The organism is Bacillus sp. FSL K6-6540 (genome assembly GCF_038007545.1).
Map to the genome: position 1 here is coordinate 5,918,613 of NZ_JBBOXH010000001.1, position 230,686 is coordinate 6,149,298.

Annotated in this window: 243 protein-coding genes, 7 tRNA genes, 2 pseudogenes and 1 other annotated feature (2 of these 253 only partly in view); of the genes and pseudogenes, 42 read left to right on the forward strand and 210 right to left on the reverse strand. The window is 50.9% G+C overall.

Going from position 1 to position 230,686, the window contains the following annotated elements; genetic code table 11:
• The 10 genes from MHH82_RS26325 to MHH82_RS26370 all read right to left on the reverse strand — a co-directional run.
• Nucleotides 1–1,075 carry the beginning of a VWA domain-containing protein gene (locus tag MHH82_RS26325; protein ID WP_340968583.1) on the reverse strand. 1,949 nt of this gene lie to the left of the window's left edge, so only the first 1,075 of its 3,024 coding nucleotides appear in the window; the start codon lies at nt 1,073–1,075; its stop codon lies beyond the left edge, outside the window.
• Nucleotides 1,059–3,065, reverse strand: a complete 2,007-nt coding sequence (locus MHH82_RS26330; protein WP_340968585.1) for a vWA domain-containing protein — start codon at nt 3,063–3,065, stop codon at nt 1,059–1,061. Before MHH82_RS26330 ends, MHH82_RS26325 begins: the two co-directional genes overlap by 17 nt.
• 260 nt (nt 3,066–3,325) lie before the next feature.
• Nucleotides 3,326–4,273 carry a DUF58 domain-containing protein gene (locus MHH82_RS26335; RefSeq protein WP_096776478.1) on the reverse strand — a complete coding sequence of 316 codons (948 nt, stop codon included), beginning with the start codon at nt 4,271–4,273 and terminating at the stop codon, nt 3,326–3,328.
• Nucleotides 4,270–5,259 (reverse strand): AAA family ATPase, encoded by a 990-nt coding sequence (locus MHH82_RS26340; protein WP_015737213.1) that lies wholly within the window; start codon nt 5,257–5,259, stop codon nt 4,270–4,272. The genes MHH82_RS26335 and MHH82_RS26340 overlap by 4 nt, the downstream gene beginning before the upstream one ends.
• Before the next feature lie 70 nt (nt 5,260–5,329).
• Nucleotides 5,330–7,027 (reverse strand): phage tail length tape measure protein, encoded by a 1,698-nt coding sequence (locus MHH82_RS26345; protein ID WP_036666323.1) that lies wholly within the window; start codon nt 7,025–7,027, stop codon nt 5,330–5,332.
• Between the two features lie 34 nt (nt 7,028–7,061).
• Nucleotides 7,062–8,009 carry an ABC transporter permease gene (locus tag MHH82_RS26350; protein WP_251498379.1) on the reverse strand — a complete coding sequence of 316 codons (948 nt, stop codon included), beginning with the start codon at nt 8,007–8,009 and terminating at the stop codon, nt 7,062–7,064.
• Nucleotides 8,006–8,935 (reverse strand): ABC transporter ATP-binding protein, encoded by a 930-nt coding sequence (locus MHH82_RS26355; RefSeq protein ID WP_015737216.1) that lies wholly within the window; start codon nt 8,933–8,935, stop codon nt 8,006–8,008. Before MHH82_RS26355 ends, MHH82_RS26350 begins: the two co-directional genes overlap by 4 nt.
• Nucleotides 8,932–11,292, reverse strand: a complete 2,361-nt coding sequence (locus MHH82_RS26360) for a DUF7408 domain-containing protein (RefSeq protein ID WP_036666322.1) — start codon at nt 11,290–11,292, stop codon at nt 8,932–8,934. The genes MHH82_RS26355 and MHH82_RS26360 overlap by 4 nt, the downstream gene beginning before the upstream one ends.
• A 326-nt stretch (nt 11,293–11,618) precedes the next feature.
• A complete protein-coding gene (gene purU / locus MHH82_RS26365) occupies nt 11,619–12,518 on the reverse strand; it encodes a formyltetrahydrofolate deformylase (RefSeq protein WP_036666321.1) in 900 nt (299 codons plus the stop codon).
• A gap of 132 nt (nt 12,519–12,650) precedes the next feature.
• Nucleotides 12,651–13,772 carry a deoxyribonuclease IV gene (locus tag MHH82_RS26370; protein ID WP_015737219.1) on the reverse strand — a complete coding sequence of 374 codons (1,122 nt, stop codon included), beginning with the start codon at nt 13,770–13,772 and terminating at the stop codon, nt 12,651–12,653.
• Nucleotides 13,773–13,897: 125 nt separating this feature from the next.
• Between MHH82_RS26370 and MHH82_RS26375 the strand changes: the two genes are divergently transcribed.
• On the forward strand, nt 13,898–14,371 hold the full coding sequence (locus MHH82_RS26375; protein ID WP_009594427.1) for a DUF2621 domain-containing protein: 474 nt from the start codon (nt 13,898–13,900) through the stop codon (nt 14,369–14,371).
• An 86-nt stretch (nt 14,372–14,457) separates the two neighbouring features.
• On the opposite strand, the gene MHH82_RS26380 is transcribed toward MHH82_RS26375, so the two are convergent.
• Nucleotides 14,458–15,642 (reverse strand): copper amine oxidase N-terminal domain-containing protein, encoded by a 1,185-nt coding sequence (locus MHH82_RS26380; protein WP_015737220.1) that lies wholly within the window; start codon nt 15,640–15,642, stop codon nt 14,458–14,460.
• A 208-nt stretch (nt 15,643–15,850) separates the two neighbouring features.
• Between MHH82_RS26380 and MHH82_RS26385 the strand changes: the two genes are divergently transcribed.
• Nucleotides 15,851–16,768: a copper amine oxidase N-terminal domain-containing protein gene (locus tag MHH82_RS26385; RefSeq protein WP_340968591.1), complete on the forward strand. Its 918-nt coding sequence runs from the start codon at nt 15,851–15,853 to the stop codon at nt 16,766–16,768.
• 586 nt (nt 16,769–17,354) lie between these two features.
• Here MHH82_RS26385 and MHH82_RS26390 read toward each other — a convergent pair.
• The 4 genes from MHH82_RS26390 to MHH82_RS26405 form a co-directional block, all read right to left on the reverse strand.
• Complete coding sequence (locus MHH82_RS26390) at nt 17,355–17,705, reverse strand: hypothetical protein (protein ID WP_251498386.1); 351 nt, start codon at nt 17,703–17,705, stop codon at nt 17,355–17,357.
• Between the two features lie 72 nt (nt 17,706–17,777).
• Complete coding sequence (locus MHH82_RS26395) at nt 17,778–18,215, reverse strand: hypothetical protein (RefSeq protein ID WP_251498389.1); 438 nt, start codon at nt 18,213–18,215, stop codon at nt 17,778–17,780.
• A 78-nt stretch (nt 18,216–18,293) separates the two neighbouring features.
• Nucleotides 18,294–18,602 carry a hypothetical protein gene (locus tag MHH82_RS26400; protein ID WP_340968594.1) on the reverse strand — a complete coding sequence of 103 codons (309 nt, stop codon included), beginning with the start codon at nt 18,600–18,602 and terminating at the stop codon, nt 18,294–18,296.
• A 16-nt stretch (nt 18,603–18,618) separates the two neighbouring features.
• Entirely contained in the window at nt 18,619–19,041 is a 423-nt protein-coding gene (locus MHH82_RS26405) for a hypothetical protein (RefSeq protein ID WP_251498391.1), read from the reverse strand.
• Between the two features lie 169 nt (nt 19,042–19,210).
• On the opposite strand from MHH82_RS26405, the gene MHH82_RS26410 reads away from it, so the two are divergent.
• A complete protein-coding gene (locus tag MHH82_RS26410; RefSeq protein WP_186326536.1) occupies nt 19,211–19,864 on the forward strand; it encodes a hypothetical protein in 654 nt (217 codons plus the stop codon).
• Between the two features lie 248 nt (nt 19,865–20,112).
• On the opposite strand, the gene MHH82_RS26415 is transcribed toward MHH82_RS26410, so the two are convergent.
• The 10 genes and pseudogenes from MHH82_RS26415 to MHH82_RS26460 form a co-directional block, all read right to left on the reverse strand.
• Nucleotides 20,113–21,972 carry a DUF6382 domain-containing protein gene (locus MHH82_RS26415; RefSeq protein ID WP_340968596.1) on the reverse strand — a complete coding sequence of 620 codons (1,860 nt, stop codon included), beginning with the start codon at nt 21,970–21,972 and terminating at the stop codon, nt 20,113–20,115.
• 12 nt (nt 21,973–21,984) lie between these two features.
• Nucleotides 21,985–22,497, reverse strand: coding sequence for an A24 family peptidase (locus MHH82_RS26420; protein ID WP_145040755.1), 513 nt, complete (start codon nt 22,495–22,497; stop codon nt 21,985–21,987).
• Between the two features lie 147 nt (nt 22,498–22,644).
• Nucleotides 22,645–23,568, reverse strand: coding sequence for a TadE/TadG family type IV pilus assembly protein (locus MHH82_RS26425; protein ID WP_251498396.1), 924 nt, complete (start codon nt 23,566–23,568; stop codon nt 22,645–22,647).
• Nucleotides 23,569–23,651: 83 nt separating this feature from the next.
• Complete coding sequence (locus tag MHH82_RS26430) at nt 23,652–25,883, reverse strand: hypothetical protein (RefSeq protein WP_340968598.1); 2,232 nt, start codon at nt 25,881–25,883, stop codon at nt 23,652–23,654.
• Between the two features lie 2 nt (nt 25,884–25,885).
• On the reverse strand, nt 25,886–26,563 hold the full coding sequence (locus tag MHH82_RS26435) for a TadE/TadG family type IV pilus assembly protein (RefSeq protein ID WP_340968600.1): 678 nt from the start codon (nt 26,561–26,563) through the stop codon (nt 25,886–25,888).
• The gene (locus tag MHH82_RS26440; protein ID WP_015737227.1) at nt 26,556–26,747 is read right to left on the reverse strand and encodes a Flp1 family type IVb pilin; all 192 of its coding nucleotides are present in this window, start codon (nt 26,745–26,747) and stop codon (nt 26,556–26,558) included. The genes MHH82_RS26435 and MHH82_RS26440 overlap by 8 nt, the downstream gene beginning before the upstream one ends.
• A gap of 20 nt (nt 26,748–26,767) precedes the next feature.
• A complete protein-coding gene (locus MHH82_RS26445) occupies nt 26,768–27,640 on the reverse strand; it encodes a type II secretion system F family protein (protein ID WP_036666310.1) in 873 nt (290 codons plus the stop codon).
• A gap of 15 nt (nt 27,641–27,655) precedes the next feature.
• Nucleotides 27,656–28,513 (reverse strand): type II secretion system F family protein, encoded by an 858-nt coding sequence (locus MHH82_RS26450; protein ID WP_036666309.1) that lies wholly within the window; start codon nt 28,511–28,513, stop codon nt 27,656–27,658.
• A pseudogene (locus MHH82_RS26455) lies at nt 28,514–28,882 on the reverse strand (CpaF family protein); the annotation flags it as partial. It abuts the gene before it with no gap.
• A 51-nt stretch (nt 28,883–28,933) separates the two neighbouring features.
• Entirely contained in the window at nt 28,934–29,218 is a 285-nt protein-coding gene (locus MHH82_RS26460) for a hypothetical protein (protein WP_340968603.1), read from the reverse strand.
• A 108-nt stretch (nt 29,219–29,326) separates the two neighbouring features.
• Between MHH82_RS26460 and MHH82_RS26465 the strand changes: the two genes are divergently transcribed.
• The 3 genes from MHH82_RS26465 to MHH82_RS26475 all read left to right on the forward strand — a co-directional run bounded on the left by MHH82_RS26465 (nt 29,327) and on the right by MHH82_RS26475 (nt 30,586).
• A complete protein-coding gene (locus MHH82_RS26465) occupies nt 29,327–29,539 on the forward strand; it encodes a helix-turn-helix domain-containing protein (RefSeq protein ID WP_340968605.1) in 213 nt (70 codons plus the stop codon).
• A gap of 427 nt (nt 29,540–29,966) precedes the next feature.
• Entirely contained in the window at nt 29,967–30,377 is a 411-nt protein-coding gene (locus MHH82_RS26470) for a hypothetical protein (RefSeq protein ID WP_340968607.1), read from the forward strand.
• Entirely contained in the window at nt 30,377–30,586 is a 210-nt protein-coding gene (locus MHH82_RS26475; RefSeq protein ID WP_340968609.1) for a hypothetical protein, read from the forward strand. Before MHH82_RS26470 ends, MHH82_RS26475 begins: the two co-directional genes overlap by 1 nt.
• Before the next feature lie 17 nt (nt 30,587–30,603).
• Here the strand turns inward: MHH82_RS26475 and MHH82_RS26480 are convergent, their stop codons facing one another.
• The 48 genes from MHH82_RS26480 to MHH82_RS26715 all read right to left on the reverse strand — a co-directional run bounded on the left by MHH82_RS26480 (nt 30,604) and on the right by MHH82_RS26715 (nt 65,279).
• Complete coding sequence (locus tag MHH82_RS26480; protein ID WP_340968610.1) at nt 30,604–31,326, reverse strand: glycoside hydrolase family 73 protein; 723 nt, start codon at nt 31,324–31,326, stop codon at nt 30,604–30,606.
• Nucleotides 31,319–31,594: a phage holin family protein gene (locus tag MHH82_RS26485; protein WP_340965098.1), complete on the reverse strand. Its 276-nt coding sequence runs from the start codon at nt 31,592–31,594 to the stop codon at nt 31,319–31,321. The genes MHH82_RS26480 and MHH82_RS26485 overlap by 8 nt, the downstream gene beginning before the upstream one ends.
• Before the next feature lie 15 nt (nt 31,595–31,609).
• On the reverse strand, nt 31,610–31,894 hold the full coding sequence (locus tag MHH82_RS26490; protein ID WP_340968612.1) for a hypothetical protein: 285 nt from the start codon (nt 31,892–31,894) through the stop codon (nt 31,610–31,612).
• A gap of 80 nt (nt 31,895–31,974) precedes the next feature.
• A complete protein-coding gene (locus MHH82_RS26495; protein WP_340965092.1) occupies nt 31,975–32,115 on the reverse strand; it encodes an XkdX family protein in 141 nt (46 codons plus the stop codon).
• The gene (locus tag MHH82_RS26500) at nt 32,116–32,421 is read right to left on the reverse strand and encodes a hypothetical protein (protein ID WP_340965091.1); all 306 of its coding nucleotides are present in this window, start codon (nt 32,419–32,421) and stop codon (nt 32,116–32,118) included.
• Nucleotides 32,422–32,440: 19 nt separating this feature from the next.
• Nucleotides 32,441–33,667, reverse strand: a complete 1,227-nt coding sequence (locus tag MHH82_RS26505; protein WP_340965088.1) for a phage tail protein — start codon at nt 33,665–33,667, stop codon at nt 32,441–32,443.
• 10 nt (nt 33,668–33,677) lie between these two features.
• On the reverse strand, nt 33,678–34,226 hold the full coding sequence (locus MHH82_RS26510; protein ID WP_340965085.1) for a putative phage tail protein: 549 nt from the start codon (nt 34,224–34,226) through the stop codon (nt 33,678–33,680).
• On the reverse strand, nt 34,223–35,281 hold the full coding sequence (locus MHH82_RS26515; RefSeq protein ID WP_340965082.1) for a baseplate J/gp47 family protein: 1,059 nt from the start codon (nt 35,279–35,281) through the stop codon (nt 34,223–34,225). The genes MHH82_RS26510 and MHH82_RS26515 overlap by 4 nt, the downstream gene beginning before the upstream one ends.
• Nucleotides 35,282–35,283: 2 nt before the next feature.
• Nucleotides 35,284–35,685, reverse strand: coding sequence for a DUF2634 domain-containing protein (locus MHH82_RS26520; RefSeq protein ID WP_340965079.1), 402 nt, complete (start codon nt 35,683–35,685; stop codon nt 35,284–35,286).
• Complete coding sequence (locus MHH82_RS26525; RefSeq protein ID WP_340965076.1) at nt 35,682–36,020, reverse strand: DUF2577 domain-containing protein; 339 nt, start codon at nt 36,018–36,020, stop codon at nt 35,682–35,684. Before MHH82_RS26525 ends, MHH82_RS26520 begins: the two co-directional genes overlap by 4 nt.
• Nucleotides 36,021–36,022: 2 nt before the next feature.
• Nucleotides 36,023–36,988 carry an XkdQ/YqbQ family protein gene (locus MHH82_RS26530; protein WP_340965073.1) on the reverse strand — a complete coding sequence of 322 codons (966 nt, stop codon included), beginning with the start codon at nt 36,986–36,988 and terminating at the stop codon, nt 36,023–36,025.
• A 4-nt stretch (nt 36,989–36,992) separates the two neighbouring features.
• A complete protein-coding gene (locus MHH82_RS26535) occupies nt 36,993–37,673 on the reverse strand; it encodes a LysM peptidoglycan-binding domain-containing protein (protein WP_340968614.1) in 681 nt (226 codons plus the stop codon).
• On the reverse strand, nt 37,666–39,717 hold the full coding sequence (locus MHH82_RS26540; RefSeq protein WP_340968616.1) for a hypothetical protein: 2,052 nt from the start codon (nt 39,715–39,717) through the stop codon (nt 37,666–37,668). Before MHH82_RS26540 ends, MHH82_RS26535 begins: the two co-directional genes overlap by 8 nt.
• 57 nt (nt 39,718–39,774) lie before the next feature.
• Nucleotides 39,775–40,137 (reverse strand): hypothetical protein, encoded by a 363-nt coding sequence (locus MHH82_RS26545; protein ID WP_340968618.1) that lies wholly within the window; start codon nt 40,135–40,137, stop codon nt 39,775–39,777.
• Between the two features lie 242 nt (nt 40,138–40,379).
• Nucleotides 40,380–40,802, reverse strand: a complete 423-nt coding sequence (locus MHH82_RS26550; protein WP_340965062.1) for a phage tail assembly chaperone — start codon at nt 40,800–40,802, stop codon at nt 40,380–40,382.
• Between the two features lie 34 nt (nt 40,803–40,836).
• Nucleotides 40,837–41,307: a phage tail tube protein gene (locus MHH82_RS26555; RefSeq protein ID WP_340965059.1), complete on the reverse strand. Its 471-nt coding sequence runs from the start codon at nt 41,305–41,307 to the stop codon at nt 40,837–40,839.
• Nucleotides 41,308–41,320: 13 nt separating this feature from the next.
• Entirely contained in the window at nt 41,321–42,637 is a 1,317-nt protein-coding gene (locus MHH82_RS26560) for a phage tail sheath family protein (protein WP_340965057.1), read from the reverse strand.
• A 3-nt stretch (nt 42,638–42,640) separates the two neighbouring features.
• Nucleotides 42,641–42,829 carry a hypothetical protein gene (locus MHH82_RS26565; RefSeq protein ID WP_340965054.1) on the reverse strand — a complete coding sequence of 63 codons (189 nt, stop codon included), beginning with the start codon at nt 42,827–42,829 and terminating at the stop codon, nt 42,641–42,643.
• Nucleotides 42,826–43,233 (reverse strand): phage tail terminator family protein, encoded by a 408-nt coding sequence (locus MHH82_RS26570; protein WP_340965052.1) that lies wholly within the window; start codon nt 43,231–43,233, stop codon nt 42,826–42,828. Before MHH82_RS26570 ends, MHH82_RS26565 begins: the two co-directional genes overlap by 4 nt.
• 9 nt (nt 43,234–43,242) lie before the next feature.
• Nucleotides 43,243–43,668: an HK97 gp10 family phage protein gene (locus MHH82_RS26575; protein ID WP_340965049.1), complete on the reverse strand. Its 426-nt coding sequence runs from the start codon at nt 43,666–43,668 to the stop codon at nt 43,243–43,245.
• Nucleotides 43,668–44,027, reverse strand: a complete 360-nt coding sequence (locus MHH82_RS26580; RefSeq protein ID WP_340965046.1) for an ABC transporter ATP-binding protein — start codon at nt 44,025–44,027, stop codon at nt 43,668–43,670. The genes MHH82_RS26575 and MHH82_RS26580 overlap by 1 nt, the downstream gene beginning before the upstream one ends.
• Nucleotides 44,028–44,030: 3 nt before the next feature.
• The gene (locus MHH82_RS26585) at nt 44,031–44,399 is read right to left on the reverse strand and encodes a hypothetical protein (RefSeq protein WP_340965043.1); all 369 of its coding nucleotides are present in this window, start codon (nt 44,397–44,399) and stop codon (nt 44,031–44,033) included.
• A 9-nt stretch (nt 44,400–44,408) separates the two neighbouring features.
• Nucleotides 44,409–44,555, reverse strand: coding sequence for a hypothetical protein (locus MHH82_RS26590; protein ID WP_340968620.1), 147 nt, complete (start codon nt 44,553–44,555; stop codon nt 44,409–44,411).
• A gap of 5 nt (nt 44,556–44,560) precedes the next feature.
• A complete protein-coding gene (locus MHH82_RS26595; RefSeq protein ID WP_340968621.1) occupies nt 44,561–45,478 on the reverse strand; it encodes a hypothetical protein in 918 nt (305 codons plus the stop codon).
• A 17-nt stretch (nt 45,479–45,495) separates the two neighbouring features.
• Nucleotides 45,496–46,080 (reverse strand): phage scaffolding protein, encoded by a 585-nt coding sequence (locus MHH82_RS26600; protein ID WP_340968624.1) that lies wholly within the window; start codon nt 46,078–46,080, stop codon nt 45,496–45,498.
• A gap of 140 nt (nt 46,081–46,220) precedes the next feature.
• Nucleotides 46,221–46,424, reverse strand: coding sequence for a hypothetical protein (locus tag MHH82_RS26605; RefSeq protein WP_340968627.1), 204 nt, complete (start codon nt 46,422–46,424; stop codon nt 46,221–46,223).
• A complete protein-coding gene (locus tag MHH82_RS26610) occupies nt 46,424–48,190 on the reverse strand; it encodes a minor capsid protein (protein ID WP_340968629.1) in 1,767 nt (588 codons plus the stop codon). The genes MHH82_RS26605 and MHH82_RS26610 overlap by 1 nt, the downstream gene beginning before the upstream one ends.
• On the reverse strand, nt 48,187–49,632 hold the full coding sequence (locus MHH82_RS26615) for a phage portal protein (RefSeq protein WP_340968631.1): 1,446 nt from the start codon (nt 49,630–49,632) through the stop codon (nt 48,187–48,189). Before MHH82_RS26615 ends, MHH82_RS26610 begins: the two co-directional genes overlap by 4 nt.
• 15 nt (nt 49,633–49,647) lie before the next feature.
• Nucleotides 49,648–50,892: a PBSX family phage terminase large subunit gene (locus MHH82_RS26620; protein ID WP_340968632.1), complete on the reverse strand. Its 1,245-nt coding sequence runs from the start codon at nt 50,890–50,892 to the stop codon at nt 49,648–49,650.
• Entirely contained in the window at nt 50,885–51,577 is a 693-nt protein-coding gene (terS, locus tag MHH82_RS26625; RefSeq protein WP_340968634.1) for a phage terminase small subunit, read from the reverse strand. Before terS ends, MHH82_RS26620 begins: the two co-directional genes overlap by 8 nt.
• Before the next feature lie 67 nt (nt 51,578–51,644).
• Complete coding sequence (locus tag MHH82_RS26630; protein ID WP_340968636.1) at nt 51,645–52,121, reverse strand: hypothetical protein; 477 nt, start codon at nt 52,119–52,121, stop codon at nt 51,645–51,647.
• A 117-nt stretch (nt 52,122–52,238) separates the two neighbouring features.
• Nucleotides 52,239–52,311, reverse strand: a tRNA-Pro gene (locus tag MHH82_RS26635).
• Between the two features lie 97 nt (nt 52,312–52,408).
• Nucleotides 52,409–53,017, reverse strand: a complete 609-nt coding sequence (locus MHH82_RS26640) for an RNA polymerase subunit sigma-24 (protein WP_340968638.1) — start codon at nt 53,015–53,017, stop codon at nt 52,409–52,411.
• The gene (locus MHH82_RS26645) at nt 53,014–54,390 is read right to left on the reverse strand and encodes a DEAD/DEAH box helicase (protein ID WP_340968640.1); all 1,377 of its coding nucleotides are present in this window, start codon (nt 54,388–54,390) and stop codon (nt 53,014–53,016) included. The genes MHH82_RS26640 and MHH82_RS26645 overlap by 4 nt, the downstream gene beginning before the upstream one ends.
• Entirely contained in the window at nt 54,387–54,668 is a 282-nt protein-coding gene (locus tag MHH82_RS26650; protein WP_340968642.1) for a VRR-NUC domain-containing protein, read from the reverse strand. The genes MHH82_RS26645 and MHH82_RS26650 overlap by 4 nt, the downstream gene beginning before the upstream one ends.
• 291 nt (nt 54,669–54,959) lie before the next feature.
• Nucleotides 54,960–57,305: a virulence-associated E family protein gene (locus MHH82_RS26655; protein ID WP_340968643.1), complete on the reverse strand. Its 2,346-nt coding sequence runs from the start codon at nt 57,303–57,305 to the stop codon at nt 54,960–54,962.
• A gap of 9 nt (nt 57,306–57,314) precedes the next feature.
• Nucleotides 57,315–57,767, reverse strand: coding sequence for a hypothetical protein (locus tag MHH82_RS26660; protein ID WP_340968645.1), 453 nt, complete (start codon nt 57,765–57,767; stop codon nt 57,315–57,317).
• Nucleotides 57,768–58,198: 431 nt separating this feature from the next.
• Complete coding sequence (locus MHH82_RS26665) at nt 58,199–58,336, reverse strand: hypothetical protein (protein ID WP_340968646.1); 138 nt, start codon at nt 58,334–58,336, stop codon at nt 58,199–58,201.
• Nucleotides 58,337–58,533: 197 nt separating this feature from the next.
• Complete coding sequence (locus MHH82_RS26670; RefSeq protein ID WP_340968648.1) at nt 58,534–59,340, reverse strand: DUF3310 domain-containing protein; 807 nt, start codon at nt 59,338–59,340, stop codon at nt 58,534–58,536.
• 255 nt (nt 59,341–59,595) lie between these two features.
• The gene (locus MHH82_RS26675) at nt 59,596–61,542 is read right to left on the reverse strand and encodes a DNA polymerase (RefSeq protein WP_340968649.1); all 1,947 of its coding nucleotides are present in this window, start codon (nt 61,540–61,542) and stop codon (nt 59,596–59,598) included.
• Nucleotide 61,543: 1 nt separating this feature from the next.
• Nucleotides 61,544–61,711 carry a hypothetical protein gene (locus tag MHH82_RS26680; RefSeq protein WP_340968651.1) on the reverse strand — a complete coding sequence of 56 codons (168 nt, stop codon included), beginning with the start codon at nt 61,709–61,711 and terminating at the stop codon, nt 61,544–61,546.
• A gap of 74 nt (nt 61,712–61,785) precedes the next feature.
• Complete coding sequence (locus MHH82_RS26685) at nt 61,786–62,385, reverse strand: DUF2815 family protein (RefSeq protein WP_340968654.1); 600 nt, start codon at nt 62,383–62,385, stop codon at nt 61,786–61,788.
• A 95-nt stretch (nt 62,386–62,480) separates the two neighbouring features.
• Nucleotides 62,481–63,680, reverse strand: a complete 1,200-nt coding sequence (locus MHH82_RS26690) for a DUF2800 domain-containing protein (RefSeq protein WP_340968656.1) — start codon at nt 63,678–63,680, stop codon at nt 62,481–62,483.
• Nucleotides 63,677–64,078: a hypothetical protein gene (locus MHH82_RS26695; RefSeq protein WP_340968658.1), complete on the reverse strand. Its 402-nt coding sequence runs from the start codon at nt 64,076–64,078 to the stop codon at nt 63,677–63,679. The genes MHH82_RS26690 and MHH82_RS26695 overlap by 4 nt, the downstream gene beginning before the upstream one ends.
• Before the next feature lie 27 nt (nt 64,079–64,105).
• Complete coding sequence (locus MHH82_RS26700) at nt 64,106–64,378, reverse strand: AbrB/MazE/SpoVT family DNA-binding domain-containing protein (protein WP_340968660.1); 273 nt, start codon at nt 64,376–64,378, stop codon at nt 64,106–64,108.
• A gap of 202 nt (nt 64,379–64,580) precedes the next feature.
• Complete coding sequence (locus MHH82_RS26705; protein WP_340968662.1) at nt 64,581–64,799, reverse strand: hypothetical protein; 219 nt, start codon at nt 64,797–64,799, stop codon at nt 64,581–64,583.
• 14 nt (nt 64,800–64,813) lie between these two features.
• Entirely contained in the window at nt 64,814–64,975 is a 162-nt protein-coding gene (locus tag MHH82_RS26710; RefSeq protein WP_340968664.1) for a hypothetical protein, read from the reverse strand.
• Nucleotides 64,976–65,012: 37 nt separating this feature from the next.
• Nucleotides 65,013–65,279 (reverse strand): helix-turn-helix domain-containing protein, encoded by a 267-nt coding sequence (locus tag MHH82_RS26715; protein WP_340968668.1) that lies wholly within the window; start codon nt 65,277–65,279, stop codon nt 65,013–65,015.
• Between the two features lie 201 nt (nt 65,280–65,480).
• Here MHH82_RS26715 and MHH82_RS26720 point away from each other — a divergent pair, with 201 nt between their 5' ends.
• Both MHH82_RS26720 and MHH82_RS26725 read left to right on the forward strand, forming a co-directional pair.
• On the forward strand, nt 65,481–66,425 hold the full coding sequence (locus tag MHH82_RS26720; RefSeq protein ID WP_340462950.1) for a LexA family protein: 945 nt from the start codon (nt 65,481–65,483) through the stop codon (nt 66,423–66,425).
• A gap of 11 nt (nt 66,426–66,436) precedes the next feature.
• A complete protein-coding gene (locus MHH82_RS26725) occupies nt 66,437–67,939 on the forward strand; it encodes a recombinase family protein (protein ID WP_340968670.1) in 1,503 nt (500 codons plus the stop codon).
• A 17-nt stretch (nt 67,940–67,956) separates the two neighbouring features.
• Here MHH82_RS26725 and MHH82_RS26730 read toward each other — a convergent pair.
• Both MHH82_RS26730 and MHH82_RS26735 read right to left on the reverse strand, forming a co-directional pair.
• Nucleotides 67,957–68,841: pseudogene (locus MHH82_RS26730) on the reverse strand (CpaF family protein); the annotation flags it as partial.
• Entirely contained in the window at nt 68,841–69,998 is a 1,158-nt protein-coding gene (locus MHH82_RS26735) for a hypothetical protein (protein WP_340968671.1), read from the reverse strand. The pseudogene MHH82_RS26730 and the gene MHH82_RS26735, both read right to left, overlap by 1 nt.
• Nucleotides 69,999–70,303: 305 nt before the next feature.
• Between MHH82_RS26735 and MHH82_RS26740 the strand changes: the two genes are divergently transcribed.
• The 3 genes from MHH82_RS26740 to MHH82_RS26750 all read left to right on the forward strand — a co-directional run bounded on the left by MHH82_RS26740 (nt 70,304) and on the right by MHH82_RS26750 (nt 73,176).
• Nucleotides 70,304–71,164, forward strand: coding sequence for a thermonuclease family protein (locus MHH82_RS26740; protein ID WP_145040566.1), 861 nt, complete (start codon nt 70,304–70,306; stop codon nt 71,162–71,164).
• Nucleotides 71,165–71,247: 83 nt separating this feature from the next.
• Nucleotides 71,248–72,660, forward strand: coding sequence for a PepSY-associated TM helix domain-containing protein (locus tag MHH82_RS26745; RefSeq protein WP_251498400.1), 1,413 nt, complete (start codon nt 71,248–71,250; stop codon nt 72,658–72,660).
• A gap of 39 nt (nt 72,661–72,699) precedes the next feature.
• The gene (locus tag MHH82_RS26750) at nt 72,700–73,176 is read left to right on the forward strand and encodes a FixH family protein (RefSeq protein WP_251498402.1); all 477 of its coding nucleotides are present in this window, start codon (nt 72,700–72,702) and stop codon (nt 73,174–73,176) included.
• Between the two features lie 11 nt (nt 73,177–73,187).
• Here MHH82_RS26750 and MHH82_RS26755 read toward each other — a convergent pair whose 3' ends face one another.
• The 6 genes from MHH82_RS26755 to MHH82_RS26780 form a co-directional block, all read right to left on the reverse strand.
• Nucleotides 73,188–73,613, reverse strand: a complete 426-nt coding sequence (locus MHH82_RS26755) for a thiol-disulfide oxidoreductase DCC family protein (protein WP_015737235.1) — start codon at nt 73,611–73,613, stop codon at nt 73,188–73,190.
• Between the two features lie 85 nt (nt 73,614–73,698).
• A complete protein-coding gene (locus MHH82_RS26760) occupies nt 73,699–73,974 on the reverse strand; it encodes a hypothetical protein (RefSeq protein ID WP_009594434.1) in 276 nt (91 codons plus the stop codon).
• Nucleotides 73,975–74,063: 89 nt separating this feature from the next.
• Nucleotides 74,064–74,306 (reverse strand): zinc ribbon domain-containing protein, encoded by a 243-nt coding sequence (locus MHH82_RS26765; protein ID WP_006212369.1) that lies wholly within the window; start codon nt 74,304–74,306, stop codon nt 74,064–74,066.
• A gap of 132 nt (nt 74,307–74,438) precedes the next feature.
• Complete coding sequence (locus tag MHH82_RS26770) at nt 74,439–74,858, reverse strand: organic hydroperoxide resistance protein (protein WP_015737236.1); 420 nt, start codon at nt 74,856–74,858, stop codon at nt 74,439–74,441.
• Between the two features lie 186 nt (nt 74,859–75,044).
• Nucleotides 75,045–75,127: transfer RNA gene (locus MHH82_RS26775), tRNA-Leu, on the reverse strand.
• A gap of 102 nt (nt 75,128–75,229) precedes the next feature.
• Nucleotides 75,230–75,595: a helix-turn-helix domain-containing protein gene (locus MHH82_RS26780; protein WP_015737237.1), complete on the reverse strand. Its 366-nt coding sequence runs from the start codon at nt 75,593–75,595 to the stop codon at nt 75,230–75,232.
• 177 nt (nt 75,596–75,772) lie between these two features.
• Here MHH82_RS26780 and MHH82_RS26785 point away from each other — a divergent pair, with 177 nt between their 5' ends.
• On the forward strand, nt 75,773–76,414 hold the full coding sequence (locus MHH82_RS26785; protein ID WP_340968676.1) for a hypothetical protein: 642 nt from the start codon (nt 75,773–75,775) through the stop codon (nt 76,412–76,414).
• A gap of 97 nt (nt 76,415–76,511) precedes the next feature.
• On the opposite strand, the gene MHH82_RS26790 is transcribed toward MHH82_RS26785, so the two are convergent.
• From MHH82_RS26790 to MHH82_RS26850, 13 genes are all read right to left on the reverse strand, one after another.
• The gene (locus tag MHH82_RS26790; protein WP_340968677.1) at nt 76,512–78,134 is read right to left on the reverse strand and encodes an alpha/beta hydrolase; all 1,623 of its coding nucleotides are present in this window, start codon (nt 78,132–78,134) and stop codon (nt 76,512–76,514) included.
• 22 nt (nt 78,135–78,156) lie between these two features.
• Nucleotides 78,157–79,149, reverse strand: coding sequence for a FecCD family ABC transporter permease (locus MHH82_RS26795; protein ID WP_340970162.1), 993 nt, complete (start codon nt 79,147–79,149; stop codon nt 78,157–78,159).
• 19 nt (nt 79,150–79,168) lie between these two features.
• Nucleotides 79,169–80,176: a FecCD family ABC transporter permease gene (locus MHH82_RS26800; RefSeq protein WP_009594414.1), complete on the reverse strand. Its 1,008-nt coding sequence runs from the start codon at nt 80,174–80,176 to the stop codon at nt 79,169–79,171.
• Nucleotides 80,177–80,216: 40 nt separating this feature from the next.
• On the reverse strand, nt 80,217–81,233 hold the full coding sequence (locus MHH82_RS26805; protein WP_340968678.1) for an ABC transporter substrate-binding protein: 1,017 nt from the start codon (nt 81,231–81,233) through the stop codon (nt 80,217–80,219).
• A gap of 117 nt (nt 81,234–81,350) precedes the next feature.
• On the reverse strand, nt 81,351–83,018 hold the full coding sequence (locus MHH82_RS26810) for an AraC family transcriptional regulator (protein WP_340968679.1): 1,668 nt from the start codon (nt 83,016–83,018) through the stop codon (nt 81,351–81,353).
• A gap of 254 nt (nt 83,019–83,272) precedes the next feature.
• Nucleotides 83,273–83,737, reverse strand: coding sequence for a KGG domain-containing protein (locus MHH82_RS26815; RefSeq protein WP_015737244.1), 465 nt, complete (start codon nt 83,735–83,737; stop codon nt 83,273–83,275).
• 199 nt (nt 83,738–83,936) lie between these two features.
• Nucleotides 83,937–84,019 (reverse strand) — tRNA-Leu (locus MHH82_RS26820).
• Between the two features lie 38 nt (nt 84,020–84,057).
• Nucleotides 84,058–84,133: transfer RNA gene (locus MHH82_RS26825), tRNA-Lys, on the reverse strand.
• A 184-nt stretch (nt 84,134–84,317) separates the two neighbouring features.
• Nucleotides 84,318–84,392: transfer RNA gene (locus MHH82_RS26830), tRNA-Glu, on the reverse strand.
• Nucleotides 84,393–84,508: 116 nt separating this feature from the next.
• Entirely contained in the window at nt 84,509–85,204 is a 696-nt protein-coding gene (locus MHH82_RS26835; RefSeq protein WP_145040581.1) for a Type 1 glutamine amidotransferase-like domain-containing protein, read from the reverse strand.
• A 332-nt stretch (nt 85,205–85,536) separates the two neighbouring features.
• Nucleotides 85,537–85,625 (reverse strand) — tRNA-Ser (locus tag MHH82_RS26840).
• A 3-nt stretch (nt 85,626–85,628) separates the two neighbouring features.
• Nucleotides 85,629–85,704, reverse strand: a tRNA-Asn gene (locus tag MHH82_RS26845).
• Between the two features lie 26 nt (nt 85,705–85,730).
• Nucleotides 85,731–86,219 (reverse strand): SprT family protein, encoded by a 489-nt coding sequence (locus MHH82_RS26850; RefSeq protein WP_186326543.1) that lies wholly within the window; start codon nt 86,217–86,219, stop codon nt 85,731–85,733.
• A 116-nt stretch (nt 86,220–86,335) separates the two neighbouring features.
• Here MHH82_RS26850 and MHH82_RS26855 point away from each other — a divergent pair, with 116 nt between their 5' ends.
• Both MHH82_RS26855 and cmpA read left to right on the forward strand, forming a co-directional pair.
• On the forward strand, nt 86,336–86,686 hold the full coding sequence (locus tag MHH82_RS26855; protein WP_009594449.1) for a hypothetical protein: 351 nt from the start codon (nt 86,336–86,338) through the stop codon (nt 86,684–86,686).
• Between the two features lie 80 nt (nt 86,687–86,766).
• Nucleotides 86,767–86,898, forward strand: coding sequence for a cortex morphogenetic protein CmpA (gene cmpA / locus MHH82_RS26860; protein WP_015737250.1), 132 nt, complete (start codon nt 86,767–86,769; stop codon nt 86,896–86,898).
• 97 nt (nt 86,899–86,995) lie between these two features.
• Here cmpA and MHH82_RS26865 read toward each other — a convergent pair whose 3' ends face one another.
• Nucleotides 86,996–87,466 (reverse strand): DinB family protein, encoded by a 471-nt coding sequence (locus tag MHH82_RS26865; RefSeq protein ID WP_340968680.1) that lies wholly within the window; start codon nt 87,464–87,466, stop codon nt 86,996–86,998.
• Between the two features lie 144 nt (nt 87,467–87,610).
• On the opposite strand from MHH82_RS26865, the gene MHH82_RS26870 reads away from it, so the two are divergent.
• A complete protein-coding gene (locus MHH82_RS26870; protein WP_015737252.1) occupies nt 87,611–88,171 on the forward strand; it encodes a CGNR zinc finger domain-containing protein in 561 nt (186 codons plus the stop codon).
• Between the two features lie 204 nt (nt 88,172–88,375).
• On the opposite strand, the gene MHH82_RS26875 is transcribed toward MHH82_RS26870, so the two are convergent.
• The 10 genes from MHH82_RS26875 to MHH82_RS26920 form a co-directional block, all read right to left on the reverse strand.
• Entirely contained in the window at nt 88,376–90,592 is a 2,217-nt protein-coding gene (locus MHH82_RS26875; RefSeq protein ID WP_340968683.1) for a Tex family protein, read from the reverse strand.
• Between the two features lie 422 nt (nt 90,593–91,014).
• A complete protein-coding gene (locus MHH82_RS26880) occupies nt 91,015–91,365 on the reverse strand; it encodes a type II toxin-antitoxin system PemK/MazF family toxin (RefSeq protein WP_006212388.1) in 351 nt (116 codons plus the stop codon).
• A gap of 3 nt (nt 91,366–91,368) precedes the next feature.
• On the reverse strand, nt 91,369–91,650 hold the full coding sequence (locus tag MHH82_RS26885) for a CopG family ribbon-helix-helix protein (RefSeq protein WP_028406492.1): 282 nt from the start codon (nt 91,648–91,650) through the stop codon (nt 91,369–91,371).
• Between the two features lie 226 nt (nt 91,651–91,876).
• Nucleotides 91,877–93,064 (reverse strand): alanine racemase, encoded by a 1,188-nt coding sequence (gene alr, locus MHH82_RS26890; protein WP_192570689.1) that lies wholly within the window; start codon nt 93,062–93,064, stop codon nt 91,877–91,879.
• A gap of 272 nt (nt 93,065–93,336) precedes the next feature.
• On the reverse strand, nt 93,337–94,449 hold the full coding sequence (locus MHH82_RS26895; RefSeq protein ID WP_119846579.1) for an outer membrane lipoprotein-sorting protein: 1,113 nt from the start codon (nt 94,447–94,449) through the stop codon (nt 93,337–93,339).
• Between the two features lie 262 nt (nt 94,450–94,711).
• Nucleotides 94,712–96,040 (reverse strand): MFS transporter, encoded by a 1,329-nt coding sequence (locus tag MHH82_RS26900; protein ID WP_340968687.1) that lies wholly within the window; start codon nt 96,038–96,040, stop codon nt 94,712–94,714.
• Nucleotides 96,041–96,101: 61 nt separating this feature from the next.
• Nucleotides 96,102–96,602, reverse strand: a complete 501-nt coding sequence (locus MHH82_RS26905) for a winged helix-turn-helix domain-containing protein (RefSeq protein ID WP_015737258.1) — start codon at nt 96,600–96,602, stop codon at nt 96,102–96,104.
• 169 nt (nt 96,603–96,771) lie between these two features.
• Nucleotides 96,772–97,332 carry a GNAT family N-acetyltransferase gene (locus MHH82_RS26910; protein WP_015737259.1) on the reverse strand — a complete coding sequence of 187 codons (561 nt, stop codon included), beginning with the start codon at nt 97,330–97,332 and terminating at the stop codon, nt 96,772–96,774.
• Nucleotides 97,333–97,364: 32 nt separating this feature from the next.
• Nucleotides 97,365–98,693 (reverse strand): alpha/beta hydrolase, encoded by a 1,329-nt coding sequence (locus tag MHH82_RS26915; RefSeq protein ID WP_340968689.1) that lies wholly within the window; start codon nt 98,691–98,693, stop codon nt 97,365–97,367.
• A 172-nt stretch (nt 98,694–98,865) separates the two neighbouring features.
• Nucleotides 98,866–99,435, reverse strand: a complete 570-nt coding sequence (locus MHH82_RS26920; protein WP_015737261.1) for a GbsR/MarR family transcriptional regulator — start codon at nt 99,433–99,435, stop codon at nt 98,866–98,868.
• Between the two features lie 370 nt (nt 99,436–99,805).
• Between MHH82_RS26920 and MHH82_RS26925 the strand changes: the two genes are divergently transcribed.
• The 3 genes from MHH82_RS26925 to MHH82_RS26935 are packed head-to-tail and all read left to right on the forward strand — an operon-like array spanning nt 99,806 to nt 102,756.
• Nucleotides 99,806–101,008 (forward strand): quaternary amine ABC transporter ATP-binding protein, encoded by a 1,203-nt coding sequence (locus tag MHH82_RS26925; protein WP_015737262.1) that lies wholly within the window; start codon nt 99,806–99,808, stop codon nt 101,006–101,008.
• Nucleotides 101,001–101,834, forward strand: coding sequence for an ABC transporter permease (locus tag MHH82_RS26930; RefSeq protein ID WP_015737263.1), 834 nt, complete (start codon nt 101,001–101,003; stop codon nt 101,832–101,834). The genes MHH82_RS26925 and MHH82_RS26930 overlap by 8 nt, the downstream gene beginning before the upstream one ends.
• A gap of 1 nt (nt 101,835) precedes the next feature.
• Complete coding sequence (locus tag MHH82_RS26935) at nt 101,836–102,756, forward strand: glycine betaine ABC transporter substrate-binding protein (RefSeq protein ID WP_015737264.1); 921 nt, start codon at nt 101,836–101,838, stop codon at nt 102,754–102,756.
• A 782-nt stretch (nt 102,757–103,538) separates the two neighbouring features.
• On the opposite strand, the gene MHH82_RS26940 is transcribed toward MHH82_RS26935, so the two are convergent.
• The 3 genes from MHH82_RS26940 to MHH82_RS26950 form a co-directional block, all read right to left on the reverse strand.
• Nucleotides 103,539–104,270 carry a DUF6081 family protein gene (locus MHH82_RS26940; RefSeq protein WP_119846569.1) on the reverse strand — a complete coding sequence of 244 codons (732 nt, stop codon included), beginning with the start codon at nt 104,268–104,270 and terminating at the stop codon, nt 103,539–103,541.
• A gap of 17 nt (nt 104,271–104,287) precedes the next feature.
• On the reverse strand, nt 104,288–105,214 hold the full coding sequence (locus MHH82_RS26945) for a prenyltransferase (protein WP_119846568.1): 927 nt from the start codon (nt 105,212–105,214) through the stop codon (nt 104,288–104,290).
• 155 nt (nt 105,215–105,369) lie between these two features.
• Nucleotides 105,370–106,347, reverse strand: coding sequence for a LacI family DNA-binding transcriptional regulator (locus tag MHH82_RS26950; protein WP_251498936.1), 978 nt, complete (start codon nt 106,345–106,347; stop codon nt 105,370–105,372).
• Between the two features lie 171 nt (nt 106,348–106,518).
• Between MHH82_RS26950 and MHH82_RS26955 the strand changes: the two genes are divergently transcribed.
• Entirely contained in the window at nt 106,519–106,836 is a 318-nt protein-coding gene (locus tag MHH82_RS26955) for a hypothetical protein (RefSeq protein ID WP_340968691.1), read from the forward strand.
• Between the two features lie 183 nt (nt 106,837–107,019).
• On the forward strand, nt 107,020–107,196 hold the full coding sequence (locus MHH82_RS26960; RefSeq protein WP_015737268.1) for a hypothetical protein: 177 nt from the start codon (nt 107,020–107,022) through the stop codon (nt 107,194–107,196).
• Nucleotides 107,197–107,375: 179 nt separating this feature from the next.
• Here MHH82_RS26960 and MHH82_RS26965 read toward each other — a convergent pair whose 3' ends face one another.
• The 6 genes from MHH82_RS26965 to MHH82_RS26990 form a co-directional block, all read right to left on the reverse strand.
• The gene (locus tag MHH82_RS26965) at nt 107,376–108,206 is read right to left on the reverse strand and encodes a phosphoenolpyruvate hydrolase family protein (RefSeq protein ID WP_015737269.1); all 831 of its coding nucleotides are present in this window, start codon (nt 108,204–108,206) and stop codon (nt 107,376–107,378) included.
• Between the two features lie 49 nt (nt 108,207–108,255).
• On the reverse strand, nt 108,256–109,467 hold the full coding sequence (locus MHH82_RS26970; protein ID WP_015737270.1) for a Tm-1-like ATP-binding domain-containing protein: 1,212 nt from the start codon (nt 109,465–109,467) through the stop codon (nt 108,256–108,258).
• A 129-nt stretch (nt 109,468–109,596) separates the two neighbouring features.
• Complete coding sequence (locus MHH82_RS26975) at nt 109,597–110,802, reverse strand: phosphoenolpyruvate hydrolase family protein (protein ID WP_340968693.1); 1,206 nt, start codon at nt 110,800–110,802, stop codon at nt 109,597–109,599.
• A gap of 80 nt (nt 110,803–110,882) precedes the next feature.
• Nucleotides 110,883–111,518 (reverse strand): pyridoxamine 5'-phosphate oxidase family protein, encoded by a 636-nt coding sequence (locus MHH82_RS26980; RefSeq protein ID WP_015737272.1) that lies wholly within the window; start codon nt 111,516–111,518, stop codon nt 110,883–110,885.
• A gap of 140 nt (nt 111,519–111,658) precedes the next feature.
• Complete coding sequence (locus MHH82_RS26985; RefSeq protein WP_015737273.1) at nt 111,659–112,471, reverse strand: undecaprenyl-diphosphate phosphatase; 813 nt, start codon at nt 112,469–112,471, stop codon at nt 111,659–111,661.
• Nucleotides 112,472–112,887: 416 nt separating this feature from the next.
• Nucleotides 112,888–113,052 (reverse strand): sporulation protein Cse60, encoded by a 165-nt coding sequence (locus tag MHH82_RS26990; protein WP_009593971.1) that lies wholly within the window; start codon nt 113,050–113,052, stop codon nt 112,888–112,890.
• 204 nt (nt 113,053–113,256) lie between these two features.
• Here MHH82_RS26990 and MHH82_RS26995 point away from each other — a divergent pair, with 204 nt between their 5' ends.
• The 3 genes from MHH82_RS26995 to MHH82_RS27005 all read left to right on the forward strand — a co-directional run bounded on the left by MHH82_RS26995 (nt 113,257) and on the right by MHH82_RS27005 (nt 114,974).
• Nucleotides 113,257–113,982: a hypothetical protein gene (locus MHH82_RS26995; RefSeq protein ID WP_340968696.1), complete on the forward strand. Its 726-nt coding sequence runs from the start codon at nt 113,257–113,259 to the stop codon at nt 113,980–113,982.
• Between the two features lie 128 nt (nt 113,983–114,110).
• Nucleotides 114,111–114,350 (forward strand): WGxxGxxG family protein, encoded by a 240-nt coding sequence (locus tag MHH82_RS27000; protein ID WP_340968698.1) that lies wholly within the window; start codon nt 114,111–114,113, stop codon nt 114,348–114,350.
• A 174-nt stretch (nt 114,351–114,524) separates the two neighbouring features.
• Nucleotides 114,525–114,974 (forward strand): hypothetical protein, encoded by a 450-nt coding sequence (locus MHH82_RS27005; RefSeq protein ID WP_340968700.1) that lies wholly within the window; start codon nt 114,525–114,527, stop codon nt 114,972–114,974.
• Here MHH82_RS27005 and MHH82_RS27010 read toward each other — a convergent pair.
• The 10 genes from MHH82_RS27010 to MHH82_RS27055 all read right to left on the reverse strand — a co-directional run bounded on the left by MHH82_RS27010 (nt 114,958) and on the right by MHH82_RS27055 (nt 123,523).
• Nucleotides 114,958–115,170 carry a hypothetical protein gene (locus tag MHH82_RS27010; protein WP_340968701.1) on the reverse strand — a complete coding sequence of 71 codons (213 nt, stop codon included), beginning with the start codon at nt 115,168–115,170 and terminating at the stop codon, nt 114,958–114,960. The two genes, MHH82_RS27005 and MHH82_RS27010, sit on opposite strands and share 17 nt — an antisense overlap.
• Before the next feature lie 56 nt (nt 115,171–115,226).
• The gene (locus MHH82_RS27015; RefSeq protein WP_015737277.1) at nt 115,227–115,325 is read right to left on the reverse strand and encodes a YjcZ family sporulation protein; all 99 of its coding nucleotides are present in this window, start codon (nt 115,323–115,325) and stop codon (nt 115,227–115,229) included.
• A 130-nt stretch (nt 115,326–115,455) separates the two neighbouring features.
• A complete protein-coding gene (locus MHH82_RS27020) occupies nt 115,456–115,845 on the reverse strand; it encodes a YmaF family protein (RefSeq protein WP_340968703.1) in 390 nt (129 codons plus the stop codon).
• A 20-nt stretch (nt 115,846–115,865) separates the two neighbouring features.
• Nucleotides 115,866–116,684: a DUF2935 domain-containing protein gene (locus MHH82_RS27025; protein WP_340968705.1), complete on the reverse strand. Its 819-nt coding sequence runs from the start codon at nt 116,682–116,684 to the stop codon at nt 115,866–115,868.
• 124 nt (nt 116,685–116,808) lie between these two features.
• A complete protein-coding gene (locus MHH82_RS27030; RefSeq protein ID WP_340968706.1) occupies nt 116,809–117,708 on the reverse strand; it encodes a LysR family transcriptional regulator in 900 nt (299 codons plus the stop codon).
• Between the two features lie 178 nt (nt 117,709–117,886).
• Complete coding sequence (locus MHH82_RS27035; RefSeq protein ID WP_015737281.1) at nt 117,887–118,525, reverse strand: HD domain-containing protein; 639 nt, start codon at nt 118,523–118,525, stop codon at nt 117,887–117,889.
• 718 nt (nt 118,526–119,243) lie between these two features.
• Nucleotides 119,244–119,684 (reverse strand): NucA/NucB deoxyribonuclease domain-containing protein, encoded by a 441-nt coding sequence (locus MHH82_RS27040; protein ID WP_145040607.1) that lies wholly within the window; start codon nt 119,682–119,684, stop codon nt 119,244–119,246.
• Nucleotides 119,685–120,342: 658 nt separating this feature from the next.
• A complete protein-coding gene (groL, locus tag MHH82_RS27045) occupies nt 120,343–121,971 on the reverse strand; it encodes a chaperonin GroEL (protein WP_009593977.1) in 1,629 nt (542 codons plus the stop codon).
• A 61-nt stretch (nt 121,972–122,032) separates the two neighbouring features.
• Nucleotides 122,033–122,314, reverse strand: a complete 282-nt coding sequence (gene groES / locus MHH82_RS27050) for a co-chaperone GroES (protein WP_006212454.1) — start codon at nt 122,312–122,314, stop codon at nt 122,033–122,035.
• A gap of 390 nt (nt 122,315–122,704) precedes the next feature.
• Nucleotides 122,705–123,523 (reverse strand): nucleotidyltransferase domain-containing protein, encoded by an 819-nt coding sequence (locus MHH82_RS27055; protein WP_015737284.1) that lies wholly within the window; start codon nt 123,521–123,523, stop codon nt 122,705–122,707.
• Between the two features lie 272 nt (nt 123,524–123,795).
• Between MHH82_RS27055 and MHH82_RS27060 the strand changes: the two genes are divergently transcribed.
• Entirely contained in the window at nt 123,796–125,127 is a 1,332-nt protein-coding gene (locus tag MHH82_RS27060; RefSeq protein ID WP_145040609.1) for a helix-turn-helix transcriptional regulator, read from the forward strand.
• Entirely contained in the window at nt 125,096–125,911 is an 816-nt protein-coding gene (locus MHH82_RS27065) for a WYL domain-containing protein (protein WP_145040611.1), read from the forward strand. The genes MHH82_RS27060 and MHH82_RS27065 overlap by 32 nt, the downstream gene beginning before the upstream one ends.
• A gap of 172 nt (nt 125,912–126,083) precedes the next feature.
• On the opposite strand, the gene tatC is transcribed toward MHH82_RS27065, so the two are convergent.
• The 5 genes from tatC to MHH82_RS27090 all read right to left on the reverse strand — a co-directional run bounded on the left by tatC (nt 126,084) and on the right by MHH82_RS27090 (nt 129,055).
• Nucleotides 126,084–126,857 (reverse strand): twin-arginine translocase subunit TatC, encoded by a 774-nt coding sequence (tatC, locus tag MHH82_RS27070; RefSeq protein ID WP_015737287.1) that lies wholly within the window; start codon nt 126,855–126,857, stop codon nt 126,084–126,086.
• 78 nt (nt 126,858–126,935) lie between these two features.
• Complete coding sequence (locus MHH82_RS27075; protein ID WP_009593973.1) at nt 126,936–127,172, reverse strand: twin-arginine translocase TatA/TatE family subunit; 237 nt, start codon at nt 127,170–127,172, stop codon at nt 126,936–126,938.
• A gap of 219 nt (nt 127,173–127,391) precedes the next feature.
• The gene (locus MHH82_RS27080) at nt 127,392–127,883 is read right to left on the reverse strand and encodes a MogA/MoaB family molybdenum cofactor biosynthesis protein (RefSeq protein ID WP_009593970.1); all 492 of its coding nucleotides are present in this window, start codon (nt 127,881–127,883) and stop codon (nt 127,392–127,394) included.
• A gap of 44 nt (nt 127,884–127,927) precedes the next feature.
• A complete protein-coding gene (gene moaC, locus MHH82_RS27085; protein ID WP_009593966.1) occupies nt 127,928–128,404 on the reverse strand; it encodes a cyclic pyranopterin monophosphate synthase MoaC in 477 nt (158 codons plus the stop codon).
• Between the two features lie 3 nt (nt 128,405–128,407).
• A complete protein-coding gene (locus MHH82_RS27090) occupies nt 128,408–129,055 on the reverse strand; it encodes a 5-formyltetrahydrofolate cyclo-ligase (protein WP_145040613.1) in 648 nt (215 codons plus the stop codon).
• 285 nt (nt 129,056–129,340) lie between these two features.
• On the opposite strand from MHH82_RS27090, the gene MHH82_RS27095 reads away from it, so the two are divergent.
• Nucleotides 129,341–131,293 carry an ABC-F family ATP-binding cassette domain-containing protein gene (locus tag MHH82_RS27095; protein WP_096776538.1) on the forward strand — a complete coding sequence of 651 codons (1,953 nt, stop codon included), beginning with the start codon at nt 129,341–129,343 and terminating at the stop codon, nt 131,291–131,293.
• A 455-nt stretch (nt 131,294–131,748) separates the two neighbouring features.
• On the opposite strand, the gene MHH82_RS27100 is transcribed toward MHH82_RS27095, so the two are convergent.
• The 7 genes from MHH82_RS27100 to MHH82_RS27130 form a co-directional block, all read right to left on the reverse strand.
• Nucleotides 131,749–133,272 (reverse strand): 2-isopropylmalate synthase, encoded by a 1,524-nt coding sequence (locus MHH82_RS27100; protein ID WP_340968713.1) that lies wholly within the window; start codon nt 133,270–133,272, stop codon nt 131,749–131,751.
• A 164-nt stretch (nt 133,273–133,436) separates the two neighbouring features.
• Nucleotides 133,437–133,775, reverse strand: a binding site (T-box leader).
• Nucleotides 133,776–134,299: 524 nt separating this feature from the next.
• Nucleotides 134,300–135,343, reverse strand: a complete 1,044-nt coding sequence (tsaD, locus tag MHH82_RS27105; RefSeq protein ID WP_036665186.1) for a tRNA (adenosine(37)-N6)-threonylcarbamoyltransferase complex transferase subunit TsaD — start codon at nt 135,341–135,343, stop codon at nt 134,300–134,302.
• Nucleotides 135,340–135,864 (reverse strand): ribosomal protein S18-alanine N-acetyltransferase, encoded by a 525-nt coding sequence (gene rimI / locus MHH82_RS27110; RefSeq protein WP_340968716.1) that lies wholly within the window; start codon nt 135,862–135,864, stop codon nt 135,340–135,342. The genes tsaD and rimI overlap by 4 nt, the downstream gene beginning before the upstream one ends.
• A gap of 19 nt (nt 135,865–135,883) precedes the next feature.
• On the reverse strand, nt 135,884–136,675 hold the full coding sequence (gene tsaB / locus MHH82_RS27115; RefSeq protein WP_340968717.1) for a tRNA (adenosine(37)-N6)-threonylcarbamoyltransferase complex dimerization subunit type 1 TsaB: 792 nt from the start codon (nt 136,673–136,675) through the stop codon (nt 135,884–135,886).
• Entirely contained in the window at nt 136,662–137,132 is a 471-nt protein-coding gene (gene tsaE, locus MHH82_RS27120) for a tRNA (adenosine(37)-N6)-threonylcarbamoyltransferase complex ATPase subunit type 1 TsaE (protein ID WP_340970168.1), read from the reverse strand. The genes tsaB and tsaE overlap by 14 nt, the downstream gene beginning before the upstream one ends.
• A 310-nt stretch (nt 137,133–137,442) precedes the next feature.
• Nucleotides 137,443–137,625 carry an H-type small acid-soluble spore protein gene (locus tag MHH82_RS27125; RefSeq protein ID WP_015737296.1) on the reverse strand — a complete coding sequence of 61 codons (183 nt, stop codon included), beginning with the start codon at nt 137,623–137,625 and terminating at the stop codon, nt 137,443–137,445.
• A 3-nt stretch (nt 137,626–137,628) separates the two neighbouring features.
• Nucleotides 137,629–137,919 (reverse strand): hypothetical protein, encoded by a 291-nt coding sequence (locus tag MHH82_RS27130; protein ID WP_036665182.1) that lies wholly within the window; start codon nt 137,917–137,919, stop codon nt 137,629–137,631.
• A gap of 393 nt (nt 137,920–138,312) precedes the next feature.
• On the opposite strand from MHH82_RS27130, the gene ku reads away from it, so the two are divergent.
• From ku to ligD, 3 genes are read left to right on the forward strand one after another with little or no spacing between them, the layout of a single operon-like run.
• On the forward strand, nt 138,313–139,242 hold the full coding sequence (gene ku, locus MHH82_RS27135) for a non-homologous end joining protein Ku (protein WP_036665180.1): 930 nt from the start codon (nt 138,313–138,315) through the stop codon (nt 139,240–139,242).
• Between the two features lie 24 nt (nt 139,243–139,266).
• Complete coding sequence (locus MHH82_RS27140) at nt 139,267–140,154, forward strand: ATP-dependent DNA ligase (protein WP_340968719.1); 888 nt, start codon at nt 139,267–139,269, stop codon at nt 140,152–140,154.
• Between the two features lie 5 nt (nt 140,155–140,159).
• Nucleotides 140,160–141,077 (forward strand): non-homologous end-joining DNA ligase, encoded by a 918-nt coding sequence (ligD, locus tag MHH82_RS27145; protein ID WP_015737300.1) that lies wholly within the window; start codon nt 140,160–140,162, stop codon nt 141,075–141,077.
• On the opposite strand, the gene MHH82_RS27150 is transcribed toward ligD, so the two are convergent.
• Complete coding sequence (locus tag MHH82_RS27150; protein ID WP_340968721.1) at nt 141,060–142,133, reverse strand: SPL family radical SAM protein; 1,074 nt, start codon at nt 142,131–142,133, stop codon at nt 141,060–141,062. The two genes, ligD and MHH82_RS27150, sit on opposite strands and share 18 nt — an antisense overlap.
• Nucleotides 142,134–142,361: 228 nt before the next feature.
• Here MHH82_RS27150 and MHH82_RS27155 point away from each other — a divergent pair, with 228 nt between their 5' ends.
• Together MHH82_RS27155 and MHH82_RS27160 are read left to right on the forward strand one after the other, a co-directional pair.
• On the forward strand, nt 142,362–142,943 hold the full coding sequence (locus MHH82_RS27155) for a TetR/AcrR family transcriptional regulator (RefSeq protein ID WP_036665175.1): 582 nt from the start codon (nt 142,362–142,364) through the stop codon (nt 142,941–142,943).
• Between the two features lie 44 nt (nt 142,944–142,987).
• The gene (locus MHH82_RS27160) at nt 142,988–144,058 is read left to right on the forward strand and encodes a serine hydrolase domain-containing protein (protein WP_036665174.1); all 1,071 of its coding nucleotides are present in this window, start codon (nt 142,988–142,990) and stop codon (nt 144,056–144,058) included.
• Between the two features lie 59 nt (nt 144,059–144,117).
• Here the strand turns inward: MHH82_RS27160 and MHH82_RS27165 are convergent, their stop codons facing one another.
• Nucleotides 144,118–145,035, reverse strand: a complete 918-nt coding sequence (locus tag MHH82_RS27165; RefSeq protein WP_015737304.1) for a YitT family protein — start codon at nt 145,033–145,035, stop codon at nt 144,118–144,120.
• Between the two features lie 166 nt (nt 145,036–145,201).
• Nucleotides 145,202–146,632, reverse strand: coding sequence for a cardiolipin synthase (gene cls, locus MHH82_RS27170; protein WP_340968725.1), 1,431 nt, complete (start codon nt 146,630–146,632; stop codon nt 145,202–145,204).
• Nucleotides 146,633–146,902: 270 nt separating this feature from the next.
• Between cls and MHH82_RS27175 the strand changes: the two genes are divergently transcribed.
• Nucleotides 146,903–147,874: a M23 family metallopeptidase gene (locus tag MHH82_RS27175; RefSeq protein WP_015737306.1), complete on the forward strand. Its 972-nt coding sequence runs from the start codon at nt 146,903–146,905 to the stop codon at nt 147,872–147,874.
• 35 nt (nt 147,875–147,909) lie between these two features.
• The gene (locus MHH82_RS27180; RefSeq protein WP_036665172.1) at nt 147,910–148,329 is read left to right on the forward strand and encodes a bactofilin family protein; all 420 of its coding nucleotides are present in this window, start codon (nt 147,910–147,912) and stop codon (nt 148,327–148,329) included.
• A 136-nt stretch (nt 148,330–148,465) separates the two neighbouring features.
• On the opposite strand, the gene MHH82_RS27185 is transcribed toward MHH82_RS27180, so the two are convergent.
• Both MHH82_RS27185 and MHH82_RS27190 read right to left on the reverse strand, forming a co-directional pair.
• Nucleotides 148,466–149,239: an ABC transporter permease gene (locus MHH82_RS27185; protein ID WP_445661981.1), complete on the reverse strand. Its 774-nt coding sequence runs from the start codon at nt 149,237–149,239 to the stop codon at nt 148,466–148,468.
• Entirely contained in the window at nt 149,232–150,149 is a 918-nt protein-coding gene (locus tag MHH82_RS27190) for an ABC transporter ATP-binding protein (RefSeq protein ID WP_340968730.1), read from the reverse strand. The genes MHH82_RS27185 and MHH82_RS27190 overlap by 8 nt, the downstream gene beginning before the upstream one ends.
• A gap of 490 nt (nt 150,150–150,639) precedes the next feature.
• On the opposite strand from MHH82_RS27190, the gene MHH82_RS27195 reads away from it, so the two are divergent.
• Entirely contained in the window at nt 150,640–152,433 is a 1,794-nt protein-coding gene (locus tag MHH82_RS27195) for a glycosyl hydrolase family 28-related protein (RefSeq protein WP_340968731.1), read from the forward strand.
• 119 nt (nt 152,434–152,552) lie between these two features.
• Here the strand turns inward: MHH82_RS27195 and MHH82_RS27200 are convergent, their stop codons facing one another.
• From MHH82_RS27200 to MHH82_RS27305, 22 genes are all read right to left on the reverse strand, one after another.
• Nucleotides 152,553–153,488, reverse strand: a complete 936-nt coding sequence (locus MHH82_RS27200; protein WP_036665168.1) for an LCP family glycopolymer transferase — start codon at nt 153,486–153,488, stop codon at nt 152,553–152,555.
• 6 nt (nt 153,489–153,494) lie between these two features.
• Nucleotides 153,495–154,043, reverse strand: a complete 549-nt coding sequence (locus MHH82_RS27205) for a VanZ family protein (RefSeq protein WP_015737312.1) — start codon at nt 154,041–154,043, stop codon at nt 153,495–153,497.
• 34 nt (nt 154,044–154,077) lie between these two features.
• Entirely contained in the window at nt 154,078–155,442 is a 1,365-nt protein-coding gene (locus MHH82_RS27210; protein WP_015737313.1) for a sugar phosphate nucleotidyltransferase, read from the reverse strand.
• Between the two features lie 34 nt (nt 155,443–155,476).
• Nucleotides 155,477–156,709, reverse strand: coding sequence for a glycosyltransferase family 4 protein (locus MHH82_RS27215; RefSeq protein WP_340968734.1), 1,233 nt, complete (start codon nt 156,707–156,709; stop codon nt 155,477–155,479).
• Nucleotides 156,710–156,720: 11 nt separating this feature from the next.
• Nucleotides 156,721–158,010, reverse strand: a complete 1,290-nt coding sequence (locus MHH82_RS27220; protein ID WP_340968736.1) for a hypothetical protein — start codon at nt 158,008–158,010, stop codon at nt 156,721–156,723.
• Nucleotides 158,007–159,191: a hypothetical protein gene (locus MHH82_RS27225; protein WP_015737316.1), complete on the reverse strand. Its 1,185-nt coding sequence runs from the start codon at nt 159,189–159,191 to the stop codon at nt 158,007–158,009. The genes MHH82_RS27220 and MHH82_RS27225 overlap by 4 nt, the downstream gene beginning before the upstream one ends.
• Nucleotides 159,192–159,247: 56 nt before the next feature.
• Nucleotides 159,248–160,096: a glycosyltransferase family 2 protein gene (locus tag MHH82_RS27230; RefSeq protein WP_015737317.1), complete on the reverse strand. Its 849-nt coding sequence runs from the start codon at nt 160,094–160,096 to the stop codon at nt 159,248–159,250.
• On the reverse strand, nt 160,086–160,886 hold the full coding sequence (locus MHH82_RS27235; RefSeq protein WP_015737318.1) for a glycosyltransferase family 2 protein: 801 nt from the start codon (nt 160,884–160,886) through the stop codon (nt 160,086–160,088). Before MHH82_RS27235 ends, MHH82_RS27230 begins: the two co-directional genes overlap by 11 nt.
• On the reverse strand, nt 160,883–162,343 hold the full coding sequence (locus MHH82_RS27240; protein WP_251498470.1) for an oligosaccharide flippase family protein: 1,461 nt from the start codon (nt 162,341–162,343) through the stop codon (nt 160,883–160,885). Before MHH82_RS27240 ends, MHH82_RS27235 begins: the two co-directional genes overlap by 4 nt.
• Nucleotides 162,340–163,338 carry a GDP-mannose 4,6-dehydratase gene (gene gmd / locus MHH82_RS27245; RefSeq protein ID WP_009590886.1) on the reverse strand — a complete coding sequence of 333 codons (999 nt, stop codon included), beginning with the start codon at nt 163,336–163,338 and terminating at the stop codon, nt 162,340–162,342. Before gmd ends, MHH82_RS27240 begins: the two co-directional genes overlap by 4 nt.
• Nucleotides 163,335–164,294: a GDP-L-fucose synthase family protein gene (locus MHH82_RS27250; RefSeq protein ID WP_015737320.1), complete on the reverse strand. Its 960-nt coding sequence runs from the start codon at nt 164,292–164,294 to the stop codon at nt 163,335–163,337. The genes gmd and MHH82_RS27250 overlap by 4 nt, the downstream gene beginning before the upstream one ends.
• 27 nt (nt 164,295–164,321) lie before the next feature.
• Entirely contained in the window at nt 164,322–165,026 is a 705-nt protein-coding gene (locus MHH82_RS27255; protein ID WP_251498473.1) for a sugar transferase, read from the reverse strand.
• A 16-nt stretch (nt 165,027–165,042) separates the two neighbouring features.
• Nucleotides 165,043–165,936, reverse strand: coding sequence for a UTP--glucose-1-phosphate uridylyltransferase GalU (galU, locus tag MHH82_RS27260; RefSeq protein ID WP_015737322.1), 894 nt, complete (start codon nt 165,934–165,936; stop codon nt 165,043–165,045).
• Nucleotides 165,937–166,161: 225 nt separating this feature from the next.
• On the reverse strand, nt 166,162–166,923 hold the full coding sequence (locus MHH82_RS27265; RefSeq protein ID WP_009590440.1) for a YveK family protein: 762 nt from the start codon (nt 166,921–166,923) through the stop codon (nt 166,162–166,164).
• 296 nt (nt 166,924–167,219) lie between these two features.
• Nucleotides 167,220–167,717, reverse strand: coding sequence for a DUF1854 domain-containing protein (locus MHH82_RS27270; protein ID WP_015737323.1), 498 nt, complete (start codon nt 167,715–167,717; stop codon nt 167,220–167,222).
• Entirely contained in the window at nt 167,714–169,852 is a 2,139-nt protein-coding gene (locus MHH82_RS27275) for an ABC transporter ATP-binding protein (RefSeq protein WP_340968743.1), read from the reverse strand. Before MHH82_RS27275 ends, MHH82_RS27270 begins: the two co-directional genes overlap by 4 nt.
• A gap of 120 nt (nt 169,853–169,972) precedes the next feature.
• Nucleotides 169,973–170,410: a signal peptidase I gene (locus MHH82_RS27280; RefSeq protein WP_015737325.1), complete on the reverse strand. Its 438-nt coding sequence runs from the start codon at nt 170,408–170,410 to the stop codon at nt 169,973–169,975.
• Nucleotides 170,400–170,681, reverse strand: a complete 282-nt coding sequence (locus MHH82_RS27285; protein ID WP_340968745.1) for a PqqD family protein — start codon at nt 170,679–170,681, stop codon at nt 170,400–170,402. Before MHH82_RS27285 ends, MHH82_RS27280 begins: the two co-directional genes overlap by 11 nt.
• Nucleotides 170,678–171,469 carry a hypothetical protein gene (locus tag MHH82_RS27290; RefSeq protein WP_015737326.1) on the reverse strand — a complete coding sequence of 264 codons (792 nt, stop codon included), beginning with the start codon at nt 171,467–171,469 and terminating at the stop codon, nt 170,678–170,680. The genes MHH82_RS27285 and MHH82_RS27290 overlap by 4 nt, the downstream gene beginning before the upstream one ends.
• Before the next feature lie 286 nt (nt 171,470–171,755).
• On the reverse strand, nt 171,756–172,808 hold the full coding sequence (locus MHH82_RS27295; RefSeq protein WP_340968748.1) for a nucleotidyltransferase domain-containing protein: 1,053 nt from the start codon (nt 172,806–172,808) through the stop codon (nt 171,756–171,758).
• Nucleotides 172,805–173,494 carry a CpsD/CapB family tyrosine-protein kinase gene (locus tag MHH82_RS27300; protein WP_009590428.1) on the reverse strand — a complete coding sequence of 230 codons (690 nt, stop codon included), beginning with the start codon at nt 173,492–173,494 and terminating at the stop codon, nt 172,805–172,807. The genes MHH82_RS27295 and MHH82_RS27300 overlap by 4 nt, the downstream gene beginning before the upstream one ends.
• 116 nt (nt 173,495–173,610) lie before the next feature.
• Entirely contained in the window at nt 173,611–174,021 is a 411-nt protein-coding gene (locus MHH82_RS27305) for a hypothetical protein (protein WP_015737328.1), read from the reverse strand.
• A gap of 327 nt (nt 174,022–174,348) precedes the next feature.
• Between MHH82_RS27305 and MHH82_RS27310 the strand changes: the two genes are divergently transcribed.
• A complete protein-coding gene (locus tag MHH82_RS27310) occupies nt 174,349–174,717 on the forward strand; it encodes a helix-turn-helix domain-containing protein (protein ID WP_009590422.1) in 369 nt (122 codons plus the stop codon).
• Nucleotides 174,718–174,814: 97 nt separating this feature from the next.
• Here MHH82_RS27310 and MHH82_RS27315 read toward each other — a convergent pair whose 3' ends face one another.
• The 4 genes from MHH82_RS27315 to MHH82_RS27330 all read right to left on the reverse strand — a co-directional run bounded on the left by MHH82_RS27315 (nt 174,815) and on the right by MHH82_RS27330 (nt 183,734).
• Complete coding sequence (locus MHH82_RS27315; protein ID WP_015737329.1) at nt 174,815–174,961, reverse strand: hypothetical protein; 147 nt, start codon at nt 174,959–174,961, stop codon at nt 174,815–174,817.
• A 303-nt stretch (nt 174,962–175,264) separates the two neighbouring features.
• Nucleotides 175,265–179,860 carry a glutamate synthase large subunit gene (gene gltB / locus MHH82_RS27320; RefSeq protein WP_340968752.1) on the reverse strand — a complete coding sequence of 1,532 codons (4,596 nt, stop codon included), beginning with the start codon at nt 179,858–179,860 and terminating at the stop codon, nt 175,265–175,267.
• Between the two features lie 812 nt (nt 179,861–180,672).
• Nucleotides 180,673–182,940, reverse strand: a complete 2,268-nt coding sequence (locus tag MHH82_RS27325) for a YhgE/Pip domain-containing protein (RefSeq protein WP_251498483.1) — start codon at nt 182,938–182,940, stop codon at nt 180,673–180,675.
• A gap of 212 nt (nt 182,941–183,152) precedes the next feature.
• Nucleotides 183,153–183,734 carry a TetR/AcrR family transcriptional regulator gene (locus tag MHH82_RS27330; protein ID WP_015737333.1) on the reverse strand — a complete coding sequence of 194 codons (582 nt, stop codon included), beginning with the start codon at nt 183,732–183,734 and terminating at the stop codon, nt 183,153–183,155.
• A 326-nt stretch (nt 183,735–184,060) separates the two neighbouring features.
• Between MHH82_RS27330 and MHH82_RS27335 the strand changes: the two genes are divergently transcribed.
• Complete coding sequence (locus MHH82_RS27335; protein WP_340968755.1) at nt 184,061–185,236, forward strand: MGDG synthase family glycosyltransferase; 1,176 nt, start codon at nt 184,061–184,063, stop codon at nt 185,234–185,236.
• 97 nt (nt 185,237–185,333) lie between these two features.
• Here MHH82_RS27335 and MHH82_RS27340 read toward each other — a convergent pair whose 3' ends face one another.
• From MHH82_RS27340 to thpR, 3 genes are all read right to left on the reverse strand, one after another.
• Entirely contained in the window at nt 185,334–186,017 is a 684-nt protein-coding gene (locus MHH82_RS27340) for a metal-dependent hydrolase (RefSeq protein ID WP_015737335.1), read from the reverse strand.
• Nucleotides 186,018–186,059: 42 nt separating this feature from the next.
• Nucleotides 186,060–186,956 carry a cell wall hydrolase gene (locus MHH82_RS27345; protein WP_145040643.1) on the reverse strand — a complete coding sequence of 299 codons (897 nt, stop codon included), beginning with the start codon at nt 186,954–186,956 and terminating at the stop codon, nt 186,060–186,062.
• Nucleotides 186,957–187,053: 97 nt separating this feature from the next.
• Nucleotides 187,054–187,635, reverse strand: coding sequence for an RNA 2',3'-cyclic phosphodiesterase (gene thpR / locus MHH82_RS27350; protein WP_340968758.1), 582 nt, complete (start codon nt 187,633–187,635; stop codon nt 187,054–187,056).
• 298 nt (nt 187,636–187,933) lie between these two features.
• Here thpR and MHH82_RS27355 point away from each other — a divergent pair, with 298 nt between their 5' ends.
• Both MHH82_RS27355 and MHH82_RS27360 read left to right on the forward strand, forming a co-directional pair.
• A complete protein-coding gene (locus MHH82_RS27355; protein ID WP_340968759.1) occupies nt 187,934–188,887 on the forward strand; it encodes a D-2-hydroxyacid dehydrogenase in 954 nt (317 codons plus the stop codon).
• Between the two features lie 155 nt (nt 188,888–189,042).
• On the forward strand, nt 189,043–189,354 hold the full coding sequence (locus tag MHH82_RS27360; protein WP_015737339.1) for an MGMT family protein: 312 nt from the start codon (nt 189,043–189,045) through the stop codon (nt 189,352–189,354).
• Between the two features lie 13 nt (nt 189,355–189,367).
• On the opposite strand, the gene MHH82_RS27365 is transcribed toward MHH82_RS27360, so the two are convergent.
• Genes MHH82_RS27365 through MHH82_RS27375 form a run of 3 tightly spaced genes read right to left on the reverse strand, consistent with a single transcriptional unit; the run spans nt 189,368 to nt 192,769 of the window.
• Entirely contained in the window at nt 189,368–190,348 is a 981-nt protein-coding gene (locus tag MHH82_RS27365; protein ID WP_145040647.1) for a TRM11 family SAM-dependent methyltransferase, read from the reverse strand.
• Nucleotides 190,349–190,387: 39 nt separating this feature from the next.
• Nucleotides 190,388–191,329, reverse strand: coding sequence for an LLM class flavin-dependent oxidoreductase (locus tag MHH82_RS27370; protein ID WP_145040649.1), 942 nt, complete (start codon nt 191,327–191,329; stop codon nt 190,388–190,390).
• 24 nt (nt 191,330–191,353) lie between these two features.
• Complete coding sequence (locus MHH82_RS27375) at nt 191,354–192,769, reverse strand: deoxyguanosinetriphosphate triphosphohydrolase family protein (RefSeq protein ID WP_015737342.1); 1,416 nt, start codon at nt 192,767–192,769, stop codon at nt 191,354–191,356.
• A 416-nt stretch (nt 192,770–193,185) separates the two neighbouring features.
• On the opposite strand from MHH82_RS27375, the gene MHH82_RS27380 reads away from it, so the two are divergent.
• Both MHH82_RS27380 and MHH82_RS27385 read left to right on the forward strand, forming a co-directional pair.
• Nucleotides 193,186–194,505 carry a polysaccharide lyase family 7 protein gene (locus MHH82_RS27380; protein WP_340968765.1) on the forward strand — a complete coding sequence of 440 codons (1,320 nt, stop codon included), beginning with the start codon at nt 193,186–193,188 and terminating at the stop codon, nt 194,503–194,505.
• Between the two features lie 98 nt (nt 194,506–194,603).
• Nucleotides 194,604–199,568: a CBM96 family carbohydrate-binding protein gene (locus MHH82_RS27385; RefSeq protein ID WP_340968766.1), complete on the forward strand. Its 4,965-nt coding sequence runs from the start codon at nt 194,604–194,606 to the stop codon at nt 199,566–199,568.
• Nucleotides 199,569–199,856: 288 nt separating this feature from the next.
• On the opposite strand, the gene MHH82_RS27390 is transcribed toward MHH82_RS27385, so the two are convergent.
• The 33 genes from MHH82_RS27390 to MHH82_RS27550 all read right to left on the reverse strand — a co-directional run bounded on the left by MHH82_RS27390 (nt 199,857) and on the right by MHH82_RS27550 (nt 226,475).
• Entirely contained in the window at nt 199,857–200,123 is a 267-nt protein-coding gene (locus MHH82_RS27390; RefSeq protein ID WP_340968768.1) for a hypothetical protein, read from the reverse strand.
• Between the two features lie 203 nt (nt 200,124–200,326).
• Entirely contained in the window at nt 200,327–201,112 is a 786-nt protein-coding gene (locus MHH82_RS27395) for a glycoside hydrolase family 73 protein (protein WP_340968771.1), read from the reverse strand.
• Complete coding sequence (locus MHH82_RS27400) at nt 201,099–201,551, reverse strand: phage holin family protein (protein ID WP_340968772.1); 453 nt, start codon at nt 201,549–201,551, stop codon at nt 201,099–201,101. The genes MHH82_RS27395 and MHH82_RS27400 overlap by 14 nt, the downstream gene beginning before the upstream one ends.
• Nucleotides 201,552–201,841: 290 nt before the next feature.
• A complete protein-coding gene (locus MHH82_RS27405; protein WP_340968775.1) occupies nt 201,842–201,979 on the reverse strand; it encodes an XkdX family protein in 138 nt (45 codons plus the stop codon).
• Nucleotides 201,980–201,998: 19 nt separating this feature from the next.
• On the reverse strand, nt 201,999–202,580 hold the full coding sequence (locus MHH82_RS27410) for a hypothetical protein (protein ID WP_340968777.1): 582 nt from the start codon (nt 202,578–202,580) through the stop codon (nt 201,999–202,001).
• Nucleotides 202,581–202,592: 12 nt separating this feature from the next.
• Nucleotides 202,593–205,151, reverse strand: a complete 2,559-nt coding sequence (locus MHH82_RS27415) for a hypothetical protein (protein WP_340968779.1) — start codon at nt 205,149–205,151, stop codon at nt 202,593–202,595.
• Nucleotides 205,152–205,697, reverse strand: a complete 546-nt coding sequence (locus MHH82_RS27420; RefSeq protein WP_340968781.1) for a YmfQ family protein — start codon at nt 205,695–205,697, stop codon at nt 205,152–205,154.
• Nucleotides 205,694–206,752, reverse strand: coding sequence for a baseplate J/gp47 family protein (locus tag MHH82_RS27425; RefSeq protein ID WP_340968783.1), 1,059 nt, complete (start codon nt 206,750–206,752; stop codon nt 205,694–205,696). The genes MHH82_RS27420 and MHH82_RS27425 overlap by 4 nt, the downstream gene beginning before the upstream one ends.
• A complete protein-coding gene (locus tag MHH82_RS27430) occupies nt 206,745–207,158 on the reverse strand; it encodes a DUF2634 domain-containing protein (RefSeq protein ID WP_340968784.1) in 414 nt (137 codons plus the stop codon). Before MHH82_RS27430 ends, MHH82_RS27425 begins: the two co-directional genes overlap by 8 nt.
• A complete protein-coding gene (locus tag MHH82_RS27435) occupies nt 207,155–207,451 on the reverse strand; it encodes a DUF2577 domain-containing protein (protein ID WP_036665118.1) in 297 nt (98 codons plus the stop codon). The genes MHH82_RS27430 and MHH82_RS27435 overlap by 4 nt, the downstream gene beginning before the upstream one ends.
• Nucleotides 207,452–207,457: 6 nt before the next feature.
• Nucleotides 207,458–208,423, reverse strand: coding sequence for an XkdQ/YqbQ family protein (locus tag MHH82_RS27440; protein ID WP_192570634.1), 966 nt, complete (start codon nt 208,421–208,423; stop codon nt 207,458–207,460).
• A gap of 12 nt (nt 208,424–208,435) precedes the next feature.
• Entirely contained in the window at nt 208,436–209,155 is a 720-nt protein-coding gene (locus MHH82_RS27445) for a LysM peptidoglycan-binding domain-containing protein (RefSeq protein ID WP_332295562.1), read from the reverse strand.
• 1 nt (nt 209,156) lies between these two features.
• A complete protein-coding gene (locus MHH82_RS27450; RefSeq protein ID WP_340968795.1) occupies nt 209,157–211,139 on the reverse strand; it encodes a hypothetical protein in 1,983 nt (660 codons plus the stop codon).
• Between the two features lie 194 nt (nt 211,140–211,333).
• On the reverse strand, nt 211,334–211,756 hold the full coding sequence (locus tag MHH82_RS27455; protein ID WP_340968798.1) for a phage tail assembly chaperone: 423 nt from the start codon (nt 211,754–211,756) through the stop codon (nt 211,334–211,336).
• A gap of 29 nt (nt 211,757–211,785) precedes the next feature.
• A complete protein-coding gene (locus MHH82_RS27460) occupies nt 211,786–212,244 on the reverse strand; it encodes a phage tail tube protein (RefSeq protein WP_119846504.1) in 459 nt (152 codons plus the stop codon).
• 1 nt (nt 212,245) lies between these two features.
• Nucleotides 212,246–213,565 (reverse strand): phage tail sheath family protein, encoded by a 1,320-nt coding sequence (locus MHH82_RS27465; protein WP_340968800.1) that lies wholly within the window; start codon nt 213,563–213,565, stop codon nt 212,246–212,248.
• The gene (locus MHH82_RS27470; RefSeq protein ID WP_340968802.1) at nt 213,566–213,739 is read right to left on the reverse strand and encodes a hypothetical protein; all 174 of its coding nucleotides are present in this window, start codon (nt 213,737–213,739) and stop codon (nt 213,566–213,568) included.
• On the reverse strand, nt 213,736–214,173 hold the full coding sequence (locus MHH82_RS27475) for a phage tail terminator family protein (RefSeq protein ID WP_340968803.1): 438 nt from the start codon (nt 214,171–214,173) through the stop codon (nt 213,736–213,738). The genes MHH82_RS27470 and MHH82_RS27475 overlap by 4 nt, the downstream gene beginning before the upstream one ends.
• Before the next feature lie 485 nt (nt 214,174–214,658).
• Nucleotides 214,659–215,762, reverse strand: a complete 1,104-nt coding sequence (locus MHH82_RS27480; RefSeq protein ID WP_340968805.1) for a phage tail protein — start codon at nt 215,760–215,762, stop codon at nt 214,659–214,661.
• 1 nt (nt 215,763) lies between these two features.
• Nucleotides 215,764–216,330, reverse strand: a complete 567-nt coding sequence (locus MHH82_RS27485) for a YmfQ family protein (protein ID WP_340968807.1) — start codon at nt 216,328–216,330, stop codon at nt 215,764–215,766.
• Complete coding sequence (locus MHH82_RS27490; RefSeq protein ID WP_340968808.1) at nt 216,323–217,477, reverse strand: baseplate J/gp47 family protein; 1,155 nt, start codon at nt 217,475–217,477, stop codon at nt 216,323–216,325. Before MHH82_RS27490 ends, MHH82_RS27485 begins: the two co-directional genes overlap by 8 nt.
• The gene (locus MHH82_RS27495) at nt 217,477–217,935 is read right to left on the reverse strand and encodes a DUF2634 domain-containing protein (protein WP_340968810.1); all 459 of its coding nucleotides are present in this window, start codon (nt 217,933–217,935) and stop codon (nt 217,477–217,479) included. The genes MHH82_RS27490 and MHH82_RS27495 overlap by 1 nt, the downstream gene beginning before the upstream one ends.
• The gene (locus tag MHH82_RS27500) at nt 217,928–218,317 is read right to left on the reverse strand and encodes a hypothetical protein (protein ID WP_340968812.1); all 390 of its coding nucleotides are present in this window, start codon (nt 218,315–218,317) and stop codon (nt 217,928–217,930) included. Before MHH82_RS27500 ends, MHH82_RS27495 begins: the two co-directional genes overlap by 8 nt.
• A complete protein-coding gene (locus MHH82_RS27505; protein ID WP_340968814.1) occupies nt 218,310–219,287 on the reverse strand; it encodes an XkdQ/YqbQ family protein in 978 nt (325 codons plus the stop codon). The genes MHH82_RS27500 and MHH82_RS27505 overlap by 8 nt, the downstream gene beginning before the upstream one ends.
• Entirely contained in the window at nt 219,284–219,928 is a 645-nt protein-coding gene (locus MHH82_RS27510; RefSeq protein WP_015737371.1) for a LysM peptidoglycan-binding domain-containing protein, read from the reverse strand. Before MHH82_RS27510 ends, MHH82_RS27505 begins: the two co-directional genes overlap by 4 nt.
• A gap of 65 nt (nt 219,929–219,993) precedes the next feature.
• Nucleotides 219,994–221,739 carry a hypothetical protein gene (locus MHH82_RS27515; protein WP_340968817.1) on the reverse strand — a complete coding sequence of 582 codons (1,746 nt, stop codon included), beginning with the start codon at nt 221,737–221,739 and terminating at the stop codon, nt 219,994–219,996.
• A gap of 17 nt (nt 221,740–221,756) precedes the next feature.
• Nucleotides 221,757–221,891, reverse strand: coding sequence for a hypothetical protein (locus MHH82_RS27520; RefSeq protein ID WP_340968819.1), 135 nt, complete (start codon nt 221,889–221,891; stop codon nt 221,757–221,759).
• Between the two features lie 23 nt (nt 221,892–221,914).
• Complete coding sequence (locus MHH82_RS27525; RefSeq protein ID WP_192570619.1) at nt 221,915–222,349, reverse strand: phage tail assembly chaperone; 435 nt, start codon at nt 222,347–222,349, stop codon at nt 221,915–221,917.
• 136 nt (nt 222,350–222,485) lie between these two features.
• Nucleotides 222,486–222,893, reverse strand: a complete 408-nt coding sequence (locus MHH82_RS27530; protein ID WP_009594594.1) for a phage tail tube protein — start codon at nt 222,891–222,893, stop codon at nt 222,486–222,488.
• A gap of 109 nt (nt 222,894–223,002) precedes the next feature.
• Nucleotides 223,003–224,469 carry a phage tail sheath family protein gene (locus tag MHH82_RS27535; RefSeq protein ID WP_015737375.1) on the reverse strand — a complete coding sequence of 489 codons (1,467 nt, stop codon included), beginning with the start codon at nt 224,467–224,469 and terminating at the stop codon, nt 223,003–223,005.
• 2 nt (nt 224,470–224,471) lie between these two features.
• Entirely contained in the window at nt 224,472–224,681 is a 210-nt protein-coding gene (locus MHH82_RS27540) for a hypothetical protein (RefSeq protein ID WP_015737376.1), read from the reverse strand.
• 10 nt (nt 224,682–224,691) lie between these two features.
• Entirely contained in the window at nt 224,692–225,534 is an 843-nt protein-coding gene (locus MHH82_RS27545) for a hypothetical protein (RefSeq protein WP_015737377.1), read from the reverse strand.
• Nucleotides 225,535–225,998: 464 nt separating this feature from the next.
• The gene (locus tag MHH82_RS27550) at nt 225,999–226,475 is read right to left on the reverse strand and encodes an ArpU family phage packaging/lysis transcriptional regulator (protein WP_015737378.1); all 477 of its coding nucleotides are present in this window, start codon (nt 226,473–226,475) and stop codon (nt 225,999–226,001) included.
• 297 nt (nt 226,476–226,772) lie between these two features.
• Here MHH82_RS27550 and MHH82_RS27555 point away from each other — a divergent pair, with 297 nt between their 5' ends.
• Both MHH82_RS27555 and MHH82_RS27560 read left to right on the forward strand, forming a co-directional pair.
• Nucleotides 226,773–227,192, forward strand: a complete 420-nt coding sequence (locus MHH82_RS27555; RefSeq protein WP_145040703.1) for a helix-turn-helix domain-containing protein — start codon at nt 226,773–226,775, stop codon at nt 227,190–227,192.
• Nucleotides 227,193–227,263: 71 nt separating this feature from the next.
• Nucleotides 227,264–227,689: an ImmA/IrrE family metallo-endopeptidase gene (locus MHH82_RS27560; protein WP_096776604.1), complete on the forward strand. Its 426-nt coding sequence runs from the start codon at nt 227,264–227,266 to the stop codon at nt 227,687–227,689.
• Nucleotides 227,690–227,867: 178 nt separating this feature from the next.
• On the opposite strand, the gene MHH82_RS27565 is transcribed toward MHH82_RS27560, so the two are convergent.
• The 4 genes from MHH82_RS27565 to MHH82_RS27580 all read right to left on the reverse strand — a co-directional run.
• Nucleotides 227,868–228,605, reverse strand: a complete 738-nt coding sequence (locus tag MHH82_RS27565) for a hypothetical protein (protein ID WP_251498547.1) — start codon at nt 228,603–228,605, stop codon at nt 227,868–227,870.
• A gap of 415 nt (nt 228,606–229,020) precedes the next feature.
• Complete coding sequence (locus MHH82_RS27570; protein ID WP_009594583.1) at nt 229,021–229,800, reverse strand: AraC family transcriptional regulator; 780 nt, start codon at nt 229,798–229,800, stop codon at nt 229,021–229,023.
• 6 nt (nt 229,801–229,806) lie between these two features.
• Entirely contained in the window at nt 229,807–230,403 is a 597-nt protein-coding gene (locus MHH82_RS27575) for a LysE family translocator (RefSeq protein WP_145040708.1), read from the reverse strand.
• Nucleotides 230,404–230,540: 137 nt separating this feature from the next.
• On the reverse strand, nt 230,541–230,686 hold the final stretch of the coding sequence (locus tag MHH82_RS27580) for a DMT family transporter (RefSeq protein WP_009594607.1). 214 nt of this gene lie beyond the right edge of the window; 146 of the gene's 360 nt are visible here — the last part of the coding sequence; the start codon falls outside the window, past its right edge — the gene reads right to left on this strand; it ends in the stop codon at nt 230,541–230,543.

Sequence of the window (230,686 nt, forward strand, 5' to 3'; positions counted from 1 at the left end):
CGATCAGCTCCATCTGCTTGCCGCCGACGTCACTGCCCGAAACGTTATTAAAGATAATGCTGTCGTACACGGCATACTTGGCCGCTTCCAGCGGGAGCAGCTCCGGCGGAATCACCTCGGTGCCGATCATGCCGGACTGAAGGGCTGCCGTGATATTCCCCGACGTTCCAGGGGTTCCTTCCACGATCAGCACGTTCGGCGGACCTTCCACCCGGGTGAAATCGAACGCTGCATTATTGGCCGAGGCTTCATCTCCGTCCATGAAGATTTCGGCACGGTAACGGTGGAGTCCCGGGTTCTTGGCCAGGCCCTTCACGGCGTACCGGTTCTCGCCTGGTGTTACATCCACGCGTTCCCGGCCGATCTCGCGGCTATCCTCGTAAATGCGCAGTTCGCCGGAGGTCTTGAACGTGCTGCGAACCATGACCTCCACATAGAACGACTCCGCCTGATACAGCTTGTCCGGAACCTTCAGCTCCTCCACGGCAGCATCCTGGACGGCCTGCTTCGGAGTCGGAAGCACGTCAACGGCTATCCCCCGATCCTTCAGCAGCCTTCCCGCCGCCGCCATGCTGCCCACATTCTCCTCCCCGTCGGAGATCAACACGATTCGGGAATCGCTCCTGCCCTCGAACAGGCTGCCGGCCAGCTGAAGACCGGATTCCAGCCCGGTAAACCGCTGCTCCAGGAGCGCGTTCAAGGAAGCGCCCGCATGCTCCGCAGGGGATAGACGCCGTTCCACGGCGCCTTCAAGACCCGTAGAAACAACGGCGGTGCCATCCTTCTCGCCTTTTGCCGCAAGGGAATCGTTGATCCAGCTCGTGATCCGGGCCGAATCCCCCATGCTGTCGGAACGGTCAGCCAGATACACGACCTGTTTATCCCTGAGAACGGTAAAGCCATGCAAACCCGAAATCATAAGGATTAATAATAGAATGACGCAGGTTCTAAAGAATAAGGCCAGTTTTTTGCGAAAACCGCTTAATCGGAAATCCGATTTGTAGGCATAGTAGAGAAATAAACCTGCCGGAATCAGCAGCAGCAACAACCATGGTTGGCTAAATTGAACGCCCACGCTGGTACACCCCCCATTCCGCTGCGATCACAGCCAGTGCCAAAGCGGCCAGCCATGGCATTAACGAGCCGGCACGGTTCGTCGTTTCGTTACTCCCGGATGTGCCGGAATCAGCTCCCGCTTCAGACTCACCCGCGTTCGTTGCCGCTTGACTTACCGCCGGGCCTTGATCGTTGCTCCAATCCGCCTCGTACGGGTCTGCAGTTACAGCAAGCCAATAATTAAGCTTCTCGCCCGCTTCATTCTGCTGTTCAAAAGCGTACAGCCCCGGATATGCCGGCACGAGCTGTACCGGCGATATCCCTTGCTCATTCCTCAGGACATCCGCAGCAGGGAGGCCGTCAGCCAGAGCAAGACCGCTCTTGGGGATCCATTTGGCCGCTACCGTATCCGCTGCAATCGGAATATCCGCTTGCGCGCCGGCCATATATCGGCCAAGCCCGCTTCCCTTGCCTGAGGTCATCCACTCCAGCGCATTGCTGACCATGACCGGAAATTCCGGCGATAACGGAAGGTCGCTATCCTGAAGCAGGAAATTGAAGGATAATCGAGGCCGCCCGTTTTCGCTTCCCGCATATACGATCGGTTGATCCCCCAGCTTGATGACGGGTTCCCCCCAAGCAGGGGCCTGATCCACCAGCGTACCGAAATAGACCCCGGACAAGGTGACATAGGCAGTCACCGGATGCTTGGCAAGCACGGCGCGTCCTCCTTGGTTGCCGACTTTGTCACCTTCTCCGCCAATCGTCCATAACGGAGTCTTGGCCATCAGACCCGCCCACTTCCCTTGCCGGAATCCCTCCGGCAATTTCCCGTCGACGACAAACAGATCAAATTCGCCTTCGGGCACGGGCGGCACATCCGCAGCTGCCCTGCCCTTACCCGCCTCCTTATCCGCACTGCCGTTGTTCTCGGCGGTCTTAGCTTTGGATTCGTCCAAAGCTACCCGGGTGACTTCGGCACCGCTCAGCTGAAGCGCCTTCTCCAAGAACAGATTGCCTGAAGTCAGCAGCAGGACGCGCGAAGATCCGTGACCCAAACCGAACGCAAAGGAATGATTGTCTGCCGTATACCCGTCATCCTGAGATAACTCAAGTCGGTACACTTCAGCAAACGGCAGATCGGTAAAGGATTCGGTTAATCTCTTCCCCGGCTCCAATTCAAGCATCCTGCTGGTCAGCAGCTGTTCATCTCCGTAAAGATTTACTTCGGCCGATACGGATGCCTCGGCATTCGTGCTGAGGACGGCGACCGCCGCATAAGATGAATCCGCATTATCTCTAGGTGAAATGCCGAATTGATCAATGGACACGTTATGCGGGAGCTCGCCCTGCACCTTCTCAACGGAAACCGGAACCTGAAACGCTATGGGGGCCGTGTCCGGCTTCCAGTAGCTGTCCGTAAAAATAACGACCTCTGCATCATGCTCTTCCCGCGTCAGCGCCGAAGCGAGCGATAAGGTTTCCCTGTAGGACGCCTGTCCGTAATAGGGACGTAAACCATCCACGGCCTTATCGATGGCGGCACGGTCGCTTTCATGGGATACAAGCGTCATGGGACTTGCTCCTACGGACAGCAGGGTGATCTCGCTCCGTCTCCCTCGGTCCTTCACATATTCCTTAATTCGTTGCTGCATCAGCTCCAGCCTGGTTGCGGCTCCGCCTTCAGCGGACGGCTGCATCTGCGCGCTCATGCTGCCCGAGGTATCGGCAACGATGACCACATGGGCGCTGCCTCCGCCGGACACCTGCATAAAGGGCTGCATCAGTGCGAAGACCATCAATGCCGCAGCAAGCAGCTGGAGCCACAGCAGAAGCCGGTTCTGCAGCTTCTGCCACGGCCTGTTGGCCTCCAGGTTCCGGAGCACCCGCTCCCACAGCAAGTGGCTGGGAACGGTTGTATCCACATATTTCCGCTTGAACATATACATGAGCACGATGGCCGGCAGCGTTAAACCGAACCATAGACTCAGCCAAGATTGAATCCCCAACGTGTCCCCTCCTTACTCCCATGGACCCTGACTAACGAGACATGCCTGTACTTTCCCCGAGCATCGGATGAAGGCCTATCCATCTCTTCCTATTTTTCGAACAAGATTTCAACTTGTTCGTTTCTTGAGATCGCAGACAGGTCCTGGTGAAGCCTGTTATGCAATCGCTTGTGTATCATCTCTGTTTCCTGTCGCCAAACCTCCGAAAGCATGAGGAATCCTGCAGATGCATGGACAGCACCTCTATAGGAGGTCCCGCTCTATCCAGTAACCAGACCAGCTCCCGCAAGCACCCCGAACATCGCGTCCGTAAGCGGCATATCCGCCGGAATGAGCACGTAAGACATGCCCCGTTCCGCGCATACGCGGGACAGCATCGTCCGGTATCGCTCCAGCTCCTCCTTGTAAGCATCCAGCACTTTGCCCGTCAGCGCCACTTCCTTGCCGCTCATCGTTTCGCTGTCCACCAGCCGCAGATCGCCGGATAATTTAGGCTCCAGCTCCTCCCGCGACAATACATGCACCAGCACCACTTCCTGTCCGGTACCGGACAAAAGGGAAAGCGACCTGAACAATTCCTCCTCGCCGCCCTCCAGCCAAAAATCGGAGAACACCCAGGTCATTCCCGGCTGCCGGGGCAGTGCGCCAGGAACCGCAAGCGCTGCGCCCAAGCTGCCCTCGCCTCCCGTTTCTGCCCCTTGCAGGAACGAAAACAGGCGATGAGCCGAGCCCTTTCCTCTCATGATCGGAAGACGGGCGTTAATCGAACGGCTGTAACAGGCAACCTGCAGCCTGTCGTAAGACGACAACGCCATGTAGCCGATGCTTGCGGCGAGTTGACGCGCTAGCAGCCATTTAGGGCTGCCCTTCGTTCCCTCCGGATCGGCGGTGCTTGGTTCCGTAGGCGATGACATGACGGCCCCCATCGATGCGGAGCAATCCACGAACAGGCTCACGGTCAGCTCCTGCTCGTCCATGAATTGACGAACGAAGGCTTTTCCCGTACGGGAATAAACGCCCCAGTCAAACCTGCGGACATCATCCCCGGGGGAATACACGCGGTAATCGGCGAATTCGAGGGACGAGCCGAGCCGGCGGGATCGTCTCTTTCCCTGCAGCGTTCCGGCGACCCGGCGTTTGGCATCCAAGCTCAAGCGCTCCAGACGGGGGAGCCATTCCGGAGGAAGCAGGTGCGCGCCCCCGCTCACGCGGATGCCTCCAGCGCTTGCAGAACCTCCCGAATGACATGGTCCGTGGTAATGCCGAGCGCCTGCCCCTCGAAATTCAGGAACAAGCGGTGTCGCAGCGCTGATAAAGCCACGGCGCGAATATCGCCCGTGGATACATGCATCCGCCCGCTGCACAAGGCCCGGACTTTGCTTACCGAGATGATGGACTGAATGCCGCGCGGTCCGGAACCGAACTGGACGTATTTACGGACAGCCTCCGGTGCGGCCGCCTCCTCCGGATGCGTCATCATCAGCAGACGAACCGCATAATCCAGAATCTCTTCGGCGACCAGCACTTCCTTCGCCCCGCGCTGGATTTCCAGCAGCTCGTCCCCGGTCATTTGCCGTTCCACCTGGAATTCGTGTGAGGACGTCGTCCGCTTCACGATTTCCTTCAATTCGTCCGCGGTGGGATAAGATACTTCGATCTTCAATAGAAAGCGGTCAAGCTGGGCCTCCGGCAATGGATACGTCCCCTCGTTCTCCAAGGGATTTTGCGTGGCCAGAACGAAGAAAGGCTTTGGCAGCTGATGGGTTACGCCCCCCACGGTGACGGTCTTCTCCTGCATCGCCTCCAGCAAGGCGCTCTGGGTTTTGGGCGTGGCCCGGTTAATCTCATCGGCCAGCACGATGCTGCTGAACAGCGGACCCTTTTGAAAGGTCATCCCGGTGTCCCCGTGCTGCCCGAACGACAGGATATTGGTGCCCGTTATATCGCTCGGCATCAAATCCGGCGTAAACTGTATGCGGGAAAAGGACAGGTCCAACGCCTCCGACACGGTGCGGACGAGCATCGTTTTGCCGAGACCCGGAATCCCTTCCAGGAGGGCATGGCCCCCCGCAAAGATACACCAAAGCATCTGCTCCACAACATCCTGCTGTCCGACAATCACCTTGCCGATATGTTCGCGCAGGCCTGATATTTTCTCCATCCATTCCTGTGGTCTCACTGCAATATCCGACATGGACGAAACCTCCATCTTCTTGGTAAAGTTCAAGTTCTCATTCTAGCCTTGGTGCTCGGCTCTTCGATCCCTACGGGTTCGGATTGATCTGTATGAAATATTCCTCAACCAACCCTTGCATCTGGTCCGGCAGCTGATTGCGGTCTAACGTTTTGCGCGCTTCGGTCTCATAATCGCGGTACACTTCCTCATAAGGCCTGGACATGCCGGGAACCGTCGGCGATACGCCGCCCTTCTGTATATCTCCGCCGCTGCCTTTGATCTCGCCGGAATCGTTCTGCACATTGCCGCTGCCCTTATAATCCCTAGGGATGGTGACGAGCTCACGGCCGCCTGAGCCAAGACCGGCTCCGCTGCCTGTGCCGCTTCCCGATCCGCCGCTGCCGCCCGAGCCGGAACCTGCTCCTGAGCCCGAACCGCTTCCCGATCCGGAGCCGCTGCCTGTGCCGGAGCCTTGACCTTGGCCTTGACCTTGGCCTATACCGGAGCCGCCTTCACCTGGGGCTCCCTCCGAGCCCTCTCCTTGTTCGCCCGAGCCTGCACCGGAGCCGGCCTGAGCCAACGCCTCGGCACTGCCGCCGTTACTCCAGGCATCGGATACCGACATCCCTGCAGCCGCCATCTGATCGGCCAAGCTCAATCCTTGCGAAGCAAGGGAGGACGCCAGCGAGGACGCGGACTGCGACTGGCTGTCCGACGCGGCTTTGGCTTGCGCTGCTTTCGCCAGCTCCTCGGCCAGCTGCTGGAGCGCTTCTTCCAGCTCCTTCGGCAGCTTGCCCTCCTTCAGCGCATCGGCCGCATTCTGGAGCTCCTGCTCCAGCTTGCCGTCTTCCATCTGCTTGGCAGCTTCCTCAGCCAGCTTTTTCAAAGCATCGGACAGCTCGTTCTTCTCTTCCTGGGACATCTTCTTCACCTGCTCGGTGAGTTTCTTCATTTCCTGCTTCAGTTCATCGGCCATGCCCTCGGCAAGCTTTTTCCCCACCTGGGACAGCGCCTTCTCCTGCTGCATTTGCTTAGCCAGCTCCGACAGCGCCTTTGCTTTTTCCTCCTGCTGTTTCGCCAGTTTCTCCAGCTCTTTCATGGCTTCTTCCAGCTTCTCCAGCGCTTGCTCGGGATGCTTCTCCTGCTCCAGCGCTTTTTTCAGTTCATCCAGCTTTTCCTGAAGCTTTTTTCGATCGGCAGGATCCAGCGTTTCCTTCTGGAGCTCCTCCGCCAGCTGTTCGGTTTTGGCTGCCTGCTCCTTCATCCAGCTCTGCGCCTCTTTGGCAGCCTCCACCTTCTTATCCATCGGGTTCGGAACGAACACCAGGATGAGTACGGCAGCAAGCGAGGCACCGCAGATCAGAAGCTGTTTTTTTCGGCTAGGGGAAGGCAGACGCTCCGGCAGCCGTTCCGCAAAACGCGCACCGTAACGCTCCGCCTGCTCGCGCTGCCATTTGGCGGCCAACGATTCTTCCTCCTTGAACGACAGCGCCGTCACCATCATATCGCTTCGCTCCGCTCCGTCCGGAACATGGTCCATCGCTGAAGCCGCTTCTTCGATCGGCACCCGATGCAGCCAACCCCATAACAAGCCTATGAAGCCCGCCCCCACGGGAACGGCCACGGATGCGACGGGAAGCCAGGCTATAGGCACGAATCTCCCAAGCACCAGGAGCAGCAGCAGCACGGCCAACCCTGCCATAAGCCCGTATAACGCATACGTGATGACGCGGAACCGCTGCAGCCGCCGTCTTGCGGCTTCGATAAAACGCATGATGTTGTCCATTGCTCTCCCTCCTTACCGTACTCCTTGCATGATGTTACGCTTCGTTCCCGGCCGTTTCCGGCTCCTGCGGCAGCTGGGTTTCGTTCTTATCCTTGCGTTTGCGCCTTGCGACAGGACGGATATTCCGTACGGCAACCCACAGGGCAAGAACGATCACCACCGAATACACGATGAAAAATTCCAGCCACAATTCGATCGGAGCTTTGCTGTTCAGGCTTCCGCCGCGCAGCAAGAACGCGTCCCCTGAAAAAGACGGGTTGAACAAACTCATCATCGCCCCGGCCGGGTTCAGGCCCAGCACATAACCGACCCAAGAATAGGTGCCCGGTATGATCGGCTGCCCGCTTTGATACATATTCCGCTGTTCGATACCCATTAAGAACAGGTACAGCAGACCTGTAACAAGGAATATGATCAGTCCGGCCCCATAAGTGACGATAATCGCGACGATGGTTCTTTTGAATAATGTGGAAAACATCACGCCGAGCGAACCGAGCAGCAGCATCACGAATAAATAAAAGGCAAACACGGAAACCAGCTGCTTCGGCGAAATCCCGCCGTACAGGAACACAATGCTGTAGACCGGCAGGGTAGCCAGCACGATCAGCGTCATGAAGCTGAGTGCCGATACCAGCTTGCTCAGCACGATCGTAGCCGAGCTCTGCTGCGTCGTCAGCAGCATGCTCAGCGTTTGCTTCTCCCGCTCGCTGCTGATGACGCCCGCCGTAAGCGCAGGGGCCATGAACGCGATAAGGACAAGCTGGGCAAAACTCAGGACATAGAACATCATCTGGCTCATCTGCGGATCGAATCGCTGAGGCCCCTGCTGTCCCAAATATAAGAAGAGATAAATGAAGCCCATGGCTATGGCGCCTAGCGCCAATACATAAAACAACACCGACAGCATGGAACGCGTAGAACGCATCCGCAGCCGGAATTCCTTGTCGATGACCGGGTTGATCAGCTTTCTGCTCCAATTCATTCGCGGGGCCCTCCTTTGGTAATTTCGAGGAATACATCCTCCAGATTGCTCTGCGCTTCCTGAAACGAGACAATCGGAATTTCCCAGGAGACCACCTGCCGAAGCAGGGCGCTTTGCTGCGCGTCATCCCCGCCGTAATGAACATGGACGCCGGTGTTATCCGTTAATACCGACGTGACGAATGGTTCATCACGCAGTTTCTCAGCCAGCTCCTCTTCACGCTCCAGTGTGCGAATATGAATGACTTTTTTCACGCGAAGGCGGCTCTGAATATCGGCTACCTTGCCTTGGGCAACCATCTCGCCGTGCTCGATTACCCCGATCTCATCCACCATCTCGGCCAGCTCAGGCAAAATATGCGATGAAATGATGATGGTCTTGCCCATGAGCTTCAGTTCCTTCAATATTTCGCGCATCTCGATCCGCGCCCGCGGATCCAGCCCCGAGGCCGGCTCATCCAGGATCAATACCTCCGGATCATGCACCAGGCACCGGGCCAAGCATAAACGCTGTTTCATCCCCCGCGAGAGACTGTCGACGTACGTATCCGCCTTGTCGCTCAGGTTGACGAGCTCCAGCAGCTGTGGAATGAGCTGCTCCCGCTCGGCGCGCGGGATGCCGTAACTTGCCCCGTAGAAATGCAGATATTCTGTAGACTTCAGCTGATCGTACACGCCGAAGAAATCGGGCATATAACCGATCCGCTTGCGGACCTCTTTGGGATGCTGGGTCACGTCATAGCCGCCGACCTTGGCAACGCCCGAGGTAGGAAGCATCAGGGTAGCCAATATGGACATCGTCGTGGATTTGCCTGCTCCGTTCGGACCGACAAATCCGAATACCGTCCCTTTTTCGATATGAAGACTGATATCTTTCAGCGCATGGAACGCTCCGTATCTTTTGCTCAGATTTCTAATCTCGATCATTGAGTGGCCTCCCCTTTCACAGACAGCTCCGGCATCATAAAGTTGGTCTGATCCTTGGCGGTGATCATGAATCGGATGCGATTCCCCACGATATACTGCTCCGGATTCTGGTTAATGGTATGCACATTGTTCGCGTCTGTAACAGGCTCCCATTCGCTCTTCTTCGAGTTCCAGATCTCCATCGTGACGTTGTTGTTGAATTTGGTGCCTTTGATGGACAATTCGGAATACTTCACTTGGCCTTCGGATATGAGCGGGAATTCGGCGATCAGATTGCCTTGTCCCATTTCAACCCCATGCGGATAAACCCCGAACATCGGCGAATTCACCTGCGATATCTCCGGAGACAGGAAGCCGTAAGGAATGTTGATTTCCCCGTTCAGTCCCCAATCCATTTCCACCGGCTGTATCCAGAAATTGAGCTGATCGCTGTCCACCTCGGCGCCTTTCAGCGTATAATTCGTCAAATGGTCTTTGCTCCATCCCAGAATGTAAGCATCCTTGTTGACCATTCCCTTCGAGTATCCGTAGTTGGACAAAATGTCGCGCTCCCGCTGTTTCAGATCATTCTGCGAGTATGGGTACAGCATCCCGGACAAGTCACCGCCCGTAAATTTGATGATTTGTTTCGGGTCCTGAGGAATGGCAGCCGCCTCGCCCTTCTTGATATCTCCCAGCTTATAGGCACTGCCTCCGACAACCAGCACCACCTCGGTTAAATCGTTAATGGTGTCATTGGTGATCTTACCGTTTAATCCCCCTTTGGCATCCAGCTTTAAATCCATGGCAAGACGTCCCATCTCCTCCGTACCCTGATGGTCCACCCATACCTTGGCCAACGACCATTGGGACATGTCCCGAAGCTCCAGCGTCGTGGACTCCTGACCTACCCGGACAAAACTTTTGTTCTCGGCGGTTCCTCCAAACGTGTTCCGGGACTGCCCCGTTTTCAAATACGTATTCTCCCCAAACTCCAAGGCATAGTTCCCGCTTCGAGGCGTGAAGAATGCAGAAGCGGTCGATTTCACCGCATCTCCCTGGCCATTTAGTTCAATCAGATTGATGGTATGCGCGAGCTCGCGCGTCTTGTCCGACGAGCCGACCGCATAGACGGAAGCGCTCGCGATGACGGCAATGATCGGAATCAAGAACCACGCCCATTCCCGCTTGTCCGCCTTCTTCAATATATAGTAGAGCAGCGGTGCGACGACGACCGCATAAATAATGAGCATCCACAGCAGCAGCGTGAAGGAAGGCATCTTCAGCGACGGGAAATACTCCAGAACATAATTCAAATTGTCCATGAGCGAATTGTAATACATGCCATTCTGCGAATTCATCATCGGCAGGTTATTGCGCAGTACCGATGCCCACGCGTCCGGATGGCCTGCCCAAGAGCTTACCGGCTCCATCGCCAGATCGTAAGCGGCATATTGAACGCTACCCTGGCCGTAAGCCTTCGAGGCAAACAAAGGTTGTCCGTCCGCGGCAATCCCGATTTGAGCGCCTTCCACCGCTTTCGCCGTAGAAATGGTAAATGGCCCATCCAGTTTCAGCGGTTTCCCGCCAAGCTTCTCCAGTTCATCCAGCGAATTCACGGTCGCGGTGCCATTCGCAGCGACCGGCGATATGTCGGCAAACGGCGCCGCCGTTTTGGCATACCCCGCGCCCCCGGCCAGAACCAGGGTGCCGCCGCCATTGACCCAATCCGTAATCGCCTTTTGTTGAAGCTCAGACAGCGTATCGGATGCATAATTGTTCATTACGATGACGTCCAGCCCGTTCAGCAGCATCGCATCCGTAGGAATGCTTGCGTCCTTAAGCGGGAACACGTTCACGCTGCTGCCTTTGCCGTTCAGGACGTTCATGAAATTCATCGTGTCCGGATCATCGGACAAGACGGCCATGAGCGCGCCTTGATACGGAGAAGCCTGCACGTAATTTTTGCCTGTGGCAAACGGTACCTGCTTCCCCTTCGTATAAGAACCTTCATAGAAAAGGATTTGGTTATTGTCTTTATTCAGTACGGCTCCCGGAATGCCGATCACGACTTCCTTCGGCGTATCCTTCGGCAGGTCCACCTGCTGAACATAAGAAGTCTGATACCCGAAGCCGTTGTAGTTCTGAATCTGCACGACCACATCGCCGGATATATCCCGGTCGCTCGTTAGGGTGAGTTTGAGCGGGTTCCATTTCTCATGTTTGATTTTGCCTTGGTAGCCCATTTCGGATTGAATGCCAATCTTCGCTCCGTCGGCGTAGACGTTTCCTGCCGGAATCGACAGAGATAACGTTGCCACAATCAGCAGAGCCACCATCGGCAGCAGCATCCACGTTTTCTTTGTATAAAACGACAACTGATGATTCCCCTCTCCGCATATAAATTGCTGTTCAAAGACAAAAGATGCATAGGTTTTAGAAGATGTATGTAAAGACTCTCTTCACAAGCTCAACTATATTGACGAGTCGAATTTATAAAAAGTTTGACGTATACTTCCATAAAAAGCTCCAAGGAACCATTTTTTCAGCTTTTGGCAAGAAATTCGTGTTATTACTTAAGTCAAATATAAAATAAAATCCCGCTCCAAGAAGAGGAGCGGGATCAAGGGGTAATCCATTGCAGCGTTAAAGTGTCAGGCTGCTCCATTATACTCTCTATGATGAATCGTCGGAATGACCAGAATTAGCTGAATACAACCGTTTTATTGTTATGGACCAGAATCCGATCCTCGACATGCCATTTGACGGCTCTTGCCAGCACCACGCGTTCGATGGTACGTCCGATGCGCTTCAGCTCATTGACGTCGTCCCGGTGGCTTACGCGCTGCACGTCCTGCTCGATAATCGGTCCGCCATCGAGCTCTTCCGTTACATAGTGGGCGGTTGCCCCGATAATCTTGACGCCGCGGTTATATGCTTGCGCATAAGGCTTGCCGCCGACGAAGGCCGGGAGGAAGGAATGGTGGATATTGATAATCCGGTTCCGGTAATGATCGATAAAGGTTGGCGAAATAATCTGCATGTAACGCGCAAGGATGATCACGTCGATATCATCGCCGATCACTTCCAACTGACGCTGCTCCGCTTGAGGCTTCGTATCCGCCGTAACCGGAATGTGGTGATACGGGATACCGAAGGATTCCACGTATTCCTTCATATCCAGATGGTTGCTGACCACCAATGCGATATCCGCATCCAGGTCGCCAGCCTGCCATTGCCACAACAACTCTACAAGGCAATGATCCTCTTTCGAAACAAAAATCGCCAGGCGTTTCTTGCGGGCGGCATGGTAGATATTCCATTCCATGCGGAATTGATCGGCTACTTCCCGGAAGGATTCCTCCAGCTGGGGAAGCTTCGTGTTCAAGTCCTCCAGGTCGAACTCAACCCGCATAAAAAACATGCCGCCGGCCGGGTCCATCGTATATTGGTCAGACTGAACGATATTCGCGCCATGCTGATACAGGAACTGGGATACTGCTGCCACGATTCCCGGTCCATCCGGACAGGAGATCAGCATGCGGGCACGATTAGGGTACTGACCTGCCGCAGACGGCAGATCCTTCTTGATGTGAATTTCCATGAGACTCGGTGATCCTCCTTTTAAATCTGCAATGAACATGAACGGCACCTCTCAAGAAAAACAATCCGCAGCATGCGGACGTTTTCTTGAGAATGCCTCAGTTTCTTACTAATATGCCATTTCTAATGAAGCTTAGGATGTCAGGGAAACACCCGACAACCAAGCGATCAGGCGCTGATTGATCTGCTCCTCCGACAGGTCGGACAGCAGGCCGGCCGCCATGACCATATCGTACAGGCGCTCCATCGGTTCGCGCGGATCGGCCTTTTTGGCTTTGGCATCATTCTTCAGCAGCGTCCAGGTATCCAGTACAAATGAACGGGACTCGATGCCTTCCTTGGCAAAGAAAGCACCCAGCTCTTCCACTTGCTGCGTGAAAGCTGGACCGAAACGGCCCTCCACATCCCCGCGCAGAAGCGCAATCTCGATCTCGTACATCGGACGCTGGGTTTTTGGATCTTTACCGATCCACGGCGTTTCGAGAATGAACGGTCTGCCCTGGAGCTTCTCGTGATGAACCACTCGCTGAATGGCTTCATACCCGATCCATCCGGTTCCAATCGGCGTATGACGGTCTTTGCCCGCTCCGCGCGGGTTCTTGCTGTCGTTCACGTGGACGACCGTTAAACGGTCGAGTCCGATCAGCTTGTCGAACTGCTCCAGCACGCCGTCCAGATCATTCACGATATCATATCCCGCATCATGAATATGGCAGGTGTCCAGGCAAATGGCTAATCGGTCGTTGTACTTCACCTTATCAATAATGGAAGCAATTTCTTCAAAGCTGCGTCCCATTTCAGTACCTTTGCCGGCCATCGTCTCAAGCGCAATCTTCACTTCGGTCTCATCCGTACCGCCTAGCACTTCATTAAGACCTTCCGCAATTCGGTCGATGCCGTATTCCGCATCCTTGTCGGTATATGCGCCGGGATGGAGAACGATGTTCTTCACGCCGACCGCATGCGTGCGGCGAATCTCCTCCTGCAGAAAGCTCACCGCCAGCTCAAACGTATTCGGCTTGTACGATCCGAGGTTGATAATGTACGGCGCGTGGACCACGATTTCTTCAATCCCGCTTTCCTTCATGGCGGCTTTGCCTTCTTCGATAAACATGGAGTCGATCGGCTTGCGGCGCGTATTTTGCGGCGCGCCGGTATATATCATGAACGAGCTTGAGCCGTATGACGTGGCTTCAGCCGTCGCAGTCAGCAATCCCTTGTCCGAAAACGACACGTGGGAACCAATTTTCAACATGCTGCATCCCCCTTTTTTAACACACAATTACACCTATTTTAGCTTGTATATCGAAATAAATCTAGAAATGCGTTATAATTCTCATGAAAGTGTCATGTGACAATAATCATTGAGGTGATATACAGATGAAGAGCACAGGGGCCGTCATGGGCTATTTGTCGTCCAGTGCGCCGCCGTCATGGTTCATGAACTCCATTGCCTTCTGGGGATGGGTCATGCTCGGGCTGATGGGCATCGGCGGATTTTTCATGTTCCGCAAGTTTCTGAAAGTGCTTCCCAAGGCCGACGGCAAATCGAAGCTCGATTGGCAAAATTACTGGGTAGAGCGAAGCCGCCCGCTGTGGACGGATGAATCCAAAGCATTTCTGGACGAGCTGGTGCAGCCTGTTCCGGGACCGTTCCGGGATATCGCCAAACACTCCATTGCAGCCGAAATCGGCAAAATCGCCGTCGAATCCGGCGCAACCGAAGTAACCCGGGATCACTGCATCAAAGGTTACATCGTGGCTACGCCGAAGCGGGATTACAAATTCCTGATGAACTTCCTCCAGAAGAAGGAAATCGACTACAAGCCTTATCAGCATTTGATCAATAAGTAATGAAGTAATTATATGGAATGGCGGTACTTGTCTTAAATGAACGGACAAGCCGTTTGGTCATTTCCCCCAAGTCCTCGTACAAAGGATTAGGGGGATTCGTTTTTTAAGTCTGCTAAATTGAAGGGATACAAATCAACTTGGCTTGTTGTTTTACTCTTATATAGGAACAAAAGCGTATTCTCCTCTTGTTTATTGAAGCGAATGATAAGCTCGCGGTCCGGTTCATTATTTCTGTCCAAGGCAACTTCTTCGAGGAACTTTTTCTCTGATAGAGGAAGCGGTAGTATCTCATGAACATACGCGGTGATTTCACGCATTCGATGATAGAGTATCAGATGCTGCGTACCATATTCCCGCAAGATCATGTACGAATCCGTAACGTATTCGATCATATAGACCTCGTCTTTTTTTCCGGTAAGCTCCCCTAGATCGAATGAAGACACCACTTCTCCTTGATGATTCAGAAACTCTGCATGCTTGCCATCCGTGAACAATACTTTTCCTTGCAGATCGTACAGGCTGTACGTGTTGGTATCCGGATAATATCCCATGAATCCGAAGTGCGATTCCTTTATGATCTGTCCATCCTTCACAAAAACCTGGCCGGATCTCTTACCTAATGCGGACATCCCTACTGCTTCATATAGTCGCACGTACGAACTGTTGTCGGACAGTCTTTCCACTTGGAGATGTCTCAGCTCCTCTACCAGGATATCCAATTTTCCAATGAGCGACGGTGTCCTGTTTCCGATGGCTTGATAGAATTCACCATTCTTCCGGTTAAGCCAAAATGTAATGCCCTTATCTGTTCCCATAGCGTAACTGCTGCCAACAGATAACGTCTTCGTATCGGATTTCCACCTCACTTCCTCACTCACGGCCTCGGCAACAAACCGAAGAGGAATGTACAGCTTTCCGTTGATGACTTCCGCAGAAGTCTGGAGTTTTTTCTTTTCCTTGTTCACGTCAGCAACATCGGATCCTGGCTGCAGCGTCATTTCAAGATTTACGCCATACAGACTCGCCCTTTGCTGTCGTTGATTCCAATGCACCTTCAAACCCAAAATATCGCCGACCTCCCGAAGAGGAAGCAATACTCTTCCATCCTTCATCATTACCGGGTCTTCCAAGGTGAAGAGCGATTTGAATGGCCCATACTCCACACTTGCTTTTACGAAAGAAGAGGCGGCATGGGAGGGGCTGGGAAGCAGCAACCATAACACCAAAAACAAGGGTAACCATAATAAGCCCCTTTTTATCACATCGATCATTCTCCTTCATCTCCTTGAAATTAAATCCTATGTAATAAACCTTTATCCATGGGGATTGGTTACGGCCTGAAACAAAAAAATTCATCTCATAGCCAGATAAGATGATCCAACTGGTTGATTTCAAGAAAATCATGGAAATAAATCATGGATCACGTATAATAGATTGTTATAAGAAATCTAACCCATAGTCCTAGGAGGAGAGAATGGCGTGAAGTTAAAGTTAGCAATTATTATAGTTTTACTATTTACATGTATCGTGCCTGCCGCAGGAGCAGCACCTGCTAATATCGTCAATGTGGATGGCGTTAAAGTGGGGCTGCGTCAGGCCCCTATTTTGCGAGACGGGGTGACCCTAGTACAATTCGCTCCTATATTCAAAAGCTTGGGCCTCTCTGTAAAATGGGATCCTTCCAAACAGCAGATTACAGGAACTAAAAAAGGGATCAACCTTGTGATGACCGTTGGCAACAAAAACGCTTATGTAAACGGCTCGCGAATACTGCTCGAATCTCCTCCGGTATCCTTGAACGGAAACATTTTCGTCCCGCTTCGCTTCATTAGCGAAGCCACTGGAGCAACCTTGGCCGTAAATGGAAACATCATCAACATTACCAGTTACAAAGGGACAGAGCCCTTTGTGCCTAAGCCAACACCGATCCCGCCGATAAAAACGAAAGCGGTAAAAATCCAAGAAGAGTTGGAATCCAAATACTCGAACCTCTCTTTCGGAAAATTGCACCTAAACAACTTAACTTATGGCATAACCGATGATTCGGATTCGCTCACCATTGCCGTAGAAATTTCGGACGAACAAACGATGCAGAACATTATCGACACCTTTGACAGCAAACCTTCAACGGGGGATCGGCTTACCAAAAACATTGCCAACCATGTACATAAAAAATATGGCTACAAAAACATCAATATCTTTATTATTACTTTTTTTATGAGTTCGTCTTATCCAAGCGGATATGATGCACAATATAATATCTTCGTTCCGGAATACAATGTGTACGTTACACGCTGGCCCTTATACGGAGGATCTTATAATTACTCAAAAAAGATCGCTAACTGGTATTTTGACCCAACTGGCGATACGGAGTACCTGATCTATTCTAGCTCGTAATAATATATCGCACTCAAAATTCGATATAAGCAGAGCAAGAATCCCGGGTTTGAAAGGCAGACCGCTGCCTTTCAAACCCGGGATTCTTTATATACTACAATACAGTATCCCCTGTGCATAGTAATCGACCATCCTGTATTAATAAAGACCTCCCCCATCGTAAGGTATTCTTTATAAGGCACCATGGACTCTCCCTTCAATACCGTACCGTTTTCTCGAGCCCAGATCCTTTAGGGCGTACCTACGTCTTCACTAACGAAAGCTCGAGCCAGCAAACTCCCTTCGCCCAGAATATAAAGAAGATCATAGCCAGTTAAATTAAATAGATACATTATTATCCCTGCAAGCAAAGGTCCTATCACTAAAAACCCGAATATCGGTGCAATAACTTTTAGAGTTCCTGATATTCCTTATGACGAGTTCAAAGTGTCTAGTTTATTATTGATTTCTTTTAGCTCTTTCATTATGTATTGAAAGCACTCTTACCCTATCACTAGAAATCTATTTTATTATGTTTATGTTTTAAGCTGCTTGGTCTCCCTACCCTGCTCAACATTATAAAAGTTATACGATATTACACAAATTATTAACTGGAAGATATCCAAACCAAATAATATAGTTGATTATTTATTACTTCAATATCCGCAAACGCCTTTAATTCTATGCTACCATGCGTTTTTGTCTTTATTAACTCGAAAAGAAGAGAATAAGCCAATTTGGGATCTGTGGTTTTATAGCCGTTACAACTTTGAAGGATAGCAGGATAAATTTCACTAGATATATATTCCTGAGCCTCGAACATTGACTGGAAAGCCTTTTTTTCTTCATACCAGATTACAGGTACAGATTTATTTCTTATGTAGATTTTATTCCCTTCAGCGCTTTTCGATACATATTCGCTGTATACGTCTCTTATATTTTTTTCATCATTGCCCATAATAATTCTCCTCTATTTATATTCGATAAAGAAAGAAAAGGACGTAAAATCCGCCCTCTTCTTTGATATTTATTAATCTACCTTACAAGAAATGCTGAAACTTCCCATTGGTTTATGAGCTGCTGTACCAACTGCACCTAAATTGATTGTAACAACGTCTCCAGAATTCAAGCTGGCTGCTTGTCCTCCCATGTAATTATACTTTGAAATACTTCCATGGAACAGGTAATCGACAGATTGTACGTGAGGCGCATAGACACTACTACCAAATAATGTTCTAAAATAACCCAAATCTGTATTAGTTACAGAGCCACCAGTACCCGAGACTGTGACAATTGGGCCAAAAAAGCTTCTACCCATAGGAGTAAATTCAAAACCCCACTGCATAGTGTTTGACACTGCGCTATATTGTGTCATAGCTCTTGAATATCCTGACGAACCTGGTCTCCAACCATAAGATAAAAAAAGACTCTCCCATAGCAGGAAGGTCTTTTTTCCTTGTCTTTTCACTTTGCAGCTTCTTTACATAGTACGAAATTCATTAAACTTTCTATTGGCTTGCCACAGTTAGATTAATTCTTTATTATTTCAAAAATGAATTGTTACTGCCGGTGATAATTGAGAAGGATTTTTTATTTTAACTGCGACTTTCTCATGATATTTCTCAACATTAATCCACCCAATAAAATCATCAGGCCCATAAGTATATACATAGTCTGCAAAAGACACTTCTCCGTTGCTTTCTATGAATTCTGTATATATTCTAAATGGGTGATTCCCCTCAATTTTACTGGCCCAACTTCCAAACTCAAGTTGTAATTCATATAAATTATTACCCACTTCATCCGTTACTTCATAGTAGAAAGGAGTATCTTGAATCGTAATCGCAACAATCATCAAAATGTAATCACCTCTACTCCAATTTTAAAATTCTTATACCTTCCATTAGGCCTTGAGTTAATCTTGCTCTGCTTAAAAAATAATCAATCAACTCTTCTTTGTTAAGAAAAGTAATATACCTACAGTGTTTTTGCAGTAATTCTTCTTCATTTTCACTAATTTCTAGTTCAATGACTTCTGTACTATCATTGGAGAAATAATGCCTTTCCCCTCTTTCATGATAACCTATCGAAACCAAAGCATATAGAATTCGTAAGTCCTCTATTTCGCAGGAATCAAGAATTTGTTTTAAATTTGAGCGTAGCTTGGAGATTTTTAAATTATTCTCCTTGACAGAATCTACATTCTGATCGGATACAAAGCAACCCTCTAATTCTTTGAAAATATCCAATATTTGATAATAGACTTTTTTATTCTTCTGCGCTTTCAAATACAATAAACTTCAACTCCTTCAGTTTAAGTTCGTATGTAAAGATTTAAGCATAAATCAAACATTGTATTCAACTTATGTAATTTTTTACATTATTGACTCTTCAAAGTAAATTTTTGTATATTTAGAGAGGGGTTGGCGCCGCTTCTAACAACTTGAAAAGTGAGTGGATAATATGAAGATCAGATGGTTTAAGTCTATTGCACTTATCTTAACCCTTGCTGTAACATTATCTTTTACTGTAACACCTTATACTTCTATAGTTTCCGCTCAAGAAAATTTATCTACAGAATCAGCGAATGACATTTCACCTGAATCAACAATTCAACCACAGGCAATAGCACTTGGAATTCCTGTAGCTGTTGAACTTGGAAAATGGCTTACCGCATTGGCTGTGGCCGCTATCGTTGTAAATGAAGTCGCTGCTGTTAAAGATATCTATGATACAGTTGAACAAAATAGAAATAGAACCGATCGCAAATACTACGCAGTAGAATATGACACAAAAAACCAATGGGAATTGAAAACAAAGAGAGCTTTAACTACAGCAGAAGCAATTACTTATATTAAAAAAGGTACAGAATATAATGTGTGGACTGCTAATTCAATGGATGCATTGGCACTAGCACGAGCTGCTAGCTCTAATGGAAAAGTCACAAATATTGAAAACCATTCAAACACCGGATCTAGTCTCAAACTATACTACAATCATTATCACGATGATCCTCGTAGGAATGGCCATGCATTCTATGGTCGTTACGGTAAACTTGGACAAATAAGTCCTATGAGCATTCCTAGTGAAGAGATGGAATTAGAAATTGCAAATTAATTTTTATTAAAGTACATAAAGGGTCTCCATCATCTGGAGCCCCTTTTTTAAATGTAACTAATGAAGTTGACATTTAAAGTGTCCTCTAAATTTTCTATAAAACATTTTATGGATCTAGTAAAAATAAAAAACCAAAGGCCCCTATAAAAATTAGGGTACGCCTTTGGTTTTCTGCAATAATTCGAATTCTCTCTAAACTCATAGAATAATAGCTTCGCAAATCTTACTTCTACTATAATAATTCCCTATTAATATAACCCCCGACGTAGGGTGAAACTCCATCCGGCAATAATAAAGGCATCCCCCTCCATAAGGGGGTATTCTTTATAAGGCACCATGGATTCTCCCTTCAACATCGTTCCGTTTCTGGAACCCAGATCCTTCAGGACGTATCCACCGCTTTCGCGCGAAAGCTCGACATGTGCCCGCGAAGTCCCCACACCTTCAGCTACGAATTGCGCTACGTCGGGAGAGCGGCCGATGATGAAATGAGGCTGATGCAATTCAATCCGCTGCGGGACGGCTGCATTCGGTTCGTTAAGCTCAAGATAGTCCCTGGCCGAATGTTGTCCGGGCGGACGAGCGGCAGTATCCGGACTTAACAGCACGGTAGCTCCCCCACCACCAGAGGATGAAAGCACCTCCGTCCGTTGAGACAGCTGGGCATAATAATCCCCTTCTTCCCCATAAGAATCTCCTGCCCCGGCGTTAGGCGAACGCGAAAAAGCCTGGTTTTGCAAAGACTGTACGGAAGATCCCACCGAAGTGTGATCCCTCTCGGGGTTAAATGGAGATCTGGGAACCTGCCATCTCCAATGCTCTTTCCCCTCCCCAGGCTCTGCTTCTGCCGCTTTCCCTGAGTCCGCTGCCTGTTTTCCCGTAAGAAGACCCGATAAGGGATCTGCCTCAAAACGCGGGACGGACTTCCACTTCGCATGCTCCTGCGGATTCAGCTCTGTGGATTCAAACACGGGCAATGAACCGGACCAATCCTCCGCTCTCCGTGAGAGCAGCCGGAGTTTGCCCGTGTAGCCGAGCCAAGCGATCACGGCAAGCAGGATCGTAATCCCTACCGATAGCCCCAGCATCAGCGGACCCGGTTGATTCATATACAACATTCTCCAAGCTCCCGCTGCGGCGAGCAAACATCCTAGCAAAATATAAGTCCGAACAGGCGAAGACTTGCCATGCTCCGCTTCATCAAGATTTGAATCATCTGTGCCAGATGACCACGCAGGAAGACCTGATGGGGTGCGACCGGCGTGAGAATTACTTTCTTCGTTTTGGCCGCTCTTCCCAAACATCTCGTTGGTACGTTCCGTCAGGCTTCGAATTAAACTCTGTTTATCCGTGTTGCCGTCATTATCCATCTGCGGTGCTGCACCCCGGCTGTGAGTCGGCCCTGCAAATGAGAAGGCAGACCTGGTAATGCTGCTGTCTGATGGATTTTCGGTATAGGGCAATCCTTCATTCAGACGTGCTGGCACTGCCATCTTCGCTTGCGTTCCTACTTGATCACCTTCACCATCTTCTCCTGCAAGCAGTTCAATGACAAGCCGCTTAAGTCCCGGCAAATTGAAGCTCTGTTCACTGCAGAAGGACATCAATGCTTGTATCCCTCCTCCTTTCAGCTCCGAGACAGATAAGAGAAGCCTTGTCATAAGCTCCTTAAGCGTTACAGGGAGACGGTTACTGCTTGTCTCATTAACGGCAAGGGGAACATAAGTTAAATATAATGTGCCAAGATGCAGGGAACCTTCAACAAACAGAAAATCCTCATGAAGTATGTAATTCTCGGGTTGAAGCATATATAGCCTGCTATCCTCCAATGCGGTAGCGATCTGCAGCAGCAGCCCATAGTACTCGGTCAACGTCATGCGCTCGCTCTTCAATGCCTGTGACAGCATCTTTTTGCCGGTGATATCATATTCCAAGGTTACTTTGTAATCGACTTCTTTCATATGCAGCTTCAAAAAATGCGGGATTCTCGAAGAACGAATCATGCCCAGCTGTACATGATTCAGTTCTGCTGACTGGATCCCTTCATTCCGATCCAGCACCATGATCGTTCCGCCGTTTTGCATAAAATCCGCCTTTAATCCGAACATAAGCGCCGCCTCCTACATGTGCAGTACTAGATACGTGCTGATCATGCCAGGAAGGACAGCCATCATAAAGGGAAATCGCAAGTGCTCCTCCTGGCTGTTGCGCCACGGCAACCAGCTCTTCATGACAAAAACTCCGGCGATACTCTCAACGACATGGCGTACTCGCTTCATCGTCTCCCGCCGCCAGAGCAGAATGAGCAAACCGATGGCACCGGCAAAAAGGACAGAATACATAATGCCCTGGAAGGTAAACCACAAGCCGGTCCAGGCGCCGATCCCACCGAACAGCTTAACGTCGCCCGCTCCTACAGCCCCTATAAAATACATGATCAACAAGATGAGAAACCCTGCTCCAAGACCCTTCAAAGAAAAGAGCAGGCCTTCCCACCCGTCTAGAGCTCCATGATAAACCGGACCGGACAGCATTGCCGATACGGTTAGAGCATTCGGTATCTTCATGGAACGAAGGTCTGTAATAAAGGCCGCAATCAGATAAACGGCACAAATACCAAAGGCAACGGCCACACCCATCAACCTCCCCTGCGCGACTATTCAAAGGAATAGCCTGGATAGAACTTTAACTATGGATACACAACGAGTTTCATCTATTTAAAAAACTTTTCGTGGATATAACTTTAGAACCCTATATTTCATAACTTGCTCTTAAACCTCTCATGAATCCGACCGCGCTACCACCGTAAACGGCACCTCGATCCGCTGCCCGTCGGCCGTCTCAACCACGAACAGCCAAGTCCCCGGCGTTGTATTAAATCCCACGTTCCATTCCCAATCGATATAGCCGTTACTATCTGCGGCCTTCCAACCCAAATATTTAGCCGTGCTCTGGCCGCTCTTATAATAGACTGATAATTGAGCGCTGGCCCCTGGCTCTACTTTCACCTTCACCTTAGCCTGCTTGCTTGCGACGGCCGGATTCGGCTTCTCCAACAGCTCAATGGCTCCTTTCTCTGAGCCGTCCCCGTTCCCCGAATCGTCCCCGCCTTCTCCGGTGTCTCCAATCCACAGCCTCTCCTTGGCCTTCGCTTGCAGCACGATGCGTTTGTTCAAGAAAGGAACCCGGATTGGAAGGGCATAATTCACCTCAATGCCAAAATAAGGACTCGCGCCGCTCTTCAAATTCGGGATGTGAACATTGGACACATGGATTCGGTCATAATCCAGAAGGCGATCAGGCATGAACGGCTTCATCATCGGCTTAACCACGGGGTCGAGTACGGCTTCCACGGTTTGGTTCTTAAGCTGCTGCAGAGGCTCCTCACCTGTAGCGACGGCTTCCGTGATCCACTCCTTGGCAGGAGAAGGAAGCGAATCGCTATATTTCGAAACCCAATCGGACAGCGACAATTTGGGTATTTCCCAATGGGACGTGCTGGGCGTGCCTTCGCCTGTTCCGTTACCGCCAGCATTCGCCTGCACGGCTAATGAAACAGGATACATATGGGCCGCTACGGTTTTGACCGTATCGGAAACGGTGCTTTGGAGCGCCGTCGATATCAACGTCATCTGCACGGTATATATGAGAAAAATGATAAAAAACATAAACATCGGCAGCACAAGCGCAGCTTCCACGACCATGCTTCCTTGCTCCGCCGACCCATTACTATTACGCAAAGGCTTTCGTAATATCGATAAACATTTCATTCAAGTTACCCCTAATCCTAATAGGAAAAATCCGCCTTGCGCTTGACCAAGTACCGACTTCCTTGAACTTCATCCCCATCGCTTCCGAATGCAACGCCAATCGACTTCGTCACTCCCGGAAGAAACCATAAACGCATGGCCATCCTGACCTCCCCTGAAGCGTAAGTAAATCGCTCCGCAAGATTGATGCCGGTGTTTAATCGTATCAGCGCCAGCATGCGTGATAACTTCTTCTCGTTATTGCTGTGAATAAACAAAAATATTCGTAAATGATCCCTGTAGGTAAGCTCAACGGGTACATACTTGGAAAGCTGAATGCTTCCCTTTTGACACAGCTGGATCATATCCTCGATAGCCTTCTCAATCCCATACAGGATGGCTGCCGCCAAAACCGCCAACGGATTTCCTAATTTGCTGTTGACGACGAATCCTTCCATCGTTCGAATCGCGAGCCTGGAAGCGAAGATTTCTGCATAAGCCGCCGATATATTCCCAGCGGGGTTGTGAAATCCGTACAGAATATATTCCACTTCCTGGTTCCCAATAGCGAACTCCTGCACCATCTCCTCTCCCGTGCTGGACCCGTCAACGATTCCGGATAAGTTCCCGACATCGAAATGCTGATAATAATGAACGGCGTACTCATTCTGAAACAGTTCATCCCTAACACCGCCAAGCACGTTCCCCATAAATCCAAACATACCGTCCATATTATCCATTGCTTGTTTGCCGGCATCATACGGATCGTCGTCCAGCGGCTTTCCCTTACTCATGCTGTCTGCTTCCGCATTAAATTGAAGGCTTTCGTCATAGTACTGCTGGAGTTCACGAAACTCATCCATAATGGCTTGATGCTGCCCATTCAGCCCGTTGATCGCCTCGATGGCTTTGGATGCCTGCTTCAGCTTCTGATTGGCCAGCTTCTCCATCGCCTTCCGTTCCTTATCCGATGTGCGAAACTGCTCCAATGCCGCCTGCTGCCGATCCATGATATATCCGCTGCCTGATACCCCATAATTAGAAATGTAATTCTGCAATTCGCGGCTAGCACCGATCGCGGCTCCCTTCATCCCCTCCCCGCCCAATGAAGACTGTAGCGCGGCCACAGCTCGGACAACCTGTTGATAACGACGCTCCTGGTTGTCAATTTCTTGCCGAAAGCCGTTTAAGAAGTCATCGCCATGAATTAATTTGTCCGCTTGCTTCCGAATGGATTGGATCATCTCCGCTTCTGACCCGGAGGAATCGGCTGACCCCGGCGTTATGTCATTCGTCACTTGGTCATACCCCGCATTAGATGAACGGTTCTCGGATTCCTTGATGACCTGCTTCATCTCCTCGTTCAAACTCCTGGCTTCCTCCCATAATTGCTGCGCATCCGCTAGGAGCTTGTCATTCTCCCGCTGAAACCGTTCGGCCTCTCTCGATATCTGCGAGCCGATGGAAGACATTCCGCTCCGGTAAGCCATGAGCAGAAGCGTATACTGTTTCTCTTTGGGGGGCCTGTCCGCGTCCTCCTGTTGTTTATCTTTATAATCCTCATACTGCGATGCCCCTTCGGCAGCGGTTTGGATGCTGCCCCCGAGCGAAGTATCGTTGATCGGTTGTCCAGGCGGATCCATAACCAGCTTCGATAGACGAATCGCATGCTCACCCGCCTTGCGCTGTTTTGCCAGCATCTCATCCAGCGCCTCTTCCCGCTTGTCATACAGCTTGCGCAGCTTCTTAAGCACATCGACCGTATTGGAAGCTTCCTTCATGGACTGCGATAACGGTTTGAACTTGCCCACTAATTCCAAAGTGAAATCGATCGGCGCTTTATACTTCATGTCCTCGATGATCTGCCGGTTGAAGATGTCATAAGTGCCCAATGGACGCTGAAATTCAAGCCCCGAGCTATCGAGTTCCATCGCCATTAACCGGAACGCATCGCTGCGTTCTCCCGGGTTCAAGCTGTCATTCAGCACATTGCCCATAATGAGATCCCCGCTGGTGCCCCCATGGGCATACAGCCCGTATTCCTTCTGCAGCTGCGGATCGTAGGATGACATCACGGAGCGTACGGCTGCTCTTGTCAGCCTCTCGCTTTGCACCTTCATGGCCGCGATACGCGAAAAATCAATGAATATGGCTACAAACATAAATACGGCTGCCAGGGCGATAATCAAAAAAACAGATACAGATCCATCGGACGATCGGCCCACCTCTCTCCTTCTCCAACTAGACCGCGCTTTCCCATGCTTCGTCATGACTATCGCGAACCTCCGAACTTTTGTAGAACTTCTCCTGCGGCTGCCTTATCCGTTCCGTTTCTCCCGCCTTGAAACTTCGATCCGTAATATCGCATCAAATCCACCGTGCGGATAAATTCAACGGGATCAACCACAATCGATTGTGAGTTGACCTTGATCTGGCCGCCATCGTCCAGCATTCGGCTGATTGGCGTCAGAGAGACCTGCTCGTTTAACGACGTCGTTACTTTTCGTATGAGCAGCTGATTCGTATAACGCATCTCTCCTGCCATGCTGAAAGGCACGGCCGTGCTGCCCTTGGACATCTTAAGCTCGGGCAATTTTCCTCCGCTCTCAGCCTCCCCTTGCGGCAGTGCAATCGACATCGTACTGTCTCCCCCCGCCAAACCGAATAAGGTCCCAACAACGTTATCGTCGGTTAACCGCCAATATAACGCATCATGGCGTCCCTGTTCCACGGATCCCGTGGCAGCGATCTTATGGCTGTTGTCCCAGCTATACGCGGTCCTTTCGGAAGCCGCGGCCGATGCCTGAACCAGCATGGACTGCTGATAGATATACAAGCATAGAAACAGAAGCAAAACCGTCAACATCAGCACGATGGGAAGAACCAGGGTGGCTTCAACCGTGAAGCTCCCCGTCTCGTCCTTCCATCTTCTCTGGAGCCTATTATTCAAGGAACTCTTTGCTCTTGTTGTTCACGTTTTTAAACAAGTTGTTCACCAAGGCCGTAATCTGATCTTTAAATATTAGCGCGATAATCAAAATAACGACGAGGATCAGGATCATCTCAAGCGTTCCGATCCCTTTCTCATCCTTCCAAAAAGCTTTCATCCCGTTCTTCGCCATGTTTAACATCATATTTCGTACACCGGTCCCTTCTACATGTTCATCATCATAAATGCAGGCGCTCCGAGCAAAACAATCACGATCATGAAGATGACCACCATTGGCAGCACCAGCTTCGAGGAGGCCTGCTCGCCCCTTGTTCTTGCAATGGCCTTGCGCTTCTCCCACAGCACTCGGGACAAATCCCGCAGTGCCAGGACAAAGTCATTACCGCCGCGCCGAAAATTAAGCAGGACGGTTGTTGTAAATATCGATACTTCCTGAACGCCGCACCGTTTATTGAACTGCTCGAAGGCTTGCTGGAACGGATGGCCTCCCTCCCATTCAAGCACCATTCTCTTCAGCTCAGCATACAGGGGATGGCTCGCGTCCTCGTTCCGTTCCACGCAATGAATGATCGCCCTCTGCACCGTCTCGCCGGCGCCGACAAGCAGCACAATTTTGTTCAGAAGCTCCGGCAGCTCCATCACGATATCCTGCTCACGCAGCGTGACCTTTTTATGGAGGTCCTTCACCAAAGCGACGGGCAGCAATGCCCCCAATCCGAATCCAGCCAGAAGTCCGATTACTTCCCCGGACAGCAACGACCACAAGCAGCCGCCGATCAAAATAAGCCATGTATACGCAAGGGCCTCGGCCATAAATAACAACGTCATTTCCGCGCTGTGCCGCAGACCATGGATCTTCTGAACGGAGCCCTGCATCCGGTAGAATACAATCGGGAAGCGCATCGGAACCTTCCCCCGTTCCAGCAGGAACAACACAGGCGGCGCTAACCGCTGCAGCCTGAGCCCATCCATGGACAATCTGCCAAGACGATGGTATCGTTCGCCGCACGTTTGATTCAGCACCACCCAACCACCCACAAGCAGAACCATCAGCGCGCCGGACATCCATGTCAGCATTCCCGCCTCACCTCCTTACACCTTGATATTCATCATTTTGGTGATCCATAAGAAACAGCCTCCTAAAGCCGCCAGTGCAAAAGTAGAGATCATGAACCCCGATCCGCTGTACATGGGCTCCATATAATCGGGGGAAGTCATATTCATGAACAGCAGCAGGAGGAACGGCGCGGCAAGAAGCGCCTTGGATTCGAACCGCTTCTGTGCAATCATCACGGATATCTCCTGCTGGATATCCAGCTTCTCCCCGATGACGGATGAGGTTCTGCGCACGACTTCGACCAAATCGCCGCCTGTGCGTTTGCAAGTTGAGAAGACATCGGCAAAATTCGTTAGATCCTCCATCCCCGCCCTTCGTGCAAAATCCTGCAGTGCCACTTCGATAGGCTCGCCGTACTCCAAACGGGACACAATGACCTTGAGTTCAAAGATCAGATCGCTGCTGCCTCCGGGATCCAGCAGCAGCAAGTCCTGAACGGCATCCCTGAATCCGTTCTCCACGGAGCGGCCGGCCGACAGGGACGAGGACAAGGAATAGAGAGCTTGCTTGAAGTGAAGATTCAGTGTCCTGCGTCTGCGTTCCAGCATAAACCGCCGCCATAATTTAGGGATCATCAGCCCTCCCGCTCCCAGCAGCAGCGACAATATCAGATTGTGATAAAACAGATAACCGATGAAGCAAAACAAAAGGCCGCCAAGGATCACACATGCCGTTCTGTGACTCATCGAGAGATGATAGACACTGTAATCCGGAAGGGCGTGGGTTCGAGCCGCGGCTGCATGCTCGGGTTTACCGGCGATTTTGCTCCTCTTGATCACTCGGCCGCCTTGGCCCTCTTTGGACATCCAGGCAGAACTGCCGGAGCGTTTCATTTATGTCACCTCCATCATCTTCTGCAGCGGCCAAGCCGTAATCCCGGCCATATGAAGCTTGTCCGCCGATTGAAGCGGATTGCCGCAAGGCTCCAGGCGCCCAATCACTCGGCCGCCCGATTCGCCCGTTTCACGGAACCGGTACAGCGGGTTCAGTACCACCTCGCCGTCGCTCATTCCAATCACTTCGCTAATCTCCGTTACGCGTCGCGATCGATCCCTTAACCGGGATAAATGCACAAATATATCAATGGCTGAGCTAATCTGCTGGCGGACTACGCTGATCGGAAGATCCGCACCGCTCAGTACCATCGTCTCCAAACGGCTGATCATGTCCTGCGTGTTGTTGGCGTGCCCTGTCGACAAACTTCTATTGAATATAAAATGGTATTCAAATGAACAAAAAAAAATACCCCCTAATCACTGGGGGTATTTCCTTGAATCCGACTCATTACATAGCTTGTGGATCTGCAATCCATCTTTCAAGCCTCTCCTATAGCCAAGATCAATGCAAAAGGATTGATGCTGTATATATAAATCTTCTAAGGTTAAAAGAGTATTATTTTCAGACTTAGGAAGGACCTTTTTGAGACCATTTATGATGCTTATTAAGACATCGTGATTTTTTGCTGTTCGCTCATCACATTCTCTTGTAACTTCTATGACTCTTTCTTTTACAGCTACCTCAATCCATTTTGTATCCATAGCCATCTCCTCCTGTTGTTCTTCTCACAATGATCATGATATACTGCGGAAAGCATAACGAGGTACAATTTACCTTTAAAATCACCGCCCTTGAGAGGAGCATCTTAGTTGGCTTTATCCCGTAGGGATTGCCGACTTCGGATCTTACTCAGTAAAGCCGGTATGACACAAGCTGAGTTATCACGTAAAACTGGATATTCTCCTCAACAGATATCGAATTGGGTTAATGATCGAGAGAAGATGTCCTTTGAAGCGGCTGCAACGGTTGCTTATGTACTAGAGTGTCATATGGAGGAGCTTTACGAGCTTGTCTGGACTTGATCCGGTCGGCTCTCCTCGGCGACCATCTATAGCTATAACTATACACCCTATTTCCTTAATCATCCATTGGAAAAATATTACTAGGAAATTTTTCCTACCCCTTCGTATTTCTCCACTACAATCCACCCAGCACCTTTCAAAGACAGATTACTTTTCTCTGCATAGTATGTCTTCTCTCCTTTATCCGTTAACAAGCTAACATAGCACGGAGATTTGAGCAATGAGTCGTGTCTCGCTATTACTTCTTTAGCCTCTCTAATGTTTGTAACCGTTTCACAATCAAAAGCGAAAGTTTCCATGTCGCGTCACCTCTGCCGTAGTATTGGAATCATATTACTACGAACAAACGTTCCTATCAAGACTTGTTTTCACTTTCGCGAAAGGATATCATAGAACATATGTTCCTTATATACAGGAGTGACTATACATGAGCTACTTGGAAGCTATCACAGATGATGATCGACATTTTGTAAAGCGATACATCCTACTCCCCTTGATTATTGCGGCTTTTGAGAGAGACAGCAGATTTATAGAACAGCAATTAAAGACGCCAGGTCCTTATGTGGATACAATCAATCACGCTAAGGAAAAAGCCTGGGCGGATATGAGAGATGTTAAAAAATACTTCTGGCTAAAAGGCCTTAAGGTATTTGAAGAAAACCGAACGAAATACGGCATTATGGCAAAGTTTAAGTGCAGAGGTTACGAATCCTCTATGGAACTATATTGGGACTACATAACTGCCCAAGCATCTATTTTAATGCGGAAGTATTTAGGGTTAGATGTTACGATATATGAAGATTCCACAATACCAGAACACTTAAGGGAGCGATATTAATGTTGCAGGATATAAAAATCGCCATTAAAAGACAAGAGAAGGTTTACATTCGATTAATTAACGGGGAGGCGCTACAAGGCATACCAGAGTCTCTATCTAATCGGGTAAAGATTAGGCAGAAGCAAGGGGTGACCTGGATACCAGTAACAGAAATCGAACATGTCAGCCGGTTAGTTGCTCTACATAAAAAAGACCCTGCCAGCGAATAGCCAGCAGGGTCTTCATCTTACTTTTCAGATTCAATTGCCTGCAGCTGCTTCTCCAGCTCCGCGATCCGGGCGGTATTGCCCCCGATCAGCTTAAGAAAGTTCTTCCGGAGTCGATACATCATAACCACTTGTTCCTCCCGCGTGACTGGCGCGCCTGGCCGGCTGCCGTCCACATAACCGTTCTTCTGCATCTCCCCCCAGGCAGGAGCTGCCCAGGGACTGACCACGTTAATATCACGTTCCTTTGTCTCCTTCACTGGCTCCGATCCTCCTTTCACGACATCGTATTGATACAGGTTGAACTCATCCATAATGGCGATCAACTTATTCGCATACTTCGGATCCGTAGCGTAGCCCGCCTCCTGGATCTCCCTTGCGGCCGTCTTACCGTCCACCCCGATAACCTTCTTGTATTTGTTTCGGTCCCAGCTCACCCCGTTCAGGATTAACTTGGTATGATCAGCGATGGACTCGCCCCAATTGTTATAAGCACGGAACGCGGCGTCTACTTTGATCGGCTTCCCCTTCACATACTCCGTAGTTTGCATCGTACAGCTGCCGGCTGGCCCCCTGCCCTTGATCCCGAAGAGGTTATTCCCTTTCTTCGTTAACCCAGATGTTCCCCAGGCGCTTTCGAGCGCAGCCTGGGCAATAATTAATGATGCCGGGATAAAGGTGTTCTTCATGTCAGCGATCGCGAATAGGGCGATTTTCTGGACAAATGCCTGTTTGTTACTCATTGGATCCACCTGCTGCCTTGGCCGTCTGCTTCACGGCCTGGTGACCGAATACCGCCACCGCACCGCATAGGATCCCTTGAATGATCGCCTGGACCGTGAATCCCTGAATCAAGCAGACAAATACAATAGCAACCACCCCAACTAAATAAACAATGGACCAATCAGGGATAAACGGTGTTTGCTTAAACACGTAACCAATAATCCAGCAAGCAATGACAACCACGATCAACTCAGGGTTGATATACTCAAAAATCATGCTCCATTCCATATACATTCATCCTCTCTATTTCATATCGTCCAAGCGCTTATGAGCTTGTTTAGCAGACTCCTCAACCCTCGTCAAACGTTCGGCAAAGCCATCCATACGCTGTCCTTGGATACGGACATCCACCTTAATGTCATCAATACCACGCTTGATGTAAGACACATCGGTATGCAGCGACGCGTCCGCCGTGGCTTCCTGTACAACCTCCGCTTTAAAGGCCTTCGTCTTGCCGACCCAGCCAAGCACAATGCCGCTAATGGCTGCGGTGACAGAAATGATTGCTGTGAGCACGGTCCAGTCCACCCTTCTTCCCCCTATCTATTTTTGAATAAAGAAAAGCCCCCGGACCACCCAGGGGCATAAAAAATACGCCTTGCGGCGCGCTATGCTGCATAATCAACGTTTGTGATTTGCTTGTATTCTTCTGGAGTGATCATCTTTGCTACAACAAAGGTCTTTAAACTGTCGTCATTGTATAAAGGATGCTGATTGTCGTAATAACGCTTGACGATCGAATACCACATTTACTCTACACCTCCTTTCAGTGCAGCCACTTCGAAGAGCAGCGTACCCACTGTATCCTCCAGGGATGCTATTGTGGCTTTGTCGTTGGCGCTCTCCAAAATTATATTTCCAACGGTCAAGTTCAGTTCGGCCACTTGTTCTGAAAGCGTAGGTTCTGGGTCGGGACTTGGTTCAGGATACTCATCAGCGAAAACAAGGAAATTCCCTTCAGTTATATTATGTTCCTCAATTAAGAACAAATCGGAGTGTTCCTGAATCAGCAGTTCACGATCGTCTAAAGTGTTATATTGTTTTTTCACCTTCATTCAAAATTCCCCTCCGTATTTAGTTTAGCGAACTCCAAACCTCAATATCTGTTGAAACTGAAAGATCTTTGAGATTTACATAGCCGCCGCTCTTATTTGTCCACACATACACCTGAATTTTATCATTACCGTTTATGGTGATATCCTCTATATAGCCAATGTAGGATGATGTAACCGATCGCAATATGCCCCCTGGTGAGCCATTAACATATATCTGACCATACCCAATGAGCCCATCATCTACTCCCAATTGGAATCTGACACGATACGTACCAGATACAGAAATAATACATCCTGATCCTATTCTGGGGGTGGTACCTAGTCGGCCAATTGGTCCTGGGTCTTGGAAAAAGTACATCTTATCCCCAGGGCCAATTGTCTTAAGAGTACCTAACATTCCGCCTACATCCACTCCTGCCCGAAAGTTCTCCGGCCGTAGGTTAGGCTCGGGAGCTGTAACCCAGGTTGAACCGTTGTAATAACCGGCAGGGGGGCGAATGAAGTACCGATCTCCAGCCCATACTGTTTTTTCTAAACCTGGCATATGGTTATTTTCTGCGCTTCGGTTTGCTATTCCGCCAGGTACACCGAAAATTGGACGGCCACTTAGGATGTATGCAGAATTTAAATTGGGCTCAGCTCCCTGTAATTGTGCAGTGGTGACTTTTATTTCACCGTCACCAGATCCCCCTTTTTGATATCCCTTTTCAGGATATACAGCTAGTGCTCCATCAGGCCATTTAGCAACGCCTGTAGCTGTTCTATTACCAGTAAGGACGGGGATTGTTCCTGTTACTGACCCGTTTGCATTGGATGCGGTTTTCCCCGCAAGGATATCCGCCGCCGTTGCATTTCCTGTCGCCCGGATAACTGCCGCAATTTTCGGGATGAGCTGCGCCCATGTTTCGCTTGTGGATGCCGATACTCCTATGGCAACAAGCGCGGCAACCACTTCCGCTTTCCGCTCATTGCCAGCTTGAAAAGCTTGGCTTACGGCCTTTTCTGTCGCTGCTACGTTCTCCCGCGTGCCGTTCGTGGCATTGGAGAGTTGTACGATACCTTTTTCTGTTAGGGAAGCCTCCGGGATATCAACTTCGATATTGTCCAGTATCTCTTTAAACTGTGCTACAGCAGCATCGATCTTATCCCAATTATCATTAAGAACCACATCCACATTAAACGTGTCGTTCCCGTCCGTATCGCCATCTACTTTGTATAGACTTAGAATCGGTGTCTGATTTGGCATAATGTTAACCTCACTTTCTTCTAAAGGCCATTTTACTAAATGGCGTCTGCTTGAGCTGATTGAACGTCATGACTTTATGGATATCTCGGACCAGCAGGAACCGGAAATCGTACTCTAGGGTTAGGTGTGCCGGCTTGATATCGTTCAGCGCATTCTTCAAGTCATCCAGGTTCGGCGGGATCCCGAGCGTATCGATGAAGGTAATTGTTATCTTGTAATCCGCCGGCGTAACAGACACATCCACCTGGCCACCATCATAGGCCTGGGCTACGTTCTTGATCATGCTTCCGGAAACGTTGCCCTGACCGCGCATCTTCGAGATGACAACGGACCGGCGCTGCTCGATCGGCTTCCCGGTCTCGATCGTGATCTGCAGATCTCTCTCATATCGACTAATCGCCCAGGTCGCCGATTCAGGATAGGATTGATTCAGCAGCTCCTCGATCCGTGAGGCCATCAGATCCACTTCAGGTCCTTCGGTTCCTGTCAGCTGCTCCATCTCCAGCACGCCGTCGTAGTATTTAGGCAGGTAACCTTTTAACCGATCGGATCCGCTCATGTTACCGTCACCGTCCCGAGAACGGCTACACCATCCATGCCGATTTCAATGTTCTTCTCTTCGCCATTAACAAACAGGTCGGCATAGTCAATGACCGGCGGGATCCCGAGAATGATACCCTGGATTCGCGTATACCGAACGAGCGGATCCGTGAAGGCCAGATCACGGAAATAATCGGCTGCACCACGCTCCAGCTGCTCCTTGACCTCTTCCACGGTCGCGCCGGTAGCCAGTGTCACTTTGACCGATATGTTGATCGGGATCTCCGTCGCCCCGACAACCGTAGTCACGGACCCGATCGGCGCAGCCCCCTCACCCATACCATCTTGTGTTGGGTCGATATACTGCTGCACGGCTTCCACGACAGGAGCTGCCGGCGCGCGCATCTCATTGTCCAGTAGAACGACTTTCACCGTTCCTGGTCCAGCCCACTCCGGAAACGCCCGAGCCCGGCCGACGCCGGTAATCTCTCGGGCCCATAACTCATACTGGTACCGATTGCCGGACGTGATTGGCCGTGAAACCTTTTCCTGGTACCGCTCATACAGGACTGGATCCTCTTCCGTGTCTTCTCCTGCCACCAACAACTCCGTCAGCTCGCCGCGTCCCAAGTCCGAAATGTATTCGATCGGGATGAGGGATCCGAAATGACGATTGCCCTCTGATCCGGCTGTCTCACATTCCATTCGGAAGTTCCCGGCGGATAGGCGTTCTACGGCGACATAATTCAGTTCGCCCAAGCTGAAGCGGCTGCTTATCGGAATATCCAACAGCGCGCCGGATCCAGAATAAAATACGCCCCGGAGCTGCGCCTTACTCGCCATCTTCCGTTTGACACCTGACCAGGCGATGGACCGATCTAGGTATTCACCGCTGGCCGTATCCGGAAAGCGTAAATTCGCATTCAAGTCCAGTTCAACATACATTTGAGCCAGCTCGGCGGCTGCCGGCGCCAGAGCGTCGTAGATGATACTCCCCTCGCGCTTGTCGATCCCGTCCGGTACCCGGTCCAGCATTCGCTCCAGGATGTTTTCAAAGGTTTGATCCTCGTACACTGTTACACCTCCTGCTCATCTTGATAGGATCCGAATTCCGTATCCACCGTGAACCGGACCAAGGCCGTATCCATACCGTAATCAAAGCTGAATCCGGTCACGGAGGCGATGCGGTCGTCCTGGGTCAGGGCTTCGGTTACCCATCGTTCAACCTCGCTTTCGAAGACGGCCCGCCCTCGAACCTCGCTCAGCTCCATCTCGTTACCGTAATTTCCGGAGTAAATAAGATGTTCAAAACGTTGAGTCGAGAGAATTTTAAAGACGGTCTGCTTGACGGCCTCGATCCCATCCACGGTTTGGCTGCTGATCCGGCCATCCACACGGTCGAACCGATAGGTCCGACTCGGGAGCGTGACCGGCTCCAGTTCCTCATCTGTCATTTCAATATCGCTTTGTGGGATCATCCGCTCACCGCCTTATCGAAAACAACATATTTCTGACCACCTTGGACCCGAAGCAGAATCACAGCGTCACCCACAGCCAATCCCTCACGTATGACGATTTTATCCGTCAAAGCTTTCTCTGTATCTGGAGAACCGGAAAGCTTGTGAACGTGACTCAGATCGATCTCATAACGGGTCAGGGACTCCGGTACAATTAAAAAAGCCTCCGGTAGTGTTAGCCGTTGATCCAGGCTAATCTCCAAGGGGCTTATCGATACGACAGATCCTATTTGCACGGCGACTGGATTGCTTGCATCCATCGCGTTTATTGCTGCCTTTTTGATGATATCCAGCATGCTTACACCATCCTCAAGTCAAGGGTCATTGTGTGCTGCGCTCCGGATATGCTGTGCGTGCACTCATCGACCAAGAAGAATTTATTGATCCCAAAGCGCGCGATCTGGATATTGACGTACATCCCTGCCCGCAGCCGAAGGTCGCCGATCGCTTCGATCTTCATCTTACGTGTTTCCCGATTCTTGACCGTGATCAGGCGGGTCAGGAGATCGTTAATCTGGGCCTTGGTCATATCCTCGTCCACGCTTTGATATAGCTGCAGCTTACCCCATTTTTTAATCCGGCTGCTGTCCTCGATCTTGAATGTCTCCCGTTTACCGGATTTCTCGTTATCCCGATACAACACAATATGGTTATAAGTGTCTTCGTCGATGGATTTCGAATAGGTGAAGTCTGTCATCAGACTCCCTTCTCCTATGACAAAGCCATACTTCATATCGTTGATATTCTGGAGTGTCAGCTGCCCAAAGTCATCGTAAAAAACGAAGTTGGTGCTGTACTTAATCAGCGTTTTATCCAATGCCCAGCAAACCATGTCCATCAGGGTTTGATCATCCTGCAGGAAGTTTGGAATCTTGTACTTCGTATCAGCTAGCTTTCCTGTCTTCAGGTTGAAGTCTTTGGCGATCCGCTGGACGATCTGGGTCGCGGTTACGTTGGTCAGAACGTAGGTATGATTCGCGTTCAGGTACCGAAGCTGATCGTAAGCCAGAATCTTCGCCTCTCCGTTCCTGCTCATCTCGAATTTGAAGATGTAGCCCATGAACACCTTGTTCGTGCCGTCGGTAAACTGAACGATGTCCCCGTTTTGATAATTGAATTTCTTATCCTGGTAAATGCCGCTGTCAACCAGGGTAAACTCCAATGAGGAAGCCTTCCCGATCCGGGACGTAGAATATCGGATATCCTTAACCACGTTCGATACGTCCCAGACGTTCCCGTCCTTGTTATCAATCACGATTTTCATAGCATCACCCCGGCAGCTTAATCACGGTACCGACTTTCAATTTCTTGGCCTGGGCCTCCGTGATATTGTTTAGTTTCATAATCTCTTTATACCGGCTGCCGTCTCCAAGATGCGCCTTAGCGATCGTCCAAAGCGAATCACCGCTTTTGATCTTCACCGTCTTAGGCTTGGCGCGCTCATCCGGTCGGTCCGGCTTCTTGGCTGCGGCTTGCTTTTTCTTGCCGGCTGAGGCCGCGGTCGTCTTTGCGATCGTGACCTTTTTGGCTGAGTAAAACACATATTCCTTGAGAGTTAATGTATACTCAAAATCCCCAGGGGCGCCGCCGACCTCCTTATAGTTAAACTCCTCGATAGATACCGGTATGTTGATCTTTAGCCCCTGGCTGATATAGATAAAACGGATCGGCTTCTTCTTGGTCATCCAGTCTTCAATACGGCGGATATAATCTGCAGGAGCATCAAAACCTTTAGATTGTATCGCGTTCTCCAAGTCCGCCGGAAATACACCGCTGAATGTAATCTCTTTGAGCTTTGGCGCATCGATCGCGTTGATCCAGCCAAGGCCAGCGACGTTGTGCTCCTCCCCTTCACCTTCACCCTCGATCTCAATTTCCTCCGGAAGCACAGGGATCTCGAACACGACCTCCCGGTTATTGAAACTCAGCTCAATGCTATATTCAGGCATTGTCGTACACCCCTTTGGCGCTAGCCGCGAAGTCGTCTTCAAGTCGGGTGTTTATTTTGGTGATGATCGTATCCAGGTCACCGCTGTTGTTGATATTCCCCGTCTTGAGGTTAACGGTAGGTGTCAGTGTTACGAAGTTTTGGATTTTCTTCATCTCGGCGATATTGCGCATGATCTTCATGTCCTCATTGCTTACATCCACCGTACCTTTGATTTTATCGACCTGACCAACCTTCCCGACCTTATCAATCTTCGATGGATCCGCTGAAGCAGGCACCGACATTGCCGGCACTTTATAATCTCCGACACTACCTGCACCCTTCTGCTTCTTCTCAGCCTCTGCTTGCTCCTTAGCCCGTTTGGCAGCTCGGTCATCCAGCCACTTCTCGACCTTTGCCTCTCGTTCTGCCACCTTCCCTGCTGCCTTCGCTTGCGCAGCTGCTATTTTAGCCTCACCAGCTTGGCGTGCAGCTTCGGCTTCAATTTGCGCTGCAGCAGAGAATTGCACCCCGTCTATGAAATCGATGGAGACAAAACTAAGCCTATTTAGTTTTTCAATCAGACTATTTAAGCGATCGACTGCCCCGTTTACCATATCTTCCATGGACTTTAATACATCGACTTTAGCATCGTTAAAAGCATTAGAGATCCCTACTCCAATTCTCATAAAGAAAACAGGGATCTGGTCAAAGAAGTTTAAGATCGCATTCCAGGCACGCATGAAGCCAGCGGCAAACTGATCATTTGTTTTCCAGAGGTTATAGAGCCAGGTAATCAGCGCAATGATGCTCGTGATAACCAGAATATAAACGTTTGCTTTCATCACCGTATTCAATCCGGCCCACGCAAACTTTAAACCGTTAACCGCGGCCGCTTGAACAAATAATGCAGCCGTTTGGATGCCGGTAGCAACGGCACCAACAATCATGGCAACCTTGTTTAGAGCCATAATCAAGGCCAGGGATCCGAGCGCTCCAATCAATCCATAAACAATAGGCTGCAATAAAGGCCAATTTGTCCGGAAGAACGTGAATACCTGGGTCGCGGTTTCAAGAAACCATAAGAGTGACCGCACCGCGCCCGAAATCGCCCATGACAACATATCAAACGTGTTCTGGAATTCTCCTGTCTCAAAGCCAGCATTGATTTTGTCAAATAGAGGGTCTAGAGATTGCAATCCCGACTCGCCAGCCGATGCCATGTTAAACTTGAAGGTTTGTATGGCTCGATTCCACTTCGCTGCAGGGGAGTCCAGCATCTTCTCGAAGGCCTCTTCGGTGAGGTTTTGCTGATCCAGCATCTTATCCATTCCCTTGATGAACCCATCAACGTCGCCTCTCATCCCAGCCAGCCGCGCCTCGCTGTCCTTGAGCATACTCCGGCTGATGTTAAAGCGTTCGGAGATGGACGTATAGTCACCGCTCAGGAGCTCCTTCAGGGAGAACGCCGCCCCTTCAAGCCCTTCTGTCGGATTCAGCTTGGCAAGCCTCATAGACAACTTATTAATGTCCGTTAACTGCTTGGGATCCATCGTTGCACTCATAAAAGACATGCTCCCGAGCAAGCTCGCGTCAACGTCTTGGCCGTACTTGAGCGCCTGCTGAACCGTCTGGTCATAAATTGCCTTACCAAGGGCATCATTCCCGGACCGGGAGGTGAAGGTGTTTACCATCTCCTGTTGCTTCATCGCGCCGCCGATCGTTGCCCCGCCGAGTTGCTGTACGCCGTGAAACGTTAGATATCCTGCAGCAATTCCCTTGATCGTATTTGCAAGCCGTCCCGTTTCCTTTTGTCCACGTCTCACTGAGTCGTTGAATCGATCCTGCTGCCTTGTGGACTCTTCGATCGCATGATTGATCTTACTCTCAGCAGTCGCGATCTGGTTCTTTGCCGCTGCCAGCTGACGGTCGATATTAGCATTTCGGTTTGTGGTCCGCTGCATCTGCTCCATCGCGCTGATTACGATATTGAGGGCATTCGTAATGTTTTTCAGCGGCCCGGTCATAGAGTCAAACATCTTGAGCGTAGAGGATACCGTTGCCATGACATACCTCCTTTCAAGAAAAATAAAAGACGCCCTCTAATCAGAGAGCGCCTGTGATCATTCTACACTTTCGAATATTTCAGCTGCTTTGCTATTCTTACTTTCTAACACGAAAAGTCCTTTTCTCGGCCAGTCTTTCATAGGCTCAAAGGTTGACACAGCTGTATCCGCATCCTTCTTTGAAGCATATTCATAAATAGCTACTTTCTGCTTATCAATATAAAAGATTACACCGTCTTTAGCATTAATCATTTGCAGAGCTGGCTTCTCTTCCGGATCCACCTCTTCGCCTGCATCTTGATAAGCTTTAATAAATTTGTCCAGCGTCAGGTCCTTATTCTCGGACTCCGCAGATCCACATCCCACGACAGCAACCAACAGCAGCAAGAGCATTGCAAATAAACCCAATGACTTTTTCACAAATTCGTCCCCCTGAATAGGTCATATTTCCCAATCATTCTACCAAATTTTTCAGGCTTGGGTCTACCGCTTTTTACCTTTGAGCTTTTTGGCCTCTTCCCGTTCCTTCTCAACCCGGATCGAAATCATGGCATAGATGGCGGCCCGTTCTCGGACCGACATCGCCATAAGTTCATGAGGTAGAATATTCAATTCATGGAGGGCGTAGTAGGCGAAATTTGCGTCGCCATCACCCTCCTTGATTAGTTTTTTACCTCATCCATCAACTCGTTGACATCCTGGTCGAAGCCGTTCATCGATTGCACGCGCTCCCCTAGCGCAGCAAATTCACCAGGGAGCAACATTTTGCGCAGAAGCACCTCGGCTCCCTTGACGTCATACGACTTTTGCAGTTCTGCGTTCTGCAGATCTGGGAAGACAACACAACTCGACATCAACCTGGCCATGTATTCGTTCGGATCCAGATCAGGCGTATAGATGCCGCCTTTCCCCTTTACCTTCTTGGTAGAGGCCTTGCGGATCTCGTTATTTTTTTCCTCCGTGATGCTCTGAAGCTTCCACGCTACCGGTTTGCCGTCCGCGCCCTTAAAGCGATCCGAAACCACAAAATCCTCCGTTACCTCTAAACCTGCGTTACCTGCGAAAAACATAGACATATCTGACATGGTTATTCTCCTTTTCTATTCGATGGATTTTAGATTAGATGCCGAGTGTTGGTTCTTGGAACGACTGCCCCATATCTACGTCATCAAAAGTAAAGCTGACCTCTTCCTCCAGCGCTTCAGATTCCGTGTCTAACGACGCCATAATCACGCTGTCCAGGTTCACACCTTTAAGTGTTACAGTCTGGGCACCAATCGTTGACGATGGATCCTCATTGGTAACCGTGACATCAAAGTAAGCGTCTCGGCCCGATTTGATATAGTCGTACATGATCTGCCGGAAGAACGATGTCACGTAATAAATGGTCATCGTCCCGGATCCAGTCCATCCGGTTGATTTATGCTGCACACCGCGTCGGCCAAGAGTACGAACCTCTGACTTATTCTTTTCGACCGATGCTTCCAGCGTCTTAATATAGAACATTTCATAGTTCCGGTTTTGATATGTGAGATACGCCCGACCTTCCTGTCCGGAAATGGTGTCCTGGGCCTTTAAAAAATCTGGCATGCATTATCCCTCCTTAGCGGACCAATACCCGCATATAGATTTTCTCGATCGCATCCACCGGCTGCACGCGCAGCTCGACGTATACGCTGTCAGCTGTATCTCCTTGCTTCACTGTGACGTCAGCCTGGGCGTCGAAGTTCTGCACGGCTCCAATCCCGGCGAGTGTATCGATGTACGTAACGATTTCCTTCCGGAACAACGCCCGGCCGTCTGCGTTATTATCCACCTTGCCGATATAGAACTGTTCGAAGATTCTCTTCAGATCATTCGCCAGGCTATCCAATACGCGGAGCACGCGGTTTTTGGATCGCTCCCGTCCTTTATCTGGTGTAAAGCTCCGGAACGTGTTAATGTCCTGTTCGACAACAGCACGCCCGTAGGAATGGATAAAGAGGAATTCACCGCCTCGCAATGCCGCCTCAATCTCGCTGTTCGTATACCGGACATCAACGTCCACAGCATCGTCATATGCGGAATACGTCAGGGATTCATCTGCAGCAGCTCCCGCGGTAGCCCCGGCCACCCAGGCAACAGCCTTCACTTTATCCAGAACAGAGCCATCAGACAGGATTACGCCATTTTTGACGCTGATCACGCCCTCATAGTCCGCAGCTGCATAGTCGGCCATGACCACCTGTACCTTTTTGCCTTCCTGTTCCCGCATCCGTTTAATGGCTGCCGTGTATACTGGCTTCAGTGTGGCGTCCGTGGTCAAGAGGCCGATAGTATTGAAATCATAGCCTTCGATCTTGGTCAGATAATCCGTGTGGTCGCCGTTGGTCACGGTACCGTCTGCGCCTCCGGTCAAGTTCAGGCCTGCAGTAACATCCGGCGCGCCGGTGCCGCTGAATGTGACCCAATTGTTTGCGACCAGCTCCTCGATCTCGGCCACGATCTGTGTATCCATCACCTCGCCGGCAAGCAGCGTAATGACATCGAATTTCGCCGGGTCGTCGATATTGTTCTGGACGATAATCCGGATGTCGTTCCCACGGGCCCCACCGTGATTAGCCGTTACCGTCAGGGTCGTATTCGTGGCCGTTGCAGCAGTGCCGGCATTCAGCCGATACAGCAGGACTTTACTGGCCCGTTTCAGGGCCTCACGCAATGGCAGCAGCTCGGGAGCCGAAACGTCGTAACCCAAGACGTCCTTCGTGTCTGCCCCTGCCTCTACCGTAATGACTTGTTTCGAGGGTCCCCAGGACAGCGAGAGCGGCAACGATGCCACGCCTCGCTCACCTAGGGCACCCATTGTTTGCTCGGTCGTCTCAAAGACGATATACACCCCGGCTCGATTCTTGTTTTGTGTTTTCCATGTTCCTCCTGCCATGCCTTACACCTCCCTTTCTTTGAATGATTTAATTACGGCCGCTGCCTCGTCCAGCGTATACGTCTTGTCTGGCGACAGCAGGCCCGTCAGGATGTCTTTATCTGACGTGGTAAACCGTTTGGCTTCCACCAGCTGCTCCTTCGTGTAGCGCGGCGCTGGTTGCGTCTGAGCCTTGTTCTCTTTTGCACTCATTTCAGGCGTCCCTCCTGTTTCATCTGATTCATCTTGATTCCCGGATCTTTGGCCCTCATGACGTGGTAGTTATAATCCACAAAGAAGTGCAGCACGTCATCGATCACCTCGAAGTTCATGCCGGTCCCTCTAAACTTCATGCCGTCGATCTCGATCCACTCCAGGACGTCCAAAAGCTGGCTAGCAACCGAAATGAAATCCTCATTCGTGGCCGAGAAGTATTGCACGTTGAAGAAATGGTTCTGTCCATACCGCCGTCCTTGGATCCGGCCATGCCCAGCATTTAAGAGAAGCACAATAAAGCAGGGCTCCTTTAAGCCCTGCCTTCTCTTTCCATATACAGTCCAGCCGAAGGTTATCTTCAGCTTATTCATGACGGCTTGTGTCAATCGGTCCGCGTCCATAGCATCACCTCACCGTCTTGGTCTGCGACCGTTCATAATTTGTTTCAGCAGCTCCGCCTGCCTGCGCTCCAGATAGACCGGCAGCTCCTTTTCAATCTGCTTCATGGAGATGGCCATCATGAACCGCCCTTCCACCCAATCGGTTTTATCGCGGTTCCGATGGCCGTTTTCAACAAAGGAAGCGTATTCGGTGTTATTGAATATCTCAACAACATAAGAATCGCCGCGCCGTTCTACGCGGCCCACTCGCCAATTCCTCCGCAGCTCCCCTGAATCCACTGGCGTACGTTTCTTGATCTTCCGTTCGGTACGATAGGCCATCTCCAGCAAAAAGTCCTGAATGAAGCGATCAATCACTCTTTCATCCAGCGCCTTCTTGAAAGCTTTCGCCATGCGCTCCAGTTCATCAAAGTCAAAGCTCCCCCATCTCGGCATTAGGCTCGATCCTTTCGGGTTAGCTTGATTTCCTGATGGGTCGAATACGGCGGAAACGGTTCGCCGGCCGTAAAATGGTATTTCCGACCGTTGCGGGTCACCTCCAGCTCGTCGCCTTGCAGGATTTCGACTTCCGGCGCGATGAACAACTTGGCGTCATAATCGATCTGGTTCTCGGCTTCGGTTTGTCCGTTCCGAGCAAGGCCCGTCTGGGAGATCCGGCAGGGAACATCTTGGTATTTCGTGGTTAACCGCTGCTTTGTTTCGGATCCGACTTCGTAATCCTCATATCGTTGGATGATTGCCAGATCCGTGTATGTCTTCTCCATGATCTTACGGTATCGACGTAATTTGCTCATCGACTACCACCTCAGCTTCCGGTACCGATTCAGATCCGAAACATATGCCTGGACAGCCACGGCTACTGAACCCCCGCCGGAGGAGCTGCCGGCCGAAGTCTTAACCGAAGTATCCCCGATCTTCATATCGATGTCGGCGGACAATAAGTCATCCAGCTCCTCTAAATGGGACTGGTCTCCCTTAAAGGCTCCCATAGCGATGTTCGCCCAGGTGAATTTTAGTGCGGCGGGGATCTCATCTACCGTATCTAGGCCGAGGTAATTCATGATGTGCAGACCTGATTCATCGATATAGGATTTGACCAGGCTATCCAATGATGCCGGGAGCTTATAACGCTGCTTGATAATGTCCGCGACAGCTTCATTCAACATGGTCGGCACCTACTTCTCGTCTTTTTTGCCTTTCTTGTCGTCCGGCTTCTCGTTCTCCACCACGCGCTTGAAGCCTTTGGCTTCCAAGGTTTTTGCCTTCGACTCAGAGTCCACGACTTTAACCACATTCAATCTTTTCAATGTAATATTGCTCATAGCTATTAACCTCCTGTCGTTACGCGGAACGCCTTAGTTTTGTTGTCGGGAATGATTACGTCGTGATATTTACGGTAATCCAACTTCCAGGCATCGGCTTGCTGGTTCTCATCCGGTGTAAAGATTCTCACCTTATCCGTTTTACTGATGCCGATCGGAGCGGTACGCGGCGAAACGATCCAGTTTACGTTTTTCGCATCTGTCGCTGGCTCAAATCCGCCGGCTTCCTGACCAGTTGTCTCTCCATCATTGAAGACAAACGCCGTTTTCATTCGGCTAGAAGCGACAGGGATCAGCGGAATGCCGTCCAGCATCTTGATTTGAAGATTGATGCCACCTTGAGCAAACTGGCCGACATCAATTCGTTTCTGGATCGTGGTATTTCCCGTCAGTATGCCGTAAGCAGGGTAAGCGATGGTAATAACCAATTGGCTCAGATCCACGCCCATATCAGCCAAATCGAAAATATCCTTGTACATCTCCGTAACGATGGAGCTTTCTGCAAGGGTGTACGCTCTGCTTTTTCCGGCTGCCGCTGCCTTGGCTGCAATGAAGCTATACCGGTAGGCATCGATTTCAGGGATAACTTGCTCCCGTTGGAATTCACTCATGACGTTAGCAGCGGAAGCGCCGAAGTTCGTTTCATCGACATCCATCGCATCCAGCTGGAACGTACGTCCGCGATCCTGAGTAAGTGTGTGGGTTTGGTATTTGTACGTTACCGAACCTTTAACAAAACCAGTATCCCGATCATAGTCAGCCAGACCCTGGACCACGATGTCCGGAATCTTGATTTCGTTACCGCCGTTATATTTGACCTGTCCGGCATTGCTTTCCATCCATCCGGATGTCGCTTGCTGCACGATTTGTTTATCCAGTTCCGTTTGATAGAGTTTTGCATATTCCAAAGTGTTAATAGGCATTTACATTCAGCTCCTTATTATCGTTGTGAAAAGATACTAGAAATTTCGGCAGCGATAGGATTATCTTCCCCGCCACCTCGTCCGCCTTCTGCGGGCTTTGCTCCTTTAAAAAGCGTGCCTGGTTGTTCCTGTTTGTCAGCAAACAAAAAAGCCTTCGATTCACGAAGACTCTTCACTTGATCCTCAAGCCCGGCCTTGATGCTGCCGTCCTCGCCGATCTCGATTTTCGATTTGTCCAGCTGTGAAATGGCATAGTCTGCATCGTGCACATCAGAACCAAGGGCCAACTTCAAGGCCGTATTCAGCTGCAGATCCTTCATGTCAGCATCATATTTCTCCTTCGTCGCCTTGTTGTCATCCTGAAGCTTCTTGATTTGTGCCTGCAGATCCTCGTTGCCTTTTGCTGCATCCTTCAGATCGGCGAGCTGCTTGTCACGATCTTTCAAATCGGATTCAAGCTTCTTTTTAGCTTCATTGGCTTCGTTGAATTTGTCCTTCGGGATCCATGCGCCGTCCGAGACAATGGCAATTTTATGTTTATCACCTGCCTTTGCGATGACCTGGTTGTAAAGCTCCTCACCCAACAATTCCTTTAAATCCATAGTTAACACGCTCCCAATTGGTTTTTATAGCGCAACCCCGCCATGGGCGGCCGTGATGCTCCGGCCAACGAGCAAAAAGGCCCTGAAAGTCTCATTCAGAGCCCAAACAAAAAGCACCCTCATAAATTCGAGAGTGCTCATTAATATATTTCGCTGCCATCAAACTTCCAGCCGTATTCCTTCGGTAGAAGATCCTCCCCGGCCTCCAGGCTTCGGTCAATCTTGTCGATCAGGCCCTCGTTTGTCTCACTGCCTGGAACCATCTCCAGCGGTACGCATGAGTCGGGAAACGCCTTTTCAAACTCCTGCATCTTGGCCCATAATTCATCTGTCACAGTGACCATCAGATCTCCTCCAGTATTTTTTGAAATAAAACAAATGACTTCGGAAGAAACTCCCTCATCAATTCTGCTCGTTTACCTGTAGGGTCAAAACTAGCTTCAAACATGTGTGCAAACGCCTCTTTTTCAATAGCGTTAGGCAGCTGCTGCCAATACTTCGGGCTGTGACCATACTTCCCTTGGATTCTTCTCCGGGTCACACCACCGTAAATATCCGAAATGGCCGAATGAAGCGCACCATCGCCCTGACCTAGAATCATGGAAATCTCAAGCTGTGCTTGTCTCAAATCCACGCCTTTATTTTTGGTGTAATTCTGCATATAGTCCTGTACATCTCGTAGGACAGCCTTCTTGAAGGCCTTGGCGTCGATACCTTTCAGGTCTATATGAGATACACCATCATACGTTGCGCCTTTCAGCTTGATCGCCGCCATATTATCAACATAATGGCCCAGCTCATGGAAATAGGTCGCTCCGCTGCCCCTAGGGTTCTTCAGGTCATCCGCAAAGTCCATATTTACAACCTGGGAAACCGGCGAGTAATGGGCGCCTTGCTTGAAGCGGGAATCCTTGATTACGTTGCCCATAACATAGTCCGTGAAAACTCGCTTGGCTACATCTGAACCCGCGCTGAACCGATCCGTCAGAACCTTCTTGTATTCCGGCGTTGCCTCGGTCTTGTCCATGATCGCCTTAAACTGGTCATCTGCCTTGAGTATATCCTTTTTCTGGGTGTTTGGCGAGTCGATATACTCCTTTTTCCAATCTTCATACTTCATGTCACCAGAAATATAAATCCGCTGACCGGTGTTGTCCTTGGCGATCCGTTTGCCCGGATCCACTTCATCATCGAAATAAGCCGTAACCGTTGTACGGCAACGGGCATGAAACGGCGGATAGTTGACGCTGACTTCGCGCTCACTCAAGTTGAACACCTTGCCGTCCATGCTGCGGCAGGTTTCACTAGTCCGATTATCCAGTGTAGCCAGTATTTCATACTGCTGGACGACACCGCTGTTCTTGTACCCGTCAGCAGTCGCTTCGTTGATAATGTGGGCGCTCTCCGTCAGGACGAGCCTTTCAGCAGTAGAGGTTGCTACGCCCATTCGCTTCGCCAGGAGCTCGCTGACCTTTTTGACACTATCTCCACGAATGAAGGACTGAGATAATCCCGTCCGCAGCTCCCGAAGCAGCTTATCGCGGTCGTCCCAGATCCGAGAACTATAGTTCTTCCCATACCATGGCCGGCTGATGACTTCCTGCACGGCTTCCTTGTCTGCACGAGCAAATGAAGCCAGGATCCCGTTTCCGCCCTTGTTGAGCTCAAAGAGGGTACGATGGTAAGTATCCTCGTAAATATCGCCCAGCAGCTTCCCTGTGCCCGCCTGCTGGCTTGCGGCCAACATTTCGACCTGATGCCTCACCTGAAGACGTAACGCCTCCAGACGGGTAACACGGGTCCGGTAATAGACGTTATCAAGCTCTTTGGTCCACTGGCCGTCTGCATTGTTCTTGGCTTTCTTCCGGAATTCGCTTAACGTCATTTTGAACTCGGCCAGCTCACCAGCTGTCAGAAGTCGCTTCGCCTCGGCCATACTAACCTCATTGTTCTCGGCAAACCGTGAGTAAAAGGATTCCAGATCCCGCAGTATGGATTTCTCGGCTAACTCATATTGCCTTTTGAGACCAGCAGCGTATCGGTCCGATTTCTGAAATTGCCTACTCGCAACCTGTTCGGCACGCTTCCGCCAATAATCCTGCGAATTCATGATGGCTCATCTTCCAGTCCATCGTACTGCCCTTTATTGAATCGCTCCTGGTCCGCTGCCTCTTCTTCTTCAAGCTGCTTGATTTCATCGTCCGTGTTCGTAACCCATGGGTGATTAGCAACGATCGTTTTATTGGAGATGATCCCCACGCTATCTTTGGCATTAGTCACGATTTCACTTTCGTTGATTGCCATATCCCGGTTGAAGATGAATGTAACCTTCTCTTCGGAATAGTCCTTCTGGGTAGTGTTGTAGATGTGCGTATCAATGAACCAGAGCAGCCGGTTAAGGCTCGCCTGGAACTCGGATTCAATGTCATTCGCATCTAAATCCAGATCCGCATACAAATGCTTCAACGCTACGCCAGAAGGGCTATTTCCGAAGCGCTCCGACTGCGTATCTACCCCGCGCCCAAACTCATATATGTCTTTCCGGGTCTGCTCGATATGCATCTTGTGGGCTTCGGTGTCCAACTCCAGGGCGATCGTCTTTACATCGCCTTCTCCGCGGACAAAGATAACACGATACTGAGAAACGTTTTTCCGGAATGAAGCTGCGTCGGTACCGTCGTACTCCTTCACCACGTATGTGCTATTCGGCAAGTCTTCAAGGTTATTTGAGTTATCCGAGCGGTTCCGATCGTAGTCATCAACCATATTTTGAATGATATCAATGAGCGGCTGCTCCTCATCATTGTACTTAAAGCAGATAAACGGAACTTGCTCCCAGCTCATCGGGTTTTCGACAGCTTCACCTTCTGGAGATTTACTTACAGCTGAGAAATGTCCTTTGGTCTCAAGGAATCTGAATTCCCCGCCGTCGGCAGCCTCATACAACCTTACTCCGCTTGTGTCCCAGAACTCGGCTTTCCGGATAATCTTTTTCTGCCTAGCCTCATACATCGTCACCTCATACACCCTAATGACTGCATCGAGCTCCGTATGGGCAGTATCTCTCCAGATCGGTATGACTTCATGCGGTGGAATGCGCATAAACGATAGATCGCCTTGCTCGTTATAGTAGACTTGAAGCCAGGCCTTTCCACAGTTGATAGCGTCCTTCCCCGTGTTCTTCAGCATCCGCTTAAAGTCTTCGTCAAAGTAATCATCCAGCAGATCCTGATACGTCTCGTCTTCCGTTTTCGGAATGAACGGACGAGACAACAAATAGCCGGTCTTCTGATCGACCAACTTTCTCACAAAACCATGCGGAATACGGTTGTCCGCTAGATTTTTAACATCAGATAGCTTTCCGTGGGCATCAATGACCTGGCGAGTACGCTCTAGAATTTTGTTTTTGACTCTGTAATACTTCTGGCCGAGTAGCATCAGCTTCCGATCATCTGACTTTTCCCAGTCCTTGATTTCTTCCCGCAGGATCTCATCGATGGTCATTGGTGCATTCGCTTCGATATTCTGCAATATCTCATGTAAGGTGCTCACAGTTTCCCTCCTCTCTTATTCGAACGATACTCCGCTTGGCTTCCGGATCTGCTCCATGGCGTACCGCAGCGCATCGATCGTATGGTTGAAGTCATCTATCGGCTTATTCAGGAATTTCCCGGCCTTGTTCTGCTCCCAGACATAGCTCGAAAGCTCGATGCTGACGTTCGGGCAGCGGAACTTATGGACAATGATCTCGTACTGCTGCAGGTACTGAATGCCGACCTTGACGCTATCGCCGCCCTTCTCCGCAGCGCGGATCCGTCCTATTCCCAGCCCGCGGATCTCATCAATGGACTTCGGCTCCGAGGAATCGGCGATAATGCGCTCTTTGGCATGCCCCTTCGACTTGATCATCGCCGCGATGTCATCGTTCATCATGCCGTGCTCATAGTGCTCGTCGAAGATATACACCTTCTTCTCTTCCTTGTTCACCAGGGCGGCCACGAGAGCCGTCGGGTCATTGGTGTAACCGAAGTCTAGACCGAACACTGCGCGGTATCCTGGAAGCTTGGCAATCGCCCGGTAATCGAAATCCTCTTCTCGCCAATCCTCGAATATGGCCCCTTCTGCTATGCCCCAATCGCCGTCACCTTCAACCCTGTGACGCTTTGGTTTATGCTTCTTCATCCAGGCGAACCTTTCACGGTCATCATCGCCCAGGAATTCATTGCAGCGGTACGTTGTCGTCAGGGCTAACGTGTCGGGATCCGGGCTGTCGAAGAAGCGGGATTTCAGCCAGTGCTTTTCGTTCCAGGGGTTAAATGTCAGCGTCAGCTGCTTGAAGTACCCCTCCGGCATCTCACCCCGTATGGACATATCCACCTTGTCGAAATCGTCCTCGTTCATGATCTGATAGGCTTCTTCGAACCAAGCCCAGCACAAATAGCCGGTGTCCACCGTGATAGAGGTGATCGACATCGGATCATCGAGGCCCCGGAACAGAATCTTCTGACCAGTGGGCTTGTATATAGCCTCCAGCGGGCTTTTCTTGAAATTCCATAGATGAGCTACCCCGAGCCGGTTCACGGCCCATTTGAGCTGCGCCCATGTACTGTCCTTATGCGTATTGAACGTCTTCCGGAGGACTAACGTATTCGCCAGCGGCATCTTCATCATGTTGTATGGGATCCATAACGCATTCGTAACGCTCTTCTTGGATCCGCGGCCGCCCTTGACAACCCGGTAACGCCCTTTGTAGCGCCAGAACTCGGCATAGCCTTTCCCGACAGTCTGCTGTAAGCTGATTTCTCTACTCATGCAGATCATCCTTAAACACAACGACTTCCGGATTCGATTCGTTGTTGATTTTCTCGACTTCACCTTTCAGCCTAGCGATCCGCAGCTCCTGTTCTTCGGTCGCCAGATCCGTCTTCAGGAGCTCGTCATATTGCTTGATAGAGCTTCTGAGTTCGGCCATGGCCCGGCTCTGAGCCTGTAGGAATGTGGCCTGCTTATCCCAGGCCTGCTGGACCTCCCAACGCTTCCCGATGACATTCCCGTCTTTTTCCTCAATCAGCGTTGTCGTCACGTCTTCCCGATCCTTAACGTACATAATCTGCTGCGCCCGAATAATGGCCGTGTACTGGATCATGATGTTATCCCATACGATGTCCAGCGGCTCCTTCGTCTGCAGCTGCTCCATGATCTCCAGGGACTCCGCCGGCAGATACTTCTGGAAGAATCCATGAGTGACGGCCTTATCGTTTCCTGGAGGGCCACCAGGACCGCCGCGGTTACCTACAGCATTCTTATTACCCTTGGGCGCTCCGCCTTTGTTTGTGTGCACCCTTTTTGATTTGTGTGCACCCTTTTCACGGGACCAGCCATGCCGTTGTTTCCAGCTCTTGACGGTGTTAATCGAGACGCCGTGTTTATCAGCAATCTCTTGATATTTCATGCCTGACAGATAATCCTGTTCGGCCAGCTTATGCAATTCCGCCATTTACACGATCACCACCCCCGGCGTTGTGTTGGTTTTGTAACAAAGAAAAAAGCACCCGTTAGGATGCTTATAAATTCCGTCCATATTTTCTTATGAGCCACAAAAGTTCGGATTGGGTGATGTCCCCTCTATCATAAGGGTCAATACTAATATCCCCATCTTCTCTTGCTAAAGGCACTAGCCTGGAACCTTCCTCGTAATAATCTACATGGATCCTACGAATTATCTTGTTAAACTCAACTGGCTCAAATTTATACCTTTCATACATTTCCAATAACTTATTCAAGCCATCAGGCCCAGTGAACCAATGCAAATGACCATCTGATAAGTTATCATCGGATCTGTTACTCTTACAACCTTCAATCCATCTACCGTGAACAATTCTAAATTCATCTGCTTCTGAACCGACTTCATCTTTCCAATAAGAGTTCCACTCTAGCATCCCGTCTTTATCTGACTCAATTACGCCTCCGCATAGATCGCAAAACCACTGTTCTTTGTTCTTCAGTTTTAAATTGACTGGCATTCCTTGAATAATCTGCATTAGATGCACCCCCCCCATGACATCAAACTTCGACATAAAGGGATATATTTCCTGCAAAGAAAATACCGCCTCGATCCGAGACGGTAAAAAAGGGGGAGATGAAAAAGCTACGAATAATCCGAACGGCAGGATTTGAACCCACACTACTTACTCCCAAGGCAAGCGTGCTACCCAGCTACACTACATCCGGTTATAAAAGAGACGGCCGCTTGACCGCCTCCTTACATGAAGGGCACAATATCATATTAACACGGAAAATCAGGCGTTTGTTCTCGTTCTGTTCGCATTTAATTCGCTAATTTTTCGTACTCTGTCAAAGCCTTCTTCCTCCAGCGATAAAACACATCCTTGGAAATGTTCAATTCCTTCGTGGCCTTATCCCATGGTATACCGTCGATCAGATGCAACCGCAGCAGCTTCGCATAATCTGGCTTATATTGTTCAAGGGCATCCAACACAGTGTCGATCCTGTTCACTTCAGCCTGTAGATCTTGCAGCTCGGTCAGGCGCTCCATGATCTCCTCGATTCCGTTCCGGATATCATAACCTCTCGCCGCGATCACCTTTTGAATCTTCCGCCGCAGCTCCTGCAGCAACTCCGTATCTTCTGGATCCATCACTTGAACTGGGATAGCTTGCTTCTGGGCTTTAACTCCGGCAGGGTATCGGGTCATATAAGCATGCGCTACGTTCTCCAATTTCTGCTCGTATCCGGATAGATACATGTATGACGGCAGCCCTCTCAATTTCCGGTGCAGCTCCTGCAGCTGGTCATCCTCATTCAATCGGGATACGGTGATTCCGGCACCCACGCTATACGTCGATAGTGCCTGTATACGGGCTTTCTTTTGACGGTATTGGGAAAGCTGCTCTATCACCTGTTGATCTAATGTCATGATGCCTTCATCCTTTCTATTCTGGCTTTAACGGCTTCCATCAAGGCATCTTGCCCGGCGGCCTTGCGTTCCAATGCTGCCACGGCGTCCTCGTCCATCGTCCCCTCAGCGACCAGGCGGATAACTACGATGTTGTGACGTACGCCTTGACGGTGGACCCTTGCATTAGCCTGCTGGTCTTCTTCCAGGCTCCATATCTGATCAAACCAGACAACCGTCCGGCAGCTTGAATCTTGGAGGTTCAGGCCGTGACCGGCTGACTTCGGGTGCAAAAGCAACAGCGGGATCTCGTCATTATTCCAAGCCCGGATATCCTCATTCCCGTCTTTACCTTTCCGCAGGATTCTCGCTTGCGGGAATCGCTCTTGGATCCGCGACAGGCTATGCTTGAAATTGTAAAACACCATAACCGGCTTGCCGTTGGCTGCCTCGATTAAGTCCTCCAGGGCGTCCAGCTTGGCCTCATGAATTAACTTAACGCCCTTTTCCTCGTCGTACACCGCGCCGCTAGCCATCTGCAGCAGCTTATTCGACAGGACGGCCGCGGTGTTAGCCACGACATCAGCGTCCAAAAACGGAAGCAGCAGCTCCTTCTCCAGTTTCTTGTACATCTCCTGCGCTTTCGGGCTTAAAGGGATCTGGATCGTCCGATCAATCCGTTCAGGAAGCTCCAGCCAATCTTCGGCTTTCATGCTGACAGCAATATCAGAAATAGCCTCGTATACCCGTTCCTCTGCTTCCTGCTTGACCTTCCACTCATAGACCACATGGCCGCTACGACTACCAGGTGTAAAGTAACGATCGCGATAACCGGTTATCGTCTTACCAAGTCGTTCCCCTTGATCGATCAGGTACATCGGAGCCCATAGATCCATAAGGCTGTTCGGTGCCGGCGTACCAGTCAGGCCGATCACGCGCTTCATCATTGGCCGGACCCGGCGAAGGGCTTTGAAGCGTTTGGCCTGTGGGTTTTTGAAGCTGGAAAGCTCATCGATAACCACGGTATCAAACGGCCACTGGCTGCCGTACTCGCTGACAAGCCACTCTACATTCTCCCGGTTGATCACGTAGATGTCCGCCTCTGCCTTCAAGGCTTTGCGTCGAACCGCGGCGCTCCCTAGAACCTTACTGATCCGGAGATGTCTCAGGTGGTCCCACTTCTCAATTTCTCGGGCCCAAGTGTCATCTGCAACCCGCAAGGGTGCAATAACTAAAACACGACCAGCCTCGAAATAATCGTTCAGCAATAAGTCCATAGCGGTCAGAGTGCTAACGGTTTTTCCTAACCCCATCTCAAGCAGCAAGGCTATGAAGGGTGTGTCCAGGATCCGCTTGGTCGCATACTCCTGGTACTGATGCGGTTTAAACTTCATTTGGCTATCACCTCGTCTATAAACCGGTCAATGTCCTCGTTCGAATCAATTTTATAATGTCTGTGGCCCATGCTAAGCAGCTTTCTCTTCCAACGCTCCTGTAAGGGCTCCAGTTGCTTACCCGGTGCTTTCATCTCGACATATATCGTTTGGCCGTTAGGAAGAAGTACCAATCGATCAGGCACTCCTCGATTTCCTGGGCTCACCCATTTTGGCGCCTCCCCGCCGATCCGTTTGACTTCACGGACCAAACGACGTTCCAGTGCAGACTCTCTCATATTTGCTCCTTTCATCAGGTTGCCGATTTGCCCTGTACGCGCACGTACTGCGTTTTTACGCGTTTAAGTTATATTTGCGTATCCCGTATACGGGTTAATTTATATTTTTATTAAAATAGTAGATTCTACGGCAACCACGGCAACCAGCACCCGTTAAGGCTTGTTGTTATGCGGCTTTTTCTGGTTGCCTTAAAACGATTTTCACGGCAACCTCTCGGCAATTGCGGCAACTTTTCGGTTGCCGTGGTTGCCGTGAATTCATCTTACGGCAACCTTTCAAGGCAACCATGGTTAGATCCGTTCAAACACTCTTTGAACCCCATAACCAGGCACTTTGGCTTTGCTTTTTCGCTCCTTCCATTCAGGGAAGCGTCGCATTATGTCCATAATCTCTTTTGACTCCCAGGTACGCATATCGCCGCGCTTTTTACCAAGGCATTCGGTCCATATTTGGGCCGCACACACTCGATCCCGAAGGTCATCGGTAGGGCGCCCCATCTCATCCTCTAATGGCATATCAAGCCACTCTTGGATAATGCCTTCTCTTGGGTCCATCTCCATGTGTGCAGCTTGTTGGCGCTCCGCCTCAATGCGTGCTTCGTGATCAAGCTCTAAGGTTTCCCCCGCCTTAAACCAGCTCAATACCTCGGCCCATATTTGGCTCACTTCTTCCTCGGATAATTCCTCCCAATGGCTTCTCGTCGCCCGATCTGGGAATATCTCGATGGGCCAGAAACGACGGTTCCCGGTCGCGTCCCGAAGAAAGTCCCGTGTATTCGTCGTCCCGAAGAAAACGCATTTCCGCGGGAACTCAGAAACCTGACGATCGTAAGCCACCCGGTACCGGTCTTCGGTTTTGGATAAAAACGCCTTAACCTCTTCAACCTCGGTCTTTTTCATGGCCGACAGCTCGCCGATCTCGAAGATCCAGCCGCTCTGCAGGTGTTCGCCGGCTTCCTTATTCTCAAAAGTCCGTAAGGAGTCAGAGAACCATTCACGGCCAAGCTTTGCTAGCAGGGAGCTTTTCCCGGCCCCCTGCGGCCCGACTAGGACTAGCATCTGGTCAAACTTGCAGCCTGGGCGATATAGCCTTGCAACGGCTGCCAGTAGCATCTTCCGTGTCGCCTGCTTGGTGTAATGGATGTCAACTGCACCTAAGTAATCTATAAAAATCCGTTCTGCCCGCGGCAGGCCGTCCCATACGGCGCTTTCGACATAGGACTTGATCGGATGGAACGTATTACGATGAACCACCTCGGTAAAGGCGTTCTGTATGGTCTTAGCTGAATTGATACCGTGAACCTTGGCAAACCAATGCTGAAGACGTTTATCATCTGCACCCAGCCAAGGCTCATAGGACCGACCAAGACGTTCCTTTTCACGCCACGGCAGAGCGCGTCGGATAACTTCGGTGTTACCGAAAGCGTCATAAGCTAGGACGTTCTTCCACGGCCCATGCGACAGCATGAGCTCTACGTTTCCCGCCGTAGGGAGTGGCTCCCCTGTCTTATGATGAATCTCCAGTTGATCCTCCCAATCCCTTTCATCCGGGTCGTCCTCGTCATCGGGAAACTCGTCTGCCATTTCAGCGAAATCTGCTTGGCGCTCAGCGAAGACGAGCTTCTTTACCTCCGGCCGCTGCGCCGCCCATTGCTCCATAGCCAGGTGACTCGGCTTCTTCGCATCGGGTGTATGATCCTTCACCCGTTCGTCCAGGTGGCCGAATTTATGAACTCGTACAAGATCGAAAAGATTATAAGTGCGGCCGTCTGCGATCGGATCGCTGTCCTGATGGGAGAATGCGAGATCCTGATCCGGATAGACTTCCAGCCCGTTACCACTTGAACCCTTGGTGTATGTGTACCGATCCGGCATCGATCCCTTTTCATAAACATCAGATAAAAAGGTTTCTATTCCTTCTTCAATGGTAAATGCCCTACAGAAGAGGCCGATGGTCCCGAACTTCTCCCGTGGGTCCTGCGCTCTCTTGGCTGCTAGTTGAGCGGGGGATTTATCCTCTGGGTGCCGCGGCCAAGCCATAACATCATGCCAATCGGCGTATTCATCGAGGATCCGATCCACATCAAGTGGCTCCCCCTCGAAGACTTCCAAGACCGGATCCGCGTCCTTACTGCAGCTTGGTAAGTACATAAGCCGGTGGACGTCAAACGTGGTCTTGTCGAAATACTCCATGCCGATATGCTCCGACAGTTTACGGCTGACGGCTGCATATTCATCTGGGCTCATGTTCCGATCCACCGGAATAATCAGGCGGTATTTCGGCTTCTCCGGCCGATGGCTGTGTGTGGAGTAGATAACGTAGGCCGTCCCACCCAGCAAAAGCTCAGCCGAAAATAAAAAATCATCGTCTCCGCGATCGACATCCAAGGTAATCAAACTCCGGCTATCGACGTTCTCCTTTTTCCGGCGTCCGGTGCGGACAAGACCGCCAACAAAAGCGGGCCCATCCTTCACCTTACCGCGGGAGACATTGTTCATCTTGTCGTACTGGGCCATCGTCTCTGCTGTCCGCCGGACCTTCCGCAGCCGGTCCACGAACTCATCCCAGGTCAAATATTCAGTTTTCCAGTTCGTATCAGCCCGGTGCTTGCCGAAGCTAATGTCCAGTTCCTGCATGATGCCACCTCAATTACGTTCTATTTCAATAACAGGTAAATCCGTCAGTAGTTCCTTTTGATGCGGGGGCAGGTCATAGAGCTCAACATAGCCCCGATCCTTACCCCACAAATTGATATGATGCGTAATGATGAGTACAGGGAACCCAGTAGAAGTATCCAGGCTCATGTTCCAGTGCCGATTTTTAAGTGACCGAATGAACCGTCGAAGCATCTCATAGTTTAGCGTGATGGAGCCGCCGACCATCTGCAGGATGACTGGATCACCTTTTACGTCCTTGAGCATGTCAAACTGAAGTAGCAGTTTCTCTCTACGCTCTGCAGCAGATTGTCCAAAGCCATATAACTCACGAACAACTTTAAGCTTTGAGGCAATTTCACGCCGCTTTAACTGCAGTTGTTTATTCGCCCGTTGTTTGGCTGCTTTGCTCAGTGCTTTTTCTTCAGCTGTAAGAGGCCTCATTCTACCGTCTCCCCGATCTCCAATTCTACCGGCCCTATATATTCCACAGGTCCGCAATACGAACTGCCGCATCCTGGGCATGAGGGTTCCTCAATTTCATCTCCCGGCTCTTGCTCCAAGGCAAACCTCAGCTTGCAATCATCGCACTCAAAAGCTTCCCATTTCATAGCTCTTCACCTCTGAAAATAATTGATTGACAAAATAAATTTCCAATTGTATATTTTATCCATACCTTTAAGTAAAGCAGGAGTAGATAAGCATTTATCTGTTGTTGCTTTATTTCAGGCTGGGCGAGCCGAAAGGCTCCAAATTGCCCGTCTTAAAGGAGGGTGCCTCATGAAGATCAAAGCCTTCGGGATTGAGATCATAATGAGTAACCAAGTGGCGTTGGCTTTACTCACAGCAGTATTCGCCGGCGTTGCGGGCCTCCGTTAGGAGGCTTTTTTATTTTGTTTATAGCTTTTGGCGGGCGGATCCGGCAAGGTCACATAGACCTCGCCGATCAGCTCACCATTATCGTCATATATCAAATCCCAAGGGATATCCTGAAAATAAGGATCATTACTCATCGATCAACACCGAGTCTGCCTGACATGCAAGTTGTTCGAGCTCAAGCGATATGGCCTTGGCTAGATCTACATAAACACGAGATCGTCCGTTAATGCTCATTCGTCGGTACAAACTATCTGTCGTTCTGGCTAATCGATTTAGCTGGCGACTGAGTGATTTCAGCTGCTCCATTTCCTGCTTATTCGGCCTGCTCAAATTACTCACCGCCGATCAACCGGTTAATGTACCAGGCTGCCTTGTGAAGATCCTCCCGGCCGTTTTTCCACTTCCAGCGCCAGAGGTATTTAATGGCCTCGCCCGTGCTGTAAGCTTCCAGGCCAGATAAGCCAGATGTGGCTGCTTCGATCGCATCAATGCACTCGATGCCTCCGCGCACATAATGGACGGGATTCACGGGATCAGCAGGCTCCGGCAGTACGCCGAGCTCAACAAGAGCTTCATATGCGCTATTTGGATCGCGCTTTACAGACTCTGCCGCGACGTTCTGCTGCTCTGTGCTGTTCACCAACTCGGCAAGATCCTTCTCGAGCTCGCTCAACCGTTCTTTGGTCTGCGAGTACAACTCAGAAAGGTGATCATATTCTAAAGCGGTATCCTCCAGATCCTCGGCAGCTTGCTTGTAATCGTCTCGTTCTCGGAGCAACCGTTCACCTTCAGCCTTTAAGTCAGCATTCGCCTGGCGAAGCAACTCAATTTCGTTTTCGAGCTCCTTCTTCTCCTTCTTAAGCATTTCTGATGTTTGCTGATAGACTTCTGCCTTGATAGCTTGGTTCTGCTCCACGTTCTTCTCCCTGATGACTGGCTGTTTTAACTCGTTCAGCAACTCCTGGGCCTTAGCAGGGTTAATCCCTTTAAGATCCCACTTCTTCACCCAATAGAATAGGGATTGATTCTTCATCTTCCAGGCTCGCTCAATACTGGAAATGGTCTCTCCCTTTGCAATTTGTTCGATCAGAATTTCTTTTGTCAGACCACAAGTCGGCCCTTCCTTTGCGACTCGCACGCCGTTCTCCTCCTTCGAATATCGCATATTAGCCCTGCGGCGTTGCTCTTCTGAATCCGTTTTAGAAATCATGACACCGACAGGTAATTTCCCCTTTTTATCAGGTACCAGCAAGGCTCGATACTTTGCTAGTTCCTCTTCTGATAATTGGTACCGGATAACCTCACCGGGTCCTGAGGATTTCAATTCATTCTCTCGCTTTGGTATTGATGTGTTATATTTTTCGCCAACTCTTGACGCCACACGATCACCCCGTCAATCCTTCTTATAAAAGTCCGTCTCGAATGCTTCGGCCCGAAGCGGAAGCCCAGGCGCCCATTCGATCGGCTGCCCCATAATTTCAGTTATCTCGTTCAAGGAGTCCCTGTCATTGTCGTAAGGCTCATCGACAATGACCTCATCGTGGACATGCATTCGGGTCTCAAAGCCTGCAGCGTCCAAGCGAAGCATACTCACGGCCAGGCAATCCCGGCTGATCGCTTGGACAATGTTCTCGACTAGCTTCGGCCCGTAGGTGTCAATCTTGCCCCATGTCTTCTTTGTCTGGTCCACGCCGTCATAGACAAGTGCCGGTTTATCAAATTTCCCATCAACAATCCGAGGGTTTACGTAGGACAAACGCCGTCCGGATGGCAGCCGGATAAACAGATAGCCGCCTTCACAGTAAAATGTCAGACCGTACTGCAGCTTGATTGTTCTTCGCTCCTGGACGGCTGTCATGGCTGCCCTGTCCACGTCCCACCAGAGCTGAGTAATCTTCTTATTAGCTGCACGCCATGTTTTAACTAGTGGCGGCAGCTCATCCGGAGTGAGCCCCATTTTAAGAGCCCCCATCTGCTCCAGAGCGCCGACAGCGCCACCATAACCCAATGCAAGCTCCGAGATTTTTCCTTTTTGGCGTAGGTCCTTGGTGATCTCTTCAAGGGTCAAATGGAACATCTGCGCAGCCGAGGCTTCGTAAATCTTGCCATGGGTCTTGAATACCTCTAGCCGCCAAGTCTCACCTGCCAGCCAGGCTATCACCCGAGCCTCGATCGCTGAGAAGTCTGAAACAATAAACCGACAACCCGGCGAAGGAATGAAGGCCGTCCGGATCAGCTGAGACAGGACAAATGGCGGAGCACCGAACAACATTTCAAGCAGCTCATAATCTCCGGACAACAGGAGATCCCTAGCAAGGTCCAAGTCCGGCAGTTTGTTCTGCGGGAGGTTCTGCACCTGCACCAGCCTCCCGGCCCAGCGCCCCGTCCGGTTTGCTCCGTAGAATTGCAGCAGGCCCCTAACCCGGCCGTCTTTGCAGCGTGCGCGCTGCATGGCTTCGAACTTCTTCACCGATGTTTTGGACAGCTGCTGGCGGAGCTTTAGCATCGTTTTAACTTTTTCGCTCTTCGCTTCCTCGATCAGTCCCGGTATCGTGTCTTTGGTTAAGCCGTCGATCTCGATCCCTTCCTCTTCCTCCACCCAGGCTTTTAGCTGTGCAACACTGTTTGGATTATCCAGTCCGGTTAACTCCTTAGCCTCTTGGACCGTTCGGATCTTAAAGGCCTCATCGCATTCGATAGCCCGAGTATCTAGCTCCGGATGAAGCTGTATCCCGTTATCGTTGATCTTCTGATCCAAAGCCCAGAGTTTATGTTCAAATTCGGATATCTCGTATTTCTCGATCATCTTTCGAACGGCCCGTTCAGCCTCCACGTCCTGCCTGTTGTATTCCTTATACTGCTGCCACTTCTCCGGATCATGATACGGAAGGTTACGAGCCCGCCCTCCGTTCGCCTTTGTCGGTTTACAAGGCATTGAAAAGTATTTGATCAGAGCCTTCCCCGCACTGTCCTTTTGTTGCTCGACCTTCAAAACTTTAGCGGCTTTCTCCAGGTCTCCGGGCAGCCCTAAGGTCAGCGCATGAACACTTGAGCAGCGCCACTGTTCCGGATGCATGGGGTGGCCCAAGTATTTTGCTAGTGCAGTGCGTTCAAAATTGGCATTGAAGGCCGTTTTGATGACATCCATTTTGAGGGCTTTGATTACATCTCCAGGTAAGGCTTCATAATCCATAAGGTCGATAACGGTCACTGGATCATCGTCGAAAGCAAATCCGAACAGCAGGATTTCAAAGTCAGAGGATTCTACGTATGGGTAAACCCCTGAATCTTTAATGTTCACGCTGCTGTAAGTTTCGAGGTCGATCTGCAGTAGCGTCATATCAGTCACCCTCATTGCAGTCCACGCAACCCGTATCACGCATGTCATATTCAGATCCAAATTCATCAACCATGGTGTGAATATCTTCGTCAGCTAGCGCTCTTTTTACAGCATGCTTAAAACACAACCACTTTCCGTACTCAGTCTGATATTTCACTTGAAGATCCATGATGTCCCCTCCAAATTACGATTTTGCGGTTATAAAAAGGGGCCTGTATCCCAAGCCCCTCCAAAGAAGTAAAATTAATTCATGAAATCGTCTTCGTCGCTGATATCTACAATGTCGTCGAAGTTTTCACTTGCGAAGTCATCGTTCAGGCTGCTTCGTCCGCCCAGGAAGTCTCCGTCCTGAACCTTAACGAGGTTGTTCAGCCCTGCCGCAACGCCACGATTTCCTTTAGCATCGAACGGATAGAAGTTCAAACTTACTTTGGCATAGCAGCCGGAGTACACTTCGGTTGTGTCCGTAATCTCTTGAAACTTGGTTTTTCCGTTGCTGTCCTTACCGATCGGCTTAGCAATCCCGGGCTTGTTCTTGCTTGAGGCGTTCAGGAAGTAATGGCCAGCATACGCTTCATCATCTGGCCGTTCCTCGTCTCCGTCACGCAGCGGAGTCTTGCAGTTTGCCGGGATCTTCCCGCCCCATTTGCTCTTTCCAAGTTCCTTAGCAGCGTCAACTGCTGCCTTGATCTTGCGAAGCGTTTCCTTATCGGTCTTCGGGATCAAAATCGCTGTGCTGTACTTCTCATCCCCACCGTCGATTGATTGCGGTTCAAACACGTGAGTATAAGAGAGACGTACCGTTCCTGTGATTACCTTAGTTGATTGATTATCGATTGCCATATTTGCATATCTCCTTTTATTTGAATTAGTTCTTCCAACAGACCAAGCACCAGACGTCATACGGTCGATGTGGTAATCAGATATTTCACCCATGACTACACCTCGAATTCCTCTCCAGCGAAGTCCTGATCCACACTATTCAGCTCCGGCCGTTTGTCCGTTTCAGGCACCAGCACCGGTTTACCTGGCGGCTTCACGATCAGACCGTCCAGCAAGGAAGCAAGTTCCTTTTTGCCGATCTTCTTCTCCAGATCGCCAATGCCAAGCATCTCCTGTGGCTTGAGATACTTATCCTCTTCAAGTTCAGCAGTCTCTAAGGCCTTACGAGCGGCAGCCTTATCGGTAATGGTCCGGTTGCTACGCCCTTCCACCAGTTTCCACGATGGGATCCTTGCACCAGCTTTAGCCTGGTCGAAGGCAAATTCCTCTACGTCCTTTGCCCACACTTTCAATTGCTCAGCTACAAATAAAACCGAGCCTATTTCGTCCATGGATAGAAGGGCGGGATCTTGAAACTCATACGCCAGAGCCTTCATATTCTCATCTGCCCGAGCACGGCAGTTCCCTTTCACTTTGCACCATCGGCAATGGCTGCCAGGCTTAAATTCACCTTTGCCAGCGTCTGCTAATGCAGCTGCAGGCTTAACAACGACCTCCGCCCATTCAATCAGCTCTCCAAGCGGAAGCGTATCGGTACTGACGCTATCCAATCGCGGCTGGACGATTGTCATGCTTACCTCTTTGATCGAATAAAGATAATTCCAATTCGACCAGGCGCCCAGGCCGTACAACCGGAGCTGTGGGTTACCGATCGCGCTGACCGGCACACCTTTGCCGTACTTTAGATCAATGACATCAAGCATCCAGTCCGAGATGATCACGACGTCTCCGGTTCCATACCCATCCGGGACCCATACCGAGAAATCCACACGCTCCTCAAAAAGTATCACCGCGTCCTTGGATCGAGCCTTAGCCGCCATGAAGCGCTCCTCAACCACCCCCACATAGGCAGCCACGGCGTCCTCCATTTCTGGACCGTAAAATGAATTGGTTTTCTTAAAATCTGCGATTGCCTTATCGAGTCGTTTGCGCTCAGCCGCATTACAAGGGGTTAGCCTCCGGCGAAGAATCAACTCGGAAAGCTCATGCGCCGCCGTACCCTCATCGGCGTATTCAGAAATTTTATCTGGAATGTGTTCCTGGAGCCGGGCACTCGGTGGACAGTTAATCCACCGATCCGCGCCCGAAGCTCCGAGCAAGGCATGAGCCCTTTCGGCATGTGCTGGCTGCGTCATAGCGCCTCCAATTCAGCCATAAACGCTGCACGACTCTCCTCTGGTACATCCGAGATCGACGCGCTTTCAAACTTGCCCAGCAGCTCCTTGATGGCCGGCTTCTTCTTAGGATCTTTGCCGACTTCCTGTGCTTTGGCCCGGAGCTCAACAACGGTTGGAATCTCCACTTCCTCGGTATCGCCATCCGTCCCGGCTTCGTCGTCTTGGGTGGCAGTCTTAACTGGCTCTTCCTTCGGCTGTTCTTTCTTCACCTCGTTGGTTTTACGAGGGCGCTGTTTAGGCTCTTCCGAAACGGTAGCAGAGGGAGCAGCTACCCCGCCGAAAGCAGCGGACAGTGTAGCAAATTCCTCTATGGCTTGTGCGGCGTTATCGCCGTTAATCGTAATTTGTACGGGCATGTATAAGTCCTCCTGAGAATTGAATTATTAATTGTTAGCCGGCTGGTGGCTGTAGTGCTCAACGACCGATTTAATGCAGTCAGTACAGATCAACTTAGATTGGAAAGGCTTTAACTTTTCAGGGTCTGTCTCCCCGCAGATGAAGCAGCCAGGAGCATATTTCTTTAGGATGATCTTGTCACCCTCACTATAGATCTCCATAGGGCTCCCATCGGCGATGTCGAGTACCCGACGCAGCTCCTTTGGAACAACGACGCGGCCGAGGGAATCAAGATAACGAACAATTCCAGTAGCTTTCATATTGCTTCTCCTTCTAGCCAGTGTTAAACTGGCCTTATCATATTTGTTTGTTTTGCGGTCTGACGGCTCCTACCCCGATCAGACCGCATTTTCGTTTTCTAAAGCTGCTATCTCGCCATCAATCCAGCACAACGCTGCCGGCAGTACCTCCGGATCGACTTCTATCCGCCCAACTTCAAGCCTCCACCGAAGATGCTTAAGCTCAAGTCTCCTTAGAATCTTGTTCACTTGGTTCGTTCACCTCCCTTCCAGCAATAACGGTTACCGCCCCGATCTTCTCGACCAGGCACTTCCCCGAGCAAACCAGCTCATGGCCGATCTTCGTCACCGGCTGTCCGAAATGGATTTCCTGCCCGCATTTCTCATTAGCGCAATAATCAATGATTTCATCTTCTACTGCTAGGTCCAAAACCTTACTCATTTACTTGTCCCCTCTCATCCCGTCAAAGCTTTTTTCCGACTAGCTTGAATCTCTCTGATCTCCTCAGAATGGTTCAGGATAATTTTTGCCGCTAGTTTGTGGAGTTGAATCCAAGCACTTTGCGACATTCCTGCAGGTTTACCATCGAATTGTTGCGGAGTTTGCTTCCCAGCCATGTGATTGTCTCCTTGTTGAATATTTGGTTATCAAAGATCAGCCTACTTTCCTGATGAGCGAGTATAAATCTGGAGGGATAATTTCCTTAATAGCTGCCAGCCTCAACTTTTCAGCGTTAACACCTAACACTTCGGCAAGTGCTATATTCACATGATCCTTTGCAGGAGACATCTTGCCGTTTTGGAGCTTGCTTAAGGTTGTTCGGTCCAAATTAATACCCTTCTGCTTTAACCGCCTGCAAATCTGGCCTAATGAAAGGTCAGCTTCATCTATTGACTTCTTGAGAAACGAAGCGTAAGTCAACCCGATCACCTCCTTCCATTCACTTTTCAGTTAACATGATTTCCATGATGTAAATAATCATTTACCTGTTGGTGACTAAATCATAAATCCTTTGATCTTTAATGTCAATAAACATTTACTTAACTAATCAAAAAAACGTTGAATATTTATTCAACAGTGTGGTAATATTAGTAACAAATATTAGACGAGGCGGTGCGGGTGTTGAGATACTCAGATTTGCTAAATCAATACATCGAAGAAAGTGGTTTAACATTAGGAGAGATAGCTAAAGGGATAAACGATCTTGGAGTAAAAGCGGAACGCTCATACATATCGATGTTGAAAAATAACAAAACAAAAAACCCTGCTTCTGAAGAAGTTAACAGGGCCCTGGCAACGGTAACCGGCGGGGATCCCGATCGCCTGGTCTTCGCTGCTTTTATTGATAAAGCTCCCGAATCCATGAAAAAGATTTTAGAGAGCATTAATGATTTAGATACATTTCTCGACGAGTTCATGAAAAAGACTAAAATCAACTTGGATGAGAATCTAGTGAAAGCACAGTTAAAAGCTATGGGCATGTCAGATGAAGAGTTAGCAGCCTTGAAAATAGATACGGATGATATTTTGAAAGTCATGTCTTTCGAAGAGAAATTAGAATTTTTGAAAGTCTTCATTGATGATGCAATTAAACAGAAAAAAGCGTTCAATGAATATTTAACAGAGCTGCAGGGAGTTAATCCTTCTCTCCAGGGAAATGTCGTTCCCTTTGATTCGGGATCCATGTTGAAGATACCCCTTGTTGGTAAGATCGCAGCCGGAACCCCTATAGACAGAATCGAAAATATTGAAGGTTACACTTTAGTTGACCCGTATATCTTGCGAGGCAATGATGGATTTGCCCTTGAAGTTAAAGGCGATAGCATGTCTGGGGACAGAATTTTTAACGGCGATCTCGTTATTGTTTCGAAGCAAGATGAAGTTTCTCCGAGTGATATTGCCGTGGTTGTAGTTGATAATGAGTCCGTAACCTTAAAGAGAGTTCGTCGGGAAGGCAGCCAGTGCTTGCTCATTCCATCAAACCCAACTATGCAGCCTAGTCTCGTTCCTGCAGAACAAGTAAAGATAATTGGAAAAGTCGTTGAGGTTAAATTTTGGCCAAAATGAGGTGAACTCCAATGAGCAATCGTAAGCTTTTGAAAGCTGCTCTATATATCCGTGTGTCAACAGATAAACAAGCCGAGGAAGGCTTTTCAGTGGACGGGCAGTTAAACCGACTAGGTAATTTTGCTGAATCCCAAGATTGGGGAGTTTTCGACACATACGTTGATGACGGCTATTCAGCAAAAGATCTGGAACGGCCAGAGATTCAACGTTTAATGAGTGATATGGAAGAGAAGAAATTCGATATTGTACTAGTGTATAAACTCGACCGGCTCACCCGATCGGTGTCAGACCTCCACAAGCTTTTAAAGACATTTGATTTACACGGAGTAAAATTCAAGTCAGCTACGGAAATATTCGAAACAACTACTGCAATGGGACGTTTCTTTATAACCTTGGTCGGGGCTATGGCCGAGTGGGAACGCGAAACGATTTCCGAGCGCGTCCGATTCGGCGTCGAACAAATGGTTAAAGAAGGTAAACGACCTGGAGGAATAATTCCCTATGGATATACCCAGGATGAGGTTATCATACCTGAGGAGCGAAATATTATCCGAGAAGCTAGACGTCTATACCATAATGGGCTCGGATATAAATCTATAGCGATGCGATTAAACAGCAAGGGTCTGCTTCGGCGTGGGAGAGAGTGGACATCTGCTACGGTATCCTATACTCTTGAAAACCCTTATTATGCGGGGATCATTAGGCTGGGATCTAAGACGCCAGAAGGTACTTATGTCAATTCCAAAAGAGATGAACGGGTGAATTGTGTATACGGAACGGGGTCACACGAGCCGATATTCACGGCAGAAGAATACCAAGAAACCAAAGATCTAATGGAGCGAAGAACTAGCGGCGGCTTTAGTCGGAATAAGGTCTATTGGTTTTCTGGAGTATTACGATGCGGCCGTTGCGGTGCAGCTATGTTCGGAAGACTAACGAATAAGAGATCATTAAGATCCGGAGAGATTGTAAGGACGCAATACTATATTTGTTCGAATAAACACTCTAACAATTCCTGCGACATGCCCACTTTTCGACAGGTACATGTAGAACACCTGGTTAGGAGCTATATCCAGAAAATAAAACTCGATACGGAATTAATCGGCGCGGAGACTAATAACGCTATAACTGAACGTTCCAAAAATGAAGATGAGATCCAATTAGCTAAAAAGGATTTGGCGAAAATTTTAAAACGTAAGGAAAAATGGCAGTACATGTTTGTAGAGGGTTTGATCTCAAAGGAAGATGTCCGCAAACGGATTACCGAGGAGGAAGAACAGGAAAAAGAGCTTAAGTTAAAGATCGCAGAAATTCAAAACAATTACTCAGGTGTGCCAAAATTAGAATTACTATCAGAAATGGAAGAGCTTTGGGACATCTCAGATGATGAAGAAAAGAAAGAACTCGTTTACACCACTTTCAAAAAGATCGCACTGAATACAAATTTAACAAAAGTCAAAGGAGTCAAGAATAAATTCTTCGACGCCTACATTGATGATATCATTTTTAATTGATACCATTTTGTACTAAATAGACTTCCGTCATGCCCGGTATTCATGGCCTGCAGCATATCCAGCGCCTCGCTGCCCCGCACCTCGCCCACCACGATCCGATTGGGACGCATTCGCAGCGAGGAACGGATCAGATCGCGCATCGCAATCTCCCCCCGGCCTTCCGTGTTGGCATTCCGGGTCTCCAGCGACACGAGGTTCGGGACCGTCACGATCTTCAGCTCCGCCGAGTCCTCGATCGTAATGACACGTTCATCAGGCGGAATATATTGCGACAGCGCATTCAGGAAAGTCGTCTTCCCCGACCCCGTCCCGCCGCCTATAAAAATGTTATACTTGCCCTTGACCAATATCCGGAGCTGCTCTGCCGCCTCCTCCGTCAGCGCTCCCCTTCCAACCAAGTCATCCATCGTCATCGGCGATTCCGGAAACTTGCGGATCGTCATGGTCGGCCCTTTCAGCGCGATGGGCGGGAGCACGATATTCACCCGGGAGCCGTCCTTCAATCTCGCGTCAACGATGGGCGTCGATTCATTCACCACCCGGTTTACCGTACCCACAATGCTCTGAATGATATCCTCCAGCCGGCTCTGGGACTCGAATTGGAGCGGCAGCTTCTTGACCTCGCCGTCCTGCTCGATGAATATATCCTGGTGGCTGTTTATCATAATTTCCGTAATCCGGGGGTTGTCCACCAGAGGTTGAAGCACATCCAGCCCGCGAAAAGAATCGAATACCCTCCGCACCAGCCTCCGCTTCTCGGCTGCGGTCAACTCCATGAGCTCGCGTCTTCTCCACACCATTTCCTCGATGCGGGCCATCAATTCCGAGTTGTTAACGCTCGCACTCATATCAAGCTCGGACCGAACCTGATCCCGAACGGATTTAAACGGATCCTCCATCATCACTTCCCACCGCCCGCATGAACCGGCATGATACCCGAGCCCTCCAGCAGCTGCTGGCAGAGCTTCAATACCTCCCTTTGATAGATCGGTGAAGACAACAGCAGATCTTCCCGATGGAGCTGCTTCCATGAAGGTATATAAGGCAGCACGCCGTCTATGCTCATATCTTTGCGGGGAAGCCCGTTAACAAGCTGACCCGTGTACCGGTTGACGATGAAGCGGCTCCGTTTCCTCACGCTTCCGAACAGGGCGGGGCTCTTAAGCTCCAATTGATCCAGCCATACGCCGCTCTTATGCATGCTGATCAAATCATCCAACAGCACCCAGATCAGCAGTCCGGCCTGTTCGAGAACCGCCTGCAATCGTTCCCCCGAGTCCCCCTCGGTATCCACCACAATGGCATCGTAATGATGGCATGCGATCAGGGAGGTCAACAGCAGGGATGTATCGTCCACGGTCATTTCCGATATTTCCTTAACGTTGAAGCTGGGCTCAAAGGAATCGCACTTCAAGCCATGATGCCTGATGATATAGGGAGCTATCGACAGCTCCGTCTCGGAAGCCGATTCTTGGGAGGCCTTAACGTCATACAGTAATCGCGAAAAGCTCCCCTCCATGCCGACGGACCCGGACGGAAACAACGCACTGCTGTTCACGCTCTCCAAATTGAGATAGAAAACGCTCAAACCGAGCACGCCAAGCTGCTTCGCCATGTTCATGGCGATCGTTGATTTCCCGCTCCCTCCCAGGGAAGAGACGATGCCGAGCACCGGTGTTGATCCCGAATTCAATTTATCCAGCGTTCCCCCGCTTCCCCTGCAGCGGGTTATCATGATGTCCAGCAGCTGAGGCAGCGGCTGGTATTTGGGGGTGCTGTCGCAGCCCTCCATAAGAGAAAGCGCTGAATGGCCCTCGCTTAGGAGCAGCCATGGAACCGATGCCTCCCCCCGGCTGAGCCAGCTCTCCAGCATATTTGCATCCCCAACGACCAAATTCGGCGTATCCCCCGCGTCCATATAATGAAGGAATGATTCTACGCGGGTAAATGCGGTCACCTGCAGAGCCGATCCGTAGGAGCTTCCATGCACATAATTCAGCAGCGGTTCGACATACCGGGAATCCTGCACTGCCAGCACAAGTCGGACCGGTATCATCATGCCAATCCCTCTCTTCTGCAACAACGCAAAAAAAGCACCGTCAAAGCCGCGAAATCGCGGACAATGAACGGTGCTTCCGTTGTCTGTTATAATTTGACAATAGAATATCACAGTTGCAGAAGAACGGCAAGATTTTATTTTTTATACAGATAGCCCTTAATCACTATTGTCAAAACAAGGATAAATGTCCTACTATATAGGCTTAGAACGAATGTTCTCTATATAGTAGCTTCTTATATAGAATTAACATATATAAACTCCTAAACCATCTAAACTAATACTTCCAAGCTTGGAGAGTGACATCCATGAACAAACGTTTACTAGCCGCGTTTCTAACCGCCCTGCTGTTATTATCCGGCTGCAGCCAGCCTCTGATGTCCCCGGCGACATCGAACGAAGAAACCGCAGCGACCCGTACATCCGAAGCCGAGACAGACGCCGGCACAACGAATGCCAAGCAGACGACTTATCCCACCGATGATCTGAACCTGCCGCGGGTTGCCGTGGAATTGGTCAAAGCCGTTGACGGCGACACCATCAGCGTCATGTTCGAAGGCAAAAAAGAGAATGTTCGCATGCTGCTGGTCGACACGCCCGAGACAAGCCATCCGAAACTGGGCGTCCAGCCGTTCGGGCCCGAGGCCAAGGCTTTTACGAAGGAGCTCGTGGAGCAAGCCGATCGGCTTGAATTGGAGTTCGATATCGGTCCGAACCGGGATAAATACTCCAGGCTGCTCGCTTACGTGTATGCCGACGGGAAAATGGTCCAGGAATCGCTGCTTGAAGAAGGACTGGCCCGCGTCGCCTACATCTATCCGCCCAACACGCGCTATGTGGACAAATTCGATGATTTGCAGCGGATCAGCCGGGACAAGGGGCTCGGCATATGGAGCGTAGAGAACTACGCCCAGGAAGACGGATTCCATCCCGAGGAACAGGACGATACGAATAAGAACAACAACCATGACACCACAGCAACCCAAGCGACTACCGAGAAATCCCAACCGTCCAAGCAAGCCTGCGACATTAAAGGCAACATCAACTCCAAGGGCGAGAAAATCTATCATACGCCCCAATCCCCGTACTATGAGCGCACGAAGCAGGAGCAGTGGTTCTGCAGCGAGGAAGAAGCCGAGCAAGCCGGTTTCCGGGCACCGCTTAAGTAGCTATGAACCTGATTGCATATGAAATGAACGCATATGTTCATCATATATAAATTTTAGCCGTATTTGAAAAGGAGCCACGAGCCATGGGGAAAAAGAAAACGCCGGCAGCCAAACCCAATGAAAATCAATCAGCAAATCCAAGCTCTGCCGCACTGTACAAAACCGTCTGGAGATGGCATTTCTATGCCGGCATCATTTTCGCTCCTTTTCTGATCATCCTGGCTGTAACCGGCTCCGTTTACTTATTTAAGCCCCAGATTGAACAAGCGTTATATCGGGACTACTACACGGTAACCCCTCAGGCCGAACGGGTAACGCCCAGCAAGCTGGTCGGGCAAGTGAAAGAGCTCTACCCTGACGCTACCATCACGAAATACCGCCCCGGCGAGTCGGATTCCCGCTCCACGGAAATCAGTCTGACCTCGGGCAGCGAATCCATAACCGTCTTCATGGACCCCTATACGGGAGAAAAGATGGGCGAGTTGAAAGACAAAGACCGGATCATGGACAAAATCGAGGAGTTCCACGGCGAGCTGATGGTCGGGACCATCGGGGACCGGATCGTGGAGCTTGCCGCCTGCTGGGCGATCGTGCTCATCATCACCGGTTTGTTTTTATGGTTCCCGAAAAATAAAAACAAAAGCAAAAAGAAAAGAAGCCTCGCAGGGATCCTGTATCCGAGGCTCGGCAAGGGCAAGCAGATTCTTCGCCGGGACCTGCATGCCGTTCCCGCATTCTGGATCGCGGCAGGCATGCTGTTTCTCGTCATGACCGGATTACCCTGGTCAGGCCTGTGGGGCAGCAATTTCCAAACCGTGGCAACCAATACCGGTGCCGGCTATCCTCCTTCCATCTGGTCGGGCAGTGCGCCGTCCTCCCATGTGGTACAGACGAAGGAAGTGGCAGAGGTGCCTTGGGCGGCCGAAAATCTGGAGGTTCCCAACTCCACCATCTCCGACTTTATGCCGCTTCCGATTGAAGACGTCATGTACGTAGCCCGAAGCGAGGGAATGCATCCGAGTTACACCATCAGCATCCCGCAGCAAGCGGACGGGGTGTATACGTTGTCGGCCTATCCGCCGAAAGCGCAGGACGAAGCCACCATGCATATCGACCAGTACAGCGGCGCGGTGTTGGCGGATTATCGCTATGATCATTACGGATTCGTCGGCAAAGCCGTTGCCCTGGGCATTACGCTGCACAAAGGAACCCAATTCGGCATCGTTAACCAGATTTTCAGTTTGCTGATATGCCTAGGCATCATTCTCATTGCGGTAAGCGGTTTGTACTTGTGGTGGAAACGAAAACCGGATCACGGACTGGGGGCTCCGAAAGCGCCCGAGGCAGGCGCCAAGAGCATGAGGCTGTTCCTGCTGCTGCTCATCGCTTTGGGGATTCTGTTCCCGCTTGTGGGCTTGTCTCTCATCCTCGTATGGATCATCGATTATGTTATCGTGCGGAAGGTACCGGCGATCAAGGCTTTCCTGAATGCCTGATTCGCTTATGACTCAATCAAAATAAGGGGTGGCGGTTTCATGATCGTGAAAGGCCGTATTATTATAACCGTACTGTTATCGGTTCTGCTGCTGAGCGCTTGTTCGGCCAGTCCAGAGGCAGCCGATCGGTATGAAAAAGAAATCCCGCTGATGGCCGAGGTGAACATTCCGGATGTATTATCCGTCCATCAACCTGTGACCATCGAGATTATCCTTACCCAAGACGGCAAAAGAGTGCCCGGTGCGGATTTTGTCCACTACGAGCTGTGGAGCCATGACGGCTCCCTGCGGGATCCCATGACGGATGCGGTCGAGGTCGGAGATGGCGTGTATACGGTAACCAAAACCTTCGAAAAAGAGGGGCTGTATTTCATCAAGCTGCACAGCGGCAACAACGGCTCCATCATCATTCCCCAGAAACCGTTCGCCGTCGGCAAACTGTCCGAGGCCGAGCTTGCCTACCTGGAGGCGGGAACTCCGACATTCCAAGAAGGCACGGCAGAGCATCATCATTAAAACAAGCGGAATCAGGGTAGAAACCGGCGCCGAATGTCCGGCGTCGGCACCATGCATTCACTGGATTGCCCGAACCACCGGTAACGGTTCTTCGCCACCCAGCGGTACACCAGGTTCCGTAAGAAAGGGGGAATCAGGATCAGGACATACGACAGCGGCCAAGGAAAACGAAGACGCCGCGCAATCCGAAGAGCTCCCGTCGATCTGGTGTAATATCTCCCCTGTTCAATCAGCACCATCGTCTCCGGCGAATCTCCATCGAGCCCTCCCTGCCTCAACAGCTCCTGACCGATCTCGGATTGCAGCGAAGCGAACCGGAAAGCACCCGCGGGATCTCGCTTGATAATGAATTGGGTCAGCCCCTGGCACAAATGGCACACGCCATCAATCAGCACAATTGCATATTCCTCATGATTTTCGGTTGCACGATCCTTCATATTTTCTTCGCTCCCTTCACGCCATAAAAAAAGAAAAAACGCAGGAGCCCTCTCCTACGCTTGATCAAGTACGCTTATTGGTTTATTACTCAGCAGCTTTGTTCAGCCACTCGCCGTCTCTCATCTGCTGGTCGAATTCGTTCGAGAATTTCTCCATGCATTTGCATATGAAATCCTTACGACAAACCGGGCAAGGTACTTTCCCAAGTCGGCTAAGCGCAGTCAGTTTCCATTCCGGGAAGCGGTTATAGAATACGCGAATATCCGTTCCGTCAGCCGTGTGGATAATGAATTCGTAAAGCCCTTCCTTTTCATTGCTTCCAGCTGTGGTCACATTTGCAATCTGCGGTCTGTATGGCATGTTCATCACCCGTTTATTTTATTTAAATTCCTTATGACTGGTTTGTACTTTCTGGTACTTAGTCATATTAAAGAATTTTAGGGGTGATGTCAACCGAAGAACACATCCAGGATCGAGCCCAGCTGCCCCCTCTTTTTACCTTCCAATATATCCGGGTTGAAGACTTCCACATATCCGCAGTTCGTGCAGGAAACAAATAGGAAATGATTGTGCTGAATATCAAACATTTTGCTCAAGCCTGCCCCCGACATCGAGACCTCTTTCGTCTGGCAGTGGTTCCCTCCGCATTTGCTGCATACAAACCGTTCCTCTATCATTTGTTCTATTCGCATTCCAAGCGCCCCTTTCAATGCATAGCTTTAACTGAAGTACGGCGTATCATGTAAAAAGTTTCATATTGAGCGTCTTTAGCCGACAAAAAAAAGATGACCCCCATTTTAGAGAGCCATCCGAATCCTCTATCGTCAGCTTACGCTTAACTCCACGTCAATGTTGCCCCGGGTTGCTTTGGAATACGGGCAAAACGCGTGCGCTTTCTTCGCGAGATCCTCCGCCTGGCTTCGTTCGATGCCCGGCATTTCGATCTTCAGCTTCACTGCTAGTTTAAAGCCGTCAGCGCCTTCGTCTTTTCCGATCGACACCTGGGAATGGATCACGACATCTTTCAGCTCGACGCCCTCCTTGCGGGCGATGTTGGCCAAGGCGCTTTCATAGCAGGCGCCATAACCGGCCGCGAACAGCTGCTCCGGATTGGTTCCGGCTCCGCCCGGACCTCCGAGCTCTTTCGGCATGCTTAATTTGTGATTGAGAACGCCATCGGTAGATTCAACGGAGCCTTCCCGCCCTCCGACGACTTTAACATCTGCTGTGTATAATGGTTTCATGCTCGTTCATCTCCTTCATGCCCTATTATGGTCTCTACATGTACTCTTTAAACTTTCAGGGCAATTTGAAACGATAAATAAGGTATTTCACCATAGTTGAGCATTATCCCGGCACGCAAAGAACATAACAAAAAAAGCCGCTTATCAAAGGGAATTGCACTTGATAAACAGCTTCTTTATGAAGTATGCGGTAGAGAGGACTCGAACCTCCACGGGTATACACCCACTACCCCCTCAAGATAGCGTGTCTGCCATTCCACCACTACCGCATGTATAAGGGATGTTCTGCAGTGAACATTCCCTATTATACTGCCCCCTTGCTCAAAAGTAAAGCGCCAAAATCTGGGCCTTAGGTCGGGCTTTTGCATCAGCTAGCTCTTGTCGCTGCGCTTGTCCTTCCGATAGGCTGAAAACTCGATGTATTCGCGGATAAATTCCTTCTCATGCTCTGCCAGACCGGACATTAAGGCAGGATCCAAAGATTCCGGATCTACTTCATATTCCCCGCGGGCTTCCTTGACACGGCTGGTCGGACTGCCTCTTCCTATAATCAGCCAATCCAGGCTGACGGAAAAAAATGCTGCAATCTCAATCAATTTATTCGTGCTCGGCGTTGTTTTTCCCCTCTTCCAGTCACCAAAATTTCCTGTGCTGATCCCGAGGGTTTCACAAAACGCCTTCTTGGTCATACCCCGGCTTTCTATGAGATGTTCGATTCGTTGGTAAATAGACTGCATCAAACAACCGCCTTCCTATTTCTCTTTAAAAGAAAAATATCTTATGTACGTATTTTTGTCTTGCATAATGACTTAATTACGTGTATAATCAAGATATATTGCCTAAATTATACCATAGTACTCATGGATCGTCGTATCTTTTACTCATGAGTCTATTCCGTACGAGGAGCGAGTAAATTGCCCTACGATACCATGACCACATCCTGGAATAATGCGGTGCACTCCTTGAATAAGGGGCTGATGGTCATTACCCCGGATGGCATCATAGACAAAATCAACGATCCGCTCATTGCCATGGCCGAAAAATACGGTGTCCCGCCTGACTTTAGGTGGCATGGAGCATCTTTTTTCGATATGACTTCCCGGCACTTGTGTTCTGTATTCGATCCATTTTCCCATGAGATGGATTTGCCATCCGTAAAGGAAGTGATACTGGGCAAGCTGCCTGATTATTCTTTTGAATATGCCGTGGAATGGAATGACCGGCAGAACTGGGTTCTGTGCGAGGTGCTGCCCTTGATGATGAACAAGGACAGCCGTGTTCACGGAGCCATGATATCGTTCACGGATATTACGAAGTTCAAGCACAAGGAACTGCTTCTGGAACAAGCGCTGGCGCACAGCTTCCCTATTCCAGGACATATCCCGATCTGTGCCGTATGCAAATATGTTCGCCAAGCGGATGAATGGGAGCCTGTGGAGAGCTATTTGGAGAGCCGCCTCCCCATTGAGTTTACCCATGATATTTGTCCGGATTGCATTCGCAGATTATACCCGAAATATTCTTCCATTCTCGATGATCCGGAATTGCCCGATTAACGCCCCGTTTGCATACAACACAGAATAAGCAGCTTCGATATCCGATGATCACTGGATTCGAAGCTGCTTATTTATGCTTGAGGCATTCTTTGGTTGATTACGCGTTCACAAAACGAAGCAGGGGGCTTATGAGGGTCGGCAGTATCGAAACATGCCCTTCACCCTCAATTTCGTCGAACGTCGTCTCCAGCACCTCTTCATGCCCTCTGAGAAGGGCATAGAGTTCCCTGGCATCCTTCACCATGGACGGCTTCTCCTCGGCCCCCACGTACAGGCGGAGCGACTTGCGTTCCCCGCTTTGTCGTAAGCGGTTCTTCCCCTCTTCCCATCGCTGGTACAGCGCGTAATTCTTCCACCACACCGAGGGACATGCCGCAATATACCGCGAAAAGGCATCCGGTCTGGTGAATAAGGTATACAAGGTGAAAAATCCACCGAGCGAGTGTCCGAACAGCGCCTGCTTCGATCGGTTCACTGCATACCGCCGCTCCACGGCCGGCTTCAGCTGCTGCTCGATGAAGGTAAGGAACGCCTCCACGCCGCCCGTCTCCGGCCAATCCATGCCGTTTGGCCGGACAGGCAGTTCAGCGGGATCGGCATATTCCGTAAAGTTATAGAAGCGCTCGCTGCTCACGATAGGGTTGTCGCTGTCAAAGCCGATGCCGACGATGAGCGCCGAGGGAATGCCCCGCGGCGTACGGGATTGCAGGCGGATGGCTTCGGCCAGCGTGCCGAAGGTGGCATTGGCATCCAGCGAATATAACACGGGATAACCTCCCTCAGGAGGCGGTCCCATCGGCTCGGCGATGAAAATGCGGTATTCGCGGCCCGTCTCGTCGGACTGCATGGACCAGGTCAGCGTTCCCGGTACGGAAAACAAAGGGGCCTTTACTTGGTTATCTTGGTTATTATGCGATTCGTGCTTTTCCTGATAATCCGGATCCTCATGTTGAGCTCGCCCCTTCGCCGATGCTTGCTCCTCTGCTTCCCCGACGAACAGCCACCGCAGCGCATCCGGAAATCTTCTGGACATAAAGATAGGATCATGGGTTCCGTCAGGATCTACCGCCAGCTGCAGCCTCTCGCGGCTCACCCCTTGCTCAAGCCAGAACCGATGGGCCTCCACGTTGTTCACAAACATATTTTTCTGCGCATTTTGCTTATACGCCCCTTCAAGCTGCCCGACGGACATATACACCCGCTGCTCAGCCGGCCATTTTTCCTGCTGGCGGATGTAGTCCATCACCCCCTCGTACCATAACGAAGCCGACAGCATGCCGATCCGTCCGAAGGTATCGGGACGCCAATATCCCGCGAACATCGAGATCAAACCGCCAAAGGAACCTCCGATGATGGCCGTATGATCAGGCTCTGGAAGCGTTCGGTACCGATGGTCTATGTATGCTTTGATGACATCCGCTACCTCATCGACATAAGCTCTCCCCTCCCCGCCGAAAGGAGGGTTGCTCTCCAGCAAAGGCTCAGCCGGCCAAGGCGTATACTCACGATTCCGGTTCGTTGACGAGATTCCGACCAGGATGACCTCTTCCAGCCGGCCTGCCGCAAACAAATGATTCAAATAGTTCAAGCAGTCCGTGAACATATCTCCTTCATCTTGAACATAGGCAACAGGATAGGAACGGTCAGACTCCAGATAGGAAGGAGGCAGATACAGTATAAGCTCTCTGCCCTCAACTGCCAGCTGCTTGTAACGATTCATGTGATCCTCCCGAAAGCTGCTTTTATTTTCTCATGCGAATTAATAAATAGATAAAATACGGAACCCCGATCACGGATACCACAATGCCTGCAGCAAGCTCGGCCGGAGCGAATATCGTTCTGCCGATGAAGTCGCCTATGACAACAATCGCCATGCCCGCTATGCCGCTGATCGGGATGATATGCCTGTGCCGCAGTCCGACAAGCTGCCTGGCCATATGCGGAGCAATCAGGCCGACAAACCCGATGCTGCCGGATACGGCTACGCTGGCGCTCACCAGGCCGATGCTGCACAGAAGCAATATATTTTTCTCGCGCTCGACGGATACCCCTACGCTCTTCACGCTTTCCTCGCTCAGCTGGAACAAGTCGAGCACTTGAGAGCGAAGCCAGATGACAGGCGGCAAAATAACGAGCCACGGCAGCATGGTCACCACAAACTTCCAGTTGGCGCTATGAAGGCTGCCGGCGAGCCAGGCAACCGCCATCTCATAATCTTTCGGGTTCATTTTTAGCGAAACATACATGGTAACGGCTCCAAAGCCGGATGCGATCGCAATGCCCACAAGTATGAGCCGCTGTGGATCCAGCTTTCTGTTTTCTCTCGCAAACATGTATATGGCCGTGGTCGCTGCCAAACCGCCCGCGATGCCGAACATGGGCATCATCATCACCCCGAGCCAGCCGGTCATCGTGATCTGCCCTTGCAGCAGGAACATAAACAATACGACCGCCATGCCGGCGCCTGCATTGATGCCGAGGATGCCCGGATCCGCAAGCCCGTTGCGGGTTACCCCTTGGATGACGGCACCGGCCATCCCCAACGCAAAACCGACAAGGGCGCCAAGCACGATTCGGGGGAGCCTGAATTCAAACACGACAAGATCAAAGTCCGAATTGGGCTTCATCCGAAAGAGCGTCTGGAATACTTCCTTGATGGACATGTCAAACGTTCCGTTGGTCAGACTGAAATAAACGGCTGCCAATACGACCGCTATCCCGCCTGCCAGCACCATCAGGAACCGATAAGATGTGTTATGCACGCTGAGCCCCTCCCCTCGTCTTGATCAGATAGAGGAAGAACGGCACGCCGATCAGCGAAGTGATGACACCGACCGGCGTCTCGAAAGGGCTGTTCACGAACCGGGCGAGTATGTCGCACAGCGCCAGGAACATGCCGCCAAGCACGCCCGATACCGGTACGATCCATCGGTAATCGGAGCCCGATAAGTACCGTGCAATATGAGGGACAATCAAGCCTACAAAGGCAACCTTCCCTGCCAGCGCCACCGATACGCCCGTCAAGATCACGACCGCCAGCATCGCAAGGCCTTTCACCAGCCATGTTTTGACGCCAAGCCCCTTGGCCGTCTCGTCCCCGAGGGAGAGCAGCGTGATCGATTTGGACAAAACCACGGCGAGGCACAAACCGACGATCGCAAACGGAATGCTCAGCTTGATCAGCTCGGGATCCATGGCATGCAGCCGGGCATTGTACCAAAAACTGATGCTTTGGGAGATTTGAAAATAAGCTGCCAAAGCTTCGGCCGTTCCGCTAAGAAACGTCCCGATCACGGTTCCTAGTATAGCCAGCCGAACCGGACTGAGCCCCCCTGGAATAAGCCATGCTAATCCGAACACGACGGCTGCACCGATCGCGGAACCAACCAATGAACTGACAATGTACATATTGGAGCTGGCATTCGGAATGAATACCATGAACAAGGTCACCGCGAACACCGAACCGTCCGATACCCCCATAATGGAGGGGGAGGCTAGATAGTTTCTTGTCATCCCCTGCATAAGAGCGCCCGAAACCGCCAGAAAAGCACCGATCAACATAGCCCCGACGACTCGGGGCAGCCGGGAGCTCATAATGATCTGATGGTCGATGCTCTCCGGGTCAAAAGCGAAGATGGAGTCCCAGACGGTATCCATCGAAATATTCTTGGCTCCATACAGGATGGAGGCCGCTATGAGCAATAAGCAGACTGCCGGGGCCATCACAAGGATGACAGCCGGCAGCGATTTTTTGAACCCCATGAACAACACGCCTTATACGTTTATACTGGAATGAATGATATTATTTCGTAAGATTTTCGACGGCAGCTTTCAGAAACTCGATTTTACTGTACGCGGTACCGCCTTGAGCAAGCGGGTCAACCACGTTGACAAAAGCCGTTCCGTTCTTGAACGCGTTCAGGTTTTTCATGATCGGATCATTCTGCAGCTCTTCCAGTGCGTTCGGCGTATCCTTGTTCTCGTCCGGAGAGAACTGGACAAACACGTAATCCGGATTCATCTCAGCCATTTTCTCTTTGGAGACCAGCTCCTGCGCTTGCGCGGCTTCTACCTCAGCCGGTACGGCGATTCCCAGATCCTCGTACAATACCGGATTAAAGAATACCCCAGCCGGGTAAATGTACATCTCCCCCGCACGAACCCGTAGCGCCAAAACCTTCTTGTCCTTCAGGCTGTCTCCGATGGTTGCCTTTGTGGCTTCCAGATCCTCTTTATATTTAGAGATCTCTTGCTCAGCCTCTTCCTGCTTGCCGCTCAGCTCGCCCAGCAATCTCAAATTGCTCTCCCAGTTGGTGGATACATGAGAATAAGGTATCGTCGGGGCAATTTTATTCAATTGTTCCACGACCTCCGGCTTGAACTTGGAAGATCCCAAAATCACGTCCGGTTTAAGCGAGAGGATCGTTTCGAAATTCGGCTCCGTTTTCTCGCCTACCGACTGGGCATCCTTCGTAATCGACTCAAACAATGGAGGGAAAGTGCCCGAGAAACTGATCGCTCCGACCGGATTCACTTCCAGTACAATAGAGTCCTCCATGGCTTCGACGGCACCCGTGATAACGATCCGCTCCGTCTTGGCAGGAAGCGTGTATTCCTGATCAAGATATTTCACAACTTTGGTTTCGCCCGCTGCGGGTGTTTCTTCGTTCGAAGCTTTATTCTCCTCAGCGGTGTTCGTGCTTCCTGCATTACTCGTGCTTGCTCCGTCTGTATCTTTAGCCTCGTTACCTCCGCCACAAGCAGATAGTACCAAAGCAAATACCAGCAATAACCCCAAGACCATTTTCATCCGTTTCATCTCTCTCCAGTTACCCCTTCCATGATCCATGATCATTTAATAATTGATAATGATTATCATTATTGATCATACTATCGGATTTGCTCTCTATGCACCATGGACAAATAACCGGATTCCTCATGGACATTTTCCGGAAAACAACCGGAAGGCCTCCTCCGCCATCTGCTCCATTGCAATGGGCGAATACTCACGCCAAGGATAAGAGGATAATTGATGGAACGTTCCCTCTCTCACCGCGGAGATGGTCATCCACTCCGGCGTCGCCTGCAGTCTCCTCCAATAGGCAAGCGTTTCGGAATCTTGACGGATCAGAAGAAGCAGATGGTTTGCACGGCTCTCCCTGATCTGCTCCATCGTTAAATACCCCTCATTCTGCTGATCCATAGGCAGGGCCGGCTGAAAACCGAAATCATCGAATAGTAATTCCTTCATGCCCGGATGGCTGTATGCCCGAAGTTCATCCTGATGCAGGCGCGCGGTCAAAAGCGTACGGGCTTCCCTATTGCTAGAGGGGAGCTTCTCCCGGTAAGCCGATATCTTGTGATGAAACGCTTCAATCCACTGCTCTGCTTCAGGCAGCTTGTCCAGCATTTTGGCGAGACTAAGCAAGTTGAACCGCCATCCTTCCTGCTCTCCCGGCATTTCATAGAGAGGGGCGATCTGCCGAAGCTGCTCCTTCTCCCACTCCTCGACCCCCTGCGCGCACACGATGAGCTCCGGACGTGCCGTGGCCAGCTTTTCCAGATTCGCATATTTGTTATGGTTCTGGCGGTATGCATCCAGATGGACCGGAATATCCGGGCCGAGATGGTTATAGTAATGCTGTGACCACTTTGGATGAAGCGGAGCCGCGTACGGCGTGAAATCCAGCGGCATGGCGTAACCCAATAGGCTCGTTGAGCCGTACATCGCCAGTTTATTTTTCCTTGTCTTCATATAGGCGGAGGGCGAGATCCCGAAAGCTTTCTTAAACTTGCGGCTGAAATAAAATTCATCCTTATACCCCACCATATGGGCAACCTCACGCAGCAAGGAATCCGAACCCAGCATCAATTGTTTGGCCTTGTTCAAACGGACGTTCGCCAAATAATCCATTGCGCTGTGCCCATAGGTCTTCTTATATACCTCTACAAAATACTTGGGGCTCAGCTCGGAGAGATTCGCCAGCTGCTCGATCGTTAAATCTTCATCGTAATGCTCTTCGATATACTCCTTCACCCGCTCCAGCGCTTGCCGTTTATCATTCTTGGCATATGGGCTGCATTCGGCCATCATCGTGTACAGCAGCTCTTGAAAATCCAGCTGAACCCTCCACTGCTTCATGGGCTCCATGCTGTGAAAATCCTTATACATCGCCCGGCAGACGAGATTCAAGCGGTCCGGGGAGCTGATGACAAAGATGCCGTCATAGGGCATGAATGCGGCGCCGTCCACTTCATGCAACCGACCGCAGCCCGACATCCCTTCATAGAAGCCAAAATGAAGGATAGCAACCGCTGCCTGTTCCTGTTCCTCGGAACTCCAGTACTCGCCGCTCGTAATGCCGAAAGTAGATCCCGCCGCGCAAAAATAAACGCACCCCTTATTCATGCGGGTCACTTGCTCTGCCTGCTGCAAACAGGTCTCTCCGCTAAGCGGGACGATCAAGGCCGGTTGCACGGCCAACTGTTGTTCCAAGGACATCCCTTGCCCATGAACAATATCCATATTCCATAAACGGGCCATGAACCCGCTGTATTCTCGCAGCTCGTCCTTGCTGCTATTCATCGATAGGTTTAACATCATTGCAGACCCCAACCTTAAATGAGAATGGTTATCATTATCATATAATTATCATACACCGTATCAAATGTCCAGCACGTTCTTCGTCTTTCCCATAATGCGCCATGATAGTCAGGCTAAAAAAGAAAGCAGCCATGTCTCCCTAAAAGGAGTCATGGCTGCTGCTATTTACAAGTGTGTCTTAAGGCGGATCTTTTGAATGAGAGCGTTTCAACCCCCTCCAAGGGGAGTCTCTTCTCACATCCGCTGAATTTTCATTAATTTCCCCGTTGGCGCTGCCGAGCTCTAGCCTCGCCGCCTTTGCGGCCCGCTTCTTCACGGCTCATCTTGCCATCCCCGTTGCTGCCGCTGCCGTTTCTGGCTTCGCCGCCCTGCTGTCCAATTTCTTGGTAGAACTCGCGACCATGGGAATCCGAGGTAGCCTCGCCGCCTTTGCGGCCGATTTCCTCATAGAACTCCCTGCCATGGGAGTCGGAAGTCGCTTCGCCGCCCTTCTGGCCAATCTCTTGATAAAACTCCTTATCATGGGAGTTTGACGTGGAGTCTCCGCCTTTTTTGCCGATTTCCTGATAAAATTCTTTGTCATGGGAGCGGGACGTCGCTTCGCCGCCCTTCCGTCCGATCTCTTGGTAAAACTCTTTATCATGGTTGTTCGCTGTTGCTTCTCCACCTAAACGTCCTGCTTCTTCACGGCTCATCTTTCCATTATTGTTATTAGCCATTCTGAATCACTCCTTATAGGTTTTTGGAAGTTGTTGCTCGTCCACGATATGATATTAACCTCTTGACCAGAGATGAAACACCGGTTTTGCATAAACGCGCAATGAAAAATATCTAAAATATGGATAATCTCTATGGAAATCCTGATATATAAATAAAAAAACTCCACGCTATGCGTGAAGCTTCTTCTTCAACATGGTATGCGGTAGAGAGGACTCGAACCTCCACGGGTATACACCCACTACCCCCTCAAGATAGCGTGTCTGCCATTCCACCACTACCGCATAATATAAGGGATACATCTCTTCGTGCTTAGTAAAAATGGTGAGCCATGAAGGACTCGAACCTTCGACACCCTGATTAAAAGTCAGGTGCTCTACCAACTGAGCTAATGGCTCTCGATGACAATCGTGCGGCTGCCATATAGAAAGTGGTTACTCGGGTTTCTCATCCCGAAAGTTATATAGAAAGTGGTGACCCGTAGGGGATACTCTCACTACATTCGAGACTGCGAAGTTTATCCTAACGAAGATTATGCTCCGACGAACCGACGGGGTTCTCATCCCGAAGTTATATAGAAAGTGGTGACCCGTAGGGGATTCGAACCCCTGTTACCTCCGTGAAAGGGAGGTGTCTTAACCCCTTGACCAACGGGCCACTTTAACCACGTCGCCGTGACGACAAGATTGAGTATAGCACAATTTCAAAAATGCTGGCAAGCTTTTTTTTCGCAAATTTTTAAATTTATTTACGGAGCTTTTTCGGCCAATAAATCAGCCTAAAAAATCCGGTGTCAACTTCCCTTCTTGAACGCTATTTCCTTCACGCTTCACATGGTATGCATGTGCATTCTCCCTTGAGCTTACGATTCGATGCAACCGTCCGTCCATGAAATGCAATGCCACCCCATCATCAGCAGCATATCCTGCGTATGCTTCACCTTGAAGCACGAGTTTGTGATAGGCGGGTCTTCTTTTGCTCTCTCCATCATAATGCGGACAATGACTGCCTTGTAATATACCCAAACCCTCAAGTTCGTACAAAGGTCCGTTCAACGGGTCCGTCACCCCTTGCTCAAACCAGCAAATGGAGCCAGCGCTTAACCCGGTTAAAATGACACCCTGTTCATACGCTTCTTTGAGTATCTGATCCAGGCCCCATTCCTTCCACAAGACCAGCATATTCCGGGTATTGCCCCCGCCAACATAAATGATATCCTTCTCGAGTACAAAAGACCGAAGATCGGCAAAGTTCGGCTGGAACAGCGACAGATGACTGGGAATACACGGCAGTGTCCGGAAAGCATGATAGAAACGTTCAACATACCCATCCGCATCCCCGCTTGCCGTCGGAACAAAACACACGTCAGGCAATTCTTTCGATACTTGTGCCAAAACATAGCGATCAAGCAGCAAATTATCAGGTTCCATCGAGAAACCGCCGCCACCCATTGCAATAATCTGTTTCATCGGGCTTTATTCCCTCATTCATGCTCAACGAAAGAGAGAGGGATACTCTCCCTTCGGTCGAGACTGCGAAGTATCCCTAACGCTGATTATGCTCCGACGAACCCTATCAGGGTTCCCATCCCTATGCAAAAAAAGCTCCCGATCACTTGGTGATGGGAGCTTTCTTCGATGTAATGCTCAACGGAGAGAGAGGGATACTCTCCCTTGGTCGAGACTGCGAAGTATCCCTAACGCTGATTATGCTCCGACGAACCCTATCAGGGTTCTCATCCCTATGCAAAGAAAGCTCCCGATCACTTGGTGATGGGAGCTTTCTTCGATGTAATGCTCAACGGAGAGAGAGGGATTCGAACCCTCGCACCGCTTACGCAGTCTAACCCCTTAGCAGAGGGTCCCCTTATAGCCACTTGGGTATCTCTCCATATGGCTCCCCGAACAGGACTCGAACCTGTGACAACTCGATTAACAGTCGAGTGCTCTACCAACTGAGCTATCAGGGAACGTGAAGTTGAATACTAATAATTTATCATGACTTCTTAGGGGAGTCAAGCTTCAGAAGCGTTAGACGCCCGCCGCACTTTCCGCACCGATACCGGGCCGGATCCATCTTCCGTTTACGCAGGTATTCCGTCCCGCAGTCGCCGCAGCGAAGCATGTATCGGTACGGTTCCGGTTGACGACGGCCCGCCGCCTTGCCCTTTGGCAACGATTTGCAGAAACGGCTTCCACCAACGGCCTGCAGCAGTTTCTTGAAATCGGCATCGCGATGGCGATATCCCCTGCCCGCAATGTGGAGATGATAATGGCACAGCTCATGCTTGATGATCTTCTCCACCTCTTCCCTGCCGTGCGTGGCCAGCTGATGCGGATTGATCTCGATATGATGGCTTTTCATGAAATAGCGGCCGCCGGTCGAGGACAATCGCCGGTTAAACGTAGCCTGATGCCTGAACGGAACCCGAAAGCTCTCCAGCGAGATTTTCTCGACCCAGGCCTGCAGCTCCTCATTACTCATCTCGTTCGTTGTCACTATGTCTGATCCTTCCTTTGCCCTGATAAATGCTACTTGAATTTTAACTTCTCTCTGGGCTACACTGTCAAGTAGAAAGTATGGAGGGAGAACCTGCAATCATGCCGAACATGCGCTACGTTATTTTAAAGGGTCAGGACGAGCTGTTCTTTGTCGAAATGCCCAGTGACTATGCTTACCAGCTCAGTGCCCTGAATTTACGCCTGAACAAGGAAATCGATAAACTCACCGCAGCAGGCAAACCTCAGCTGCCTCTTGCCGTAGCCGAATGCGACCATTTGGATTTGCTGCAGGAATCGCTGAGCATTCAGGGTGGTCTTGAATACATAAATGAGCTTGAGCAGGCCTTTGCTTCCCTGAACGAAAAGGAATATCCGCTCATCTCGCTGCTTACCGAAATTCGGGCCCTTCAAGCTCAGCTCGAGCAATGGTACGAGGAAGAAGCGCAATAATCGAGGTAGACCTGCACGCTTTGGGCATTTTCCCCATATGCTATCCATACAGATGGAAATAGCAAGAGGAGGAGATACCCTTGCCGCAATGGCTCTGCAATCAGTTGACACGCGCTTTCCGCAAGAAGGACAGACGTCAGATCAAGCTGCTGAACGAATGCTGGTACTTTTACCGAAATTCCCCGGGTGAAGAAAATTCGAATGCCCGCTAGGGCCTGCAATCGATCCATAAGGTTGACAATAAGCCGGACGCTCTGTCCGGCTTATTTTTGCATGGTAATAGGTGGACTGCATCCGTCGAATCCGCTCCTATAATTCGCTTCGTCTAGCTGGCCAGGAGCCCTGAAGCTTCCGAATAAAAACGATTTGCCCCGTATGATAGGCGTCATGCATGATTAAGCTGAGTATCCGCTGCGGCGATTCTTCGATCTCGTCTTCCGTCATCGCCTCGAACTTCTGTCTTAATGTTACATGAACCTCCTGAAGCTGCTTCCGGGCCGTATCCCAGGCTTCCTCACTGGTGTCATGGATCAGAAACGTCTCGTCGTTTCCTATCCCTTCATTATGAAGCGGTCTCCCTTCCAATCTGCCGAGCAAACGCTCCTTATAATACAGCAAATGCTGCACGTTCTCCCAAATGGAATTCGCCGCCTCCCCTTCCGGCTTCCACAATGCCTGCTCGAGCGTAACCTCCTTCAGCGCCGGTAGAATCGGAGGATACCAATCCTCCTGATCCATCGCATAATTCCAGTTTTGCAGCAGCAATTCCTTCATGTTCATGTCCATCGCCTCCGCTTTGAATGTAACTACCATAAATAAAATAGAGCATTACATAAAAACTAACACACTTCAGATCCCAATACAAGTAACTAGCAACATATATATTTACTTGTTACAATGATGAGACAAGAAAGGATGAGCTTCATGTTATGGGATGATTTTATAAACAGCGAATGGCATGACTGGAGAGGCAGCGGCCGATCCGTGGACCGGCTCGCCCGGGAGGATTGGCTCACTGAATTTATTAGCGAGCATGAGCTCCACGTCGCCGTTCCGCTGACTTCGGATGAACTGGAACTTCTCCGGCAGCTCCGATCCTTCCTGCGATTATGCGTTCAGCGCATCGTTGCAGGTACCCTACCTTCCCGCCAGCAAGTAGAGGAATTGAACCGCTGGATGGCGACAGGGCCGGTCATTCGGCAGCTCAAGATCGAAGAGGATCAAAAAGGGGTACTTTCTTATATACCGCAAAATCCAGGCCTGCAAGCAGCCGCTGCCGAGATCGCCGGCTCCTTTGCGCAAGCCATCGAGCAAGGCGAGCTATCCCGATTTCGCATCTGCACCAATCCGGATTGCCTCTGGGTGTATTACGACGATACGCGAAACCGCTCCAAACGTTATTGCGACGATAAAATGTGCGGCAATCTGATGAAGGTCAGACGCTTTCGGGCGAAGAAAAAGCAGCAGTCAGAGCCCGGGAAATAGGCGTGCGTTTAAGCTGGCGCAGTATATCGCAACATACATGCTTACGATAAAAACGTCCTGCTTCTAAAACTGAGTCATGACTAAACCTTCCTCCAGAATAAACTCTATTCGCAGTCGACCCAGCCAATGATGAGAAAAAGAACCCAAAAAAAGAGCCGTTTCTCCCAGAAGGAGAATACGGCTCTTTTTTAGCTCATTTTAGTTCTATCCTTGGTCTTTCGGCTTGCGCATCGTCAATCCGACGCGCCCCTTCTTCAAATCCACGTTCAGCACCCACACGGTAACATTATCCCCAACGGAGACGACATCCATCGGATGTTTAACAAATCCATCGCTCAGCTGGGAGATATGCACCAGGCCGTCGCTCTTGATGCCGATATCGACAAAGGCTCCGAAATCGATGACATTGCGTACCGTTCCCTGAAGCTCCATTCCCGGCACAAGATCCTCGATCTTCAGCACGTCCTGGCGGAAAATCGGCAGCGGCAGTTCCTCCCGCGGATCGCGTCCCGGACGCTGCAGGCTGTCCAGAATATCGCGAAGCGTCGGCACGCCCACCTCAAGCTTCACGGCCAGGCTCTCCGGTTGCTGGGCATCCAGCAGCTCAGCCAGCTCCTTGCTTCCCAGCTTGTCCAGGCCGACCTGAAGCTCCTGGAACAAACGGTCAACCACCGCATAGGATTCCGGGTGAATCGGAGTACGATCCAGGATGTTCTCGCCTTCCGAAATCCGCATGAAGCCCACGCACTGCTCATAGGTCTTGGCACCGAGACGCGGAACCTTCTGCAGCTGCTTCCGGCTGACAAACTTCCCGTTCTCTTCCCGGTATTTCACGATATTTTTCGCAATGGTTGCATTGATGCCGGCCACATAAGAGAGCAGCGATGGCGATGCCGTATTCACGTCCACCCCGACATGGTTCACCGCGGACTCCACGACGGCTTTCAAGCTTTCCTCCAGATGCTTCTGGGTTACGTCATGCTGATATTGCCCCACGCCGATCGACTTCGGATCGATCTTCACCAACTCGGCCAGCGGATCCTGCACGCGGCGTGCAATGGAGGCTGCGCTGCGCTCGGCCACATCCAGATCCGGGAATTCTTCCTGCGCCAGCTTCGAAGCCGAATACACGCTTGCCCCGGCTTCGTTAACGATGAGGTAAGCAAGCTCAGGGTCGGCGAGCTCCGCAATGACTTCTTCCGCTACGAACTGCTCCGTTTCGCGGGATGCCGTACCGTTCCCGATGACAATGAGCTTGATTCCGTATTTCGCAATCAGCTCCTTGAACTTCGCGGCAGCCTCCCGCTTCTTGTTGGCCGGCGGCGTCGGATACGTGACGGCTACCTCCAGCAGCTTGCCCGTGTCATCGACTACGGCAAGCTTACATCCGGTACGATAAGCCGGATCGACGCCCAGCACGCGGCGCCCCTTCACCGGCGGCTGCAGCAGCAAGCTGCGCAGATTCCCCGCAAAGATGGAGATCGCCTGGTTCTCCCCTTTTTCCGTCAACTCCCCGCGCACCTCGCGCTCTATCGATGGGGCTATGAGGCGCTTGTAGGAGTCCTCGATCACCGCCGTCAGAATGTCCGTCACGGCCGAGGGCCCTTTAAGCACCTGCTTTCCGATATACCCGTGTATGGATTCGGAAGGAACCTCCAGCCCCACCTTTAATATGTTCTCGCGTTCGCCCCGGTTAATGGCCAGTATCCGATGCGGCGGCATTTTCTTCGCCAATTCCCGGTAATTGTAATAGTTCTCGTACACGGATTCCGCTTCGGTATCCTTTGCCTCCGACGTCAAAATGCCATGATCCAGGCTGAACCGGCGTACCCAGGAACGAACGGCTGCATCATCGGCAATGTTCTCCGCCAATATATCCATCGCGCCTTGGAGGGCCTCTTCCGCCGAAGCCACGCCTTTCTCCTCATCGATATATTTCGCAGCCTCCACCATCGCATCGGCCTGCTTCGGCTGCGACCAGATCCACTCCGACAGCGGTTCGAGTCCTCTTTCCTTGGCGACACTCGCCCGCGTCTTGCGTTTTTGCTTATACGGACGGTAGAGATCCTCCACCTCCTGCAGCTTCACGGCCGCCGTAATCGATGCTTTCAGCTCTTCCGTCAGCTTGCCTTGCTCTTCTATGATGCGGATGACTTCCCGCTTACGGACCTCCAAATTGCGCAAATAGCCTGTCCGCTCCTCGATATCACGCAATTGGTTCTCATCCAGTTCGCCTGTCATTTCTTTACGGTAACGCGCAATAAACGGTATGGTATTGCCCTCATCCAGAAGTTCAACGGTCGTGCGCACCTGTTTCTCGGACAATTGAAGCTCCTTCGCGATCTGCTTCACGATCCGTTTCGATTCTTCCTTGCGAATCTGTTCTTCATTTACTTCCACAACAGCTTCTAATTCAGACAATGATATCCCTCTTTCTTCAATGAAACTATATTTGCTATTATCCCAAACTTAAGCGCTCATTTCCACTACATCGCTCACTTCGCAAGGCTTTAAGCTGCATTTAATGTCCAATTCATCTGATTTTAAGTTTCGGCTTATATTCTGTTACTACGAACATGCTGCTGCCGGATATCCACACTCCATTACGATCGGGAGGTCACCTTCGATGAATGACAAACATGCGATTGCCTGGTCCGTTGTCTGCCTACTGTTCATTGCAGCAGCGGTCACGACGGCATACGTGCTCATACCTACAAACGCGTAATCGATCGCCCTAAGGGATAAACGCGCCTCGCCGCCACATAAAAACCCTCAAGGAGTTATTCCTTGAGGGTTTTTTGGCCGTAACCGTTCTATGTGGAACATGCAACGCTTGGATTGAATCAAAAATCAATCAAGCCCAGACTTATTTGCAGGGAATCATCCACCTTGCTCATCATTTCATCATCAAGATGGGTGATTTTGTCGGTTAGCCGCTGCTTATCAATCGTCCGGATCTGCTCTAGCAAAATGACGGAATCCCGGTCAAATCCATGCGACGCCGCGTCGATTTCGACGTGAGTCGGCAGCTTGGCTTTTTGAATCTGTGCCGTAATGGCTGCAACAATCACAGTCGGACTAAACCGGTTGCCGATATCGTTCTGAATGACAAGGACCGGTCTCACGCCGCCTTGCTCAGAACCGACAACAGGTGATAAATCCGCAAAAAATACGTCGCCCCGTTTAACGATCACTGTCTACACCCCGCTTACTAAGCGGTCTAGAGTGTTGTCTGCATCTTCCTCCGCGTGAAACGCCTCAGAAGCCATGGTCAGGTTAATTTTGGCCATTTCCATATAACCCCGCTGCATGGATTCACGAATGTAACGTTTCTTCCGTTCATTCAGGTACAACTTCATGGCCTGCCTAATAAGCTCACTGCGGTTGGAATTTTCCAGCTGAGCGATCCCGTCCACTTCCTGCAAAAGATGATCCGGTAAACTGATCATGATTCGTTTGGTGTTCTGCATATTGGCCACCTTCTATTACACCCCCACAACCTTCTCGCCCTGTGCACCAGTATTACATTATTCAAGGAAAATTATACAAAAGAATATATATGCCGAAGGTATATCAAGTATGCTGCATATCATTATAAACTACAATCGACACTTTCGTACAGACTTAAACGACATATTCCTAATTCGGGAAGATCTGTACGTATTCCTTCTTTCCTGAATAAATAACTTATGGCGACATGCTTTTTTAAAGGTTGTTCCAGAGCGCGTTTACGGTCTTTACCGGTATATCATCGCGTATATAAAGACGCGGTACCCGGTGGGCAATCATGCAGACGACCTCATAGTGGATCGTCCCCAGCTTGGCTGCCAGCTCATCTGCCGTAATGCATTCGCCAGATTGCTGGCCGATGAGTACAACCTCTTCACCAGCTTTGATTTGTTCCGCCTCCTCGGCGAAAGATTTGAGCGATACCATACATTGGTCCATACAGATATTTCCGACTACAGGGACGCGGCGGCCGCGTATCAGCACTTCCGCTTTACCGCTCAGCATACGAGAGAAGCCATCGGCATAACCGATGGGAAGGGTTCCAATTCGTTCTTCCTGCTCCGTTACATACTTCGTCCCATAGCTGATGCCGGAATGCGGAGGTAAATTTTTGACGTAGACAAGCTTTGTCTTTAGCGTCATGACAGGGCGGAGGCTCACTGTCTTTCGATTCACCTCGTCCGAAGGATATAGTCCGTACAAGCCGATGCCGACACGAACCATATTATAGGATAGCTCAGGTGTATCGATCGCAGCAGCGCTGTTGCCCGTATGTATGATCGGGATATGGTAACCCTTATCCCGAAGAGCGTCCGCAACGCCCTGGAAACGGCGATACTGTCCCAACGTATAGTCTTTGTTCTCTTCATCCGCTCTTGCAAAATGGGTAAACATTCCTTCGACCACAACCTGCGGCAGCGATAACGCTTCTTCTATAAAAGAAATCGCATCTTCGCCGGGAAGCAGGCCCAAACGACCCATTCCGCTGTCAATCTTGATGTGTACCTTAAGCGGCTTCTCCGGCTTGACCGGCAGTGCCTTTATCGCTTGGAGCACTTCCGAACTGAACAGGGTTATGGTTACATCATACTCGTAAGCGATCTCTACAGCTTCCGGTGGGGTATAACCGAGCACCAGGATCGGGCCAGAGATGCCACCTTGCCGAAGCTCAAGCGCTTCATCAAGGAAAGCCACGCTTAAGTATGCCGCACCCAGTTGCTGAAGTTCGCGTGCCACTTCTACGGCTCCGTGACCATAAGCGTTCGCCTTCACACAAGCAAGCAATTTCATGTGATCCGGCAGCGCCTCACGAAAAGCGTTATAGTTGGCGCGCAGATGGTCCAGGTTGATTTCCGCCAGGGTAGGTCGATATATCGCTTGCAATTCCAGTCACCTTCTTACCATTTTGAAAAAAGCATTATGCTTTACAATAGATTAATGGTAATGTTCCCGGGAGCAACTGTCAATTGAGACAAACTGCTTATTTATGGAGCTCGTGGTTCCATCCGGACGGCGAAACTTGGTGAAACGTCGGAATATCTGCAAAATATCGATGAAGTCCCCTGCCCTAATTCCTTTATTTGGAGAAAATAGGCGAATGGCCTCATTGTCGGAAGATTGCCCTCCTTCAATGCTTGGTATCCGCCTACTTCGTATTATTTACCCGATTCTCCCTGCATGGAAGCAGCGACTTTCTTCATTTCTTCGACTGGCAGATTAGCGCTCGTGATCCGGTATTCCACGCCTTCCGAACTCCAAGTCAGCGTTCTTTGCTGATCGCCGGTGAGCAGGCCGACCGTCGTGAAATCAATATACACCGCTTCGCCCGGAACGAGTGAAACCGCACGATCCGACGGTCTGGATTCCATGATCGTGTATTGGTATACGCCGTCGTACTTCAGAATAACCGCATGGTCCTTGCTCTCCGGAACTTCCATGGTGTCCTTGTTCGTAACCCCTGCAGGCACATATTCCGGATAGATGATGCCGAAGGATCCCATGTCGCCGCCGGCAGCCGTTTCCGTCAAGCCCTCGGTTCCCTGAGCGCCGTTCCCCTCCGTTGTGGAAGCCACCGGTACCCCGTTCTCGTCCACTTCCGCAAGCGTCCCCTTCGCATCGTTCATGGCACTCAGATTCTTGTTGGTATCAAACGAATCCTTGGTTAGGTTCGTATCGAATGTAAAGGTATTGAACTTCACTTCAACGACGACATTGGCTTCCGAATCCGATACTTGTACCTGTTTCGGCGTGTAGTTGTCCTTGGCAAGCCAGATCTTCTGACGAATCAAGGAATGACTGTGGTAGTTGGCGGCTACATCAAACACGTAGCTGTCCTTGTCCTCGGCAAACTGGCGCGTATTGTCGCTCAGAATGCTGCTAAGCAGCGTTTGGTACAGATATACCTGCCCCTGATTATCCGGCCAGTCGCTCTTGAAGCGGAAGCTCTTATTTAAGCTTGGCGTCAGTACGAACACGCCGTCATCGTTGCGAAGCACGATTTGCGTAATATCCTTTTGCCCGTTGGTTAAGCTGATCCGATAGTAAGATGGAGATTGGTACCATACCTCAACCTGATACTCCTGCGGCGCCGAACCGGTATGTATGGTCATAACGCCCGCTCCCTGGTAAGCGCCCTTGGCACTTTCCAGCTTATCAGCCACCTTGCCCAGATCCTTCACAACGCTGTCTGCATTTTTCTTCCCGCATCCCGCCAGTATTGTTGTTAAGCATAATACTACCGCGAGCAGCACCCATGAAATCCGGCGCATGTCATCATCCCCTTCAACACTTGTTTTGACTTGATTGATACATGTCTATGAGGGACTTGGTCACATTATGCAGACTAGCCTGACAAGCATGATTACTGCGGACTGCGGCGCGGGCTTAAGACGGTCAATGCGTAAAAAACGAGCCAGGATGAATCCATTCGATCGCCGATTCATCCGGGGCTCGTTATTGAAATTGCAGCATGGGTTTCCCTTTCCGAGACTTATTCTTCAACAAGCATCAGCCTCATCCAAGTCAGCCATCTTAATGGGCAGCATGCAACGAGACGGACTTCTCAGGCGTTGCATTCGTGTAAGGCGCGAACCATTCCTCATCCACTTGGTCAGGTGCCGGAAGGCTGCGGGTGGTCGAGTCAAAGACCCAGAAGATTCCTACGCAGAACACGGCGATTCCGCATCCCGCGATAACGGAGGAGCTTGCCGCAACCACGCCAAGGGCACCTCCAATCAGGCTGCCAAGCGGCATGGCAATTCCGCTGAGTCCGCTTGCTGCCGCGAACACCGTGCCCAATCTTTTCTCGGGTATCGCCTTCTGAATGACCGAATTGATGATGACGTTCGTAATGCCTCCCGGAAACCATGCCAGGCCGTACACCAGAACAACAAGCCAGGTCCAAGGGGTGAACACGCTGAGGCACCAGGCAGCACCCGATAAACAAAACGCTCCGGCAAAAAGATAACCAAGCGGCAGGCGCTCCAGCTTCAAATACGGAGCCAGGATCGCTCCCAGCAAACTTCCGCAAGCCTGGGCCATGAGCAAGATCCCGTATACGCCAGCTCCGCCGAGGCTGTCGGCGAACGCAGGCATAACCGTGAAGGTAGCGCCGCCTGCGGCATTGATGACGATAATCCCCATCTGTACCCGTGCGAGCGGGGTTGCCAGGATGTAGCGGAGACCTTCTTTCATGTCGGTCCAATAATCGCCGAGAGCCTTTTGCATCGTTTTTGAAGTAACGGACGCTTTCGCCGTTGTTTTATTCTCGTTGTTATCAGAAGTCTTGATGGACTTCTTGATTTTCAATTGCGCAAACAACAAAGCTCCGACGAAAAATCCAATGGAATTCCATAAGTAAAGGGATACTGCGCCCAGCACGACAATCAATACGCCGGATATGGCATTGCAAGCGACATCGATGCCTTGGTAGGCCAGGGAGAACAGCGAGTTGCCTTGCGTCAGCTGCTTCTTTTCGAGAATTTTAGGAAGGGCCGACATTTGGGCCGGATATACCCACATATTCAACGTCGATAGAATCGGTGTAATCGCCAGTACAAGGCCGACCGTCAGAAAGTCGAAATAAAATGCAAGCGGAACGATCAACAGAAGAAGCGCTTGAATGAACTGGGTGTACACCAGAAGCCCCCGTATGGGAACGCGGTCGATCATCGGGCCGGATAACAATTGAATGATCCGGGGGAGAATCGAGAGGAGGCCGGCAAGCCCTGTATACAGCGTCGAACCTCCCAGATCGTATACCAGCCACATGGCGGCTACAGCATACAGGCTGTCACCGATATTCGTAAGGATTCGGCCAATGAACAACAGCAGAAAATTGCGATTCTTTAAAATGTCCACAGAGAAACACTCCCTTATTTTAAATTTTATCGTTTAGGAGAAGAGGCTGTGAGGCCCCTTCCTATTTGGACGTTTCCGTCGAAACTACATTGATCCCAACGGCATACTCCTTGCTGTCTTCCCCTTTGGTCGCGATGGTCTTATTCACCCATTTTTCGAGCAGTTCCTTGAATTCCTTTGTCATCTCTTCATATTGGTCGGCGTTCAGCTGCAGCCTCAAGCTAATTCGGGTTCGGGTCGCCGCGTCGTAATCTTCGGCAAGAACCGGGTCCATCGTTTGCGTTCCCTTGGTGTTAAACCACTTCGCTTTGGATTTATAATATTTCTCAACGATGCCGCCGACCGTTCGGGTCTCCACCAAATCTATCAGTCCGCCGTCATATAACTTCTGGATATGATAGTGGATGCTTCCCGGCGAATCTCCCAATTCATCCGCGACTTGCTTGGAGGTTTTGGCCGTATCCAGCATGGTTCCGAGAATTTTCACGCGCTGGGCGCTGCCAAGCAGCTTCGCTTGTTCCACCGATATTTCGATGCTTTGATTTTGATCATGATCCATCATGCAGCTCTCCATTCTAATTGAATTATTCATTCTAAACTTGTTATTCATACGATTATTTTCGTTTGATCTAATTTAGTTTATCAATCTAATTTTCTAGATCGGTATGTCACAATAATAAACCACCTATTACCATTTGTAAATAGGCGGTTTATTAATTGTTTATTTTTTTCTACACGGGCTTGACCATATGATGATAAACATGCCCGTTAATCATGATGTCCTTATCCGTTTTATATCCTTTTCGGTCGTACAAGGAATGGGCACGATGATTGTCCGTCACCACGGCGAGGGCAATTTTATGGTACTTAAGCTCCTTCGCCCGGTTCTCCGCATGAAGTATGAGCGCCGAACCGATTCCCTTGCCTCCAAATTGCGGGGAAACGGATAACGTATCAATATAGTACTCATCCTCATCCGCTTCTTGATCCAGCGTTACGGTAGGGTCGCTCTTCAGCTTCCGCAGCCGATCCAAGATGGGACGGTCCAATTCGGCCGCTTGATCGCCGCCGTAAGCAACGATGATGCCGGCCACCTCGCCGTCGATCTCCTCCACGGCAGACTGACGGTAACTGAGCCTGCCCTCGTCCGCCCGAAAATATTGCTCCAGCACTTCAAGCGCTTTCTCTTCGCTGTCTTCCCCCGTTAACCGATGAGCTACATCGTGCAGTGCGTCATACAGCAGCCTGGCTGCCGCACCCGCATCCTGTGGTCTTGCTGATCTGATGGTCATGCTGATTCAACCTCCAATTGCCAATCCATCTTTTAAACATCCCAGTCCTCAACCTCGTAAAACAGCTCCAAGTCGGACGTTGCCGTAAATGAACGCCGTTTCACTTTGGGATCTCCGATCTTCTCATGCAATCCAAACCCTCGCGATACCTTGAACGTAAAAGACAAACCATGCGGTACCATCGCGCTTCCCCTGTAAACGCCCTCTCCGCTGTACGGAATCTCAAATCCGGCATAGATCATGGGAGAAACGGGCGTTGCAGGCGGTACCTTCACCTCAATCGCGACTTTCACGAATTCCGGAAGTTCTTCAACGATCGTAATCTCTTTATCCGCGCTTAAGCTTCCCATTTGAAGCGTAATCCGGGTGCTGCCGGGAGCTCGAGGCTTTAGCGTTCCGTCCGGCAGTATCGTGAGCAATTCCGGAGTCTCAACATGATATGTTCCATTCATCAACGTTTGAACAAATCCGCTGTCGTATGTAATGACCGGATTCAGTTGCTTGACGGGGCCGTTTACCCCTGCGACGCCGTCGCCATCCAGCTTGATCGAGACCGGTTCACCAATGTTTCCGAAAAAATACAGCAGCGGTGCGTGCGCTCTGCCTGCCCAGTCGCTTTGGCTGTGAGCTGCTCCCGGATCCAGGAACAGCATGAGATCATCCCCCGGCACAAAACCGTCCTGAACCAAGCGTTCCGCTTCCTCCCGGGCGTATTTTTCCATGAAAACACCTTCAGCACCGCCCATATCCAGCCAAATCCGAAGATTCGGGTGCGTACCGTATCTTTCATAAAAGGGATGTTCCTTCAGTTCGCCCCGTTCATCGAATTGGGCTCTGACAAAATAAGGCGACATGACCGCAATGCTGCCGAACACATCCGGCCTCCGGAAACCGATGTTGTAGGTGACGATCCCGCCCGCGGACGAACCCATCATAGCCGTATGCTCCGGGCCCCTCAACGTTCGAAAATTCTGGTTGATATAAGGCATCACTTCTTCAATGATAAAGGTTTCGTACCGTTCGCCGGCAAACGGCGGATCGAACACCTGATGCATCCGTGGGTTGTCATGGAAATACTCGTTCAGCCTTTGATGGGGAACCGTGGCGATGCCGACGATGATAATTTCCTCCATCCGCCCCTCGGAAACCAGCCGATCCGCGGTGACGTGCATATCCCATGAGCCGCCTCGCTCATCCGCTGAAAATACGTGCTGCCCGTCATGCATATAGAGTACGGCATAATGCTTCTCCGTATTCTCGTGATAACTGGGTGGAAGATATACATACAAACTCCGGGTATTGCTTAAGCTAACCGATGGAAAATCTGCGATCTCTACCATTCTTGAGGACATACTGACCATTCTAACCCCTCCTGATTATTTTTGCACCACATGTGCGGTTAACATGCGGTTTATTCGCTTAAGGCAGCGCCATATAACAAAAAAAGGCACAACCCGATAAAATCAGGTTGTACCTCTTAGGTAAGCATTGCCTTACTTCACATTATACTGGGGAATTTCCCCATATTCAAGATCAGGATTTGCCCTCAGGCGGCTCTTTCGGCACATAGTTGAAGATTTCGCCATCCACGAAAGTATCGATCAATCGCTCCAGCCATTTATAATAAGCAACAGCCTCACGCATCTTCGCCTGATCCTCTTGCAGCACCGCTACCAGCTCTTCGTCATCCTCATGGGCTTTGCGGAGCTTCTCCGTTTCGTCAAGCGCTTTGCGCAGGACCAGAATGTTGCTCTCCACCGATTTACGCCATTTAATATCGAAAAAATCAAAGAAGGTCTGATACCAATCGTATTCCACTTCATATAAATCCTTGCGGGAGCCCTTCTCCCACACCTTGTTGACCATTTTATAATCGAGCAGCGTCCGCACGCCTGTACTCATGCTCGTTTTGCTCATCTTCATTTCCTGTCCCATTTCATCCAGGTTCATCGGTTTATCCGCAAAATAAAGTAATCCGTATAAATGTCCCGTTGAGTGTGGAATGCCGTACAAGTCCATATTCCGTCCAATATTTTCAATGACACGCTTACGAATCTTCTGCACGGCTGCCTGCCGTTCATCATCTAAATGGTACAAGCCCATGCTTGCAGCCTCCTCTATACTGTAGCCATCCAAGAAGTCATGTCAACATAACAAAACTAGGTGGACTCGAAGTGTAGTGTGAACGATCTCAATGAAATCTAAACAAGCCGAATCCACACACATTCTCTGATCTATTGTAGGGAAAGCTATTTTAAAAGTAAAGAAGATCGCTTTGGAGGATATCGGAGCATATGAGAGCATTTCAAAGGATAACTTTGTACAGTTTTTACTGTACGTACTTTATGTACGGATATAACGTTTGATACTTTACGTATCGGTTGTTACAATGGGTGACATGGGTTTACGAGACGACATCGGCAAAGACTCGGACAAATGGACGCGTCTCTATACAATAAAAGGAGGAGTACTTTTGGCTATTCTGCAAGTTAACAAAGTCAGCAAATTGTTCGGCGCGAACCCGGAACAAGGGCTTCAATTGCTTGAGCAAGGCTGGAGTAAAGCGCGAATTGCAAAAGAGAAAAATATAACGGTTGGCGTTAACCGTGTCAGCTTCGATATTCAGGAAGGCGAGATCTTCGTGATTATGGGGCTATCGGGCAGCGGGAAGTCTACGCTCGTCCGTTTGCTAAATCGGTTGATTGAGCCGACATCGGGCGAAATCTTGATACACGGCAAGGACCTGCGAAAAATGAACAAGGAACAGCTGCGGGAAGTACGCCGCAAAAAAATCAGCATGGTGTTCCAGAAGTTCGCCTTGTTCCCCCATCGCACGGTTGTGGACAATGTGGAATACGGTCTGGAGATTCAGAAGGTAGACAAGAGCAAACGCCGCGAAGCGGCCATGAAGTCGCTTGAGCTTGTAGGCTTGAAGGGCTGGGAGGAAAAAATGCCCGATCAGCTCAGCGGCGGCATGCAGCAGCGCGTCGGGCTGGCCCGTGCGCTTGCCAACGATCCGGAGATTCTGCTGATGGACGAAGCCTTCAGCGCACTGGATCCCCTCATTCGCAGAGACATGCAGGACGAATTGATCGAGCTCCAGGACAAAATGAAAAAAACCATCGTGTTCATTACCCACGACCTGGACGAAGCTCTTCGGATCGGCGACCGCATTGCCTTGATGAAGGACGGCTCGATCGTGCAGATCGGCACGCCGGAGGAAATCTTGACCCAGCCTGCCAACGACTACGTCGAACGGTTCGTGGAAGACGTGGATCTATCCAAGGTGCTTACCGCTTCACGGGTTATGCGCCGTCCGGAAACCATCACGATGGATCGCGGGCCTCGGGTTGCGCTGGAGCTTATGCGTGAACGCGGCATCTCGAACCTGTTCGTGATCGACCGTTCGAAGAAGCTGCTCGGCGTCATTACGGCGGAAGATGCATCGGATGCCATGAAGAATAACCGCAAGCTTGCGGATATTCTCATCACGGACGGACCGAGCGTCGGACCCGACACGCTGCTAAATGAATTGTTTGAAATTACGAGCATGTCCAAAGTGCCATTGGCCGTTGTGGATGATACCGGCCGACTGATGGGCGTTATCGTCCGCGGTGCCGTCCTTGGTGCCTTGGCCGGAGAAACCAAGAGCGAGGAGGTGACGCAAGATGCCTAAGATCCCTCTTGCCAGCTGGGTTGATTCCTTGGTCGATTGGATGGGAGACGTGTTCTCCGGATTCTTTGACGCCATCTCTTTCATTATCGAGAACGTTGTGCAGTTGTTTACGGATTTGTTCATGCTGCCTCATCCGTATCTGTTCATCGTCATCCTGGCCGTCATTGCCTACCTGCTGGGCCGTCTGCCGTTAACCTTGTTCACGGCCATCGGTTTCCTGCTGATCGACAACTTGGGCTACTGGTCACAGACGATGAGCACGCTCAGTCTGGTCATCACGGCGGCATTGATCTCGGTCATACTGGGTGTTCCGCTGGGTATATGGGCGGCCTATAGCAAGTCCGCATCCCGCGTGATCATACCGGTTCTGGACTTTATGCAGACCATGCCGGCATTTGTGTACTTGCTGCCTGCCGTCACATTCTTCAGTCTGGGCGTGGTTCCGGGAGTTATCGCTTCGGTTATCTTCGCTATTCCGCCGACGATTCGCCTGACCCGCCTCGGCATTATGCAAGTATCCGGCGAATTGACTGAAGCTGCGGATGCATTCGGTTCGACTTCCGGGCAGAAATTGTTCAAGGTTCAGCTGCCGCTGGCCATGCCAACCTTGATGGCCGGCATTAACCAGACCATCATGCTGTCGTTGTCGATGGTGGTTATCGCTTCGATGATCGGCGCCCAAGGTATCGGTGCCGAGGTATATCGCGCGGTAACGCAGCTGCAAATCGGTAAAGGGTTTGAAGCCGGCTTGGCTGTCGTCATTTTGGCGATTGTCCTCGACCGCTTTACACAAAATATATTTAAATCGAAAAAAAGGGGTGCTTAATTTGAAGAAACAGAAGTTTTGGTTGCTGCTTAGCTTGGCCGCTATTCTGGTCCTGTCCGCTTGCGGTCAGGGCGGAAACGGCGGCTCGAATGGAACGACGGACAACGGGGCTGATGGCGGTTCCACCGCTTCCCTCGGCGATCAAGTCAAACATGAAATCATCGGTATTGATCCTGGCGCGGGTATTATGAAAGCAACGGCTGCTGCGATTGAGGAATATGGATTGACCGACTGGAAACTGATCGAAGGTTCCGGCGCGGCCATGACGGCAACTCTCGATAAAGCCATCAAGAACGAAGATCCGATCATTATTACCGGTTGGACTCCGCACTGGATGTTCGCCAAATACGATCTGAAGTATCTGGAAGATCCGAAGAAGGTTTACGGTGAAGCGGAAGAGATCCACACCGTTGCCCGCCTTGGACTTCAGGAAGATCATCCGGAAGCCTATAAGTTCCTGAGCAATTTCAAGTGGACGTCCGACGATATGGGTCAGATTATGACCGCGATCCAAGAAGGCCAAGACCCTGAGGCTGCAGCTAAAGAATGGGCGGACAGCAACGCTGAGAAAGTCGATGCTTGGCTCGAAGGCGTTCAACCGGTTGACGGCAAAAGCTTCAAATTCAGTTATGTGGCTTGGGATTCCGAAATTGCCAGCACCAACCTGCTGAAAGTGATCATGGAAGAAAAGCTGGGTTACAAAGTTGAAGCCCTTCAAGTTGAAGCAGGCCCTATGTGGACCGGCGTTGCCAACGGCGACGTGGACGCCACCGTGGCTGCTTGGCTGCCGCTGACGCATGCGGACTACTGGGATAAATTCAAGGACCAAGTGGAAGACCTTGGCGCCAACATGGAAGGCGTAAAAACCGGACTGGTGGTTCCGTCTTACGTGGAAGCCAATTCGATTGAAGATCTGAAATAACGTTGAAAGCCATCCCATGGTTTGTGGGATGGCTTTCTTTTTTGGATGTCAAGATTAGTCGGCCTGGTCTGGGGAGGATGTATCCGTTTCGGTCGCTGTTGAAACCAGGAAAACAGGATGATATTTTTGCGGTATTTTCCCGGTTTCAAAGGCGAACGCCAGGTCTCCTCCACGGATACATCCTCTTTTCTTGGGCCCGGCCTCCAATCTTTCCCGCAAACAAAGCCATCCCTTTCTTCAGGGATGGCTTTGTGGGGCGGTGCGGGGAAGGGGCAATGTTGACCAGTTCGACACGGTCAGCTTGCCTGGTTTATGGCCGAACATGCTGTGAATCCCCTCGGGACTCACAGGCTTGCCGGCTCGGCTTGGGGCACTGCCACTGACTCCCACCTAATCTTCCTACACTCGAATGGCCGGACATGCTGTGAATCCCCTTGGGACTCACAGGCTTGCCGGCTCGACTTGTGTGGCACTGCCACTGGCTCCCACCTAATCTTCCTACACTCGAATGGCCGGACATGCTGTGATTCCCCTTGGGACTCACAGGCTTGCCGGCTCGGCTTGTGGCACTGCCACTGGCTCCCACCTAATCTTCCTGCACCCGAATGGCCGGACATGCTGTGAATCCCCTTGGGACTCACAGCATGTCCGGCTCGGCTTCTTCGGCTTTCGGGGGCTTCAGCTTCCCCGATTCGGCCTCGAGCATTGCTGCAGGCCTTCCTTCTCTAACGAATGAAAAAAGATCATGCCAACATGGCATGATCTTTTTTCATTATATAAGTCTACTCTTTTATCGTGACCGTCACGGGAGAATATTCGGCAATAACGGTTTGTCCATGCACGGATACGCTGCCCTCCGGCGTCAGGTCTTTTTCGGTCATGATGCCAAGCGCGATGGTGAATTTGTTGAACTTGATCGGGATGTTTTTCTCCCGGCGGATCTCTTCGCCGTTCACGTAGAAGATAGCTTCGTCCTCGGCACGGTTATACGTGATTTTGTACGTGTTGAATTCCCGCGGCGTAAAGTGCGTATCTTCCTCTTTGAAAATGCAAAAGTAACGGGTCTTGTCCGATTCCGGCACCTGCACGCCCGGGAACGGCAGGACCGCATACACGCTGGCGTATTTGTCGTTCGAAGCAAAAAAGTCCAGTGCCGCGCCGGTGCTGAAATCAAGCAGATTCAAAGATACGTAGCCGTCATACAAGTCGCCGGGAACCGTACCTTGGGTGCGGGCCCGAATTTGCAGCTCGAAGGTCACCTCGCCGGATTCCGGCACGTCCACTTCTTCATTGGAATAATACATATGCTTGGCGTTATCGAGAATTTGGATCTGGTTATTCTGACGGCTCAGCGGTGCGCGTACGTACAGAATGCCATTGCGAACGATAACGACCGCATTCGGCTCGCGATATTCCCAGAATGAACCGTCCGGCAGCGGGAACCCGCCGATCTTCCAAGTCCCGCTCTCGGACAGGATGGAGTGAAAATCACCAAAAACGCGTTGTTGTTCCATCTATTTCCCCTTCTTCCTTACAAAGTCTGAATGATTCCCTGAATGATCAATGACAGGATCAGCACGCCGCCGCAGCGCATGGTGGTCATCGTTGACGCGCCCATCAGCGGTAAATACGCCTCGGAACGGTTGCTGTCCTTCAGCCTTCCATAGACAAGATACAACGGAATGATCGTAAGCAGCGCAATCAGTGCGTAAGGCGGGAGCGCTCCGGCCAATACGCAGGCTATCAAGGAGAGGCATGCCAGCAGCAGCAGAACTCGCGAGAAGTTCAGCGCTCTCTTTTCGCCCCATACCACGACCAGGGTCTTCTTCCCGGCCTGACGGTCTGCCTGCCAATGCAAAAAGTGATGGTTGAACAAAATCAACGTTGTCAGCAGCCCGATGGGCAGTGACAGCAGCAAGGCCCGAACATCCATATGTGAGGTTTGAACGTAGTATGCGCCCATCACCGGCAAAATACCAAAGGACAGCAAAATCGCAATTTCACTGTAGCCCTTGCCGCGATAACCGAATCGAATCGGCGGTGCGACGTAAAAGTAAGCGATCAACCCGCCGAGTCCACCAAAGACAAAAGCCCACCAGCCGCTGATCAAGCTGAGGATGATGCCGCTCAACGCCGCGATCCCGAACAGCGTCCAGGTGACGATCTCGAACTTACGGAGCGACCAGACCCCCTTGGTCAAAAACCCGGAGTTGGTGGAGATTGCATCTACATGCTCCTGCGCTTCTGTGTCCGTTCCGTTCTTATAGTCCCATAAATCGTTCACCATATTGGAGAACAAATGGGCAGCGCCGCTCCCGATCAAGGTCAATAAAAAAAGGCCTATATGAAATGTACCCGTCCATACGTAAGCCCCGAGCGCTCCCAAAGCGACCGGAATCAGCATGACGGGGATCACTTTGATTCGGGAAGCTTTTTTAAACTGTGTAAGGGCATCCACGTCTGATATGCTCCTTTCCCTTCTATGATACAGAATAGAACGCCTGCAAATCACTTGCAGACGTTTAGCGTTGTGAAACAAAGCACTTGCATAGATAAGAATATCACAATTGTCGAACTTTGTAATCCGTTTGTTAGAACTTGGCTTTGCAGCCATTAGACCGACGAACGTTCAATCAGCTCGAAAGCAAGCTCCTTGCGAATCGGCTCCTTCTGCTCCCCTTGAATATGGGCATAGAGTATCCTGAAAGCCTCCGTCCCCATATCAAACAGGCGGTTATCAATCGTAGTAAGGCCCAGCATTTTGCCGATCGGCTGGTTGTCGAATCCGATGACGGCCAGCTCTTGCGGAATGGACAGCCCTCTTTTCTCTGCTTCATAGATTAACCCGGCGGCCACATGGTCGCCCGTCACCAATATGGCGCTGGGACGTTCCTCCATGCCCGACAGCCGATCCATAATCGCTGCACCGTCCTCGAGATCTATACAACCGTCCAGGATCCATTCCTCGCGGTAAGGCTCTCCGATTTCTTGAAGCACTTCTTCATAGGCCGCTTGGCGTGCTCTCGTGCTCGGACTGTCCAGTCTTCCTACGGTGAAGCCGATGCGGCGATGTCCCCGCCTTATCAAATAACGCATGGCACTGCGAAATGCCTCAGCATGGTTTATATATATAGAAGAAAATAAGCGTTCCCCTGCATCCTGACAGCATACAATCGGTCCGTAAGCGCAATAGGCTTCGATCTGTTTCGGCGTCACGGCCGACGATAGAATAATGATGCCGTCAATCTCGCGGTTGCGCAGCATCTCCAGCACTTCCACTTCCTTATCCGGCGCATACCCGGTTTGGCACAGGATGAGGCGATAGTTAGCGGCAAGCGCTTCTTGGCCGGCTCCTTCCATCAGCAAGGAGAAGTAGGCATGATTAATAAACGGAAGCATGATGGCAATATTCATCGTTTTCCCTGTAATCAGATGGACCGCATTCATATTCCGGGCGTATTTCAACTGCTTCATCGTTTCCAGCACGCGTGCCCGCTTCTCTTCTCTGACATAAGGGTGGTTATTCAGCACCCGGGATACAGTTGATACCGACACGCCTGCAAGCTTGGCTATCTCTTTAATATTGGCCACAATCGATATGCCCCCTTCATCCACTGGTTCATCCCCTGATACTATCATGATTGCTTCCTCTATTCAAAATTAAGCCTCCAGCAGTTGAGGTCTCTGCGTTCGTATTGCGCCATATCCATGACTTACTTTTTTTGGTACGATTGATGATATCATCCCTATGGAGGTATCGGCATGTCGAAACTGTTCAAGATGCTTGGCGCTGTATGGTTCATCGGCGGTTTTATCGGCGGAGTCATCATTCATATCATCATGGAGGGCAATTGGCTGACAGGCATCGCTTGGCTTATTGGCGGCGCAATCTTGGGCGCCTTATTCTATACGGTGGGCGAAATTCATGAAATCGTGTGGGAGAATCATGCCCTGCTTCGGGAAGTGCTTCACCGTCTGCCTCCGGAACCAGGCGATAAAAAGCCGCCGCTTGGAAATTCCCGGGCCAATCTTAGCGCTTTGAAGGATTATAAAATGAACGCAAAAGATGAACAGCGATAAAAAATTTGATCTTGAACTGGTATGCTTTTCATACATTACACTGTGATTGGGTGGAAACCTTCATTCATTGTCAGCGTGACCGATAAGGGCGTGATGGCAAGGGCAAGGCTTCTGCCTTTTTGCCATGTTTTGCGAAACCTGCGACTTGTCCATTACGTTATCCTTCTCAAAAGGAGATGATGGATGATGGAGACGTTCGGCAGAGGCTGCCTGTACTTGATCATTGGCATGGTGGTATTGCTGCTGTTTGCCCTGCTATTGGGGACCACGATTACGATCCCATGGTTTATCTTCATTCCGCTTGTCGTTATTGCCTTTGCCGTGGCTGCATCCAAGAGCAAACGCAAGGATGATGATTGATCCGGACGACAGGCGAGCCGCCGGGCGCGAAAGAGGATGTCCATTTCATGCGCCGTTTTCAATTCGCTTGCAGGCCTTGTTGGTTCAGTCCAACGGACAATAAAACACCAAGAAGACTCCCTGACGGGAGTCTTCTGCGTTCCTTAGGATCATAACCATACTTTTTCCAGCTTACGACTTCATTTCGAAATATTCTTGAATGCCTCTGTCTGCTGCTTGATGCCAACCTCGGTGGCAAAACGCTCGATGCTGGATGCTCCGAAGAATCCTTCCACCCCATGGGTTCTGGACAATACATACGCCGCGTCCTCAGGCTCCGCAATCGGACCGCCATGGCACAGAATCATAATGTCCGGGTTGACGGCTTTTCCGGCATCGCAGATCGCTTGAATCTTGTCCACGCAGTCGTCGAGCGTCAGTGCCGTTTTCGCGCCTATGGTGCCTTTCGTGGTAAGCCCCATATGAGCAACCAGAACATCGGCTCCGGCTTCGGCCATTTTCTTCGCCTGATCGATGTTAAACACATACGGCGTGGTCACCAAATCCAGCTCATGCGCCTTCCGGATCATCTCGACCTCAAGATCATAGCCCATGCCCGTCTCTTCCAGATTCGCCCGGAATACGCCGTCAATCAAGCCCACCGTCGGAAAGTTCTGCACGCCCGCAAACCCTTGCTCCTTCAGCTGCTTCAGAAAAATATCCATGATCCGAAACGGGTCCGTGCCGCAAACCCCCGCCAACACCGGCGTATGCTTCACGACCGGCAGCACCTCGTTCCCCATGTCCACCACGATCTGATTGGCGTCTCCGTACGCCATCAATCCAGCGAGAGATCCGCGCCCGGCCATCCGGTAACGGCCCGAGTTATAAATAATGATTAAGTCTACGCCGCCTGCTTCGGCGCTCTTCGCGGAAATCCCTGTCCCTGCTCCAGCTCCCAACAACACCTTACCCGCTGCAACCTCTGATTTTAGTTTCGCTAATACTTCTGCTCTTGTTTGCATGGCCATGATATGTTCCTCCTTCAGTTTGAATGCTTGGCCCTGTGGCTTCCCCTTCTCATTGCCGCTTCATCAATTCCATCAGCTTATCGGCCGCGGCCACCGCAAAAGCTTGATCGTTAATATCGGTATTCATCTCGATCAGCTCAACGGTCTCACGGTCTATCCGTTGTCTTAACGTGTCGAACAGCATCTTATCCTCTTCCGCTCCATGGAATGCTTCGCCTTCCACATCGAGCATCGATACACCTTTCAGCGGCAGCATCAACACCGTAGGACCTTGCGACGAATTCAGTTTATCCGCAAGGATCCCGCCAAGCTGCCGGTTCTCCTCCACCGTGGTCCGCATCAGCGTAACCGAAGGGTTATGCTTGTACAGGTTTCGTCCCCGGAATGCCTCCGGCACGGTATCGTACGGACCGAAGTTGACCATATCGAGCGCCCCGGTCGATACGACCTGCGGCACCTTGCAGCGTCCGGCTGACTCCAGCCGATTCGGCCCTGCCGCCAATACGCCGCCAACCAGCTCATCGCACCATTCCGTTGTCGTCAAATCCAATACACCGTCGATGAATCCGGCCTCAATGAGGCTTTCCATCGTTCGCCCGCCCGTGCCGGTTGCATGGAACACCAGCACTTCATACCCATGCGACTCCAGATGCTCTCTGGCATAATCGATGCAGGGGGTCGTTACCCCGAACATCGTCGCTGCAATCAGCGGCTTTTTATCCATCGGCGCAGCCGATTCGAACTTAACCATGCCGGCTATCGCGTGTGCCGCGTTCGTGAATATTTTGGTGGAAAACGAGTTCAGGCCGGATACATCCACGATGGACGGAAACATGATAATGTCGCTTGTCCCTACATAAGGCGCCGTATTGCCGGAAGCGACGGTGGAGACCATCAATTTTGGTACGCCGATCGGCAATGCTCGCATGCCGGCGGTGACGATGGAAGTTCCCCCCGTACCGCCGAATGACAGTATGGCGTCGAATTTGCCCTCTGCATACAGCTTCGGCACGATTTGTTCCATCCCTTGAGCCAATACTGCAGTCCCTGCCGACCGGTCCTTCCGGGCCGCGATTTCGCGTAGATCCGCATCTGCCGCCCCTGCAACCTCGATATTGGTTACATCCGGCGTGAACATCGGCTCAAACACGCCGCTATGAATCGTAAACGTTTGTAACCCCAAGCTCTCGATCACCGATTTAACGTATAAAAACTCAGCACCCTTCGTATCAAACGTCCCCGCAATGGCTATGGTTTTCACCGTGAAGACCTCCCCATGTCTCTTCTCAGGATCGCTTGCCCCGTTCTGACTGACGGGTCCGGCATGTGATCCCTGTAAGACCATAATACAGCGCTTTCAAATAAAAAGGATCGTATCTATGTACGATCTTTATGTATATTTGTCTTTCATATGCCGACGATAGGCCTGGGGAGACATGCCTGCGTATTTTTTGAAGGTCTTGCTGAAATGAACATAGTCCGGGTAACCGACCAGCTCCGCTATTCTACTCAGGGACAGCTTGCTGTGCTTCATGATATCCTGCGCCTTGTGAATACGATATTTGGCTATGTATTCGGGAAAGCTGCACCCCACCTCTCTGTTAAAAAGCGCGCTGAGATGCGTTCTTGAAACGTGGATCCGTTCGGCCAGCTCCGTCATTGAAATCGGGACTGCATAATGCTCGGCTACGTATTCTTTCACAAAGGCAACATAGTCCATCGGTACATCGAATTGCGTCAGCTTGTCCATCAGCTGCCGGTCCTGCTCCAGATGGCCCGTTGCCTTAAACCGATGCGTCGCATCCACGATGGCTTCTTCCGTCGGCGTTCGCTCAAAGCTCGAGCCGCCCACGTAACCCATGGCGGACGTGTTGTCGTACATGTACTGGACATCGATGGGCGTATGGACCGGACCGCCATATACGAGCTTGATCGGCTGCTTGCCCGAGTCGTCACAGACGGCAAAAATTTCTCTGGCGATTTCGGCGCCCTTCTCCAGCGACCATGCTTTCGAGGTCCCCATCATCCCGCCCGCCGTAACGCCCAGATGGGCGCAGATGATATCCGCTCCCGCATCCAGCATCCATGTCGTCTGCTCCGGATTGAATACGAAGGCCATCGTAAACATATCGCGCTCATGGGCAATCCGGATGGCTTCCACCTCCTGCAGATACGTGATGCCTTCTTCCTCCAAGGCTTCGCGGAACAGTCCGTCAATCATCCCCACCGTCGGGTAGTTGATGATGCCGGCAAAACCGCTTCCGCGAATGGCATCCAAGTATCCCGGCAACTGAACGGTTGGATCCGTTCCGCATAAACCGAATATCACCGGTGCGTCGCGGACCACGGAAAGAATTTCGCGCGAGCCGAAATCCATCACCATTTCATTGCAGTTCGCGTAGGGCATGAAGCCCGCCAAGGAGCCCAGTCCCATCTGCCGAAAACGGCCGGAATTCAAGGCCAGTATCAGATCGGCGCCGCCTTTGACCGCATATTTTGCCGATATTCCTGCTCCTGCCGCTACCCCGATCAATCGCTCCTGGGTCTGTATCCCCCTATGTAATCGATCCAATACCTGTTCTCTGGTCGTTATCAAAGTTATTGGTCCCCTTATCTTCAATCTGACCGTCATATCTCATCGTTTCCTTATATCGCTATACCTATTATAAATGAAAATCAATAGAGACGATTCGTGTAACTGTCCTGCATTCCCCGGGCAACGATCTCCTCCGTCACGTGATCTTGATTCACATGATCCGCGATGATCTTGGACGGATTGGGCAGATGCTCGCTGGGTATCCAGGAATCGGGATCCCATGCTTGCGAACGCATGAAAGCTTTTGCACAGTGCATATAGCATTCCTCGACCGAGACCGCAATGCCAAGCCACGGGCGTTTGCCTTGTACGCTAAGCCGATCCAGGATTTCTTCGTCCCTTACCAAGACGGCGCTGCCGTTGATTCGCAAAGTCTCCTTCAAACCCGGTATGACAAACACGATCCCGACTCTCGGGTTAGACAGGATATTCCGCAGCGAATCAAACCGTCGATTGCCCGGACGCTCCGGAATGATTAAGCAGGATTCATCGATCACATGCACGAATCCCGCCGCATCTCCCCGGGGCGAAACGTCGCAGGCTCCGGATGCGTCGGAAGTAGCCATAAACAACAAGGGGCTCTTCGAAATAAAGTCTTTGCAATGATGGTCCAATCGATGAATCGTTTTATGTTTGACCACGTGATTGGAATCGCCGAACAAGTTTCGAAGCTCCTCCTCCGATGAAACGACCGATTGAAACGGAATTTTTGACATCACAACCACTCTCCTATTAGCTTCATCTTATACCTTTCTTATATCCGATACTACGCAATGATCGCCTTGCTTCCCTTCCACAGTAAGAAAAAAAGCTCCCCACAAGTTCAAGGAACCTTATGAGAAGCCTTCCCTCATTCTTATAAGAAGACAAGCAGCAAAATGCCGACAACAAAGCAATAATAAGCGAAATATTTCAGATTCCCGCGCGCCATGATATTCATGAACCATTTCATCGCAAAATAGGTGCAGATGAGCGTCGCGATAAATGCGATCAAATAGGGAATGAACAGCGGAGCAAAATCAGGATCCGATGCCATATCCGACACGCCCAGCACCATGCCGCCGAGGCTTATCGGAATGTACAGCATAAAGGAAAACCGCAGGGCCGTCTCCTGCTTCATCCCCACGGCGATCGACGTAATGACGGTCGAGCCGGATCGGCTGATCCCCGGAATCAGCGCCACCGCCTGTGCCAAACCTACGATAAGCGCGTCCTTGAACGACAAGTCATTATCCAGCTTGCGGCCGCGAAGGTTCCGAATCAGCCAAAGTGCGACTCCCGTAAATAGCAGCGCGACGCCTACCGTGCGAACCGAAGCGAATATTTCCTCAATCTGGTCTTTGAACAACAGTCCGATGATGACAGCCGGAATCGTACCCACAATAATATACAGAATGAACATGAAGTCGGATTTAAACTCCGGTCGTCGTGTCCGAACATAACTTAGGCCGTTCACAATCAATCTCTGCAAATCCTTGCGAAAGATGAACACGATCGCAATCAATGAGGCCGTATTGGTCAGTATTTCGAACGACAGCCCATTCTGCTCCATGCCCATCAGCCTTTGGGCGACAATCAAATGACCGCTGGAGGATACCGGAATCGGCTCCGTAACCCCCTGCACAATTCCCAGCAGCAGATACTTCAACCACAAGATGAAATCTTCCATTACTCTCCTACTTTCTTTGCAACATGGGTATAGCTTATAAAAAATACTAGTCTATCATATCTCATAAAAATAGGAAGAATCAAACCACGAGCAAGAGTCATCGTTGGTGCATGGAGCTGCCGGAAAGACGATAACCTCCCGTTGTTCCATTGCGCAAAAAAGATATGTAAACAAGAGAAGCCCCTCTAACCACGGAATTAGAGGGGCTCCTAATCTATTGTTAAGAGGTGATTCCATCATAAGATGCGTAGCTTAATGGAACCTTAAAGCTTCATTAGGGGGACATAAAAAGTGATGTACCTAACTTTTTGACCTTGAGCTGTCTGGACGGCAATGTTATATGCAAAGTGGTCTTACCTTTTGAGATTCTTAATAAGCAAGATCAAAAGAAAAAGCACCTTTAAGGTGCTTTTTCTTTATTCTTTATATATGACCAAAATATCATACGTTCCGTCTGCCGATGAAAGCTTAATATCCTTCACATCGTCAGGATGAATGTTATACAGGAATTCATTCACCTGATCCTGCAAATCGTCCAGATTGGAATCGCTAAAGAGCTCGACCTTCAATGTTTTTAGCATATAAGCACCCCCTAATTTCAAACTTCGACATAAAACGGGAGTTCCCTGCTGGAATCGAGTAAACGACACGTTTCATCTTTAACTTGCATTTATCTGTTTTCCACACGCACTGCTAAATAACACCCCCAAATTATGGTATATTGGTGGAGTCGTTGTTCGATTTTGAGAAATGATTATAAAAAACGTTGTGGTGGTGGACGCATTATGCAAGTTAAACACAAACGAATCATCCGGTTTGCTGCCAAACTGATATTTCTTTCGGTCGTTCTCTTCTACGCCTTCATCTATGTGATGGAACGCCCTGGCGGATTAACGGATCGGCGCATGTCGCGAGCGCTGGGGCAGGACAATATCCTTCATATCCCGCTCGGGAAGACTCCGGATAACGCGGTTGAACAGTTTAGAGGCCCATCCTCCATGCATGTCATTCACCGTGAACCCGTGAGCGGAGGCACTCTTTTATTTATGAAACGACCTTACCAAGCGGGAAGCCATAATTTGCAAGTAGAATATGTACGAAAAACTCGGATCGGTTGGAAATGGGCTTGGGGCGGCGGATATGGAATCGGCGAATCTTCACAATCCATAGCAGCGTTAAATTACATGGGCATGCCTGAATTAGACCATCTCTCTACCCCGTTTCCCATGGTGTTCGGGGATATTCTGGATCCCTCGATAAAAAAGGTAAGCGTCAAAATCAAGGGCAAAGGTAGTTATAACGCTAAGCTGACTGCTGCGGAGGCTGAAAGAATGATCTGGTTCGTATTTCTACCGTCGCCCGCTTCCACATCTTTTGATATCGAAGGTTTTGATGGTGAGGGGAATCTCATCGCCCGCAAAACAATAACCGATCCGCGCGACAGCGGCTCGGTCCATTTCGAAATGGATCGACATGAATCCGGTGAAATAGCGGATAAAAGGAAAAATTAGCACAGTCTCACTACTCGGAAGTCAGAAGTACACTCGTTTGGTAAAGAATCGTTAAAGATTATTTGGGGCAAGATAATTTTGGTACCTGCCCATGCATTTCAGACGAACAGAGAAAGGAGGTCCTTAACATGAAGAAAATCTGCATGTCTTTTCTCGCTGCTATGAGCATTGCTTGCATGTTGGTTGTCCCTGTTTCCGCCGAAAACAACAACAGGAATGCAAATGACATGAACACAAACAACGTTAACGCTAGAAGTTATAACACCAACGCAGCCACCAATGATAACGATACAGACTGGGGTTGGCTTGGATTAATTGGTCTTGCCGGTCTTGCCGGGTTAAGACGCCGTACCCCGGAGCGCCGTTAATTTTTGCGATAAGCTTAGGGAACAGAAGTAAAATCCTGCTCACATAAGAGCAGGATTTTTTCTTTTCAGGTACCTTTAACGTGTAACTTTAGATCCCCATTCTTCATGTTTTACTTCACTATACCGGAACTTCCATTTTGTTACTCCGTATGAATCTTCAAGGGGTTGATTTCAATGTTATGGATGTTATTTGGCGTCGTCATCATTCTAAGTAGCCGTTATAGCTACATGAATCCGGATTCGGATTGGATACGATGGAATAAACGGTTACCGGAAGACTACGAGCAGGACGATCATGATTTGTTAAAAACCCAGGTTGGTGCGGCAATAGGCGGATTTATTGGCGGCGTATTGGTCTTAATCGGGTTAGCGACGCTTGTTCGACCTGGCGGTACCCCTATGTCATGGGGGGCACTTTTCGGGTTTGCTGTGATCCTCATAGGTATAGGGCTACTGGCCAGAAGGTATCCGACATTCGGCTGGAGCAGGGATGAAGGCTGGAAAGTCAAAGGAGATTCGGAACGAAGCGATACTTACATGGATTTAGTAAAATTCGGCGGATTGGTTTCCATATGCCTCGGATCCGCTTTTTTTGTACTTGGCCTAATCATCTTATTGGTTTGACATGTGTGATGAGGAGAAGAGAATTTTTCTGTTTCGCGGAAAACGTTCCTTTACAGCCAACGGAGATGATAGTTAATAAAACAGCGGCAAACCAAGGCTCAAATAGCATCTTAGCTTGCCGCTTTTTTGGGTGTTTTTCAAAACGAGCATCATCTTGCTCAAAACCTTTTACGAACGGTACTTTTGTGCTTCTCACACAATTTACCCTGAAACGTTCAATGCATATAAGTGAGATCTCTACAAGGTATTTACTTAGAATCCCCAAGTACGGAGTATAATGACAAGCAGAATAAAGAGAACGAGAATAACACCAACACTACCGCCATACCCGGAACCTTCATATCCACTCATTTTCCCTTACTCCTTCCTAATTGGAATACTACATATTATGTAAGGGCGTCTGATAATGCAAAGGCATGAGGTAATAGTCAAAGGCATAATTTATATTAAAACAATAAAGCAAAGTGGATGAAACTATTATCTACCCTTGTTCATCACCTGTGTTTCCGCTATAACGATGAGCATGTGGGATCCTGCCATCTACGGTGGTATAACCTTCGAAATAATGATAGTGCCCACCGCCTGCCAATGGAATGGCGGGTCCAGTTGTTCCTCTAATCATGTGCTTGTGCTGGTCATTAAATGATGTTTGGGCATGGTAATTATGGACGTGTGGCACGCCACTTGGAGCTGGTTCAGTTATACCCACGTAATGATGGAAATGTCCAACGTCAAAAGAGGTATCTCCTTGAAAGGGATGGACATGAACGTTAACCGGTCTTCCATCCCAAGATGTTAGAAAGAGTTGATGGGAATGACTGGAATCAGAGTTATTGGAATGAACAACAAAGCCCGTTATTTGTATTTCCATCCAATAGTGCCTCCCTTCTATTAATGCATGATTTCTTTCTTGTTTACCTTCATGCCAGATAATGACCGATCGAACATGTCTAGAATAAATAAGAATCGTTCAGCTTCACGAAAAACATGATCTGCTAATAAAGGATGAATGATGCTTTTGATTCGGCACTCTTCAATTAAGTCGCGCGCAGTCTTCTTAAAATCGCGTAATGATTTGACTGAAACGCGGTTTTCATCAACAAATTGACTTAGTAATGGATGGGTTTGCGATTGTGGACGCATGGAACTTAGGTCAATGGCTTGAAACATCAACGTATCAAAATCTTGGCTAAACTCCCTTGCTTGTTCCACTAATTTTCGCTCGGATGGATCAAGCAGATGACCTATAAATTTTGCATGGTCAGTCATGATTTTTAGGAAAAAGACATTTTCATCGATAATCGCATCAGGTAATGGTTCAAGTCTCCCGTTATTGAGTTCCTCTAACCGATTTCTAAAGTAATTTGCTTCTCGGCTAACATGATCTACAAGCAAAGGGAAATTTGTTCCCCCAGGGAGCTGGCACCTAAGTATAAGTCCAAGAACCTTCCTCTTAAATGCCCAAATGTGTGCAGCGGCATTGTGAACTTCAGAATTAAACTGTCGAATCGTTTGTGGATCGGTATCTGCTTGATATGCATGTGATCTTCTTTCAATATCCTCAAAGATGGCATGAAATTGATTAGCCTCATTGATTAACTGCGTGTCTTCACATCTAAATCCTAATCGAAGAAAAAAGGAATGTTCTTTCATAATGCGTGACCAAAAACGTATTTCGTCTAATGACCTGACTACAAAAGGATCAGACATCCCTACCCCACCTTTCGGCACACGAATAAGACAACCATTTATAATGGCTTGATAACAATGTATATGGGGATAGCCTGTTTCAATATGCTATGTTAGAAAATTATGTAGAAAAAACAATTAGGCGTTACAACGTATAGGATATTCCTAGTTGGCTTATTTGTTTATGAAGAAGTTCGGTGAATTTTAGGACAACTTGCCCCCTGTACTTATCCTTGTGATAAATTAGTCCGACTTGCCGTAAAAATGTGTTTTCTGCTATATTCACTATTTTTACTCCAGGTTTGTCCCACTGCTTCATCAAGGTTTCGGAAAGGATGGAACAGCCTACCCCTGCTTCTATCAGGGTGATCATTGATTCAATGGCATCGATTTCGATGGCTGGTCGCAGATCAATTTCCTTCAGGTTGCAGATAGAATCCAATTGATGTCGACACCGATAATTTTTAGGAAACAAAACAAGAGGGAGGTCCTTAAGAGCCTCTAAGCTTACTTCGGGCCCTTCCGCTAAGGGATGGTCGGCATTAACTACTAAATAAAGCTTTTCTTTGTACAGCAGTTGGGAAACGATACGTTCATCATGAACAGGAATAATAGTAAGAGCCAGGTCGATCTCGTTATTAAGCAAGCGTTCCGCAACATTGTCCGCGCTGATGACCCTAACCTGAACTTCGGAATAGGCCTCATGAAAATCCGGCAGCAGCCGGCAAACAAGCGCATTTAATTCGCCCGGTAAAACCCCAACCGAAAGGCGTCCCCGTTTGATATCTTGCAGTTCTTGAATTTCTTCACGTACGCTCTTGAAGCTGTGAAAAACAGTGTGGCAATGTTTTAGCAAAATGAATCCGGCTTCAGTAATAGCTATTTTTTTGCCTATCCGATCGAATAAGGGCATCCCCAATTCGTCCTCAATTGCTTTTATCTGGTGGCTTAGGGTAGGCTGCGTGACCCCCAATTTTTCGGATGCTCTTGTAAAATGCAGCTCTTGACAAACAGCCATGAAATATTCTAATTGCCGGATTTCCATATCCTGCACCCCGGTTTCTGCGAGTCTTAAAAAGCTCATTCTTCTTTATCAACGATTTGTTTCATATTCAGCATGTATTATAGATAATTTATTTTCATTAACAAAACAATCCCCGACTTCTATCCGAAGGGGATTGTTAAGATGTGCAGCTTATCCATGAATCGCTTCGCCAAAAAACTTATTCGTGCCATGGCGAATGAAGTACACTATCGCAAAAATCTTTGCGTTTGAAGCCCGGGAGTAACCGAGCGCATACATCTGCCTTGATATTGCCGTAGGTCGTTTCCGGTTTGTGAGCAAACCCCTCAAGAAACGCTGGTAAAATCTTGTTCTTAAATCCATTACGCGGATATGCCAACGTTACTTGGTTTCGCACATCTTCGGTAAATGCATCAAAATTTTCCCCAACAACGTCATAGCTAACGCCAGAGTTAATCAAGGCAACTTCCGGTTCTTTATACTGGGCTATTCCAATAGTTGTATGCAAGGCGACCGCATCCCATACGAGCCGAGCAGATTCTTCTGGCACTCCATAACTTCGTAAAAAATCACGTGCTGCGTTAGCTCCGTCCACCTCAAAACGTTTATCTGGACTGCTGTAGTGCTTGGTAAGTCCTAAGTCGTGGAACAAAGCGCTGATATACAGCAGTTCTAAATCATATTTTACATTGTTTCGTTTTCCCATAAGTGCACCAAATAGATATACCCGGTGGGAATGATTCCACAGTAAATCGTTTCCGTGCTCACGAAGCAACTCTGCGGCTGCTTTTGCCAACGTGCTGTCCGGTATTTGGATTTCTGCAACTACATGTGACATGATGGACACTCCTTACATTTTTAGAGTCGGCTTGTTGCTTACGAACTCCATTCTATGCCCCTTATAATCATTCATCAATATTATCATTTCTATGATTATCATAGATTATACGCATAATAAGACACGCACATATTAGTATGCTCGCAGATGGCAGAAGCTGATTTCATTACAATCGTGCAGTGTGCGTGGTCATGATGACACCGAAACTACTCTGAAGATATACGCAACACGCGCGCCCGTTTCGATATCATAGTATTTTTCGATTGCATTCATGCCTGATGATTTACCTGCAAGTAAGTTATCGATCATAGCTGTTGTAATGCCATCAACAACTGCCTCTGCCATAGTATGGGCTGTTAGTCTTGCAGCTACATTTCTAGTCGTAATGGAAATTGCAACTGCCGCGTGTTCAATGCATTGTAGTAAATTTTACCTACCTCTGATATACTGACATTATTACTATTGTCATGGGTGCGTGATCAATCAGATGTGGAATAAAGAACTAAAAATAGCCATTCGAGAGAAGCAAAGCGTAACCGTATACCTTACCAATGGCGAAGTATTACAAGGCATACCGGATTCTTGTACAGATCGCTTAAAGATGCGGAGTGTTTATGGGCCAGTCTGGGTGCCATTAGTTGAAGTAAAGCATGTGAGTCGATTAATACGGCTAAACATAAAAAAAGAACCTACTGGCATTAGCTAGTAGGCTTTTTTGCTATCTAAAAATGAAATGTACCTGGGTACCGTCCGGGTATCCCTCCAAATAGTTACCTACCCAGCTGCCTGCTCCTCGATTGTCAGATGGATCTATGTATTCGACACTTGCACCGTCTCCTCCTTCGGCACACATGGCCATCGGCCACTCATCCCGATCATATCCTTTTTTCGTAGGGATTCCCTTTAGTGAAGAACTCCTGTTATCCTCTGCACCAGTTCGATCAATGGTACAAACATCGGAGTGGCCGGATTCAATGGCCTTTTTTATGTGATCCGCCGTCTCAGGATATTTATCCGCTGGAAACTCTAATTCGACAACGGTACCCGGTATTTGTGGGTTTACATCACTGTCATCTAACTCCGGAAAATAAATAAGGACCAACCAAACCAATAACAAGGACAAGACCACTGTTCCAAATTTCAAGAATAACTTTTTCATACAAATTGCTCCCCCATTCAAAGAAAAAACCCTGCCAGCATAGGCCAGCAGGGATTTTCTTACCGATGCCTTCAGTTTACTTTTTTTAGTATAAGCAAGTTGGCATATATTTGTAAATCACTTCTCTGTAATTGTCGCTGTCTTGGCATGTCGTCGTTCCTCCCTGTTTATTGCACATTATTTTAATACTTATATGGATCGCCCAATTTATTTAGGTCAAGTGTCACTATTCATTTGTACACATAATATGCACTATCTCATGATGAAAGGGAGAAGACCAAAATGAATCAACAAAGCCATAGCATTCAAGGTAATCAACAAAGGGAACCACAGCCTTATCATTACGGCCATGAGCATGACCATCACCCACATTTTCATCCATATAGTCACCCGTCAGGACATCATATGATCCATCATCACCACCATCATCATCACCACTTTCACCACCACTACCAAATGAGGAGAGACGAAGATTAATAATAGAATAAGATAACAATAAGGCGAGAAGAGTTACGCCCTCATGCTGCCGAGCGTGTCATTCTCGCCTTTATCTATGGGGGTAGCCCCACACATATTAGTATGCTTGCGTGATTTTATAATAAAAGGCTCCCTCTCGGGAGCCTTTTAAATAGCGGTATTAAGGTTTTTAAGGCCTTACTTACATCATGCCGCCCATTCCACCCATGCCGCCCATGTCAGGCATAGCTGGTTTTTCTGGTTCTGGCTTGTCAGCGATAACCGCTTCGGTTGTCAGGAACATGGCCGCAACGGATGCAGCGTTTTGAAGAGCGGAACGCGTTACTTTGGCAGGGTCAACGATACCTGCTTCGAACATGTTCACCCAAGTATCGGTAGCCGCGTTGTAGCCGATGCCGATCTCTTCTTTTTTCAGACGCTCTACGATGACGGAACCTTCTTGGCCAGCGTTAGCTGCAATCGTGCGGATTGGCTCTTCCAGAGCGCGCAGAACGATGTTCACGCCTGTTTTCTCGTCGCCTTCAACTTGAACTGCAGCAACAGCGTTGTATACGTTAACGAGCGCTGTACCACCACCGGATACCATACCTTCTTCAACCGCAGCGCGAGTTGCGTTCAGGGCATCTTCGATGCGCAGTTTGCGTTCTTTCAATTCCGTCTCAGTAGCCGCACCGACTTTGATAACCGCTACGCCGCCAGCCAATTTAGCCAGACGCTCTTGCAGTTTCTCTTTGTCGAAATCGGAAGTCGTTTCTTCCAATTGGTTGCGGATTTGCTTCACGCGAGCATCGATATCTTCCTTGTTGCCAGCGCCATCCACGATGATCGTGTTCTCTTTGGTTACGCGCACTTGACGAGCGGTACCCAATTGATCGATGGAAGCCGTTTTCAGGTCGAGGCCGAGCTCTTCCGTAATCACTTGGCCGCCAGTCAATGCAGCGATATCTTGCAGCATGGCTTTGCGACGGTCGCCGAAGCCAGGAGCTTTAACAGCAACAGCGTTGAACGTTCCGCGCAGTTTGTTCACGATCAGCATCGCTTGCGCTTCGCCTTCGATGTCTTCCGCGATCAGTACGAGCGGTTTGCCTTGCTGTACGATTTTTTCAAGGATCGGCAGGATCTCTTGCGTGTTGGTTACTTTTTTATCGGTAATCAGGATGTATGGATTCTCAAGAACGGCTTCCATTTTATCCGTATCGGTGATCATGTATGGAGAGATGTAGCCGCGGTCGAATTGCATACCTTCTACTACTTCAAGCTCCGTCAAGAAGCCGCGGGATTCTTCAACGGTGATAACGCCGTCTTTACCCACTTTGTCCATTGCTTCTGCAATCAGTTGACCTACTTCTTCGTCAGCTGCGGATACGGAAGCGACTTGAGCGATCTCCTGATGGTTTTTCACTTCTTTCGCGATATTCGCAAGCTCGGTTACGGCTGCTTTAACCGCTTTGTCGATACCCTTGCGGATGATCATTGGGTTTGCGCCAGCTGTAACGTTCTTCAGACCTTCACGGATCATGGCTTGTGCCAGAACCGTTGCCGTTGTTGTACCGTCACCGGCAACATCGTTGGTTTTGGTAGCTACTTCTTTAACTAGCTGAGCACCCATGTTCTCGAATGCATCTTCCAGCTCGATTTCTTTAGCGATGGTTACGCCGTCATTCGTGATGAGCGGGCTTCCGAATTTTTTCTCAAGAACCACGTTACGGCCTTTCGGTCCGAGCGTTACTTTAACTGCATTTGCCAAAGCATCTACACCGCGAAGCATGGAGCGACGGGCGTCTTCACTGAACTTAATGTCTTTTGCCATGGTATTACATACCTCCCTAGTGGATTATGGAATGGTAAAACAGGATATATTCAGGCATTCATTAGCCTAAGATCGCGTGGATGTCGCTTTCTTTCATAATCAAATATTCTTTACCTTCGTATTTGATTTCTGTTCCAGCGTATTTGGAGAAAATAACGCGGTCGCCTTCTTTAACTTCCAAAGGTACACGTGCGCCGTCTTTCAGGGAGCCGCTGCCTACAGCAATAACTTTACCTTCTTGCGGCTTTTCTTTAGCAGAGTCAGGAAGTACAATCCCGAATGCCGTAGTTTCTTCTTGTTCGATCGGTTCTACCAATACGCGTTCACCTAAAGGTCTGATCATGAAAAAATAGCCTCCTTTAAATATGTTGTGATGCTTTTTTCAAAGCTTTATGTATTAGCACTCGACAACCCTCAGTGCTAACAACCAATTTTATGATACTCAAGTTGTCTTAAAATTTCAAGTCCTTTGCATGAATTTTTGATCATTTTTTTGCAATCCGGACTTAGGGAGAGGTTGTCCCTAAACCCCCTTCACCATTGTATCCATGACCAGCCAAAATATGCCTGTGGCTTTAGGAACACTACACGAATGGAACCATAGATCTAATCATCATTCGGCAGAAAAAAACAGCCCGAAGCATGCCCTTCCGCAAAAAGGTTTCATTCTTTCATAAAACTGCGGATTCGTTGATGTGAGCTGTATAATTGCCAAATTGGCCCTCTCCTTTCGTCAAACCGTGAATAACTGCGGTCCGCCGGCTCCCCAGGCTTCAACCAGCGCGTTCCGAAACAAAGCATCCAAGCTTTGGTCCAGATCCGTATCTTGATGCTTCTTATCCTTGGTCAACTGCTCATATTCGTTCAATTTCTCTTCAATGAATGCGTTAATGATAGGAAGCTTCGGTTCAATATTCATCTCTTCACCCGAACGTTTGCGAAGAAGCAATTGATCAATCTCCTGTTTCAGCGCACTTCCTTGATCTAATAAGCGATCCGTAAGCAGCTCGAATTCCATGGGAGGCATCTCGTTGTAGGTTTGAATCCAGTCGCATGCCAGGATCGGACGCAGTACATAGAAATATTTTTTGATCTTAACGTCTCCCCCTTGCAAATACATCCGGTAGTTGCCTTTGGCCATGTTCAGGTAGTGGTGCATGCATGATTTAGGCGAGAACGCAAGCGGAGATATGCTTCGGATTTGCTGGGCGATGCCAAGCGTCTCCTTATACTTGATGGGGGACTCCAGCCATTCAAGCAGGGGCGGATTCGACTTGCGAAAAAGCCCCAATGCTTTTTTCAAATCCCAACCGCTCATATCCAGCCTGTCGTTGATTGGACGCTCGATCACATCTCGCTTGTCGAAGATCGATAAATACCACTCCACGGGTCTGATATAGATAAACCTTACGTCGTAATCGCTATCCGTCGACGGGAAACCCCAGGCCCTGCTGCCTGATTCGCAGGCATACAGGATTAGGACCCCTTCCTCCCGCTCAATCCGCTCAAGTTCTTGTTGAATCGTCGATTTCATTTCCTGCGTTATATTCATATCCGGAATCTCTCCTTCTGTAGTTGCCGTGTAAATTTCCGATATCCTTATTGTCTTCCATGCGTTCCGATTTCAACAGGGCAAAAGTATGGCGATAACAAAACGAGTACTGCTCCCTGTGCGAACGGTGCGTGGTCCAGGGCATGCTTGGATTGGCTGTCGACTATATGAAGGTGTTACAATATCCCTCCTTTATGCGGTTCCCTATCCTTGCTACAATAGTTACAGACTGGATCACGTACGATCTACTATATGATTTGAAGGAGGGCGCCATGGCTCGGGAAAGCTTCGATAAAGAAATCCAATTTCTTCGTATTCTGGCGCTGGCCGGCGGAGCATACAACCGGCAACAACTGGCTGATCGCCTTGGCATTTCAGTACATACCTATGACAAAACGCTCCGAAATTTAAAAAATATGATTGAATCGCTTCAGCCGCAGCTCTCCGAAGAACAAAGTCTTACCCTCTCCGAAGGTCTGCGCTATTCATACTATGAAACCGCTGATCCGCTCCTGCTGCTGCTGTTCCGCGGCAAATCGCTCAAAGCATCGGAAAGCTTGAGGCTATCCATGATCCTCACCCAGCTGCAGCATCAGCAGTTAACCGCGAAGGAACTCATCGAACGCTGCGGCGATCAATTCCCGGACGGAGAAACACTGCCCGATGAGAAGACGATACGCGGGGATCTCAAATACCTGGAAGAAGTCGGAGTCATCGTGAAGACAGGCGCAGAACGGCCGTACCGTTACAGGGGCGCCCGTGACCTCATCGATTCGTTGTCGGATGACGAGCTTCTTGATCTCTACGATTATGTGGACGTCATGTCGAACACGCAGCTCCCCTCTGTTCAGGGGTATATGCTTCGAGACAATTTAAAGAGGGCCCTGCGCAATCGTGACATCGCCGCGCACTCGGCCCCGGCCTATATTTATAAGTATCATTACCATTCACGCATATTGGATGAGGCGCATCTGCACACCATTTTTCAGGCGATCACCAAAAGGGCGAGGCTCCGTTTCCTGTATTTATCGCCAAAAAGCTCTTCACGCTATGCTTCCCGAAACACGAATCCGCTGTTCCATAGGGAATCCAGAGGGCTTCGGGAAACGGTGCTGCCGCTGCGCGTGATCTATGACCATCAATACGGCCGTTGGTACCTGATCGGTCATAACGGCAGACAGGGCCTCATGAAGTTTCGCATGGAAGGATTGACTCAAATCGAAGAAGGCGAAGTGGTTGAAGAAGAAGTATTCCAACAGCGACTCATGGAAACGCTGGCCGAATTCGAGCACAGCTGGGTTACCGATACCCGTAATCCCACCAAGGTCGTGGCCAGATTCTTTAACCCGGAGGGCAGCAAAGTGAATTTCGTGCTGAACCGGGTTAAGGCGCAAGGGCAATGGGGGACCGTTACCATGGAATCCGAGAGCTCGTTCTTATACGAAATTGATGTGAACGGCACCAGCGAAATTAAGCCTTGGCTCCGCAGCTTCGGCTCCAGCTGCGAGGTGCTCCAGCCACGCTCCCTTCGGCAGGAGTTCATTAAGGAATGGAAGGAGATTGCCGCTTATTATGAGCCAGAATCCATTCGAGAAGATATTTAACTACCAGATCATCACAAGGCTTGAGGAAACCGACTCGATTGCCATTACCGCTCAGGAACGGGGATGGCTGAAAATGATGCTGGTGCACCCCGAGACGGCAAACGCCTTTACGCCCGGCACCTTGGACCGGCTCAAGGAGCTCCTCCACATGGAGCATAGCGGTGCCGAGATGAAAGGGATCATTCTGGAGAAAGCCAAGGGACAGGAACGAAGCGTTTACCATCCGCATCTTCGAACCTTGCGCAGAATGATCATGCTGGATCAGGGCTTTCGCCTAAGCTACCGCACAAAACATGGAGAAGCGCGCAGCAATCAGTCCGGTTTCCCTTACAAACTGGTGTACTCCATGATCAAACGGGAATGGATGCTGATCTGGTACAGCAAAAGCCGTAGAGGACTCATGTACACGAAACTCGATCATATTTTATATATACAAGGGACTTCGCTCCCCTCCTTCCGGATCGATCGCATAAAGGAACGGCTGCAAAAGCTGATGGAAAAACAGAAAAAGCAAGCGATCATTGAAATCCACCGGCGGTACAACGGGGAATTGTCGCGGATCCTTTACGCCTTTTCCTGCTTTGACAAAACGGTGCATTATGATGAAGCTTCCGATACCTACCGCATTCAGGTCTGCTATTTGGAGGGTGAGTGCGAATTTCTGCTCTCGCGCATTCGCTTTCTCGGCCTGAGGGTGAAAGTCGTGGAAGGAAGCACGCTGCAGGCCCGAATGCAAGAAACCGCAGCGCTGGCTCTGGCGAGATATGCGCAAGATGAAGGTTAGGACTCCGCCATGACATGATTCCCATAAAGAAGACTGAGGCAATGATGAACACTAATTTCTAATCCATCATTCATTGGACAAAAAACAACCCGCAAACCATACTCCCGAGGAGTGAAGTTTGCGGGTTATTTTTATTCTTAAAGGATCTCTTATTTTGCAAAAAACAATACGGTCAGTCCTCTTCGTCTGCCCTTACATAGCGGCTGTCCCGTTCCATGTCCGCCTCTAATTGCTTGCGATAGATCACGGAAGACAGAAACACGCTGAATTCGTATAGAAGCAGCAGCGGAATCGTGACCAGGAAATCCGATATAAAGTCCGGCGGCGTGATGACGACCGCGATAAAGACCAGCGCGAAATACGCGACCTTGCGCATCTTGCGAAGCCGCAGCGGATTCAGAATGCGAATTCTCGTTAAGAACATCACCACAAGCGGAAGCTCAAACAGCAAGGCCAGCGGCAATACGAGATTAAACATAAAATTCAAGTAATTGGTAATGCCATAGGTTTCCTGGAGCCCCATGCCCTGCGTGATCGCCGTGGTAAACGATAGCGTCATCGGAAATACGATGTAATAACCAAACGTGATCCCGACGATGAACAGAACAAACGCATACGGCACGTAACGTATGGCCGCTTTCTGTTCTTCTTTGCGCAGCCCCGGCTTGACGAACGCCCAGAGCTGATAGAAGATCAGCGGAACGGAAATGACGAGCGAGAAAATGGCGGCGATTTTCATGTAGATTCCGATGCCATCCCAAAAAGAGAAGGCATGCAGCTCAAAGTTCTTGGCTTCTTCGGCCGCCGTCAAATAATGATAGATCGGGTCCGCAACGAAAAGCCCCCCGACCAGTCCTGCTACGAATACCACGAGCACGATTATAATTCGTTTGCGAAGCTCGCCCAAATGCTCCACAAGCGCCATATCTTTCACTTGCTCCGACAAGTTAACCACCACCCTGTATGTGACCCTGACAAAACAAAATCCCTCCCGAAGGAAGGGACTTCACGCCTTGCTTTAATTCTATTCCGGAAGACGCTTGTCTTCAATCTTGGCTGGCTCAGCGGCAACGGCTTGCTGGGGAGCCTCTTCTTTCTTCTTCGCCGGTGCATCGTCAGCGATAATCTCCCGCGCACCGTCCTTAAACTCACGGAATGTTCTTCCGACCGCACGTCCCAGTTCAGGAAGTTTGTTCGGTCCGAACAAGAGCAGCGCCAAAATAACGAGCAAAATAATGCCCGGCACTCCAATTGTACTCATATCTGTTCTCCTCCTCGTCCTGCTTAATGCCTTCAAAAGGACTTCAGGATGACATTAATCCATCATGCCTTGCAGCTGCAACAGGTTTTTAACTAAAGAAAATCATCCGACTCCAGCAGTGAAACAAGCTCATATACCGCCATCATACCATAATGTAAATCACATATACAGTCCAGAAACGTGACAGTTTATTTACATAATTATCTAATAAGGTACTCGTTAGAGCTGCTCGCGATACTGGCCCGTTACCATCAACAGTGCCTCCGGAAGCTGATCCATGACCGCGGCCAGATTCTCGTGCACGCCTTTGGGAGAGCCCGGGAGATTGACAATCAAGGTACGGCCGCGGACGCCGCATACGCCCCGAAACAGCATCGCGCTCCGATTCTTCTGCATAACGGTAGCACGCATCGCTTCCGCAATGCCGGGCACTTCGCGTTCGATGACCCGCTTGGTCGCCTCGGGCGTAACATCCCGCACCGCCAGCTCCGTACCGCCTGTCGTGAGGACAAGGTCCACTTGATAATAATCCGTAAGCTCGATCAATGCCGCGATAATTTCGTCCTGCTCGTCCGGTACGATCCGGTATTCGATGATTTCACCGCTCAGCTCTTCCTCCACCAATTCCCGGATCACTTGAGCGCTCGTATCCTCGCGTTCCCCCCGCGAGCCTTTATCGCTCGCCGTCAGGATCGCCGTTTTCCACACCATCTGCCCTCTCTCCTTCCCACTCGTCCGAATCTCCTGTATCTATGCTATGTCGTTTCTTGTATGTAATCCCCGCTCTTGCCGCCGGTTTTACTTACCAGCAGGGTCGGGCCGATGATCATGTCTTTCTGCAGGGCCTTGCACATGTCATAGACCGTAAGCGCAGCGGCTGAAGCAGCTGTCAAAGCTTCCATTTCAACACCGGTTTTGCCTGTGGTTTTCACGGTCGTTTCTATATATAACTCGTCTTTGGCGTTATCGCTGAACGCCACGTTCACGCCGGTCAACGGCAGCGGATGACACATCGGAATCCAGTTCGACGTGTTCTTGGCCGCCATAATGGCCGCAACCTGTGCCACGGCAAGCACATCTCCCTTGCCGATCTTCCCCTCCTGGATGCGGGCCAGCGTATCCGGATGCATACGGACCGTTGTCTTCGCTACCGCTGTCCGGGCGGTTACATCCTTATCACTGACATCCACCATTCGTGCTCTGCCTTGGTCATTAAAATGACTCAGTTCCATCTCTTATCCCTCCGCTGCAGGTCTGGTCTTCACGTTATGCCCCTGTTCCGTAACCAAACCGTCCAATACCCTATCATGTTCTTCCATAGGAACTTGTTCCAAGACCTGAACCTCGTAACCGATCCCCACCCACAAGGGCTTCTTGATCCGACGAGCGTCGGCTTGTGCTCCCTGGTTAAGCCTGTCCGACAGCCGGTCGTAATAACCGCCTCCGTATCCAAGCCTTCCGCCCATTCTGTCAAACGCAAGCCCGGGGACCCAGACGATATCCGGTCCCGGATGATTCCATTTTTGCGACCGCAACGGATCAGGCTCCGAAATGCCGTAAGCGCCGGAAACCAGCTCGTCCCATGCCTGAAGCTTATACAATTCCATCGAACGGTCTTGGGTCAAGCTCCGTGGAACGATAACCTGGATCCCCTGCTTCCATGCCCATTCGATAAGAGGCCGGGAATCCAGCTCGGAACGAAAGGGAACATAAATCATCATGCTCTGAAGATGGAGACGGTCCATGACCTCCGCAGCAAACGCGCAGGCTTGCTTTGACCGCTTGGCCCGCTCTTCCTCTGATAACTCGTCCCTTCGCAATGCCATCGTTTTGCGCAGGGCGGCTTTTGCGGATGCCCGCTTCAAATCTTCCTCAGGGTTCACACGTGATCTTTCCTCTCACGCTTATAATTAAGTTTAGTTTACCACTGTTCCTTCCTTTAGCCAAGAATGACGGAAGTCGCCAATCATGGTCGATTGTTCGGTCATTTTCATGTACACTTAATTTAAGATAGAAGAAACGCATAAACTCCAAAGCACGCGATCATTTAGATTGCCATAAAACAGCGTCTACGCGCGTTCTGTCGGAGCATGTACGTCAGAAGTCGTTTTTCTTATAATGAAGAATTAATGGAAGAATCATATAGAAAGATGGAGGTTTCACATAACATGCTGCTGCAAGCCAATGGCATTACGAAATTATATGGCGTTACGCCCGTCCTGGACGGGATCAATCTGCAAGTCCTTGAACGCGAAAGAATCGGCCTCGTCGGAGTCAATGGAGCCGGGAAATCGACGCTGCTTAAAATTTTGGCTGGCGAGATGTCCTATGATGGCGGACAAATCTTCAAAGCCAAGGAAACCACCGTCGGTTATCTTGCCCAGAACAGCGGGCTTCAGTCCGATTCCTCCATATGGAACGAGATGCTGGATGTCTTTACTCCCCTGCTGGAGATGGAGCGTGAGCTTCGTCAGATGGAGGAGCAAATCGCCGACCCCAAGTCGAGCGAAGATCCGAAGAAATACCAGGAGCTTTTGGATCGTTATGCGGTCCGCTCGGACTGGTTCAAGGATCAAGGCGGATATGAGATCGAAACACGCATACGCAGCGTGCTGCACGGCATGGGATTCGGCAGCTTTTCGCCGGATACGTCCATTGCCACGTTAAGCGGCGGGCAGAAGACAAGGCTGGCCCTTGCAAAAATACTGCTGCAAGCACCCGACCTGCTGATGCTGGACGAACCGACGAACCATCTGGATATCGCAACCCTCACCTGGCTGGAGGATTATTTGCGCGGTTATTCCGGCTCGCTGCTCGTCGTTTCCCATGACCGGTATTTCCTGGATCGGCTCGTGACCACCATCGTGGAGATCGAACGCCGCCATTCCAAAAAATATACCGGCAACTACAGCCGGTACATTGAGCTGAAAGCAGCCGAATACGAATCCCAGCTGAAGCAATACGAGAAGCAGCAGGATGAGATTTCCCGCATGGAGAACTTCATTCAGCGAAATCTGGTACGGGCCTCTACGACCAAGCGTGCGCAGAGCCGCCGCAAAGCGCTGGATAAAATGGAGCGGCTCGACAAACCGCTGGGCGATCTCAAGAAAGCTCATTTTTCTTTTGAAGCCGAGTATATGTCAGGGAAAGACGTCCTTCACGTACGTGATCTGTCGCTTGCGTTCGAGCAGGACAAACCGCTGTTTCGGCAAGTTTCCTTTGATCTCAGCCGCGGGGAAACCGTAGCTTTGATCGGACCCAACGGGGTGGGCAAATCGACGCTCCTGAAATGCTTGATCGGTACCATGAAGCCGACGGCGGGGTCACTGCAATGGGGTACAAAAGTGAAGATCGGCTATTACGATCAGGAGCAATCCGAGCTGAACCCAAGCAACACCGTCCTGGAAGAGCTGTGGGGCACCTATCCGCATATGGAGGAAGCCCGCATTCGTACCGTTCTGGGCAATTTCCTCTTCAGCGGCGAAGATGTCCTCAAGAAGATCAGCTCCTTAAGCGGCGGGGAAAAAGCACGCGTCTCGCTTGCCAAGCTCATGCTTCTGGAAGCCAACATGCTCATCTTGGACGAACCGACGAACCATCTTGACTTGTTTGCGAAAGAGGTGCTGGAATCGGCACTCATGGATTACGAGGGCACTTTATTGTTCATATCCCATGACCGTTACTTCCTTAATAAAATGGCGGAACGCATCATCGAGCTTCATCCGGACGGCATTCAACATTTCCTGGGTAATTATGACGACTATACGGAGAAAAAGCAGGAAATTCTTGATATGGACAACGAGCCATCCGAGCCGTTTGCCCGCCACACCCTGAAACAGGAAGGGAAAGCCGAGGCTCTGCCTGAGAAGCAAGGGGCCGTTTCCTTCGAAGCCGAGAAGCAGGCGAAACGGGAGGAACGAAACCGTCAGCGCAGGCTTGCAAGCTTGGAGGAGCAAATTCATGTCCTGGAATCGGACATTACCCAATTGGAAACCGAAATGACCTTGCCGGAGATCTATCAGGATTATATGGCGCTCCAAGAACGGCAGCAGTCGTTAGAGGAGAAAAAGAGTCAGCTTGAGCAAATATTTGCCGAATGGGAGTCATTGCTGGAAGCCTAAAAAAATTCACAAAAGTGTTTCAAATGAAGATTTACGTTTATACACAAACTTATCCCCAGGAATGGTGCATAAGTTTATCATGAAAATGGCCGAAATGGCCATTTTTTTGTTGTTATACGCGGATCCCCGGTCCTATATCCAGCTTTATCCACTAAGTTATTCACATTATCCACAGTTTCCACCGGGAAATTTGAAAATCCTGTCCCCTCTTTTCAGCTTCTTGCAAAAGACCGATTTATCGACATTTTTCTCGGTTATGCACATTTTTCGGCGAATATGTGGATAACGTTGTTCACAACTTGACAGAGTTTGATGTTCTATATATTTAGCTCCTATATAGGGCCTACCTTTTATTATTTTGGAAAAAAGCGACCTTCCCCGTTCCGGGTGGAAGGTCGCTTGTGCCAATCTTAAGTAAATGTAAGCACGCTGAGGTCCCTTAATCGCTTCGATGCCTAAACCGACATTAACGCCGAGTTGCATGCCGCAACGTATGCCAAGCCTGCGGCCATGACGATATCCTGGTGAACGGCCGTGCCGCGGAAGATCTTGCCGGCCTTCTCCACCGTTACCGCCGCTTCGGCATGCGCGTCCTCGCCGCTGCTTAAAGAATGCAGCTCCAGATCGCCAAACCGGATGTCGCTGCTGATTCCTTGGCTGATCGCCGATATGACGGCTTGCACGGGACCGTCCGCCACGCTGGAGTAGGTGGCTTCCGTCTGCTCGCTCAATTGGCGCAGCGTAACCGCGGCAACCCTGCTGCTTCCCGTGCCGGAAATGACCTGCGCCTCGGCCAGTTCGTACACCTGTGCCGGCTTGCCCAATGTGCGGCTGACCATCTGCAGCAGCTGATCATCGCTGACCACCTTTTGACGGTCAGCCGTTTCCTTGAAGGTATCGTACAAGGATTCCATCTCGGCTCCCTCGAGCCGGACACCGTAACGGGCCAAGCGGTCCTTCAGGGCATGGCGGCCGGAGTGCTTGCCCAGTACGATCATGCTCCGCGGAATGCCCAGCTTCTCCGGATCCATAATCTCGTAGGTGCTACGATCCTTCAGAAGACCGTCCTGGTGAATGCCGGATTCATGCTGGAAGGCGTTCCGGCCGACCACGGGCTTATTGAAGGCGATCGGAAAATGCATCGCACCGCTGACGAGGCGGGATACCTCGTACAGCTTCTCGGCCGTAATGCCCGTCTCTCCCCGCAGCATGTCGCCCCGGGTAGATAGAGCCATGACAAGCTCTTCCAGCGCGCAGTTGCCTGTACGTTCGCCCACCCCGTTCACGGTGACCTCAATTTGACTCGCGCCGTTCTCGATCGCGGCCAGGCTGTTGGCCACGGCTAGACCGAGATCGTTATGGCAGTGGGCACTGTAGGCGACCCTCTTCCCGCCTCGGGCGCCTTCCCGCACCCGCCGGAACATCTCGCCGTATTCGTTCGGAAGCGCATATCCGACCGTATCCGGCAGATTGATGATCGTGGCTCCCTCTTCGATAACGGCCTCCACCATCTCGATCAGGTCGTCGATGCCCGTTCGGGAAGCATCCATCGCCGTGAATTCCACCACATCGCTGAATTGCCTCGCATAAGCCGTCATTTCACGCGCCCTTGCCACGACTTCCGGACGGCTCATGCGCAGCTGGTGGGAAAGATGGATGTCGGAAGAGGATATAAACAGGTGAATCCGCCTTCTCGCCGCATCCTGGGTTGCCTTGACGGCCGCATCAATATCCCCTTTTACCGCTCGCGCGAACCCGCAAATCTCCACCTGCTGCAGCTGCCTTGAAATGGCCTGCACAGCGGCGAACTCTCCGGGACTGGACACCGGAAACCCGGGCTCCATCACGTCAACGCCCAATTCCGCCAGTTTTCCGGCCAGCACCATCTTCTGCTCGGGCTGGAGACTTGCCCCTGGTGCCTGTTCTCCGTCCCGCAATGTCGTATCGAAAATTCGGATCGTTCTCTTGGATTCATTCATCTTCCGATATTCCTCCTTCGTTAGGGTACAACCCTGATTTTCATTCGATTGGATTCTGTTGTTCTATCCAACTGGTTATGTTCAATGCACGTCCGCGCGTCGACTTGCGTCCGCTTCCCACCCTGCTGCTGCCGGCAGCAAAAAAGCCCGCCATCTCTTATATCATAAGAGACGACGGGCTAAAGACCCTCCGTGGTACCACTCTAATTGACACGCCATGCTGTTCAGCGATGCTAACGCACGCACGTGTCCACTCACCGTCCATGATCTCCTCATGCCGGCCGGGTCATGAAGAGAATGGACTTCCCGATGACGGAGGAACGCCGTAAGAGAGTCCTATCTGCATTCTTGGCATTCGATCCGGATCGATCAAATCATCCGACCTGCAGACGTTCCCTCTTCCGCTCCCGGGCGAGATTCGAAGCTTGCTGCCGCTGCGTTGCACCCAAACCGCAGCTCTCTGTAGACAGCTCCCTTCTACTGCTCCCGTTCATCGCGTTTATACGTTATGCTGTTATGCAAATACCACATGATATCCGGCTCCCTTTACCGGGTATCTTTAACTCTTTAAGCGCTGCTTCGTTGTTATACGCCTTCTTCCTGATCCGAGTTCCCGCTGCCTCAACATGCAAAAAAAGCCTGCCATCTCTTATGCAAGAGACGACAGGCTATCCTATCGCGGTACCACTCTTGTTGACTTTAAATCCTAGGTCCATTGCAAACCCGGACCTTAAAGCCCCCTCCATCGCCAAATCACAAAGGATTTGTGCGCAGCCGTTCTCACGGAGGCCATCCCGTAGCAAGGTCAAGCTCCGCAATGTCATCTATGCCTTAGAGGCATTTCATTGCGCGAGGTTCCCCTGCTCCGCTCCCAGGTGAGTTCAGGCTCCTGTCGTCTGCGTTGCACCGTCCCGCAGCTCTCTTCATCCAAGGTTCACCTTACTGGTCCTGTTCTTTGCGTTTCAACATTCTGGAATTTGATCATGATTATACGTTCTGGACCACAGACGTGTCAAGAAGCTTTAGCTTAATGTTCCGCCCAATATTCCAGCGACATTTGCGGATCAGCCTTCATATCCAGCGGCGTAAAGCTCTCCCGCTTCCATTTCAAATGCGCCGCGGCCGCAATCATCGCTCCGTTATCGGTGCAATATTGAAATGGCGGGATCGTCAGCGGGATTCCTTCCTGCCCGCACCGCTCGGACAATGCTTGACGAAGTCCGCGATTGGCGGCTACGCCCCCGCACAGCAGCAGCTGTTTGGCATCGTATGCTTTGACCGCGCGAACCGCCTTCTCCACAAGCACCTCCACGACGGATTCCTGAAAGCCCCGGGCTATCGCTTCCGTCCGAACGTCCTCTCCACGCATTTTGCTCTGATTGACGACATTTAATACAGCCGATTTCAAACCGCTGAAGCTAAAGTCATAAGAATCCGGCTCCAGCCATACGCGGGGAAGATCCACGACTTCCTCGGCTTCCAAGGCCATTCGGTCGACATGAGGGCCTCCGGGATACGGGAAGCCAAGCGCCCTTGCCACCTTGTCGTACGCTTCGCCAACCGCATCATCCCGCGTCCTGCCGATTAACTCAAAGCTGCCCTCGTCTTTCATGTAGACCAGCTCGGTATGGCCGCCGGAAACAACCAGCGCCATGCAAGGATAGGCGATGTCGCCCACAAAGCGGTTTGCGTAGATATGACCCGCAATATGATGCGTGCCGATCAGCGGCTTGCCCAGCGCAAAGGCCAGGCTTTTGGCAGCCATGACGCCCACGAGAAGCGCTCCGACCAAACCGGGACCCTGCGTGACGGCGATCGCCGACAAATCCTTCATTTCGATCCCAGCCTCGGCTACGGCCTGCTCAATAATTAACGTAATGCTCTCCACATGCTTGCGGGAGGCCACCTCGGGCACCACCCCGCCAAATGCTTTATGCGTTTCAATCTGGCTGGCAATGACGCTGGACAATACCTCGCAGCCATCCTTTACGACGGCAACCGAGGTTTCATCACAGCTCGTTTCTATCGCCAAAATGCAGCTGTGCTGCCGGTCTATTTTTTCATCCTTCATGATAGCCTTTGACTTCCTTCCTCGCCATCGTCCTCCCGATAAGGGGGCAGATCTGCCCACATGATGAGTGCGTCTTCCTGATTATCGGAATAATACCCCTTCCGGACACCGGCTGGTTTAAACCCTTTTTTGATATATAAACGCTGGGCAACGTGATTGGATACCCGAACCTCGAGCGTCATTTTCTCCATCCCCATATAGGCAGCGGTCTTCATCAGTTCCGACAGCAGCCGATCGCCCCACTTGCGTCCGCGATACTGCTCCAGCAGGGCAATATTCGTGACGTGCGCTTCATCCACGATCGTCCACATGCCGGCATACCCTACGGTTCGACCTTCGTATTCCATAATCATATAACGCGCAAAATGATTCAGTTTCAGCTCATTATGAAAAGCTTCCTCGGTCCAGGGCACGGTAAACGCTTCGCGCTCCACCTTGAGAACCTCCGGTATATCCTCCAGGGTCATCAGCCGGAAGGACAAACCTTCTTCACCGTCCGCCGGCTTCTTCTGCTCGTCCATTACGAATCCTACGCTCCCTTCACCGCTTGCGCAGCAGGTTCGCTTCCGCTTCGGAAAGCTGTGTATAATTGGGCACCAAGGTATGCACATCATCCGCTTCCCCGGCGAGTAATCTGGCTGCTCCCAGATACCCCATCCAGCGGCCCTCCAGCGAGTACGGATGAATCCGGAGCCTGTCTCCAAACCACGGCTCCAGACCTCGGGCGGCCTCCGCATGCAGGTCCACTTCCCCGATAAACCATATGCAGACCGGGCGCTCCTCTTCAGGCAGCATGCTGATGCGTTCCTTTATGGCTTCCACCCAGGACTGCATCAGACGGATGCCGTCCGTCTTCATACGTACCGGCGCTTCCGCTTGGCGTTCGGAATCGGCAGCGAATAATGCCGTATACACTTGTCCCCGTCTTGCATCCAGCAGCGGAACGACCCAGTGGACTCCCTTTTCTGCCGCCGTCTCGCTCCATCCGGATTTCAAGCCCCCCCATGCCAAAGCATGCAGGCTGGATACCCCGACGACCGGAAGCTGATTCGCCCATGCCAATGTTTTGGCTGCGGTCACCGCTATGCGGATGCCCGTATAGGAACCTGGCCCCACTCCTACGGCAATGCCGTCTACCTGGTCCATGCCGATGCCGGCTTCCGCAAGCGCCTGCTCCATCACGGGGTGCAGGTGCACCGAGTGGTTGCGGTCCGCATTCGTGTTAACCTCCGACAGCAGCTTGTCCTGCTCCATCACGGATACCGCCAGCGAAGCCGTTGACGTATCCAGCGCCAAAAACCGCTGCTGCGGCTTTTTGTCATTGTTGTTCATTCATGCTACCCCATTTTTCATTCAAATCCCGGCACCACTCACCATAAGGCACGCCCTGGCTTGAAAGTGTGATGATCCGGTTCGTTTCGCCCGTCGTTTCTAGCTGGATATGAAGATACTGCTCAGGCATAAGCTCGGTGATCAGGCTGCTCCATTCCACGAGACAAACCCCGTCACCATAAAAATATTCGTCCAGCCCAAGCTCATCCGCCTCATCGACCGACAAACGGTATACATCCATATGGTAGAGCGGCAGACGCCCCTCATATTCTTTAATAATGGTAAACGTCGGGCTATTCACAACCCCGTTCACGCCAAGATGCCGTGCAAATTGTTGGGAGAATGCCGTTTTTCCTGCTCCAAGATCCCCGTCCAGACCGATGACGGTCCCTGGCTCCGCCCTCGCGGCCAGCCAAGCAGCAAGCTGCTCCGTCTCCTCCAGACTGCTTGAAGTCATTCGAAACCGGCCCTCCGTACGGCCATTATTCACTGATAACCCACCCTTTATTTAGTTTGCCCATATCTCAAAATACTTGATCTTCATTATATCGGTCCTCCCAATCCGCTGCAAGAACCGGGGCGGCCATTTCGCCGCATGGGAAGCTCCTGATCTGCTGATGGATGATATCCAATTATTTTTCAGAGGGCTGCGTTAACGGCAAATTATACGCAAACCAAACACACCTTATCCGGTTTCCGACAGTACGGAACCCCGAACAAGGTGTGTTTTCATGCCATTTCAAGGAAGCTAAGCCCCTTTAATCAGGCTATTCGCCTTCCTTCAGCCGGTCCACATTCACCGTCAGCGTATTGGTCGGACGGGAACCAACCTGAACGGTAGCCATCCCGTTCTGCGGATCGATCTGCTCGATCCAGACTGGCTCCCCTTCCAGGTTCACCTTGTAAGTATCCTTGGAGTTAAAAATCTCCACGGCGCGCTGCATCTCCATACGTTATGATCCTCCTTCTTCCGGTTCTCTTGGCGATTCGTCCACGACCTCCATCGTGTCGGTGGTGGATGGGCCGATCAGTCCGTTATCCATCGTGACATTGCCTCCGCCAAGGCCTTCGTTAATCATCCGGTCAATATCGAACATGGTAGATTCCCGAGAGATCTCGCTCTCCTCCGAGGTTAGGCTGTTCCAATCCACCATGTCGCCGTTCACCGGTTCGGATGCGGAATGGTCCGAGGCTCTGTCCTTCTGTATCTCTTCCGACGTTTCGGTTTCTCTAGACTCCATCATGAGAAAATTACCTCCTTTTACAGGCAGCATTCATCGTCAATATGCCACAAACAGGTTCTAATTATGCAATCCTGAGCTATAACTCATACTAGAGTCTTTTTTTGGGCACACTAATAGAGGTAGTTCAAAAAGTCCGCTTTTGATCACGAAGCGAATCAGGAAGCAGCTCGGCATCGAATCTTGAATTCAGCCGGGCCTTCCGGTGCTCACGTACCCAAAACGTACGCTCCGCTCCTGACGTCCCTAGCTTCATCCAACCTTCTCGGTGCTGAAAACCGACCTTTTTGAACACGCACTACTAGAGGTAGTTCAAAAATTTATAGTCGTCGTTTATAACGTTTACTACACGGTCATACCCAAAACATATTAGAACTTGATAGGAGGTTTCATAGAATGCATACGGTTTGGAAGGGCGCGATCAGCTTTGGTCTGGTGCACGTGCCGGTGAAGATGTTCTCGGCTACGGAAGACAAGGATATTTCGATGCGGTACATTCACAAGGAGTGCGGCAGCCCGCTCTCCTACATCCGCAAATGTCCGGTATGTGAAGAGGAGGTTGCCTGGGAGGAGATTACGAAGGGCTATGAGTACGAGAAGGGGAAATTCGTGTTGTTCGAAAAAGAGGAGCTGGAGCAGCTCGCCGAAGCGAACAGCAAAAACATCACCATTCTGGACTTTGTCGATCTGACCGAGATCGATCCGATCTACTTCCAGAAGACCTACTATCTCTCGCCGGATCAAGCAGGTGCCAATGCATACCGGCTGCTGCTGGAAGCGATGAAACAGTCCGGCAAAATCGGCATCGCCAAAATTGCCATTCGCTCCAAGAGCAGTTTGGCTGCGATTCGCGTGCTGGATGAATGCCTGTCGATCGAGACGATTTTCTACCCGGATGAAATCCGGCCGATTTCGCAGGTCCCGAATCTGCCTGAGCGAACCGAGGTCAACGCCAAGGAGCTGGATATGGCCAAACTGCTGATTGACCAGTTGTCGACTCCCTTTGACCCTGAAAAATATACGGATGATTATCGCGAACGCCTGCTGGATCTGATCAACAGCAAAGTGTCCGGCGAAGAGATCAAGATTGCCCCTGCCCGTCAGGAGACCAACGTCGTGGATCTGATGGCGGCCCTTCAGGCCAGCATCGAGGCCGTCAAGCCGATCGGAACGGACCCGGGCACCAAGCCGAAGCCGCGTAAAACGACCCGGAAGACCGCTGCCAAAGAGCCTGCAGCCAAGGTCAGCGGCGGGGAAGCTGACGCGGACGCACCGAAGCCGAAACGCCGGACGACCAAATCCAAGAAATCCGATTCCCCATCCTAAAGCCGCATGGGACAGTTGCAAAATTTGCTGCCGAAAGAGCCAATGGCTCCGATCTCGACGGATCAGATTACGACCGGCGAAGATTGGGGTTATCAGCTGAAATGGGATGGCGTACGCATTCTGGCCGGGCTTGACCAGAACCGCGTATCCCTGTATTCCCGCAAGCTGCTCGACAAAACACCCCTGTACCCCGAAGTCGTTCAGGCATTATCCGTCCTGCAGGATCGGCGTCTTCTCCTGGATGGCGAGGTCGTGTATTTTCATCCGGAGCTTGGCCGCCCCGTCTTTCAGAAGGTTCTTCAGCGGGAGCGTTCGCGTACGGTCAGTACGAGCGCTCCTCTGTTTACTTATGTGCTGTTCGATATCTTGGTGGACGGCGACGAGGACTTGCGCAAGCTGCCTTATCTGGAACGTCATCATCGTCTCAAGGAGACGGTTTCCGACATTCCGGGCCTGCTGACCGCCGATCTGTTTCTTGAAGGCGAACCGTTATGGGACTGGGCGGAACAGCGCGGTTGGGAGGGCATTGTCATGAAACGCCTCTCCTCGCCTTACCGTGAGGGCAAAAAGCATCGGGATTGGTACAAAAAGAAAATTGCCGTGAACATGGCTGCCTCCGCCGTCGCCATGATCATCAGGGAAGGTCGCGTAGCCAGCCTCGTCATCGCAGACGACGATGGGAACTACATCGGCCGGGCTTCCCTGGGGCTCAATGAGCAAACGAAGAAGAAACTGCTGCAATATGCCGAAAGCCATCGTGCTGACGCGATATGGAGAACGCTCCATACCGACCTGAAGAAAGAACAGCTGGCCTGGCTTAACCAGCCTTTATCAGTCCAGGTCACATTTCTCGAGTGGAGCCAGGATGGCATGATGCGCCATCCCAAACTCGTATCGATTGAGGGGGTGTAAACCATATGGCTCGTACCGTTAAAGGCACCCTGACGATCGAGGGGCAAGAGATTCAAATTACGAATCCCGACAAACCGCTGTGGCCGGAGGTCGGCATTACCAAGGCAATGTATTTGCAAAAGCTTGCGGCCATCTCGCCTTTCTTGCTCCGGTACTGCCGGGGCAGGCTGCTCACGACCATCCGGTATCCGCACGGAGCCCAAGGCGAATCCTTCTACCAGAAAAATGCACCCGAGCCGCTGCCGCCTTTTGTTCAGACTTATGTGCACGAAAATATTAACTACGTGCTGCTCAACGGGCTGCCGGAACTGCTCTGGCTGGGGAATCTGGCTGCGCTTGAGTTTCACCCTTCCCTGCATCTGGCAGGCAGCCATCTGCCCTGCGAATGGATGATCGATTTGGATCCCACGCTCCCGGAGGAACCCCGGATTATGGAGGCGACGGCCATTGTAGGGGACGTGTTGAGCTCCCTGGGCCTGTCCTCCGTCCCGAAAACCTCGGGAGCGACCGGAGTGCAGATCATCGTTCCGATTCCGGAAGGCGTAACGTTCGATGAACTTCGAACGGTTGGCCAATTCGTGGGCCAATACGTGACGGAGAAGTTCCCGAAGCTGTTCACCATCGAGCGGCTGAAGAAGAACCGCGGCGATAAAATCTACTTCGATTATCTTCAGCACTACAGCGGGAGGACGCTCGCCGCTCCTTACACCCCGCGGGCTCGGCGGCTCGGGACCGTCTCCACGCCGCTCACGTGGGACGAAGTCCGCCAGGACGTTTCTCCCACGGAGTTTCACCTGCTGAACATCGAAGAACGGCTGAGGGAAAAGGGCGACCTGCTGCAGACCCTGCCGCCCCAACCGATCGAGAATGTCATCCGGCATCTGAAGCCAAAGGGTAAGGCAGCGTCAAAAAGGAAAGGATAGCTGCTCAACAGCAGGAGTAAGCTCCTCTCCGGAAACCGGGGCCGCCGGTTGAGGAAGCTTCCTTGGACGTACAGGAGCAGCCCATTCCCTCGCAGGGTGATCGTTGGTACCTTCATCCGATGTATCGTTCTCCGAGGCTGCAATCGGTCCGGACCGGTTGACGGCAGCAGGTGCCCCCATGGTCAATCCGCTCAGCCCATATTCGTTCAACAGCCTGGACGCCATCGCCTTGACGGAACGAACGTAATGCTCTTCCGCATAAGCGCCTTGCCCATATAACTCGCGGTAGGATTGAACCACCTCGGGGAAGTGGTGTTTCAGCGTTTCGAGGTACCATTTCTTCACGTCGCGCGACAGTCTCAGCAAGGAGATCATCGCAAAGGAAACGCCTCTTTCCTTTGCCTGGGACAAGAGCTCCTTCAGTTCCGGCTCCTCGTCCGTCAAAAAGGGCAGCACAGGCGCCACAAACAAGCCTGTTCTAATGCCAGCAGCCGATAATCTGTGGATCGCATCAAGCCTGGCCTCCGGATGAGGCGATGCCGGCTCCAGCTTCCGGATGACGTCCCCGCTCAGCGTGTTGAGACTTATGTTGACGGACACGTTCTCCATCCGGGTCAAGATATCCAAATCCCTCAATACGAGCGGAGAACGCGTCGTAATGCTGGTAGAAATGCGGTATTTAGCGAGCAGCTTCAGACATTCCCGCGTAAGGGTCTCCTTGCCCTCGATCGGCTGGTACGGGTCGGTTGCCGTTCCGATCGTCACCTGTCCGATCGATCTCCGCATCGCTTCAATATCATAGTTAAACTTCCTCGCCGCGCTCGACAGCTGCTTCTCCAGCGCTTCCGCCGCATTCGACTTCATAAAAATATGGTGCTGGAACTCGTCTTCCGCTCCCATCCCGATAAACGATTGAAATGCGCGGGCATAGCAAAAGCTGCAGCCATGTCCGCAACCTCGATACGGATTGATGGACCAATCGAAGGGCATCCGCTCTTCCTTCACTCGGTTTAATGTTTGCTTGGTGGTTATGCGTTCATATTGCGTACGAGCCATTCCGTTTCCTCCTCCCTGGATCTGCCATGCTCTATATCATTATTCTTTATTTTAACAAACATATGTTCCTATTATAAGTGGTTTTTACTGGATTTACAAATCCTGATTCCATGAATGCTTCATGATGACCGGATTGAAATCGGTCCAATTACTCTTTATAATCAATATATATCAAGTGATATATATTGATCGTTCTACATATGAATAACCTAAGGAGCTGTAGACATCATGGCACCAAAAACGAAGTTTACCAAACAAGATATCGTGCTAGCCGCATTCGACATTGCCAAAACGGATGGCATCGAGTCCATTACGATCCGAAAAGTAGCCGAACGTCTCGGCAGCTCCATCGCGCCGATCTATGTCAATTTCAACGACGTCCAGGAACTGCTTCAGCAGGTCGTCGAAAGAGCCTTCCATGTGGCCAGAGGAATGATCATGGAGCAGCAATCCGGACAGCCGTTCCGGGATATCGGCATGGCAAGTCTCCGCTTTGCCAAGGAATATCCCGTGCTTTATCGGGACCTCATGATGAAAGACAATCCCCATATGAAGAATACGCCGGAACAACTGGACGAAGTTATCGGATTGATGAGGCAGGATCCGGAGCTCGCGGGATTTTCGGATCAGGAGCTGCAATCTATTTTATTGAACATGCAGGTGTTTCAGACAGGTCTCTGCGTCATGGTGGCAAACGATCTGTTCACGAAGAACGTGGATGACGAGCAGATGATGAATATGATGGACGAAGCCGCTGAAGCGTTCATACGTGCTGCGCGTGCCCGGAAACATGAGGGAAACGGAATCTAAACTGAAGGAAAGAAAAATTACGATTCATGGGAGGTAGAACGGCAATGGGAACAATCCTGAAGCAAGCGGTTCTGGATGCATGTGTGACTCAAATCGCCAATAAAAGAAATGTGTTTAGCACAGTGATGTGCGTCGAGGACCAGGAGCGGTCATTGTCCATAGTCGGCAGCGGAGGTGATATGCAGCCTGACGCCCGCTATTTCATTGCCAGCGTGACCAAGTTGTACGTGACTGCCGTACTCTTGAAATTACGCGCCGAGCGGCGGCTCGAGCTCCATGATCCCATTGGCAAGCACCTGCCCGAAGAGATTATGACCGGGCTCCACAGGTTTAAGAACCGGGATTACGGCGAAGAAATCACCGTTCAGCATTTGATGTCCAATACGTCCGGCATCCCGGACTATTTCTCGGGAACCGTCTTCTCGAATCTGATCGCCGGGAAGGATCGAGCTTGGAGCCTGGACCAAGTCCTGGCCGCGGCCAAAAGGAAAACGCCTAAATTCAAACCGGGACAGCAGAAAAAAGCCCAATATTCCGACACCAACTATCGGCTGCTTGGCCAAATCATCGAGAATATCAAGGGCGAATCCATTCAGGCCGTATTCCAGGAATACATCTTCGACAAGCTCAAGCTGACGCAAACCTATTTTTATCATGACCCGGAGGATGCGTCCCCCGTTCCGTTCCATTACAAGCAGAAGCGACTGGACCTTCCCTTGTATATGGCATCAGTCGGTGCGGAGGGCGGGATCGTCTCCACGGCAAGGGAAACGATGACGTTTTTGCGATCCTTTTTTAACGGGGATTTGTTTCCGCTGGGTGATTTGAGGGAGCTCCAGAGGCAGTGGAACTTCCTGTTTGCTCCCGGCCCCTTCTTCTATGGCATCGGCATTTCAAGACAGCCGCTATCTCCTTTCAGTCTGGGACGCGGACTCATCGGCCACTGGGGCCAATCCGGGGCATTTGCCTTCCATCACCCGGAGTCGGGCCTCTATTTCACCGGAACCGTGAACCAGGCCGTCGGTCAATCCGCCGCCGTCCAGGCCATGTCGCGAATCATTCGTCATTATGTGCGCGAGAAGAAGGCGCTGCGCCTGCAAGCCGATACTCTTTAAACAAAAAATGGCTCCACCCGCGCTAACTCTCGCACCGGGTGGAGCCTGAAATGATTGTATTAATGGATTGCCTTTTTCTTAAAGCGGCCGCCCTTCACATCATGGATGTTGCCGACGGCTACGAAGGCCTGGGAGTCCCAGTCTTCCACAATGGATTTGAGCTTTGCTTCTTCCAGGCGAGTGATAACCACAAAGATAACCTTCTTGCTGTCTCCGGAATAAGCGCCCTCGCCTTCGAGGTAGGTTACGCCGCGTCCCAAACGCTGGGTCAGCGCATCACCGATCTCCTTATGCTTATCACTGATAATCCAAACCGATTTGGATTGATCAATGCCTTCAATGGTAATATCGATCAATTTAAACGCAAGGTAATACGCAATCAGCGAGTACATGGCATGGTCCCAGCCGAAAATGAAACCTGCGCTGCCTAGAATGAATACGTTGATGAACATCACGATTTCGCCGACGGAGAACGGCGTTCTCTTGTTGATCAGAATGGCCACGATTTCCGTCCCGTCCAAGGAACCGCCGGACCGGATAACAAGGCCGACCCCGATTCCGAGAAGCACGCCGCCGAACACGGCTGCAAGCAGCGGATCGATCGTGATCGGATCGACGGGATGCAGGAAATAAGTGCCGACGGACATGACCAATACGGCGAACAGCGTGGATAATGCAAAGGTTTTTCCGATCTGTTTATATCCCATAAACAAAAACGGAAGGTTGAACAAAGTCAGGAATACACCCAGCGGAATATCGGTGATATGGGAAACCATAATCGAGATTCCGGTAATCCCTCCGTCAATAATCTTGTTCGGCACCAGAAAGATTTCCAGCCCTACTGCCATCAAAATCGCGCCGAAAGTTAAGAACACCAGACGGCGGAGAAGCTTCAAGGTCGCTGAGCCTGCCTTGGGATTCTCCGGCTTCTGCTGCTCCGCTTTCACTTGCGCCAGAATCTTCACATCACTTGACATAAATCTCCCCCGTTCAACTTTATGAAACCAAGCTAATATATATTTATAAGTGGATCCTATATAAATATTCTATCATATAAATAAAAGCGGGACATAGATTTTTCGCAGTTTATCCTGCTTTTTACTCGGATTTCCGTCATTCTCACATCTCATGTAAAATATACTTTTACAGCAATGGCGACAGCATCCTGCACATAATTTCGGCCGCTTTCTGCCATCTTCCGCGCTGACGGAACACCTCCGCATCAATAAGCCTGCTATGTTGCAGATCTTCCTTAAAATCCGAAACCAACCGCTCAATAGGCAGCCGATCAAACAGCACAGCCGTCAGCTCGAAGTTACAGAAGAAACTCCGCATATCCATATTCGCCGTACCGACCGAACCGAGAAGCTCGTCCACAATGAGCACCTTGGCATGGATGAACCCTTTTTCATACTCGTAGAACTTGACTCCCGCTGCCAGCAGCTCTTCCACGTAGGACAAGCTTGCCATCTTGACGAGGCGGGAATCGGCGTGATCCGGAATAATGATCCGTACGTCCACGCCGCTCACCGCAGCCGTCTTCAGAGCTTCATAAATTCCTTCATCGGGAATGAAATACGGCGTGGTAATCCATATCCGTTCTTTGGCCACGGAAATCGCCCCGAAGCACATTTCCTGAATGGCATTCCAGTTCAGATCCGGTCCGCTGCTCAATATCTGCACTTGCTCCTCCCCGGGGCATTGATGCTCCGGAAACAGCCCGAAATCCGCAATGCGCTCTCCGGACGCGAGCTTCCAATCGTGCAGAAACACATTTTGCAGAAAATAGACCGCATCCCCCTTTACTTCCAGATGCGTGTCGCGCCAGTAGCCCATATTCGGATATTCGCCAAGATAGTCGTCCCCGACGTTAATGCCGCCCAGAAAACCGATCGTGCCGTCCACGACGACGATTTTGCGGTGGTTCCGGTAATTGATTCTGCGGCTGAACATCGAGACCATGGCGGGCAGGAAGAAATAGAACTCCACTCCCGATTCTTTGAAGCGCTGAATGAATGTTTTCTTGAGTTTATAACTGCCCAGCCCGTCACAAACCAGGCGCACCTTGACGCCTTCCTGCGCTTTTCGAATCATGACGTCCTGAAACTTCGTGCCGATCCGATCATGGCGAAAGATGTAAAACTCCACGTGAATGTGATCCTTGGCCTCCTCCATGGCGTTCAGCATGGCCTCATACGTCTCTTCCCCATCGGTCAACACCCGGCTTTGATTACAGCCCGTGATGGGACTCTCCGACAAGTGATTGAGCAGATTGAACAAACGGTCATTATGATGAAAGCCGGGATTGTTCATATCTCCTTTTCTTCGGACGACCGCCGCCCGATCCCACAAATGCGCCCTGATTTCCTGAAACAAACGGGAACCCCGCTTGCGAATCTTCAATCGCTTCTGGTAATCCTGCGCCACAAAGAAATAGAGTACAAACCCGATAAAGGGGAGGCAAAATAAAATAAACAGCCATGCCACGGCCTTGGACGGATTTCGAAACTCAAGCAGCAGCACCGCAACCATCTGCAAAATAAAAGTAATAAGTGCAACCAGAAGCCACACCATATCGGCAGCCTCCTCACGATGAATAATATATTGAGCAGCCCTTTGTCAAAACGTTTGAAATGAAAGACAAGCAATTAACTACACTACATCATTGACCAATTCCATATGTATTTATTCAATTACCCAATGCGGCGCCATACTGAATAAGTTCTCTTATCTAATAATTTTTGACATGTTCTTCGAAAGAATAGAATACATACTAGATAAGGAGTTGGCCAAGTCTAGCGGGTGCCCTTGTAAACCATAAATAATGCATGGAAGGGAGATGCCATGAAAACCGCACACCGTAAACAACGCTTAACCTTGCTGGTGCTTCGGGATGCCCAGCATTCAGTCAAACAGGTCCATCTGTCCAAACCTTTGATGATAGCGGTGCCCGCGGCCGCTATTTTGTCCATCGCCGGACTGATCGTTTCCCTCCAGATCCAGTCGGCTCAGACCATCTCGGGGCTGGAGCAGCAGCTGACGCTGAAAAGCCTGGAAGCCTTAAAGATGGAAGTGACGGTCACCGATAAGAATGAAGCCATCGAACGCCTAAATAAAGCGATCATTCAGCTATCGGGTGAAGCAGAGCAAACGAAGGTCCAGATGGAGCGCGTTCAGCAGCTGGAGCAGGAGCTTCAGCAGTTTATTGAGAAGCACGGCAGCCTGTCCGGCCAGACCTCCTCCATCGCTGACGAGGATAAGCAGCATGTCGGCGGTGAATTCATTGCCGTTCATGAGAATGAAATGTTAAACCTCGCCAGGGAGACCCAGGATGATTTCGAGAACATGCAGCAGTTGATTTCACGCATGGAGCAGCATATTCCGCGTACGCTGGATCAGGCCCAGGAAACCCAGGAAAGGCGTGAGGGCACGCCTTCATTATGGCCGACCACCTCCAAGCGGCTCACCTCGAATTTTGGTTATCGAAGCGATCCTTTTACCGGCCGCTCGGCCTATCATGCCGGCATCGATATTGCCGGGAAAACCGGCGATCCTATCTATGCCGCAGGTGCCGGCGAGGTGACGGCAGCGGAACGCAGCGGGGCGCGGGGGCTGTATATCGTCATCAGGCATCCGAATGGTCTGGAGACGTGGTACATGCATCTGGACAGCCTGGACGTGTCGGCAGGCGATCATGTCGAGCAGGGCGAAACGATTGGCAAGCTGGGCTCCTCCGGGCGAAGCACGGGCCCTCACCTTCATTTCCAGGTCGTCAAAAACAATCAGACGATTGACCCTTTGCCTTATCTGCAATAAGCACACCATCCATTTTCGAATAGGAGGAATGACAGATGAAGAAGAAAAACAAGAAGAAACGGGCGTCAGAGCGGACCGATACGCTGATCGGGCCAGGAAGCGAAGTGGAGGGCGTCCTGCAATGCGAGGATGACCTGAGGATCGACGGCCGCTTTAACGGCTCCATCGAAAGCCAAGGCTGCGTCACCATAGGCGAAGCCGCGATCGCCCGCTCCAATATTTCCGCTCGGGAAGTCATCGTGGCCGGCAAGGTCTATGGGGATGTGACGGCGGAAAATAAACTGACGATTACGACAACGGGGCAAATGTACGGGGATGTTCACGCCGCTTCCCTTATCGTTATGGAGGGCGGGCTTCTTCACGGGGCAAGCCGGATGGACCAGCAGACCTCTTCTCAGGAAGCCTCGGAATCGACTAACACCACACTGCCCCTTCAGCGTCCGGAAGCAGGTTAACCCGGCGTATGGACGACCACCCGAATTCGAACACGATATCCGCTTCGGCCGGATCCTACAGCCGACACAATCAAAGAGCCCCTTCTCATCCATGTGACCCACACGGCGGAAGGAGCTCTTTTCTCATCGTTATGAATTATGCTGCTACGTCTCTCTTGGTGAAGGCCAGCCACGAGACCAGCATGAACAGTAAGCAATAGACGGCCAAAATCGCTACGGAAAAGCCCAGCCCCACGCCTCCCGGCCCGACCGGCGAGCTGATGTACCCGCTCAGATCGGTGTGAAGAAAGAGCAAATACTTCGCCCATACAAACCGCTCCGGGTTAAAGATAAAACCGAAGATATCCTTGGTGAACAGGACCAGCAGCGATAATCCAATCGCAAGGCCGCCTGAACGGAATACCGTGGAGAGCATAAATGCAATCAGCGAAATGACAAACACCTGGATCGTATCCGTCAGCAGGAGCAAGAGGGAATTGCTCATGGGCGATCCATCAAATCCGTCCGAGAATCCGGCATTGCCGGAGAACAGCAGCATCGAGACAGCGGTGCCCACCACCATGGTGATTCCCGCACAGAGCAGCCCGAACAGACACAAGGCGGCGAATTTGGATAACAGAATCTTCCCCCGGCTCCACGGCCGGATCAGCAGCAATTTGATGGTGCCCCCGCTAAATTCCCCGGCCACGATATCCGCGGCGATGACAACCGTGAAGATCGCGCTGAGGTATATGGTGAAACTCTCCGTCCAAGTGAACACGGTCCAGACATCCATCGGCGCATCCGTCAAGTACAGCATGACAGGCATGGCCGCATTAAATAAGACAAGTATGCCCAGCATGACCCATGTCCGCACGCGGTAGTAAATTTTCATATTCTCATTGGCAACAAGACGGGTAAAGTTATTCAACAAGAGATCCCCCTCCCGTCATTTCCAAAAATTGATCCTCCAGCGACCGGGTTACCGGCTGTATGGCATATACGCGTATGCCCGCTTCGACCAATGCCGCATTGATGTCCGCAATCATATCCCGGTCACCGCGAACAAGGACGCGATGCTCCCGGGCTATCGCCTGGTAGTCCTGGAGGAGCGCTGCGGCGGCGTCCGCGTCGCTGACGGTAAATGCCGTCTCTTCAAACATCCGCTCTCCCCCGTCCGTGCGAAGCTGCCGGATATCGACCAGCTTGCCGTGACGGATGATGCCGACGGTATCGCACATCAGCTCCATTTCCGACAGCAGATGGCTGGATACGAAGACGGTGGTCCCTTCCTCCTGCGTCAATCGCCGCAAATAATCACGCAGCTCCCGAATGCCCTGAGGATCCAAGCCGTTCGTAGGCTCGTCCAGGATCAGAAGTTTGGGCCGGTGCAGCAGCGCCTGTGCCACCCCGAGCCGTTGGCGCATCCCCAGCGAATAGGTCTGCACCTTCTCATGGATCCGGTTCCCGAGCCCGACGAGTTCCACCACTTCGTCGATACGCTCCTTCGTAATCCCCTGCATCATGCGTGCAAAATGCTTCAAATTATTGTAACCGGATAGAAACTTGTACATTTCCGGATTCTCGACGATCGCCCCGATCTGGACAGCAGCCTGCTCATAATTTTTCCGAATGCTGTATCCCCCGATGGTTATATCCCCTTGGGTAATGGACATCAGCCCGACCATCATGCGGATGGTTGTCGTCTTGCCTGCCCCGTTCGGCCCAAGGAAACCGAAGATTTGTCCAGGTGCGATATCAAAGGTCACATCATCTACCAGAACCTTCGACGATATTTTCTTCGTAACCCCGAGCAGTCTTACCAGCGGTTCCTGCTTCATGTGAATTCTCCTTTGCCCCTAACGAAACAAGTTCAATATTCCCCATTATACACAATACCAGGCATGAGTCTAATAGACTCCGCTCCAAGCCGTCTGAATCAGTCAATCATTCAAAGGTCCTGCGCCATGTAAAATAGCTCATTGGATGCAGCCGTTTTGCACTTTCCACATATGCCCATAGGCATATCGTATCGATAGAAACCGGTTTTAAACACGCTGACTCCCTCGATCATCGACACGATCCGACGACAACATATACAGTACATTTTCAGTTCATTTTCCATGAATGTTCCACTCCCAATGAGAAATGGCTTGATATAATGGTTGTTGATACAGAATGTATCCTAATAAATTTGCACACTTTTGTCAAACGAAAACATAAATATTTCTTGGCTATTTAAGGACAATTAGGTGAATTGGCATCACTCCGACCGATGCTTGATCATATTTTGTATGAGGATAACATTCCGACAGATGGGAGGGTACGAAAATGCCTGTACTGAACAGTCAAGCCAATGTGAAAAATTTCGGTGCAAAAGGTGATGGCGTTTCAGATGATACGTTAGCCTTCCAACAAGCGATCCAAGCGTGTGCCTCCGGTGCATATTCCGTCATCTATATGCCTAAAGGCCGATATCGAATAACGCAAACCTTGGTATTACCGAAACAGGAAAGGCCCAACACCAACGCCACGCAAGGAATTGGACTTACCATCTACGGGGACGGAATGTATGATAGCGGTATTATTTATACGGGAACAGACTTTGCCCTATACAGTGATAAAGACATGGCCGAGACTATCTTATTTAGGGATTTTTATATTAACCACGCTGCGGGTGGTGGCATCTATCTGCCGCAGGGCGCACACCAAATGTTTGAGCGTTTCTTCTCAAGCGCATGCGGTGAAGGAAAATTCGGAGTTTATATTCAGGGGATGCGAAGCGGGACGAATCCCACCTCGGGCTATGGAGGCTATATGATCTCGTTTCGCGATTGCCGTTTCTGGCAGGAGACGGGTTACTTGGGTACGGGCTTAAAGTTAGAGGATATTGTGTTGTGCACAACGATCGATAGCTGTTTCTTCTCCAGGTCTGTGCGAAATTACCCCCATCTGGAAATTGTGAATTCGGACAGCATTCATATTACCTCAACGGCCTTTGAGAGGAGCGAACAAACCGTCCCCCCTGCTTCTCCTGCAGAGGGACGCACCGAGGAAGATGTCATGAGGGATGCGATTGCGGCGAATCAAGTGATGACCGCCCCACTCATCAAGCTGGATAATGCCCGTGCCGTTTCGATCGAAGAATGCCACGCGGAAGCGACCTATGAGAGCTTTGTGGGAATTTACGGACATACGTCAGGCGTGTGGATTGACGGATGCCGTCTAGATCACTATGCGATCACGGATTACAATCCCAATAAAGGATACATCGTCACCGTAGATCCGGGTTCTACGGCATCGCAGGATATCATCCTCGGACCGCGTAACTACCGGATTCAAGCCAATCATCCCAATACGACACACGGTACGCTTATCAAGGACCCTGTCGGCTGCGTAGTTGTCGAGAATATCGCGGACCGCACATCATTTCGGGATGCATTCTATTTAACGGAACGACGTACCGTACCTTATATCGGCTCCTCTGGCCATAACCTGCTTCGAAACCCGTCTCTCAGCGCCATGTTTACGAATGATGTCCCGTATTCCGTCGAACCTGACCCGGGTTTTGCCTTTAAACAAGCGGCTCCATCCGGCTGTATCGTCACCCAAAGTTCAACCGGCTCAAAGACCAAGCTCCGTATGAGAACCGTAGAACGTCTGCATAAGCATGAATATTACACCTTCGTGCTGTCTGGCACGAACCTGTCGGGGAAATCAACGCCGCTATTTATTGATGTCGGCGGGGACACCAACGATCTGACTCTTATTCTTCCTTCCGGCTCCGAACGCTTTACCATTACGAAAACGTTCAAGAAATACTACACGGACATCGTCGACCTCGTGGTATACGAGCCGCTTAATCTCCAAGTCCATTCGATATTCGTGCTGCCGAATCTGGTAAATAACATTCCTTACGGGGAGGAAACGATCGCGAGTTCGGCCGTCTTTACCGAATTGGTTCGCTCCAGCAGCATGATCCTCAGTCCGTTGCCTGCGATACCGGCTGCTTCTGCTGCCCACCGCGGCCGAATCATCATGGTTGAGGACAGTAACGGGGTAGATTCGCTGTATATTTGCAAACAGCGTTCTAAAGGCGTCCATTCCTGGATCAAGTTAGGATAATCGATGCGATGATCATGATGCAATACAATACGGAGAGGGTGAAGACTTAACGTCTTCCCCCTCTTTTCATGCCCGCTGTTTCATTGTCAGAGCCATTAAGCATCCATGCACTCATCGTCTCATTCGTTTCGATCCATATGCTCTTTAAGCAGTTGATGGATACGCTGACGTTCCTTCTCGCTCACTTGATAATACCAGACACCGCCGATCTTCTGCCCGCCTCCCTGAATTTCGATCTGTTTGATGGTTTTCATATCCTGGCGATAGTCGGTTACAAACGTCTTCATTTCATCAAATCGGACGTCTGTCTTTACGCTTGACCCGACCTCCTTAAGCAAAGCTTCAAGCTTGAAGACCGTTGAAACGTCAAGCGCGTTGTTCAACACTTCTTTCACGATTTGACGCTGCCTGGAGTTCCTGCCTAAATCGCCGCGGGGATCCTCATAACGCATCCGTGAAAAAGCCAATGCTTCCCGGCCGTTCAAATGCAGCCGTCCCTTGGCAAAATGATGGCCCTCATAATCAAATGCCAACGCGTTATCAATATCGACTCCGCCAAGCGCGTCTATGATGTTCGCAAAGCCCTCCATGTTGACTTTAACGTAATAATTTACCGGAAATCGGAGCCATTCCTCAACGGTCCGTACGGACATTTGGATGCCTCCGAACGCGTAGGCATGATTGATTTTATCCTCCGTGCCGCGGTCCGCGATGACTGTACGAGTGTCTCGAGGAATGTTAAACATCAGGATCGACTGTTTCGACGGATTGACGGACAGCATAATCATCGCGTCCGACCTTCCCCGGTCATTCGGACGTTCGTCTACTCCCAGCACAAGCACCGTAAAGGGCTCGCGCCGATCAATATCCGCCGTCTGGATTTCCTGCAGGATGGGATCGGCTGTTATAAAAGCGGGAGGCGATGAGGGTTCCCGCTGCTCATAAATTTGTTCAGCCGTCGCTTTGACGGACTGGTACACATACACACCATAACCGCCTGCCAACACGGTCAGACTCACGAGCGCTCCCGCCGTAATCTTCAGCCATTTTTTCATGCCTCGTCATCCTTTCCGATCTAACACTTCCCTCGGCCTCGATTTCATAGACCTCCAATATGTATATGCACTGACCAGCGTTATTCCGACCAATGCGGCAATCGAATCCAGGACAACATCCTGTGCCTTAAAGATACGGTACCCTGATGTGCTTTGATGCAGCTCGTCGCTAACGGCATACAACGCGCACAAGCACCATGACACAGGTATGACTATGCTAGCCCTGATTCGCAGCAAATTCGTCAACAGCAGCAGCAACAAGCCACCAAGGACGAAGTATTCCCCGATGTGGGCTGCCTTTCGGATAAAAAATTCAACAAAACCGGGCACACCCTTGGCATCGATGCTGACGATCTCTCCGGCATAAGTAAACGAAACCCATGAAAACCAATGTTCAATCGCCGCCTCTGGCAAGTGCTCCTGCAGCCACGGCCTTAGATCCTGCTGCTGGTACGACTGGGAGGAGAAGAAAAAAATGATGCTCATCCAAACGAAAACGATGACGATGATAAACAGGAGCCTCCTGCTCCTGTAGCTGCTTCTGTTTCTGCCCACGGCATTCTCCCCCGTCATGAAATTACCTTTGTCCTTAGACGAACTGGGTCATCTCTTCCCATTGAAAGGTTAACCGGATCGTATCCTCCTCCGATACTTCGGTACCGGATTGAACCTCAATGAATTCAAGATCTTCAAGCGCGCGAATCCCATGCAGGGTGCCGGCGGGTATTTTGAGCACATCCCCAGCCTGAACGGACTTTACCTGGTCTTGAATGCAGACTTCACCTGTACCGCTGGTGATCGTCCAGTATTCTTCGCGATGCAGATGATAATGATAGCTGGAGTTCTTTCCTGCATCAATCCGAATCCGCTTGGTAAGAACCTCATGTCCGTTCTTATGCTTTTGCAGATCGAGTACACGGTACCATCCCCAGCGGCGTTCCTCATACATGGGTCGTTGTTCGATATGAGAAATAAATTCCTTCAACCGCGGGCTGGATGATTTCTCGGTAACCAGGATGCCGTCTGCGCCTGTGGCTACCACGACATTGGAGAGTCCCAGCACCGCTACCGGAATATCCAGTTCATTAATCAAATGGGTGTTGTAGCAATCGTCGCTGATGGTCCCTTTCCCGTTGATCGGCGATGGAATCTCCTCTGTAAGCGTGTTCCAAGTGCCCAGATCCTTCCAGCTCCCTTCATAAGGAACCACCACGACGCGCTGTGCCTTCTCGATCACCTCATAATCGAAGCTAATCTTCGAGAGCCTTGCATACTGTTTGGACATTTCCTCATATTGAATCGGCAGTCCCTTATCGATCAGAAGCTGGATCAGATAGTCCAGCTTAAAAGAGAACACGCCGCAGTTCCAATAAGCGGATTGAGCGATGTATTGCGAAGCCTGCTCTTCGCTTGGTTTTTCTTTAAAGCTTTTTACGTTGCGGTAACCACCCGAGGCATCCTCCGTCTGTTCAGGGAGAATATAACCGTACTTCTCCGAAGGATAGGTTGGCTTGACCCCCATAAGCGCTATATCCGCTCCGGACTCTTCCAAAACGCGATCCAAAGAAGATAATGTATGAAAGAACGGCTCCTCCACAAAAGGATCTACCGGCAGTACGGTAACTGTTTCCTGTAAATTGACGTTGGCTATGGAATACAGATACACGGCGGCTAGCGCGATCGCAGGGAACGTATCTCTGCGCTGCGGCTCTACGATGATCGGCACCCTGCCGGGAAGCTGATTTCGAATAATTTCAATCTGCGAAATGCCTGCGGCTATAAAGGATGAATCCGCCAAGTTGCTCCTCTGCAATTGCTTCCAAACGCGCTGCACCATGGACTCGGATTCTCCTTCTTCTCCAGGGAGCACCTTAAGGAACTGTTTGGAGCGAAGCTCGTTGGAGAGAGGCCACAGACGCTTACCCGAACCGCCGGACAATAAAATAATCTTCATCTTACTACTTCCCTCCATCCTTTTATCACAGCATCTATATGGACTGCAGGAGCGTCCGGTATTTGTCGATTGACTGAGCCTTAGCAAGATACCGTTCCAAATACAATCTTCCGCCACGTCCGGTCAATTCCAACGTTTCCGTACCGCATGCATACATATTCGCTATGTGCTGGGAGATTTCGTGGTATTGTTGCGGTTCCACAACGACTCCGCATCCGCTTTCCTTAATAAGGACGGCGGCTTCGCTTCCTTGCTCAAGAACGCCGAGTATCGGCTTTCCGGCGGCCATGACGCCGTAGATTTTGCTTGGAACCGAGACGCCCTTGATCCCTTTCTGATTGACGACCAAATGGACATCCGCAGCGCATAGAGAGTATTTGATGTTTTCTTTAGGCTGAAACGGAAGGAAGCGAACATTCCCCAATCCCTTCTCTTCCACATATCGCTGCATCTCGGGCTTCATGGCGCCATCTCCGATAAAAACGAACAGGATATCCGGATGATCCTTAAAATCCGAGGCGACCCGTATAATGTTCTCCAGATCGTAATAAAGACCGAGATTCCCCGAGTACATCACGATAAATTTCCCCTGCAGATCATGATCTTTCAAAAACTTCGTCACGTTAGCATCGCTGCGGGGCAGCGGCGTGATATCCTGCTCGTCGGTCCAGTTATTAATTACGCTGTTGCTCGGTACCCTGCGTCCTCGAAAGCGGCTGTTCAGCGTCTCTTGCATGTCCTGTCCAACCGTGATGATATGGTCGGCTATGCGGCAGCTCAAATTATCCATTCTCTTGGCCAGACGAAACAGCCATTTTCGATTCGTGTAACTGATAGCTTCGGCTTGCTCCGGATTAAAATCCATGATGTTGTAGATGAGTTTTCCGCGTTTCAGCACCTTGCCGATGGCGCCAATCAATCCGCCGATAATCGGAGGAGAAGATATCGTATAGATGACATCCACTTTCTTAATGCGAAGCAATGCGATAACAGCCAATAGAAAATAGGAGAGAATAAACAGGATGCGGCTGAATTTGCTTCGCTTATTCACTTGAGGAGTACGAAGACGGATAATCCGTATACGTTCCAGTTGATCGTATTCAAACATTCTTTTCTTCTGGACGTGGTTTGCGTTTTCCGGCTGAACGGCGATAACCGTCACATCAAAATCATGCTGGAGCTCCAAACAAAGTTCAGTTAGCAGCTGCCCGGACGAAGCATAATCCGGATGAAAATAATTGGCCACAAACACGATTTCTTTTTTCATTTCATGTCCCCTTACTGTCTTGGAATGTTCTTTTCGCCGCCTGAATGAACGCTACCGGGATCCTTATGTATCAAACAGATCATGGTAAGGATCATTCCGTACGACAAGGTTTTATAGCTGACCTGAAACAACAAGCCGATAATGACAGGTACAAAGGCTGCCAGCATGTAGGGGAGCATGGTGATCGTAAACCGCTGAAGAGCCCTATACAGGATCCAGATCAGATAAGTCATCAACACTGCAATCCCGATCAGCCCTCCCTTGAGCAGGAAAAAGCTAACCGCCGAATGAGTGTAGGATACAAGAATGTTGTTTACCGCCGGATCGTGAAACAGGCCTCCCCACCCTACTCCCAGCAGCATGGAATACGGAGAGGCGGACGTTTCAGCCAGTACGGCGGCGAGCTCATCCGTCTTTCCGTTCGCGCCGAAATCCTCCTGTTTGGATACCAACAATTCAAATGAGTTGGATATTTGCTCCTGGGCAAGCATCCCTGCGGCGACAAGAATGATCAGACCGATGATCAGCTTATTCATCGATTTGCGCGAGCTCACAATGAAGTAAACGGCAAAGCACAGCATAGCAAGCGCAAGCGGTGCGCGCTGCGCAACGGCCATGAGGGACCCGAGGGCCAGGAAACCGCCAGACAGCATCACGAGGCTCCCCAGCCAGCGAAACGGGCTGGAGCTTTTCCACGTATGAATCGCCATGATGGGAAGAAATACGCCGGCAAACGAAACGCTGGGATCATACGGAAGATACAAGAAATTATCAAAGTAATACATTCTGCCCACTTCGAGAGGGGAAATCTGTACAACCACGTAGAATCTGATGGATAAAATAACGCCCATTACGGAGATGATCCAAGGCAATATCGCAAGCCAATTGAGCGTTGAGCGTTTCATTGCCGGCAAGAGCAGGAGCGGAACGAATAGATACACACACGGAATCAAATCGCGAATAATATCCGTCATATCCCACCCATAAACAACACCGCCGTTCAGAAGCCCAATCCACAGCAAAAAGAAGAAGCCGGCATGAATAACGACAGGCACGGTTCCGTAATGGCGATATAACGAGAAACCGCCGCCCATAACAATGATTCCGGTCGGGATCGACACAAACAAGATCAGAAGAACAGCAATCAAAGCTTCTGTGATGCCGGGCTCCGCTGGAAAAGGGGAACTGAACAAGGCATATAACAGCAATGCTGCTATAAATCCGAATCCCCCCAAGTTGGCCACTGAGCTTCTGCCCCGATTATGCAATGTATCCGCAGGGAAACTCAGATTGTGATTCATGGGATTGACTCCTTATCTTTTAAGATCAGAACGGTGAGGAGCATTCCGTAGGAGAGCGTCTTGAAACTGGGCTGGAACAACAATCCGATCATGATCGGAACCCCGGCTCCAAGCATGTACGGGAGATTCTGCATGTTCACACGCTTTAAGCACTTCCATACAATCCAGCTCAGATAAGCCAAAAAGACTGTAATGCCGATAACCCCTCCCTTTAACAGGAAGAAGGTAAACGCCGAATGAGTAAACGAGACCTCGGACATGTAGGTCGGATCAAAAAACAGCCCCCCCCAGCCTATACCAAGCAGCAGCGTATACACCGACTTGGACGTTTCTTGAAGCACAGCCGCCAATTCATCCGTCTTCCCGTTCGCTCCGTAGTTCACCTGCTTGGATAACAGCAAATCAAACGAGCTCGTGATCTGCTCCTGGGCCAGAATCCCGGCTCCAATCAAGATCACGATAATGACGATCAACTTCCGTACAGACCTTCCGGAACTTACGCCGAAATACACCGCAAAGCATAGGGCAGCCAACCCGAGAGGTGCCCGCTGCGCTACGGCCATAAGCGAACCTAACGCCAAAAAACCGCCGATCAGCATGGCCAGGCTGCTTAGCCAACGGAGCGGATTCGTGCTTTTCCACGTATGCACGGCCATAATCGTCAGGAAGACGCCGGCAAACGAAACGCTCGGGTCATAAGGCAAATACAGAAAATTATCAAAATAATACATTTTCCCGATATCCAGCGGCGAAATGCGAACTTCCATATAGAATCTGATCGATAAAATAACGCCCATAACCGCAATGAGCCACGGAAGAATTGACAGCCATTTGAATTTGGAACGATTCATTGCGGGAAGCAGCAATAAAGGGACAAACAAATATACGCATGGAATAAGATCACGCAGGATATCCGTTGAATCCCAACGATAGATGACGCCTCCATTCAGCAGCCCCAGCCACAGCAGCACAAAAAAGCCCAGATGCAGCGGCATGGGTACGGTGTCATATCTGCGATACAGCGTAAAACCGCCGCTCATGACCAGAATTCCTGTCGGAAGCGAAACAAACAATACCAACAACGCCGCAATCACCACTTCCGTTATGCCAGGATTGGCTGGAAAGGGCGCGCTGAAGATAGCGTAAATCAAGAGGGCCAGAATAAAGGCAAGCCCCCCCATAATTCCTCCTCCAGTCGGGACCGGGGACAACTGATTACCGATAGCAGTACGGCCGTTCATGTCCCCTGGCTTACTTTCCGGAGCTCCGACATCTTGATTCCGATCTGCCAGTAATAAACCGAACGTGCGAAAGCATAGTGGAAGCCGGCGGAACCATCGAGAAACCCAAGCTTAATGATATAAGAGTGTATAAATGCAACCGCCCACTTCAAAGGCATCCGGTCAAACAGCTTCTTCTGGAGGCTTCGGATGAAAATTTGGGATTCGTTCAGGTTTCGAAAACCGCCATTGGTGCGCACCACCGCCTCCCAATCCGAATAACGGTTATGCTTCGCGAAATAATCAAACAGGGAATCATGATCATAGTGCACCATACAGCTGCTGAGCACCCCGGTACTTCCATCAATCTGAGGCTGATAATGCCCTTCCACTTCCCACATGTTCGACGCCGACAGATCGTCATGATCCAGAAATCTGCCTAACCGGCGGTGGAACAGTACCAGCTTATACATCCTGTGCCCGTGCTTCAGTACCTTGTTCATGAATACATAGTCATACGCCACGAAATAGCCTGCCGCCAAATCCCGCTTTTCTTGAAACAACCCCTCCATCTCGGCGACCAGCCGGGGGGTGGCTTCTTCATCCGCATCCACGTAAAACACGTAGTCATTGCGGAACGGCAGCTCCTCAAGGCACCATTGCTTTTTCTTCGGATATTGGCCATTCCATGTAAAATTGATGACATGTGCACCCATTTCCCGTGCAATGGCACATGTTCGATCCGTGCTGTTGGAATCCACGACGAACACCTCGTCAAAAGCGGATACCGAAGCCAAGCACTTGGCTATGTTTTTTTCCTCGTTCTTCGTCATGATAATGACGGACACCGGGATTTTATTTTTCATAGGAGAAGCGCACCCTCTTATAGAATTTAGGAAAGCTATGTTTAACCAAACGAACGCCCCATTGCAGCAGCGCGATCGCAGCGCGGAGGACGATTGGCATCCCAAGAATGGTTTTACGGATAAACCACTGGTCCCGCTGGCCTTGTTTATGCTGGGTTTGGGAGATACCGCCCTGCTCAAAAATGCATATGGGTTTACGGAGGTACGCTGCGGTCCCGCCCTGCAACAAGAGTTCCGCTGTCAGGGCATAATCCGCTCCGATCGGGTATTCCAGACGATATCTGATGCCGCTCAAACTCCCCCGCCTGAAAGCCATGGATTGGTGATGCGTAAACATGCCGTACCACATGCGCTTATGACTGCGGGCCGCCTTATACAACAGTTCACCCGACCGTGCTTCTTCAAGCGCATCGCCATACAGCAAATCGGGGAGATGATGCTGGATAGCTTGCACACGAAGCCGTTCGCCAATCGTATCATCATAAAATCGATCGCCGGAATTCATGAAGACAACATACTGACCATTGCAACATCCCAGCCCTTTATTCATAGCATCATATATCCCTTGATCCGGTTCACTGACAAAGGATACTCGTTCATCTTCAATATTCTGAAGAAAAGCCAGCGTGCCGTCATCCGAGTTGCCGTCAACGACGATCCATTCGAGCGAGCAGGATTGCGACTTCACGCTTTGCCACGTTTTGATCAGACCCTGTAGATTATTTCTGCAGACCGTGACTACGGAGAGAAAAACTTCAGATCTGTCTTCTACCCATTGAGTCCGTATCATTTGTAACTGGCTCCCTTTAATCGAACTTGCTGTTCCATGTTTTTGTTCCTGCCCGCCAGACGCATCAACTGACGTATCAGATCAACGGGGTGGAAATGCACCGAAATGCCGAGTCTTCGCCGCACCTCTACCCACATCCAACCGTTCTGCGCAAGCAAACCGCATACCATCACGACGGCAAGCGCAAACGGTCCCCATGCATGAACGACCGTCACGGCCGCAATTACCGTCACGACACTGGTCATCAGCGTGATTCTCAGCATGGCCCGCTCATGGCCGGTTAAGGTCAGAAGGAGTCCTGAAGGGCCTGCGAATAAATTGATGAGCTGACCCAGCGACAAGACGGCCAGAATGGCATGACCTGAGCCATAGGCAGATCCAAATGCCAATTGAAGCACTTGCTCGCCCATCAACATAAAAACCATTCCAATGACGATTGCGGGCAGCGTAGATATGCCAACAATGATCCGGCCGGCATTTTGAATGCTCGGGAACTGGCCGCTGCCGAAATACTTGGAAATGATGCTTGTCATCAGCGTATTCATCAACACGACGAAGAAATTAAGCACGGCCATTAAGCGTACGGCTGCACCATAAATCGCCACTTCGCTCTCATCGTAAAAAACGCCCAGAATCCAGATATCGCTAGAGGTGAGCATGAACAGCGCGACGTTCGAAGCCATCATCGGGAGAGAGACGGCAAGCAGCTGCCTGGCGTTTGGCCCATGATCTGCGGCCGGCTCATTCGTTGGGTTCCGGAACCCTCCCTGGAGAAGCTTCAGCAATCTCCAACCGGCGACGAAGCAGCTAATCCCCATGCAGACCGTAACCAAGATGAGCGCATGCTCCAACGATAAGGATGAACGCCCCAGCCACATCAACAACCCTAAACCTGCCAGCATGAGAAAGTTGGACAAAACGCCGCTAAACAATGTAGCCTGCCTCACATCACCGTGTCCCCGAAAGGTTTCGGCCATTACATTTTGCAGAACCGTTAACATGATCCACAGCCCGGTCCATAACGCAGCCGATGCCATAATTTCCGAGCCCAAAACCCCTCGAAGCAGCGTCAGCTGCAGGAATGTATACAGTATGCCTGTACCGGCTGCTCCGATCATCGCAATCTTCAGAGACAGCAGCGCGGTTTTACGGGCCCATGTCTGCTTTCCTTTCTCCCTCTGCTCGGCCAAAAAACGTATGATGCTCTGGTTCAAACCCAGCGTGCCCACCACGCCGCCAAAAAAGGCGATATTGAAAGCCATCAAATAGGCGCCGAAGGCTGCCGTATTCAGTACCCTGGACAGTAAGATATTAATGAGCAGCGCGGACCCCGCAAAGAATGCCCGCCCTGCAAATATCCACAAACCGCCGTTGACCGTTCGATTACGGGTGAGTTTGCGAAGATCGTGAAACCTTTCTAACTTATGCCGCGTGCTGGACGATCGTTTGCTTCTCACACGTATGCCGCCGACAGCGCTTCTTGGTATTTGATCTCTGCGCGCACCCGCTTCATGTCCTCGTCTACCATCATCTTAATCAGCTGTTCAAAGCTGACCTCAAGCTCCCACCCGAGCTGCTCTTTAGCTTTTGTGCAATCGCCAAGGAGCAGGTCAACCTCTGCAGGACGCACGAATTCGGGATCAATGACGACGTAATCCTCGTAATGCAAGCCCACGTAAGAGAAGGCTACCTCGAGGAGTTCCCTTACGGTGTGCATTTCGCCCGTTGATATCACGAAATCGTCGGGCTGTTCTTGCTGGAGCATGAGCCACATGGCTTTGATATAATCCCCTGCAAACCCCCAATCCCTCAATGCATCCAGATTCCCCATTCGCAGCTCCTGCTGCAAACCATGTTTGATCCGGGCAACGGCATCCGTGACCTTCCTGGTAACGAACTCCAATCCCCTTCTGGGCGACTCATGATTAAATAAAATGCCGGAGCATGCGAACATCCCGAAGCTTTCGCGATAATTCACCGTAATCCAATGGCCGTATACCTTTGCTACGCCATAAGGGCTCCGGGGATAGAAAGGCGTTGTCTCTTTCTGAGGCGTTTCCACGACCTTGCCAAACATTTCGCTGCTGGACGCCTGATAGAAACGCGCCTCCGGCTTCACCAGCCGGACCGCCTCCAGCATATTGGTTACGCTGATCGCCGTCATTTGGCCCGTTGCCAGCGGCTGCGGCCAAGAAGCGGCTACATAGGACTGGGCTGCCAGGTTATACACTTCGTGCGGATCGGCGATACGGACCGCTTCGATTAACGAGGCGAGATCGGTCAGATCCCCGGATATCCAGTGAATCTTATCTTTAATATGGGTCACGTTCTCGTAATTGGGTGTGCTGGTCCGGCGGCGCAATCCAAAAACCTCGTACCCTTTGCTTAGAAGAAACTCAGCCAAATACGAACCGTCTTGACCGGTAACGCCAGTGATTAATGCTCTTTTCATATTGATCCTCCAACGGATTTACTGTAGATCTGTTGCGATTCTAAATAGTGCTCATAGGTTCGGGCCAATCCTTGCTCAAGGCTGATCGACGGCTTCCAGCCGAGGGCTGTCAGCTTGCTGACATCCACCAGCTTTCTGGGTGTACCGTCGGGCTTAGAGGCGTTATAGACAAAACTTCCGTCATAACCGACAGTGGAGGCTATGCTCTCTGCAAGTTCCCGGATGGACACATCCTCTCCGCAACCGATATTGACGATTGTATTCTCCTCGTAATGCTTCATCAGGAACAAACAGGCATCGGCAAGATCGTCAGCGTAAAGGAATTCGCGCTTCGGCTGACCGGTACCCCAAATTTCCACCTCGCGTTGACCTGTCTCCTTAGCCTCATGTATCTTGCGCAGCAGCGCGGGAAGAACATGGGAGGTTTCCAGATCGTAGTTATCGTTCGGGCCGTATAAGTTCGTAGGCATAGCCGAAATGAACCGGGTACCATACTGCCGATTGTACGATTGGCACATCGTGATTCCCGCGATTTTGGCAACGGCATAGGGCTCATTGGTAGGCTCCAGGGCGCCGGTCATCAAATATTCTTCCTTCATTGGCTGCGGAGCCAGTTTGGGGTAGATGCAGGTAGATCCGAGAAAGAGCAGTTTTTTTACCCCGTACCGATAGGAAAGATCAATGATATTATTCTGGATTAGAAGATTGTCCCGTATGAAATCCGCTGGGTAATCCCGGTTCGCAATGATACCGCCGACTTTGGCGGCAGCTAGAAACACATACTCTATCCCTTCACTGCTGAAGAAGCGTTCCACGCGATCACGTTCACGCAAGTCCAGCTCCTGGCTGGTACGGGTAACCAGGTTGCGATATCCTTGCAACTCCAATGCCCTGACAATGGCAGATCCCACGAGACCGCGATGACCAGCCACATATATTCGGGAATCCAAATTCATAACCGCCATCTCCTTTTAAGTGGTTGTTCAAAAAGCATCTTTGGACCCCATGAACACCCGGACCGTCTTGAACAGGATCCGAATGTCCTGGGTCGTGGATTGTTCACGGATATACCTTAAATCCAGCTCCACCATTTCGCGGAACCCCAGGGCGTTTCTGCCGCTTACCTGCCACAAGCCGGTACAGCCCGGAACCACGCTCAGCCGCTGCATGTCGTAAGGGGTGTAGGCTTCTACTTCCGCAGGCAGTGGCGGCCGCGGTCCGACCAGGCTCATCTCGCCTTTCAGTACGTTCCACAGCTGCGGGAGTTCATCCAGGCTCGTTTTTCGAAGAATGCGTCCCACCTTCGTGATCCGTGGGTCGTTCTTCATTTTAAACATGGCACCTTCAACCTCATTTAGGTGAACCAGCTTCTGTTGAAGCTGTTCCGCATTAACGACCATGGAGCGAATTTTGTACATTTTGAACGTTTTTCCGTCCTTGCCTACCCGAATCTGCGAGAACAGCATCGGTCCTCGGGGGCTTTCCACCTTCATGCACACGAAGATGATCATAAACAGAGGCAGAAGAAGAATAAGGCCAACAGCGGATAGCACGGCATCCGTCGCCCGTTTCAACCGGAAGTACCCTAAACGGGGCTTCACCGGGAAAGAGCTCGCACCTGTCATCACGGGAAATTCTTCGGCTGCAGCGGTTTCCAACGTTCTTGTTTCCATCGTTTCGATATTCATGGCTTGATTCAATCTCCTATCTAGCCAACGTTCGGTTCTTATGTATCATTTGCTCAAGTCCGTGCAAAAGGGGAAGCCGCAGCTCCTCTTTCATCAACGCGAATTCAACCGATGTAAGAATGAACCCGAGCTTTTCCCCGACATCATAGCGCGTACCTTCATATTGGTAGGCATACACTTCCTCGATTTCAGTCATTCGCTGAATGGCATCCGTTAGTTGGATCTCTCCGCCGATTCCTTCCTCCATCTGCTCCAGGTAAGAGAAAATCGCCGGGGTCAGAATATAACGTCCCATGATCGCCAGATTAGAAGGTGCGTCCTCGGCTTTCGGTTTTTCTACCATTCCTTGCACTCTGGACAGTCCTCCGATGGTGGGCACCGGATACGGATCAATGATTCCATATCGGTGTACTTCTTCAGGAGATACGTACTTAACGCCAATCACGGAACTCCGGGTCTGTTCATACTGTTCGATTAACTGCTTGATGCACGGTTTCTCGGCACGAACAATATCATCCCCGAGCAGGACGGCAAACGGTTCGTTGCCTATGAATTTTCGTGCGCACCATACGGCATGCCCCAGCCCTTTGGGTTCTTTCTGGCGAATATAATGAATGTCCGCCATGCGAGAGGGCCGCTGCACCTCATGAAGCAATTCAAGCTTCTTGGTCTGCCTAAGCTTATGCTCCAGTTCAAATGCATGGTCGAAATGATCCTCAATCGCCCGCTTGCCTTTGCCTGTAACGATAATGATGTCCTCGATACCGGACTCAATCGCTTCTTCCACAATGTACTGGATCGTAGGCTTATCCACGATCGGAAGCATCTCTTTGGGCATTGCTTTTGTAGCTGGCAAGAATCGAGTACCCAGTCCGGCAGCAGGAATGATAGCCTTTTTAATGGTTGCCATTGTCCGTTCCTCCTCTATCCTAATTCGTTCGTTTTACCGGAAAATTGGGTATTCCATGTGAAGCTCTATGTAAACAAGAGAGGGCATCTAACCCTTCCTCACTTTACGCCATCGACGATGAACGTCTAAGCCATCCTGTTTGACGGATGCCCACAGCATAATCGAGTGCCTACGGTGGTAGAGGTTCAGTAGGCATTACCTGATGTATGCTTTAAGTAACAACGTTTATTCGGACGCGTTAACGATGGCCTTTCCGGAACCGGGCGGTTCAACCGGACTGCGTCTTGATACGGAGCTGCCTCTCGCTTTGAAGTCACTTGACTTGAAGTGCTGTATGACGGCCAGTGTCGGAAGTCCGAGAACCAGTTCAACCTCTTTGTCGGTGCGGATGGAATCATCCAAATATTCGAGCAAGAAACAGAAACCTATCGACAGCATCAGCGACACAACGAAAGCAATCACGACATACAGCAAAGGACTTGGAGTGACCGGTCTGGGATCGGCGTTATTCTCGTAGAGGATGGTGATGTTCCCGCCGGGAATGATAGAGGATATTTCGGATTTGAATACGTCGGCAACGGCCGTCGCTACTTTGAGCGCGCCATCGTAACTATAATCCCTGACGGATATCGTCATGACAGGTGTATCCTGTACGGTATCGACCACCATCATATCCATCAGGTCTTTCACGGTCAGCTTCAATTCCGGGTGCTGTTCCACCACTTTTTCCAGAATCACGCTAGTTCCGATAATTTCTTTGTATGTATAAACCAGACGCATCCCCATATCCATATCATCTGAACTAAGGACAGACTTTTTTTCTTCGGTCTTATTGGTCACGATCATCTTGTTGCTTGCTTCGTACTGGGGTTCAACCATTCGATAACTGTAAAATCCAACGAGTACGCAGACTACGGCAACCACGAGGAGAATTAACCACAGCCTTTTCTTCAACACGGTTGCATACTCTTTAATTTCAAGTTCCACTGAATTTCCTCCGTCCATAAGCAAATGTGCTTCCGTAGATACATTTTGTATCATTTAGCATCTTCAATTTACGATACAATTCGTATCGTGTCAATACTGATTTGGTCTTATTTACCTACAAACGATACATTTTGTTACACAATCAGAAAGTAAATTCAGATCTTTCAACATGATTTCTAGGCATGTAAGCGTACACAAATATAAATGCATGGCCGAAACAAAAAAGAAAAACGCCCCCATTCGGCAGGCGTTTACATTTTTTGGTACTCTATTCTCTCATTTGTGAGTCGTTATAACTAATTGATCTTATTCCAATAGAGCTTGCTCTGTTTGTCGAGACGTGTAACATCGCGGAGGACGTATCGTCTGCCCTCCGTATCCTTGATTGTATAATCATTCTCCGAGAGGAAATCGATGCTCTCTTGCGGCTGGTCTATGCGAAATGAGATCCTGCCATACGTCGTCTCCACTTCCCATAGCCAATTCCTGCCCCGGCGCTTGATTCCCATAATTTTCAATATTTCGGGAATCAAATAGCTTCGCTGCAGTTCTTCCCTGGCAGCCGACTGGCTTTTCTTATCCAGTTCATCCAGCGAAAGGATAAAATGAACCTCTTGATCCAATGCAGAGCGTACAGAAACGTACCCCTCCGGCTTCGTGACCGGAAATGTCAGAACAAGGCGCACTTTACCGATTGTCTCTCGGTTTTTTTCCGCCTCTAGTTCGCCTCTCCCGTTACGATAGAGTCGAAGACTTTGGTCCTGAGCCCATACTTCCCTTCTCGCTACCATCATGTAGCAACCTCCTGCATCGGTATCCATTCGTCTTTCGGGGCTTTCGCCTGCGCTGCATGAAGCAAACGATGATATACCCCTTGGCGTCTCAGAAGCTCTTCATGGCTTCCACTCTCGACTAGCCTCCCTCCTTCAAGAACCAGAAGCCGATCCGCTCGCCGAAGAGTCGACAGCCGATGAGCAATGACAAGAGTCGTTCTGCCTTGAACCACCGTATCCAGCGCCTCCTGAATGACAGCTTCGGTCTCCACATCGACCGAGGAGGTCGCCTCATCTAAGATCAGAATCGGAGGATCGAGCAGCACGGCTCTGGCAATCGCTATACGCTGCCTCTCTCCTCCGGACAACCGATGCCCTCTCTCTCCTACCTTTGTCTCATAGCCGTCAGGGAGGCGGCATATAAAGTCATGCGCATTTGCGGTCCTTGCCGCTTGAATAATGTCCTCTGTACTGGCTTCGGGACATCCATAAGCGATATTCTGCGCTATGGTCCCATCGAAGAGGAAGGTTTCCTGAAACACTACCCCAATATTTCTCCTTAACTCCTCCTGCTTAATGCTGGTAAGCCTTCGTCCGTCCACATAGATGTCCCCCTCGTCCGGATCATAAAATCGGCACAACAGATGGATCAAGGTCGACTTCCCCGCTCCTGACGGACCGATGATGCCTATCATCTCGCCAGGTGCTATTCGTAGGTTGATCCCTTGGAGAATTCGTCGATCTTGCGTATAGCCGAAAGCCACCTGATCATAGACGATTTCGCCTTGAACGTTGTTAAAGCTCGGAGCTTTCTCGTCATCCTTCACTTCAGCAGGCGTTTGAATCACCTCAAAGATTCGTTCGGCCGATCCCAGCACCTCATTGATCCAGCTGGCGGATTGCGCCAGCCATTTGACAGGACCGAAGAACATGATCAAATACGATGCATATGCGCTTAATGTTCCGACAGTCATGCTGCCTTCCAGCACGCTCCGTCCTCCGGCAAACCATACGAGGGCTGCAAACAGTGAAATGAATAACGTGAGTACCGGCGTCATGAACATCCATAAGTTTTGAATTGAAATCATGCGATGAACATATTTTTGATTGACCTGATCAAAGCGTGCTTTTTCAGCATGTTCCTTGGAGAAGGCTTTTATGATTCGTATTCCCTGAAGAGCCTCCCCTACCATATTTTGAACGTGAATGGACGACTGCCACTGGGCATACCACATGTCCCGGACTTTCGGCCACAGTCGCATCACAACGATTCCAAGCGGCGGCAGCGGCAGAAGGATCATCAGGGTCAAGCGCCAATCCAAATAGAACAGCATTCCCATAATAAAAATAGCGGATAAAAATTGAGAGGTCAGGTGAACAATCCCTTGGGACATAAAATTCTTGAGCGCATCCGTATCCTGATTAATGCGTCCGATATATTGAGATACCTGCCGATTATCAAAAAAACGCATCGATTGTTTCATCAGGGCATGAAACATATCTCTGCGAATCTCCCCAAGGAAGCGTCCACCGATCCTAATGGCCGTATAACCTTCGATCATCTGAAGCAATGCCTGCAGAATATACAAACCGGCGAGCATTGCGGCCAACCATATCAATGACGCGGAATCCCCGTCTGAGCGAGTAGGCGATGATATTTCATCAATGATCCATTTGATTACGTAGGGTGGTGCCAGGGATACAAGAACGGTAACGATTACGATGATACCCATCATCATGATAGAAGATCGATAGGCTCTGCTCCGCTGAAGAAGATGGGACACCGTACTCCATTTCGGATTGCAGCGCATGCAGAAAGCGGAAGCTGTCCGTTTTGCGCGGCCGCAGCGGTCACATTTCCCCTTCTTTTCATCCAAATCGCCGCATTGGTCCATACGATGCGGCGATGAATCCGTTATCCACTGTTCGACTTGCGGCAGAGCCTTGCGACAGGACTCAAGGTACGGTTCCGTGAATCGTAAAATTTCAACCGGGCCATCCGCAGTGCCAGCGACAAGACAACCACCGCCGATGACCTCAACCAGGTCGATGTTCATCATTTTACGCTTGGGAATCTCCAGTAATTCCCTTCCTTCCCGATCCAGCACCTGCAGCCTGGAAGCTGTAAACACAAGCTGCAACGGTTCAAAACGCACATCACGATTGAAGTCTCCGTGCAATATTAGCCAGGGCGTCTGTTTGCCATGCGTTTCCAATCGTTCCGAAATCCTCGATCCTCGTTTTCGTAATATCCTCATATCATCACATCTTTCTATTTAAAGCCTTCTTAACGACAAATACCGCCTTACCATCTTTGGCCACAGCGGTATGTTGAGCGTTATCCAGGTTAGAATCGACAATTTCCAATGATCGGCAGGAATCCAACCCTTCCTTTTATAAGTTCCGGTAAACCGTCCCAAGATTTGTTCTTTCCGTACCGGCTCATCCGGGACAATGTTGGTGTCCCCTTTAAATATGTATCGTTTCAAGCTGCCTTCGCCATGAATGTCATGAAGCCGATGACAGACGAGGCTTCCCGCTCCTGTAACAAAGAGATAGACTTCACCGATTCTGGCTTCCTCATGATTGAGCTTTTCAAAAGAACTTAGCTCCCCCTCCACCATGAAGGGGTACATGCTGCGCCCCAAGGAGGGAAGTTGGATCCCCCCGCGTCTTTCCATCCATTCGTTGGCGATTCTGGCCTCATCCAGCATACGTCAGAAGGCCGCTGCCCAACAGTTCTTCAATAAATGGTTTTACGTCCTGCTCAGCAGTATGACGGTCAATGTCATACTCCTCCGCAATTTTTCCAATGATTCCTTCCATGTGCCCATATTCCGGGATGATGCTCCAGATATACCCCCCGAGTTCATTCAGCTTGGTTGCCACATGCTCCTTCATGTTCAGCAGTATCCATTCGTTTCCGATCATTTCGCTTTCAACATGCTCGTTTCTTATCAGCAGCCTCGTTTGTGTTTGGCTCATGAAATCCTCTCCCAAAACGTATCATTTTTCTGAAAATAGAGCTGATAGGAAGGTACTTGCTGCACTACCTTCTTGCATAAAGCAATCATATTTCTTGTTTCCTCAGGATCATGACGCCAATAAAACACCTTATCCAGCATTAGCGCGAATCCATCCAACGGCGTTATGGACACACGCTCCACTTCAGGGGATTGAATAATGTAATGGATGCCGGATAATTCGGCTTCCTCAAGTTCACAGGGATTCTCCATCTCGCTGCGAAATGGAGAATCGAACACGGTTACACGTCCGTTTTCTTCTATGTACAGAAACGTAGCTTCATCAGATAAAATCGGACGGGGACGCGACAGCTCAGCGACAGTCGACTTACCTGCACCGGATTGGCCTGCGAACATCCACGCTTTGCCGTCTTGAACCACACAAGAGGAATGGATCAGCAGTCCGCGCTCTCCATGGATTAGCCATGAGCTGTACAAATTAATTAATGCATGCTTCAGGGCAAACTCGTCATAGACATGGATTTCCGCCGAACTGTAATCCCGGGATGAAATCATATGATAATCACAGCGTTTGAAGTTAATTAGATGTTCGGATACAGAAATCTGGACAGGTCCATCATCAAATGGCTCTCCGTACCCACCTCGAATACGAACATACAAATCAGCCTGAGGATCCTGACCAGAAATGGCGGATACCCTAAATCGCTTGGCGACAAATTCGGCTATCCGTTTCGATTCGGTTTTAAAGGACACCCGGGACTTTCCGACTATTGCCGTTGCTACATACATATGATCAACCTCGACTTCCACCTATAATAATTCAATTCCAGCGAAGCGCTTTATGGAACGATGAACAAAGGAATGTATAAATACTACCAAATAGGGTTTCCGCCGCCGCCCGGGTTGCTGGGACGAGTCGTGCCAAACTCCACTTTGCCCTGTGCCAAAATTTTTGGAGCCTCGTAGGTCTTTTTCATACTTAACACCTCCTTCTTGAGCATTAGTTTATGATACAATTTGTATCATGTCAACTAGATAATGCTACATATCACAACCAATAAATAGTAACAATATCCTATCTGAAAATTTCACGTTTTCTTATCCACAGCAGCGGCAAATTCCAAATAAGGAATCCTACCTGGGACCATCGCTGCCTCCAAGTATCATGGATCGTGAAGGCGGTCATCATTCTGAACCATGAGTAACTAAAGCCCTTGCGACCCTGCATAACTTTACGCGCCTTTTCAAGGTTCCATCCTGGATATTTAAACTTGTATGAAAGCAGCGGCAGCGGCCATCGTGCCTGAAGATGCGGGAACATGCTGTAAACCAGATTCAAAGCGATCCATACCTTCGAGAGATTTCGATCCGCAGCGGCCATATCCAACAGTTTCGCGTAATCCAGCCTTGTATCAAGGGAATGTATAAGCGTTGCAATGTCAACAAAGTATTTCATCGACATCATGTGATGGTTCATGCCGTGCAGACAAATATGGTAAAAGGTGTGCAACGGGCTTAGCTCGTAAATGTAATTAAAATCGCTCATCACGCAAGCTTCGTCCCACAAACGTGACACATCCGTAGCCGTAAAATCCTCTCTGCTGATATTCCAATGCAATTCAATGGTTAGCGAGGGAAAATTATCGTTATCCAATGATTTGACGTATTCTTCATGAAAATGTGTAGCATCGCCCGCTGCTTTAACAAATCCAGCATTCGTCAACAGCGTGGCGGCTCGATGCAAGTCCTCCTTGCCCACAAGCAGGTCGATATCTGTTGTGCCGCGTGCTGCGAGACCGCCAAAATAGCGTTCTGCAAGCAGCGTTCCCTTGAGAGGGATCGCTTCTATACAGGACGCTTCGAAGGTCTGCAGGATCTTTTTGAGCTCGATTTTTATAAAAAGGTTCTGTAAGAGTACGGTATTTGCATCAGAGCTTAATTTGCGCCGGAATTTTTCCGGGATTTGAAGAAGAAGTTGTTTTCGCTCAAGCCCTGAGAAAACCTGGGGCCCGATATCAAACAATTCGACATCTTCCATCAGTTTGTCATATTGAGATTCACTCAGGGAAGGAAGCCTCCCCTGGTACAACTCATCCAGAAACATAACCAGAATGTCGCGGTTCTTCATTTCAACCACTTACTACCGTAATAAAGCTGCTCTGCTTCATTTTCTCTGATCGTTATATTGTTAAGCACTACCCCAAGAAGATGGGCCTTAACATGCTCAAGTTGAGTTTTGGCTTTTCTCACCTGGGATTTCTTCACCTTCCCACCCAGTACAACCAAAACGACGCCATCGCATAAAGCACTGACAATAAGCGCATCGCTCACTGCCAATATGGGAGGGGTATCAAACAAAATCATGTCGTAGCGTTGCTTAAGATCGTGAACTAACATTTGCATGTTGTGGGAACCTAGCATTTCGGAAGGGTTGTATGGAATAGAGCCGGAAGTTATGACGGAGAGATTCGTAACCGCCGTCGGCCGAATGACGTCTTCAACATCTACCTGCTGGGCCAAGACATTGGTCAATCCGGTATCGTTCGAAACGCCGAATACGTGATGCAGTGAGGGTTTGCGCAAATCCGCTTCAATCAACAGCACATTTTTGCCTTCATGCGCATAGGCGACGGCCAAGTTGCTAACTGTGGTTGTTTTGCCTTCGTTCATTTGAGCCGAGCCAACCATGATCACCCTAACCTGTTTGTCATGAACGGAAAATTGAATGTTCGTCCTTAGCCCCCGATACGATTCCGCTGCCGGAGATTTCGGGTTAATGACGGTAACCAGAGGATTTTTGTATTTTCTCGCCATTTAACTCACCTGCCTATTAAAATAGTCCGATCCCTGTGAAAAGAGTGAGCGGATTTAAGGTAAAAGAACTAATGACCAAGCATCTTAAATATAGTAAAATGTCTGTATCTAGTTTGTTACTGTATGATTAGCTTTTTATTATATTGGCCTGGCGAACGATATATGTAATTTTGATAAACGGCATGGCTAAACGCCACATGACTGCTTATCATCCGGTTAAGCATGCCCGTTATCCGTGCTTTTTGATCACGATCCGTACATATTTGAACCTGATACAACCGATAATCATGCAATGGCTCTTGAGTCTGTATCCTCCCATAAACCTGAATATGATCAAACATGTCATCGATTTCATAACGCAGCTTTATCTTGGGACTCATGGGGATATCCCAGGGACACAGGAAAACAAGCTTCTCCGGACCCAGCTCGATCGGCGTCACATCGTGGCTTCTGCCGTGCAGGCTCAGGGGACCAATCTCCATGACTCTAATCCCTACCTTAATAAGATGCTTCGTTTCGCTTGACATCAGGAATTTAATTCTCCTTTATTTCTATAAATTCTGGTATGGGACATTTTATCGATGGATAAAATGATACTAAGTGTCACTTAAAAATGATAACAGATACAAATTGTATCGTTTTATTTTCCAATTTTACGATACATATCGTATCGAGTCAATAGAAAAATCGTCATTTTCTACCTTCCGTGTGTAAATTTAGGATGTTGCGTAATTTTACGATCCTCTCATCACCCAACCGTGACTTTACGTACATTAAGCTGCTTTATATAGAATCGACGCATTTTTCTAATCACACCATCAGGTATGCCAAGCAATTGAAAGGGGGATCAAAGCATGAACTACGGAGAACGAATTGCAGAACTACGTGAACAGCGCGGGTGGACTCAAGAAGAACTCGCTACCTCTGTCGGCATTACTCGTGCTGCACTATCCCATTACGAAAAAAACCGGCGCAAGCCGGATTTTGAAACATTGACCCGCCTGGCAGACCTCTTTGACGTATCCATAGACTATCTGATCGGGAGAACAACATTGGAGAAATCGGTGCTTGACCCGGAGGTTCGCTCATTTGTGGACGGACTTGAGCTTTCGGACCAGGATTTGCTGGAGCGGTTCAATCTCACGGTGGATGGCCGCAAGTTAACCGAAGAGGAAGCCAAAAGATTTATTGCTTTTGTTCGCATGGAACGCTCCATGAAATAATGCAGATCATGAAGATGGAAATCCCCGTTACTCACTATGTCCAACATAGCGGTATCGGGGATTTTCACTAGAGTCATGTTTAGCAATGACAAATGTATTAATCGTTATGAGTTTCCTCCATTTGCAGCCATTTATCAGGATGGATTCCCAATTGAGTCATGAGCTTATTGATGTCGATGTTCGTCTTCTGCTGGTCAAGCCGCTGCTCGGTGCTTCCGGAGCCTCTCTCCTTGTCCACACTCATTTCTTCAACTACCTCGCTTATCTATAGTTTCATCTCCATCCCTGCTGCATGAACACGATGATAACGCATATCTTCCCAACAACTTACTTACCAATATTATAACGAATGAAATCACATGATGCTGTCGTCTTGTGGAGCCTTTGTCCTATGCTTCCGGTTCTAATTTTGTCGAATTTTCTTTTGGTGAATCCTGTCATCACCATAGAAGATTCTTAAACCCTTGTAATTTATTTATATATGAAGAAAAACCACATTGCATTCATTAAAGAATACAATGTGGTTTCCCGTCATACGTTTTGGATTCTAGTTCCCTGTACGTGCCAGCTCTTTCATATTCGCCTCGAAGGCGGCGAGGAGCGCTGCTTCCCCCGTCAGGCCTTGATCTTGTACCTTCTCGATATGCAGCAGCATGCGTTTGTAATCCTTCGGAATGATACGGACAAAGCGGCTGAGCGCTTGATCCCAGTCTCCCAGAATTTGCTGTGCCGGCACGCTGCCGGTATACTGCTCATGCTGCCGGACAAGACGGTGGAGGGCTTCCGCTTCCGTTCCATCCTCGACGCGTTCCAGAAGCACCATCTCCAGATTGCAGCGATCCACGAAGGTTCCCTCAGGATCATAGACGTAGGCTATGCCGCCGGACATCCCGGCCGCGAAGTTGCGTCCGGTTTCCCCGAGAACGACCACCCGGCCGCCGGTCATATATTCGCAACCATGATCGCCGACGCCTTCGACGACGATGCTCGCGCCCGAATTACGTACGGCAAAACGCTCGCCGGCAATGCCTCTTACATAGGCTTCTCCGCCTGTAGCCCCATAGAATGCGGTATTCCCCGCAATAATGTTCTCCTCGGCTTTGAAGGTTGCTTTAGGTGAAGGCTTTACGATCAGCTTTCCGCCGGAAAGGCCTTTACCGATATAATCGTTGGCATCCCCTTCAACCGTCAACGTCATCCCTTTCGGCACAAATGCGCCGAAGCTCTGCCCTGCGGAACCCACGAAGGCGAATTGAATGGTGTCTTCCGGCAATCCGGCAGCACCATACTTGCGCGTGACTTCGCTTCCCAGGATGGTTCCCACGGCACGGTCCACGTTCGTGATCGGGAAGGTGCCCTTCACCGCAGCTCCCGATTCCAATGCCGGCGCCGCGGTGCCCAGCAGCGAACGCATATCCAGCGTCTGTTCCAGACCATGATTCTGTCTTTGGGTACGGTAGCGCGTGCTGCCCTCCGGCAGCTCCGGCGTATACAGCAATGCCGAAATATCCACGCCTTTCTTCTTCCAGTGATGTTCCGCTTTGACGGCATCCAGGCAATCCGTACGACCAATCATCTCGTTAATGGTACGGAAGCCAAGCTCAGCCATCAGCTCGCGCATGTCTTGAGCGACAAAGCGCATAAAGTTGGCGACATGCTCCGGATCTCCCGTAAAGTTCTTGCGCAGCTCCGGATTCTGTGTGGCCACGCCAACCGGGCAGGTGTCCATTTGGCAGACGCGCATCATAATGCATCCGACGGCAATCAATGGTGCCGTTGAGAATCCATACTCTTCGGCTCCTAGAAGTGCCGCCACCACCAAATCGCGCCCGTTCAGCATTTTGCCGTCGGTCTCCAGCACCACGCGGTCACGCAGATTGTTCATGATGAGGGTTTGATGGGTCTCGGCAAGCCCAAGCTCCCAAGGCATGCCTGCATGACGGATGGAGCCTTGCGGCGAAGCACCCGTGCCGCCATCGTAACCGCTGATCAGGATGATGTCCGCGCGGCCCTTCGCAACGCCTGCGGCAATCGTGCCTACGCCCACTTCGGATACGAGCTTCACGTTGATATCCGCACGCGGATTGGAATTTTTCAGGTCATAGATCAGCTCCGCCAAATCCTCGATGGAGTAAATATCATGATGCGGCGGCGGCGAGATCAGCCCTACGCCCGGCGTCGAACCGCGGACCTCGGCCACCCAAGGGTATACCTTGCGGCCCGGCAGCTGTCCGCCTTCACCCGGCTTCGCTCCCTGCGCCATCTTGATCTGGATTTCGTCCGCATTCACCAGGTAATTGGAGGTGACGCCGAAACGTCCCGACGCCACCTGCTTGATGGCACTTCGGCGGGAATCGCCGTTGGCATCCGGAATGAAGCGGGCCGGATCCTCTCCGCCTTCACCCGTGTTGCTCTTACCGCCGATGCGGTTCATCCCGATCGCGAGGCTTTCATGCGCTTCCTTGCTGATGGAGCCAAAGGACATCGCGCCCGTTTTGAATCGGCGCATGATGGACTCCGCGGATTCAACCTCATCGAGCGGCACCGGTTTGCCGGCCGGCTTGATTTTGAGCAGGGCGCGAAGCGTCAGATGCTGCTCATTCTCACCCTGCACGAGCTCGGCGTACTTCTTGTAAGTTGCGTAGTCATTGGTCCGGACGGCCTGCTGCAGCAAATGGATGGTTCTCGGATTGAACAAATGCTCTTCCCCGTCCGCTCTCCATTGGTATTCGCCGGCTGAATCCAGCGCTTTATCGTTGCCGTCCTTATCGGTAAAGGCACGCTCGTGATGGGCCAGCGTTTCCCTGGCCACTTCCTCCAGGCCGATGCCGCCGATGCGGGACGGAGTCCGCGTGAAGTAGCTCTCCACGAAATCTTCCTTCAGGCCGACGGCTTCAAAGATTTGTGCGCCGCGATAGGACTGAATCGTGGAGATCCCCATCTTCGACAACACTTTCACGACGCTTTTGCTTGCCGCTTTAATGTAATTTTTCACAGCCTTCTCATGCGAGATGCCGCGAAGCATGCCTTCCTGAATCATGTCGTCCAGCGTTTCGAACGCAAGATACGGGTTGACCGCGCTCACGCCGTAACCGAGCAGCAGAGCGTAATGATGGACTTCGCGAGGTTCGCCGGATTCAAGCAGGATCGCCACCTTGGTCCGAGTTCCCTGAGAAATCAGGTGATGATGGAGCGACGAAACGGCTAGCAGCGAAGGAATCGCCGCATTGTCCTTATCCACGCCGCGGTCGGACAGGATCAGGATGTTATGCCCCTTGGCGATGACTCGATCCGCGGCTTCGCAGAGGGTGTCGATCGCCTTGCGAAGCCCTTCGGCTCCTTCGGCCGCCGGGAAGAAAATCGGAATCGTCATGGACTTGAAGCCCGGACGGCGGACATGGCGCAGCTTCGCAAACTCTTCGTTGGACAGCACCGGCGAATCCAGGCGGATGTGGCGGCAGCTTTCCGGTTCCGGCTTCAGCAGATTGCGCTCCGGGCCGATCGTCGTCGCCGTCGAAGTGACCAGCTCCTCGCGGATCGCATCGATCGGCGGATTCGTTACTTGGGCGAACATCTGCTTGAAGTAGTTGAACAGCCGCTGCGGGCGGTCGGACAGCACTGCAAGCGGTGCGTCATATCCCATGGAAGCGATCGCTTCCGCGCCGGTGATCGCCATCGGCTCGATCACTTTGCGCAGTTCCTCGTACGTGTAGCCGAACGCTTGTTGGAGCTGACGCACATTCTCATGCTTCGGATCCGGAAGTTCCGGCGCATCAGGAAGATCATGCAGCTCTACCAGATGCTCATCCAGCCATTCGGAATATGGAAGCTCCGCCGCGATGCTGGCTTTGACTTCCTCGTCGGAAATGATGCGGCCTTCCTTCGTGTCGACAAGCAGCATGCGTCCAGGACGCAAGCGATCCTTGTACAGCACATTTTCCGGCGCAACGTCCAGAACGCCAGCTTCGGAGGACAGGATAATCAGATCATCCTTCGTTACGTAATAACGGGATGGGCGCAGCCCGTTCCGGTCCAGGGTGGCGCCGATCTGAACGCCGTCCGTGAATGCCATCGCCGCTGGTCCGTCCCATGGCTCCATCAGCGTGCTGTGGTATTCGTAGAATGCTTTTTTGGTCTTATCCATGCTCTCATGGTTGCTCCACGGCTCGGGAACCATCATCATGGCCACGTGCGGCAGGGAACGACCGCTGAGGTACAGGAATTCAAATGTATTATCGAACATCCCGGTATCGGATCCGTCCGGGTTGATGACAGGTTTCACCTTCTCCAAATCGCTTCCGAACAGCTCATGCTCGAACATGGACTGGCGCGCGTGCATCCAGTTTACATTTCCGCGCAGCGTATTGATTTCGCCGTTGTGAATCATGAAACGGTACGGATGCGCACGTTCCCAGCTCGGGAACGTATTCGTGCTGAAACGGGAGTGAATGAGCGCTATCGCCGATTCCAAGCCCTCATCCTGCAGGTCCAGGTAAAATTCCCCCACCTGCTCCGTCGTCAACATGCCTTTATATACGATTTTTCGGCAGGAGAGGCTGGATACGTAGAAGCTGTCGCCTTCGGGCTTGCCGCTGTAACGGATCGCCAGCTCGGCGCGGCGGCGGATGACATACAGCTTGCGCTCGAACGAGAGATCATCCTGAATGTCGGCGCTGCGTCCGATGAACACTTGGCGGACATACGGCTTTGCCGCTTTTGCGGACTTGCCCAGCATTTCATCATGGGTAGGTACATCGCGGAAGCCAAGCAGGGTCTGGCCTTCTTCGGCAATAATCGAAGCCAACTGCTCCTCATGTGCCGAACGGACGGCAGGATCATGGGAAAGGAACAGCATGCCTGCACCGTAATGCCCGGCTTCGGGAAGCTCAAAGCCCAGTTTCGCCGCTTCGGCAGCAAAGAAGGAATGAGGAATCTGCAACATGATTCCCGCACCGTCGCCGGAGTTCGGCTCGCTGCCCTGACCGCCGCGATGCTCCATATTGGCAAGCATGGTCAGCGCGCTGCTGACGATTTCATGGGATGGCTTACCCTTGATATGGGCAACGAAACCCATACCGCAAGCATCTTTTTCGAACTGCGGATCATAGAGGCCCTGTTTCTGGGGAAAATCAGTATGTTTCATAAGATGCAACCTTTCTTTTTATAGAATAAAATGCTGCTGATCAATAACAGAAAACATAAAGTGCGTGTTCAAAAAGGTCGGTTTTCAGCACCGAGAAGATTGGATGAAGCTAGGGACTGAGGAGTGGAGCGTACGTTTTGGTACGTGAGCACCGGAAGGCCCGGCTGAATTCAAGATTCGATGTCGAGTGGCTTCCTGATTCACTTCGTGATCAAAAGCGGACTTTTTGAACAACCTCGTAAAGGTTGGACATCAATCCTCTCCTGCAGTGGAGACACTGTCTTGAGGCGATGCAGTATTGTGCAAAAGCGACAAGGGTTAACATTTACCTAACACGTAAGATTAATTAGTTCTATATATTTTATCACCGTCATACAATGCAGGCAATTCAAAGTTTTTATGAATTTGATAAGAATTGTTTTTGTGAGAGTAATCACAAAAGTTAGTTAAATATTATGTAGAATAGTGCAAAAAAACATGCAAATAGAACATTCCGAACAAGCGGTTTTCATCACTTTTTTCGTAATTCGTTATCATATCGCTCCGCTTTGGCCGCTCACTCCTCTCTCCGGCAGTGAAGCCGTGATCATCCTGACCATCCATCCTATATAAAATGAAGCTCCTTCATGATCGGTTCTCGGGAGTATTTCCAGCAGCAGGTTGAGGGGGGCCGATGAACCTTGACGCAACCATACCCGGTATCGCGTCGATGATCGCCACGTTATATCGGCTCATCAAAAAAAGGACCTCCCCTGGATCTGTTCGATCCTCCGGGAAAGTCCTTTTCCTTACATATTATATAGAAGCTCTTCTTACGCAGTCACCGCTGTATCGGCGTCTGCTGCTTGCTTGTTGTTTCGGATTGCCAGGAAGTACACCGCGGTCAACACTAGGAACACCAGACCGAATCCGACCAGTACGCCCACGTTGGCCCACATGCCGTCGAAGCTTCCCGTGGAAATGACGTCTTTGTAGCCTTTTACGCTGTAGGTCATCGGCAGCAGCGGATTCAAAGCCTTCATCCAGTTCGGAATCAGCTCTACCGGGAACGTGCCCGCGCTCGTTGTCAATTGAAGGATCAGGATTACGATGACGACGAAGCGTCCAGGCTGATCCAGCCATGTGACGAACATTTGCACCAGGAACATGAACGACAAGCTGGTAATGATGGAGAAGAGATAGAAGAGCGGAACGCTCTGAACCTCAAGCTTCAATCCGTACAGCATGACAACCGAAGCCAACAGCGCTTGAATCAATCCCATGCCGGCAAAGGACAGCGTACGGCTGACAAACCGGTTCCAGCCCGATGCGTTCGGTACCGATGCCTCACGGATCGGCAGAATAATCGTGCAGAGCAAGGCTCCGACAAACAAGCCGAGCGACAGGAAGTATGGCGCGAATCCGGTACCGTAGTTCGGTACTTCGTTCACTTTATGCTCATCTACCTGAACCGGTCCGGCAAACATCGTGACCGTTTCGTCGGTGGTTTGGATACCGCCAGTCTTGTCGGCAGCCTCGTTCAGCTTGCCTGCAAGCTCCCCGCTGCCTTCCTTCAATTCGTTCATACCGTTAACCAGCTCGCCAGCCCCGGAATCCAGCTGTTTCGAGCCGTCAGCGAGGGTCGTTACGCCGCTTCCCAGCTTGCCGGCTCCGCCTGCCAGCTGCTGCGTGCCTTGCGACAGGGCGGCCGCGCCGCTGGCAAGCTCCTTGCCGCCGGCTGCCGCTTCGCTCAGCTTCGTGCCGAACAGCTTCATGCCGTCGGCCAATTGGTTTTGGCCGGCGTTCAGCTGTTTGGCGCCGGCCAGCAGCTCTTGGCCGCCCGCGGCGAGCTGTTTGCCGCCGTCAGCGAGCTGGTTCGCGCCGGCGCTCAGCTTGCCTGCGCCTTCCTGCAGCTGCTGCGTGCCTTGGTTCAGCTCCGCTGCGCCTTGCGCCAGCTGCTTCTGACCGGCATTCAGCTCACTCGTGCCGGAGGCGACGGACTGGCTCGCGGCCAGCAGCTTCTGAACCTCCGGACTTTGCGCCAGCTCCGGATTGCCTTCGGCCAGCTGCTTCAGGCCGTCCGCAACGGCCTTTGCGCCTTGCTCCAGCGCAGCCGTGGCTTCCAGCGATTGATTCAGGCCGGCCTTCAGGCTGCCGCTGCCATCATGAGCGCTCTTCGCTCCCGCGGCAAGCTGGGCTGCCCCTGCCTGGTTGGCTTGCAGGCCTTCATTCAAGGCCGTGCTGCCGGCTGCGGCCGATTCAATGCCGGCCTGCAGCTTGGCGCCGCCCTTGCCGGCCTCTTCAGCCCCTGCTTGCAGCTGGCTGTGAGCCGCCTTAAGCTGATCCAGGCCGGAGGCGAGGGAGCCCGCTCCCGTGTTCAGCTTGCCGGCACCGCTATTCAGCTCCTGCACGCCCTGCGTCAATGGCGCGATGCCGTCTTGCAGCTCCTGCGTGCCGCTGACGAGTTTAGCCAGGTTCTCTTTGAGCTTCACTGCGCCGTCGTCCAGCTTCACGGCACCTTCGGACAGCTTCGTGGCGCCGTCCCCCGCTTCGCTTAGGCCGTCAGATACTTTGGCCACTTGGTCGAACAGGGTTTCCGTGTAGGCTTCCGTCACTTTCGCCGACACCTTGGACTGAATCTGCTTCACGGCAGATCCGCCGATCTGTGCCGCAAGAAAGTTGTAGCCTTCGTTCGGCTCGAAGACGATTTGCGCAGGCTGCGGATGTTCATCCATTAACGTTGTCGCCTGCTGCGAGAAATTTTCCGGAATGCTGATGGTCATGTAGTATTTGTTATCCTGCATGCCCTGCTCAGCTTCACTCCGGTTAACGAACTGCCAATTAAAATCTTTTCCCTTCTTCAGCTCGGCCACCAAATCCTCGCCGGCGTGAAGCGTCTTTCCTTCAAAAACAGCGCCCTGGTCGTTATTGACGACCGCTACGGGCAAATCCTCCATCTTTCCGTACGGGTCCCAGAAGGCCCCGAGGAACATACCGCTGTACATGACCGGTATGAACAGCACCGCGATGATCGGAATCAATATTTTTTTATTCCGAACGGCGGCACCAAGATCTTTGGCAAACACAGATAATGACTTCATCCAGTCTCTCTCCTTTTTTTCTTTAGATACAGCAGTTAACCAGCCGACATGAATCTGCTCTTACGGCAAATCACATCTTCATTCCAGTACACAATGACCAATATGCTCATTTGGTCAGTTTAGACCAAAAAAAACGATCCCTGGCAAGGAAGGCGATCCCTCAAGCCAAGAGAGTCCGCCTTCCTCATCACGAAGGAGATTGCATCTTCCTCTTACGAGGAGGCTTTGAGCCCGTCAGCCAAGAACACCATCATATATTCCTTGATCTGTTCCTTGCTGAGCGGCTTGTGAAGCTGATTGAAGTCGGTCGTGAGCGCAACGTACAGCTTCAGCATCACAAAGGATACCACCTGAGCATCCAGCGGCTTGATCTCACCGATCGAAATGGCATTCTCCACGATTCCCTTGAGATACCCGACGATTCCGTTCTCCACTTTCGTCAATCCCTCATGCGCCTTAGGCGTGCCGATGTCCCGAACTTCCTGCGACAGCTTGATGAACAGCTCATGCTCGCTTCGGAATTCAAGCAGCGCATCCAGCACCCGGTAGAGATTGTCAAAGAAATCCCTGTCCTTCCGTATCTCCCGTTCGGCCAGACGTTTCATCTCCATGATGGCCGATAGCAGGATCTCGTCGAACAGCTCATCCTTATTCGTGAAAAACGTGTAGATCGTGCCTTTCCCAACATTTGCAATCTTCGCCACCTGTTCCATCGTCGTCGCTTTGTATCCGAACAAAGCAAACGACTTGGAGGCAGCATCTAGCACCTGCTTCCGTCGGTCCACAGCTGGCATGCTTACCCCTCCTTCTACGATCTTCTTTTGATTGGCCTTTTCTTTCGAAACTGACCAAAATACAATTCTGGTCATTCGGTCAAAAATCACTTTACCAGATTATCGGATGCGTTGCAATATCTTTCGTTAAATTTTTTTGAAAATGCGGATGCAGGGTTCAAATCTTATCATAACGTCTAATGAAAGAAAAAGTCCGCCGGTAAAATAATTGAAATGCTTTTCCCTTTTGCGCGTATACTTAGGATGCATACTCTTTTTTTTCGCGCCGCTCTTCAAAAAATGATTCCTGTTTTGTAAGATAGAGGGAGAAAGAAGTAGGTGAAACCATGCGATATACAAGAGTGCTCCTCTTCTCAGAGGGTTTCGGCACAGGACATACGCAAGCGGCGTATGCGCTGGCTGAAGGTATACAGCGGATGAATCCCCGCATCCACTGCCGCGTCATTGAACTTGGCAATTTTTTGAATCCCACCGTGGGGCCGTTAATTTTGTCCGCTTATCGAAAAACCGTCAGCACCCGGCCGCGCCTTGTCGGCATGCTGTACCGTTCGCAATATAAGAAATCGTTAAACCGTCTGACGCGGCTCGCGCTGCATCGGATTTTCTATGCGCAGGCCCAGCGGGTCATCGAGGAGCTGAAACCGGATCTGATCATATGCACCCACCCGTTTCCCAACGCCGTGGTCTCCCGTCTGAAGCGCCAGGGGCTTGATGTTCCGCTCTATACGCTGATTACCGACTATGATGCGCACGGCACCTGGGTCAATCCGGAAGTTGATGAATATCTCGTATCGACGCCTCATGTGAAAAAGATGCTCATGCTGCGGGAGATTAAGCCGGAATTCATCCATGTGACCGGCATTCCGGTGCATCCGAAGTTCTGGGAAAGAGGCAGCCGGGTTGCGCTGCAGGCCGAGCTTGAATTAAAGAACATGCCCACCGTGCTGATCATGGGAGGCGGATGGGGGCTCGTATTCAACAAGGAGCTGCTCAGCAAGCTGGCCGCCAGGGCCGATGATATCCAGCTGGTCTTCTGTATGGGACAGAACGATAAGCTGGTTGCCAGCATGCGCGAAGATCCGATCTTCCAGCATCCCAACATTCATGTTCTCGGTTATCGGGACGATATACATAAACTGATGGACGTGTCCGATCTTCTCATTACGAAGCCCGGAGGGATGACATGCACGGAAGGAGCCGCCAAGGGAATTCCGATGCTGTTCTATGAGCCTATCCCGGGACAGGAAGAAGTGAATTCCCACTTCTTTGTCAGCGAAGGCTACGGGGAAATTCTCGACTCCCCTGCCGTGATCGACAAGTGGCTGAACCTGCTGTCCGATCATTATGACCAGGTGGAGAAGAAGCGTAACGGAGCGGTCCGGCAGCGCACGCCTCATCTGGAGCCCGACCACTGCGCCGGCCAGGTGATGGGATTGCTGACCGAAGGACGCATACCCGTTTATCCCGAAGATGCCGTCAAAATATTGGCGGACCAGCCCTAATATGCATCCTGTTCCAAGAACGCGCTTATGCACTTATCCTCTACCAAAAAGCTTCCCTGTCCTATGTACAGGGAAGCTTTTTTAAGTATAAATCGATCTATATTTCCAGCGTTTCTCCTGCTTTCAACGGATGACCCTGAATGCCCGTTTGGGCCAGTTCGTCGCAGAAGGCCCTTGCATCCTGTTTAATGCCCGGGAACGTGTCATAGTGCACTGGGATGACATGCTTCGCACGAATCCACTGTGCGGCCAGCAGGGCGTCCTGCGGGCCCATCGTCAACATATCCCCGATCGGCAGCGCGGCTGCATCGATGTTGTTCATCTCTCCGATCAGGCGCATATCGCCAAACAAACTTGTGTCGCCAGCATGATAGAACGTTTTTCCGCCCATGGTCAGAATGACGCCTCCAGGCTGCCCCGCATAGATCCAGGTATCCCCCACCGAGATGGAGGAAGAATGAAAGGCCGGGGTAAACTTCACCTTAAAACCGTCGAACTGCGCGCTTCCGCCGATATTCATTCCATGGGATTTGGCTCCCTGCTGGCCGCAATACACGGCGAGCTCGTACACGGCAATAATCGGACAATCATTCTGCTTCGCAATTTCGATGCAGTCGCCAAAGTGGTCGGAGTGCCCATGCGTCAGAACCACTGCATCCACTTTCACGTCACTGGGTTCGATGCCGGAACCCGGATTACCGGACAGCAACGGGTCGATGATGACACGAACGCCGCCTTCTTCCACCAATATGCTGGAATGGCCATAATACGTAATATTCATGGTTAAACACACCTCCTACATCCTAGTTTACCCTTATGGGCACTACTTGTAAAAAGAGTGATTTCCTATTTTTTTAACAAAAGTCCTGGAATGATGCACCGTGAGATCCTGAGCCAGCTTCAAAGACAGGAAGAAGTACGTATCGTCCTTCACCTCTTTTTGGCCATGAAGCGCCGCATTCACGGACTTAATCGTCTCTTCGTTCGGCTGGACACGTTTAAGACGCCCGTTCGCTACAGGACTAAATTGATGCTTTTGATAGATGACATCGGTAATCGTATCGGGAAAATTGGCTGACCGCAGCCGGTTTAAGACAACGTTGGCAACTGCCACCTTGCCTTCGTACGGTTCGCCTTCCGCCTCTGCCATGACAATCTTCTGGAGCAGAAGCAGTTCTTCAGCTGACAAATCATAGGTCCAGGTCGCTTTGTCTTTTTGGTCCTGGGTTAACGTATTTGTTCTTGTGAAGAATAAAGTTGTGGGGGGTGATAGGCTTTCCGCCTTGGATTTGACGACATGAGTCCCCTTTTGTTTTGCCGGTTTCCCGTCCGCAGCCTGAGATTTGGTTGCTTTCTTCTTCTCATCTGCAGTCTTCAATGATGCTTTCGAGTTGATATTCCCGGAGGCTAAACCAATGCCTTTTGCGTTTGAAAAAGCATGAACCTTGCTCCCCGGCTTATTCCACTCTTGGAAAACAATTGAAGACAAAATGTTGACAGGTTCCCTATCCTGCTGCCTATTCTCAGCTTTAACGTAGTGATCAGGGTCGCCTTCCGGAACCGGAGCAGCCGTTACAAATTTGGGCATGTCCTGCTTTGGCTCTTTCCCTTCCGTCGTTTTCGATTGCATTCCAAGCAAACTTATAAGAGACAAACTCACAAAGAGCGCTCCGATGAGCAGCGCAACCCAGCGATTTTGCCGTAGCACTTTCATAACCATATTTTTCCTCCTATGATGTCGGCACATTTCTACACTATGTAACCACATTTTTAGGCGTTGAAAACATGGTAATTTTATGAACATTCTATTTTCAATTTCAAAAAATGGTCGAAAGCCGCGCCACACCTACGGTTTCGTACATCGGGCTCGCCTGTAAATTTGTTCGAAAAAGAACCATTTCTAGCACGTCCCACTGGATAGGTTCGGGTCCTTTTCCGATAACATCCATAGAAAATGTTTGATTTCCTTGAAATTTCCGGCCAACCGTAATATGCGGTCGAAAGGGACGCTCCTCCGGTACGAATCCGAAAGATTCCATCCGCGACACGACCGATTGCTGCAGTTCAGCGAGCGCATTCAGATTCCCGCCGACCCCAGCCCATAGAATCCTTGGGGAGCCGCTTGCCCCGAACACGCCGGCATCATAAAGACTGAGCTTGAAGGGCTTGCGTTCCTTGGCTACCTCCTGGAGCGCACCGGTAAGCTCCGCTATGCGATGAGAGGGCGTATCGCCCAGAAACTGTAAGGTAATGTGATAATCCTGCGGATGAACCCATTTTTTGAAATTGGCTTGCTTCCTCAATGTTTCCGTCCAATCCTGTATCCGGGAGGAGACCTCCGATGGCAGACGCACGGCAACAAACAAACGATCCATAGCTCCCTCAGCCGAATGGCTCAACTACGACACTTCCTTCCAATCATCTTTTATCGCTAGCAGTCTAAGCACTGCCACCATGTTTTCCTGGTTCGTTTATAGTTTGAGCAAGAACATCTGAAAATAGTATGAGGGGTACATCAAATTCGCCTAAAAATATGATGAAGCTTCAATTTACCATAAATCGGACAATAATTCATGTACAAATTTACCAATCGCGTCCGTTCGTTCATGCGCAGAGCGATGATTTCTGATAATATGTTCCCTAAGAGATTTTCGCTATGATTCTGGTTGAACATCATATTCCTTAGGAGGTAGTACCATGCCGAACATCGTGGCCATACACGACTTAACCGCCGAGCAGCAGCAAAAAATCAAGGAGATTGCCCCCGACTATGACCTGTTGGTGACAAAAGCGAAAGAGTTGACGGGAAGCATCGTTCGGAATGCCGAGATCATGATCGGCTGGTCACGCTCCATGCAGGACGAGGTATTGTCCGCCGACAGCAAACTCAAATGGATTCAAGCCTGGTCGGCCGGGGTGGATAAAATGCCGCTCCGTGAACTAGAGGAAAAAGGCATTCAGTTGACCAACGCCAGCGGCGTACATAGCGTTCCGATCACGGAGCATATTTTTGCGATGATCCTGGCCTTCAACCGCAACCTTCATCTCGCGATCCGTCAGCAGTCGAACAACAAGTGGGATACATCCGGCACGTTCACGGAATTGGCCGGCAAAACCATCGTCATCGTCGGCGTCGGCCAAATCGGCAGCCATACGGCACGGGTCGCCCAGGCGTTCGGCATGCGGACCGTCGGGGTCCGCAACTCCGGCAAGTCCGATCCTAACGTAGAATCGATGTATAAGGTCGATCAGCTCGATGAAGCACTGGCGCAAGGCGATTACATCGTCAATATCCTGCCGCTGACCGATGAAACCCGCGGACTGTTCAATACGGCAAGATTCTCGGCGATGAAGGACTCCGCCTTCTTCGTGAACGTAGGCCGCGGCCAGACCGTGGTCACTGACGACATGGTCCAAGCGCTGCAATCCGGAGCTTTGGCAGGCGCGGGTCTGGATGTCTTCGAGGAAGAGCCTCTTCCTGCGGACCATCCGCTGTGGAACCTGGACAACGTCATCATGACGCCTCACATGGCAGGCGATACGGATCGATACGGCGAGCGTGCCGTGGATATTTTCCTGGAGAATTTAAAGCGCTACGTCAACGGGGAGCCGTTGTCCCGCAATGTGGTCGATTACAGCAAGTCGTACTAAGACCAGGCAACAAAGTCGTGAAGCACTACTTCGTACCGGGATTCACCCGTTGAAATGGTTTAAGGATCCTGTCAAAAAAAGGAACGTCCCGAGGTTTTCCTTGCCTGTCGGGACGCCCTTTTTATTTATATGGAAAATGGAGTGAGCACACATAAATGCAGCCGTTTACAAAACGCGTCATTGAAGTGATTCAGAGCATTCCGGAAGGATACGTGATGACTTATGGACAAGTGGCCAGACTGGCCGGCAGCCCAAGGGGCGCCCGGCAGGTCGTCAGAATACTTCACACCCTCAGTCATATTCACAAGCTGCCGTGGCATCGGGTCATCAACGCCAAAGGAGAAATCGCGATCCAAGACGATGAGTCCAGGCTCATGCAGGAGCTGTATCTGCAGGACGAAGGCGTTGCCGTCAATCACAAAGGCATCATTGATTTGGAGAAGTATCGATATGATCCTGCCGAATAAATCGGGTAGCCGTTTATTCGCACAGCCAAATATCCCTTACAAAGCTCCCCTTGCGGGTCGTGCAATGAGAAAGCACCTTCCACCCCGTGTCCGTCAGCTGCTCTCTTAGCGGCTCCGTACTGACGATGACAGCACGATCTGACAAGCGGCGTAAGCTTTTCAGCATCCGCAACTGCTCATCCTCTGGAAAGACGGAACACAGATTATACGGCAAATCCAGTACAGCGGCATCATAATGTCCATGCAGCGTGTTCATGTCCTGGACGGCAACTTTATTGTCATCATAACCGTAGTGCCGGAGATTCACCCTCGCTCCGCGAACCGCGAGCGGATTGATGTCACGCCCCTCGGCCGGGATTCCCATCGAGAATGCCTCGATCAATACATTTCCCATTCCGCAGCAGGGATCCATGAGCGTGGCACCGTTTATCCGAGGCACGGCCAGATTGACCAGCGCCCTGGCCACCCTCGAGCTGAGCCCTGTCGAATAATTTTGCGGCTTCCGCTTATGCTCCAGCCAGGCACGTTCAGGCTCGTGCAATACCCCCAATCGCCAGATTCCGTTTAGGGATATCAGGCCGAGCGTGACATCCGGAGATTTCATCTGCGCCGTTCCTTCGATTCGGCCACCTACCATACGTTCGAAACCGCGCAATTGATCATAGCTGAAACGATCGCCCGCCTTAAGGCAGACGACTTTGAAGGTCGTTTGGTTAAGTCGAATGCGGCCTGCTTGCTCGGCGATGCTTTCGATGGATTCTCCAGTCATCTTGACGTCAAGGCAGGCCGATAGGAACGGGCTGCGATTCGGATCGACCCGCCGCTCGCTTTCCAGCCAGTCCGCTCCGTCAGGCCCCTGACCGAACAGCTCCGTCAGCTCCATCAAGCATAGCGCCCGCTCGGTTTCATGACAGGCATACGTATACAGATAAGATGATATATCGCTCATGGAGGACGGACCGAAGGTCATGTCATAGTCGTTCGTATTCATCATGTATTTCGTCTCTCTTCTATTATATATGTGCAGCAGTCGCTACTGCCCCATTAACAGCCGATACGATTCCAGCCGCGCACTGTAATCGCTCACGGGGGTAACGACCAGGAACTCGTCGCACCGGTATTTTTCCGCCATCATCTGCAGCTTATCTCGCACGCTTGCAGGCGTGCCGATGATTAGCCTCCGGGATGGACCGGCAGAATCGGAATCCGTCGGTTCCGAAGGAAGGGTGCTCTCCCCAGGCCGTGGAATTAACGCGGCCAGCTTCCTTGCTTGCTCCTCCGTCTCCGCGCAAATCACGCTCACCGCCACCATCGCACGCGGTTCTCTCAAATCAGCGCTTGCCTGAAAGCCTTCCCTGTAAGAACGGAGAATCTCCGTCCCGTCCGTATCGCTCATAAACTGTCCGAATACATAGCCCGTCCCGAATTCGGCTGCATACCCGGCACCTTTCGTATTCGTGCCCAGCATCCACAACACCGGCTGCGCTGCGGGTACCGGTTTGGCTGCCACCGGCACATCGTCGTAGCGATACCGGTCCTCCAGCAGTTCGGTCAAAGCCTGAATCCGCTGCGGCAAATCCGCCACATGCCCCAAGAAATTCCCGCTAAGCGCCATGCTCGTATGGGCCGAACCTCCCGGCGCCCGCCCGATCCCGAGATCGATGCGACCGGGATACAGCGCCGCCAGCATGCGGAAATTCTCCGCCACTTTCAGCGGGCTGTAATGGGGCAGCAGCACGGCCCCGGAACCGAGCCGGATGCGCGTTGTTCGGGCGCCGATATGGGACAGCAGGATCTCGGGCGACGCACAGGACAGGTGCTCCAGATCATGATGCTCCGCTGCCCAGTATCGCCCGTAGCCCCATTGTTCAGCAGACTGCGCCAATATCACCGCTTGCTGCAAGGCTTCTTCGAACGAGCTCTCTCCCCATCGCGGAACCAGATCAAGCACGCTCAGTTTCAATTGGCTATTCATGCAATCCCCCTTGTATCGCGGTTACTAATCCAAATCATAGATCGAACCCACCTTGAGTCCATATAACTCGTTATAGATTTTCTCGGCAAAAGCGTCCGTCATCCCTGCGATATAATCAATCACCATATGCTCCCACGTCCAGATCGGCTGGGCCCGCTTCTGATCCGCCTCATAACGCTGTAGCCAATCGGATGGAATGATCGCCGTTGAAGCGACAGGATCCAGAAAGGCATCCCACAATCGCTTGATGATCCATTCGCTGCGCTTCTGCAGGCGCTGAACCCGCAGGTCGCGAATCATGGTCACCCAGGCGAAACTTTTCAGGACGCTGACGGTACGCAGCATATCCTCGTCTTCGACGCCGTCTTTGACAAACGTGACCTTTTTCCAATCCCCGTTCGCGATCACGCCAAGGCTGCCCACAAACAGGCTGACCCAGTAGGCCTTGACCTCGCGCCGTGTACGTGAATAATCATTCTCGCAGGTCGGCATTTTTTCGTTCCATATTTTCAGAAACTCGTCCAGCACCAAATCCACCTTCGGCTGGATCTGCTCCTTGGTCCATCCCTTCCACACCTCGTCTTCCAGCGTCATGATCTTCTGCACGATCAATTTGTTGAGATGGCTGTCCCGCAGAAAGTGCTCATGCACCTCAATCTTCCCGGCTTTGATGCCATCTTCCAGATCATGCGCGGAATACGCGATGTCATCGCACAGATCCATAAGCTGCGCTTCCAGCGTTCTGTGCGTGCCAGGGATTTGCCACTCCTTCCGGATATGAGAGATGTATTCCCATTCATGCCGGTACATCCCCTTGGGATTAACCAGGCCGGAGAACGGATATTTGTTGATGCCAAGCAGCACCGCATCCGACAGGTTGAGGCCGTTTACGTTCTCTCTTTTCTCCAAAAACATGATCAGCCGGAAATTGTGCGCGTTCCCTTCAAAATGTTCATATTTGCGCCGCATGGCCTGCTGCACCTCGGCCGCCTGCTCCGGTGTCGGCGTGCCGGGCTGGCGCGTCAGTTCCTTCTCGGTCCTGCGGTCAATGAGCTTCTCCAGAATGCCCTGCAGCACCTCTTCGCCCTTATGGCCGAACGGAGGATGCCCGAAATCGTGGGCGATCGCCGCGCATTCCACCACCTCGGGATCAATCATCAGCCCTGCGTTCTCGGCCTGCTCCGGCAGCACTTCGGGATAAAGACGCGTCAGGCTCCGTGCAGCTTCTCTCGCAATCTGCGCCACCTCAAGCGAATGCGTTAAGCGCGTCCGGTAGTAATCGCCGGTGCCGGCGCCGAATACCTGCGATTTTCCTTGCAGCCTGCGGAACGTCGGCGAATGGATCAGGCGCGAATAATCCCGCTCGTATACCGCGCGTGAAGCATCCGACTTCGTTTGCTCCGGATATTGGCGATGCTCTCTAAGCTCCTTCAGTGTCATTTGTCCCACTCCTGTTTTTTTATCTATTTAGGGTCGATTCGGAATCGTTCGTTCTTTAGATTATATGCCATACGGCATCCGAAGAAAAATGTTATTCCCTTTCCGCCTGTTCCCTCATTGTATACCCGGCTCATCATATCCGTTATCGCCATGCAAGATATTTCCTGTCCGAGTCAGGTGTGGCGAAATCCAAATACACGATGCTTCATCATCCAGGAAAGCTGCTTGGAAGCAGAAGGCGCAATAAATCCTCCCATTATGCAAAAATACCAAGTACTTATAGGATTAACACAAGACCTGTGCGCACATTCTTGCTACGTTTTAGGTAAGCGCTGTCATACCAGTCTGAAGCGCACCGCAGAAAGGAGGGAAATGATATTTATTAACGATTACATCAACCTACGGGAGGGATCGCCGTGAAACGAAGGTTTGCTTTACCCAAAAGAATAACCTTCTGCCTGATCAGTGCAGCCATGCTGCTTGCTCCTTTGTTTGAAGGACAGAGCATGGCAGCTAATGAGAGCAAGTACCCGGCTTCCGCATCGGCCAGCAGCTACGACACCCGCTGTGCTTGCGATGCATCGAAAGCGGTGGACGGCAATCTTAGCACACGCTGGTCCGGTGAAGGCAACGGCACTTGGCTAAGACTGGATCTTGGGTCCGCCCAAACGGTTTCATTGGTCAAGATCGCGTTTTACAACGGAGATTCGCGCACATTCACTTTCGATGTCCAAACCTCAATCGATGGCTCCAACTGGCTTCAAGCACGGAACGCTGTCACTAGCGCTCAAAACAACCAGCTGCAATCCTTCTCCATCCCCGTCGCGGAAGCCCGGTATGTACGCATTGTGGGCTACGGCAACACCTCCAATGACTGGAACAGTTATACGGAGGTCGAAATTTGGGGAGACCCTACGGATGGAGGAGGCGGGGCCCTTGACCCGGCTAAACCCCCTTCGGACAATTTTGACCTAACCAAGTGGAAAATCACCCTGCCTGACGCGTCCGAGATTCCAGCTAGCGCACTCGCCGGCGGCTATGAGCATCCGGGCTGGTTCTATACCGATCCCGTCAGCGGCGGCATGGTATTCACATCCCCTAATATCGGCGAGACCACCACGAACAGCACCTACACCCGCTCCGAGCTTCGGGAAATGCTGAATCCGTCGACGAACAGCGCCTCCTCATGGGCCAATAATTGGGTAACCTCTACCTCCTCCCCATCCATAAAGTCGCAGGCCGGCGGCGTGGATGGAACGATGAAGGCTACCTTACGCGTGGATCGTGTATCCGTCAGCGGTAACGAAGCCGATAAAATCGGCCGCGTCGTGGTCGGGCAAATCCATGGCCCCAGCACCGAGCCGATACGGCTTTATTACCACAAGCGTCCTTCGGACAGCAGGGGTGCGGTTTATTTTGGGACCGATGATCTGGACAACAACAACACCTGGGTGAACATACTCGGCGGACCGAACCAGCTTAACCCTGTAAACGGCATTGCCCTCGGCCAGAAATGGAGCTATGAAATCAAGGTGACCGGACTGTTCATGACGGTAAAAGTAATCCCGGAGGGCGGATCGGCCACCACCGTGAACCATACCCTCCCAAGCGGTTACAACGATAAATATCTTTACTTCAAGGCAGGCGTCTATAACCAGAACAAATCCGATACCACCTCCGATCAATCCGACCATGTCAAAGCCACTTTCTTCTCACTAACGCACATGCATCCGTAGCTTCCACTTGTCCATCCGATGCCCGGACAGTCCAGCGCCTGCTTCCGGGCGTTCTTAAACACGCTTCAACTACCAATCGAAAAGCGAGGGATGAAACGTTGAAGAAGAAACTTTACCGGTTCTCATGCCTAGTCCTCTGCCTGCTGATAACCATGAGCGTCATGGCATCCCCAGGGCAGCTTCCTGTTATATCTGCACAATCTGTTGCAGAATTCGATCTTGCGGCAGAATCTGTTGCCTCAGCTTCCGATCTCCTACCGGAACCAGAAGGTCCGGATATTCTGTTCTTCTCCGATAACTTCGATTCGGAGCGATACGGCACCGCCGGAGGGGTCGTCGTTCCCCTGCCCTGGGTTCAAACCGGGGAAGGCGGAAGCAAAGCCAAGACCTCCGTATCCGGCAGCGCGCCGTCCACGCCGAACCTCATGAAAATCGACGTGACCGATTCCGTCTATCTGCCCGTCAATACGACGGGTTACGGCAACATCAAGCTGAGTTATTATACGAGAGCCTCCTCTTATGTCAGCGGAAGCATCGTGGCAGAGTGGTCCGGCGACGAAGGTTCAACCTGGAGCCTGTTGGAGGATTTCAAGCTGGCCCCGGGAACTCCTGAAGCGCCGCGCAGCGAATCCAACACGTTAAAAACCTGGACGCTGCCGCCGGAAGCGAACAGCAATCCGAACGTGCGAATCCAGTTCCGGGTAGGTGATCCGATGAACGCCAATATGTATATCGACAGCGTCTCGCTGTCTGGTCAGGCCATCCCGGGCATTCCGCCTGCGATCAATCCCGTGCCTGAACCCCCGCCGGCCGAAACCGGCCCATACCCTGCTCCGGAAGGCGTAACCCTCTATGAGGACGTTTTGATTGGCAAAGCCGGCGACCGGGACCTCTATACGTCCATCGCCGTTCCGAGCACTCCGCCGGCCGAGCCTATGCCGGTCATGATCTACATTCACGGGGGAGGCTGGAACAAGGGCGACCGCAAAAACGCCCTGGGCAGCATCTGCAACTATGTCCTTAAACGCGGGTATATCGGCGTTTCCTTAAGCTACCGTCTAACTCCCGAAGCGCCTTACCCGGCCCAAATTCAAGACGTGAAGCTGGCCATCCGTTATTTGCGCGCCCACGCCGAGCAATACCACATCGATCCGAGCCGAATCGGCGTCTGGGGCACTTCGGCGGGAGGGCATCTCGCTTCCCTGCTCGGAACGACGGGAGACCTGACTCTGGAGGACACGGTCACGCTGGATACCGGGGATACGGTGCATCTTCCCGATATCGAAGGCGCCGGTGGCTGGCCGGAATACTCCACCAAGGTGCAGGCCGTGGTGGACTGGTATGGACCTGCCGATTTCACGACCGATTTTGCCGACCGGTACAGTTCGGTCACGAAGCTGCTCGGCGGGCATAACGCCCTGTCCGTCCCGATTGAAGCACGGCTTGCCATGCCCGGAACGTACGCCACTCCCGATGATCCGCCGTTCTGGATTCGGCATGGAGACGCGGACGCCACCATCCCTTATACCGACAGCGTCACCTTCGCCAATCAATTGATGTCTGCCGGCGTTCCTGTGGTCGATTTCGAAATCGTTCCCGGCCAAGGCCACGGCTTTACCGGAGAAGCCAAAACAACCGCGGATGCGGAAGCTTGGGCCTTCATGGAGCAGCACGTAAAGAATCTGGAGGTCACGACGCCGATTCTCTACAAAGACGGCTACACGCCTCCTGATCCGACGGATCCGACCGATCCCACCGACCCGACTGATCCTTCAACGGGCATCCCCGTTGAGGTTGGCCGTTTGGAGCCCTCGGACGATGCGTTGATCGACAGCTCCAAACCGGACGCCAATATCAATTCCGCTACAGGCACAAGCGTCGGTCTGTTTAGCGTTTCATCCGGTACAACCAACAAAAGGTATGTCTATTTCAAATTCGATGCTTCCACTCTGAGCGATCCCGATTACCGCTACGAATTCCAGGTCGCCGCGAAAAAAGGCACCAGCAACACGGATCTTGAGCTCTCCCTCTACGGGATCGAGGATACAGCCTGGAGCGAAAGACAACTGACTTGGAACAATGCACCCGTGAACGTTCTCGATCCAAATGCTTATATTGGATCGTTTACCGTACAGGCCGAGAATGGCGGCCGGCCGGAGGTATACAGCGTCGATGTGACGGACTATGTCCGCAGTCACCTAACAGATGGCAGCGTATCGTTTCTCCTGGCGGATGCGGCCCATACCGGTGTCAGCGTCAATATCTATACCAAGGAAGCCAACGGCTCCAGCAATCCGAGACCTGCCATGGTCGTGAGCGAATGGGTGGATTCCAGTCAGGATACAACGCCGCCGTCCTGGCCGGACGGAAGCCGCCTGTCCATCGGCAGCATTGGCGAAGATTATGTGCATTTGTCATGGCCGACGGCGGAAGACAACAAGATCGTCGCGAAGTATAACGTTTATCAAAACGGCGTCAAAGTCATGGAGCTGGACTCCGACATCACCCGCCATGAAGCGGAAGAGCTATCTCCGCACACGGAGTACAGCTATAAGGTCGAGGCCGTGGATGCCGCCGGAAACGTCAGTCCGGTTCCGCTTACGCTGCAGGTTACGACGCTTAGCGCTCCCTTAGCGCCTTGGCCAGTGGTCTCGGTCACGGCAAGCGGCAGCGACGGCAACATCGAGGATAATACCCTGGACCAGAATCTGTACACCCGCTGGTCTGCCGCCGGCGACGGTCCGTGGATCATGTACGATCTCGGCGAGGCCCGGGACATCGGTTATCTGGGCATCGCCTTCTATAAAGGGGACACTCGCGCTACGGAGATCGATATCGAAACCTCCGATGACGGCGTGACCTGGTCTCCGCTCTTCAACGGTTCGAGCAGCGGAACCACCACCGCGATGCAGCCTTTTGACGTTACGGACACGAGTGCGCGTTACGTGAAGCTGACCGGGCGCGGAAATTCGGACGGCAGTGCCTATACGAGCCTAACGGAAGTTCATATCTATCCGCCTTTCGCTAACGGGGATACGCCCGTGGCGATCATTCCGGATTTTGTGCCGCAGCCGCCGGAGGGTACCGTTCCTTTTACCGCCCCAGGCATGAAGAATGCGGACGGCAGCGACCATCCGGTGCATCAGGCTTTTGCTGCTACCGGAAGGACGTTGAACGTGGTCGATTACGGGGCTGATCCTGCAGACAATGCAACGGACGATCGACCGGCGATACAACGAGCAATGGATGAAGCGCTCCCGGGCGACGAGGTGTTTTTCCCGAATGGGGTTTACAACTTAAACAGCACGCCCGATGGACTGACCAATCTGATGCTGAAATCCAAGGTCAATTTACGCGGGGAAAGCCAGAACGGCGCGATTCTAAAGACCTCGCTGAACAAGGTCCGCAACAGCACGATGCTGAGATCCGCCAAACAGCATGATCTGACCATCTCCAACCTGACGCTGACATCTGCCTGGGATGGCCAGTACACGACGGATCACAGAATCAACAACCCGGATGCCGGCGGCCCCGACATGATGATCATTGCCGCTAATTATGGCGAGGCGCCATCGTACAACATCACGATCGACGGCGTGACGATCGAGAAATTCAGCCGCATGGGCGTCCGCATCGAGAACAGCCATGACATCGTTGTCCGCAACACGACGTTCCGAAATGCCACGGACCTCGGTCCGGGCGGTGCCGGGTACGGGGTATCCATTCAGGGCGTGCCGAAGGTCGACCGCAACGGGTTTGCCAACGATACCAGGTGGAATCTGGTCGAGGACTCCTCCTTCGAGGGGCCTTACCTGCGACACGGCGCACTCATTCAATATGTGGCCCATAACAATGTGATCCGGCACAACGAATTCCGCCAGGTCCGGCTGGATGCGATTGATCTGCATGGGGAGCTGGAGTATTTTAACGAGATCCACGATAACCTGATCACCGACATGCCGTATGGCGGCGGCATCGGCATCGGGAATACCGGGGGGACCGCCCCGACCAATCACAGCAAATCCGGTCCGCAAAACTATATCCACGACAACACGATCCGCAATGCGCGGGAAGGCATCGTCGTATCGATGGGCTCGCCGGATACCATCATCGAGAACAACCGGATCGAGAATACCGTCGATATTCCTAACGCGGCAGGCATCCATATTTTGAACGGCCCGGGCACGATCATCAAAGGCAACACGATCCGCCAGAATACGGCCGAGCATTATTGGGGCATCCTGCTCGAGCATGACAACGGGGACACCAACGCGGGCGGCATCGGAGCCGGAGACCCGGAGAACGTGCAGATTCTGGACAATACCATCACCGGCAACAGCAACGGAATTCAGCTCCAGGCAGGCAAAAACATTAAGCTAAGCGGCAATACGCTGGACAATATCGGCGAGAACTTCACGGCGGCACCTGACGTCACGTATACCGATTTCACTGTGGGCCTGGAGTACAGCACGACGGCCCCAACGAATGGGGACGTTGTAGCAGCCTTGGTCTCGGATAGTCCGATTACCGTTACGAATAACGGCGGATCTCCAACTTACAGGTTTACGGAGAACGGTTCGTTTACCTTCGAATATGCGGATGAGGACGGCAACGAAGGCACCCTAACGGCAACCGTGTCGAACATCGATAAAATCGCCCCAGTGCTTAAGGTTACGCTCTCGCCTTCCGTATTGAAGGCGCCGAATCGCAAAATGGTCGATATTCGCGCCAGCCTCGAATCCAGCGATGAAGGCTCTGGCGTTGCGTCCATCGTGCTAACCTCCATTACCGTTGAGAGTGCAGGAGGCAAGGTGGATAGCCGGGATAGCCAGGAGATTTCCATTGAGAAAGATAAGGACGCGAGTAACAGCGAAAGCAAAGGCAAGGGAGGTGATCGAGGACCGGATGTTCAGGATGCCGAATTCGGTACCCATGACACTCATTTCCGGCTGCGAGCGGAGAAATCGGCACGCGGTCAAAGCCGAATCTACACGGTGACCTATACCATTACGGATCATGCGGGGAATCAAGCAGATGCTGTGGGGACGGTGAGGGTGAAGTGAGGTAAGGTGTAATACGTGAAAAACGTAATGGGGAGGCACGTTAATCTGCCTTTTACGTTGAGAAATTAGTTGGTTTCCCAGTTGGTTAAACATATTGACTGATAAATATTACATTATGGCAACCCGGAGTAGAAAAATCATCGAAAACTGCATCGCTGCTTTATTTTAGTCGCCGCTAGGCGACTTTTCTTTTTCAGGCTATTCATGCTTGGTTAAACATATTGACCGATAAATATTACATATAAGCGGTAATTTATAACGCGCCTACCGCCAATGCGCCAGCTCCTTCTACAACGGGGCAATAATCCAGCGAATATGCCGGGCGGGGATCGTATTCTGCACAAAAGTCAGAAGGCCCAGCGTGATGGAATCACCGAAGCGGTCCTTCTGACCGTCGGCGTAGACATAATTTCCGTTCACACCGCTAGTCAAGGGAATGGTACGGATATACAATGCCTTTGATTCCATGAAAGCATGAATATCCCCGTCGAATTCCTCCACACCTGGATAAGCTTTCTCCCCTTCTACATGCGTTAACAGATACTTTGCCATCATGATGGTTCTCCTTCTGGTTTATATAATCAGGGATTTTCCCTGTAAAACCCGTGCCAAATAAAAAGGCCGCCTATTGGCGACCAAGCGGTTTCTTATTTTGTTTTCCTTATACTTCAAGTTCAAGTTGTATCCAAAGTCATTCAAAAGAATAAACCCCTGCCATGTTAATTAGATGGAACCGTCTCCTACAGAAAACTCAGATTTCAATTGCTCTCTTTATTGATAATCCCCAGACGATAAAGCACGGTCATGATCCGGTAAAAATCGAAGCTGCCCTCAGGGTCATGAAGTACTCCTGCCTGTTTTGCAGCTTGTACCGCCGGTTCCGCCCAAGATGGAACCTTCGCAGGCTTATCCGTCTCCGCCGCCTTAAGCCTGGCATTCATCTGCTTGATGGCATTGCCCTGCTCGGTTAGCAGTTTCATTGCCGAGGCATATTGCTCGTTAAGCTGCCGAACCTGGTCCTGTGTTTTTTGCAGCTCGGCCGTTAATTGTTCGATTTTCATGCGTTCCTCCTCCTCCGGACTTGGCACATCATATTGATGGAGCGAATGCTGCTCCATAATGGAAATGAGCTTTTTGGGATAATTGGGGTCAGTGGCATAGCCACCTCTCCAAATCTCCGTTGCCGCCGTTTTATAATCCGCCCATAACACGCCATGGTAGCGCTGCGGCTTGTCACGCGTACCGTTCAGGATCAGCCGGGTATGATCGGCAACCGATTCATGCCAATGGTTGTATTTTCGAAATGAGGCTTGAGTCGTATAGGGCGTCTGTCCCCGGTATTCCGTTGTCTGCATGGTGACGCTGCCCGCCGGGCCGGTTCCTTTGATGCCGAACAGATTGTTCGCTTTTTGCGTCAGGCCGCTCGTTCCCCAGTTGGATTCCAGGATTGCCTGGGCAAGCGTAAGCGAAGCGGGTACCCCGTAATGACGCATGTCCTGAGCAGCTATGGGTGCCAGCTTGGCTATAAATTCAGAGGGCTTCATCCTTTTTCTCCTCCTTTCCTGCGGTTGGCTTTTCCCCTTCTTCGGATTTGATCTGGAATACCTGTACCACATTACGCAGGGACTGGGGGATCGGTACCCCCATTCTTCCTACGTTCTCAATAATAGACAGCAGCTCATTCGCGAGATAGAAGAAGATCACCGTATTCTGAAAATAATTCATCTCCCCCAGCACCCGGTCCACCAGATGCATCAGGGCGATGATGAGAAAAATGGTCATTTTGCGTGCAATTCCAGTATAACCCATACGGCTGCGCAGCTCGCCGTTCATCCAGGCCGCGCCCCACCCGGTCAACCAATCGATCACCACGAACCACAACAACAGATGCAGCGGCAGCGACCATCCGCCCCAGACGTACCCTGTCACGGCCCCCGTCCCCGCCACCAGCATCTTAAAAAACTGACCGATGTGCTCATACATAATTCTTCCTCCTTTGATAGGGTTTTGAAGGTGTGAAAAAGCCCTCGGGGGAACCGAGGGCTTGGATTGAAGTTATTCATAGTTGTTTTAACAGAAATACACAGATACACCTTTTAAGCAGTACATCACTTCGCATGCGGATCATGCTTCCGATCGCTGTTGCCCCCAGATTTTTTTGTACCTTTATAGATAGGGTTAAAATCCGTGGACAAAGGCGACCGCTCCGCTTCTCCAGCATGATTCCGCCTTCTCCGTTGAAGCCCTTCACGTTAGGCCTTTCAAAGCAGCGTTTAGTATGCCTCGCCAGTGATGACTTCATATTCATCCGAGCTGATTACGCCAAACGCAACATACTGTCTCAATTGAGATTTCTGCGCCCACTTCTTTTCATAGTAATACTTCAAGCGTTCAAAATCGTTCTCGAACATCGTCTCCCGCTCCTTTCGATCAGCTATTTTCAAGCGACAGCAGCCGCAATTCAAGTCCCACGATTTGAGCGCCCTGTGCCTCGTTCTGCTGACGCAGCTCCAAGGCCTCCAGTTCCCGCGTTACCATCTCGCTACCCAAGCGATCCATTTCATTAGGCTCCTCTGGTTGAGGTCTGGTTAGCTCCTCGATTTCCTCTGAGGTTAAGCCTTCTACCCAAAATATCGGCTGAGCCGGAGACTCCAGCACCGGTATGTCGCCGCGCTGCTCTTCAGGGAGTGCGTGCCACTTTGACAAGGCTTGTTGGAATGAATCTTGTGCTGCGCTTACGGCAGACTCGTATGCATTCCAGGCTGCGAGATCGAAGCGCGGGCGGAACAAGCCGGGAGTCACCGGGATTCCGATGATGTAACCGGTGATATTGGATTCATAATCGTTGGGTGCTTCGCCATCTGGTTGAGTTACGTTTTCTGTTGTCGTTAGCACATCTAATATTCCTTGTTCCATGTTGGAATAAAAAGGGACGACACCAGAAAAGGTATCGTCCACAAGCGTGTCCTCTAAATAGAGGCCGTCTATATTTACTTTGGGTACTGCTTTCATGTGGTGCCTCCTTTATTGTTCAGCTACGAATGAAATCCCGTCCAAGCTAACCCACGAATCAGCATTCCAAGAAGCAGCGTAGTTGAAATAGACACCGCCTCCTGGAAAGATATCTAAACGAGCAGTGCTACCCGTACTTGCTTGCTGTGCGAAAACTATAGTAGCTACAGGTTTATAGCCCTCAGCCAGTTTAAACATCTCTGTATTTATAGCTCCGGTTTTAACAAGCCCTGTCAAATGCACAATTCCAGATGAATCCTTATAATACCGAACATGATGATAGCCGCTTAGATATTCTACCCACCCATTCAAAAGTGTCGGTTTAATTTGAACGACAGGCACATTCTTTTCCACCTTCTTATTCATCAGCACCGATACAGCGTTCGAATTCTGCTGCACGGCGTCGGTCAACTCTTGAAGCATGGCCTTTTCGTTGATAGCGTACGATCCACTGAATGGGGCTATTGGCGACTTGTCCAGCATCAGGTACGTGACGGAGTAGGCTGCGGACGGATCAAAGTTGGCGGCAAGTGTATATAGCCCTTCATTTCCGTATGCGAGATTAGTAAATTTACTCCACGGATCATCAGCATTATTTTTGTAAAAACGTATAATTCTTTCTGTTTTATTATCTAACAATGACAAAGGATAATTTGTGTTGTTCACGTTGTAATGCGGGCCATTCAGAACAGGAGTCGCTTTCTCCCGTAACACAATTCCCGTTCCAACCCCGATCTGATTATCACCCTCATTAAACGTAAGCATGCCTTCGGAAACGATAGGTTCGATAGATTCTTTAGCTAGACGGTACAAAAGTTGGTACGGCGTCCAATTAGGAGCTTGAGTTGTTGGAAGTTTATCTGTCCACCCTAACCACGATCTAGTCACACCGTCCGCCCGATAAGCCCACGCTTTTACCCCTGTTCCGTTGTAATAGTTATTAATCGGATTATCAGGCGTTGCGTTACTCCCTGATCCGTCGTACATCGTCCAGCCCATAAAATACGCCTTAATCTCGTCGGTTGTCGGCGTATAGTTGTCGCCCCAGCCGCTGTCTGTATTGGCTATTGAAATATAACAACGCTTTGCGTTTCCTGAATCAATTGCACTAATGTCTGGGCTACTGGTAATCTGATTCGATTGGAGTTTTTTGCCGTCATATTTTATGACTGTTTCAGAATACGGTCCAGATGTGTTACTGGGTAAATCAAAGAAAGTCTGTTTCCATCCGATTCCCCTTCCACCAATACCAACGTAGTTAAATTTGTCGGTTAAAGTAGCTTTCCCCCACTTCGCCAACCTGAAATACTGTCCGTCTTTTTCGAACACTTCGTCAGCATTCGCACCTGATACTGGATCGGCGTATAAGTCCGTTTGCAATGCGAGCATGGAGTCTTCTTGTGGCTTAAACCGTTTAGATTCGGTGCCTATCGTAAGCATAGGATTTTTAAAGGTATAGGTCCCTGCACCTTTTGGGCCGGAAGACATTAAGATATGCAAATATGCCGCGTTATTTGCAGTTACGATTGAGACACGTTGAGCATCCAGAAATCCGCCATTATTGTTAATGAGGACTTTATCTTTGTCCATATCCTGCAAAGCTATAACACCGTCATTTTCCACCGTAAATGTATACTCAGTGTTCGGCACACACGGAATCCAGTATTGAAATCCAACATTAACACCAGAAGCGTTAACTATACCTTCATAAGGGGATTCAACATACGGGGAACCAGCCAGAGGACCTGCAAAAGACGCTTCATAAAACGGCGGCAGAAGATTCTCCCCGTATCGGATCGCATACGGATTTCGTACAGGTTGGACGCTATCAACATATGGATATTTTGCAGCAACTTGTTCAGGTGTTATTCCTTCTAGTGCGGCGTATTCGGCAGCGGATATTTCAAAAAGTCTCAATTCGTCTGCGTAGGCATACTGTCCTTCTCTACCATCTACCCATAACCCTACTGATAGCTCGTAATCGCTATCGGGATTGAATTTCACGTAAGAAACTGAGAACTTGCTGCTGTCACTTACTACAGTTCCGATTTGGCCCCCGACTACAACTCTACCGTGGGAAGCTGTTCCATTTTTAACATTAGCAAGTCCGAGATAATATCTGCCCGCGAATAATTTCGTCAGCTTAGCAAGGCCCCCCGATCCACTGGTTTGCCCACTTGATATGGTTACCTTGAGCCCCTTTGATCCTCTTGTAAAGCTAGAGGTGTCTAAAGTAGCTGAAGCTTTGTATGAGGTAAGAGCAGCCCCTTCACAATCCCCATCCCGCCCCAACAAATTCACCAACGTCCGCCCCTTAATCCCACTCAGCTTAAAAGGCGCGCTCCGCTCCGCATTCACGATCTGAAGCCCCGGCTGCAGCACGACTTCCCTGCGCTCTTCCGTGTCCAGACGCTTTTCCAGTGCATTGATGGACTCGTTCGTTTCACCGGCGAACTGATCTACGGCATCCGCGTTCTGATCAATATACTTCTCCAGATCGAAATACGTCGTGGACGGCGAGGTTCGATCGATTTTGTTCAACCCGATATTCGGCGTAACCGGATTCGTCATTTAAGCTCCTCCTCCCAACAATCTGTCTTGTGTCGTTGCTGATATTTCCTCAAACGTCATGCCCTCTACCTCGGCAATGGTGAGGTAACGCAAAGCGTAATCAACCGCCATATGGGCGGGTTTGATCTCCTCAATGGCCGATTTCAAGTCACTTAAATTGGGCGGAATGCCCAGCGTATCTCGAAAATGAATCGTCACTTTATACTCCGCGGGCTGGACGGATACCTCGATGCTGCCCCGCTCATAAGCTTGCGCCACATTTTTGAGCATACTGGCAGACACCTTCCCGCTCCCACGCATCTTAGAGATAATCACCGACCGCCGCTGTTCAATCGGCTTGGATAAGTTGACCGGGATGTTCAGGTCCTGCTCATACCTGGATAGCGCCCAGGTGGCGGTTTCGGGATAATACTGGTTCAACTGATCCTCCAGTTCTTGCGCCAGCTTGTCCAACTCAGCCCCTTCGGCTCCGGCAATGGCTTTCATTTCTCGAACATCGTGATAAAAGGACGGCAAGTAACCCAGCCAGGCTTCGGCTTTACTCATCGGACCGTCACCGTCCCCAGGACAGCTACCGCCTCCGGTTCGATCGGAATGCTGTCCATTCCCCCGTTCACGGTCAACACCTCGTAGTCGATGACAGCCGGAATATCCAAAATCACGTTGGCGATCCGGTTATACCGGACCAACGGGTCGGACATCGCGAGGTCTTTCAGATACTGGCGCACGCCCTGCTCAATCGCTTCCTGCACACCATCCAAGCCGGCCCCATCGAGCAGCGTAACCTGCACTTCGATATGGACTGGCACTTCAGCAGCTCCCACAACGGTGACCACCGAACCGACGGGAGCCGCCCCTTCTCCCATCCCATCCATGGTCGGATCGATATGCTGCTGCACTGATTCCACTACGGAAGCGGTAGGCGAACGCATCTCGTTATCCAGCAGCACCACCTTGACGGTGCCGGGTCCATCCCATAACGGAAAAGCCTTGGCCTTCCCGACCCCTGCTTTCTCCCTCGCCCATAACTCATACTGATTCCGGTTCGCGCTGGTCACGGGCCGGGAGATTTTTTCGCGGTATCGGTCATATAACGCTTCATCCGATTCGGTGTCTTCGCCAGGTACCCAGAGCTCCACCAGCTCGGCCTTTACCAAGCCTTCTACATATTCCAGCGGAAGCAGCGAACCGAATCGGCGGTTGCCTTCCTTCCCGCTTGTCTCGCATTCCAGCACATACTGCCCCGCACCCAGCCGGGTCATGACTTTGTAATTCAGCGGGTCCAATGAAAAACGGCTCCCTATAGGCACATCCACCGGGGCGCCGTTACTGCCCGAAAATTGCCCCAGCAGCTGTGCTTTTGTAGCCTTCTTTCGGGTCAGTCCCGACCAGGCAATGCTCCGATCCAAAAATTCGCCCGATGCCGTAGCGGCAAATTTCAGGTTCATGGAATACTCCAATTCCACGTACATCTGGGCAAGCTCAGCCGCAGAAGGCGCCAACGCATCGTAGATGATGCTGCCCTCTCTTTTGTCCATACCCTCCGGGATGCGATCCAGCATCCGCTCCAGAATGGCTTCATACGTCTGTTCCTCAACCATCCTCCCTCACCTCCTTGGTCATACTGTAAGTGCCATACACGCTTCGGACCGTAAACTCTGCCATGGCCAACTCGCCAGTAAACGTAATATTCATGTCATCCACCGACAACACGCGATCATCCTGCAGCAGCGCTTCCTTGATATGCCGCTCGATTTCAGCATAGGCCCACAGCGGGTCGCTGCCAATGACGGAGTCCAGCTCCTGCCCATAGTTGCTGCTGTAGATCAGATGCTCAAATCGGCGAGTCTGAAGGATTTTGACGACAGCCTGTTTAACGGCCTCAAGCCCGTCAATGTGACCGGATATCGTCCCTTCCTCCAGATTCAAATCATATGTCAAACTAGGCTGCTCCAAGGTTTCCACGATCTCGCTACCCGGCTGCAGCGTTCCTCCTTGCGGGATCATGACGGCTTCACCAACCGATCCAGCACGAGATACGTTTGCCCGCCCTGGTAACGTATGAGCAGCACCGTGTCTCCCGTTTCCAGCCCTTTTCGAATCACATATTCCGCGCCGCCAATGTTCAGCTTGTACTCGGTCATCGACTCTCCGATAACTAAAAAATCCTCCGTCAGGCTGAACCGCTGATCCACGTTCACCTCCAGAGGATGGATTGATGCGACTGTGCCGTACAGCACCGCCATCGGGTTTGTGCTACCCACGGCGCTGAGACTGGCTTTTTTGATAATATCCAGCATTACTGCTTACACCACCTTCATATTCAGCGACATCGTGTGCGTACCGTCCGAGAATTTATGCGTACACTCATCGATGAGATACGGCTTCAAGCCTTCTTCCGGCAGATTCACATAGATCGTGTTTCCGGCACGGACCCGTAAATCCCCGATAGCCTCGATCGACAGCGTCTGCTGCTCCCTGTTCTTCAGCTCCAGCAAATTTTGCGCTAACTGCTTCAACTGAGCGGGATTCATGTTCTCGTCAGCAACCTCGTATAACTGGAGCAGGCCCCACTGGGCAATGTTTTGTCCGTGCTGATATAGGTAAACGTCCCGCTTGCCCGTCTGCTTGTTGTCCCGCACGACTTTGATGCGGTTGTACGTCTCGTTGTCGATGCTTTTTTTATATGAAAAATCCGTCATGAGGCTGTCTTCTCCCACCGCAAGCATGAGCAGCATGTCATTGATGTTGGTCAACGTCAGTTCGCCGTACCGGTCGTAAAACATATAGTACTGCTTGGTCGCGATCAACGTGGAATCCAGGGCCTTACAGATGATATCGATCAGTTTCTTGTCCGCTTCCAGCATGGCAGGGATCGTATGGCCCGTATCGGCCAGCGTTCCTGTCTTCAGATTGAAATCCTTGGCGATCTTCCGGATGATATCCTCCACCTTGGCATTCGTGAACCGGTAGGTGTCGTTGCTGGACAGGTAGCGCAGCTGATCGTAAGCCATCACCTTGACCTGGGCGTCCATGCCCCACTCCTTGGAAAAAACATACCCATAAAACAGATCCTTGTTATCCTTGCGGAAGCGTACAATGTCGCCGTTCTCCACTTCGAATGCCTTGCTCTGCGCCAGGCCATCGTTCACATAGTTGATATCCAGACTTGCCGGCTTCGCCTGACGGCTTGTTTTCCACGTGATGTCGGTTACGATCTGCCCCAAATCCCACACGCTTCCGTTCTTGCGGTCAATCATCAGTTCGATCACGATGCCACCTCTTTAGGGAATTTTCAGAACCCGGCCGACGGCCAGCTTCCGGACCTCATGGTCCTTGATTCCATTCAGTTTTTGGATGTCCGCATGACGGGAACCGCTGCCGAGCAGCTTTTGGGCAATACTCCACAGGGTGTCGCCTTTGGCAACCGTATAGGAGGTTGGTTTTTTGCGGTCATCCGGCCTGTCTTTGGTTTTCACCGCAGCGGCCTTTTTGTCCTTAACCGGCATAACCTTGCGTGCCCCATAGAACACATAGCGCTTAAGCGTGATCGAGAACTCGATATCTTCCGGCGATCCGGACATCGTATTCCAATTGAAACTTTCGATGGAGGCCGCCATGTTGATGCCAAAAGACTTCATCGCCCGCACCACATTCTTGCCATCCGTACCGCTCAGCGGATCGGGAACAAGCCCCGTCATGACAAAGCGCACAGGCCTTCGAGACTCCATCCAGCCTTTAATGGTATTTACGTATTCAATCGGAAGCTTCAGCTTCTTATCAGACCCTAGATGGACAAAGGGATACACTCTCCCCGGAAAAAAGCTTTCAAATGAAATCTCCGTCAGCTTTGGATGCAGAATCGCATTCACTTCGCCAAGCCCCGCGACCGTATAGGATTTGCCTTCACCGCTATCCTTGACGTCAATCCGCTCAGGGTTCACCGGAAATCGAAAAACTTCCTCCTGGTTATTGAAGCTCAGAAAAAATCCGTAATCGCTCATGCTACAAGTACACCCCCTCGGCACTGGACACAAACTGCTCCTCCAGCGTTCGGTTAATTCTCGACATGATCGTATCCAGATCGGCCCCCGAGTTAATATCTCCCGTCGTCATCTGCACAGTGGGCGTCAGGGTGATCATATTGCTGATCGCATTCACTTCCGCCAGATCGCGCATCACTTTTAGATCCTCGCTCGCCACGTCCACCGAGTTATCCACTTTACCAATGGAATCGATGCTGCCGCCCGCAGGGGCTACCGGGATTGGGGCCGTTGGCATGGCAGGCATGGACGGAGTTGGGGTAGTTTTCGGAACGGTAACATCGTATCCGGTTTTGCCGTTGTTGTATTGTTTTAAAAGATCCTCGTTGTTCTTGCCCAAGTTTTTATCCGGCATGAATTTATCCTTGAAGGTATCCATTGAAAAATCTTCTATCGCTTTCTGTCCCGTATCCTTAAAATTCGTAAAGTCTGCTTTATACTCGATCTCTGCAATCTGCTTAGTGTCCACGCCAAGGACTTTGCCAAAAAAGCCCGCTACCGCGTTCACACCTTTAATGATCCCGTTAATGACGGAAATGACGGTGTTGACCGTGTTTTGCGCCAGATCGACGATGAAGCCGAATACGTTACTGAAGACCTTTTTTAGTCCTTGTGTAACTACACTCCAAACACCGAATGCTGAAATCACGGCGATAATTAGGGCAATTAAGAACATAAGTGGATTCGCGTTAATAATCATATTAAGAATTCTCATCGCTCCGGCTTGGATGCTGGTTGCTGCCGTTAATAGATTCGTCTTCATAGCTGCAGCTAGTTGAGCGGCTCCATAGCCTAAAGCAACGATTCTGCTGGTTATTAGTCCAATATTGAGGATTCCTAGTAATACAGCTGCAAACGTAATGATGGGCAGTAACCCCATAAATATGCTGATAACGTTCCAGATTGCCATTCCCACGCCAGAAATCGCACCTTTAATAAATTCCCATGCCGGTGGCACCAGTTCTGCAATCCACATAAACACTTGGACCAATACAGATAACCCAATGGTTAAAGCATCAATGAATGGCTGAAATGCTCCCGACTCTAATGCGGCACTTATCATTTCCATTAACGGCATAATGGCTGCCAAAGCTCCAGTTCCGATTTGAACAAACGAGTTATCCACTAGTCCTAGCAGCTTCTGCCACTTGTTAACGGGAGAATCCATCATTGAGCCTAATGCTTCTTGCGTCATGCCGGATTTTTGAAGCAGCTTGTCCATGGATGAGAGAAACGCAGCAAAATTGCCCTTAGATGAACTGATTTCCGCATTGAAGCTTTTGATCTGGGCATCAGGAATATTAAAATTTTTAGCCAGGGAACTGGTATCTCCGCGCATCGCACTCATAATTGCCTCTGTTGCATCTTGAGAACTCTTATTTCCTGACGACATCATGCTCATACGATCGGCAAAGCCGGTAAGCTGCGTGAGTTGATCCGAATTTTTGGTTATAGACATAAACGAGAGTGCGTTTTCTAGAGATTGATTTACATCCGTTCCCGTTTTCAGCGCATTATTCTTGAATGTCTGAAACATCGCAGTGCCCACTTCCGCATTACCTGCTTTTACTTTAAATAGATCTTCAAGTTTCTGTTCCTGAGCAGCAGGAGCGATAGTCGCCTTGACGACAATTTCTCCCGCTTTATATGCCGATTTGGCAAATTTGAAAGCTTTGCTGAGGGCGCTCGCTTTCTTTTCGCCTTCCCCCATTTTTTGATTCATTTGTTCGATGCCATCCACGACTTTTTCGGTCATCTGAAGCATTTTTTCTTTATACGAGACAGATTTTGCCGTTGAACGCGTTAATTTTTCTTGCTCTTCCTTAGCCTTAGTGATCTGTTTGACAACCTGTTCGTATCCCTTTTCAAACTGCAGCCATTGACCAACCAACACATCATTGGCCATGTTGTTAAAGTACGACAACGCATCCTTTACACTCGCCATTCCTTCACCCCCTTCTTCTACAACCTATCTCCGCTTCCGGACTCGCTCGAGCTTCTCCTTCTCCACCCGCATCGAGATCATGGCATAGATGGCGGCCCGTTCCCGGACCGACATCGCCATGAGCTGGTGAGGAAGGATGTGCAATTCGTGGAGGGCGTAGTACGCATAGTTCGCGTCACCGTCGCCCTCTTTGATCAGTTTTTTACGTCTTCTACCAGATCGTTCATATCGCGGTCAAAACCGTTCAGGGCTTGGACCCGCTCGCCAAGTGCGGCGAACTCGCCGGGCAGCAGCATTTTGCGGAGCAGGGATTCTGCACCGAGCACGCCGTAGGATTTTTGCAGCTCGCTGTTTTTCAAATCCGGGTAAATGACGCTCGATACCATCAACTTCGCCATATAGTCATTCGGGTCAATTTCTGGCGTGAATACGCCATTCTTGCCCTTGACCTTACGCGTAGCCGCTTTGCGGCACTCCTGGTTCTCCTCCTCCGTGATGCTGCGCAGCTTCCAAGGCACGGGGTTCCCTTCCGCGTTCTTAAAACGAACAGAGACCACGAATTCCTCCGTGATCTCCGCAGACGACTGGCCAGCAAAAAACATACTAAAATCGCTCATATTCTTTCCTCCTCATATATGAATAAGTATTAAGCCAATGGGTTAAACGGCGTCTCAATCCGCACATTCTCAAACGTGAAGGCCACTTCTTCCTCCAGCGCCTCCGCTTCCGTGTCTAGAGATGCCATAATCACGCTGTCCAGGTTGACCCCTTCCAAAATCACCGTCTGACGGCCCGTGGTCGATCCCGGATCCTCATTGCGCACTTCGATCATAAAATAGGCGTCTTTGCCGGTCTGAATGTACTCCATCATCAGTTCACGGAACAGCGAGGTCACATAGTAAATGGTCATCGTGCCGCTGCCCTTCCAGCCAATGGCTTTGTGCTGCACAGCGCGTTGGCCCATCGTTTTCAGCTCGGCTTTTTCCTTCTCCACCGTAGCTTCCAGTGTTTTAATGTAGAACATTTCCTCCATACGGTCGCCAATCTTGACGAATGCCTTGCCCTCTTGCCCCGAAATCGTGTCGCTTGCCCGCAAAAATGCCATCTTAGACCACCTTCACTTTCATGTATACTTTTTCAATCGCATCCACCGGCTGTACCTTGATATCCACAAACAGCACATCGCCTTCCGTGCCCGGCGTCACCACAATATCTTCGTTCGCATCGAAATTTTGGATAGCCCCGATGTTCTGCAAAGACGCAAAATACGCCGCGCATTCCGCCCAAAACAGCGTCCGGCCATCCACATTGTTGTCTACCTTCCCGATATAGGACTTCTCAAAAATCAGCTTCAAATCATTCGCAATGCCATCCAGGACGCGGACCACACGGTTTTTGGAAAAATGGCGCGCTTTGGCCGGCTCAATCGATGTAAAACTGTTAATATCCTGCTCGACCACGGCCTTGCCGCCGCTGTAGCTGAACAGGAACTCGCCCTTCGTCAGCGCTTCTTCAATCTCCGTATGGCTAAGACGAACATCGGTATCCACCGCTTCATCGTAAGCCGCATACGTCAAGGATTCGTTGACCGCTGCCGCAGCAGTGGCTCCTGTGACCCAAGCCACCGCCTTCACCTTGTCTAATATGGTGCCGTCGGTGAGAACAACGCCATTTTTCACGGAGATGATTCCTTCATAATCCGCAGTTGGATAGTCGGACAATACAGCTTGGACCTTCTTGCCTTCCTGCTCGCGAAGCCGCTTAACGAATGCGGTATACAGAGACTTGAGCGTTGGGTCTGCAGACAACAGGCCTACGGTCTGGAAGTCATGGACCTCAAGCGCGGCAAGGAAGTCCACATGCTCTTGGCTCGTCACGGTGCCGTTGGCGCCGCCAGTCAGAGCAAATCCTGCTGTTGCTGCCAAATCGCCGGTATCCGGTGCGAAGGTTACAAACCGATTCGGCTGCAGTTCTGTTGCACTAGCTACAAGCTGCTTGTCCACAGCTTTGCCGCTCAGCAGCGTGCTGACCACAAACTTGCCGGGATCATCCACCGCGTGCTCAACAACGATCTGGATGTCATTCCCACGCTCTCCACCGTAAAGAGCAGTTGCTTTCAGTCCGGCCACAGAACCGGCCGCCTGTACGCCACTGTTCAAGCGGTACAACAGAAGTGTGCCAGCACGCTTGAGGGTTTCTTTTACCGAAAGAAGCTGCGGTGCCGTGATATCATAACCCAGCACCTCAACCAGATTGGTACCTGGTTTGATGGTCAGCATCTTTTGCGGTTCTCCCCATGGAAGGGACAAGCCCAGTGCGGCAATCCCCCTTTCACCTACGCGCCCGATCGGCTGCTCCTGCGATGAGATTTGAGTGTAAACGCCTGGTCTTACTTTGTTGGGTGTTGTCCATGTACCTCCGGCCATTTAGATGACCTCCTTTTTCAAAAATGTGGTGAGTTGCTCTTTCGCTTGCTGAACGGTGTACGTTTTGCCCTCTTCGAGTATGGCGCTCAGCACATCCTTCTCGCGATTAGTGAATTGATTGGATTGTGCCAGCTGTTGCTTGTTGAACGCCGGTGCTGTTTCTTTTTTACTCATTTCAATTCGCCTCCCTGTTTCAATGTTTGCATCTTCATTTCTGTTTCTTCCTGATCCGTTGTCATCTGAATGACGTATTCTGCACGAAAATATCCTTCTCCCGATGTCCCATCATTCCCAGTTGGCCTCTCCCACGCCACTGATGAGGCACGGCATGGACGGCCTTCAACATCTAGTGAAGTCAACGATTCAAGCATCTCGTCCATGATCGTAGCCACTGGCTTCCCAGTTACCGGAACATAATGGATCTTGAAACGAAAACGAGCCGTATATCGTCGTTGCGATATCGGCTCGAACTCGGCTAGGGTTAGCTCGGTTTGGAAGTATGGGGCTGGTGGTAATGGGTCGGCATCCTCTTTGAAGATGAAGGGGATGTCGGGGAAGGAGTTGGATAATCGGGATGCTAGTGCATTGCGTATGTGTTGGGGTGGCATGAGGGTGACTCCTTTCTTTAGGAATAACTGAATTGCGAAACTACTTCGTCCCCCTTCTTTCATTCGAATAGTGAACACAGGAGTTTAAGTGACTTGTCCTCATAAAAAAACGCCATATTAGCCAACTGGTAGTTCATTACAGCCAACTATGTTCCCTTTTATCTCTCAGATGCTATAGTATCTTTTCCTGTTTTTATATAAAGCGAAAACTGAGATAGGGAGAAGATCAGGATGATCTTTGTCTTGTAGCAATATTTTTTAATGACCTGTCTAAGTACTCTACAGATCATATTCAATAGTCTATGGTCTGCTCATATTCCTCTGACGTAATCATCCTTGCCACTACAAAGGTTTAAAGCTCTAAACATTAAATAAATTTGAGCAAGAGATAACAACCTGAAATATTTTTCACCTGGATGGCTGTTGGTAAATAATCGACATTTCCCGATTTTATCCGTTACGGGTTTAATATGATAGATTCTCCTTTATCCGTAAAGTAGGGTCGCATTCCAACTAGACAAATAATGGTCGTTTCCTTGGGGACTATTTGTTCTGTATAATCTCCGCTCGATAAGAGTCATGGGGCCTTGGTTGTTGAACTCCGGGATTTGGGTTTTCACAGTATCGATGTTTAGTAGTCTATTACTTAAGGTCTGGTATTGTAAGTAGTGACTACCTTTCTGTACATAGGTATACCAGGATGTATAAACGTTACCTTGATTATCCTTTAGAATAATGTAGGCTGACACCTCATTGGATTGAGCTCTATCATCGATTCGTGATGTATACGTAGGACCTACAGTACTAAGTACAAACCGAACACCAGCCGGTATGGTAACGATAGGAACATCGACGGTGCGATTGTTCTGATCACGTAAACCTGTCGCATCTGAAACATAGATGTAGTGATTAATAACAGCCAGCCCGGATACGCTAGGTTCCAAACTTCCTGGGACCCCGTCAAGGCTCACACCGACTCTAATGTTACCTGGAATCTTATTCGGTTCTCCCCGGATGATAATATCCGATGAATAATACCCTGCTTGCTTTGTTATGTTGGTCGTCCCCGGGGTGATCAAACCACCAGCTCCTCTATTTGGCATCGTGCCGGTCCTATTATTCCCCACTGCATTACTAAACGTCTTCCCCGCCAGCACATCCCCAGCCGTCGCATTCCCCGTCGCCTTTATAACCCCAGCCATCTTAGCGACCAGTTGCGCCCAGGCTTCACTCGTGGATGCCGCTACCCCAATGGAGTTGAGCGCGGCAACCACATTGGCTTTTTGCTCAACTCCAAGCTGCTTTCCCGCGAGTGCCTCATCATAAGCCGCCTTCACCGCCTTCTCCGTAGCCGCCACATTCTCCCGCGTACCATTCGTGGCGCTGGATAGCTGCACAATCCCCTTCTCTGTCAACGAAGCTTCCGGAATATCCACATCGATATTTCCGAGATCCTCCCTGACCTGCCCCACAGCCTCATCAACCTTATCCCAGTTCTCATTCAGCATCGTCTCGATGTTAAAGGTCTCATTGCCATCCACCATCGGGTCTTTCTTCAACAATCCTAAATTCGGTGTGTTACTGGACAACTCAAACACCTCCTGCAAATTTGTTTAACGGCGTCTGCCCCAGCTCGCCCAAAGTCATCACGTCATGAATATCGCGTATGAGCAAGTAGTTGAACGCATACGCCACCGCCAGATGCGCCGGCTTGATCTCCTCGATCGCAGACTTCAAATCCTCCAGATTCGGCGGGATGCCGAGCGTATCCACGAATTTAACCGTGAAGCCCCATTCCTCGGGTTGAAAAGATACCTCAACCGTGCCGCCGTCATAAGCCTCCGCCACATTTTTCACGAGGGCTCCGGAGAAGGTTCCCGCTCCGCGCAGCTTGGACTCCAGCACTGCCCGCCGCTGCTCGATCGGCTTGTTCCGGTCGGTGGGAATGCCAAGCTCCATCTCCCAGCGCTCCAGGCCCCAGGTTGCTGTACGGACGAAGAACTGGTCTGCGGCTGAGTTCAGTGCTTGGTAAAGCGCGTCCAGCTCGCTGCCCTTGGCATCCATATCGGATAACATGACCCGGGAGGTCTCGTAATAGGCCGGTAAATAAGAAAACAGCTCGCGACCGCGCAAGCTGTTCATTCGGGCATTATTCACTTACGCTCACCGTCCCCAGCACCGCGACCTGACCGGAGCCAATTTCGATGTTTTGCTGCTCGGTATGGCCGTTAATGGTCAAATCCGAGTAGTCGACGATAATCGGGATATCCAGCAGTACGGCGGAAATACGAGTGTATCTTACCAACGGATCTTTCCTATTAAAAGCAATCTGCTGTAAATACGTCCGAACGCCATCCTCGATCAGCTTCCGAATTTCGTCCATCGTCGAAGGCTGCTCCTGCGTACGCTGCACTTTGACGGAGATATCAATCGGAACTTCCGCCGCTGGCATCACGGTAATAACGGGACCCGCCGGGGCTACGCCTTCTCCCTGTCCATCCTGGGACGGGTCAATGTGCTGCTGAACGGCATCCACGATATCCGGGCTTGCCGCACGCTTGTCCGTATCCAGCAGATACAGCCCAACGGTGCCGGGCCCTTTCCACAACGGCGCCACTTCCACGCCGCCAACGCCGGCAATCTCATTGGCCCACTGCATGTACTGCGCTTTGTTGCCGCTCGTTCCCTGACTTCGGACTTTGGCGTAAAAACGCTCCAGAAGCGACTGATCGCTTTCGGTATCCGTCCCGCTCCGCGTCGGTTCCGGGTTCGTAACCGATGTTACGCCGCTGACCGACGTCATCAATAGCTGAATGACGCCTGCAGGAACATTCCCGCTGCTGCCCGGCATGACGGCTCGGATCGACGCCGTGCCGGTACCCAAAACACTCAGCATAACGCCTGACGTGGTCACATATTCCACCGACGATTCCCCGGAACCCTCATCGGCTGGCGTAGCGACATAGGTTCCGGCAGGCACGGACGTCCCCGGCTTTCCCGTAAACACAACGATGCCGGACGATGCGACCGCTTCCCGCCGGGTAATTCCATGCTCTGCCGTCCTCAGATCGAGTTCGGCAGACCGGATATCCGGGTGATCGCTTGCCACCGTGCTCGCAAAGCCACGACGCAGCAGCTCCTGCGCCCACAAGGCAGCCTCAGACAGCATAAACGCAACCGGCGCCTGCGCATCCCAAATAAAAGAGCCCTCCGACTTGTCGATGTCCGAAGGCACTTTGTTCAGCATGCGGTTCATAATGTTCTCTTCCGTCTGATCCAACAAATATAACGGCAAATCTGCCATCAGATCACCACGCTTTCTATGATTTCCGTCTCATCCCGAACGCTCGTAATACGGCAGCTGAAACGGCAGGCTTCTCCTTCCCATTCAAAAAGAAATTGATCCACGCTCTCCGTCCGTGCGTCCGCCAGCAGCGTCTCGGTTACCATTCGCTGAATTTCGCTCTCTTGCAGAGATCGGTCGTAGCCTTTGCCGACCAGCTCCTCCAGTTCGCTGCCGTAATCGGGCGTATAGATCAAATGGCGGTAACGTGGCGTACGGATCGCTTTTTCGCACCAGATGACCCAGGCTTCCTTCTCATCCGCAACCGGAATCTTCCGGGTGGGAGTCATCACGAACTCACCGGCTTCAAAATCATACCGCCAGCTCCGTCCAAAAACAGCTCCTTCACCCTCCAGTACCTCAGGATCCGTGGCATCTGTCCAAACCATGTCCTCGTTTTCCGGAAACAAATTAGCCACCGCTACTCACCACCTTGCATACAACCACCACGTCATTGCCGCTGTTGACCCGAACGGCCAGCACCCGGTCCCCCGGTTTCAAGCCTTTTCCCAGCTCAAAGAGGGTATCTTCGACTTCATTTTCTTCCACATCAAACGTCATTTCCTGCGGCTGGCCCCCCAAAGTGGCGGTACCAACAGCCGTATAACGGGGTAAGGTCAGTAAGCCAGGCAGCTCTGCTACCATATAGTCCTGCAGCTCATGCTTGAAATCGTCCAGCTTGAGTCCCGTCGAGGTTATCGTGCCGAGCACGGCCCCTACGCCGCCCATGGCTTGACGGGTTTGCTTGTTCAATGAGGCATATAAGGAGGACGCCAATTGTCCATAGGGGTCTTTATTCAAGGTAAAACCTCCTTTTTACATCGTCATAACTCCCCAGCTCCAGCATCATGCTCCCGGGGTTTCCCAGCTCCCGGCTGACGGAAATCACGAGCAGCTTCATCGAGCCCAGCATGACCGCATCTCCGGCGCGGATCGTATTGATATCGGGTGCATTAAGGGAGATGGTCTCCCGAATCCCCCTCAGTTTGCTCCGTGCCAGCTGACGGGCAGCCGCAGGCGACTTCACTTCATCATCCTGAATGATCGCTTGGAGTTGGCCGTATTTGGCGATATCCTTCTCCTCGATGGCCATGACCTTGGAAGGAACCTCTTGCCCGGTCTCGCTGGCGGCTGTCGCCAGCACCTTGACCTTGGTCGCCGCGCCCTCCAAAGTCCGCGATTGCGTGGTATCCGTGATAGCCTCCAAGATGTAGACTTCTTTATTCGTTCCCAACTCATACAGCTCAAGACCTGAAGAGATCATCCGCGGATGATACAGCTTGCCGCCGGCTTTGGCCGTCTCGCGCAAATCAGCGAACATACTGGCATAAATCGACTGCGTCCGGTAAACGGAACGCCCCAGCTGCTTCTCGGTATCCGGCAAAACGGCAATTTTCAGGTTCCAGTCCGCCGCATACTTTTTGAATCTCTGGGTGGCGGTCTGCTTCGCCGGGAACAGATATTCATCCTCCGACTTGTCGAGATATACCGTCCGATCGTACAGCGTGAGGGTCATCCGCTTCACCCCATTGTTGGAGGTTTCCACTTCCCACACGACAGCCGGGTGCAGCAGGGGGACATCATCTTTTTTACCGTATGGAATTCCGCTGATCCGGATCGCCATTCCCGGCGAGATCGGCGGCAAATCCGGCGTGACAACCAGATTGACGGTTCCCTGATAAGCGACTTGTTCAAGCGAATCCCGCAGGTTGATAGCTTCCACCAAGGGAGAAAGATCGTATTGATCCTGCAAAATCACCTTGTAACTCATGACAGCACCAGCTTCTGGCCGGGTTTGATGGCGTTCGGGTCTTTGCCGATCGTCTTCTGGTTCAGCTTGTAGATCTGGTTCCATTTCGAGCTGTCCCCGAGCTCCAGCTTGGCGATTTTGGAAAGCGAGTCTCCTGCCTTCACGATATACGTCTTGTTCTTGTCCTTCATGTCGGCCCGGGGCTTTTTATTGGTTCCTGCTGCCCCGCTGCTGCCTGCCGTTTTGGCCACCTTCATGTCACTCCATGTCCGGAGCGTGATGTCAAAATATACGTCCCCAACCTCTCCGCCCCGGAACGTGGACTGATGGGAGGCAACGTACACCGGAACGTTCACCGCCGTCTTGGTAATGACAAATTGCAGCGGTGTTTTATACGCCAGAAACTCATTGAGTTTGTTCATCGCGGTTTGCGGTTTGATATGATCTCTCTCATGGCCTTTACAAAAAGCTGCATCATACTCTTGCGGGAAAAAGGAAGAGAACGATATCTCCTTAATCCGATTCCCTTGCGGAAAATCAAACTCTCCATAGTTGAGAATCGTGGCCGTTTCCAGGCCCTTTTGCCGCGATATGGTCACCTCTTCGGGATTGACCGGGAATCGGAATGTCATGCCTTTGCCGTTCTTCAAAATAAACTCCACCTTGGGCCCCTCCTTTCTGTATGGATGCCTTCGGACCCGCTTCATACTGCCGTTAACCATCATCTTCAATAGGCCATCGGAGTCGGCTTCCGGTTCTGGGCTGCTTTGCTGAATTCGGCTCTCAGCCGCTGCCCGATTAGAAGAATCAATCCTTCTACATCGATCGGGTGCTCCTCATGCACCGTTACCTGCACCGCGCCTGAAGGTAGATTGTAATTCACGGTTGTCTCTGTTTTGAAATCCATCAGCAGGCCGGATATCGTGCTCATCTGCTCTGGGCTGATCTGAACGGATTGCGGGGACGTCGGCTTCCCTGCAAAAGCTTGGTTTTGCGCTGCACTCGCGGGTGGCCCAATAGTACTTATGCTTGTAGCATGGCTAGGCGGCATATAGGGGCCGTATGTCTGTTTCGATGCTTGATTAGGAAGCAGTGGCGCACTTACATTTGCGGGAGCAGCATTTGAAATTATCGGTCCTTGAACAGCAACCGCCGTTGAGCTGGAAGGTGATATCTTTGGAGCATCCTTCGACTGCACGGCTTCCTTGTCTTTTTTCCCGAAAGAAAACGTCTTGGAGAACCACTTGGTGACCTTCTCCTTGCTTTCTTTGAGCGAATCGCTGATACCCGTAATGGCGCCGCCCACCTTCTCGCCAACAAAACTTCCGACGGTCCCGCCAAGCATGGAGCCAACGAATGTGCCTGCGCCCGGGATCACGGAGCCAACGAAACTGCCGATTGTGCTGCCAATACCGCCACCGATGGCAGAGCCGATCGCTTGGTTACGCTCTTTCCCTGGTGCAGCGGAAGCGATTGCGGCCGCATCAGCTATATAACTCAACGGGCCAAGGGCGCGTTTGCCAATACCCTTCATCAAGCCCGAGTCTAGGGTGCTTTTGCCAACACTCTTTACCACGCTTGCTGCTGTGCCGCCATTCGCAGCTTGTTTGGCTGCATTGGAACCTACACTTGTCTTGGCAGCACCCCTTACACCTCCGGAAACGATGCCGCTGGCACCACCGCCACCGAACATCCCCTTAGCGAAATCTGAAGCTTTCTTGATTAGATCCAATGCCCCTTTCCCTAGGTTGCCAGCGGATTCAATAACGTCTCCCGTTTTTTCAGCTCTGCTAAAAGCCTTGCCCCACTTTGTTTGAGGCTTACCCGCTTGTTCTGTCTTAGGAGCAGCAACCGTGCTTTGATTGGCCGAGCGCCCTCTATTTCTAGGACCAACCCTTCTGTTTTTGTCGACCACAGGACGCGTGTTATCGGCAGATTTATCTTTACCCCAAGAATCAAACATCTTTTTTGATTTATCCTTCATTAGTCCCCCGGTTCGCACGGTGGAACCAACCAAAGTGACGATTCCTAAAACTCCTAGCGCTTTATCCAAAAAAGATTTTTTACCGCTTCCTTCCCCTGCCTTTTGTGATCCAAGCGCAATCGTGAGTTTATTTACCGCATCCGTATTATTCTCCAAAGCTTGAATCATCGGTGAGAAATCCAGCCCGGCCGCCTTCACATCCAACATCACGCCAGCCTTAACCTGCTTCTGCACATTCAGCTTCACATTCGCCGAGGCTTGGATGACTTGCGACTTCACCCGCTGCATTTTGGCCAGCAGATTGTCCAGCCCCTTCGAGGCGCTGTCCTTCAGCACGATTTCAGGCGCCATCCGGGTTCGTCCGATACGCATGACGCGTCCCTGGATCCGCTCAAAATAACGCTCCATCGCCCGCAGCTCGCGGTTGGCCTTGATCACGTTTTTCGGATCGATGACCAGATTCATGCGGTAGTTCATGGCTTCAGCCATTTCGTTTCACCTCCTGTTCACTTCAAACCCTGACCGGCCATGCCCTCGATCTCCTCCTGGGAGAAAGCGAGCAGCAGCAGGCGCTCGCCTCGCGGGAGCCGCCAAAAATCTCCGGGACGAAGGTGATGCCGGACCCACAGATGATACAGCATCGTCGTCATTCCCCCGGAGCCGATCAGTTTTTTAGGTCAGCAATCTCAACCCCGAAGCCGGACAGCTCCAGCACTTTATCGCCTACGGCATCCAGCTCTCCGGCCAGCAGCATGCGGCGAACCGCCTGCTCTCCGCCCGACAGCTTCAAGCGGCTTGTAATCCGCGGATCGCCCCAGCCGCTGAGCGTCAAACCCTTCACCGACAGACTGCTCGTGGCCTCGGAAATCAGCAATGCATTAAACGTTTCCGTATCCACCTTCTCATCCACTGCACCCTTTACCGTCCGGCGAACCGTGCAGCGCTCGCGGATGCTGTCCACCTTGCTTGAAGTCAAACCCTGCAGCACCATCTGCATATCCAGCCGCTTAATGCGTACCGTTTCCTCCGGCAATCTTTCCGCCGCCTCGAACAGACTGTCCAGAATTTGCTCCTCGCTCATGTTCTCGTGTAAGCTCATGTGTATATCTATCTCCTTCACTCATAAAATAGTAGCCCTAAACTCAGCGGGCGACGTTCGCCCGAACCAGACACGCCATGCCGGGCGAAGCCCCGCTTATTGACCGCTCTCAAGCCGTGCTTAAGGTAAACAGCCCTTAATCCCCCTGAATCGGATCCAACAGCTCGTACCCCTCAAAGGTAAACGAGGTTTCCTCCTGCACTTCCTCGCCGGCCGTCCAGTTGGCCAGCTGGATTTTGTCCGGCATGCAGCGAATCAGGCGAACGCGCTCATGGCCGTAGGATTCGGGATCGTCCAGCTTGGAGATGATATCGAATTTGGTGAAGCCGCGGGAGATCATATCGGAAGTGACCTTGTACCCGCTCATCGTGCCGGTTCCTTTTTTGCTGCCGTTTTTGTGCACCGTCCAGTCGTTGCCGACCAGCTTCAGTTCGCGCTTCTCCAATTCCACGCTGGCTTCCAGCTTATTAATGTGCGTCTGCCATACCCCGTCGATATATGCCTGGCCGTATGTCCCCATAATGACTCTTGAAGCATCCAACATATTAAGTTCCTCCTCGATTTCGTTAAGTTTTTAAGAAAAACGTTTATGGACGTGCATCCACAAAAAGGCAATTCGGTTCTCATCTTAAATGTACTGATCGCTCTTCTCGTTATTGCACGTAAAACGTACCGAACAGCTGCTCCATCACGTCGGTCAGCTTTACGTTCCATTGCAGGAAAACCTGGTCCGGTTCCGGCGTGTTCACGGCGGAATCGCCATAGTACGCTGGATCGAGAATGACGTCATAACCGTCCGGCTCGATGACATTGCTCAGCGACAACGAAGCGAGATATTCCTTCACGGCGCCGATCAGCGCGAGTCGTCCTTCCTCGGTGTTGTTCACCTTGCCGATGTAGGTCTGTTCCGCGGCCAGCTGCAAATCGGCATGGATCGCATCCATCACGCGGATGGAACGGATTTTTTTCCAGGCATTGTTTTGGCCTTCCGCCGGATTCACCAGCGTGTTGATGCCGCGGAGCGCCTTTACCTGACGACCGTCGTAGAACAGGACGAATACGCCATTGCGTACGGCCTGCTCCTGCTCGGAGCGCGTCCAGCGGCGGGTCACATCTTCGAATGGCGTTACCGCATATGTAGCGGATTGGTTCAAGCGTTGACCGGCAATAAGCCCGGCCACATAAGCAGCCGTCTGCGCGGAACTGTAGTTCACGCCGGATAGACGCACGCCCGTCCCCACATTGATGATCCCTTCATGGTTCAATGCAAGCGACCGGTCTGCGGCCAGTTTGGCTGCATCCTTGGAGATGTCGTCCGCCGCGCTGCCGCCGAATACGGCCATCACGCCGCGTCCTTCTTGACGGAGACGCTTTACCCAAGCCGCAAAGCTCTGCAGCAGAGCCATATCCGCAGCGTAATCCAGGGCGAGTACATTAAATTCCTGGCCTTCGACTGCATCCAACATCTCGATATAATCGGCATTCGTCAGACCGCCGTTGCCGCTCTTGCCTCCGGACAGCGCGGCTCCGTTCACGTCAGCGGGAACGCCGGACGTTTCCAGTGCGGTTGCCGTCACCCAGAGGTTCTCGGCATCTTCGTTGATCTGCGCCGCCATCGACGCAGCGGATCCGTCCGGGCTGGAATATGTGCCAAGCAGCTTGGCGCCTTCATAGAGGCGAAGCTCGCGTGCGGCCGGGTCGATCAGCGACGGCTGCACCGTTACGGAGAAGCCGTTGCCGCGGCTGCCCGGGTATTTGGCCTCAAGCTTCAGCACGTCCGAAGGCGCAGCTTCCGCATTTTGAAGCGTCACGCTAGCCGCTGCTGCCGTGTTGTCCGCCAAACGATAAGCCAGCAGCTTTTTCGGACCGCCGAGCAATGCCAGATAAAGCGTCTCGTAAGCGGTAGCGCCATCCTGGCTATCCGCGGAATACAGCTCGGAAATCGCGAACTCGCTTCCGATCTCCACGAACTCCTGCACCGGTCCCCAATTGGCTTTGACCGGCACGACGACCGTACCGCGACTGCCACCCTGAACAGCCGACGCGGCTGCTGCCTTGAAATTCATATACAAACCCGGCAGTACCGGTTTATTCGTGCTTTCCCATGTTCCACCTGCCATGATTAGACCACCTTCGCTTTCATGAATTGTTGGATTCTTTCTTTGACCTCGGTTACCGTGAACTGCTCTCCATCTGCCCCATACATGGCACCCGCAAGCACTTCCGCCCGAACCTGAAACAGTTCATGGGCGTGTGCTTCAAGTTCCGTCAAGGAATATCGGGGAGCGCTGCTCCCGGGAGCTTCGGATTTGAGTGTTTTTTTCACAGCCATACTGGCCACCTCACTTTAAAATAGGATGAATGTTAACGCGCCTGATCAAGGCGGCTTCCTCCGGCGAACGGTTCTTCCGCTGGGCCAGGGTTAGCTTAATCTGACCGTCCAGAATGGGATCGGCCTGCATATCGGAGGAAATTTCCGCAACGGATAAATAACGGCGTTCCTGTAAGTCCAGAACCAGCTGGACCTGGGTGCCAAGCTCCTCCACCAGCCTTGCAGCCGTAAGCTGCTCGTCCGCGGAATCCAGGGAGGCGATATGCCCGATAAAGGTTTTGCGGACCTCGAACATCGAAGCTCCCGCCATTCGGGTCTCGCAGCCGGTCATCCGCCATAATACGGCGTGATCCTCCCGCCCCGCAGGCCATGCCGTATGGTAGATGCGCCAAGGACCACCCAGCATATCTCCTGTCCAGGCTGTCAGCGTATCCAGCCATTCATCCGGCTGTCCGACGGAGCCTGCCCCGGATGCCTGCGGCATATAGATCCCGAATCGCAAGACCCGGATCATTCTGCCTGAAACAGGATCAAGCTTGTCAGCCTCCGGAACACCCAAATAATGAAGCTTGAATGCATTTCCGTCGGCTCCGGCAACCCGCTTGCGGTGAAGTCCCTGAATGAGTAAATCCGCCCATCGATCCAATTGCGGCAGATCGGAACGATCCCCATGCAGCTTCAATCGCACCACCTGCCGGTACCCGGCCCATGAGGATTTCCAGACGTCCTCGCCGAGCGTGATCACGGCATATAGCGGGTCGCTTACCCCCTCCTCCGGCGGATGCACGTCATATACATGGCCTTCAAGCTCCGGAATGAGGAATGCGACGGCCTGTTTGACCGCCCCTCTCATTCCGCAGTTTGCCGGACGCTCTCCGGTCGGCCATAGGACAGCCAGCTGCTCAGAACGATCACATGCTTATGCAATATGACCCCCTCCTTTCTTTTCATATAAAGAATCGGAAATGAGACGCCCCAGGCATCAACCGCAACAAAAAACCGGTCCTTCTCAAGGCCGGCTCACATCGACTGTGTGTGTGTGTTCGGTACGCTCTGTTTTGCTTCATTTCCGATAATACAATCTTACACCCCTAAATCGGATGCGCTGACGCCTTATGGGACGATTCATGCTGAACTTTAAGCGGAATGACGGCGGAAAATAGCACGAACTTATGTTCTCATTTATGTTTGGATTCCCAGCCTTATCTTGTTCTTTCTCGTGAAATGCGGCCTTTCTATTTAGAATCAAAAAACCGGAGGACCTCCATTCTGAGGTCCTCCGGTTTTGCTCGATGTGATGATCCGTGCTCGCGCTTGTCAGCTCATTTTGCTCTTGGCGGCTTTCTCTAATTCCTGCAGCTTCAGCAGTCCTCTGTCCGCCAAAGCCAAGGCCAATTTATAAAAAGCCCGGGTTCGGATCTTCGTGTACGTGTCCTTGCTGACCGGCGGCTCGAGGATATGGTTGTACACTTTGTAATCGAATACGTCGTCCTGTTTCATGTACCGTTCCCGAATCAGGGTCTGCTCCCGCTCGCCAAGCCGTTCCACGATCGATTCGATCGTTTCGCAATACTGCTTCCTGGCCGCCGGCATATCTACATTATATATGGCAACCGCTGCCGTTTGGTCCGAGGTGACGTTGGTCGGTCCATGGAACCGCTCCGTGTAGGATGCGGTCACGCTCATCTCCCTGACTTCGAATGTAATGGTTTTATAGATGCGATATTTTTCGAATATCGCTTCAACGGCGCTTTGGGTCTTTCTACGATCCAATTCCGGTAACAATGGATTCATTCGGAAACACTCCCCTTTTATTGTCATGGTCAAGCTTACAATTTGCCATTTGGCAGAAGCCGGTTCTTCATCTTATGTTCGCATATTGTTCGTATTTTTCATTAATATACCACTATTTGGAGACCGGCGTAAACCTTCAAATGGACGAACTATATAGAGGAATATGGGACATCCCTCTCATTTTCTTGCCTTTTGGCAATAATACTCTCTTTTATTTTACCTGTTGGCAAAGGATGGGAATGCGTTTATACTATAAGTAGATGTTTCAGATGGACTATGGTGAGGAGTGGCCGGAACGTGGAACGCTTATTTGGATCGTACCTGAAAGAGATGAGGGAGAATAAAGGCTGGAGCATCAATCAGTTGGCCCAGGCCGCCGACATCAGCGGATCGCAGATCTCGCGGATCGAGAATGGGCTGCGGGGCATACCCAAGCCGCAAACACTGCGCAAAATGGCGGAGGCGCTCGAGGTTCCCTATGAAGAGCTGATGAACAAAGCTGGTTATCTGCAGCAGGATGCCGCCAAGCACGAAGAGATACCGGCTCCCGCTTGGGCTACCTCGAGGGATAAACGGGATTTCAAGAAAATGCTCGAGGATGACGGCGAGCTCATGTTTGACGGGGTCCCTCTGAGCGGGGAGGACAAGCAGCGCATCAAGGATGTCTTGACCGGACTGTTCTGGGAAGCCAAGCAGATGAACAAACGCAAGAAATAAATCCACATGCATAAGGAGATACATAACGATTCTTACGATTCAACCAAAACCAATATTGCAGGTGAACTGCCATGGATGATCATTTACAACCTTTAATCCGTCAGCTGATCAAAAAACATCACACCAACTGCCCCTTTGAAATAGCGGCTTCCTTGGGCATACATATTCGGTTCGCGGATTTAGGCCAGACGACCAAAGGACTGTATTTCCGTAAACTAAGACGGAGATTCATCGTCATCCACAATCAGCTGCCGCCGCCGTGGCAGCGCTTCGTATGCGCGCATGAGCTGGGGCATGACCGTCTTCATAAGGGAATCAGCCGTTTTTTTCTGGAGGAGCATTCCTATTTCAGCCCGGGCAAACTGGAGCGGCAAGCGAACCGCTTTGCCATAGCCCTGTTGACCGCAGGTCTCGCGCCCGGACCGGGAGAGTCCCTGCACGAATTCTATCTGAGAGCCGGCATTCCGCAAGAAATGCTATATTTTTTTAGATTTTAAACGAACATACGTTCCTGATTAGCATCCATTCTTTATTTTCATTCAACCACCGATGGGCAAAAAAGAACCCGCCTTTGGCTTGTCGCCAAAAGCGGGCTGCTTGGTGAAAACTCATTCAAGAGGTTAGCGGGAGAGGATGCCGGCGGGCTCTTTCTATAATCCGGTCCGTTTAACTCCCTCATAACGGTTCAAAGATGGCAACCTGCCGCTTGCCCACCTTTAAATGCTGAATTCTTTTAAACCGGTCATGCTTTAATTTCTGGCCTTTGTCGGAAATGACGGCAACCACCGAACGGGCGGGATCCAGGATCGCATGTATGCCGTTAAAAAAATCTTCTACAGGCGCCTGGCTGCCGCCGCTCCAGCTAACCATGTCCCCGTAAGGGAGATCGGTCATGACGATTTGGGTCCCCTTGCAGGGGGCCAGGCTTTCCTCCGGTTGGGGCTGGGTAATATCAGCTTGAAAACAAACCGTTTCTTCCAAACGGGACATTCTTATCAGCTCCCGCAGTCGGTCAGCGCTTTCCAGCGCATCCTGGTGGGATGGCTTATGATAGAGTGCCAACAGCTCTTTCAGCTGTTCGGCGCGTTGTTCTAGCCCCTCTTCACGGAGCAGCGACAGGTTCTTCCCGGCTATGCCGAGCACCTCCGCGTTAATGTCCGAGCCGATCACGCGGCGAATGCGCCGCCCGTGCAGCAGGCCCACCACCGTCAACAGATACGCCCCGCCGCAGCAGGGATCGTATAAGGTATAAGGTCCCTGTACGCCTTTTTCCTCTAATATATGAAAGCACCGCTGGGCAATCTCGCTGGCCAGCCTGACGGGAAACGACGTCGTTCCCTGCGCATTATACAGTACCCGGCCGCTGGCGAAATCCTCGTAGCTGCGCTGGGCTGATTCATAGATATATTCCATTCAAATGATTCCTTCCATCCGGCTAAAGCCTGAGTAGTTTCCAATGATTCCTCATACAGATTAACATCCCTTGGCCATATCTCAAAATCCGGTTGCGGCTCCCTGCTCACAGTTTCAACGAACGGCTTACCTTTCGTACATTCACAGAAGACAGACCGCGTTTAGAGGACGTTTTTCTTGCGATTATCGAATGAGTTCAGCTTCGCTGAAAACTTATAAATTCTATAATCTTAAAAAGAAATAGACCGCCCTTGGTCAGGATCACGGTCTATTTCTGATCGGATTTCCTATAGTAAGGCCGCTCTTATAGCGGTACGTTGTACGCCGGGATCATGTTCGCGCACTATAACGGAGTTTATTCACAAATGCCAAGCCTGGCTTGAAAAATCGCGCGAATGATCGGCTCCTGCCGCCTCTACTTATCCAGATGGGACATATAATCAAACGCCGTCGTGCCGTACACGTTCTTGAAATGCCGGTTCAAATGGGCAAGATCCGTGAAGCCGCATTGGGTCACGGCTTGATAAACATCCCGGCTGTCCTCGATCAGGTGCTTGGCGCGCTCCACTTTGCAGTTCAGATAATACTGATAGGGCGACAGCCCCGTATTCGCTTTGAAGGTACGGATGAACTGATACTTCGACATCCCGAACTCCCCGCTCAATTCGTCCAAACGGAGGACATGCTCCAGATGATCGTGCATCATGTCTTTCGCCTTCCGCGTAAATACGCTGTCCTTCCGGCTGTCCGGGTTCAGAATATCCTCGTTAAAATGCCCCGCCAGGCCCAGCAGCAGCTCGCTGCTCTTAGCCTCCGGCTGACCCGTGAAGATCGACCTCGTCACATTGAGAATGCTCTGCCGCAGTCCCGCATGATATACGATCGGAGATTGAAACCGCACGATATCCTTTTTCTGAGTCAATTCCAGGAAGAGCTCCGGATGAATATAGATCATCACATAGTCGATGCCCGTTCGTTCCTGGGACCAGCCATCATGATTCTGCTCCGGATGGAACAGCATGACCCCGCTTTGGTAAGAAGCCTGCTGGCTGCCGTCAAGGGAGTACTTCTGTATGCCGCGCAGCGTAACGCCGAGGGCATACTCTTCGTGGTAATGCTTCTTGTATTTGAAATCCGTCAGGCTCGCGGACAATGCGGTAATGCCCACCGCTTTTTTGTAAATAAACTGCTCCATCTTCCTTCACCCCTTTATGAGCTCCGGTATGCCGGATACGACGATGGCCGAATACAGCAGAAACAAAGCCAGGATCGTGTTGGTCGTCCTCCGATATTTTTGCATAATTCCTTGAAAAAGGCTACCGCACACGGCCCAGGTCATATACGCAGACAGCCCGATTAACGAAACCGCCACAACGAACGCCGAAACGACAGGGCCTGCCGTATAATACGGCATCACGTAGCTGGGAATGACCGTCAGCGTGAACATTACCACCTTCGGATTGATAAACTGCATCAGAAATCCGGACGTAAAAGAAGCCGTTTGGTTAACGCCGGACTTGGATACGTCCATATTATACACTTGATATGCAAGATACAGCATGAACAGGCAGCCGGCTACCCGCATGATCGGCAGAATGATCGGCATGCCGGAGGACAGCAGCTGGCCTAATACGACCGAAGCGGCGATTAATAAGAAAAAAGCGATGGAGGCACCGGCGATGTAGCGCAAGGTCTTCTTCATGCCGGAGTTCTGGACCGAAGACAGAATGACGATATTGGACGGTCCCGGCGAGAAAGCCACGATAAAACAGTAAATAAAAAACGAAGACAGGTTCATGATGATAGCTCCTAACAAAGGAATTTCCTTTGTCATTATAGAGCCGGACGCGAAGCGGGGCATAGTACATTATTGCAGCAGAACAAGAGCCGTAACGGGTACGGCCCTTAAGCGAAAATCATTTCATGATACCGTCCTTAATGACCGGACTGGTGCGTCTTCGGTTGCTCCTGCGCATGCGCGCTGCCGGATAAATTGAGCAGCACGACCCCTGCGATGATCAGCAGAATCGAGAATACCTTGAGCCCGTTGATCTGCTCCGCAAAGAACATGTAACCGATCA

Excerpts from the sequence above, each read along its gene's own strand:
- MHH82_RS27405 (WP_340968775.1), bottom strand. The coding sequence starts at position 201,979 with ATGTTCGAGAACGATTTTGAACGCTTGAAGTATTACTATGAAAAGAAG.
- MHH82_RS26815 (WP_015737244.1), bottom strand. The coding sequence starts at position 83,737 with ATGGCTAATAACAATAATGGAAAGATGAGCCGTGAAGAAGCAGGACGT.
- MHH82_RS26770 (WP_015737236.1), bottom strand. The coding sequence starts at position 74,858 with ATGAAACCATTATACACAGCAGATGTTAAAGTCGTCGGAGGGCGGGAA.
- MHH82_RS27230 (WP_015737317.1), bottom strand. The coding sequence starts at position 160,096 with ATGAAAAATAAAATCCCGGTGTCCGTCATTATCATGACGAAGAACGAG.
- MHH82_RS26570 (WP_340965052.1), bottom strand. The coding sequence starts at position 43,233 with ATGGACGCGGACCGATTGACACAAGCCGTCATGAATAAGCTGAAGATA.
- MHH82_RS26575 (WP_340965049.1), bottom strand. The coding sequence starts at position 43,668 with ATGCCGAGATGGGGGAGCTTTGACTTTGATGAACTGGAGCGCATGGCG.
- MHH82_RS26790 (WP_340968677.1), bottom strand. The coding sequence starts at position 78,134 with ATGAATCGTTACAAGCAGCTGGCAGTTGAGGGCAGAGAGCTTATACTG.
- MHH82_RS26355 (WP_015737216.1), bottom strand. The coding sequence starts at position 8,935 with ATGATCGAGATTAGAAATCTGAGCAAAAGATACGGAGCGTTCCATGCG.
- MHH82_RS26725 (WP_340968670.1), top strand. The coding sequence starts at position 66,437 with ATGAGCAATCGTAAGCTTTTGAAAGCTGCTCTATATATCCGTGTGTCA.
- MHH82_RS26605 (WP_340968627.1), bottom strand. The coding sequence starts at position 46,424 with ATGGTCACTGTGACAGATGAATTATGGGCCAAGATGCAGGAGTTTGAA.
- MHH82_RS26430 (WP_340968598.1), bottom strand. The coding sequence starts at position 25,883 with ATGACGAAGCATGGGAAAGCGCGGTCTAGTTGGAGAAGGAGAGAGGTG.
- MHH82_RS27290 (WP_015737326.1), bottom strand. The coding sequence starts at position 171,469 with ATGTATGTAGCAACGGCAATAGTCGGAAAGTCCCGGGTGTCCTTTAAA.
- MHH82_RS27000 (WP_340968698.1), top strand. The coding sequence starts at position 114,111 with ATGAAGAAAATCTGCATGTCTTTTCTCGCTGCTATGAGCATTGCTTGC.
- MHH82_RS26740 (WP_145040566.1), top strand. The coding sequence starts at position 70,304 with ATGAACAAACGTTTACTAGCCGCGTTTCTAACCGCCCTGCTGTTATTA.
- MHH82_RS27560 (WP_096776604.1), top strand. The coding sequence starts at position 227,264 with ATGGATGATCATTTACAACCTTTAATCCGTCAGCTGATCAAAAAACAT.
- MHH82_RS27235 (WP_015737318.1), bottom strand. The coding sequence starts at position 160,886 with ATGATACGGACTCAATGGGTAGAAGACAGATCTGAAGTTTTTCTCTCC.
- MHH82_RS27490 (WP_340968808.1), bottom strand. The coding sequence starts at position 217,477 with ATGGCAGATTTGCCGTTATATTTGTTGGATCAGACGGAAGAGAACATT.
- MHH82_RS27225 (WP_015737316.1), bottom strand. The coding sequence starts at position 159,191 with ATGGGGGGGCTTGCCTTTATTCTGGCCCTCTTGATTTACGCTATCTTC.
- MHH82_RS26655 (WP_340968643.1), bottom strand. The coding sequence starts at position 57,305 with ATGCAGGAACTGGACATTAGCTTCGGCAAGCACCGGGCTGATACGAAC.
- MHH82_RS26675 (WP_340968649.1), bottom strand. The coding sequence starts at position 61,542 with ATGACGCTACTGCAGATCGACCTCGAAACTTACAGCAGCGTGAACATT.
- MHH82_RS27055 (WP_015737284.1), bottom strand. The coding sequence starts at position 123,523 with ATGAATATAACGCAGGAAATGAAATCGACGATTCAACAAGAACTTGAG.
- MHH82_RS27465 (WP_340968800.1), bottom strand. The coding sequence starts at position 213,565 with ATGGCCGGAGGTACATGGACAACACCCAACAAAGTAAGACCAGGCGTT.
- MHH82_RS26955 (WP_340968691.1), top strand. The coding sequence starts at position 106,519 with ATGTCGAAACTGTTCAAGATGCTTGGCGCTGTATGGTTCATCGGCGGT.
- MHH82_RS26995 (WP_340968696.1), top strand. The coding sequence starts at position 113,257 with ATGCAAGTTAAACACAAACGAATCATCCGGTTTGCTGCCAAACTGATA.
- MHH82_RS26350 (WP_251498379.1), bottom strand. The coding sequence starts at position 8,009 with ATGAATTGGAGCAGAAAGCTGATCAACCCGGTCATCGACAAGGAATTC.
- MHH82_RS27425 (WP_340968783.1), bottom strand. The coding sequence starts at position 206,752 with ATGGTTGAGGAACAGACGTATGAAGCCATTCTGGAGCGGATGCTGGAT.
- MHH82_RS26865 (WP_340968680.1), bottom strand. The coding sequence starts at position 87,466 with ATGAACATGAAGGAATTGCTGCTGCAAAACTGGAATTATGCGATGGAT.
- MHH82_RS26525 (WP_340965076.1), bottom strand. The coding sequence starts at position 36,020 with ATGCTGGATATCATCAAAAAGGCAGCAATAAACGCGATGGATGCAAGC.
- MHH82_RS27015 (WP_015737277.1), bottom strand. The coding sequence starts at position 115,325 with ATGAGTGGATATGAAGGTTCCGGGTATGGCGGTAGTGTTGGTGTTATT.
- MHH82_RS27250 (WP_015737320.1), bottom strand. The coding sequence starts at position 164,294 with ATGAATTTGGATTCCCGAATATATGTGGCTGGTCATCGCGGTCTCGTG.
- MHH82_RS27420 (WP_340968781.1), bottom strand. The coding sequence starts at position 205,697 with ATGAGTAAAGCCGAAGCCTGGCTGGGTTACTTGCCGTCCTTTTATCAC.
- MHH82_RS27370 (WP_145040649.1), bottom strand. The coding sequence starts at position 191,329 with ATGAATAGCCAATTGAAACTGAGCGTGCTTGATCTGGTTCCGCGATGG.
- MHH82_RS27165 (WP_015737304.1), bottom strand. The coding sequence starts at position 145,035 with ATGTCAAGTGATGTGAAGATTCTGGCGCAAGTGAAAGCGGAGCAGCAG.
- MHH82_RS27025 (WP_340968705.1), bottom strand. The coding sequence starts at position 116,684 with ATGTCTGATCCTTTTGTAGTCAGGTCATTAGACGAAATACGTTTTTGG.
- MHH82_RS26930 (WP_015737263.1), top strand. The coding sequence starts at position 101,001 with ATGCCTAAGATCCCTCTTGCCAGCTGGGTTGATTCCTTGGTCGATTGG.
- cls (WP_340968725.1), bottom strand. The coding sequence starts at position 146,632 with ATGGTGTGGCTTCTGGTTGCACTTATTACTTTTATTTTGCAGATGGTT.
- groES (WP_006212454.1), bottom strand. The coding sequence starts at position 122,314 with ATGATCAGACCTTTAGGTGAACGCGTATTGGTAGAACCGATCGAACAA.
- MHH82_RS26540 (WP_340968616.1), bottom strand. The coding sequence starts at position 39,717 with ATGGCAACGGTATCCTCTACGCTCAAGATGTTTGACTCTATGACCGGG.
- MHH82_RS27175 (WP_015737306.1), top strand. The coding sequence starts at position 146,903 with ATGAAAACCGCACACCGTAAACAACGCTTAACCTTGCTGGTGCTTCGG.
- MHH82_RS27150 (WP_340968721.1), bottom strand. The coding sequence starts at position 142,133 with ATGGCTCGTACGCAATATGAACGCATAACCACCAAGCAAACATTAAAC.
- MHH82_RS27295 (WP_340968748.1), bottom strand. The coding sequence starts at position 172,808 with ATGAAGAACCGCGACATTCTGGTTATGTTTCTGGATGAGTTGTACCAG.
- MHH82_RS27310 (WP_009590422.1), top strand. The coding sequence starts at position 174,349 with ATGAACTACGGAGAACGAATTGCAGAACTACGTGAACAGCGCGGGTGG.
- MHH82_RS27470 (WP_340968802.1), bottom strand. The coding sequence starts at position 213,739 with ATGAGTAAAAAAGAAACAGCACCGGCGTTCAACAAGCAACAGCTGGCA.
- ligD (WP_015737300.1), top strand. The coding sequence starts at position 140,160 with ATGGCTCGTACCGTTAAAGGCACCCTGACGATCGAGGGGCAAGAGATT.
- MHH82_RS26680 (WP_340968651.1), bottom strand. The coding sequence starts at position 61,711 with ATGGATCTTCAAGTGAAATATCAGACTGAGTACGGAAAGTGGTTGTGT.
- MHH82_RS27130 (WP_036665182.1), bottom strand. The coding sequence starts at position 137,919 with ATGATGGAGTCTAGAGAAACCGAAACGTCGGAAGAGATACAGAAGGAC.
- MHH82_RS26765 (WP_006212369.1), bottom strand. The coding sequence starts at position 74,306 with ATGCGAATAGAACAAATGATAGAGGAACGGTTTGTATGCAGCAAATGC.
- MHH82_RS26710 (WP_340968664.1), bottom strand. The coding sequence starts at position 64,975 with ATGGCTGGGAAGCAAACTCCGCAACAATTCGATGGTAAACCTGCAGGA.
- MHH82_RS26760 (WP_009594434.1), bottom strand. The coding sequence starts at position 73,974 with ATGCCATACAGACCGCAGATTGCAAATGTGACCACAGCTGGAAGCAAT.
- MHH82_RS27335 (WP_340968755.1), top strand. The coding sequence starts at position 184,061 with ATGCGATATACAAGAGTGCTCCTCTTCTCAGAGGGTTTCGGCACAGGA.
- MHH82_RS27160 (WP_036665174.1), top strand. The coding sequence starts at position 142,988 with ATGGGAACAATCCTGAAGCAAGCGGTTCTGGATGCATGTGTGACTCAA.
- MHH82_RS27430 (WP_340968784.1), bottom strand. The coding sequence starts at position 207,158 with ATGATCCCGCAAGGAGGAACGCTGCAGCCGGGTAGCGAGATCGTGGAA.
- MHH82_RS26480 (WP_340968610.1), bottom strand. The coding sequence starts at position 31,326 with ATGAGTAACAAACAGGCATTTGTCCAGAAAATCGCCCTATTCGCGATC.
- MHH82_RS27520 (WP_340968819.1), bottom strand. The coding sequence starts at position 221,891 with ATGCTGTATCATCTGTGGGTCCGGCATCACCTTCGTCCCGGAGATTTT.
- MHH82_RS27315 (WP_015737329.1), bottom strand. The coding sequence starts at position 174,961 with ATGAGTGTGGACAAGGAGAGAGGCTCCGGAAGCACCGAGCAGCGGCTT.
- MHH82_RS26550 (WP_340965062.1), bottom strand. The coding sequence starts at position 40,802 with ATGTCAGATATGTCTATGTTTTTCGCAGGTAACGCAGGTTTAGAGGTA.
- MHH82_RS27570 (WP_009594583.1), bottom strand. The coding sequence starts at position 229,800 with ATGGAGCAGTTTATTTACAAAAAAGCGGTGGGCATTACCGCATTGTCC.
- tsaB (WP_340968717.1), bottom strand. The coding sequence starts at position 136,675 with ATGAACAACAATGACAAAAAGCCGCAGCAGCGGTTTTTGGCGCTGGAT.
- MHH82_RS26965 (WP_015737269.1), bottom strand. The coding sequence starts at position 108,206 with ATGGCCATGCAAACAAGAGCAGAAGTATTAGCGAAACTAAAATCAGAG.
- MHH82_RS26660 (WP_340968645.1), bottom strand. The coding sequence starts at position 57,767 with ATGAGGCCTCTTACAGCTGAAGAAAAAGCACTGAGCAAAGCAGCCAAA.
- MHH82_RS26500 (WP_340965091.1), bottom strand. The coding sequence starts at position 32,421 with ATGAAGGTGAAAAAACAATATAACACTTTAGACGATCGTGAACTGCTG.
- MHH82_RS26400 (WP_340968594.1), bottom strand. The coding sequence starts at position 18,602 with ATGATTGTTGCGATTACGATTCAAGATACTCCTTTCTACTATGAAGTA.
- rimI (WP_340968716.1), bottom strand. The coding sequence starts at position 135,864 with ATGGACGAGCAGAAGAAGCCGGCGGACGGTGAAGAAGGTTTGTCCTTC.
- MHH82_RS26895 (WP_119846579.1), bottom strand. The coding sequence starts at position 94,449 with ATGCGCCGGATTTCATGGGTGCTGCTCGCGGTAGTATTATGCTTAACA.
- MHH82_RS27390 (WP_340968768.1), bottom strand. The coding sequence starts at position 200,123 with ATGATGGCAAAGTATCTGTTAACGCATGTAGAAGGGGAGAAAGCTTAT.
- MHH82_RS27360 (WP_015737339.1), top strand. The coding sequence starts at position 189,043 with ATGCAGCCGTTTACAAAACGCGTCATTGAAGTGATTCAGAGCATTCCG.
- MHH82_RS26780 (WP_015737237.1), bottom strand. The coding sequence starts at position 75,595 with ATGCAGTCTATTTACCAACGAATCGAACATCTCATAGAAAGCCGGGGT.
- MHH82_RS27215 (WP_340968734.1), bottom strand. The coding sequence starts at position 156,709 with ATGAAAAAAGAAATCGTGTTTGTGGCCAATTATTTTCATCCGGATTAT.
- MHH82_RS27305 (WP_015737328.1), bottom strand. The coding sequence starts at position 174,021 with ATGTCAAGCGAAACGAAGCATCTTATTAAGGTAGGGATTAGAGTCATG.
- MHH82_RS27410 (WP_340968777.1), bottom strand. The coding sequence starts at position 202,580 with ATGAAAGCAGTACCCAAAGTAAATATAGACGGCCTCTATTTAGAGGAC.
- moaC (WP_009593966.1), bottom strand. The coding sequence starts at position 128,404 with ATGGAACTGAGTCATTTTAATGACCAAGGCAGAGCACGAATGGTGGAT.
- MHH82_RS27340 (WP_015737335.1), bottom strand. The coding sequence starts at position 186,017 with ATGAATATTACGTATTATGGCCATTCCAGCATATTGGTGGAAGAAGGC.
- MHH82_RS26735 (WP_340968671.1), bottom strand. The coding sequence starts at position 69,998 with ATGATGATACCGGTCCGACTTGTGCTGGCAGTGCAGGATTCCCGGTAT.
- MHH82_RS26440 (WP_015737227.1), bottom strand. The coding sequence starts at position 26,747 with ATGATGTTAAACATGGCGAAGAACGGGATGAAAGCTTTTTGGAAGGAT.
- MHH82_RS26800 (WP_009594414.1), bottom strand. The coding sequence starts at position 80,176 with ATGGGGTTCAAAAAATCGCTGCCGGCTGTCATCCTTGTGATGGCCCCG.
- MHH82_RS27445 (WP_332295562.1), bottom strand. The coding sequence starts at position 209,155 with ATGAGCGATTACGGATTTTTTCTGAGCTTCAATAACCAGGAGGAAGTT.
- MHH82_RS26410 (WP_186326536.1), top strand. The coding sequence starts at position 19,211 with ATGAAGATCAGATGGTTTAAGTCTATTGCACTTATCTTAACCCTTGCT.
- MHH82_RS27005 (WP_340968700.1), top strand. The coding sequence starts at position 114,525 with ATGTTATGGATGTTATTTGGCGTCGTCATCATTCTAAGTAGCCGTTAT.
- gltB (WP_340968752.1), bottom strand. The coding sequence starts at position 179,860 with ATGAAACATACTGATTTTCCCCAGAAACAGGGCCTCTATGATCCGCAG.
- MHH82_RS27155 (WP_036665175.1), top strand. The coding sequence starts at position 142,362 with ATGGCACCAAAAACGAAGTTTACCAAACAAGATATCGTGCTAGCCGCA.
- MHH82_RS26685 (WP_340968654.1), bottom strand. The coding sequence starts at position 62,385 with ATGGCAATCGATAATCAATCAACTAAGGTAATCACAGGAACGGTACGT.
- galU (WP_015737322.1), bottom strand. The coding sequence starts at position 165,936 with ATGGCAACCATTAAAAAGGCTATCATTCCTGCTGCCGGACTGGGTACT.
- MHH82_RS26910 (WP_015737259.1), bottom strand. The coding sequence starts at position 97,332 with ATGACCATCAGATCAGCAAGACCACAGGATGCGGGTGCGGCAGCCAGG.
- MHH82_RS27525 (WP_192570619.1), bottom strand. The coding sequence starts at position 222,349 with ATGAGCTTACACGAGAACATGAGCGAGGAGCAAATTCTGGACAGTCTG.
- MHH82_RS27455 (WP_340968798.1), bottom strand. The coding sequence starts at position 211,756 with ATGAGCGATTTTAGTATGTTTTTTGCTGGCCAGTCGTCTGCGGAGATC.
- MHH82_RS27475 (WP_340968803.1), bottom strand. The coding sequence starts at position 214,173 with ATGCCACCCCAACACATACGCAATGCACTAGCATCCCGATTATCCAAC.
- MHH82_RS26425 (WP_251498396.1), bottom strand. The coding sequence starts at position 23,568 with ATGGTCGTGGAAGCTGCGCTTGTGCTGCCGATGTTTATGTTTTTTATC.
- MHH82_RS26645 (WP_340968640.1), bottom strand. The coding sequence starts at position 54,390 with ATGAAGTTTAAACCGCATCAGTACCAGGAGTATGCGACCAAGCGGATC.
- MHH82_RS26590 (WP_340968620.1), bottom strand. The coding sequence starts at position 44,555 with ATGAGCAATATTACATTGAAAAGATTGAATGTGGTTAAAGTCGTGGAC.
- MHH82_RS26915 (WP_340968689.1), bottom strand. The coding sequence starts at position 98,693 with ATGGTCAGTATGTCCTCAAGAATGGTAGAGATCGCAGATTTTCCATCG.
- MHH82_RS26905 (WP_015737258.1), bottom strand. The coding sequence starts at position 96,602 with ATGATGGATCATGATCAAAATCAAAGCATCGAAATATCGGTGGAACAA.
- tsaD (WP_036665186.1), bottom strand. The coding sequence starts at position 135,343 with ATGAAGGATGAAAAAATAGACCGGCAGCACAGCTGCATTTTGGCGATA.
- MHH82_RS26530 (WP_340965073.1), bottom strand. The coding sequence starts at position 36,988 with ATGAAAATCGTGATTGATAACAAGGACGGGAACGTCTGGGACGTATCG.
- MHH82_RS27330 (WP_015737333.1), bottom strand. The coding sequence starts at position 183,734 with ATGCCAGCTGTGGACCGACGGAAGCAGGTGCTAGATGCTGCCTCCAAG.
- MHH82_RS27030 (WP_340968706.1), bottom strand. The coding sequence starts at position 117,708 with ATGGAAATCCGGCAATTAGAATATTTCATGGCTGTTTGTCAAGAGCTG.
- MHH82_RS27040 (WP_145040607.1), bottom strand. The coding sequence starts at position 119,684 with ATGAAAAAGTTATTCTTGAAATTTGGAACAGTGGTCTTGTCCTTGTTA.
- MHH82_RS27530 (WP_009594594.1), bottom strand. The coding sequence starts at position 222,893 with ATGTTGGATGCTTCAAGAGTCATTATGGGGACATACGGCCAGGCATAT.
- MHH82_RS26810 (WP_340968679.1), bottom strand. The coding sequence starts at position 83,018 with ATGATGTTAAACCTATCGATGAATAGCAGCAAGGACGAGCTGCGAGAA.
- MHH82_RS26960 (WP_015737268.1), top strand. The coding sequence starts at position 107,020 with ATGATGGAGACGTTCGGCAGAGGCTGCCTGTACTTGATCATTGGCATG.
- MHH82_RS26795 (WP_340970162.1), bottom strand. The coding sequence starts at position 79,149 with ATGGTGCTGGCAGGCGGGATAGCGGTCGTATTGGCAGCCGTTTATTTC.
- MHH82_RS26370 (WP_015737219.1), bottom strand. The coding sequence starts at position 13,772 with ATGTTGAAAATTGGTTCCCACGTGTCGTTTTCGGACAAGGGATTGCTG.
- MHH82_RS26510 (WP_340965085.1), bottom strand. The coding sequence starts at position 34,226 with ATGAGCGGATCCGATCGGTTAAAAGGTTACCTGCCTAAATACTACGAC.
- MHH82_RS27065 (WP_145040611.1), top strand. The coding sequence starts at position 125,096 with ATGAGCCAGAATCCATTCGAGAAGATATTTAACTACCAGATCATCACA.
- MHH82_RS26665 (WP_340968646.1), bottom strand. The coding sequence starts at position 58,336 with ATGAGTAATGATCCTTATTTTCAGGATATCCCTTGGGATTTGATATAT.
- MHH82_RS26580 (WP_340965046.1), bottom strand. The coding sequence starts at position 44,027 with ATGAGCAAATTACGTCGATACCGTAAGATCATGGAGAAGACATACACG.
- MHH82_RS26600 (WP_340968624.1), bottom strand. The coding sequence starts at position 46,080 with ATGGATTTAAAGGAATTGTTGGGTGAGGAGCTTTACAACCAGGTCATC.
- MHH82_RS26985 (WP_015737273.1), bottom strand. The coding sequence starts at position 112,471 with ATGGAAGATTTCATCTTGTGGTTGAAGTATCTGCTGCTGGGAATTGTG.
- MHH82_RS27545 (WP_015737377.1), bottom strand. The coding sequence starts at position 225,534 with ATGAGAGGGGCGGTCAAACAGGCCGTCGCATTCCTCATTCCGGAGCTT.
- MHH82_RS26620 (WP_340968632.1), bottom strand. The coding sequence starts at position 50,892 with ATGAGTAGAGAAATCAGCTTACAGCAGACTGTCGGGAAAGGCTATGCC.
- MHH82_RS27075 (WP_009593973.1), bottom strand. The coding sequence starts at position 127,172 with ATGAGTACAATTGGAGTGCCGGGCATTATTTTGCTCGTTATTTTGGCG.
- MHH82_RS27190 (WP_340968730.1), bottom strand. The coding sequence starts at position 150,149 with ATGAAGCAGGAACCGCTGGTAAGACTGCTCGGGGTTACGAAGAAAATA.
- MHH82_RS26535 (WP_340968614.1), bottom strand. The coding sequence starts at position 37,673 with ATGCCTGAATATAGCATTGAGCTGAGTTTCAATAACCGGGAGGTCGTG.
- MHH82_RS27300 (WP_009590428.1), bottom strand. The coding sequence starts at position 173,494 with ATGGCGAGAAAATACAAAAATCCTCTGGTTACCGTCATTAACCCGAAA.
- MHH82_RS26990 (WP_009593971.1), bottom strand. The coding sequence starts at position 113,052 with ATGCTAAAAACATTGAAGGTCGAGCTCTTTAGCGATTCCAATCTGGAC.
- MHH82_RS27575 (WP_145040708.1), bottom strand. The coding sequence starts at position 230,403 with ATGAACCTGTCTTCGTTTTTTATTTACTGTTTTATCGTGGCTTTCTCG.
- MHH82_RS27355 (WP_340968759.1), top strand. The coding sequence starts at position 187,934 with ATGCCGAACATCGTGGCCATACACGACTTAACCGCCGAGCAGCAGCAA.
- purU (WP_036666321.1), bottom strand. The coding sequence starts at position 12,518 with ATGGAAATTCACATCAAGAAGGATCTGCCGTCTGCGGCAGGTCAGTAC.
- MHH82_RS27255 (WP_251498473.1), bottom strand. The coding sequence starts at position 165,026 with ATGAATATCGAAACGATGGAAACAAGAACGTTGGAAACCGCTGCAGCC.
- MHH82_RS27100 (WP_340968713.1), bottom strand. The coding sequence starts at position 133,272 with ATGAATGAATCCAAGAGAACGATCCGAATTTTCGATACGACATTGCGG.
- MHH82_RS27125 (WP_015737296.1), bottom strand. The coding sequence starts at position 137,625 with ATGGAGATGCAGCGCGCCGTGGAGATTTTTAACTCCAAGGATACTTAC.
- MHH82_RS27540 (WP_015737376.1), bottom strand. The coding sequence starts at position 224,681 with ATGGCTGTGAAAAAAACACTCAAATCCGAAGCTCCCGGGAGCAGCGCT.
- MHH82_RS27080 (WP_009593970.1), bottom strand. The coding sequence starts at position 127,883 with ATGGTGTGGAAAACGGCGATCCTGACGGCGAGCGATAAAGGCTCGCGG.
- MHH82_RS27535 (WP_015737375.1), bottom strand. The coding sequence starts at position 224,469 with ATGGCAGGTGGAACATGGGAAAGCACGAATAAACCGGTACTGCCGGGT.
- MHH82_RS26750 (WP_251498402.1), top strand. The coding sequence starts at position 72,700 with ATGATCGTGAAAGGCCGTATTATTATAACCGTACTGTTATCGGTTCTG.
- MHH82_RS26375 (WP_009594427.1), top strand. The coding sequence starts at position 13,898 with ATGAAGAGCACAGGGGCCGTCATGGGCTATTTGTCGTCCAGTGCGCCG.
- MHH82_RS26485 (WP_340965098.1), bottom strand. The coding sequence starts at position 31,594 with ATGGAATGGAGCATGATTTTTGAGTATATCAACCCTGAGTTGATCGTG.
- MHH82_RS26690 (WP_340968656.1), bottom strand. The coding sequence starts at position 63,680 with ATGACGCAGCCAGCACATGCCGAAAGGGCTCATGCCTTGCTCGGAGCT.
- MHH82_RS26415 (WP_340968596.1), bottom strand. The coding sequence starts at position 21,972 with ATGTTCGGATTAAAGGCGGATTTTATGCAAAACGGCGGAACGATCATG.
- MHH82_RS26450 (WP_036666309.1), bottom strand. The coding sequence starts at position 28,513 with ATGAAACGCTCCGGCAGTTCTGCCTGGATGTCCAAAGAGGGCCAAGGC.
- MHH82_RS27180 (WP_036665172.1), top strand. The coding sequence starts at position 147,910 with ATGAAGAAGAAAAACAAGAAGAAACGGGCGTCAGAGCGGACCGATACG.
- MHH82_RS26805 (WP_340968678.1), bottom strand. The coding sequence starts at position 81,233 with ATGAAACGGATGAAAATGGTCTTGGGGTTATTGCTGGTATTTGCTTTG.
- MHH82_RS26755 (WP_015737235.1), bottom strand. The coding sequence starts at position 73,613 with ATGAAGGATCGTGCAACCGAAAATCATGAGGAATATGCAATTGTGCTG.
- MHH82_RS27375 (WP_015737342.1), bottom strand. The coding sequence starts at position 192,769 with ATGACACTGAAGGAGCTTAGAGAGCATCGCCAATATCCGGAGCAAACG.
- MHH82_RS26470 (WP_340968607.1), top strand. The coding sequence starts at position 29,967 with ATGAGCTACTTGGAAGCTATCACAGATGATGATCGACATTTTGTAAAG.
- MHH82_RS27365 (WP_145040647.1), bottom strand. The coding sequence starts at position 190,348 with ATGATGAATACGAACGACTATGACATGACCTTCGGTCCGTCCTCCATG.
- MHH82_RS27210 (WP_015737313.1), bottom strand. The coding sequence starts at position 155,442 with ATGAAGATTATTTTATTGTCCGGCGGTTCGGGTAAGCGTCTGTGGCCT.
- ku (WP_036665180.1), top strand. The coding sequence starts at position 138,313 with ATGCATACGGTTTGGAAGGGCGCGATCAGCTTTGGTCTGGTGCACGTG.
- MHH82_RS26920 (WP_015737261.1), bottom strand. The coding sequence starts at position 99,435 with ATGGGCTTGTACCATTTAGATGATGAACGGCAGGCAGCCGTGCAGAAG.
- tsaE (WP_340970168.1), bottom strand. The coding sequence starts at position 137,132 with ATGACTTCAAGCAGTCTGGAGGAGACGGAGCAGCTTGCTGCTTGGCTG.
- MHH82_RS27325 (WP_251498483.1), bottom strand. The coding sequence starts at position 182,940 with ATGAAGTCATTATCTGTGTTTGCCAAAGATCTTGGTGCCGCCGTTCGG.
- MHH82_RS26980 (WP_015737272.1), bottom strand. The coding sequence starts at position 111,518 with ATGTCAAAAATTCCGTTTCAATCGGTCGTTTCATCGGAGGAGGAGCTT.
- MHH82_RS26630 (WP_340968636.1), bottom strand. The coding sequence starts at position 52,121 with ATGCAGATTATTCAAGGAATGCCAGTCAATTTAAAACTGAAGAACAAA.
- MHH82_RS27020 (WP_340968703.1), bottom strand. The coding sequence starts at position 115,845 with ATGGAAATACAAATAACGGGCTTTGTTGTTCATTCCAATAACTCTGAT.
- MHH82_RS27565 (WP_251498547.1), bottom strand. The coding sequence starts at position 228,605 with ATGGAATATATCTATGAATCAGCCCAGCGCAGCTACGAGGATTTCGCC.
- MHH82_RS26855 (WP_009594449.1), top strand. The coding sequence starts at position 86,336 with ATGCCGAACATGCGCTACGTTATTTTAAAGGGTCAGGACGAGCTGTTC.
- MHH82_RS26390 (WP_251498386.1), bottom strand. The coding sequence starts at position 17,705 with ATGGGCAATGATGAAAAAAATATAAGAGACGTATACAGCGAATATGTA.
- MHH82_RS26940 (WP_119846569.1), bottom strand. The coding sequence starts at position 104,270 with ATGGAACAACAACGCGTTTTTGGTGATTTTCACTCCATCCTGTCCGAG.
- MHH82_RS27195 (WP_340968731.1), top strand. The coding sequence starts at position 150,640 with ATGCCTGTACTGAACAGTCAAGCCAATGTGAAAAATTTCGGTGCAAAA.
- MHH82_RS27285 (WP_340968745.1), bottom strand. The coding sequence starts at position 170,681 with ATGAGCCAAACACAAACGAGGCTGCTGATAAGAAACGAGCATGTTGAA.
- MHH82_RS26340 (WP_015737213.1), bottom strand. The coding sequence starts at position 5,259 with ATGTCGGATATTGCAGTGAGACCACAGGAATGGATGGAGAAAATATCA.
- MHH82_RS26695 (WP_340968658.1), bottom strand. The coding sequence starts at position 64,078 with ATGCCCGTACAAATTACGATTAACGGCGATAACGCCGCACAAGCCATA.
- MHH82_RS26555 (WP_340965059.1), bottom strand. The coding sequence starts at position 41,307 with ATGCCAGATTTTTTAAAGGCCCAGGACACCATTTCCGGACAGGAAGGT.
- terS (WP_340968634.1), bottom strand. The coding sequence starts at position 51,577 with ATGGCGGAATTGCATAAGCTGGCCGAACAGGATTATCTGTCAGGCATG.
- MHH82_RS27095 (WP_096776538.1), top strand. The coding sequence starts at position 129,341 with ATGCTGCTGCAAGCCAATGGCATTACGAAATTATATGGCGTTACGCCC.
- MHH82_RS27415 (WP_340968779.1), bottom strand. The coding sequence starts at position 205,151 with ATGACGAATCCGGTTACGCCGAATATCGGGTTGAACAAAATCGATCGA.
- MHH82_RS26460 (WP_340968603.1), bottom strand. The coding sequence starts at position 29,218 with ATGGATACAAAATGGATTGAGGTAGCTGTAAAAGAAAGAGTCATAGAA.
- MHH82_RS26345 (WP_036666323.1), bottom strand. The coding sequence starts at position 7,027 with ATGGACAACATCATGCGTTTTATCGAAGCCGCAAGACGGCGGCTGCAG.
- MHH82_RS27035 (WP_015737281.1), bottom strand. The coding sequence starts at position 118,525 with ATGTCACATGTAGTTGCAGAAATCCAAATACCGGACAGCACGTTGGCA.
- MHH82_RS26445 (WP_036666310.1), bottom strand. The coding sequence starts at position 27,640 with ATGCTGACATGGATGTCCGGCGCGCTGATGGTTCTGCTTGTGGGTGGT.
- MHH82_RS27220 (WP_340968736.1), bottom strand. The coding sequence starts at position 158,010 with ATGAATCACAATCTGAGTTTCCCTGCGGATACATTGCATAATCGGGGC.
- MHH82_RS26835 (WP_145040581.1), bottom strand. The coding sequence starts at position 85,204 with ATGAAACAGATTATTGCAATGGGTGGCGGCGGTTTCTCGATGGAACCT.
- groL (WP_009593977.1), bottom strand. The coding sequence starts at position 121,971 with ATGGCAAAAGACATTAAGTTCAGTGAAGACGCCCGTCGCTCCATGCTT.
- MHH82_RS27395 (WP_340968771.1), bottom strand. The coding sequence starts at position 201,112 with ATGAAGCCCTCTGAATTTATAGCCAAGCTGGCACCCATAGCTGCTCAG.
- MHH82_RS26495 (WP_340965092.1), bottom strand. The coding sequence starts at position 32,115 with ATGTGGTATTCGATCGTCAAGCGTTATTACGACAATCAGCATCCTTTA.
- MHH82_RS27345 (WP_145040643.1), bottom strand. The coding sequence starts at position 186,956 with ATGGTTATGAAAGTGCTACGGCAAAATCGCTGGGTTGCGCTGCTCATC.
- MHH82_RS27280 (WP_015737325.1), bottom strand. The coding sequence starts at position 170,410 with ATGCTGGATGAGGCCAGAATCGCCAACGAATGGATGGAAAGACGCGGG.
- MHH82_RS26650 (WP_340968642.1), bottom strand. The coding sequence starts at position 54,668 with ATGAGAGAGTCTGCACTGGAACGTCGTTTGGTCCGTGAAGTCAAACGG.
- MHH82_RS26520 (WP_340965079.1), bottom strand. The coding sequence starts at position 35,685 with ATGATCCCACAAAGCGATATTGAAATGACAGATGAGGAACTGGAGCCG.
- MHH82_RS26585 (WP_340965043.1), bottom strand. The coding sequence starts at position 44,399 with ATGTTGAATGAAGCTGTCGCGGACATTATCAAGCAGCGTTATAAGCTC.
- MHH82_RS26565 (WP_340965054.1), bottom strand. The coding sequence starts at position 42,829 with ATGAGTGCAAAAGAGAACAAGGCTCAGACGCAACCAGCGCCGCGCTAC.
- MHH82_RS27505 (WP_340968814.1), bottom strand. The coding sequence starts at position 219,287 with ATGAGTTACAAGGTGATTTTGCAGGATCAATACGATCTTTCTCCCTTG.
- MHH82_RS27460 (WP_119846504.1), bottom strand. The coding sequence starts at position 212,244 with ATGGCATTTTTGCGGGCAAGCGACACGATTTCGGGGCAAGAGGGCAAG.
- MHH82_RS26505 (WP_340965088.1), bottom strand. The coding sequence starts at position 33,667 with ATGCCAAATCAGACACCGATTCTAAGTCTATACAAAGTAGATGGCGAT.
- MHH82_RS27550 (WP_015737378.1), bottom strand. The coding sequence starts at position 226,475 with ATGAATCCATTGTTACCGGAATTGGATCGTAGAAAGACCCAAAGCGCC.
- MHH82_RS26380 (WP_015737220.1), bottom strand. The coding sequence starts at position 15,642 with ATGATCGATGTGATAAAAAGGGGCTTATTATGGTTACCCTTGTTTTTG.
- gmd (WP_009590886.1), bottom strand. The coding sequence starts at position 163,338 with ATGAAAAGAGCATTAATCACTGGCGTTACCGGTCAAGACGGTTCGTAT.
- MHH82_RS26705 (WP_340968662.1), bottom strand. The coding sequence starts at position 64,799 with ATGAGTAAGGTTTTGGACCTAGCAGTAGAAGATGAAATCATTGATTAT.
- MHH82_RS26640 (WP_340968638.1), bottom strand. The coding sequence starts at position 53,017 with ATGACATTAGATCAACAGGTGATAGAGCAGCTTTCCCAATACCGTCAA.
- MHH82_RS27060 (WP_145040609.1), top strand. The coding sequence starts at position 123,796 with ATGGCTCGGGAAAGCTTCGATAAAGAAATCCAATTTCTTCGTATTCTG.
- MHH82_RS26560 (WP_340965057.1), bottom strand. The coding sequence starts at position 42,637 with ATGGCAGGAGGAACATGGAAAACACAAAACAAGAATCGAGCCGGGGTG.
- MHH82_RS27200 (WP_036665168.1), bottom strand. The coding sequence starts at position 153,488 with ATGAAAAAATGGCTGAAGATTACGGCGGGAGCGCTCGTGAGTCTGACC.
- MHH82_RS27400 (WP_340968772.1), bottom strand. The coding sequence starts at position 201,551 with ATGTATGAGCACATCGGTCAGTTTTTTAAGATGCTGGTGGCGGGGACG.
- MHH82_RS27270 (WP_015737323.1), bottom strand. The coding sequence starts at position 167,717 with ATGATGGTAGCGAGAAGGGAAGTATGGGCTCAGGACCAAAGTCTTCGA.
- MHH82_RS27515 (WP_340968817.1), bottom strand. The coding sequence starts at position 221,739 with ATGGCTGAAGCCATGAACTACCGCATGAATCTGGTCATCGATCCGAAA.
- MHH82_RS26700 (WP_340968660.1), bottom strand. The coding sequence starts at position 64,378 with ATGAAAGCTACTGGAATTGTTCGTTATCTTGATTCCCTCGGCCGCGTC.
- MHH82_RS26595 (WP_340968621.1), bottom strand. The coding sequence starts at position 45,478 with ATGCCTATTAACACTTTGGAATATGCAAAACTCTATCAAACGGAACTG.
- MHH82_RS27435 (WP_036665118.1), bottom strand. The coding sequence starts at position 207,451 with ATGCTGGATATTATCAAAAAAGCCAGTCTCAGCGCCGTGGGTAGCACA.
- MHH82_RS26745 (WP_251498400.1), top strand. The coding sequence starts at position 71,248 with ATGGGGAAAAAGAAAACGCCGGCAGCCAAACCCAATGAAAATCAATCA.
- MHH82_RS26475 (WP_340968609.1), top strand. The coding sequence starts at position 30,377 with ATGTTGCAGGATATAAAAATCGCCATTAAAAGACAAGAGAAGGTTTAC.
- MHH82_RS27450 (WP_340968795.1), bottom strand. The coding sequence starts at position 211,139 with ATGGCGAGTGTAAAGGATGCGTTGTCGTACTTTAACAACATGGCCAAT.
- MHH82_RS26850 (WP_186326543.1), bottom strand. The coding sequence starts at position 86,219 with ATGAGTAATGAGGAGCTGCAGGCCTGGGTCGAGAAAATCTCGCTGGAG.
- MHH82_RS26610 (WP_340968629.1), bottom strand. The coding sequence starts at position 48,190 with ATGAATTCGCAGGATTATTGGCGGAAGCGTGCCGAACAGGTTGCGAGT.
- MHH82_RS26870 (WP_015737252.1), top strand. The coding sequence starts at position 87,611 with ATGTTATGGGATGATTTTATAAACAGCGAATGGCATGACTGGAGAGGC.